219 protein-coding genes, 3 tRNA genes, 3 rRNA genes, 1 other RNA gene and 2 pseudogenes (1 of these 228 running past the window's edge) are annotated in these 228,585 nt (G+C 70.3%); 80 read left to right on the forward strand and 148 right to left on the reverse strand.

Annotated features, from left to right (window positions below; all coding sequences use genetic code 11):
- Both V1227_RS22755 and V1227_RS22760 read left to right on the forward strand, forming a co-directional pair.
- Positions 1-116: the final stretch of a sensor histidine kinase gene (locus V1227_RS22755; protein ID WP_442916349.1), read on the forward strand. It extends 1,123 nt beyond the left edge of the window; 116 of the gene's 1,239 nt are visible here — the last part of the coding sequence; the start codon falls outside the window, past its left edge; its stop codon occupies positions 114-116.
- A complete protein-coding gene (locus V1227_RS22760; protein WP_236221560.1) occupies positions 104-745 on the forward strand; it encodes a response regulator transcription factor in 642 nt (213 codons plus the stop codon). The genes V1227_RS22755 and V1227_RS22760 overlap by 13 nt, the downstream gene beginning before the upstream one ends.
- Here V1227_RS22760 and V1227_RS22765 read toward each other — a convergent pair.
- From V1227_RS22765 to V1227_RS22790, 6 genes are all read right to left on the reverse strand, one after another.
- On the reverse strand, positions 730-1,557 hold the full coding sequence (locus V1227_RS22765; RefSeq protein ID WP_329787596.1) for an amidohydrolase family protein: 828 nt from the start codon (positions 1,555-1,557) through the stop codon (positions 730-732). The two genes, V1227_RS22760 and V1227_RS22765, sit on opposite strands and share 16 nt — an antisense overlap.
- Positions 1,557-2,033: an SsrA-binding protein SmpB gene (gene smpB, locus V1227_RS22770; RefSeq protein WP_236221559.1), complete on the reverse strand. Its 477-nt coding sequence runs from the start codon at positions 2,031-2,033 to the stop codon at positions 1,557-1,559. The genes V1227_RS22765 and smpB overlap by 1 nt, the downstream gene beginning before the upstream one ends.
- 30 nt (positions 2,034-2,063) lie before the next feature.
- On the reverse strand, positions 2,064-2,966 hold the full coding sequence (gene ftsX, locus V1227_RS22775) for a permease-like cell division protein FtsX (protein ID WP_236221558.1): 903 nt from the start codon (positions 2,964-2,966) through the stop codon (positions 2,064-2,066).
- Between the two features lie 40 nt (positions 2,967-3,006).
- Positions 3,007-3,696, reverse strand: a complete 690-nt coding sequence (ftsE, locus tag V1227_RS22780) for a cell division ATP-binding protein FtsE (RefSeq protein WP_030470385.1) — start codon at positions 3,694-3,696, stop codon at positions 3,007-3,009.
- Positions 3,697-3,873: 177 nt separating this feature from the next.
- Positions 3,874-4,977, reverse strand: a complete 1,104-nt coding sequence (prfB, locus tag V1227_RS22785) for a peptide chain release factor 2 (RefSeq protein WP_329787597.1) — start codon at positions 4,975-4,977, stop codon at positions 3,874-3,876.
- Between the two features lie 60 nt (positions 4,978-5,037).
- The gene (locus V1227_RS22790) at positions 5,038-5,538 is read right to left on the reverse strand and encodes a PadR family transcriptional regulator (RefSeq protein WP_089921819.1); all 501 of its coding nucleotides are present in this window, start codon (positions 5,536-5,538) and stop codon (positions 5,038-5,040) included.
- A gap of 387 nt (positions 5,539-5,925) precedes the next feature.
- Here V1227_RS22790 and V1227_RS22795 point away from each other — a divergent pair, with 387 nt between their 5' ends.
- Complete coding sequence (locus V1227_RS22795; RefSeq protein WP_329787598.1) at positions 5,926-6,135, forward strand: hypothetical protein; 210 nt, start codon at positions 5,926-5,928, stop codon at positions 6,133-6,135.
- A gap of 117 nt (positions 6,136-6,252) precedes the next feature.
- Here the strand turns inward: V1227_RS22795 and V1227_RS22800 are convergent.
- The 3 genes from V1227_RS22800 to V1227_RS22810 form a co-directional block, all read right to left on the reverse strand.
- Positions 6,253-6,326 (reverse strand) — tRNA-Met (locus tag V1227_RS22800).
- Positions 6,327-6,570: 244 nt separating this feature from the next.
- Positions 6,571-6,644: transfer RNA gene (locus V1227_RS22805), tRNA-Met, on the reverse strand.
- Between the two features lie 51 nt (positions 6,645-6,695).
- Positions 6,696-9,701, reverse strand: a complete 3,006-nt coding sequence (locus V1227_RS22810) for a UPF0182 family protein (protein WP_329787599.1) — start codon at positions 9,699-9,701, stop codon at positions 6,696-6,698.
- Between the two features lie 94 nt (positions 9,702-9,795).
- Here V1227_RS22810 and V1227_RS22815 point away from each other — a divergent pair, with 94 nt between their 5' ends.
- Positions 9,796-10,335, forward strand: a complete 540-nt coding sequence (locus tag V1227_RS22815) for a PPA1309 family protein (protein WP_329787600.1) — start codon at positions 9,796-9,798, stop codon at positions 10,333-10,335.
- A 691-nt stretch (positions 10,336-11,026) separates the two neighbouring features.
- On the opposite strand, the gene V1227_RS22820 is transcribed toward V1227_RS22815, so the two are convergent.
- Positions 11,027-12,106: a YlbL family protein gene (locus tag V1227_RS22820; protein WP_329787601.1), complete on the reverse strand. Its 1,080-nt coding sequence runs from the start codon at positions 12,104-12,106 to the stop codon at positions 11,027-11,029.
- A gap of 44 nt (positions 12,107-12,150) precedes the next feature.
- Here V1227_RS22820 and V1227_RS22825 point away from each other — a divergent pair, with 44 nt between their 5' ends.
- Complete coding sequence (locus V1227_RS22825) at positions 12,151-13,491, forward strand: zinc-dependent metalloprotease (RefSeq protein ID WP_090098606.1); 1,341 nt, start codon at positions 12,151-12,153, stop codon at positions 13,489-13,491.
- 71 nt (positions 13,492-13,562) lie between these two features.
- Here the strand turns inward: V1227_RS22825 and V1227_RS22830 are convergent, their stop codons facing one another.
- Positions 13,563-14,090 carry a M48 metallopeptidase family protein gene (locus tag V1227_RS22830; protein ID WP_329787602.1) on the reverse strand — a complete coding sequence of 176 codons (528 nt, stop codon included), beginning with the start codon at positions 14,088-14,090 and terminating at the stop codon, positions 13,563-13,565.
- A gap of 195 nt (positions 14,091-14,285) precedes the next feature.
- Between V1227_RS22830 and V1227_RS22835 the strand changes: the two genes are divergently transcribed.
- The 4 genes from V1227_RS22835 (at position 14,286) to V1227_RS22850 (ending at position 17,222) form a co-directional block, all read left to right on the forward strand.
- Positions 14,286-14,441 (forward strand): DUF5679 domain-containing protein, encoded by a 156-nt coding sequence (locus V1227_RS22835; RefSeq protein WP_166056119.1) that lies wholly within the window; start codon positions 14,286-14,288, stop codon positions 14,439-14,441.
- An 81-nt stretch (positions 14,442-14,522) separates the two neighbouring features.
- Entirely contained in the window at positions 14,523-15,287 is a 765-nt protein-coding gene (locus V1227_RS22840; RefSeq protein ID WP_329787603.1) for a hypothetical protein, read from the forward strand.
- Positions 15,284-16,594: an ABC1 kinase family protein gene (locus V1227_RS22845; RefSeq protein WP_329787604.1), complete on the forward strand. Its 1,311-nt coding sequence runs from the start codon at positions 15,284-15,286 to the stop codon at positions 16,592-16,594. The genes V1227_RS22840 and V1227_RS22845 overlap by 4 nt, the downstream gene beginning before the upstream one ends.
- An 85-nt stretch (positions 16,595-16,679) precedes the next feature.
- Complete coding sequence (locus tag V1227_RS22850) at positions 16,680-17,222, forward strand: hypothetical protein (RefSeq protein ID WP_329787605.1); 543 nt, start codon at positions 16,680-16,682, stop codon at positions 17,220-17,222.
- Positions 17,223-17,587: 365 nt separating this feature from the next.
- On the opposite strand, the gene V1227_RS22855 is transcribed toward V1227_RS22850, so the two are convergent.
- The 5 genes from V1227_RS22855 to V1227_RS22875 form a co-directional block, all read right to left on the reverse strand.
- Positions 17,588-17,731: a hypothetical protein gene (locus tag V1227_RS22855; protein WP_236221546.1), complete on the reverse strand. Its 144-nt coding sequence runs from the start codon at positions 17,729-17,731 to the stop codon at positions 17,588-17,590.
- A 35-nt stretch (positions 17,732-17,766) separates the two neighbouring features.
- Complete coding sequence (locus V1227_RS22860; protein ID WP_329787606.1) at positions 17,767-18,639, reverse strand: class I SAM-dependent methyltransferase; 873 nt, start codon at positions 18,637-18,639, stop codon at positions 17,767-17,769.
- Positions 18,640-18,925: 286 nt separating this feature from the next.
- Complete coding sequence (locus V1227_RS22865; RefSeq protein ID WP_329787607.1) at positions 18,926-19,246, reverse strand: WhiB family transcriptional regulator; 321 nt, start codon at positions 19,244-19,246, stop codon at positions 18,926-18,928.
- A 98-nt stretch (positions 19,247-19,344) separates the two neighbouring features.
- Positions 19,345-19,620: a hypothetical protein gene (locus V1227_RS22870; protein ID WP_329787608.1), complete on the reverse strand. Its 276-nt coding sequence runs from the start codon at positions 19,618-19,620 to the stop codon at positions 19,345-19,347.
- Positions 19,621-19,772: 152 nt separating this feature from the next.
- Positions 19,773-21,842, reverse strand: coding sequence for an ATP-dependent DNA helicase UvrD2 (locus V1227_RS22875; protein WP_329787609.1), 2,070 nt, complete (start codon positions 21,840-21,842; stop codon positions 19,773-19,775).
- 81 nt (positions 21,843-21,923) lie between these two features.
- Here V1227_RS22875 and V1227_RS22880 point away from each other — a divergent pair, with 81 nt between their 5' ends.
- Positions 21,924-22,652 (forward strand): DUF4191 domain-containing protein, encoded by a 729-nt coding sequence (locus V1227_RS22880; protein ID WP_329787610.1) that lies wholly within the window; start codon positions 21,924-21,926, stop codon positions 22,650-22,652.
- 100 nt (positions 22,653-22,752) lie between these two features.
- Here V1227_RS22880 and V1227_RS22885 read toward each other — a convergent pair whose 3' ends face one another.
- On the reverse strand, positions 22,753-23,226 hold the full coding sequence (locus V1227_RS22885; RefSeq protein WP_090098628.1) for an RDD family protein: 474 nt from the start codon (positions 23,224-23,226) through the stop codon (positions 22,753-22,755).
- A 169-nt stretch (positions 23,227-23,395) separates the two neighbouring features.
- Between V1227_RS22885 and glnA (V1227_RS22890) the strand changes: the two genes are divergently transcribed.
- Positions 23,396-24,820 carry a type I glutamate--ammonia ligase gene (glnA, locus tag V1227_RS22890; protein ID WP_090098630.1) on the forward strand — a complete coding sequence of 475 codons (1,425 nt, stop codon included), beginning with the start codon at positions 23,396-23,398 and terminating at the stop codon, positions 24,818-24,820.
- 61 nt (positions 24,821-24,881) lie between these two features.
- Here the strand turns inward: glnA (V1227_RS22890) and V1227_RS22895 are convergent, their stop codons facing one another.
- From V1227_RS22895 to V1227_RS22910, 4 genes are all read right to left on the reverse strand, one after another.
- Positions 24,882-25,142 carry a hypothetical protein gene (locus V1227_RS22895; RefSeq protein WP_236221540.1) on the reverse strand — a complete coding sequence of 87 codons (261 nt, stop codon included), beginning with the start codon at positions 25,140-25,142 and terminating at the stop codon, positions 24,882-24,884.
- 81 nt (positions 25,143-25,223) lie between these two features.
- Positions 25,224-25,721: an NADAR family protein gene (locus V1227_RS22900; RefSeq protein ID WP_329787611.1), complete on the reverse strand. Its 498-nt coding sequence runs from the start codon at positions 25,719-25,721 to the stop codon at positions 25,224-25,226.
- 18 nt (positions 25,722-25,739) lie between these two features.
- Positions 25,740-25,901 carry a hypothetical protein gene (locus V1227_RS22905; RefSeq protein ID WP_329787612.1) on the reverse strand — a complete coding sequence of 54 codons (162 nt, stop codon included), beginning with the start codon at positions 25,899-25,901 and terminating at the stop codon, positions 25,740-25,742.
- Positions 25,902-25,934: 33 nt separating this feature from the next.
- Entirely contained in the window at positions 25,935-26,510 is a 576-nt protein-coding gene (locus V1227_RS22910) for a hypothetical protein (RefSeq protein ID WP_329787613.1), read from the reverse strand.
- Positions 26,511-26,612: 102 nt separating this feature from the next.
- On the opposite strand from V1227_RS22910, the gene V1227_RS22915 reads away from it, so the two are divergent.
- On the forward strand, positions 26,613-26,846 hold the full coding sequence (locus V1227_RS22915; protein ID WP_236221536.1) for a hypothetical protein: 234 nt from the start codon (positions 26,613-26,615) through the stop codon (positions 26,844-26,846).
- A gap of 63 nt (positions 26,847-26,909) precedes the next feature.
- Here the strand turns inward: V1227_RS22915 and V1227_RS22920 are convergent, their stop codons facing one another.
- The 6 genes from V1227_RS22920 to V1227_RS22945 form a co-directional block, all read right to left on the reverse strand.
- Complete coding sequence (locus tag V1227_RS22920) at positions 26,910-27,842, reverse strand: NADP-dependent oxidoreductase (protein ID WP_329787614.1); 933 nt, start codon at positions 27,840-27,842, stop codon at positions 26,910-26,912.
- Positions 27,839-30,739 (reverse strand): bifunctional [glutamine synthetase] adenylyltransferase/[glutamine synthetase]-adenylyl-L-tyrosine phosphorylase, encoded by a 2,901-nt coding sequence (locus V1227_RS22925; RefSeq protein WP_329787615.1) that lies wholly within the window; start codon positions 30,737-30,739, stop codon positions 27,839-27,841. Before V1227_RS22925 ends, V1227_RS22920 begins: the two co-directional genes overlap by 4 nt.
- 29 nt (positions 30,740-30,768) lie before the next feature.
- Positions 30,769-30,954, reverse strand: a complete 186-nt coding sequence (locus tag V1227_RS22930; protein WP_329787616.1) for a hypothetical protein — start codon at positions 30,952-30,954, stop codon at positions 30,769-30,771.
- Positions 30,951-32,084 (reverse strand): inorganic phosphate transporter, encoded by a 1,134-nt coding sequence (locus V1227_RS22935; RefSeq protein WP_236221532.1) that lies wholly within the window; start codon positions 32,082-32,084, stop codon positions 30,951-30,953. Before V1227_RS22935 ends, V1227_RS22930 begins: the two co-directional genes overlap by 4 nt.
- 86 nt (positions 32,085-32,170) lie before the next feature.
- Complete coding sequence (locus V1227_RS22940; protein ID WP_329787617.1) at positions 32,171-32,926, reverse strand: type 1 glutamine amidotransferase; 756 nt, start codon at positions 32,924-32,926, stop codon at positions 32,171-32,173.
- A gap of 25 nt (positions 32,927-32,951) precedes the next feature.
- Complete coding sequence (locus V1227_RS22945) at positions 32,952-33,383, reverse strand: rhodanese-like domain-containing protein (RefSeq protein ID WP_329787618.1); 432 nt, start codon at positions 33,381-33,383, stop codon at positions 32,952-32,954.
- Positions 33,384-33,463: 80 nt separating this feature from the next.
- Between V1227_RS22945 and V1227_RS22950 the strand changes: the two genes are divergently transcribed.
- Positions 33,464-33,913, forward strand: a complete 450-nt coding sequence (locus V1227_RS22950) for an Lrp/AsnC family transcriptional regulator (protein ID WP_090098650.1) — start codon at positions 33,464-33,466, stop codon at positions 33,911-33,913.
- A gap of 16 nt (positions 33,914-33,929) precedes the next feature.
- Here V1227_RS22950 and V1227_RS22955 read toward each other — a convergent pair whose 3' ends face one another.
- The 6 genes from V1227_RS22955 to glnA (V1227_RS22980) form a co-directional block, all read right to left on the reverse strand.
- Entirely contained in the window at positions 33,930-34,772 is an 843-nt protein-coding gene (locus tag V1227_RS22955; RefSeq protein WP_329787619.1) for a GNAT family N-acetyltransferase, read from the reverse strand.
- A gap of 107 nt (positions 34,773-34,879) precedes the next feature.
- A 5S ribosomal RNA gene (gene rrf, locus V1227_RS22960) occupies positions 34,880-34,996 on the reverse strand.
- A 77-nt stretch (positions 34,997-35,073) separates the two neighbouring features.
- A 23S ribosomal RNA gene (locus V1227_RS22965) occupies positions 35,074-38,158 on the reverse strand.
- Between the two features lie 341 nt (positions 38,159-38,499).
- A 16S ribosomal RNA gene (locus tag V1227_RS22970) occupies positions 38,500-40,016 on the reverse strand.
- The 16S, 23S and 5S rRNA genes sit together here, the layout of an rRNA operon.
- A gap of 472 nt (positions 40,017-40,488) precedes the next feature.
- Positions 40,489-44,019 carry an FkbM family methyltransferase gene (locus V1227_RS22975; RefSeq protein ID WP_329787620.1) on the reverse strand — a complete coding sequence of 1,177 codons (3,531 nt, stop codon included), beginning with the start codon at positions 44,017-44,019 and terminating at the stop codon, positions 40,489-40,491.
- A gap of 18 nt (positions 44,020-44,037) precedes the next feature.
- Positions 44,038-45,381, reverse strand: coding sequence for a type I glutamate--ammonia ligase (glnA, locus tag V1227_RS22980; protein ID WP_236220236.1), 1,344 nt, complete (start codon positions 45,379-45,381; stop codon positions 44,038-44,040).
- Positions 45,382-45,422: 41 nt separating this feature from the next.
- On the opposite strand from glnA (V1227_RS22980), the gene V1227_RS22985 reads away from it, so the two are divergent.
- Positions 45,423-46,058, forward strand: coding sequence for an LppX_LprAFG lipoprotein (locus tag V1227_RS22985; RefSeq protein ID WP_329787621.1), 636 nt, complete (start codon positions 45,423-45,425; stop codon positions 46,056-46,058).
- Between the two features lie 14 nt (positions 46,059-46,072).
- Positions 46,073-47,587, forward strand: coding sequence for an MFS transporter (locus V1227_RS22990; protein ID WP_329787622.1), 1,515 nt, complete (start codon positions 46,073-46,075; stop codon positions 47,585-47,587).
- Here V1227_RS22990 and V1227_RS22995 read toward each other — a convergent pair.
- Together V1227_RS22995 and V1227_RS23000 are read right to left on the reverse strand one after the other, a co-directional pair.
- Positions 47,542-49,065, reverse strand: coding sequence for an alpha/beta hydrolase (locus V1227_RS22995; RefSeq protein WP_329787623.1), 1,524 nt, complete (start codon positions 49,063-49,065; stop codon positions 47,542-47,544). The genes V1227_RS22990 and V1227_RS22995 overlap by 46 nt on opposite strands.
- A complete protein-coding gene (locus V1227_RS23000; protein ID WP_329787624.1) occupies positions 49,065-50,627 on the reverse strand; it encodes an alpha/beta hydrolase in 1,563 nt (520 codons plus the stop codon). Before V1227_RS23000 ends, V1227_RS22995 begins: the two co-directional genes overlap by 1 nt.
- Before the next feature lie 29 nt (positions 50,628-50,656).
- Between V1227_RS23000 and V1227_RS23005 the strand changes: the two genes are divergently transcribed.
- The 3 genes from V1227_RS23005 (at position 50,657) to V1227_RS23015 (ending at position 54,311) form a co-directional block, all read left to right on the forward strand.
- The gene (locus tag V1227_RS23005) at positions 50,657-52,369 is read left to right on the forward strand and encodes an NAD+ synthase (protein ID WP_329787625.1); all 1,713 of its coding nucleotides are present in this window, start codon (positions 50,657-50,659) and stop codon (positions 52,367-52,369) included.
- Between the two features lie 100 nt (positions 52,370-52,469).
- On the forward strand, positions 52,470-53,660 hold the full coding sequence (locus V1227_RS23010; protein WP_329787626.1) for a sensor histidine kinase: 1,191 nt from the start codon (positions 52,470-52,472) through the stop codon (positions 53,658-53,660).
- Between the two features lie 3 nt (positions 53,661-53,663).
- Positions 53,664-54,311 carry a response regulator gene (locus tag V1227_RS23015; RefSeq protein WP_236220229.1) on the forward strand — a complete coding sequence of 216 codons (648 nt, stop codon included), beginning with the start codon at positions 53,664-53,666 and terminating at the stop codon, positions 54,309-54,311.
- Positions 54,312-54,317: 6 nt separating this feature from the next.
- Here the strand turns inward: V1227_RS23015 and V1227_RS23020 are convergent, their stop codons facing one another.
- From V1227_RS23020 to lysX, 3 genes are read right to left on the reverse strand one after another with little or no spacing between them, the layout of a single operon-like run.
- On the reverse strand, positions 54,318-54,854 hold the full coding sequence (locus V1227_RS23020) for a hypothetical protein (protein ID WP_329787627.1): 537 nt from the start codon (positions 54,852-54,854) through the stop codon (positions 54,318-54,320).
- The gene (locus V1227_RS23025) at positions 54,851-55,930 is read right to left on the reverse strand and encodes a helix-turn-helix domain-containing protein (protein WP_329787628.1); all 1,080 of its coding nucleotides are present in this window, start codon (positions 55,928-55,930) and stop codon (positions 54,851-54,853) included. Before V1227_RS23025 ends, V1227_RS23020 begins: the two co-directional genes overlap by 4 nt.
- Before the next feature lie 56 nt (positions 55,931-55,986).
- Positions 55,987-59,289 carry a bifunctional lysylphosphatidylglycerol synthetase/lysine--tRNA ligase LysX gene (lysX, locus tag V1227_RS23030; RefSeq protein WP_329787629.1) on the reverse strand — a complete coding sequence of 1,101 codons (3,303 nt, stop codon included), beginning with the start codon at positions 59,287-59,289 and terminating at the stop codon, positions 55,987-55,989.
- On the opposite strand from lysX, the gene V1227_RS23035 reads away from it, so the two are divergent.
- Entirely contained in the window at positions 59,260-60,090 is an 831-nt protein-coding gene (locus V1227_RS23035) for an alpha/beta fold hydrolase (protein WP_329787630.1), read from the forward strand. The genes lysX and V1227_RS23035 overlap by 30 nt on opposite strands.
- On the opposite strand, the gene V1227_RS23040 is transcribed toward V1227_RS23035, so the two are convergent.
- Positions 60,068-60,427, reverse strand: a complete 360-nt coding sequence (locus V1227_RS23040) for a VOC family protein (RefSeq protein ID WP_329787631.1) — start codon at positions 60,425-60,427, stop codon at positions 60,068-60,070. The two genes, V1227_RS23035 and V1227_RS23040, sit on opposite strands and share 23 nt — an antisense overlap.
- Before the next feature lie 125 nt (positions 60,428-60,552).
- Here V1227_RS23040 and panB point away from each other — a divergent pair, with 125 nt between their 5' ends.
- Positions 60,553-61,407: a 3-methyl-2-oxobutanoate hydroxymethyltransferase gene (gene panB, locus V1227_RS23045; protein ID WP_329787632.1), complete on the forward strand. Its 855-nt coding sequence runs from the start codon at positions 60,553-60,555 to the stop codon at positions 61,405-61,407.
- Positions 61,408-61,417: 10 nt separating this feature from the next.
- Here the strand turns inward: panB and V1227_RS23050 are convergent, their stop codons facing one another.
- Positions 61,418-62,275 (reverse strand): glutathione S-transferase family protein, encoded by an 858-nt coding sequence (locus V1227_RS23050; RefSeq protein WP_329787633.1) that lies wholly within the window; start codon positions 62,273-62,275, stop codon positions 61,418-61,420.
- 18 nt (positions 62,276-62,293) lie between these two features.
- On the opposite strand from V1227_RS23050, the gene pip reads away from it, so the two are divergent.
- A complete protein-coding gene (pip, locus tag V1227_RS23055; RefSeq protein WP_329787634.1) occupies positions 62,294-63,235 on the forward strand; it encodes a prolyl aminopeptidase in 942 nt (313 codons plus the stop codon).
- Here pip and V1227_RS23060 read toward each other — a convergent pair.
- The 12 genes from V1227_RS23060 to V1227_RS23115 form a co-directional block, all read right to left on the reverse strand.
- Positions 63,232-63,657 carry an RICIN domain-containing protein gene (locus V1227_RS23060; protein ID WP_329787635.1) on the reverse strand — a complete coding sequence of 142 codons (426 nt, stop codon included), beginning with the start codon at positions 63,655-63,657 and terminating at the stop codon, positions 63,232-63,234. The two genes, pip and V1227_RS23060, sit on opposite strands and share 4 nt — an antisense overlap.
- A 50-nt stretch (positions 63,658-63,707) precedes the next feature.
- Positions 63,708-64,469, reverse strand: a complete 762-nt coding sequence (locus V1227_RS23065; RefSeq protein WP_329787636.1) for a helical backbone metal receptor — start codon at positions 64,467-64,469, stop codon at positions 63,708-63,710.
- Complete coding sequence (npdG, locus tag V1227_RS23070) at positions 64,469-65,134, reverse strand: NADPH-dependent F420 reductase (protein WP_329787637.1); 666 nt, start codon at positions 65,132-65,134, stop codon at positions 64,469-64,471. The genes V1227_RS23065 and npdG overlap by 1 nt, the downstream gene beginning before the upstream one ends.
- A 101-nt stretch (positions 65,135-65,235) precedes the next feature.
- Complete coding sequence (locus V1227_RS23075) at positions 65,236-66,642, reverse strand: RNB domain-containing ribonuclease (RefSeq protein WP_329787638.1); 1,407 nt, start codon at positions 66,640-66,642, stop codon at positions 65,236-65,238.
- Positions 66,643-66,660: 18 nt separating this feature from the next.
- Positions 66,661-66,855: a hypothetical protein gene (locus V1227_RS23080; RefSeq protein ID WP_236220216.1), complete on the reverse strand. Its 195-nt coding sequence runs from the start codon at positions 66,853-66,855 to the stop codon at positions 66,661-66,663.
- On the reverse strand, positions 66,852-67,220 hold the full coding sequence (locus V1227_RS23085) for a hypothetical protein (RefSeq protein WP_329787639.1): 369 nt from the start codon (positions 67,218-67,220) through the stop codon (positions 66,852-66,854). The genes V1227_RS23080 and V1227_RS23085 overlap by 4 nt, the downstream gene beginning before the upstream one ends.
- Before the next feature lie 122 nt (positions 67,221-67,342).
- On the reverse strand, positions 67,343-68,344 hold the full coding sequence (locus V1227_RS23090; protein ID WP_329787640.1) for a C40 family peptidase: 1,002 nt from the start codon (positions 68,342-68,344) through the stop codon (positions 67,343-67,345).
- A gap of 2 nt (positions 68,345-68,346) precedes the next feature.
- Positions 68,347-68,943 carry a hypothetical protein gene (locus tag V1227_RS23095; RefSeq protein WP_329787641.1) on the reverse strand — a complete coding sequence of 199 codons (597 nt, stop codon included), beginning with the start codon at positions 68,941-68,943 and terminating at the stop codon, positions 68,347-68,349.
- 12 nt (positions 68,944-68,955) lie between these two features.
- Positions 68,956-70,824: a hypothetical protein gene (locus tag V1227_RS23100; RefSeq protein WP_329787642.1), complete on the reverse strand. Its 1,869-nt coding sequence runs from the start codon at positions 70,822-70,824 to the stop codon at positions 68,956-68,958.
- Positions 70,821-73,682 (reverse strand): ATP-binding protein, encoded by a 2,862-nt coding sequence (locus V1227_RS23105; protein WP_442916351.1) that lies wholly within the window; start codon positions 73,680-73,682, stop codon positions 70,821-70,823. Before V1227_RS23105 ends, V1227_RS23100 begins: the two co-directional genes overlap by 4 nt.
- The gene (locus tag V1227_RS23110; RefSeq protein WP_329787643.1) at positions 73,657-74,133 is read right to left on the reverse strand and encodes a hypothetical protein; all 477 of its coding nucleotides are present in this window, start codon (positions 74,131-74,133) and stop codon (positions 73,657-73,659) included. Before V1227_RS23110 ends, V1227_RS23105 begins: the two co-directional genes overlap by 26 nt.
- A 3-nt stretch (positions 74,134-74,136) precedes the next feature.
- Positions 74,137-74,415 (reverse strand): hypothetical protein, encoded by a 279-nt coding sequence (locus V1227_RS23115; RefSeq protein ID WP_176960163.1) that lies wholly within the window; start codon positions 74,413-74,415, stop codon positions 74,137-74,139.
- A gap of 415 nt (positions 74,416-74,830) precedes the next feature.
- Here V1227_RS23115 and V1227_RS23120 point away from each other — a divergent pair, with 415 nt between their 5' ends.
- Positions 74,831-75,094 carry a hypothetical protein gene (locus V1227_RS23120; RefSeq protein ID WP_236220210.1) on the forward strand — a complete coding sequence of 88 codons (264 nt, stop codon included), beginning with the start codon at positions 74,831-74,833 and terminating at the stop codon, positions 75,092-75,094.
- A 46-nt stretch (positions 75,095-75,140) separates the two neighbouring features.
- On the opposite strand, the gene V1227_RS23125 is transcribed toward V1227_RS23120, so the two are convergent.
- The 3 genes from V1227_RS23125 to rnpB form a co-directional block, all read right to left on the reverse strand.
- A complete protein-coding gene (locus V1227_RS23125; protein WP_329787644.1) occupies positions 75,141-76,727 on the reverse strand; it encodes a DUF6345 domain-containing protein in 1,587 nt (528 codons plus the stop codon).
- 155 nt (positions 76,728-76,882) lie between these two features.
- A complete protein-coding gene (locus tag V1227_RS23130) occupies positions 76,883-78,007 on the reverse strand; it encodes a threonine synthase (protein ID WP_329787645.1) in 1,125 nt (374 codons plus the stop codon).
- Between the two features lie 17 nt (positions 78,008-78,024).
- Positions 78,025-78,405, reverse strand: an RNA gene (gene rnpB, locus V1227_RS23135) — RNase P RNA component class A.
- 172 nt (positions 78,406-78,577) lie between these two features.
- On the opposite strand from rnpB, the gene V1227_RS23140 reads away from it, so the two are divergent.
- Positions 78,578-79,099 (forward strand): NAD(P)H-dependent oxidoreductase, encoded by a 522-nt coding sequence (locus tag V1227_RS23140; RefSeq protein WP_329787646.1) that lies wholly within the window; start codon positions 78,578-78,580, stop codon positions 79,097-79,099.
- On the opposite strand, the gene V1227_RS23145 is transcribed toward V1227_RS23140, so the two are convergent.
- Entirely contained in the window at positions 79,092-80,165 is a 1,074-nt protein-coding gene (locus V1227_RS23145; RefSeq protein WP_442916352.1) for a bifunctional RNase H/acid phosphatase, read from the reverse strand. The two genes, V1227_RS23140 and V1227_RS23145, sit on opposite strands and share 8 nt — an antisense overlap.
- Before the next feature lie 60 nt (positions 80,166-80,225).
- On the opposite strand from V1227_RS23145, the gene V1227_RS23150 reads away from it, so the two are divergent.
- Both V1227_RS23150 and V1227_RS23155 read left to right on the forward strand, forming a co-directional pair.
- Positions 80,226-80,308, forward strand: a tRNA-Leu gene (locus tag V1227_RS23150).
- Positions 80,309-80,402: 94 nt separating this feature from the next.
- Entirely contained in the window at positions 80,403-81,599 is a 1,197-nt protein-coding gene (locus tag V1227_RS23155; RefSeq protein ID WP_329787647.1) for a hypothetical protein, read from the forward strand.
- 71 nt (positions 81,600-81,670) lie between these two features.
- On the opposite strand, the gene V1227_RS23160 is transcribed toward V1227_RS23155, so the two are convergent.
- Genes V1227_RS23160 through V1227_RS23175 form a run of 4 tightly spaced genes read right to left on the reverse strand, consistent with a single transcriptional unit; the run spans position 81,671 to position 84,464 of the window.
- Positions 81,671-82,408 (reverse strand): zinc ribbon domain-containing protein, encoded by a 738-nt coding sequence (locus V1227_RS23160; protein WP_329787648.1) that lies wholly within the window; start codon positions 82,406-82,408, stop codon positions 81,671-81,673.
- Entirely contained in the window at positions 82,405-83,229 is an 825-nt protein-coding gene (locus V1227_RS23165) for a Nif3-like dinuclear metal center hexameric protein (protein ID WP_329787649.1), read from the reverse strand. Before V1227_RS23165 ends, V1227_RS23160 begins: the two co-directional genes overlap by 4 nt.
- Positions 83,226-84,221 carry an Rv2231c family pyridoxal phosphate-dependent protein CobC gene (gene cobC, locus V1227_RS23170; protein ID WP_329787650.1) on the reverse strand — a complete coding sequence of 332 codons (996 nt, stop codon included), beginning with the start codon at positions 84,219-84,221 and terminating at the stop codon, positions 83,226-83,228. Before cobC ends, V1227_RS23165 begins: the two co-directional genes overlap by 4 nt.
- A 36-nt stretch (positions 84,222-84,257) precedes the next feature.
- Positions 84,258-84,464 carry a hypothetical protein gene (locus V1227_RS23175; protein WP_090104856.1) on the reverse strand — a complete coding sequence of 69 codons (207 nt, stop codon included), beginning with the start codon at positions 84,462-84,464 and terminating at the stop codon, positions 84,258-84,260.
- Positions 84,465-84,614: 150 nt separating this feature from the next.
- Between V1227_RS23175 and V1227_RS23180 the strand changes: the two genes are divergently transcribed.
- From V1227_RS23180 to V1227_RS23195, 4 genes are all read left to right on the forward strand, one after another.
- The gene (locus V1227_RS23180) at positions 84,615-85,067 is read left to right on the forward strand and encodes a low molecular weight protein-tyrosine-phosphatase (RefSeq protein ID WP_329787651.1); all 453 of its coding nucleotides are present in this window, start codon (positions 84,615-84,617) and stop codon (positions 85,065-85,067) included.
- A complete protein-coding gene (locus V1227_RS23185) occupies positions 85,046-85,774 on the forward strand; it encodes a fructosamine kinase family protein (protein ID WP_329787652.1) in 729 nt (242 codons plus the stop codon). Before V1227_RS23180 ends, V1227_RS23185 begins: the two co-directional genes overlap by 22 nt.
- A 167-nt stretch (positions 85,775-85,941) precedes the next feature.
- Positions 85,942-86,199, forward strand: coding sequence for a helix-turn-helix domain-containing protein (locus V1227_RS23190; protein ID WP_329787654.1), 258 nt, complete (start codon positions 85,942-85,944; stop codon positions 86,197-86,199).
- Positions 86,200-87,561 carry an SURF1 family cytochrome oxidase biogenesis protein gene (locus tag V1227_RS23195; protein ID WP_329787655.1) on the forward strand — a complete coding sequence of 454 codons (1,362 nt, stop codon included), beginning with the start codon at positions 86,200-86,202 and terminating at the stop codon, positions 87,559-87,561.
- Here V1227_RS23195 and V1227_RS23200 read toward each other — a convergent pair.
- On the reverse strand, positions 87,469-88,401 hold the full coding sequence (locus V1227_RS23200) for a cobalamin biosynthesis protein (RefSeq protein WP_329787656.1): 933 nt from the start codon (positions 88,399-88,401) through the stop codon (positions 87,469-87,471). The two genes, V1227_RS23195 and V1227_RS23200, sit on opposite strands and share 93 nt — an antisense overlap.
- Positions 88,402-88,473: 72 nt before the next feature.
- On the opposite strand from V1227_RS23200, the gene V1227_RS23205 reads away from it, so the two are divergent.
- From V1227_RS23205 to V1227_RS23220, 4 genes are all read left to right on the forward strand, one after another.
- Entirely contained in the window at positions 88,474-89,946 is a 1,473-nt protein-coding gene (locus tag V1227_RS23205) for a DUF2397 domain-containing protein (protein WP_329787657.1), read from the forward strand.
- A complete protein-coding gene (locus V1227_RS23210) occupies positions 89,943-91,136 on the forward strand; it encodes a TIGR02678 family protein (RefSeq protein WP_329787658.1) in 1,194 nt (397 codons plus the stop codon). The genes V1227_RS23205 and V1227_RS23210 overlap by 4 nt, the downstream gene beginning before the upstream one ends.
- Complete coding sequence (locus V1227_RS23215) at positions 91,133-95,185, forward strand: TIGR02680 family protein (protein WP_329787659.1); 4,053 nt, start codon at positions 91,133-91,135, stop codon at positions 95,183-95,185. The genes V1227_RS23210 and V1227_RS23215 overlap by 4 nt, the downstream gene beginning before the upstream one ends.
- Before the next feature lie 78 nt (positions 95,186-95,263).
- Positions 95,264-96,283 (forward strand): DUF2399 domain-containing protein, encoded by a 1,020-nt coding sequence (locus V1227_RS23220; RefSeq protein WP_329787660.1) that lies wholly within the window; start codon positions 95,264-95,266, stop codon positions 96,281-96,283.
- Here the strand turns inward: V1227_RS23220 and nudC are convergent.
- The 4 genes from nudC to V1227_RS23240 are packed head-to-tail and all read right to left on the reverse strand — an operon-like array spanning position 96,272 to position 101,576.
- Complete coding sequence (gene nudC / locus V1227_RS23225; protein ID WP_329787661.1) at positions 96,272-97,228, reverse strand: NAD(+) diphosphatase; 957 nt, start codon at positions 97,226-97,228, stop codon at positions 96,272-96,274. The genes V1227_RS23220 and nudC overlap by 12 nt on opposite strands.
- Positions 97,225-98,646 carry a M16 family metallopeptidase gene (locus V1227_RS23230; protein ID WP_329787662.1) on the reverse strand — a complete coding sequence of 474 codons (1,422 nt, stop codon included), beginning with the start codon at positions 98,644-98,646 and terminating at the stop codon, positions 97,225-97,227. The genes nudC and V1227_RS23230 overlap by 4 nt, the downstream gene beginning before the upstream one ends.
- Complete coding sequence (locus tag V1227_RS23235) at positions 98,643-99,926, reverse strand: M16 family metallopeptidase (protein ID WP_329787663.1); 1,284 nt, start codon at positions 99,924-99,926, stop codon at positions 98,643-98,645. Before V1227_RS23235 ends, V1227_RS23230 begins: the two co-directional genes overlap by 4 nt.
- A gap of 9 nt (positions 99,927-99,935) precedes the next feature.
- Entirely contained in the window at positions 99,936-101,576 is a 1,641-nt protein-coding gene (locus V1227_RS23240) for a DUF2207 domain-containing protein (protein ID WP_329787664.1), read from the reverse strand.
- Between the two features lie 165 nt (positions 101,577-101,741).
- On the opposite strand from V1227_RS23240, the gene V1227_RS23245 reads away from it, so the two are divergent.
- From V1227_RS23245 to V1227_RS23255, 3 genes are all read left to right on the forward strand, one after another.
- Positions 101,742-102,935, forward strand: a complete 1,194-nt coding sequence (locus V1227_RS23245; protein ID WP_329787665.1) for a neutral zinc metallopeptidase — start codon at positions 101,742-101,744, stop codon at positions 102,933-102,935.
- A gap of 128 nt (positions 102,936-103,063) precedes the next feature.
- The gene (locus V1227_RS23250; protein ID WP_329787666.1) at positions 103,064-104,287 is read left to right on the forward strand and encodes a neutral zinc metallopeptidase; all 1,224 of its coding nucleotides are present in this window, start codon (positions 103,064-103,066) and stop codon (positions 104,285-104,287) included.
- Between the two features lie 12 nt (positions 104,288-104,299).
- Positions 104,300-105,193, forward strand: a complete 894-nt coding sequence (locus tag V1227_RS23255) for a neutral zinc metallopeptidase (RefSeq protein ID WP_329787667.1) — start codon at positions 104,300-104,302, stop codon at positions 105,191-105,193.
- On the opposite strand, the gene V1227_RS23260 is transcribed toward V1227_RS23255, so the two are convergent.
- From V1227_RS23260 to V1227_RS23270, 3 genes are read right to left on the reverse strand one after another with little or no spacing between them, the layout of a single operon-like run.
- The gene (locus V1227_RS23260) at positions 105,190-105,570 is read right to left on the reverse strand and encodes a hypothetical protein (protein WP_329787668.1); all 381 of its coding nucleotides are present in this window, start codon (positions 105,568-105,570) and stop codon (positions 105,190-105,192) included. The two genes, V1227_RS23255 and V1227_RS23260, sit on opposite strands and share 4 nt — an antisense overlap.
- Positions 105,554-106,816 carry a sensor histidine kinase gene (locus V1227_RS23265; RefSeq protein WP_329787669.1) on the reverse strand — a complete coding sequence of 421 codons (1,263 nt, stop codon included), beginning with the start codon at positions 106,814-106,816 and terminating at the stop codon, positions 105,554-105,556. The genes V1227_RS23260 and V1227_RS23265 overlap by 17 nt, the downstream gene beginning before the upstream one ends.
- Positions 106,813-107,481: a response regulator transcription factor gene (locus tag V1227_RS23270; protein ID WP_329787670.1), complete on the reverse strand. Its 669-nt coding sequence runs from the start codon at positions 107,479-107,481 to the stop codon at positions 106,813-106,815. The genes V1227_RS23265 and V1227_RS23270 overlap by 4 nt, the downstream gene beginning before the upstream one ends.
- An 80-nt stretch (positions 107,482-107,561) precedes the next feature.
- Here V1227_RS23270 and V1227_RS23275 point away from each other — a divergent pair, with 80 nt between their 5' ends.
- Entirely contained in the window at positions 107,562-108,131 is a 570-nt protein-coding gene (locus tag V1227_RS23275) for a hypothetical protein (protein ID WP_329787671.1), read from the forward strand.
- A 45-nt stretch (positions 108,132-108,176) separates the two neighbouring features.
- Positions 108,177-108,638, forward strand: a complete 462-nt coding sequence (locus V1227_RS23280; RefSeq protein WP_329787672.1) for a hypothetical protein — start codon at positions 108,177-108,179, stop codon at positions 108,636-108,638.
- Positions 108,639-108,826: 188 nt separating this feature from the next.
- Here V1227_RS23280 and V1227_RS23285 read toward each other — a convergent pair whose 3' ends face one another.
- On the reverse strand, positions 108,827-109,720 hold the full coding sequence (locus V1227_RS23285; protein ID WP_329787673.1) for an IS982 family transposase: 894 nt from the start codon (positions 109,718-109,720) through the stop codon (positions 108,827-108,829).
- A 178-nt stretch (positions 109,721-109,898) separates the two neighbouring features.
- A complete protein-coding gene (locus V1227_RS23290) occupies positions 109,899-110,336 on the reverse strand; it encodes a hypothetical protein (RefSeq protein WP_329787674.1) in 438 nt (145 codons plus the stop codon).
- A gap of 431 nt (positions 110,337-110,767) precedes the next feature.
- Between V1227_RS23290 and V1227_RS23295 the strand changes: the two are divergent.
- A pseudogene (locus tag V1227_RS23295) lies at positions 110,768-111,088 on the forward strand (tyrosine-type recombinase/integrase); the annotation flags it as partial.
- Between the two features lie 71 nt (positions 111,089-111,159).
- Here the strand turns inward: V1227_RS23295 and V1227_RS23300 are convergent.
- Positions 111,160-112,203: a potassium channel family protein gene (locus tag V1227_RS23300; RefSeq protein ID WP_090099617.1), complete on the reverse strand. Its 1,044-nt coding sequence runs from the start codon at positions 112,201-112,203 to the stop codon at positions 111,160-111,162.
- Positions 112,200-113,624, reverse strand: coding sequence for a M20/M25/M40 family metallo-hydrolase (locus V1227_RS23305; RefSeq protein ID WP_329787675.1), 1,425 nt, complete (start codon positions 113,622-113,624; stop codon positions 112,200-112,202). Before V1227_RS23305 ends, V1227_RS23300 begins: the two co-directional genes overlap by 4 nt.
- 62 nt (positions 113,625-113,686) lie before the next feature.
- Here V1227_RS23305 and V1227_RS23310 point away from each other — a divergent pair, with 62 nt between their 5' ends.
- A complete protein-coding gene (locus tag V1227_RS23310) occupies positions 113,687-114,067 on the forward strand; it encodes a DoxX family protein (RefSeq protein WP_329787676.1) in 381 nt (126 codons plus the stop codon).
- 75 nt (positions 114,068-114,142) lie between these two features.
- Positions 114,143-114,682 carry a hypothetical protein gene (locus V1227_RS23315; protein ID WP_329787677.1) on the forward strand — a complete coding sequence of 180 codons (540 nt, stop codon included), beginning with the start codon at positions 114,143-114,145 and terminating at the stop codon, positions 114,680-114,682.
- Between the two features lie 362 nt (positions 114,683-115,044).
- Here V1227_RS23315 and V1227_RS23320 read toward each other — a convergent pair whose 3' ends face one another.
- The 4 genes from V1227_RS23320 to V1227_RS23335 form a co-directional block, all read right to left on the reverse strand.
- On the reverse strand, positions 115,045-118,410 hold the full coding sequence (locus V1227_RS23320) for an ATP-dependent helicase (protein WP_329787678.1): 3,366 nt from the start codon (positions 118,408-118,410) through the stop codon (positions 115,045-115,047).
- Between the two features lie 30 nt (positions 118,411-118,440).
- Positions 118,441-121,578 carry an ATP-dependent helicase gene (locus V1227_RS23325; protein ID WP_329787679.1) on the reverse strand — a complete coding sequence of 1,046 codons (3,138 nt, stop codon included), beginning with the start codon at positions 121,576-121,578 and terminating at the stop codon, positions 118,441-118,443.
- Positions 121,579-121,717: 139 nt separating this feature from the next.
- A complete protein-coding gene (locus V1227_RS23330; protein ID WP_329787680.1) occupies positions 121,718-123,838 on the reverse strand; it encodes a putative bifunctional diguanylate cyclase/phosphodiesterase in 2,121 nt (706 codons plus the stop codon).
- A 105-nt stretch (positions 123,839-123,943) separates the two neighbouring features.
- Positions 123,944-124,759, reverse strand: coding sequence for an SAM-dependent methyltransferase (locus tag V1227_RS23335; protein WP_329787681.1), 816 nt, complete (start codon positions 124,757-124,759; stop codon positions 123,944-123,946).
- A 163-nt stretch (positions 124,760-124,922) separates the two neighbouring features.
- Here V1227_RS23335 and V1227_RS23340 point away from each other — a divergent pair, with 163 nt between their 5' ends.
- Both V1227_RS23340 and V1227_RS23345 read left to right on the forward strand, forming a co-directional pair.
- Entirely contained in the window at positions 124,923-126,236 is a 1,314-nt protein-coding gene (locus V1227_RS23340; RefSeq protein WP_329787682.1) for a cytochrome P450, read from the forward strand.
- Between the two features lie 18 nt (positions 126,237-126,254).
- A complete protein-coding gene (locus tag V1227_RS23345) occupies positions 126,255-127,253 on the forward strand; it encodes an alpha/beta hydrolase (RefSeq protein WP_329787683.1) in 999 nt (332 codons plus the stop codon).
- Here V1227_RS23345 and V1227_RS23350 read toward each other — a convergent pair.
- Positions 127,250-129,259 carry a putative bifunctional diguanylate cyclase/phosphodiesterase gene (locus tag V1227_RS23350; RefSeq protein WP_329787684.1) on the reverse strand — a complete coding sequence of 670 codons (2,010 nt, stop codon included), beginning with the start codon at positions 129,257-129,259 and terminating at the stop codon, positions 127,250-127,252. The genes V1227_RS23345 and V1227_RS23350 overlap by 4 nt on opposite strands.
- A 644-nt stretch (positions 129,260-129,903) precedes the next feature.
- On the opposite strand from V1227_RS23350, the gene V1227_RS23355 reads away from it, so the two are divergent.
- Positions 129,904-130,227 carry an MGMT family protein gene (locus V1227_RS23355; protein ID WP_236220168.1) on the forward strand — a complete coding sequence of 108 codons (324 nt, stop codon included), beginning with the start codon at positions 129,904-129,906 and terminating at the stop codon, positions 130,225-130,227.
- Between the two features lie 168 nt (positions 130,228-130,395).
- Here V1227_RS23355 and V1227_RS23360 read toward each other — a convergent pair whose 3' ends face one another.
- The 11 genes from V1227_RS23360 to V1227_RS23410 all read right to left on the reverse strand — a co-directional run bounded on the left by V1227_RS23360 (position 130,396) and on the right by V1227_RS23410 (position 144,064).
- Positions 130,396-131,040, reverse strand: coding sequence for a sirohydrochlorin chelatase (locus tag V1227_RS23360; RefSeq protein ID WP_329787685.1), 645 nt, complete (start codon positions 131,038-131,040; stop codon positions 130,396-130,398).
- Positions 131,037-132,125, reverse strand: a complete 1,089-nt coding sequence (locus tag V1227_RS23365; RefSeq protein WP_329787686.1) for a uroporphyrinogen-III synthase — start codon at positions 132,123-132,125, stop codon at positions 131,037-131,039. Before V1227_RS23365 ends, V1227_RS23360 begins: the two co-directional genes overlap by 4 nt.
- A complete protein-coding gene (gene nirD, locus V1227_RS23370) occupies positions 132,122-132,436 on the reverse strand; it encodes a nitrite reductase small subunit NirD (RefSeq protein WP_329787687.1) in 315 nt (104 codons plus the stop codon). Before nirD ends, V1227_RS23365 begins: the two co-directional genes overlap by 4 nt.
- Complete coding sequence (gene nirB / locus V1227_RS23375) at positions 132,433-134,889, reverse strand: nitrite reductase large subunit NirB (RefSeq protein WP_329787688.1); 2,457 nt, start codon at positions 134,887-134,889, stop codon at positions 132,433-132,435. Before nirB ends, nirD begins: the two co-directional genes overlap by 4 nt.
- Positions 134,890-135,000: 111 nt before the next feature.
- Complete coding sequence (locus V1227_RS23380; protein ID WP_329787689.1) at positions 135,001-136,302, reverse strand: nitrate/nitrite transporter; 1,302 nt, start codon at positions 136,300-136,302, stop codon at positions 135,001-135,003.
- 101 nt (positions 136,303-136,403) lie between these two features.
- Entirely contained in the window at positions 136,404-137,870 is a 1,467-nt protein-coding gene (locus V1227_RS23385) for an FAD-dependent oxidoreductase (RefSeq protein ID WP_329787690.1), read from the reverse strand.
- A complete protein-coding gene (locus V1227_RS23390) occupies positions 137,867-139,786 on the reverse strand; it encodes a molybdopterin oxidoreductase family protein (RefSeq protein ID WP_329787691.1) in 1,920 nt (639 codons plus the stop codon). Before V1227_RS23390 ends, V1227_RS23385 begins: the two co-directional genes overlap by 4 nt.
- Before the next feature lie 106 nt (positions 139,787-139,892).
- Positions 139,893-140,690, reverse strand: a complete 798-nt coding sequence (locus tag V1227_RS23395; protein WP_329787692.1) for a TIGR02569 family protein — start codon at positions 140,688-140,690, stop codon at positions 139,893-139,895.
- A 132-nt stretch (positions 140,691-140,822) separates the two neighbouring features.
- Positions 140,823-141,995, reverse strand: coding sequence for an adenylyltransferase/sulfurtransferase MoeZ (moeZ, locus tag V1227_RS23400; RefSeq protein WP_090099641.1), 1,173 nt, complete (start codon positions 141,993-141,995; stop codon positions 140,823-140,825).
- Between the two features lie 79 nt (positions 141,996-142,074).
- Positions 142,075-143,067 (reverse strand): DUF3152 domain-containing protein, encoded by a 993-nt coding sequence (locus tag V1227_RS23405; protein ID WP_329787693.1) that lies wholly within the window; start codon positions 143,065-143,067, stop codon positions 142,075-142,077.
- A 40-nt stretch (positions 143,068-143,107) separates the two neighbouring features.
- The gene (locus tag V1227_RS23410; protein ID WP_442916545.1) at positions 143,108-144,064 is read right to left on the reverse strand and encodes an alpha/beta fold hydrolase; all 957 of its coding nucleotides are present in this window, start codon (positions 144,062-144,064) and stop codon (positions 143,108-143,110) included.
- Positions 144,065-144,188: 124 nt separating this feature from the next.
- On the opposite strand from V1227_RS23410, the gene V1227_RS23415 reads away from it, so the two are divergent.
- Positions 144,189-144,818: a TetR/AcrR family transcriptional regulator gene (locus V1227_RS23415; RefSeq protein WP_090099643.1), complete on the forward strand. Its 630-nt coding sequence runs from the start codon at positions 144,189-144,191 to the stop codon at positions 144,816-144,818.
- A gap of 57 nt (positions 144,819-144,875) precedes the next feature.
- On the opposite strand, the gene V1227_RS23420 is transcribed toward V1227_RS23415, so the two are convergent.
- Together V1227_RS23420 and V1227_RS23425 are read right to left on the reverse strand one after the other, a co-directional pair.
- Positions 144,876-145,658 carry an alpha/beta fold hydrolase gene (locus V1227_RS23420; protein WP_329787695.1) on the reverse strand — a complete coding sequence of 261 codons (783 nt, stop codon included), beginning with the start codon at positions 145,656-145,658 and terminating at the stop codon, positions 144,876-144,878.
- Positions 145,631-146,518 (reverse strand): AurF N-oxygenase family protein, encoded by an 888-nt coding sequence (locus tag V1227_RS23425; protein ID WP_329787696.1) that lies wholly within the window; start codon positions 146,516-146,518, stop codon positions 145,631-145,633. The genes V1227_RS23420 and V1227_RS23425 overlap by 28 nt, the downstream gene beginning before the upstream one ends.
- A gap of 61 nt (positions 146,519-146,579) precedes the next feature.
- On the opposite strand from V1227_RS23425, the gene V1227_RS23430 reads away from it, so the two are divergent.
- Positions 146,580-147,263 carry a TetR/AcrR family transcriptional regulator gene (locus V1227_RS23430; protein WP_090099646.1) on the forward strand — a complete coding sequence of 228 codons (684 nt, stop codon included), beginning with the start codon at positions 146,580-146,582 and terminating at the stop codon, positions 147,261-147,263.
- Positions 147,263-147,577: a DUF4873 domain-containing protein gene (locus V1227_RS23435; RefSeq protein WP_329787697.1), complete on the forward strand. Its 315-nt coding sequence runs from the start codon at positions 147,263-147,265 to the stop codon at positions 147,575-147,577. Before V1227_RS23430 ends, V1227_RS23435 begins: the two co-directional genes overlap by 1 nt.
- 66 nt (positions 147,578-147,643) lie before the next feature.
- Here the strand turns inward: V1227_RS23435 and V1227_RS23440 are convergent, their stop codons facing one another.
- Both V1227_RS23440 and V1227_RS23445 read right to left on the reverse strand, forming a co-directional pair.
- Complete coding sequence (locus V1227_RS23440; protein WP_329794090.1) at positions 147,644-147,868, reverse strand: DUF3107 domain-containing protein; 225 nt, start codon at positions 147,866-147,868, stop codon at positions 147,644-147,646.
- 43 nt (positions 147,869-147,911) lie between these two features.
- Positions 147,912-148,553, reverse strand: coding sequence for a ferritin-like fold-containing protein (locus V1227_RS23445; RefSeq protein ID WP_329787698.1), 642 nt, complete (start codon positions 148,551-148,553; stop codon positions 147,912-147,914).
- Between the two features lie 319 nt (positions 148,554-148,872).
- On the opposite strand from V1227_RS23445, the gene V1227_RS23450 reads away from it, so the two are divergent.
- The 4 genes from V1227_RS23450 to V1227_RS23465 are packed head-to-tail and all read left to right on the forward strand — an operon-like array spanning position 148,873 to position 152,901.
- Entirely contained in the window at positions 148,873-150,501 is a 1,629-nt protein-coding gene (locus tag V1227_RS23450) for a DEAD/DEAH box helicase (RefSeq protein ID WP_329787699.1), read from the forward strand.
- 5 nt (positions 150,502-150,506) lie between these two features.
- Complete coding sequence (locus tag V1227_RS23455; RefSeq protein WP_329787700.1) at positions 150,507-151,850, forward strand: Rv3212 family protein; 1,344 nt, start codon at positions 150,507-150,509, stop codon at positions 151,848-151,850.
- Between the two features lie 8 nt (positions 151,851-151,858).
- On the forward strand, positions 151,859-152,737 hold the full coding sequence (locus V1227_RS23460) for an alpha/beta fold hydrolase (protein ID WP_329787701.1): 879 nt from the start codon (positions 151,859-151,861) through the stop codon (positions 152,735-152,737).
- A gap of 35 nt (positions 152,738-152,772) precedes the next feature.
- Positions 152,773-152,901 (forward strand): hypothetical protein, encoded by a 129-nt coding sequence (locus V1227_RS23465; protein WP_329787702.1) that lies wholly within the window; start codon positions 152,773-152,775, stop codon positions 152,899-152,901.
- Here the strand turns inward: V1227_RS23465 and V1227_RS23470 are convergent.
- Positions 152,898-153,200 (reverse strand): hypothetical protein, encoded by a 303-nt coding sequence (locus V1227_RS23470; protein ID WP_090099661.1) that lies wholly within the window; start codon positions 153,198-153,200, stop codon positions 152,898-152,900. The genes V1227_RS23465 and V1227_RS23470 overlap by 4 nt on opposite strands.
- Positions 153,201-153,370: 170 nt before the next feature.
- A complete protein-coding gene (locus tag V1227_RS23475; protein ID WP_329787703.1) occupies positions 153,371-154,210 on the reverse strand; it encodes a RecB family exonuclease in 840 nt (279 codons plus the stop codon).
- 42 nt (positions 154,211-154,252) lie between these two features.
- Between V1227_RS23475 and V1227_RS23480 the strand changes: the two genes are divergently transcribed.
- Positions 154,253-154,555: an ArsC/Spx/MgsR family protein gene (locus tag V1227_RS23480; protein ID WP_329787704.1), complete on the forward strand. Its 303-nt coding sequence runs from the start codon at positions 154,253-154,255 to the stop codon at positions 154,553-154,555.
- On the opposite strand, the gene V1227_RS23485 is transcribed toward V1227_RS23480, so the two are convergent.
- The 4 genes from V1227_RS23485 to V1227_RS23500 all read right to left on the reverse strand — a co-directional run bounded on the left by V1227_RS23485 (position 154,552) and on the right by V1227_RS23500 (position 156,856).
- A complete protein-coding gene (locus V1227_RS23485) occupies positions 154,552-155,166 on the reverse strand; it encodes a MarC family protein (RefSeq protein ID WP_281199641.1) in 615 nt (204 codons plus the stop codon). The two genes, V1227_RS23480 and V1227_RS23485, sit on opposite strands and share 4 nt — an antisense overlap.
- Before the next feature lie 11 nt (positions 155,167-155,177).
- Positions 155,178-156,035: a PHP domain-containing protein gene (locus V1227_RS23490; RefSeq protein WP_442916353.1), complete on the reverse strand. Its 858-nt coding sequence runs from the start codon at positions 156,033-156,035 to the stop codon at positions 155,178-155,180.
- Positions 156,036-156,071: 36 nt separating this feature from the next.
- Positions 156,072-156,632: a PH domain-containing protein gene (locus V1227_RS23495; protein WP_329787705.1), complete on the reverse strand. Its 561-nt coding sequence runs from the start codon at positions 156,630-156,632 to the stop codon at positions 156,072-156,074.
- A 65-nt stretch (positions 156,633-156,697) separates the two neighbouring features.
- Positions 156,698-156,856 carry a hypothetical protein gene (locus V1227_RS23500; protein WP_170067890.1) on the reverse strand — a complete coding sequence of 53 codons (159 nt, stop codon included), beginning with the start codon at positions 156,854-156,856 and terminating at the stop codon, positions 156,698-156,700.
- A gap of 140 nt (positions 156,857-156,996) precedes the next feature.
- Here V1227_RS23500 and V1227_RS23505 point away from each other — a divergent pair, with 140 nt between their 5' ends.
- Complete coding sequence (locus V1227_RS23505; protein ID WP_329794092.1) at positions 156,997-157,410, forward strand: NUDIX hydrolase; 414 nt, start codon at positions 156,997-156,999, stop codon at positions 157,408-157,410.
- Positions 157,411-157,438: 28 nt separating this feature from the next.
- Here the strand turns inward: V1227_RS23505 and V1227_RS23510 are convergent, their stop codons facing one another.
- Both V1227_RS23510 and V1227_RS23515 read right to left on the reverse strand, forming a co-directional pair.
- Entirely contained in the window at positions 157,439-158,434 is a 996-nt protein-coding gene (locus V1227_RS23510) for a DUF2332 domain-containing protein (protein WP_329787706.1), read from the reverse strand.
- A 1-nt stretch (position 158,435) separates the two neighbouring features.
- Positions 158,436-158,939 (reverse strand): MaoC family dehydratase, encoded by a 504-nt coding sequence (locus V1227_RS23515; RefSeq protein WP_090099673.1) that lies wholly within the window; start codon positions 158,937-158,939, stop codon positions 158,436-158,438.
- Positions 158,940-159,227: 288 nt separating this feature from the next.
- Between V1227_RS23515 and corA the strand changes: the two genes are divergently transcribed.
- Both corA and V1227_RS23525 read left to right on the forward strand, forming a co-directional pair.
- Positions 159,228-160,307: a magnesium/cobalt transporter CorA gene (corA, locus tag V1227_RS23520; protein ID WP_329787707.1), complete on the forward strand. Its 1,080-nt coding sequence runs from the start codon at positions 159,228-159,230 to the stop codon at positions 160,305-160,307.
- 139 nt (positions 160,308-160,446) lie between these two features.
- Positions 160,447-160,824, forward strand: a complete 378-nt coding sequence (locus tag V1227_RS23525) for a hypothetical protein (protein ID WP_329787708.1) — start codon at positions 160,447-160,449, stop codon at positions 160,822-160,824.
- Here the strand turns inward: V1227_RS23525 and V1227_RS23530 are convergent.
- Positions 160,808-161,896, reverse strand: coding sequence for a DUF2332 domain-containing protein (locus tag V1227_RS23530; protein ID WP_329787709.1), 1,089 nt, complete (start codon positions 161,894-161,896; stop codon positions 160,808-160,810). The genes V1227_RS23525 and V1227_RS23530 overlap by 17 nt on opposite strands.
- Positions 161,897-161,951: 55 nt before the next feature.
- On the opposite strand from V1227_RS23530, the gene V1227_RS23535 reads away from it, so the two are divergent.
- Together V1227_RS23535 and V1227_RS23540 are read left to right on the forward strand one after the other, a co-directional pair.
- Positions 161,952-162,623 (forward strand): metallophosphoesterase family protein, encoded by a 672-nt coding sequence (locus V1227_RS23535; RefSeq protein WP_236220279.1) that lies wholly within the window; start codon positions 161,952-161,954, stop codon positions 162,621-162,623.
- Positions 162,613-163,478: pseudogene (locus V1227_RS23540) on the forward strand (chromosome partitioning protein ParB). The gene V1227_RS23535 and the pseudogene V1227_RS23540 overlap by 11 nt, the downstream one beginning before the upstream one ends.
- Here the strand turns inward: V1227_RS23540 and V1227_RS23545 are convergent.
- Together V1227_RS23545 and V1227_RS23550 are read right to left on the reverse strand one after the other, a co-directional pair.
- Positions 163,426-164,538 (reverse strand): hypothetical protein, encoded by a 1,113-nt coding sequence (locus V1227_RS23545; RefSeq protein ID WP_329787710.1) that lies wholly within the window; start codon positions 164,536-164,538, stop codon positions 163,426-163,428. The pseudogene V1227_RS23540 and the gene V1227_RS23545 sit on opposite strands and share 53 nt — an antisense overlap.
- A 76-nt stretch (positions 164,539-164,614) precedes the next feature.
- Entirely contained in the window at positions 164,615-165,664 is a 1,050-nt protein-coding gene (locus tag V1227_RS23550) for an SMI1/KNR4 family protein (RefSeq protein ID WP_329787711.1), read from the reverse strand.
- A gap of 6 nt (positions 165,665-165,670) precedes the next feature.
- Between V1227_RS23550 and V1227_RS23555 the strand changes: the two genes are divergently transcribed.
- On the forward strand, positions 165,671-165,802 hold the full coding sequence (locus tag V1227_RS23555; protein ID WP_329787712.1) for a hypothetical protein: 132 nt from the start codon (positions 165,671-165,673) through the stop codon (positions 165,800-165,802).
- Positions 165,803-165,950: 148 nt separating this feature from the next.
- Here V1227_RS23555 and V1227_RS23560 read toward each other — a convergent pair whose 3' ends face one another.
- The 11 genes from V1227_RS23560 to V1227_RS23610 all read right to left on the reverse strand — a co-directional run bounded on the left by V1227_RS23560 (position 165,951) and on the right by V1227_RS23610 (position 175,926).
- Positions 165,951-166,838, reverse strand: coding sequence for an SDR family NAD(P)-dependent oxidoreductase (locus V1227_RS23560; RefSeq protein WP_090099683.1), 888 nt, complete (start codon positions 166,836-166,838; stop codon positions 165,951-165,953).
- 271 nt (positions 166,839-167,109) lie between these two features.
- A complete protein-coding gene (locus V1227_RS23565) occupies positions 167,110-168,294 on the reverse strand; it encodes an ABC transporter ATP-binding protein (RefSeq protein WP_329787713.1) in 1,185 nt (394 codons plus the stop codon).
- A gap of 8 nt (positions 168,295-168,302) precedes the next feature.
- Complete coding sequence (locus V1227_RS23570; protein WP_329787714.1) at positions 168,303-169,148, reverse strand: carbohydrate ABC transporter permease; 846 nt, start codon at positions 169,146-169,148, stop codon at positions 168,303-168,305.
- A complete protein-coding gene (locus V1227_RS23575; protein ID WP_329794093.1) occupies positions 169,148-170,029 on the reverse strand; it encodes a carbohydrate ABC transporter permease in 882 nt (293 codons plus the stop codon). Before V1227_RS23575 ends, V1227_RS23570 begins: the two co-directional genes overlap by 1 nt.
- A 71-nt stretch (positions 170,030-170,100) precedes the next feature.
- Complete coding sequence (locus tag V1227_RS23580; protein ID WP_329787715.1) at positions 170,101-171,354, reverse strand: ABC transporter substrate-binding protein; 1,254 nt, start codon at positions 171,352-171,354, stop codon at positions 170,101-170,103.
- Between the two features lie 169 nt (positions 171,355-171,523).
- Positions 171,524-172,048, reverse strand: coding sequence for a general stress protein (locus V1227_RS23585; protein WP_374236728.1), 525 nt, complete (start codon positions 172,046-172,048; stop codon positions 171,524-171,526).
- 219 nt (positions 172,049-172,267) lie between these two features.
- Entirely contained in the window at positions 172,268-172,558 is a 291-nt protein-coding gene (locus V1227_RS23590; protein ID WP_329787716.1) for a barstar family protein, read from the reverse strand.
- Positions 172,555-173,154 carry a hypothetical protein gene (locus V1227_RS23595; RefSeq protein ID WP_329787718.1) on the reverse strand — a complete coding sequence of 200 codons (600 nt, stop codon included), beginning with the start codon at positions 173,152-173,154 and terminating at the stop codon, positions 172,555-172,557. Before V1227_RS23595 ends, V1227_RS23590 begins: the two co-directional genes overlap by 4 nt.
- Positions 173,155-173,208: 54 nt before the next feature.
- Positions 173,209-173,805, reverse strand: coding sequence for a hypothetical protein (locus tag V1227_RS23600; RefSeq protein ID WP_329787719.1), 597 nt, complete (start codon positions 173,803-173,805; stop codon positions 173,209-173,211).
- A gap of 12 nt (positions 173,806-173,817) precedes the next feature.
- On the reverse strand, positions 173,818-174,639 hold the full coding sequence (locus V1227_RS23605) for a hypothetical protein (protein ID WP_329787720.1): 822 nt from the start codon (positions 174,637-174,639) through the stop codon (positions 173,818-173,820).
- A gap of 90 nt (positions 174,640-174,729) precedes the next feature.
- Positions 174,730-175,926, reverse strand: coding sequence for an acyl-CoA dehydrogenase family protein (locus tag V1227_RS23610; protein ID WP_329787721.1), 1,197 nt, complete (start codon positions 175,924-175,926; stop codon positions 174,730-174,732).
- Between the two features lie 201 nt (positions 175,927-176,127).
- Here V1227_RS23610 and V1227_RS23615 point away from each other — a divergent pair, with 201 nt between their 5' ends.
- Positions 176,128-176,508 (forward strand): DUF4190 domain-containing protein, encoded by a 381-nt coding sequence (locus V1227_RS23615; protein WP_329787722.1) that lies wholly within the window; start codon positions 176,128-176,130, stop codon positions 176,506-176,508.
- 8 nt (positions 176,509-176,516) lie between these two features.
- Here V1227_RS23615 and V1227_RS23620 read toward each other — a convergent pair whose 3' ends face one another.
- Positions 176,517-176,693, reverse strand: a complete 177-nt coding sequence (locus tag V1227_RS23620; protein ID WP_177220969.1) for a hypothetical protein — start codon at positions 176,691-176,693, stop codon at positions 176,517-176,519.
- Positions 176,694-176,849: 156 nt separating this feature from the next.
- Complete coding sequence (locus V1227_RS23625; RefSeq protein ID WP_329787723.1) at positions 176,850-177,809, reverse strand: HpcH/HpaI aldolase/citrate lyase family protein; 960 nt, start codon at positions 177,807-177,809, stop codon at positions 176,850-176,852.
- Between the two features lie 109 nt (positions 177,810-177,918).
- Between V1227_RS23625 and V1227_RS23630 the strand changes: the two genes are divergently transcribed.
- From V1227_RS23630 to V1227_RS23645, 4 genes are read left to right on the forward strand one after another with little or no spacing between them, the layout of a single operon-like run.
- Positions 177,919-178,254 (forward strand): hypothetical protein, encoded by a 336-nt coding sequence (locus V1227_RS23630; protein ID WP_329787724.1) that lies wholly within the window; start codon positions 177,919-177,921, stop codon positions 178,252-178,254.
- A complete protein-coding gene (locus tag V1227_RS23635) occupies positions 178,251-179,087 on the forward strand; it encodes an aminoglycoside phosphotransferase family protein (protein ID WP_329787725.1) in 837 nt (278 codons plus the stop codon). The genes V1227_RS23630 and V1227_RS23635 overlap by 4 nt, the downstream gene beginning before the upstream one ends.
- A gap of 15 nt (positions 179,088-179,102) precedes the next feature.
- Positions 179,103-180,356, forward strand: a complete 1,254-nt coding sequence (locus tag V1227_RS23640; RefSeq protein WP_329787726.1) for a magnesium transporter MgtE N-terminal domain-containing protein — start codon at positions 179,103-179,105, stop codon at positions 180,354-180,356.
- Positions 180,349-180,834, forward strand: a complete 486-nt coding sequence (locus V1227_RS23645) for a DUF1003 domain-containing protein (RefSeq protein ID WP_329787727.1) — start codon at positions 180,349-180,351, stop codon at positions 180,832-180,834. The genes V1227_RS23640 and V1227_RS23645 overlap by 8 nt, the downstream gene beginning before the upstream one ends.
- A gap of 24 nt (positions 180,835-180,858) precedes the next feature.
- On the opposite strand, the gene V1227_RS23650 is transcribed toward V1227_RS23645, so the two are convergent.
- Positions 180,859-181,257 carry an NUDIX hydrolase gene (locus V1227_RS23650; RefSeq protein WP_329787728.1) on the reverse strand — a complete coding sequence of 133 codons (399 nt, stop codon included), beginning with the start codon at positions 181,255-181,257 and terminating at the stop codon, positions 180,859-180,861.
- The gene (locus V1227_RS23655) at positions 181,254-181,721 is read right to left on the reverse strand and encodes a MarR family winged helix-turn-helix transcriptional regulator (protein ID WP_329787729.1); all 468 of its coding nucleotides are present in this window, start codon (positions 181,719-181,721) and stop codon (positions 181,254-181,256) included. Before V1227_RS23655 ends, V1227_RS23650 begins: the two co-directional genes overlap by 4 nt.
- A gap of 103 nt (positions 181,722-181,824) precedes the next feature.
- On the opposite strand from V1227_RS23655, the gene V1227_RS23660 reads away from it, so the two are divergent.
- Positions 181,825-182,970 (forward strand): Mrp/NBP35 family ATP-binding protein, encoded by a 1,146-nt coding sequence (locus tag V1227_RS23660; protein WP_329787730.1) that lies wholly within the window; start codon positions 181,825-181,827, stop codon positions 182,968-182,970.
- A gap of 65 nt (positions 182,971-183,035) precedes the next feature.
- On the opposite strand, the gene tatB is transcribed toward V1227_RS23660, so the two are convergent.
- The 4 genes from tatB to sigE all read right to left on the reverse strand — a co-directional run bounded on the left by tatB (position 183,036) and on the right by sigE (position 186,126).
- Positions 183,036-183,413: a Sec-independent protein translocase protein TatB gene (gene tatB / locus V1227_RS23665; RefSeq protein ID WP_236220303.1), complete on the reverse strand. Its 378-nt coding sequence runs from the start codon at positions 183,411-183,413 to the stop codon at positions 183,036-183,038.
- A gap of 17 nt (positions 183,414-183,430) precedes the next feature.
- Positions 183,431-184,951: a S1C family serine protease gene (locus V1227_RS23670; RefSeq protein WP_329787731.1), complete on the reverse strand. Its 1,521-nt coding sequence runs from the start codon at positions 184,949-184,951 to the stop codon at positions 183,431-183,433.
- Between the two features lie 66 nt (positions 184,952-185,017).
- Complete coding sequence (locus tag V1227_RS23675) at positions 185,018-185,548, reverse strand: anti-sigma factor family protein (RefSeq protein ID WP_329787732.1); 531 nt, start codon at positions 185,546-185,548, stop codon at positions 185,018-185,020.
- Positions 185,545-186,126 (reverse strand): RNA polymerase sigma factor SigE, encoded by a 582-nt coding sequence (gene sigE / locus V1227_RS23680; RefSeq protein ID WP_236220306.1) that lies wholly within the window; start codon positions 186,124-186,126, stop codon positions 185,545-185,547. Before sigE ends, V1227_RS23675 begins: the two co-directional genes overlap by 4 nt.
- A gap of 219 nt (positions 186,127-186,345) precedes the next feature.
- On the opposite strand from sigE, the gene V1227_RS23685 reads away from it, so the two are divergent.
- A complete protein-coding gene (locus tag V1227_RS23685) occupies positions 186,346-186,978 on the forward strand; it encodes an O-methyltransferase (protein ID WP_329787733.1) in 633 nt (210 codons plus the stop codon).
- A gap of 138 nt (positions 186,979-187,116) precedes the next feature.
- On the opposite strand, the gene glgC is transcribed toward V1227_RS23685, so the two are convergent.
- Positions 187,117-188,331, reverse strand: coding sequence for a glucose-1-phosphate adenylyltransferase (gene glgC, locus V1227_RS23690; RefSeq protein WP_236220308.1), 1,215 nt, complete (start codon positions 188,329-188,331; stop codon positions 187,117-187,119).
- Positions 188,332-188,418: 87 nt separating this feature from the next.
- Here glgC and glgA point away from each other — a divergent pair, with 87 nt between their 5' ends.
- Entirely contained in the window at positions 188,419-189,570 is a 1,152-nt protein-coding gene (glgA, locus tag V1227_RS23695) for a glycogen synthase (protein ID WP_329787734.1), read from the forward strand.
- A 1,329-nt stretch (positions 189,571-190,899) separates the two neighbouring features.
- Here the strand turns inward: glgA and V1227_RS23700 are convergent.
- Positions 190,900-192,144, reverse strand: a complete 1,245-nt coding sequence (locus V1227_RS23700) for an MFS transporter (RefSeq protein ID WP_329787735.1) — start codon at positions 192,142-192,144, stop codon at positions 190,900-190,902.
- 52 nt (positions 192,145-192,196) lie between these two features.
- Here V1227_RS23700 and V1227_RS23705 point away from each other — a divergent pair, with 52 nt between their 5' ends.
- Positions 192,197-193,090, forward strand: a complete 894-nt coding sequence (locus V1227_RS23705; RefSeq protein ID WP_329787736.1) for a LysR family transcriptional regulator — start codon at positions 192,197-192,199, stop codon at positions 193,088-193,090.
- Here V1227_RS23705 and V1227_RS23710 read toward each other — a convergent pair.
- The 3 genes from V1227_RS23710 to V1227_RS23720 form a co-directional block, all read right to left on the reverse strand.
- Positions 193,072-194,670, reverse strand: coding sequence for a hypothetical protein (locus V1227_RS23710; protein WP_329787737.1), 1,599 nt, complete (start codon positions 194,668-194,670; stop codon positions 193,072-193,074). The genes V1227_RS23705 and V1227_RS23710 overlap by 19 nt on opposite strands.
- An 80-nt stretch (positions 194,671-194,750) precedes the next feature.
- Positions 194,751-196,202, reverse strand: a complete 1,452-nt coding sequence (locus V1227_RS23715; RefSeq protein WP_329787738.1) for a leucyl aminopeptidase family protein — start codon at positions 196,200-196,202, stop codon at positions 194,751-194,753.
- 117 nt (positions 196,203-196,319) lie between these two features.
- Positions 196,320-196,487 (reverse strand): DUF3117 domain-containing protein, encoded by a 168-nt coding sequence (locus V1227_RS23720; protein WP_090099723.1) that lies wholly within the window; start codon positions 196,485-196,487, stop codon positions 196,320-196,322.
- Between the two features lie 209 nt (positions 196,488-196,696).
- Between V1227_RS23720 and V1227_RS23725 the strand changes: the two genes are divergently transcribed.
- Complete coding sequence (locus tag V1227_RS23725) at positions 196,697-197,494, forward strand: PaaX family transcriptional regulator (protein WP_329787739.1); 798 nt, start codon at positions 196,697-196,699, stop codon at positions 197,492-197,494.
- Between the two features lie 10 nt (positions 197,495-197,504).
- The gene (locus tag V1227_RS23730; RefSeq protein WP_329787740.1) at positions 197,505-198,290 is read left to right on the forward strand and encodes an enoyl-CoA hydratase-related protein; all 786 of its coding nucleotides are present in this window, start codon (positions 197,505-197,507) and stop codon (positions 198,288-198,290) included.
- Here V1227_RS23730 and V1227_RS23735 read toward each other — a convergent pair.
- The 4 genes from V1227_RS23735 to V1227_RS23750 are packed head-to-tail and all read right to left on the reverse strand — an operon-like array spanning position 198,277 to position 200,159.
- Entirely contained in the window at positions 198,277-198,858 is a 582-nt protein-coding gene (locus V1227_RS23735; protein WP_329787741.1) for a DNA-3-methyladenine glycosylase I, read from the reverse strand. The two genes, V1227_RS23730 and V1227_RS23735, sit on opposite strands and share 14 nt — an antisense overlap.
- Positions 198,842-199,150: a DivIVA domain-containing protein gene (locus V1227_RS23740; protein ID WP_236220316.1), complete on the reverse strand. Its 309-nt coding sequence runs from the start codon at positions 199,148-199,150 to the stop codon at positions 198,842-198,844. Before V1227_RS23740 ends, V1227_RS23735 begins: the two co-directional genes overlap by 17 nt.
- A complete protein-coding gene (locus tag V1227_RS23745; protein ID WP_329787742.1) occupies positions 199,147-199,839 on the reverse strand; it encodes a permease prefix domain 1-containing protein in 693 nt (230 codons plus the stop codon). Before V1227_RS23745 ends, V1227_RS23740 begins: the two co-directional genes overlap by 4 nt.
- A complete protein-coding gene (locus V1227_RS23750; protein WP_329787743.1) occupies positions 199,824-200,159 on the reverse strand; it encodes a PadR family transcriptional regulator in 336 nt (111 codons plus the stop codon). The genes V1227_RS23745 and V1227_RS23750 overlap by 16 nt, the downstream gene beginning before the upstream one ends.
- A 130-nt stretch (positions 200,160-200,289) precedes the next feature.
- Between V1227_RS23750 and V1227_RS23755 the strand changes: the two genes are divergently transcribed.
- The 4 genes from V1227_RS23755 to V1227_RS23770 are packed head-to-tail and all read left to right on the forward strand — an operon-like array spanning position 200,290 to position 204,690.
- The gene (locus tag V1227_RS23755) at positions 200,290-201,450 is read left to right on the forward strand and encodes a cytochrome ubiquinol oxidase subunit I (protein WP_329787744.1); all 1,161 of its coding nucleotides are present in this window, start codon (positions 200,290-200,292) and stop codon (positions 201,448-201,450) included.
- On the forward strand, positions 201,450-202,073 hold the full coding sequence (locus V1227_RS23760) for a cytochrome d ubiquinol oxidase subunit II (protein WP_329787745.1): 624 nt from the start codon (positions 201,450-201,452) through the stop codon (positions 202,071-202,073). Before V1227_RS23755 ends, V1227_RS23760 begins: the two co-directional genes overlap by 1 nt.
- On the forward strand, positions 202,043-203,392 hold the full coding sequence (locus V1227_RS23765) for an ABC transporter ATP-binding protein/permease (protein ID WP_329787746.1): 1,350 nt from the start codon (positions 202,043-202,045) through the stop codon (positions 203,390-203,392). Before V1227_RS23760 ends, V1227_RS23765 begins: the two co-directional genes overlap by 31 nt.
- Positions 203,389-204,690 (forward strand): ATP-binding cassette domain-containing protein, encoded by a 1,302-nt coding sequence (locus V1227_RS23770; RefSeq protein ID WP_329787747.1) that lies wholly within the window; start codon positions 203,389-203,391, stop codon positions 204,688-204,690. Before V1227_RS23765 ends, V1227_RS23770 begins: the two co-directional genes overlap by 4 nt.
- On the opposite strand, the gene V1227_RS23775 is transcribed toward V1227_RS23770, so the two are convergent.
- Positions 204,622-205,533 carry a glucosyl-3-phosphoglycerate synthase gene (locus tag V1227_RS23775; RefSeq protein WP_329787748.1) on the reverse strand — a complete coding sequence of 304 codons (912 nt, stop codon included), beginning with the start codon at positions 205,531-205,533 and terminating at the stop codon, positions 204,622-204,624. The two genes, V1227_RS23770 and V1227_RS23775, sit on opposite strands and share 69 nt — an antisense overlap.
- On the reverse strand, positions 205,533-205,871 hold the full coding sequence (locus V1227_RS23780) for a hypothetical protein (protein WP_329787749.1): 339 nt from the start codon (positions 205,869-205,871) through the stop codon (positions 205,533-205,535). Before V1227_RS23780 ends, V1227_RS23775 begins: the two co-directional genes overlap by 1 nt.
- A 117-nt stretch (positions 205,872-205,988) precedes the next feature.
- Here V1227_RS23780 and V1227_RS23785 point away from each other — a divergent pair, with 117 nt between their 5' ends.
- Together V1227_RS23785 and V1227_RS23790 are read left to right on the forward strand one after the other, a co-directional pair.
- Entirely contained in the window at positions 205,989-207,491 is a 1,503-nt protein-coding gene (locus tag V1227_RS23785) for a CocE/NonD family hydrolase (RefSeq protein ID WP_329787750.1), read from the forward strand.
- A 10-nt stretch (positions 207,492-207,501) separates the two neighbouring features.
- Entirely contained in the window at positions 207,502-208,554 is a 1,053-nt protein-coding gene (locus V1227_RS23790; protein WP_329787751.1) for a winged helix DNA-binding domain-containing protein, read from the forward strand.
- Here V1227_RS23790 and V1227_RS23795 read toward each other — a convergent pair.
- The 3 genes from V1227_RS23795 to dapE all read right to left on the reverse strand — a co-directional run bounded on the left by V1227_RS23795 (position 208,489) and on the right by dapE (position 211,147).
- Positions 208,489-209,058 carry a TIGR00730 family Rossman fold protein gene (locus V1227_RS23795; protein ID WP_236220326.1) on the reverse strand — a complete coding sequence of 190 codons (570 nt, stop codon included), beginning with the start codon at positions 209,056-209,058 and terminating at the stop codon, positions 208,489-208,491. The two genes, V1227_RS23790 and V1227_RS23795, sit on opposite strands and share 66 nt — an antisense overlap.
- Positions 209,059-209,285: 227 nt before the next feature.
- Positions 209,286-210,062, reverse strand: coding sequence for a TIGR00730 family Rossman fold protein (locus V1227_RS23800; RefSeq protein ID WP_329787752.1), 777 nt, complete (start codon positions 210,060-210,062; stop codon positions 209,286-209,288).
- A gap of 17 nt (positions 210,063-210,079) precedes the next feature.
- Positions 210,080-211,147 carry a succinyl-diaminopimelate desuccinylase gene (gene dapE, locus V1227_RS23805; RefSeq protein WP_329787753.1) on the reverse strand — a complete coding sequence of 356 codons (1,068 nt, stop codon included), beginning with the start codon at positions 211,145-211,147 and terminating at the stop codon, positions 210,080-210,082.
- A gap of 60 nt (positions 211,148-211,207) precedes the next feature.
- Between dapE and V1227_RS23810 the strand changes: the two genes are divergently transcribed.
- The 3 genes from V1227_RS23810 to V1227_RS23820 all read left to right on the forward strand — a co-directional run bounded on the left by V1227_RS23810 (position 211,208) and on the right by V1227_RS23820 (position 213,646).
- The gene (locus tag V1227_RS23810; protein WP_329787754.1) at positions 211,208-211,621 is read left to right on the forward strand and encodes a hypothetical protein; all 414 of its coding nucleotides are present in this window, start codon (positions 211,208-211,210) and stop codon (positions 211,619-211,621) included.
- A gap of 74 nt (positions 211,622-211,695) precedes the next feature.
- Positions 211,696-212,652 (forward strand): 2,3,4,5-tetrahydropyridine-2,6-dicarboxylate N-succinyltransferase, encoded by a 957-nt coding sequence (gene dapD, locus V1227_RS23815; RefSeq protein ID WP_236220330.1) that lies wholly within the window; start codon positions 211,696-211,698, stop codon positions 212,650-212,652.
- 88 nt (positions 212,653-212,740) lie between these two features.
- Complete coding sequence (locus V1227_RS23820) at positions 212,741-213,646, forward strand: hypothetical protein (protein ID WP_143022778.1); 906 nt, start codon at positions 212,741-212,743, stop codon at positions 213,644-213,646.
- A gap of 3 nt (positions 213,647-213,649) precedes the next feature.
- Here V1227_RS23820 and dapC read toward each other — a convergent pair whose 3' ends face one another.
- Positions 213,650-214,750, reverse strand: coding sequence for a succinyldiaminopimelate transaminase (dapC, locus tag V1227_RS23825; protein ID WP_329787755.1), 1,101 nt, complete (start codon positions 214,748-214,750; stop codon positions 213,650-213,652).
- Positions 214,747-215,076, reverse strand: coding sequence for a ferredoxin (fdxA, locus tag V1227_RS23830; RefSeq protein WP_218130387.1), 330 nt, complete (start codon positions 215,074-215,076; stop codon positions 214,747-214,749). Before fdxA ends, dapC begins: the two co-directional genes overlap by 4 nt.
- Before the next feature lie 184 nt (positions 215,077-215,260).
- On the opposite strand from fdxA, the gene V1227_RS23835 reads away from it, so the two are divergent.
- Complete coding sequence (locus tag V1227_RS23835; RefSeq protein ID WP_442916354.1) at positions 215,261-215,932, forward strand: GNAT family N-acetyltransferase; 672 nt, start codon at positions 215,261-215,263, stop codon at positions 215,930-215,932.
- On the opposite strand, the gene V1227_RS23840 is transcribed toward V1227_RS23835, so the two are convergent.
- The 9 genes from V1227_RS23840 to typA all read right to left on the reverse strand — a co-directional run bounded on the left by V1227_RS23840 (position 215,908) and on the right by typA (position 227,560).
- The gene (locus V1227_RS23840; protein ID WP_329787757.1) at positions 215,908-216,333 is read right to left on the reverse strand and encodes a hypothetical protein; all 426 of its coding nucleotides are present in this window, start codon (positions 216,331-216,333) and stop codon (positions 215,908-215,910) included. The genes V1227_RS23835 and V1227_RS23840 overlap by 25 nt on opposite strands.
- Positions 216,323-217,159 carry an N-acetyl-1-D-myo-inositol-2-amino-2-deoxy-alpha-D-glucopyranoside deacetylase gene (gene mshB / locus V1227_RS23845; RefSeq protein WP_329787758.1) on the reverse strand — a complete coding sequence of 279 codons (837 nt, stop codon included), beginning with the start codon at positions 217,157-217,159 and terminating at the stop codon, positions 216,323-216,325. The genes V1227_RS23840 and mshB overlap by 11 nt, the downstream gene beginning before the upstream one ends.
- A gap of 145 nt (positions 217,160-217,304) precedes the next feature.
- On the reverse strand, positions 217,305-218,297 hold the full coding sequence (locus tag V1227_RS23850) for an ABC transporter ATP-binding protein (protein ID WP_329787759.1): 993 nt from the start codon (positions 218,295-218,297) through the stop codon (positions 217,305-217,307).
- Positions 218,294-219,457, reverse strand: a complete 1,164-nt coding sequence (locus tag V1227_RS23855; protein ID WP_329787760.1) for an ABC transporter ATP-binding protein — start codon at positions 219,455-219,457, stop codon at positions 218,294-218,296. Before V1227_RS23855 ends, V1227_RS23850 begins: the two co-directional genes overlap by 4 nt.
- Entirely contained in the window at positions 219,457-220,389 is a 933-nt protein-coding gene (locus V1227_RS23860) for an ABC transporter permease (RefSeq protein ID WP_240010735.1), read from the reverse strand. The genes V1227_RS23855 and V1227_RS23860 overlap by 1 nt, the downstream gene beginning before the upstream one ends.
- Positions 220,382-221,380, reverse strand: a complete 999-nt coding sequence (locus V1227_RS23865) for an ABC transporter permease (RefSeq protein ID WP_236220336.1) — start codon at positions 221,378-221,380, stop codon at positions 220,382-220,384. Before V1227_RS23865 ends, V1227_RS23860 begins: the two co-directional genes overlap by 8 nt.
- 92 nt (positions 221,381-221,472) lie before the next feature.
- Positions 221,473-223,251 carry an ABC transporter family substrate-binding protein gene (locus V1227_RS23870; protein ID WP_329787761.1) on the reverse strand — a complete coding sequence of 593 codons (1,779 nt, stop codon included), beginning with the start codon at positions 223,249-223,251 and terminating at the stop codon, positions 221,473-221,475.
- 301 nt (positions 223,252-223,552) lie between these two features.
- Positions 223,553-225,214 (reverse strand): ABC transporter family substrate-binding protein, encoded by a 1,662-nt coding sequence (locus tag V1227_RS23875; RefSeq protein ID WP_329787762.1) that lies wholly within the window; start codon positions 225,212-225,214, stop codon positions 223,553-223,555.
- A 450-nt stretch (positions 225,215-225,664) separates the two neighbouring features.
- Entirely contained in the window at positions 225,665-227,560 is a 1,896-nt protein-coding gene (typA, locus tag V1227_RS23880; protein ID WP_329787763.1) for a translational GTPase TypA, read from the reverse strand.
- Positions 227,561-227,725: 165 nt separating this feature from the next.
- Between typA and V1227_RS23885 the strand changes: the two genes are divergently transcribed.
- On the forward strand, positions 227,726-227,881 hold the full coding sequence (locus tag V1227_RS23885) for a hypothetical protein (protein WP_176959914.1): 156 nt from the start codon (positions 227,726-227,728) through the stop codon (positions 227,879-227,881).
- Positions 227,882-228,219: 338 nt separating this feature from the next.
- Here the strand turns inward: V1227_RS23885 and V1227_RS23890 are convergent, their stop codons facing one another.
- A complete protein-coding gene (locus V1227_RS23890; RefSeq protein WP_236220340.1) occupies positions 228,220-228,522 on the reverse strand; it encodes a YciI family protein in 303 nt (100 codons plus the stop codon).
- Positions 228,523-228,585 lie beyond the last annotated feature (63 nt).

Below are 228,585 nucleotides of genomic sequence, written 5' to 3' on the forward strand. Positions count from 1 at the left end.
GCGGCGGGCTCGCCGGGCTCGCGGACCGGGCCGCCACGATCGACGGTGTGGTTGTCGTCGTCAGCCCCGTGGGTGGGCCGACCGTGATTCGAGCGGAGTTGCCGTGCGTGTGGTGATCGCCGAGGACTCGGTGCTGCTGAGGGAGGGCGTGCAGAGGCTGCTCGCCGACGAGGGCATCGAGACGGTCGCGGCGGTGGAGAACGGCGACGACCTGCTCGACGCCGTGACCGAGCACCGGCCCGACCTGTGCGTGGTGGACGTGCGGATGCCTCCGTCGTTCACCGACGAGGGCCTGCGGGCGTCCATCGAGGCTCGTCGCCGCTTCCCCGGCTTGCCGGTGCTCGTGCTGTCGCAGTACGTCGAGGAGCGCTACGCCGTGGAGCTGCTCGCGGGCGGTGCCAGCGGCGTCGGCTACCTGCTCAAGGAGCGGGTCGCGGACGTGAAGGAGTTCGTCGACGCGGTGCGCCGGGTCGCGGACGGCGGCACGAGCATCGACCACGAGGTGATCACGCAGCTCATGGTGCGCAGCAAGAAGAGCCCTGTCGACTCGTTGACGCCCCGCGAACGCGAGGTGCTCGGGCTGATGGCGCAGGGCTTGTCCAACACGGCGATCGCCGGCTCGCTCGTCGTGTCCGACGGCGCCGTCGAGAAGCACGTCGGCAACATCTTCGCCAAGCTCGGCCTGGAGCCGTCGAACTCCGAGCACCGCCGCGTGCGCGCCGTTCTGGCCTACCTCGACAGCTGAAGCAGACGGGCGCCGTTGTCGTGCAGGACCGACTGCTCGGCGGCGGCGTCCAGGCCCCACGACCTGATGGCGTCGATCTGCACCTCGTAGGGGTACGGGATGTTCGGGAAGTCGCTGCCCAGCACCACCCTGTCGGCCAGGCCGGCGATCCGCGAACGCCAGTCGGCCGGCAACGGCGTCATCTGCTCCGTGAACGGAACGCCGACCATCGTCGTGTCGACGTGCACGTTCCGATAGCGCTCCACTAGGTCCAACGCACCTGAGTAGTCCGGCATCCCGGCGTGCGCGAGGACGGCCGTCAGCCGCGGGTGCTTCTTCAGCACCTCTTCGAAAACGCCGAGCCCGGTGAACTCCCCCGGCACGGGCCCGTCACCACAGTGCACGACCACCGGGACGCCCGCCTCGGCGAGCTGGCCCCAGACCCCGTCGAGCAGCGCGTCACGCGGGTCGTAGCCACCGACCTGGACGTGCGACTTGAAGCACCGCGCACCGGTCTCCAGCGCCTTGCGCACGTACGCCCCGGCGCCCGGCTCCGCGTAGAACGTGCCCGTCGGCACGGCCTCGGGGACCCGTGCCGCGAAGTCGGCGGCCCAGTCGTTCAGCCACCTCGCCATGTCCGGCCGGTGCGGGTAGACCAGGGGTGCGAACGCGGAAACGCCCAGCTCCCGCAGTGCGGTGAGCCGGGCGTTCTCGTCAGTGCGGTACCGGATGGTCCAGTCGACACCGGCTTCGCGCACGCGGTCGAAGTACGCCCAGACCTTGTCCAGGACGTTCTGCGGCATGAAGTGGACGTGGACGTCCACCAATGCCATCAGTAGCGACCCTTCAAGGCCCGTCCGTGCGCCCTGGCGATCTCGCGGTTCGCGTCGCGCTTCGCGAGGTCCTGGCGCTTGTCGTAGGCCTTCTTGCCCTTCGCGAGGGCGATCTCGACCTTGACGTAGCCGTCCTTGAAGTACATCTGCAGCGGGATCAGCGACAGACCGGACTCCTTGGTCTTGCCGATCAGCCGCTCGATCTCGCTCTTGTGCAGCAGCAGCTTGCGCTTGCGCCGGACGTCGTGGTTCGTCCAGGTCCCCGCGACGTACTCCGGGATGTGCAGCGCGTGCAGCCAGATCTCGCCGTCGTCGACCTGGGCGAAGGCGTCCACCAGGGACGCCCGTCCCATGCGCAGGCTCTTCACCTCGGTGCCGACGAGCTGAATGCCCGCCTCGTAGGTGTCCAGAATGGACCAGTCGTGCCGAGCCTTGCGGTTCGACGCGATGACCTTCTGCCCGCGTTCCTTGACCATGGCGACAACTTTACGTGGTCGGCAAAGCGCTTAAAGGCGCACGTAGAGGCGGAGTGTCACGTAGCCGGTGGTCGCCGAGATGACTATCGCGACGAGGAACAGCCACGGCGACACGATCAGGATGTCCAGGTACCCGATCGGCGGGATGATCCCCGACTCGGTGAGGTTCCTGGTGATCCGGTCGAGGAAGAACGCCTTGAACAGCACCAGGCCGGCGACCGCGGTGACCGAGCCGATGATGCCCGCGACGACCGCCTCGATGAGGAACGGCAGCTGCGTGTACCACCGGGTCGCGCCGACCAGGCGCATGATGCCGACCTCGACGCGGCGGGTGAACGCCGACACCTGGATGGTGTTCGAGATCAGCAGCAGCGCGGCGAACGCCTGGACGAGCGCGAGGATCAGGGCGACGTCGCGCAGGCCGTTGAGGCCCTCGAAGAACCGCTCGAGGAACTTGCCCTGGTCGTCGACGCCCTTCACACCGGGCTTGCCCTCGAAGGCCTGCTTGATGACGTCGGTGCGCTCCGGGTCCTCGAGCTTGACGCGGAACGTCGCCGGGATGGCCTCCGGCCGTGCGAGCTTGAGCAGTTCGGGCTGGGCCTCGAAGATGCGCTTGAAGCGCTCGAAGCCCTCGTCGCGGTTCTGGAACACCACGGTCTCGACGCCGGAGGTCTGCTCCAGCTGCGAGCGCAGACCCGCGCACGGCTGCTGCGTGCAGTCCTTGTCGTTCGCGCTGACGTCGTTGGTCAGCAGCACGGAGACCTCGAGCTTGCCCGCGTAGTTGGCCTGCATCTTGTCGACCATGCGGACGACGAGCAGGCCACCGCCGAGCAGCCCGAGCGAGATGGCGGTCGTGAGGATCATCGCGATCGTCATCGTGACGTTCCGGCGAAGTCCGGTGACGACCTCGCTGAACACGAAGCTGGTACGCATCGGGGGCGGGGTTCCTTGGGGGTCGGGGATCTAGGAGCGCTTAGCGGCCGACGCCGTAAACGCCGCGCGCGTCATCACGGACGACCTTGCCGTACGACAGCTCCACGACGCGGCGGCGCATCGAGTCGACGATGCCGTGGTCGTGGGTGGCCATGATGACGGTCGTGCCGGTGCGGTTGATCCGCTCCAGCAGCAGCATGATGTCCTGGCTCGTGTCGGGGTCCAGGTTTCCGGTCGGCTCGTCGGCGATCAGCACCAGCGGCCGGTTCACGAACGCGCGGGCGATCGCGACGCGCTGCTGCTCACCACCGGACAGCTCGGTCGGGAACCGGTCCTCCTTGCCGTCGAGGCCCACCAGCTGCAGCACCTCCGGCACCACCTTGACGATGGTGTTGCGGGGCTTGCCGATGACCTCCAGCGCGAAGGCGACGTTCTCGGCGACCGTCTTCGTCGGCAGCAGGCGGAAGTCCTGGAACACGCAGCCGATGGACTGGCGCAGGCGGGGGACCCTGCGCCGCGACATCTTGGCGACGTCGAAGTTGGAGACGTAGACGCGTCCCCTGGTCGGCACCTCTTCGCGCAGCAGCAGGCGCAGGAACGTCGACTTGCCCGACCCCGAGGGGCCGATGAGGAAGACGAACTCGCCCTTTTCCATCTCGACGGACACGTCGTCGAGCGCGGGACGCGTGGAGGTCTTGTAGACCTTGGAAACGTGTTCGAGACGAATCACGAGGCGCGAGTCTACTCATGGCCGGGGTAAAGCCCCCGTTCCGGTTAACTTCGCGTACCGAAAGGGCGGTTCTAAGGTCGACGCGGCGTGTCCGACCAGGCACGACCCGTCCACGAAAAGAGCACGTTCCGCCCTCGTCCGGGCTGAACGTGCTCTTCGACTCAGATCAGGTGCGCGCTACGCCTGCTGGGACTGCTTGCGCCACCGGATGCCTGCCTCGAGGAAGTCGTCGATCTCGCCGTCGAGCACCGCGGACGGGTTGCCGACCTCGTGCTCGGTCCGCAGGTCCTTGACCATCTGGTACGGGTGCAGCACGTAGGAGCGCATCTGGTTGCCCCAGCTCGAACCGGAGTCCTTGAGCGCGTCCATCTTCGCCTGCTCCTCCTGCCTGCGCCGCTCGAGCAGCTTCGCCTGCAGGACGTTCATGGCCGTGGCCTTGTTCTGCAGCTGCGAGCGCTCGTTCTGGCAGGAGACCACGATGCCGGTCGGGATGTGCGTGAGGCGCACCGCCGAGTCGGTCGTGTTGACGCCCTGGCCGCCGGGGCCGGAGGACCGGTAGACGTCGACGCGCAGGTCCTTCTCGTCGATCTCGACGTGGTCGGTCTGCTCGACGACGGGCACGACCTCGACGCCGGCGAACGACGTCTGGCGGCGGCCCTGGTTGTCGAACGGCGAGATGCGCACCAGGCGGTGCGTGCCCTGCTCGACGCTCAGCGTGCCGTAGGCGTACGGCGCGCTGACGCGGAACGTGGCGGACTTGATGCCCGCCTCTTCGGCGTAGGAGGTGTCGAACACGTCGACGCCGTAGTTGTGGCGCTCGGCCCAGCGCGAGTACATGCGCAGCAGCATCTCGGCGAAGTCCGCGGCGTCGACGCCACCGGCCTCGGCGCGGATGGTGATGAGCGCGTTGCGCTCGTCGTACTCGCCGGACAGCAGCGTGCGCACTTCGAGGCTCGCGATCTCGTCGCGCAGCTTGGCGCGCTCGGTGTCCGCGTCGGCCTGCGCCTCGGCGTCCTCGGCCTCCTCCGCGAGCTCGTAGAGCAGCGGCAGGTCCTCGAGGCGCGAACGCAGTCCGGTGACGCGACGCAGCTCGCCCTGCTTGTGCGAGAGCTGGCTGGTGACCTTCTGCGCCTTCTCCTGGTCGTCCCAGAGGTCCGGGCGGGTCGCCTGGGCTTCGAGGTCCGCGACAGCGGCGCGCAACGCATCGAGGTCCAGCACCGCCTCGATGCTCGAAAGCGTCGCGGAGAGGTCCTTGATGTCTGCTTCGACGTCCGGGTTCACGCAAAAAGATTACGCCAGCACCGGCCGTCGTACGCGACCGGTGCTTCGCTGGCGCCCCCTTTACGCGGTGGGGATGGCGTCGAGCAGCTTGAGGACGGCCTTCGCGTGGGCGAGACCGAACTCGGCCACCGCCTTGGCGTAGGGGTCCTCCGCCGTCTTGGCCGCGCTCTTCGCGCTCTCCTGCTCCTGGCCGTACGTCGTGCGCGCGGTCGTGATCAGGGACTCGCGCTGCTTCGCGGTCAGCGAGCCGGCGTGCACGAGGCGCAGGATGAGCGGGCTGCGCAGGTGGTCCGGGCCGGGCTCGGACAGCAGCCAGTTCTTGAAGGCCTTCTTGCCCGCCGCCGTCAGCACGTACTGCTGGCTCGACCGCGGTCCCTGCTTGCCGAGGCGCAGCAGGCCCTGGTCAGCCAACGCGGGCAGCTCGCGGTACACCTGGCTGCGGGTCACGCTGAAGAACGCGCCGAAGCGGTCTCCTGCCTCCGCCACCAACTGGCCACCGGTCTTGGGTCCGTCGTGCAGCAGCCCGAGCAGGGCGGCTGCGGTCGCATTGAGGTCTGACACGTCAACAACGTTCCCACGTCCGGGGGAAGCTGTCCACAATGGTCAGCCGTTCTGTCCACAGTGGCTGATCACCGGGCTAGTCTGATGGGCCATGCGGAGCAACGAAAAGTCTCGCTGAGTAAGCGGCAGTTTTCGAGCCTCACGCGTTTGGCCGCTTGACCGTCCGTGTCCATCCCGGATGGAAAAAGCCTTTCGCAGAACCGAAACGCATCCCGGCTCACTCGATCGGCGGTACGACTCTCACCGGCCGGAGCCACCCGAATGGACGGTCGTGGCACCTCGTCGCACGACCTGGTGATGTCCGCGCGCACCTCTTTCCCACGTCTGCGAAGGCGGGAAAATGATCACTGCCAGACAGGCGGAGCGGACGACGGAGGTCGGGGACCGGTGAAGAACCTGAGCTTGAAGTGGCTGGACCACAAGAAGGTGGCGGCGCACACCAGGGCGTGGATGACGGGCGGCATCCCGGCGCAGGCCGGCAAGGACGAGTGCATGGTGTGCGGCAAGCAGATCCGCAAGCACCGCACGGTCAACGGCGAGGGCCGCATCTGCTCCAGCATGCTGTGCGCGCAGTACTGGGCGGAGAACATGACCTGAAAGACCCCGCGGGAGCACCCGCGGCCGGGGGCCTCGCCCCCGGAGTGGGATCGGGACTCGATCCTCAACGCGACAAAGCAGAAGGCCGGAGTCTGATGACTCCGGCCTTCTGATCAGTAGCGGGGACAGGATTTGAACCTGCGACCTCTGGGTTATGAGCCCAGCGAGCTACCGAGCTGCTCCACCCCGCGCCGCTTCTTGCTTGTCTTGCTGTTGTGAGTAGAACTCTACACCCCTCGAAAACCGCTTTTCCACCACCCCCCACTAACGCTGTTTCCGCTGGTCAGCCGCGTACCGGCGGCCACAGCGCCAACCTGACGACCCACGGGGGTCCGAGGGCTCGCCCCCGGGGTGGGGTTTGGGGGCTCCGCCCCCAGTGTGAAATGCGAAAAAGCCCTGTTCGCGATTTCCGCGAACAGGGCTCTCCCGGCTTAGTAGCGGGGACAGGATTTGAACCTGCGACCTCTGGGTTATGAGCCCAGCGAGCTACCGAGCTGCTCCACCCCGCGTCGGTAATTGGAACTCTACGCGGGGTGGAGCGGATAAAGCAAATCGTCAGGTCAGCCCGACGGTGTGGGGCTCGGCACAACCGAGGACTGGCCCGTCGCCGGCGCCGCGGGAGCACCGGTGTTGTACTGCTTGAACCTCTTCGTCGCGTCGTCCAGCTTGGCGTAGGCCTGGCCGAGCTCGGTGAAGTTGCTGTTCTGCTGGGCCCTCTTGATGTCGGCCAGCGCCGCGTCGATGTCGTTGACCGCCCTCTGCAGCTCGGGGCTGAGCGCCCCGTTCGACGGCGGTGTGGCCGACGGCGGCGTGGAGGTCTGGCCGTTGCCGTTGTTGTTGTCGCTCGGCGGCGGCACGACGGCACCGGCACCGCTGAGCACCTGGTCCAGCGCCTCGTTCAACGTCGACGCGTAGCCGACCCGGTCGCCGTACCAGACGAGCACCTTGGACAGCTGCGGGTACGACGTGTTGTTCGACGCGCGCTCGATGTAGACGGGTTCGACGTAGAGCAGCGCTCCACCCACGGGCAGCGTGAGCAGGTTGCCGTAGACGACGGTCGTCTTCTGCTGCGTCAGCAGGTTGAGCTCGCGGCTGACGTTGTCCGAGGTGAGGAACTGCGTCTGGATCTGCTGCGGGCCCTTCGCGTCCTGGCTGAGCTGCAGGACGCTGATCTTCCCGTAGTTGTCCGGGTCGGATCCGACCGAGACGTGGGCCGCCATGAACTCGCGGTTCTCGCGCACCAGGGGGCTGGTCAGCTGGAAGCGGACCTTGCTCGGGTCGTTCGGGTCGCCGGCGAGGACGTAGAACGGCGGCTGGGCGTCACGGCGCTTGCTCGCCGCGTCGCGCTGGGCGTCGGCCGTCGTCACGTTGTCGATCGTCGGGTCCTGCGGCGGCGCCCAGTAGGCGACACCGGAGTAGAAGTCCGACGGCGACGAGACGTGGTACTTCGACAGGATCTGCCGCTGCACCTTGAACAGGTCCTCGGGGTAGCGGAAGTGCTGGCGCAGCTCGTTCGAGATCTCGCTGCCCGGCTTCACCGTGCCCGGGAAGACGCCCATCCACGCCTTGAGGACCGGGTCCTTGTCGTCGATCTGGTACAGGCTCACGGTGCCGTCGTAGGCGTCCACAGTGGCCTTGACCGAGTTGCGGATGTAGTTGACGGGCTTGTTGACCTGCGAGATGACGACGCCGTCCGCGGTGAGCGAGTCGTTCGTCGCGTCACCGAGCTGCGTGCGCTGCGCGTACGGGTAGTTCTCGAGCGTGGTGTAGCCGTCGACGATCCACGTGATGCGGCCGTTCACGACGGCCGGGTACGGGTCGCTGTCCACCGTGAGCCACGGGGCGACGGCCTGCACGCGGTCGCGCGGGGTGCGCTTGAACAGGATCTTCGACTCATCGGCGATCGACTGGTTGAACAGGATGTTCCGTTCGCCGTAGTACGCCGCGAACGCCAGCTTGTTGAACAGGCTGCCGATGGGGACGCCGCCGTTGCCGGTGTAGGTGTAGGACTTCGCGTCGGTGTCGTACTCCGCCGCCGAGCCGGCCGGGCGGCCGCCCACGATGGAGTAGTCGTTCACGCCGAACAGCTCGCCGTAGTACGTGCGGGGCTGGTCGACCTTGATGCCCTTCGGGTCGTTGCCGATCTCACCGTTGGACTTGACCTCACCGGTCTTGAAGTCCGGGTAGCCGCCGTTGGACTCGTCGGCGACCGCGTTCACCTTGTTCGCCTCGGCGTAGACGAAGCCGTTGCCGTGGGTGTAGATGAGGTGCTGGTTGATCCAGTCGCGCTGGCCCTGCGGCAGGCTGTCGAGCTTGAGCTCGCGCACCGCGACGATGTAGTCGCGGAGCTTGCCGTCCACTGTGTACCGGTCGACGTCGAGCTTGTTCGGGAACCCGTAGAACGGCCGCAGCTGCTGGAACTGCGTGAAGGTCCGCGAGAGCACCGCCGGGTCGAGCAGGCGGATGTTGCCGAGCGTGCCCGCGTCGTTGGTCTTGACCTGGTCGTTCGTGACGTTCTGCTTGCCGTCGTACGGCTTCGTCTCGACCTTGTCGTCGGTCAGCCCGAACGACTGCCGCGTCGCCGCGATGTTGCGGGTGATCGACTCGGCTTCCTTCTGGATGGCGTTCGGCTTGACCGAGAACTGCTCCAGCACCGCGGGCCACGCGGCACCGACGAGCACGCTCGACAGCACCAGCAGGACGGTCGCGATGGCGGGCAGCTGCACGTTGCGCATGAACGCGCCCGCGAAGAACGCCACGGCGCAGAACACCGCGATGCACAGCAGGATCAGCTTGGCGGGCAGCACCGCGTTGAGGTCGGTGTAGCTCGCGCCGACGAACTTCTCGTTCTCGTGCAGCAGCAGCGAGTACCGGTCGAAGAAGTACGCGACGGCCTTCAGCAGCACGAACGCGCCGGCGATGAGCGCCAGGTGCAGGCGTGCCGGCCCGGAGAGCTGACCGCCGCGACCGGCCAGCCGGATGCCGCCGAACAGGTAGTGGGCGATCACCGCGCCGATGAACGACACGGCCGTCGTGATGAACAGCCACGACAGCAGCCACTCGTAGAACGGCAGCTGGAACGCGTAGAAGCCGATGTCGAGCTTGAACTGCGGGTCCGTCACCCCGAACGGCTGGGAGTTCAGGAACAGCTGGATCTGCTGCCAGTCGGCCTGCGCCGACGCACCCGCGATCAGCCCCACGAACACGGGGATGCCGATCGAGAACAGCCGCATCCGCCGCATCACGACGGTGCGGTAGCGCGCCACCGGGTCGTCCGGCCCGGACACCGGCACGAACACCGGGCGCGACCGGTACGCGAGGTAGAGGTTCAGCCCGACGATGCCGCCGACCACGACGCCGACGGCCACGAACAGCCCCAGGCGGGTGAGCAGCACGGTGCTGTAGACGTCGCGGAATTTCACCTCACCGAACCACAGCCAGTTCACGTAGGTGTCCAGCAGCCGCGATCCCGTGATGAGACCGAACAGGAGCACAACACCCACGATGAGCAGTATTCGGCTGCGTCGGGACAGTTTCGGCAGTCCGACCGGAGGCCGTGTGGCCACGAGGCACGCTCCTGGATCGCGGTAAATCGATACGTACGTTTAGTCCAACTCTACGGACGACGCCCTGGGTTCCCGTGAAGTCCGCAGTCTTACGATGACACGCGTGTCAGCGAGTGAAACGCCAGCGGTCATCCTCCCGACGGTCGCCCGCGAGGTCGAGGAGTTCGTAGCGGCAGGCGGCTGGGAGCAGCCACCGCAACTCTTCGCCCTCGTGGCCACCTCAGACCTGCTCGAGCAGCAGCCCGAGCTGCGCGACCAGCTCGACCCGCAGTCGAGCCCGCTGACCCCGATCGCCCAGGACTCCCTGGAAGGCGACCTGGGCGACGCGCTCGCGGGCATCGAGTGGCCCCCGACCGTCACCGGCTGCGCCCTGGCCCAGGAGATCGTGGTGCTGCCCCCGGAGGCGGAGACGGAGCTGAGCCACGGCGACCTGGACGACGAGGCCGCCCGCAGGTTCGCCGCGGAGCACCCGTCGCGCCGCGAGGCACGCCTGGTGGCGGCCGTGCTGCGCGACGGTTCGGTCTCCTGCGTGCTGAGGCTGCGCGGCACGGTCGAGGTGCCGGAGGAGGTCGTCGAGCACCCCGAGCTGGCGCCCAACCTCACCGACGCGCTGCTCGCCACGCTGCGGCCCTAGTCGTCACACCCCCAGGCTGGCACAACCCCGGCGCATGACCGCGCCGGGGTTGTCAACTCGTTGTGCACTGTTCGCGACGAGCGGACAGGCCGCGCACCTGCGCGGACGCCCGGGGCACCATCCCGATCTTGTCGGACCCCCTGAGTACGTTGAGATGCAGGGGTTCCCAGCTCGGGGGTACCCCTGCGAAAGCGCGCCGCGTCGCGCAACGGCGCTTCGCGCACGGCCGGTTGAGCGTCGTCTCACCGCGGGCTGCTCGCCGTATACGGCCGGTCTCGCGTCATCGCACCGTGGGCGGTTCGCTGCACGGCCGGTCTCGCGTCATCGCACCGCGGCCGCTCGCCGTACGGCGGGTCGAGCGCCATCGCACCGCGGGCCGTTCACCGCACGGCCGGTCTCGCGTCATCGCACCGCGGGCCGGTCGCCGCACACGTCCGGTCGAGCACCATCACACCGCAAGCCGTTCGTCGCACGGCCGGTCGAGCGCCATCTCGCCGTGAGCCGGTTCGCCCCCGCCGACCCGCCCCTGGCTCCACCTCGTCACCCCGATCGGTGACGGCGCGGCCGCGTTCCACCTGTCGAGCCCACCCAGCCCGCACCGGGCGAGCCGACAAGGCGGCCCGACCGAGGCACGCCCCCGGGCCGCGGTGCGAGCGGTACCCGCGCAGTACGCCGACCGGAGCCGAGCGGGTCAGCAGCTCGGCGTGTCCTTGCCGGAGCTGAGCGCCTCCAGCGACGACACGGCGTCCCTCAGGTTTTCGACCTTGATCAGCTTGAGGTCCGCGGGCGCCTGCTGCTTCGCGTCCTGGCAGTTCGCCGAGGGCACGAGGAACGCCGTCGCACCCGCTTCCTTGGCGGCCACCATCTTGAACGCGATGCCGCCGATGGGCTTGACGGTGCCGTCGGCCGCGATCTCACCGGTGCCCGCGATGGACTTGCCGCCGTTGAGCTCGCCCGGCGTCAGCTTGTCGACGATCGCCAGGGCGAAGATCAGGCCGGCGGAGGGGCCGCCGACGTCGGACAGGCTGATCTTGATCTTGAACGGCACGTCGGCGCGGTCGACCGGCGAGATGCCGATGAAACCGGCGGGGCGGCCGTCGTCGCGGGTGCCGAGGGTGAGCTGGGTCGACTGGGAGTTGCCGTCCTTCTCGAACGCCACCTCGATGCGGTCGCCCGGCTTGGTGTTCTCCAGCGAGGCGCTCACGTCGGCGGAGCTCTGCACCTGCTTGCCGTTCACCGAGATGATGCGGGCGCCGAGCGGGATGACGTTGTCGGCGGGGCTGCCCTTGGTGACCTGGTTCGCGACCACCTTGCCCGGATAGCCGAGGTAGTCGAGCGCGGCGACCTCGGCGGAGGTCTGCGACTCGCTGAACGCGCGCTCGTTGTTCTCCTGGACCTGCTGCTCGGACTCGCCGGGCTTGAAGAACTCCTCGCGCGGCGCGAGGGCGTAGCGGCCGGACAGCCACAGGCCCAGAGCGCCGAACAACGACACGTCGTCGGTGAGCGAGACCGTCGTCATGCGCAGCGTTCCGTTGGTGGGGAACGTGTTCTGGCCGTCGACCGCGACCACGTCGGTGTCCTTGACCTTGCCGAGCACGTCGTAGGTCGGGCCGGGGCCCAGCGCGACGTACGGGACCCTGGCGAAACCGCCGAGCAGTCCGAGTGCCGCCACCACGAGGAAGCTGACGATCAGCGTCCACGTCCGGCGGGTCAGTCCGCGCTCCCTCGGCGGGGGCGCGGGCGGGGGTGCGGTCGTGACGGTTTCACTCACGGCTGAACAGCGTACGACCATGTCGATCCGCGTACGGTAGAGGCATGAGTGACGTGCCGTTCGGGTTCAGCCCGCACAACCCCGACGACAAGGGCGGGAAGCCGGGAGACAACCCGTTCGACTTCAGTCAGCTGGGCAACATGCTGAGCCAGCTGGGCGCCATGCTGAGCAGCGCCGGGACGTCGAGCGGGCCGGTCAACTACGACCTAGCCAAGCAGATCGCGTTCCAGCAGCTGTCGTCCACCGCGACGACGATCGGCTTCGCCGCCGACCAGTCGAGCGCGGTCACCGACGCCGTGCACCTCGCCGAGATGTGGCTCGACCCCGTGACGTCGCTGCCCGCCGGCACGCGCACGACGCAGGCGTGGACCGCCCGCGACTGGATCGAGCGCACGATCCCGACCTGGCAGCGCCTGTGCGACCCGGTCGCGCAGCGCATGTCCGGCGCCTGGGTCGAGGCCATGCCCGCCGAGGCGAAGCAGGCGGCCGGCCCCCTGCTGTCGATGCTCGGGCAGATGGGCGGCATGGCGTTCGGCTCGCAGCTGGGCAACGCGCTGGCGCAGCTCGGCTCCGAGGTCCTCACCTCGACCGACGTCGGCCTGCCGCTCGGTCCCGAGGGCACGGCTGCGCTGCTGCCCGCGAACATCGAGAAGTTCACCGAGGGCCTGGAGCGGCCCGCGTCCGAGGTCATGGTGTTCCTCGCCGCCCGCGAGGCCGCGCACCAGCGCCTGTTCACGCACGTGCCGTGGCTGCGGCAGCGCCTGCTCGACACCGTCGAGGAGTTCGCCAAGGGCATCAAGGTCGACACCTCCGCCCTGGAGCAGCTCGCGGGCCAGATCGACCCGTCGAACCCCGCCTCCATCGAGGAGGCCATGGGCTCGGGCCTGCTCGAACCGCAGACCACCCCGGAGCAGAAGGCGGCGCTGAACCGCCTCGAGACGCTCCTCGCGCTGGTCGAGGGCTGGGTGGACGTCGTGGTCGACGCGGCCGTCGCCGACCGCCTGCCCGGAGCACCGGCCCTGCGCGAGACGCTGCGCCGCCGCCGCGCCTCCGGTGGGCCCGCCGAGCAGACGTTCGCCACGCTCGTCGGTCTGGAGCTGCGGCCTCGCAAGCTGCGGGCGGCCTCGGCCCTGTGGAAGCTCATCGGCGACCAGCACGGCGTCGAGGTGCGCGACAGCGTGTGGGAGCACGCCGAGCTCGTCCCGACCGCCGAGGACCTCGACGACCCGCTGGAGTTCGCCGAGCGCCTCACGAACACCCGCAACGCCCTCGAGGACCCGATCGCCGAGCTCGAGCGCACGATGCGCGAGAGCGGCGAGAAGCCCGCCGAGGGTGGCAAGCCCGAGAGCGAGCCCGAAGACGGCGGTAAGCCCGACGCGGGCTGACACCTCCTTCCAGCGAACATGCGAAGCGCCCGGCGAGCACACCCTCGCCGGGCGCTTCGCGTAGCAGCTCGTCAGTCCTCGGAGATGCCCCAGCCTGCGGCGGCTGAGAGACCCTCGAGGAAACCCATGGCGCGCTCGGTCTTCGGGTAGCGGTGCACCCACTCCCAGAAGTCCTTGCCGTGCCCTGGAACCAGCAGGTGCGCCAGCTCGTGCACCAGCACGTAATCCAGCACCCACGGCGGCACGTCGCGCAGCCTCTCGGACACGCGGATCGTGCCCTCGGTAGGCGTGCACGACGCCCAGCGCGTGCGCATGGGCGGCACCCAGCGCACGCTCACCGGCTCGGCGAGCGAGTCCAGGTAGCGCTCGGACAGCTCGGCGCACCGGGCCATGAGCGCCTCGTCCGACGTCCGCGCAGGGGACTTCCTGCGCGTCTCGCTGCGCTGGAGGCGGCTCAACATCTCCGCCACCCAGTGCTTCTCTTCCCCCTTGGTCATCCGTGCCGGCAGAAGGACGACGACGGTGTCGCCCTCCCGGTACGCGCTGACCATGCGGCGGCGTCGGGAGCTCCGCCGCACCTCCACCCGCGGTTCGGCCATGCAGTCACCGTAAACGGCGTCACCGACAATTTTCCGCCCCCAACCGGCGGCAGGCGCGCACCCGGCGGGTGAAGTTCCGCCGAACGGCGGCTGGACACGCGCGGGTTCGACATGCGCGGAATCGCACGCCTGCGGAGGTACCGTCGCGCCAAGGTCCCCGAGTGTGTCCGCACTCACAACTGCAAGGGAGGGGCTGTGGCCGAGACCTACAACGGCTACTGCGTCAAGTGCCGCGAGAAGCGCGACTTCGACGGCAAGGTCGAGGAGACCAACGGTCGCCGCATGGCCAAGGGCACCTGCCCTGTGTGCGGAACGAAGATGACGCGGATCCTCGGCAAGGCCAAGGTCTGACGTTTCCGCTGGCAGGGGGCGCCGCCCCCTGCCAGTCTCTCCTCTGTGGACCCGAGACCCCGAGTACGTGCAGGACTGGCCGTGGTGCGCAGGGCGCCCGGCGTGGTCCAGGTCGGCACCGACCCCAAGCACGCCGTGGTGATCGACTCGCTGCCCGAGGCGCTGGTCGACGAGCTGATCACGCTCGACGGCCGCCACACCGTCGCTGAACTGGGTGAAAGGCTACGAGCGCGGGGCGAGGACCCCGCCCAGTTGAGTGAAGTTCTCGACTCGCTCGACAAGGCCGGTCTGCTCGACACCGGCGCCACCGCCAAGGGCGCGACGGCCGCCGTCATCGGAGCCGGACACCTCGCACTTTCCATCACTTCGCTCCTGGCGGAATCGGGCGTCCGCCTGGCCCACCACGCCGATCTGACGGTCCTGGCGGCCACGCTCGTGCCGGATCCCACGGTCGTGAGCGCGCTCATGGCGTCCCGCACCCCGCACTTGGCGGTGCGCGTCCGCGAGGGTGTCGGCATCGTCGGGCCGCTGGTCCTGCCCGGTCGCACGTCCTGCCTGAACTGCGCGGACCTGCACCGCACCGACCACGACCCCGCCTGGCCGGTGATCGCGGCGCAGCTCGTCGGCAAACCGGCGTCGTCCGACGTGCTGTTCGCGACGGGGACGGCGGCGCTGGCCGTGGCGCAGGTCCTGGAGTCGCTGACCTACGTCCGCGGCCGCGACCTGCCCCCGCCCGCAGTGCTCAACGCCACTGTCGAACTCGACCTGGTGGCGGGACTTGCTGAGAGAAGAAGCTGGTATCCGCACCCTGACTGTCAGTGCTCCGCACATAACATGGCTGAGTGACCGAGATTCCGCGCAAGGCCGTGCAACGCACCGCCAAGCTGGCGAGCCTCCCGCTCGGGGTGGCGGGCCGGGTGGTGGGCGGCTGGGGGAAGCGACTGACCGGACGCGCGGCCGACGAGGTCAACGCCGAGGTGACGGCCAAGACGGCGGAGCAGGTCTTCGCGGTGCTCGGCCAGCTCAAGGGCGGCGCCATGAAGTTCGGCCAGGCGCTCAGCGTGTTCGAGGCGGCGGTCCCGGACGAGCTCGCGGCCCCGTACCGCGAGGCGCTGACGAAGCTGCAGACCGCGGCACCGCCGATGCCGGCCCGCACCACCCACCGCGTGCTCGCCGAGCAGCTGGGCACGTCGTGGGCGAAGCGCTTCCAGTCGTTCGACGACGAGCCCGCCGCGTCGGCGTCCATCGGCCAAGTGCACCGCGCCGTGTGGCACGACGGCCGCGACGTGGCGGTGAAGGTCCAGTACCCCGGCGCCGACGAGGCCCTGCGCGCCGACCTGAAGCAACTGCTGCGGTTCTCGCGGCTGCTGCAGGCGATCATGCCCGGCACCGACGTGCGCCCCCTGCTGGAGGAGCTGCGCGACAGGTACCTGGAGGAGCTCGACTACCGCGACGAGGCCGCGAACCAGAGGACGTTCGCCAAGGCCTTCGAAGACGACCCGCACGTCGTGGTGCCCCGCGTCGTCGCCTCGGCCCCCAAGGTCATGGTGACCGAGTGGACCTCGGGCGTCGGCCTGTCGAAGATCATCCGTGAAGGGTCTGCGGAGGACCGCGACCTGGCAGGACAGCTCCTCGCCGAGTTCCACTTCTCCGCCCCGTCGCGCTCGGGCCTGCTGCACGCCGACCCGCACCCCGGCAACTTCATGCTGGGCGAGGACGGCCGCCTGCGCGTGATCGACTTCGGCGCCGTGGCCCGCCTCCCCGACGGCCTGCCGAAGACGCTGGGCCTGATGACCCGCCTGGCCCTGGACGGCCGCCCCGACGACCTGGTCGAGCTGCTGCGGAACGAGAACTTCATCCGCGAGGGCATGGAACTGCACGGCGAGGACGTGCTCGGCTACCTGGCCCCGTTCGTGGAGCCGCTGCGCACCGAGTCGTTCCACTTCACGCGCCGCTGGCTGCAGTCGCAGGCCGAACGGGTGGGTGATCTGCGCAGCCCGGATTCGCAGACCGGCCGCTCGTTGAACCTGCCGCCCCAGTACCTGCTGATCCACCGGGTGACAATGGGAGCGACGGGCATTCTCTGCCAGCTCGACGCCCATGTGACCGCACGGGAAATCGTCGCTCGCTGGCAGCCGGGATTCGACGACTAACTCGTCCGAGTGAACCTCCGCGAAGTTGTCCACAGGTTGGCGGCCAGCCCCCTTCGAGGGCGTCCCGGTGGGCCACGATGAGTGCATGTCACCCATCGCCACCATCGCTGACCTGCTCGGATCCGGACTCTCCCCGCGGGAGATCCGGCGTCACTGCGCACCCGCCGGGCCGTGGCAGCAGTTGCTGCCCGGCGTGGTTCTGACCAAGCCTTCGCCCGCCACCCGGCTCGACCGGCTCCGGGCCGTGCTTTCTTTCGCCGGGCCTTCATCGGCGATCACGGGTGCGGACGCATTGACTCGCCGAGGTGCCGTGCTCCCCATTCCCCGGCACATTCACGTGCTCGCGGGAGAGAACTCGCGGAAGGCTCATCCGGGGATTCTGCTCGAACGCACGACCCGGCCACCGGGTGTGGTGGAGCGCGATGGGCTCCGGTTGGCCGAGGCCGCTCGGGCCGCCGTGGACATGGCTCGGCGGGAGACGAACCCGCGGGCCGTCGTGCAGATCCTCGATGCGGTGCTGATGGCTCGGTTGTGCTCGCCGAGTGAGCTCCGGGAGGAGTTGCGGGTGAGCAGCCGACGGGGGACGGCGCTGGTCAGGCAGGCCTTACGCCACCTCTACCCGACGTGATCCGGTGGTTGTGGTGGGGGCGCTGACGGCTGAAGTGACCTTAAACAGCGTCTGCATCGCCGGGAGGGCTTGCTGAGCGCCACCCGGATCGCTCAGTTGCTGGGGCGGCGCGGACGGGCTCCCGGCTCAGCTTCCGGTCTGCCGCCTGAGGCGGCGCCGTCAGCGCGACGGGTCAACGGCACCCCAGGACCCGCGAACGCAACCCGGTACGACGCTCAAAGCGTCGCCACCACCCGCAGCGCCGTTGTCCTCACCGACCCGTCGAACGCACCCGGCGCTCGTGCACCCGATAACGGCCCACAACAACGGCAACCGCACGACCCACGACTGCGCACAGCGCCAAGCCGGCCATCAGCACCAAGCCGTCAGCGCCAGTACTCGTCCGGCAGCTTCCCCTCGATGTCCCGCACGTGGGTCTTCGAGCAGACGTGGCACAACCAGCGGACCGCCCCACCGGTCCGCTCCGACGACCAGGCCAGGAACTCCAGGTCGGAAACGGAGGAACGCATCCGCCCACATCTGTGGCACACCGCGGCCGGGGCCGTCACCGGCGGCGTCCCACGTGGACGGTGTCGGTCTCCAGCAGGAACACGTCCTCGCGGGCGCCCACGTACTCCGAGTCGGCGGGGTTGAGCAGGCGGCGCAGCGCGTCGCGGTCGGCCGGGTGCAGCGACGGGCCGGTGATGTCGGCGAGCCAGGTCAGGCGGTCGACGGCCCAGTCGCGGACGAGTTGTTTCGCCGGAGCCGGGTGGTCGACGACGAAGCTGAAGGCGCTGATCTCGCCGAGGCCCGCGTCGGCCAGGGCCACGTTCCAGCCGACCGGCAGGCGGACGGTGCCCGTCATGTTCTCGCGCATCGACACGAACCACGACGCGCGGGCCGCGGCCATGCGGTCCTGCAGGCCGGGTTCGCCGACGCCCAAGTCCCACGGGAGGAAGCGGGTCTCGAGGCCGCCTTCCGCCAGGGCCAGCCAGCCGCCGGGGGCCAGAGCGGAGACCAGGCGTTTCAAGCCGCGCAGCTGATCAGGGAGGTGGTGCACGACCCGGGAACCCCAGATGAGCTCGACCGGGCCGGCGAACGACAGCGGGTCCTCGGTGGCGAGGTCGGCGAGCACCGGCTTCACCGACACGGCGCCGTCGGCTTCCGCACGGGCCGCGGCACAGGCCGCGTCGAGGAGTTCGGGGGTGGCGTCGACCAGGACCAGGACGCCGCCGCCGTGCTCGCGCAGCGCCGCTGCCAGCGGCACGCTCATGGAGCCGGCTCCGCAGCCGACGTCCATCACGACCGGGGAGTCGGGCAGCGGTGCGACCAGTCTGCGCGCGACCGAGGACAGCGCCTCCGACTGCAGCGAGCCGTAGCGCCTCATCGCGTGGAGGCGGGCGGACCAGTCGATTCCGTCGTGGGTGTGGTGCGGCACAAGGGGAACGGTACGGAGGAACGGCCGAGGCCGCCATCCACCTTCTCGTGGACGACGGCCTCAGCTCGAGACTGTCAGAGGTCGAAGCGAGCCGCCCTGCGTCCCGCCCATCGCGACAACCTGCGCCAACGTTGCGCTGACGCGAGGCGGTTCGCAAGGCGTTGCTCTTCCGCGAACCTCTGGGCTTCTTGTATTCGTATTCGCACGAGTTCTTCATTCAGAGACATGGGTGTGAGGCCCTCGTTCAGGTAGGCGGGCATTGCGCTGTGGTTGAGCTGCACGGTGTTCACGCTGCCGCCTCCGTCTTGCCGGCGGTGACGACGGACGCGTCCTTGCGCGGACGGCCACGCGGCCGCTTCCGCGCGATGACGACACCGCGCTCGAAGATCTCTCCACCCCAGACGCCCCACGGCTCGTGACGGGCGACCGCGCCGGCGAGGCACTCGGCCAGCACCGGGCAGGTCCCGCAGAAGGCCTTCGCCTTCTCGAGGTCGGCTGGCGCGTCAGCGAACCAGAGGTCGGGGTTGTGCGTGCGGCAGGGGATGTCGAGCCCCTCCGCGAGGTCCGGAAGTGTCTCGCCCGTGAGCGGGACAGTCGCGGTCAACATCAGGGTTTTCTCCTTGTGTGGGGTACTGCAAAAACACGAAGGCCGCGGACTCTGTGCGAGTCCGCGGCCTTCGTGAGCCTGGTGGTCCTTCGACCCTCTTATGGGGTCGGCAGGAGCCTTCTCACTTGATGCGCGGACAGCGCATTCGTGTAGTTGTGGACGGCATCGATCACCGGCAGCGCGACGATCGGCTGCTCGCTGCGCAGTTCGCCGCCGCCCAGGGCGGTGGCGCGCAGGGCGGTGGCCCGCTCGCGGGTCGGCAATGCCACTGGCTTCAGGGCAGACTGCTGCCACATGGCCTGGGCGTTCGCAGACGCGCAGAAGCCCTCGGACACGGGGAGGCCGAGCGCGCGCGAAGTCATGAAGAGCTTCACAACGGCCACCTCCTCCAAAGAGAGCTCTGCTGCAGAGAGCTAGAGCGTGTAGTAGTAGTTCTTCTTCCCCAGACGGGTCCTCCGGACCCGGCATGAGCAGGTTATGACCCCGTACCTGAGGCTCGCAACCTATTTAAGAAAACTTGTCCCGATCAGGTGGCGGAGTACCCGACACCGGCCCGGACCAGCCCCAACACGTCGTCGCCGAACTTGTCGAGCTTCGACGCGCCGATGCCGGAGATCGCCACCAGCCCGGCTGTGTCCGTGGGTCGCTGCTCCGCGATCGCCATCAGCGTGGCGTCCGTGAAGACGACGTACGCGGGCACCTTGAGCTCCCGCGCCCGTCCCGCACGCCAGCGGCGCAACGACTCGAGCAGCTCCTCGTCCACATCGGACGGGCAGGACCTGCACCGGCCGAGCTTGACGGCCTGCGCCTCGACCAGGGTCGACGCGCACACCCGGCAGGTCGATTTCTCCTTCTTCATCAGAGGAGGGCGCTGGGCGCCGCCGGATACCCGCGCGGCCGGGTGGTTTTCGGGGACGAGGCTGTAGAGGAAGCGCGAGCGGCGGCGGTACTTGCGTCCACCGGCCGCGCGAGCGAGCGCCCACGACAGCCAGATGTGCTCACGCGCGCGCGTGACGCCTACGTACAGAAGGCGGCGTTCTTCTTCGATTTTCGCCTCGTCGCCGTCGGCGTACTGGATCGGCATCGTGCCCTCGACCAGTCCGACGAGGAACACGGCGTCCCACTCGAGGCCCTTCGACGCGTGCAGCGACGCGAGCGTCACGCCTTCGACCGTCGGCGGGTGCTGCGCCTCGGCGCGCATGTCCAGCTCGACGCAGAACCGCGGCAGGTCGGCCTCAGGAGAGGAAACGGCGAACTCCTCGGCGAGCTCGACGAGCGCGAGCAGCGACTCCCAGCGTTCGCGCGCGGAACCACCCGTCGGCGGTTCGTCGGTCAGGCCGACGCGGCTCAGCACGGACCGGACGACCTCGGGCAGGCTGCCGGAGACCTCGCCCGCCGAGCGGAGCGCGATCATCGCCTGGCGCACCTCGGCGCGCTCGAAGAAGCGCTCGCCGCCGCGCACCAGGTACGGGATGCCGAGCGAGGCGAGTGCCTGCTCGTACACCTCGGACTGCGCGTTGACGCGGTAGAGGATCGCGATCTCGGAGGCCGCGACGCCCTCGTCGAGCAACGTCTTGACGCGGGCCGCGACGGCGTCGGCCTCGGCCGGCTCGTCGTCGAACTCGTGGAACCGCGGCTTGGGCCCGTCCGGCCGCTGCCCGACCAGCTGCAGCCGCGAGCCCGCGGGGCGTCCGCGCGCCCACTTGATGACGTCGTTGGCCAGCTCGACGACCTGGGGCGTCGACCGGTAGTCGCGCTCCAGCCGCACGACGACCGCCTCGGGGAACCGCCGCCCGAAGTTGAGCAGCGGCTGCGGCGAGGCGCCCGCGAACGAGTAGATGGTCTGGTTCGCGTCGCCGACCACGGTCAGGTCGTCGCGGTTGCCGAGCCAGGAGTCGAGCACGCGCTGCTGCAGCGGCGTCACGTCCTGGTACTCGTCGACGACGAAGCAGCGGTAGCGGTCGCGGAACTCCTGCGCGACCTCGGCGTTGTCCTCCAGCGCGCCCGCCGTGTAGAGCAGCAGGTCGTCGAAGTCGAGCAGCTGCGCCTCGTTCTTGAGCTGCTCGTAGGTCGCGTAGAGCTTCATGATCTGCTCGGCGGGCGCCGGGATGTCCCTGGCGGCGCGCTCGGCGGCGACCGGGTAGTCCTCGGGCGTCAGCAGCGACGCCTTCGCCCACTCGATCTCGCTGGTCAGGTCGCGCAGCGCGTCCGGCTCGGTCGGCAGACCGAGCCGGGTCGCGGCACGGGCGACGACGCGGATCTTCTGCTCGACGAGCTCCCAGCGCGGGCCGCCGATGACCCGCGGCCAGAAGTAGCGCAGCTGGCGCGACGCGGCGGCGTGGAACGTCACGGCCTGTGCGCCGTGCACGTCGAGGGAACGCAGGCGGGTGCGCATCTCCCCCGCCGCGCGCTTGGTGAACGTGACGGCGAGGACCTGCGACGGGGCGACGTGACCGCGTTGGCACAGGTAGGCGATGCGGTGCGTGATGGTGCGCGTCTTGCCCGTGCCGGCGCCCGCGAGCACGCAGACCGGGCCGCGGGGCGCCTCGACCGCTGCGCGCTGTTCCGGATCGAGACCCTCGAGCAACGCGTCCATGCCGGCAGTCTCGCAGATGGCCGGGCCGTGTTCTTGCGGGAGCCCGCTGTGTTCGTTCAACCCGGCCAGTATCCTGTAGGTATGGCTGGTAAGCAGGACAAGGCGGCTGCCAAGGAAGCGGCGAAAGTTCGTCGCGCGGCATCACGCGAGCGGCGCAAGCAGATCTTCGAGGCGTTCAAGATGCAGCGCCGCGAGGACAAGGCGCTCGTTCCGCTGATGCTGGGCGCCCTGCTCGGCGTCACCGCGATCGCCGTGGTCCTCGGCCTCGTCTTCAACGCGGTCTGGATGTTCGTGCCGCTGGGCGTCGCGATCGGCGCGCTGCTGGCCGTGATCATCTTCGGCCGCCGCGTCCAGAGCAACGTCTTCCGCAAGGCGGACGGCCAGCCGGGCGCGGGCGCGTGGGCGCTCGAGAACCTGCGCGGCCGCTGGCGCGTGACGCCCGCCGTCGCGGGCACCACCCAGCTCGACGCCGTGCACCGCGTGCTGGGCCGGCCGGGCGTCGTCCTGGTCGCCGAGGGCGCCCCGCAGCGCGTCAAGCCGCTCCTCGCGCAGGAGAAGAAGCGCATCGCGCGCGTCGTCGGCGAGACCCCGATCTACGACTTCATCATCGGCTCCGAAGAGGGCCAGGTCCCGCTGAAGAAGCTGCAGTCGACGCTGATGAAGCTGCCGCGCAACATCACGGCCGCCCAGGTCGACACGCTGGAGACCCGTCTCGCCGCGCTGGCCAGCCGCGGCGCCGCCCTGCCGAAGGGCCCGATGCCCGCGGGCGCCAAGATGCGCAACGTCCAGCGCACCCTGCGCCGCCGCTGACCTCGAAGTTCTCACCGGAACGGCGCCCGTCCCCCGACCAGCGGGGACGGGCGCCGTTCCGCGTCAGGCCCCGACGACCCGCTTCCGGTTCCGGCGCGGGTCAGCGCACCTTGATGACGACGGTGCCGGCGGCCTTGTCGTGCAGGCAGCGCCCGTCCGAGTCCCAGACCAGCGCAGGGATCAGCGGGAAGATGAGCACGGTCCGCAGCAGCGCGCGGGGCAGGTGCACGAACGTCTTGCCGTCGATGCGCGCCACCCGCAGGCCGAGCAGCGCGTGCCCCGGCGTGAAGCCGAAGAACGCGACCGCGACCACGGTGATGACGAACCAGGCCAGCAGGCTCCAGTTCTTCGGCAGGTCGGGCTGCGTGAACACGGCCGCGACACCCGCGGAGAGGAGGAAGTCGACCAGGATGGCGAACGTGCGCCGCCCGATCGAGGCGATCGAGCCCGGCCCCTTCTCCGGGAAGCCGTGACGCTCGCCACGCCAGCGCTGCTGCGTGCCGTCGTTCGAGTCGTCACCCGGGGACAGCACCGAGTTGGGTCCTGACAGCCACGAACCGGTCCACCTGCTCACTCCACCAGAGTAAGCCCGTGAACGTGGGGTGAGGACCGGCAGGTCGTCTTGCCGCTTCGGACCGCCCCGTTAACACTGGCGAAACATCCGAGTGACGGACGGGCAACACCGCCGACATACGGTCGCTCGTGATGACAAGCCGTTGTCCATAGTCAAGGAGTCGACGAGGGTGTTCAAGAATTCCGACGAGGTGCTGAAGTTCATCACCGACGAGGGCGTCAAGTTCGTCGACGTGCGGTTCAGCGACCTGCCGGGCGTGATGCAGCACTTCACGCTGCCGGCTAAGGCGTTCGACGCAGACGCCATCGAAGAGGGTCTCGCCTTCGACGGCTCCTCCGTGCGCGGCTTCCAGTCCATCCACGAGTCGGACATGCTGCTGCTGCCCGACCTCTACACCGCGCGCCTCGACCCGTTCCGGATCGAGAAGACGCTCATCGTGAACTTCTTCGTGCACGACCCGTTCACGCGTGAGGCGTACAGCCGCGACCCGCGCAACATCGCGCGCAAGGCCGAGCAGTACATCACCGACTCCGGCATCGCCGACACCGCGTACTTCGGTGCCGAGGCCGAGTTCTACATCTTCGACTCGATCCAGTTCGACACGACCGGGAACTCCTCGTTCCACAAGATCGACGCGGTCTCCGGCTGGTGGAACACCGGCCGTGAGGAAGAGGGCGGCAACCTCGGCTACAAGGTCAAGTACAAGGGCGGCTACTTCCCGGTCACCCCGAACGACCACTACGCCGACCTGCGCGACCAGATGGTCCTCAACATGGAGGCCCAGGGCTTCACCGTCGAGCGCGCCCACCACGAGGTCGGCACCGGCGGCCAGGCCGAGATCAACTACAAGTTCAACACGCTGCTGCACGCCGCGGACGACCTGATGCTGTTCAAGTACATCATCAAGAACACCGCCTGGCAGGCCGGCAAGACCGTCACCTTCATGCCGAAGCCGCTGTTCGGCGACAACGGCTCGGGCATGCACACGCACCAGTCGCTGTGGAAGGACGGCGCGCCGCTGTTCCACGACGAGAGCGGCTACGCGGGCCTGTCCGACACCGCCCGCCACTACATCGGCGGCATCCTGCACCACGCGCCGTCGCTGCTGGCGTTCACCAACCCGACGGTGAACTCCTACCACCGCCTGGTCCCGGGCTACGAGGCCCCGGTCTCGCTGGTCTACTCCCAGCGCAACCGCTCGGCGTGCGTCCGCATCCCGATCACGGGCAACAACCCGAAGGCCAAGCGCATCGAGTTCCGCTGCCCCGACTCCTCGGGCAACCCGTACCTCGCCTTCTCGGCGATGGTCATGGCGGGCCTCGACGGTGTGAAGAACAAGATCGAGCCGCCGGCCCCGATCGACAAGGACCTCTACGAGCTCCCGCCCGAGGAGGCCCGCGACGTCAAGCAGGTCCCCGCGACGCTGGACGCCGTGCTCGACAACCTCGAGGCCGACCACGAGTTCCTGCTCGAGGGCGGCGTGTTCACGCCGGACGTGATCGACACCTGGATCTCGTACAAGCGCGAGCAGGAGATCGACCCGCTGCGCCTGCGCCCGAACCCCTACGAGTTCGCCCTCTACTACGACGTGTGATCGGCAGCTCTTCGCGAAGGCCCGGTGGGATCTCCCGCCGGGCCTTCCGGCTTCCACGGGCTCACGCACCGGCCAGCGTCACGGTGCACGACACGCCTCGAACACCCTCGCTGACCCGCACGTTCGAGACGACCACGTCGGCCTCGCCGCCGGTCACCAGCTTGATCCGGGCCTCGCCCGCGGTGAGCTCCTCCGCGGCCGTGCCGGCGCCGGCGAGCCGCCAGAGGCCGTCGGTCTCGGTCTCGATCAGGTCGACGCGGTCCAGCTCGGCCGCGTTGCCGTCGGCGTAGACGAGCCGTGCCGGTCCCGAGTAGCTGAACACCGTTCCTCCCCTGCTTCGCCAACGCCTTCAGACACGCGTGGCGGGCGCGGGAGGTTCAGGTGCCGCAGTGGACGGTGTTCGTCATCCCGCCAGGCTGGAGCGGACCTCCATCAGGGCTTCGCCGAGGAGGTTGAGGCCCTGCCACGTGGCGGGGTCCTGGGCTCGCGGGTCGTCCGCCGCGAGGCCGATGCCCCAGACGCGGTCCAGCGGGCTCGCCTCGACCAGCACGCGGGAGCCGGTGGCGAGCAGGTAGGAGCGCAGGGCGGGGTCCTGGCCGAACTTGGCGAGGTTGCCCTCGACGACGATCTCCAGGCGCGCGGAGACCCAGGTGTCGTCGTCGAAGCCGGACACCACGCGGCCCAAGGCCTTCGCCTCGGCGGGGGTGCGCGCGGCGAGGACCTCGGAGGCCGCGGTGGTGTCGCCGAACAGCAACGCCTTGCGCCACATCATGTAGTGCTCGGCGGACGCGAACTCCCGGCCGTCGGCGACGAACGTGCACGGCCACCACTGAGACAGGCAGCCCTTGCCGACGCTGCCGTCACGTTCGGGCTGGTGGCCCCAGAAGAACAGGTACTTCACAAAGGACAGGCTAGCGAGCTAGCCGAGTGATTCCTCCGGCCTTTCGTCCGGCTCGGGCATCTCCGGCTCTCGCCACGCCTCGGCGCGCGTCGGGCCGTTGGCCCGCAGCTCGTTCTCGACCTCCTTCTTCAGGTGGTCGTCCATCGCGAAGCCGTGGGTGTCACTTCCGCGTTGAGTCATGCACCAGACGTACCCGCGCGAAACCGCGCGGAATCACTTCGGCAGCGGGATACCGCTGATCGTGATCGCGGCGCCGGTCGGGGCGAACTGGCCGGAGATCGACGAGAACGTCAGCGTGAGCGACTTCACACCGGTGCCGAGCTTCTCGTCGAGGACGACGATGCCGGACTCGGTGGTGCCCTGCGTGACGAGACCGTCCCACTTGCTGCTCGACGCCGCGTAGGTGCGGTTCAGGTCGTCGAGGACGGCGATCCCCACGACGGGGAGGGTCATCCTGGCCTGGGAGGCGTTCGTGGCCGTCACGAAGAGCTTCACGCGGCCGTTCGCCTCTTCCACGCGGTTGACCTCTATGGTCAGCATTCCGCGCTGTTGCTTGAAGGAGCCGGTTTGGACCTTCACGTCCGCGGACGGCTCGGTCGTTTCCAGTGCGCCGTCAGGGGTTTCGACGACGTTCGACGTGGTCGTCGTGGCGGTGACGTTGGGCTGGGCGGCGGAGTTGTTGCCGCTCAGCGCATACTCGATCACACCGAGTAGGGCGAGCACTCCGGCAGCCACGCCCGCGATGGCGATCACGGTCTTACCTCGGCGCGTGACCTTGCGATGCTGCATGACTTCCTCTGCTCGACCCCCGTGACGAACCCACAGCTCCCCCGATGAGCGCGCCCAGTCTCATCTCGATCGGGTGAAACGTCAATGCGCTAGTGTCCGCGCGTGTCCCAAGATGTCGCCGAATTCACGGCTCCGCAGCTGCTCACCACCCACATCGTCGACTCGGCGGCCGAGGCCCTCGAAGCGGTCCAGGCCGCTGACGTGCTCGACCTCGGTGTCCGCGTCCACAACCGGCTCGTTCCCGACTCCGACGACGCCGAGACGCTGGTCGAGGAGTGGGTGGTCGAGGTCTACACCAGCGCTCCGGCGGTGGACCCCGATTCCGACGAGGACTGAGCAACCAGGAAGTGGGGCACTTCGACGAGAAGTGCCCCGAACCTGAAGAAATACCTGAAGATTTCAGACGGTCAGCACGATCTTTCCGCGCACGTGGCCACCTTCGAGCAGCTTGTGCGCCTTGACCGCTTCCTCCAGGGGAAAGGTCTGCTGCACCTCGACGTGCAGCTTCCCGGCGGCGACGAGGTCGACGAGCCACTGCGTCTGCTCCGCGTTCGGCCTCGCCCACGTGTTGACGACACCGTTCTCCAGCGCCCGCGGCCCATCCACAATGGACGTCATCCGCTCCCTGTCGCGCACCAGCCGCAACGACTGGTCGAACGCGAGCCCTCCCACGTTGTCGACGACCACGTCGACCAGGCCGTCGCCACCGACGGCCTCCGCCACCGCGTCGACCAGCGCATCGCCGTAGGCGACCGGTTCGGCGCCCAGGGACCGGACGAACTCGTGGTTGCGCGAGGACGCCGTGCCGAGCACGCGGGAGGCGCCGAGCTCCCGCGCGATCTGCACCTGCAGATGACCGACACCGCCGGCCGCGGCATGCACCAGCACGACGTCACCGGGACCGGCGCCGGTGACCTTCAACGCCTGCAGCGCCGTCAGGCCGGCCAGCGGCAGCGCGGCGGCGGTCACGAAGTCCACGGTGGACGGTTTGCGCGCGACCATGCGGTCCGGCAGCGAGACCAGCTCGGCGTAGGTGCCGAACTGCACGTGGTCCTTGCGCGCGTACGCGAGCACCTCGTCGCCGGGCTTCCAGCCCAGCACGCCGATGCCGACCGCCCGCACGACGCCCGAGACGTCCCATCCCGGGATCAACGGCGTGTGGTGCGGCATCAGGCCCCGCAGGTGGCCCGCCCTGATCTTGTAGTCCACCGGGTTCACCCCGGCCGCACGCACCTCCACCAGCACCTGGTCGGGCCCGAGCAGCGGGTCGGGCAGCTCCTGCAACGACATGACCTCGGCGTCGCCGAACTCGGTCAGCGCGATGGCTCTCACGGTTCCTCACCGTAGAAGACACGCTCCGCCACCGCACGTGCACGACGGGTGGTCCGCCGGTACTCGTCGAGGAACTCCCCCGGATCGCCGTCGGGCGGGTGCCCCATCACCGACGCCACCGCGACGAGGTCGCGCCCGGACGTCGGCAGCTGGTCGGAAGCCTTGCCCCGCACCAGCGTCACGGCGTTGCGCGCCTGGGTCGCGAGGTTCCACGCGGCCGTGAGCGCCGCGGCGTCCTCCGCGGCCAGCAACCCCGCCTCGACCGCGGCCGCCATCGCGGCCATTGTGGACGGTGTGCGCAAACCGGGAACGGCACCGGAATGTTGCAGTTGCAACAACTGCACGGTCCACTCGACGTCCGCCAGCCCACCGCGGCCGAGCTTGGTGTGCGTGCTCGGGTCGGCTCCGCGCGGCAGGCGTTCGGCGTCGACCCGCGCCTTGATCCGCCGGATCTCCCGCACCGACGCCGCGTCGAGCCCGCCGGCCGGGTACCGCAGCGGAGCGATCAGCTCCTCGAACTCGGCGCCGAGTGCGGCGTCGCCCGCGATGAACCGCGCCCGCAGCAGGGCCTGCTTCTCCCAGATCTCCGCCCACTGCCGGTAGTACGCGCGGTACGAGTCGAGCGTGCGCACCAGCGGCCCCTGCCGGCCCTCCGGCCTCAGGTCCGCGTCCACCTGCAGCGGCGGGTCCAGCGACGGCGCTCCGAGCAACCGCCGGATCTTCTCGACGACCCCGCTCGACCACTTCGCCGCCTCGGCGTCGGAGAAGCCCTCGAGCGGCCGGCACACGAACATCACGTCCGCGTCCGAGCCGTACCCGAGCTCGTGGCCGCCGAGCCTGCCCATGCCGATCACGGCCAGCGCCGCGGTGGGTTCGCCGGACGCCCGCACCGCCGCGTCCAGCGCGCTTTGCAGCACCGCGCTCCACACCTCGGACAGCGACACGCACACCGTCTCCAGCGGCATGAACCCCAGCAGGTCCGCGGCGGCGATGCGCAGCAACTCGTGGCGCCGCAACGACCTCGCCGCCGCGATCGCCCGTGCCGCGTCGCCGTACCGCGACACGGCGCTGCGCAACGGGTTGCCGATCAGGTGCGGGTCACCGCCGACAAGCGCCTCGGTGTCGGCGAGCAGCCGCAGCACCTCGGGCGCCCGCACCAGCAGGTCCGGCACGAGGCGGGAGGTGCCGAGCAGCACCGCGAGGCGTTCGACGACCGCGCCCTCGTCCCGCAGCAGCCGCAGGTACCAGGGCGTCTCCGCGAGCGCCTCGGACACCTTCCGGTACGCGAGCAGGCCGCCGTCCGCGTCGGGCGTGCCGGCGAAGAGGTCGAGCAGCACCGGCAGCAGGGCGCCCTGGATTCGCGCACGCCGCGACATGCCGTGCGTCAGCGCCTGGATGTGCCGCAACGCGCCGTCCGGCGACGTGTAGCCCAACGCGGCCAGCCGGGCCACGGCCTCCTTGGTGGTGAGCCGCAGCGCCTCCGTCGGCACACCCGCCACGGACTGCAGCAGCGGCCGGTAGAACAGCTTCTCGTGCAGGCGGCGGACCTGGTTGGCGTGCTTGCGGAACTCCGCGAGCAGCACCTGCCCCTCCGACCTGCGCCCGTCGGCCGCGAGCCCCACGGACCGCGCCAGCCAGCGCAACGCCGTGACGTCGTCGTCCGCCGGGAAGAGGTGCGTGCGCAGCAACCGCTGCAGCTGCAGCCGGTGCTCCAGCGTGCGCAGGAACCGGTAGGAACGCCCGAAGTCGGCCGCGTCCTCACGCCCGACGTAGCCACCCTGGCCGAGCGCGGCCAGCGCGGCCGTCGTCGCCTGGATCCGCAGGTCCTCGTCGGACCGGCCGTGCACGAGCTGCAGCAGCTGCACCGCGAACTCGACGTCGCGCAGGCCACCGCGGCCGAGCTTGAGCTCGCGGTCGGCGAGCGGTGTCGGCACGTGGTCCTCGACGCGGCGCCGCATGGCCTGCACGTCCTCGACGAAGTTCTCGCGCTCGGCCGCCGTCCACACGTACGGCCGCACGACGTCGAGGTACGCCTGCCCCAGCTCGGCGTCACCGGCGACCGGCCGCGCCTTGAGCAGCGCCTGGAACTCCCAGGTCCGTGCCCACTTCTCGTAGTACGACGCGTGCCCGTCCAGGGTGCGGACCAGCGCGCCGGCCTTGCCCTCCGGCCGCAGCGCCGCGTCGACCTCGAAGCACGACTGGCCGGCGATCTGCATCATCGTGCTGGCCAGCCGGGTGGCCACGCCCAGGTCGCCCTCGGCGACGAACACCACGTCGACGTCGCTCACGTAGTTGAGCTCGTTCGCGCCGCACTTGCCCATCGCGATCACCGCGAGCCGGCAGCGGTCGGCGCCGTTGACGCGTTCCTCCGCGAGCTTCAGCGACGCCCTGAGCGCCGACACGGCCAGATCGGACAGCTGCGCGGCGACCGTGTCGTACGGGACGAACGGCAGGTCGGGTTCGACGACGTGCGCCAGGTCGTTGGCGGCAACGACCAGCAGCTTCGCCCGGTACTCGGTGCGCAGGACGTCGCCGTCCGCGAGCTCCAGCGCGACGTCGACGTCGTCGGTCAGCGACCGCCACCGATCGGGGTTCGCCACGAGGAAGTCGGACAGCGCGGTCGAGGAGCCGAGCACGGCGAGCAGCCGCCCGCGCACGACGACGTCCTCGTGCAGCGCCGCCGACAGGGCGTCCCAGTCGGCGACGGGGTGCAGGCGTTCCAGCCCCCGCAGCGCGAGGTCCGGATCGGGGCAGCGGGACAGCGCGGACAGCACCGGCTCGGCGCCGTCGGCGGGCCGGCGGTCAGCCCACAGGCCGAGACCGCGCAGCACCTCTTCGCTGCGCGGCTCGGTGAGGCCGAAACGTGCTGGAGACGCGTGGCGGACTGGTTCGCTCATCAGGAGCCAACCCTAATGCCCTCACGGCGTCAGAAGACGATCAGTGAGAGTCCGTAGAGCACGACGGCGACGCAACCCGCGAAGCTCGCGTACGCGGGGACCTTCCTGTCACCGGACAACGCGCGGATGCCGAGCACGAACAACGTCACGACGACGGTCGTGGCGAGCAGCGTGGCGCCGAAGACCTGCAGCAGCGCGACCCAGTTGACGGTCATGCCGCCACCTTGTGCAGCTCGGCCTGGGCGGCGACCTCGTCGACGATGTGCTCGGGCTTGACCGGCTCGCGCCGCGACAGCAGCCAGATGCCGATCGACACGGCCGAACCGATGACGGCGACACCGATGACGCCGGTGGTGCCGCTGGAGGCCCACTTGCCGGCCAGCGCGCCGACGATGCCGGCGGCGGGGAGCGTGAGCAGCCACCCGGCGGCCATCTTGCCCATCGTGCCCCACCTGACGCCGTGCCGGTCGCGGCCGAGGCCGGAGCCCATGATGCCGCCGGACGCGACGTGCGTGGTGGACAGTGCGAAGCCGAGGTGCGAGGACGCGAGGATCGCCGTGGCGGTCGAGGTCTGCGCCGCGAAGCCCTGGGCGGGCTCGATGGTCGTGAGACCGCGGCCCATCGTGTGCGTGATGCGCCAGCCGCCGAGGTAGGTGCCGAGCGCGATCGCGAGACCGGCGCTGACGATCACCCAGGTGGGCGGGCCGGAGCCGGGCGCGAGCGAGCCGGACGTGATCAGCGCGAGCGTGATGATGCCCATCGTCTTCTGCGCGTCGTTCGTGCCGTGCGCGAGGGAGACGAGCGAGGCGGACGCGACCTGGCCGACCTTGAAGCCGGTGTGCGAGACGCGCGGGTCGGCTGCCTTCTTGAGCCGGTAGACGACGATCGTGGCGATGGCCGCGACCAGACCGGCGACGAGCGGCGCGACGATCGCGGGCACCAGGACCTTGTCGACGACCTTCGCGAAGTGGATGGCGTCCACACCGGACGCGACCCAGGCGGCGCCGATCAGGCCGCCGAACAACGCGTGCGAGGAGCTGGACGGCAGGCCGACGTACCACGTGACGAGGTTCCACATGATCGCGCCGACCAGCCCGCCGAAGATGACGGCGGGCGTGATCTGGGCGTCGTCGACGATCCCGCCGGAGATGGTCTTGGCCACCTCGACGGACAGGAACGCGCCCACGAGGTTGAGCACCGCCGACAACGCGACCGCCGTGCGGGGCTTGAGCGCACCCGTGGCGATGGAGGTGGCCATGGCGTTGGCCGTGTCGTGGAACCCGTTCGTGAAGTCGAAGATGAGAGCAGTGATGACGACGATGATCACCACAAGAGCGGGATCCACAGTGATCCTCCGGCTGGATCGAACAAGCTGTCCAGGAGATTACGGTACCGCCAACGGAGGATGTCTTAAAACCTACGAAAGTAACGTCACACCAACGGAAGTCGTGTGCCCAAACGTCCCGCGGGCGACAGTTCTCCTCGTACCAGCTTCGCAAATCTCGCGACGAACGGCTGCCACACCTCTTCGAAGTCGCGGTGCGCTTCCTCCAGGAACTGCTGGTCGAAGTGGTGCGCCCGGGCGCAGGCCGCCGAATCCGGGTCCTTCGCGGCCCAGTTCAAGACGATTTCCGGCGTCGTCTCGATGTGGAACTGCAGGCCGTAAGCGCTCTCGCCGACCCGGAACGCCTGGTTCGGGTATTTCGGGGACGCCGCGAGGTGTTCCGCACCGGGCGGCAGCAGGTGCACCTCGTCGTTGTGGAACTGCAGCACGTCGGGCGTGAACGGCAGGTCGGCGAACAGCGGGTCGCCGGCCGCGGCGTCCCGCTTGGCCACGAGCAGCACGCCGACCTCCGGCCCCTGCGGTCCCTTGCGCACCTGACCACCCGTGGCGGCCGCGAGCAGCTGCGCACCGAGGCAGATCGCGAGCGTGGGCAGCCTCTTCGACACCGCGCCGGACAGCAGCCTGCGGGCGTCCGCGAGCCACGGGTGCTCGAGGTCGTCGAGCGCGCCCATCTCACCGCCGAGGCAGATGACGCCCTGGTAGCCGTCGAGGTCCGCCGGCGCGGGCTGCTCCTTCAGCGGCACGAGGTCGAGCTCGACGCCCTCGGCCTCGAGCCACCCACCGAGCTTGGCCAGCGGGTCGGACTCCGAGGGCTGCAGGACGAGCAGGCGTGGTGCGTTCACGCACCCGAGCCTAGGTGGGCGCAGGTCAGCAGTGACACGCGACCTTCGAAACACCCGAACCGGTGACCTCGTCCGACTCGATCGGGTAGCCCGCCTCCCGCCACGCCGTGATGCCACCGGAGAGCCGCTTCACGCGGTACCCCCTCTCCGAGAGCGCGAGGGCGCCCTTGGTGGCGGCGTTGCACTGGAAGCTCTCGCAGTAGCAGATGTAGACGAGGTCCGGGTCGAGGTCGAGCTCGTCGGGCAGGTCCCGGTAGGGCAGGTTGATCGCGCCGGGGATGCGTGCCTGCGCGAACGCCTCCGGAGCGCGCGTCTCCACCAGGACGTAGCCGGCGGTGGTGCCGTTGCGGAGGTCGCGGTGGACGTCGTCGGGGTCGGCCTCGAACGCGAGCTCGGCGGCGAAGTGGGCGGCGGCGGTGCGCGGGTCGGCGGCGGGGAAGCGCAGTGCGTTCGTCATTCCTCAGATCCTGCTGGCCGCGGTCCTGTTCGGACATGCGGAAGTCCAGGCGTTCGAACCGATCTCCCTATGATTTCCAGGTGGAACTGGACGGAGTGGACTGGAAGATCCTGTCGTTGTTGCAGCAGGACGGACGGATGTCGTTCACCGCGCTCGGGCGTGAGGTGTCGTTGTCCGCGCCGGCGGTGACCGAACGGGTGCGCCGCCTGGAGTCGCTCGGCGTCATCACCGGCTTCACCGCGGTCGTGTCGCCGTCCCGTCTGGGCCTGCCGATCGAGTCGATCGTGCGGGTGCGGGTCCGGTCGCTGGACACGCCGCGGTTCCGCTCGCAGGTGCTGGTGCTGCCGCAGGTCCTCGACGCCGACCACGTGACCGGCGACGACTGCTGGCTGCTGCGGGTCGTCTGCCGGTCGATGGTGGAGCTGGAGGAGCTCGTCGAGGTGATGCAGCGGTACGGCGACACCACCACCTCGCTCGTGTTCTCCTCCCACGTCCGCAACCGGCCGCTCTCGCCCGAGCTGTTCGGCTGAACCCACCACCCGGTGACTAGTCAGTCGTCCCGTTGTCGTGCTTCCACCAGAACTCCGCCCAGTCGTCGAGTGGCTCGTACCCGATGCGCCGGTAGATCGAGTTCGAGACCGGGTTGGTCAGGTCCGCGAACAGCAGCACGTCGGTCGCGCCCTGGTCGAGGGCCCAGCGGCTGGCCAGGGCGCTGGCAGCGGCGCCGAAGCCGTGCCTGCGGTGTTCGGGCGGCGTGTAGACCGGACCGATCCTGCTCATGCCGACCTGCGGGAGGCTGGCCGCGGCCCAGGCGACCGGGGTCCCGCCGACCTCCCAGAGGGCGTGGCCGTTGCCGAGGCGCAGCGAGCTGCGCATGGCTTCGGTGGCCGAACCGCTCGGGTTGCGCGGTACGGCCTCGGCGAGGAACGACTCGCGCCAGGCGCCCAGGAGCTCGACGTCGTCCTCGGTGGCCAGGCGGCCGGCGCCTTCGACGGTGGGCGGGGCGAGGGTGCCCAGGCGGTAGAGCCTCGTGGCCAGGGACTCGGTGTACGGCCTGCCGGTCGCTGTGGCGAACGCCTCGGACCTGTCCCGCGGACCGGTCACCCCCGGAGCGTCCGGGTCGATCCTCGCGGCGACCTGGACGGCCAGTTCCACTGCGGCCAGCGGCAGGTCGGCCGTCTGGAACGGCCAGGGCGGGGTGCGGACCAGGGAGCCGACGACCTCGTCGCCTTCGTGGAAGGTGACGAGGGTCGGGAAGTCCTCGGTCGGCAGGCTGCGGATCCGGTGCAGTGACGTCAAAGCCACGGTGTTGCGCACCGGATCGGCTGCGAGCCGATCGTGGGTGGCGGCGTCGAACGAGTCCAGGGTGGCGTGCACGACCGCGTCCATGGGTCCATCAGATCAGGGCGGGCAAGCGAAATCAGCATCCGGACGCGCAAAAGACCCCTGAGGGGAGCACCGGAGTGCTCGACCCTCAGGGGTCTTCTGGAAAAAATGTTCGGCGGCGACCTACTCTCCCACACCGTAACCAGTGCAGTACCATCGGCGCAGAAGGGCTTAACTACCGGGTTCGGAATGGGACCGGGTGTTTCCCCAACGCTATAACCACCGAAACTCTGTGGAGTTGTACCTGCGGCGATCGGTTGCCGCTCGGTTCTTCCAGAACCGCACAGTGGATGCGTAGCGTCTTCGTAACAAGTCCTCGGCCTATTAGTACCAGTCAGCTCCAACCGTTACCGGTCTTCCACCTCTGGCCTATCAACCCAGTGGTCTAGCTGGGGGCCTTAACCCACGAAGGGTGGGATACCTCATCTTGGAACGAGCTTCCCGCTTAGATGCCTTCAGCGGTTATCCCTTCCGAACGTAGCCAACCAGCAATGCTCTTGGCAGAACAACTGGCACACCAGCGGTCCGTCCGTCCCGGTCCTCTCGTACTAGGGACAGCCTTCCTCAAGTATCCTACGCGCGCGGCGGATAGGGACCGAACTGTCTCACGACGTTCTAAACCCAGCTCGCGTACCGCTTTAATGGGCGAACAGCCCAACCCTTGGGACCTACTCCAGCCCCAGGATGCGACGAGCCGACATCGAGGTGCCAAACCATCCCGTCGATATGGACTCTTGGGGAAGATCAGCCTGTTATCCCCGGGGTACCTTTTATCCGTTGAGCGACCACGCTTCCACAAGCCATGGCCGGATCACTAGTTCCGACTTTCGTCCCTGCTCGACCCGTCAGTCTCACAGTCAAGCTCCCTTGTGCACTTGCACTCGACACCTGATTGCCAACCAGGCTGAGGGAACCTTTGAGCGCCTCCGTTACTCTTTGGGAGGCAACCGCCCCAGTTAAACTACCCACCAGGCACTGTCCCTGATCCGGATCACGGACCGAGGTTAGACATCCAATACGACCAGAGTGGTATTTCAACGATGACTCCACACTGACTGGCGTCAGCGCTTCACAGTCTCCCACCTATCCTACACAAGCCGAATCGAACACCAATACCAAGCTATAGTAAAGGTCCCGGGGTCTTTCCGTCCTGCCGCGCGTAACGAGCATCTTTACTCGTAATGCAATTTCGCCGGGCCTGCGGTTGAGACAGTCGAGAAGTCGTTACGCCATTCGTGCAGGTCGGAACTTACCCGACAAGGAATTTCGCTACCTTAGGATGGTTATAGTTACCACCGCCGTTTACTGGCGCTTAAGTTCTCAGCTTCGCCACAAAGTGACTAACCGGTCCCCTTAACGTTCCAGCACCGGGCAGGCGTCAGTCCATATACATCGTCTTGCGACTTCGCATGGACCTGTGTTTTTAGTAAACAGTCGCTTCTCGCTGGTCTCTGCGGCCGTCTCGCCCTAGCCCGCAAGAGGCTTCAAGCGCTACGGCCCCCCTTCTCCCGAAGTTACGGGGGCATTTTGCCGAGTTCCTTAACCACAGTTCGCCCGATCGCCTCGGTATTCTCTACCTGACCACCTGTGTCGGTTTGGGGTACGGGCCGCGTGAAAGCTCGCTAGAGGCTTTTCTCGGCAGCATGGGATCACTCTACTTCGCCTCAATCGGCTACGCATCACGTCTCAGGATATGTGAAGCACGGATTTGCCTATGCTTCTCCCTACACGCTTGCACCAGTACTACCACTCACTGGCGGAGCTACCCTCCTGCGTCACCCCATCGCTTGACTACTACAAGTTCAGGTCCCGCGCTCCACAACCCGGCTAGTCCCGAAGGACATCGCCGAGCGCTTTGGGCGGTTAGTATCACAAGGTTCATCATGGGCGCGTTCACACGGGTACGGGAATATCAACCCGTTGTCCATCGACTACGCCTGTCGGCCTCGCCTTAGGTCCCGACTTACCCTGGGCGGATTAGCCTGGCCCAGGAACCCTTGGTCATCCGGCGGACGAGTTTCTCACTCGTCTTTCGCTACTCATGCCTGCATTCTCACTCGCATAGCGTCCACGGCTGGATTACTCCGCCGCTTCAACCGCTACACGACGCTCCCCTACCCATCCCAGCACAAGGCTGAAATGACACAGCTTCGGCGGTGTGCTTAAGCCCCGCTACATTGTCGGCGCAGGACCACTTGACCAGTGAGCTATTACGCACTCTTTAAAGGGTGGCTGCTTCTAAGCCAACCTCCTGGCTGTCTGTGCGACCCCACATCCTTTCCCACTTAGCACACACTTAGGGGCCTTAGCTGGCGTTCTGGGCTGTTTCCCTCTCGACTACGAAGCTTATCCCCCGCAGTCTCACTGCCGCACTCTCACACCACGGTATTCGGAGTTTGGTTGATTTCGGTAAGCTTGTGGGCCCCCTAGACCATCCAGTGCTCTACCCCCGCGGTGAAACATGCGACGCTGCACCTAAATGCATTTCGGGGAGAACCAGCTATCACGGTGTTTGATTGGCCTTTCACCCCTAACCACAGCTCATCCCCCAGGTTTTCAACCCTGGTGGGTTCGGGCCTCCACGCGGTCTTACCCGCGCTTCACCCTGGCCATGGCTAGATCACACCGCTTCGGGTCTAGACCACGCGACTAAACGCCCTATTCAGACTCGCTTTCGCTACGGCTACCCCACACGGGTTAACCTCGCCACGTAGCACTAACTCGCAGGCTCATTCTTCAAAAGGCACGCCGTCACCCCTAAAGGCTCCGACGGATTGTAGGCACACGGTTTCAGGTACTATTTCACTCCCCTCCCGGGGTACTTTTCATCTTTCCCTCACGGTACTAGTCCGCTATCGGTCACCAGGGAGTATTTAGGCTTAGCGGGTGGTCCCGCCAGATTCACAGCGAATTTCACGAGTACGCTGCTACTTGGGAACACTCTAAGCAGACATCGGGTTTTCGAGTACGGGAGTTTCACCCTCTACGCTCACGCTTTCCAGACGCATTCCTCTAACCACAATGTTTTCTGACTGCTTGCCAGTCCGGCAGAACTGACCAAGAGGTCCCACGACCCCGTACACGCAACCCCTGCCGGGTATCACACGAGTACGGTTTAGCCTCATCCGCTTTCGCTCGCCACTACTCACGGAATCACGGTTGTTTTCTCTTCCTGCGGGTACTGAGATGTTTCACTTCCCCGCGTTCCCTCCACATACCCTATGTGTTCAGGTATGGGTGACCCCACATGACTGGGGCCGGGTTTCCCCATTCGGAAATTCTAGGATCTCAGCTCGGTTGACAGCTCCCCTAGACTTTTCGCAGTCTCCTACGTCCTTCATCGGCTCCTGGTGCCAAGACATCCACCGTATGCCCTTACTAACTTGCTACAAAGATGCTCGCATCCACTGTGCAGTTCTCAAAGAACGAACGGACATCATCTCTTCTGTGCAGCTCGCCTACCTGACCGAGGCCGGCGGTTCGATCGCTGAGATGATCCGATCTGCTGAAAGACACTCGCGTGTTCTCTCAGGACCCAACAGCGTACCGATCTGTTCACCCAGCCCCCTGATGACCTTTCCACGCAGGCGAACCTGCAGTACTCACTCATCCGGCAACCGGACGTCTAGCCAGCCAGCATCCACTAATGAGCCCACCCAGCATCGAGGCTGGCGTGGTTCTGACCGATGCTCGGAACGTTTGCCCAAGATCATCGGTAGATGCTCCTTAGAAAGGAGGTGATCCAGCCGCACCTTCCGGTACGGCTACCTTGTTACGACTTCGTCCCAATCGCCAGTCCCACCTTCGACCGCTCTCTCCCTTGCGGGTTGAGCCACGGGCTTCGGGTGTTACCGACTTTCGTGACGTGACGGGCGGTGTGTACAAGGCCCGGGAACGTATTCACCGCAGCGTTGCTGATCTGCGATTACTAGCGACTCCGACTTCACGGGGTCGAGTTGCAGACCCCGATCCGAACTGAGACCGGCTTTATGGGATTCGCTCCACCTCACGGCTTAGCAGCCCTTTGTACCGGCCATTGTAGCATGTGTGAAGCCCTGGACATAAGGGGCATGATGACTTGACGTCATCCCCACCTTCCTCCGAGTTGACCCCGGCAGTCTCCCATGAGTCCCCACCATTACGTGCTGGCAACATGGAACGAGGGTTGCGCTCGTTGCGGGACTTAACCCAACATCTCACGACACGAGCTGACGACAGCCATGCACCACCTGTGAACCAGCCACAAGGGAGCCCTCATCTCTGAGGATTTCTAGTCCATGTCAAGCCCAGGTAAGGTTCTTCGCGTTGCATCGAATTAATCCACATGCTCCGCCGCTTGTGCGGGCCCCCGTCAATTCCTTTGAGTTTTAGCCTTGCGGCCGTACTCCCCAGGCGGGGTGCTTAATGCGTTAGCTGCGGCACGGAGGACGTGGAAGTCCCCCACACCTAGCACCCACCGTTTACGGCGTGGACTACCAGGGTATCTAATCCTGTTCGCTCCCCACGCTTTCGCTCCTCAGCGTCAGTATCGGCCCAGAGACCCGCCTTCGCCACCGGTGTTCCTCCTGATATCTGCGCATTTCACCGCTACACCAGGAATTCCAGTCTCCCCTGCCGAACTCAAGTCTGCCCGTATCGACCGCAGGCTCGGGGTTAAGCCCCAAGTTTTCACGGCCGACGCGACAAACCGCCTACGAGCTCTTTACGCCCAATAATTCCGGACAACGCTCGCACCCTACGTATTACCGCGGCTGCTGGCACGTAGTTAGCCGGTGCTTCTTCTGCAGGTACCGTCACTTGCGCTTCGTCCCTGCTGAAAGAGGTTTACAACCCGAAGGCCGTCATCCCTCACGCGGCGTCGCTGCATCAGGCTTTCGCCCATTGTGCAATATTCCCCACTGCTGCCTCCCGTAGGAGTCTGGGCCGTGTCTCAGTCCCAGTGTGGCCGGTCACCCTCTCAGGCCGGCTACCCGTCGTCGCCTTGGTAGGCCATTACCCCACCAACAAGCTGATAGGCCGCGGGTCCATCCCATACCGCCGGAACTTTCCACCCAAGATCATGCGATCCCAGGTCGTATCCGGTATTAGACCTCGTTTCCAAGGCTTATCCCAGAGTACAGGGCAGGTTACCCACGTGTTACTCACCCGTTCGCCGCTCGTGTACCCCGAAGGGCCTTACCGCTCGACTTGCATGTGTTAAGCACGCCGCCAGCGTTCGTCCTGAGCCAGGATCAAACTCTCCAATAAGGATTGTGTTTGATCGCTCCAGACGGAATATGTCTGGCAATCTGGTATTACTCTCAAAGGAATATCTCTGACGAGAGATATTCATATTACTGGCTGTGTTATCGGCACGCTGTTGAGTTCTCAAAGAACACGCGCTCACCGGATCCTCACTCCGTTTCCGGAGTTTCTCTCTCGGGGCTTGTGTTTGAAGCTTAGCCAGTTCGTTTTCGCTTTGTCAAATCGGCCGTTTCGGCTTCTTCGCTGCGGCGCAAACTCGCTTCGCATTCAATTTTGCTTGGTTCAGAAGTTATCTGAGTGGCTTTCCCGGTGTCAAATCGGGGTCATTTCAGATCCCGGACAGCACGTTAGGCCGTTCATTTACTTCTGGGGGTTTGACGCCGTGAGACTCTACCCGGCCCGCTTCGCGGTGTCAACCGCTCGTTCCGGGTCTCGCTTGCGACCTGGAGAAAGTTACTCACGGGCAGGACCAAAGTCAAATCGCCTGGTCAGCGGGCTGCTTGATCGGCACGGACGGCGTCGGAGCAGCCGGCTTGGCCCCGACCGGACGCGGACGCAGCCACAGGGTGACGGACCGAAGTCCCTCCATCGCCTTCACGATCTGGTCCGGCGCGGCGGCCTGGCGGGTCGCCACCGGCACCAGGTCGTAGCCCCAGACGCCGAACTCCTTGAGCACCGTCACCGGATCGTCACCGAAGTCCGCCGTCGCGGTCGCGGAGAACTCGAGGAACACGTGCGGCCTGTCGCGGCGCAACAGCCGGACCAGTCCCGCGAGAGCGCGATGCCCACGTCCAGGCGTGTCGACCCGGACGACGGAAAGCTTCATGCCCTGCACCAACGCGATCTCGTCGAGCTCCTTGTCCAGGCGCACGGCCCGGACGCGGGCGACGTCGTCCCCGGCGTCGGCGGCCAGCGGCGACACCGACACACCGCCGGTCAGCGTCGGCGAGGCCGCGAGCTCGCCCGCGCTCTCCCACGCCGCGCCCTCGACCACGGTCAGCCGGGACGCCACGGCGGCGGGCAGGTTCGCCGAGACGTTGTGCCTCAGCAGAGCGGCGGCGGACGCGTCCGGCTCCACGGCGACAACGGCGCCCATCAACCCGAGCCGCGACAACACGCGGATCGAGTGGTAGCCGACGTACGCGCCGACGTCGAGGAAGATGCCGTCCGGCTCCAGCACGGAGTCGAGCAGTTCCGCGAGGTCCGGCTCCCACACGCCGTTGGACGACAACAGCGGGAGCATGAACGCGTCGTCGGAGGGCAGCCGCATCATGCCCGCGTCGCACAACACCAGTGACGAACGCACTCCAGGCGCGTCGCCGGCGGCCTCGTGCTGACGGACCACCACGCGGCGCAACGCGTCCGCGGTCTGCTGCGCGTGGTTGGCCGCGCGGATCGCCACGTCGAGCCGCGAGTCGCGCTCGCGGAACACCTCGACGACCTTGGACTCCAGGCTGTCGATCCGGTCCAGCGTGCGGTCGAGCGCCACGGTCAGCTTGTCGATCCGTTCGGCGAGCACCTCGTCCGACTTGGCGCGCTTGGCCGCCTCGGCGACGACCGCGTCCTCGACGTCGCGCTGCCGGCGGCCCTGACCGGCCATGTCCGCGCGCACGCGCACGACCCCGTCGTCGACGCCGACCAGCTGGTCCGCGAAGTGGGCCTGCCGGGCGGCGACCTGCTCGATCTCCGCGCGCAGGAGCTCCAGCTCACCGGCACCGACCCCGGACTTCAGCGCGTCCTGCCGGTTGACCAGCTCGGACACCGTGCGCTCGACCCCGTCGATCAGGGTGTGCAGCACCTGGCGCATGTGGTTGTCGTAGTGGTCCAACGCGCGCAACACGACCTTGCGCAGCGCGGGTGCCATCGGCGTCCGATGGGGTCCGTCGACGGTCGGCTGGCGCAGCAACGCGTGCTTGGCCGACTGGAGGGCGAGCATCGGGTCGACCTCGTCCTTCGGCTTCGGCCGACGCGCCCGCCATCCGCGGTAGGCGTGCTCGACTCGTTCGCGAAGAACCTCGGCGACGCGCGCAACAGAACGCACGGACAACACGTGCTCACGTCCGGCCGCACCCAGCGCTGCGGCCGTGGGCAGGTCGTCGGCCAACGAGCGCAACAGCCGCGAGGCCGCCTGCACATCGGGTTCGGAGCCCTGGTGGCACGGCACGAGAACGGCCGTTTTGCCGAACAGCTCGGCGACGGCACCGTGGTCCGACGCCACGACGGGCACTCCCCGCACCGCGAGCTCGGCGAGGCGCAACGCGATCCGGTCGTCCGCCCCGCCGCGGTGCAACGACACCACGGCGTCGGCGCTCAGCAGCACGTCCTGGTCTTCGACCAGCGAGATCCGCTGGTCGGAGGCCGTGGCGAGGCGCAACCGCTCGGCCGCCTCGGGGTGCTCGAACGCACCGGACACGGCGATGCGCAGCTCGACGTCCGTGCGGTCCGGGAAAGCGCTGAGGAACGCCGACACGGCGCCGAGCACGTTGCCGGACCGGTCGAGGGAGTGGTCCGCGATCGCCGCGAACACCACCACATCACCGGAAGAGTGCTCACGGACGCCGAGGTCCTGCACCGGCACGGGCACCACACGCCCGATGGGGCCGCCGATGCGTTCGGCGGCGGCACGCGACACCTCGGACGACAGCCACAGCTCGTTCACGCCCGCGCGGTCGTCGGCGGCAGTGGCGTCCAACGCCACCTCGACGACGAACCGCCCGTCGGGCACCTCGTCGGCGGAAGAGGTGCGCACGACCACGGGATACCCCGCGGAGGTCGACACCGGCAGCCCGGACGCCCGCGCGGCGGCGAGCACCAGCTCGGCCAGCGGCCCCGACCCGACGACGGACACCCCGAGCTGGTCGAGCAGGGCGGGCCCCTCCGACCGGGGCTGCGGCACGGCGGGCGCCGGCAACCGGCCGGAGGCCACGCCGACTCCGGCGCACCACTCGCGCCAGGCTTCCGCGTCCGCGCCGAAGGGCGCCGGGAACTGCTGCTGGAGCGACGTGTCGGCGCGCCAGACCGCGTCGGCCCACCGCGTGCCGCCGTTCTCCGTCCGCTCGCACGCCCAGAGGAGGAACCCCCCACCACCGTCCTCGCCGAACGCGGGCGGTGGCGTCGGCACGGACGCCCGGTAGTCGGCGCGCAGCTCCGAGGGGATCGAGGTGCCGTCGATCAGCGAGTCGAACCGGTACGGCACGGGCACCGGGGACCAGCCGCTGCGGACCAGCTCGGCGCGGTAGGCCTGGCAGAGCTCGGCGACCTCGGGGTGCTCGGACAGGAGCACGCGCGGGCGTTCGGCGAAGTCGGCGGAGAGCAGCCACGGGCGACGGGGGTCGAACCCGCGGAAGTGCACGGTCAGCAGGTCCTGGCCGACGACGGCGAGCGTCCCGGACTCGGTGCGGTGCAGCGGCCGGTCGGCGACGTTCCACACCGACAAGCCGACCCGTGCGTCACGCACGACGTGATGCGGCACGATCGCCGGCATGTCCAGCGATCCCAGGTAGGGCTCGGAGCCTTCACCGACGGCGATGAAACCGGGGTCGAACGCGCCCAGGTCGTGCAGCTCGGCGGGTCCTGGCTGCAGGCCGTCCTGCGGCAGGGGCCGCAGGGTGCGCGGCAGCAGCACGACCGGTGCGGTGCGCAACGCCTCCATCACGAGCTTCGTCAGCGACCCGAACACCTGGACCCACGGGTCGAGGTACAGCACGGGCATGCCCTGCGACAGCAACGCCTCCAGCAGCCTCGGCACCATCGCGGCCTTCAGCCCGGCGGCGTCCAGCGAGGTGGCGAGCACCCGCAGCTCGACCTCGGCGACACCGATGTCGAGCGGCGTGATCAGCCCGGGGCCGGAGTGCTCCGGCTGCGCGTCGACGACCAGCGCGACGAACCGGCCCTCGGGGTGCTCCGCGAGGAACGAGCTGGACAGGACCTTGACCGCGGGCAGCTCGGCCGCCGTGGCGACCGTGCAGGCGCAGATCGCCGGCTGGAACTCGGGTACCTCAGTCACGGAGAGCACGAATCTGCCTCACAGCATGGGAAGAAGAGTGCGCAACTCGTACGGGGTGACGCTACGACGGTACGCGTCCCACTCCGTTCGCTTGTTGCGCAGGAAGAAGTCGTAGACGTGCTCGCCCAGCGCCTCGGGGAGCAGCTCCGAGTTCTCCATCTCGGCGAGCGCCTCGCCGAGGTTCTGCGGCAGGTTCGCGTACCCCGCCGCGCGCCGTTCGCGGTCCGTCAGCGACCACACGTCGTCCTCGGCGGGCGGCGGCAGCTCGTAGCCCTTCTCGATGCCGCGCAGGCCGGCGGCCAGCACCACCGAGTACGCCAGGTACGGGTTGCACGCGGAGTCCAGCGAACGGACCTCGACGCGCCGCGACGACGACTTGCCCGGTGAGTACATCGGCACACGGACCAGCGCGGAGCGGTTCGCGTGACCCCAGCACACGGCCGTGGGGGCTTCACCGCCGACGATCAGCCTCTTGTACGAGTTGACCCACTGGTTCGTGACGCCGGAGATCTCGCGCGCGTGCTTGAGGATGCCCGCGACGAACTGCTTGCCGATGTCGGAGAGCTGGTACGGGTCCTCCTCGTCGTAGAAGGCGTTGCGGTCGCCCTCGAACAGCGAGAAGTGCGTGTGCATGCCCGAGCCCGGCTGGTCCGAGAACGGCTTGGGCATGAACGAGGCGCGCACGCCCTGCGTGATCGCGACCTCCTTCACCACGTAGCGGAACGTCATGACGTTGTCCGCCATGGTCAGCGCGTCGGCGTAGCGCAGGTCGATCTCCTGCTGGCCGGGCGCGCCCTCGTGGTGGCTGAACTCGACGGAGATGCCCATGGCCTCCAGCGCCTCGATGGCGTGGCGGCGGAAGTGCGTGGCCGTCTCGTGCGAGGTCTGGTCGAAGAACCCGCCGTTGTCCGCGGGCTCGGGCTCGCTGCCGTCGCCGGGCAGGCCCTTGAGCAGGAAGAACTCGATCTCCGGGTGGACGTAGCAGGTGAACCCGGCCTCGCTGGCCTTCGACAGCGTGCGGCGCAGCACGTGGCGCGGGTCGGCCCACGACGGGGAGCCGTCCGGCATGGTGATGTCGCAGAACATGCGCGCGGAGTAGTTCGTGCCCTCCGGCGTCTGCCACGGCAGCACCTGGAACGTGGCGGGGTCCGGCTTCGCGACCATGTCCGACTCGTAGACGCGGGCGAAGCCCTCGATCGCCGAGCCGTCGAACCCGATGCCCTCGCTGAAGGCGCCCTCGAGCTCGGCCGGCGCGACCGCCACGGACTTCAGGAAGCCCAGGACGTCGGTGAACCAGAGCCGGACGAACCGGATGTCGCGTTCCTCTAGCGTGCGGAGCACGAACTCCTGCTGGCGGTCCATAGGGCGCAGCTTAAGGGTTACCGACTCTCTACGATCAACGCATGTCCGCCCGTTGGTTGTCGGTTTGCGCACTCGCCCTGCTCACGAGCTGCACGTCAGGGGGAGATCTCCCCGATGGTGCGACCTTGCTCTCGAAGTCCGCCGAGTCCATGAGCTCGGTGAAGAGCGTCCACTTCACGATCAAGGTCGACGGCGAGCTGCCGGACGTGCCGGTGAAGGAGGCCGACGGCGACCTCACCTCCGCCGGGGAGTCCAAGGGCACCGCGAAGGTGACGTTCGGCGGGCAGCTGTTGGCCGTCGAGTACGTGCTGACCGGCGGAAACCTGCACTTCAAGGGCCCGACCGGCGGGTACAGCAAGCTGCCGGCGGCGTTCGCGGGGCAGGTGTACGACCCGTCCGCGATCCTGGATCCCGGCAAGGGCGTGGCGAAGGTGCTCTCCTCGGCGAAGGACGCTAAGACCAAGTCGTCCGGTGACGTGTCGGTGGTCGAGGCGACCGTGCCGAAGGACGTCGCGGCCGGGCTGGTGCCGGGCATCTCCGCGGACGTGAAGTCGACCTTCTCGGTCGACAAGGACAACAAGCTCAAGAACGCGCTGTTCGAGCTGCCGGGTGGCCAGAAGGTCGACATCGGGCTGACGGACTTCGACAAGCCCGTCACCGTGACGGCACCCGCTTAGAGGGTGCGCGGGAGATGAGACGGGTCGCTCTCGCCGCGTCCGGCGCGGCCGTGCTGCTGGGTGCGCTCGACGCGTACGTCGTCGTCGGTGTCCTCACGGACATGGTGCGCGACCTCGGCATCGCGGTGAACGAGCTGCAGCAGGCCACGCCGATCGTCACCGGGTACCTGCTCGGGTACGTGGCGGGCATGCCGCTGCTGGGGCAGCTGTCGGACCGGCTGGGGCGGCGGTTCGTGCTGCAGGTGTCGCTGCTCGGGTTCCTGGTGGGCTCGGTCGTCACGGCGCTGGCCGCCGACGTGCCGCTGCTCGTCGCCGGGCGCGTGGTGCAGGGGCTCGCGGGTGGCGCGCTGCTGCCGGTGACGATGGCGCTGGTGGCGGACCTGTGGGAGGAGCACCGGCGGTCGACCGCTCTCGGGACCGTCGGCGCCGCTCAGGAGCTGGGGTCCGTCCTCGGCACCCTCTACGGCATCGCGGTGGCGTCGTTGTTCAACGCGTTGCCGTTGTTCGAGGCGTGGGAGCCGCAGAGCTGGCGCTGGGTGTTCTGGGTGAACGTCCCGTTGGCGGTCATCGCGATGGTGATCGTGCAACGGACCGTGCCGAACACACGGCGTGAGGTTCGCATCGACGTCGTGGGCGGGGTGTTGCTCGCTCTCGCGTTGTCGTTGCTGGTCGTGGCGCTCTACAACCCGACGCCGGCCGAGTCGATGCTGCCGTCGTGGGGCTGGCCCGCGTTGGCAGCGGCCTTCGTGGTGCTCGGTGCCTTCTTCTTGTGGGAACGCCGTGCTGCTGTGCGGCTCATCGATCCCGAGGGCGTGCAGTGGCGGCCGTTCTGGGCCGTGCTCGGTGTCTCTCTCGCGGCCGGGGCGGCGTTGATGGTGACACTCGTCGACGTGGAGTTGTTCGCGCAGACGGTGTTGCGGCGCGACTCCGCGGCCGCGGCGACCCTGCTCACCCGGTTCCTGGTCGCGTTGCCGATCGGCGCCGTGCTGGGCGGGTTCCTCGCGTCCCGGCTGGGCGACCGCTGGGTGTCGTTCGGCGGCCTGGCCATCGCATCGGTGTCGTACGTGTTCATCGCGCAGTGGCCCGCCGATGTCAACGGGTTCGTGCTCACGCGTGACCTGGCCATCGCCGGCTTCGGGCTGGGCCTGGTCATCGCGCCGTTGTCCGGTGCCGTGCTCCGGGTCGTGCCGCCCGTCAGGCACGGTGTCGCGTCGGCGTTCGTCGTCGTCGCGCGCATGACGGGCATGCTCGTCGGAGTGGCGGCGTTGTCCGCGTGGGGACTCCACCGGTTCCGCGAGCTCACGGCAGACCTGAACACACCGCTGCCGTTCGGCGTCGAACCCGCCGAGTTCCAGCGGCGGATGGCCGAATACCAGCGCGGGCTCACCGAGGCGCTGCTCACCGAGTACCACGAGATCTTCCTGATCACGGCGGTGATCTGCGCGGTCGGCGCGCTGGGGTCGGTCCTGCTGCCGGGGAGGCGTCAGCAGACCGCGTCTGTTTCCGGCAGCCTCAGGTCCACCAGGTAGTTCGTGCCCACGCCGTCCACGCAGCCGACACCCGCGAGGAACGCCGTGTGCTGGTTGCCGTTGTACGTCAGCAGCCGCGCGCCGAGGGCCTGGGCGAGGTCCACACCGGACTGGTAGGGCGTCGCCGGGTCACCGGTCGTCGAGATCACCAGCACCTGCGGCAGCCCTGCCACGTTCGGCGGATGCGGTTCCGACGTGTGCGGGGCCGGCCAGAACGCGCACGGGCCGAGCGCGGTCTCGTCGGTCGGGACGGTGTCGTTGCCCAGGAGCTCCAGCAGCTTCCGGCGGTTGGTCTCCAGGGTGGCGCGGTCCTTGATCGGCGGTTCGTCGACGCAGCGGATGGCCACGAACGCGTCCTGGATGCGGCTGTAGGTGCCGTCCTGGGCGCGGCCGAGGTACTGGTCGGCGAGCTGGAGCAGGGTGGTGCCCCTGTTCTGCCGCAGTTCCTGCAGGCCCTTGAGCGCCGTCTCCCACAGCCGGTCGGTGTACATCGCCTGGATGATCGCGGTGTTGGCGTCCGAGTGGGACAGCTTGCGGTCGCCGACCTGCAGCGGGGCCTTCTTGAGCGGCTCGATCAGCTGCCGGAACCTGGACTCCGCCGTGGTGGTGTCCCTCCCGATGGGACAGTCGCGCTGGGCGCACCAGCCCGCGAACCGCTGGAAGGACTCCTCGAAGCCCTGCGCCTGACGTGCCGACGCGGCCACCTTGTCGCCGTTGACCTCCACCGCGCCGTCGAGCACCATCGCGCGCACGTTGCGGGGGAACATCTCGGCGTACAGCGTGCCGATGCGCGTGCCGTAGGAGTAGCCGAGGTAGCTGAGCTTCTTCTCCCCCAGCGCGGCGCGCAGCACGTCGACGTCCCTCACGACGTCACGGGTGCCGACGTTGCGCAGGAGGTCGAGGCCGCTGCGCTCGGCGCACCGGTCGACGAAGAACTTGTTCTCCTGCTCGGTCTGGTTCGCGCTCTCGCCCTTGGGCCGCAGCCGTTGCGCGTCGCGTTCGGCGTCGGTCAGGCACTGCACGCGGGGCTGGCTCGCCCCGACGCCGCGCGGGTCGAAGCCCACCACGTCGAACCGCTTGCCGACCGGGTTGCCCGGCTGCATGTTCGCCACGTGCGCCATGCCCGACCCGCCGGGGCCGCCGGGGTTCAGCACGAGAGAACCGACCCTGCGGTCCTTCTCGGTCGCGGGACGGCGCAGCAGCCCGACCGTGATCGTCCCGGCGTCCGGTTTCGCGTAGTCGAGCGGGACCTGCAACCGCGAGCACTGGATGCCCTCGCGCTCGAACAGCCCCTTGCTCTTCGCATCGGTCGCGTAGGGCTGGCACGCGCCCCACGACAACACCTGCGAGTAGAAGCGCTCGATGCCCTTGCGACCGGCGACGGGCGAGCCGTCGATGCGCGCGTAGGACGTGGACGTGCCGAGTACGACGATCAAGGCGAACAGGGCCGCGGTGACTCGGGATCGCCTCTTCGTCATTAGGCGCACCGGGTTCCGTCGGCGGGCAACGTCTGGTCGACCAGGTACTTCACGCCGGCCGCGTCCACGCACGGGTCGCCCTGCAGGAAGACCGTGTGCTGCACGCCCTCGAACGTGAGCAGCCGCGAGTTGAGCGCCTTGGCCAGGTTCACGCCCGCCTCGTACGGCGTCGCCGGGTCACCGGTCGTCGAGATGACCAGCAGCGGCGGGATGCCGTCGGCCTTCGGCGGTGCGGGGGTGGCCGACACCGGGGCCGGCCAGAACGCGCACGCGTCGAGCGCCGCGCCGGGCGGGTTGCCGTCGTCGAGGAACGGCGCCGCCGCCTTGTACTGCTTCTGCGTCTCGAGCAGGGCGTTCTTGTCCGTGAGCCGCGGGTCGTCGACGCAGTGCACGGCGTTGAAGGCGTCCGTGATGGTCGAGTACTCGCCCTGCTCGTCGCGGTCGTAGTACGCGTCGGCCAGGCGCAGCAGCGTGGTGCCCTTGCCGTTCTTGAGCTCGTCGAGGCCGTTGACCAGCAGTGGCCAGAGCTGCTCCGAGTACATCGCCTGGATCGCGGCGGTGATCGCGTCGTTGTAGGACAGCTTGCGGCTGCCGACGTCGACCGGCTTCTGGATCAACGGGGTCGTGAGCTGCCGGAAGCTCGCGTTGGCGTCGTCGCCGAGGGGGCACTCCCCCTTCTGCCGGCACCACTTCACGAACTCGTCGAAGGCCTTCTGGAAGCCGGCGGCCTGGGCGACCAGTGACGCGAGCTGGTCCTGGGTCGGGTCGACGGCACCGTCGAGGATGAGCGCGCGCACGTTCTGGGGGAAGGTTTCGGCGTACTCGGTGCCTATGCGCGTGCCGTACGAGTACCCGACGTAGCTCAGCTTCGCGTCGCCGAGCGCAGAGCGGAGGACATCCATGTCCTTAACTACGTCCCGCGTGCCCAAGTTGGCGAGCATTGCCGCCCCGAATTTCGTCCCGGCGGCACACTTCTCGGCATACGTCCTGTTCTCTTGCTCCGTTTGGGCGATTCCGGCCGGGCTGGTGTCGATGTCGAGGTCCAGGCGCTCGGCGTCGCGCTCCGGTCCGGTGAGGCACCGGACCGCCGGTTCACTCGCCCCGACGCCCCGCGGGTCGAACCCGACGAGGTCGAACCTGGCCGCGAGGTCGGTCTTGCGGTAGGCGGAGACCATGCCGGCGGCCGACGCCATGCCGGACGCGCCGGGGCCGCCGGGGTTGGTCAGCAGCGAGCCGATCTTCTGGCCGGTGGCCTTGTACCTGAGCACGCCAATCGTGATCGTGTCGCCGGTTGGCTTCGAGTAGTCGAGGGGAACCCTCAGACGGGTGCATTCGACATCGCGCTTCTTGCCGTATGCGTCCCTGCTGGACCCGGTCGTGGCGTACGGCTCGCAGTTCTCCCAGCCGAGCTTCTGGCCGTAGAACTCCTCCAGACCGGCGGGAACGGCACCGGCCGGGCCTGGCTTCTCGAAGGTCACGCCGGGCTTGGACGTCCCCTCGACGATCGTCGTGCAGGACGCGAGCAGCGGAATGACGAGCAACACGCTCAAGAGACGGACCACGACCCGATGGTATGGGAGATGATGAGGGCATGCCGCAGCTTCGGATCGCGCTCGCCCAGGTCAACGCCACTGTTGGCGATCTTGAGGGCAACGCTTCGCTGGTCGTGGAGTGGACGCGCAAGGCCCGTGAGGGCGGCGCCCACCTCGTGGTGTTCCCCGAGATGGTGCTGACCGGCTACCCGGTCGAGGACCTCGCGATCCGCACGTCGTTCGCACGGGCGTCGTCCGAGGCCCTGGAGGCGCTGGCCGGCTCGCTCGACGCCGCGGGCCTCGGCGAGGTCGCCGCCGTCGTCGGATACCTGGACCGCGACTCGGAGGGCCCGCGCAACGCCGCCGCCGTGCTGCACGGCGGGAGCGTCGTGGCGCGGCAGTTCAAGCACCACCTGCCCAACTACGGCGTCTTCGACGAGCGGCGGTACTTCAAGGCCGGCTCGTCGCTCGACGTCGTGCGGGTCAACGGCGTCGAGGTCGGCCTGGTCATCTGCGAGGACCTCTGGCAGGACGGCGGCCCGATCACGGCGCTCGGCGAGGCCGGCGTGGACGTGGTGGTCTCGCCCAACGCCTCGCCCTACGAGCGCAAGAAGGACGACCAGCGGCTGCCCCTGGTCGCGCGCCGTGCGGCCGAGGCCCGCGCGCCCCTCGCCTACTGCAACCTCGTCGGCGGCCAGGACGAGCTGGTGTTCGACGGCGACTCGCTCGTCGTGTCGGCCGAGGGCCAGCTGATCGGGCGGGCGCCGCAGTTCGTCGAGCACCTGATGTTCGCCGACTTCGACGTGCCCGGCGGCCTCGAGTACGCCGAGGGCCCGGTCGGGGGCTTCGAGGTGCGCCGCGTCGCCCTCTCGGACGCCGGTCCCGCCTACGAGCCGCTGCCCGCGCCGCGCGTGTTCGAGCCGCTGTCCGACGAGGCAGAGGTGTGGCACGCCCTCGTGACGGGTCTGCGCGACTACGTGCACAAGAACGGCTTCCGGTCCGTTGTGCTCGGTCTGTCCGGTGGCATCGACTCGGCCGTTGTCGCTGCTCTGGCCGTGGACGCTCTCGGTGCCGACGCGGTCTACGGCGTCTCGATGCCGTCGTCCTACTCCTCGGAGCACTCGCGGTCGGACGCCTCGGACATGGCCGCCCGCACCGGCCTGCACTTCACCACCGAGCCGATCGGCGAGATGGTGTCGGTGTACGTGGACCAGCTGAAGCTGACCGGCCTGGCCGAGGAGAACATCCAGGCCCGGTGCCGCGGCATGCTGCTGATGGCGTTGTCCAACCAGCACGGGCACCTCGTCCTCGCGACCGGCAACAAGTCCGAGCTCGCGGTCGGCTACTCGACCATCTACGGCGACGCCGTCGGTGGCTACGCGCCGATCAAGGACGTGCTGAAGACCCTGGTCTGGGACCTCGCCCGGTGGCGCAACGCCGAGGCGGAGAAGCGCGGCGAGACCCCGCCGATCCCGGAGAACTCGATCTCCAAGCCGCCGTCGGCCGAGCTGCGCCCCGGCCAGGTCGACACCGACTCGCTGCCGGACTACGAGCTGCTCGACGACCTGCTGGACGACTACGTCGAGGGTGACAAGGGCTACGACGACCTGCTGGCCGCCGGGTTCGCGCCGGAGCTCGTGGACCGGGTGCTGCGGATGGTGGACAGGGCCGAGTACAAGCGGCGCCAGTACCCGCCGGGCACGAAGATCTCGAACAAGGCTTTCGGGCGGGACCGGCGGCTGCCGATCACGAGCGGGTGGCGCGAGGGCTGAGCCTCCGGCTCAGGGCGCGGTTCGGGCCGAGGCGCCGGGTGGTGCGAGGAGTGGAGCCTGCTCCACCGCGCCGGAGCTGCCCGAACCGTTAGGTTCCCCCATGAAACGGATCTGGGCCGCGGTGCTCTACCTGGCCACGGGGCTGCTCACGGCCATCGTGTCGTGGCTCGCCCTGGGTGTCTTCCTGCTGTCGGTCGTGGTCCTCCCGTTGCTGCCCGTCACGGCGCCGTACATGCGCCGGATCGTCGAACTCGACCGGTGGCGGCTCGCCCGCTACAACGGGGAGCGGCTGCCGTCGCCTCCGCCGCTCGACGGACCGTGGCTGCACCGGGCCCAGCGGGCGCTGGCCGATCCGGACAGCCGGCGCGACGGGCTCTGGCTGATCACGCACGCGGTGTTCGGCACGGCGTTCGGGGCGGTCGCCATCGGGATCACCGGCTCGCTGGCCCAGCAGCCGTTCGTGCTGCTGACCTGGTGGATGATCCCGGGCGGGAACGAGAACTCGTTCGGCCTCCGCGTCGACTCGTGGCCCGAGGCGCTGCTCAGCGTGCCGATCGCGATCGTGCTGGCGCTGATCGTCACCCAGCTGCCGCAGCTGGCGGACCTCGACGCGCGGTGGGCGCGCAAGATGCTGTCGCCGCCGAAGGCCTCGCTGGAGAAGAGGCTGGCCGAGGTCGTCGCCACGCGGGCCGCCGCGTTGCAGGCGCACGGGGCGGAGTTGAGGCGGATCGAGCGCAACCTGCACGACGGGACGCAGAACAAGCTGGTCGGCGTCGTGATGATGCTCGGCATCGCGGAACGCACGCTCGAGCAGAACCCCGACAACGCGTTGCAGGCGTTGCTGCGGGCGCAGGACGCGGCCGGGGACGCGCTGGAGGAGCTGCGCAACGTCGTGCGCAGCATCCACCCGCCCGTGCTGGAGGACCTGGGGCTCGACGGGGCGATCCAGGCCCTCGCCGCCCGGTGCCCGGTGCCGTGCGTGCTCACGGCCGAACACCTCGGACGGCTGCCGGCGGCGGTGGAGGCCGCCGCGTACTTCGCGGTGGCCGAGGCGCTCACGAACGTGGCCAAGCACAGCGGTGCCCGGCACGCGTGGGTCAGCCTCGGCGTGAACGACGACAAGCTGGTCGTCGTGGTCCACGACGACGGCAAGGGCGGTGCGGACGAGAAGCAGGGCACCGGCCTGGAGGGCATCCGGGGACGGGTCGCGGCGCTGGACGGCACCGCGGAAGTGAGCAGTCCCGAGGGTGGCCCTACCGTTCTCACCGTCGTGCTACCTGTGGGGAAGTGACCTATGCGCATCGTGATCGCCGAAGACGACGCTCTGCTCCGTGAAGGGCTGACGTTGTTGTTGCGCAACGAAGGCATCGAAGTCGCCGCGGCGACGGACAACCCGGACGACTTCCTCGACGCCGTGGCCGAGCACGAGCCGGACATCGCCGTGGTCGACGTGCGGATGCCGCCGACGTTCACCGACGAGGGCCTGCGGGCCGCCGTGGAGGCACGCCGCAGGCATCCGAAGCTGGCCGTGCTGGTCCTCAGCGCGTGGGTCGAGCAGAGCTACGCGCACGAACTGCTCGCCGGCACCAACGGCGGCGTCGGCTACCTGCTCAAGGAACGCGTCGGCAAGGTCGCGGACTTCCTCGAGTCGCTGCACCGCGTCGCGAACGGCGGCACGGCGCTCGATCCCGAGGTCGTGTCGCAGCTGCTGGTGCGGCGCAAGGCCGACGACGCGCTCAGCGTGCTCTCACCGCGTGAGCGCGAGGTCCTCGGGCTGATGGCGGAAGGTCTGTCGAACACCGCCATCGGCGAGAAGCTCGTCCTCAGCGCGGGAGCCGTGCACAAGCACATCGGCAACGTCTTCCTGAAGCTCGGCCTCAACAGCGAGGACGGCTCGGGCGACCGCCGGGTGCAGGCCGTGCTCGCGTACCTCGAACGCTGAGGAACTTCACAGCAAGCCGTGCTGGGTCGCGAACGAGGTGAACTGCGCTCCGGTGCAGGGCAACCGCATGCCGCTGTCGCGCAGCATGTCGATCAGGTTTCCCGCACCGGACTCCGCGATCTTGCCTTCGCGGCACAACTGAGCCAGCAACCAGACAGTGCCGTGCACGTCCAGGCCGTTGGCACGGGCGACCTTGGTCGCCTTCTGGTCGTCGGTGAGCGCGATGCCGCCGAGCAGCTCGCTGACCGCGAACACACTCGCTTCTCCGTGGTCGCGCTCAGTGGTGCCGATCAGCCTCGACCACTTCGCGAAGAGCTGGATCTCGTTCAGATCATCCAACGCCGCGACGTGCAGCCAGGGCAGATCGAGTGCGTTGCGGAGCAGCGGACGGTCCTGGACGCCGTTGGCCATCTCGCCCTTGACGATCGCCGTGGTCCAGCATTCCTTGCCGCTCAGGAACTCACCGAGGACGTCCAGCCGTTCGATCAGCGCGAAGTGCGACAAACACATCGTGTCCAGGACCAGCGGTCCGATCCGGGTCATGGAGCAACTTCGTCCTCTGGCACCACCGGCAGATCGCTCTCCACGAGCTGGCCGTGCATGAGCTCGACCGCGCGTGATGGTGTCACCTTGTTGCGCATCAGTGCGTCCATCACCGCCGTCGCGTAGCGACGGGGCACCCTGGTCGATTCCAGATCGGGTTGAGGGGCCCACCCGATCGCGTTCGAGAGCTCCGCCTTCGTGGGCCTCTGCTGACGCCACGCCTGAGCCTCGGCAGGGCCGATCACGCCGACGTGCACGGCCTGGTGCGTCGCCAACGACCACGACGTGCGGTAGCGAGCAGCGAGCTCGACCAAGCTCCCGCGTCCGTCCACCCCTGCCACCACTTCCGACGGGAGCAAGAGCTCGGCCGCGAACGCGTCGATGACCGACTCCCGGTCGCGTCTGGACGCGTTGACGCCGATGTCGTTGGAGTACTCGTCGCCGAGCACCATGTGTCCGAGTTCGTGTGCCGCCGTCGCCCGGCGCCGGCCCGGGTCTGCCGAACGGCTGACCACCGCCACCGCCAGCTCGTCGTCGACGACCATCGACGCACCGTCACCCGGGAGGTCAGCGACCAGCACGAACTGCCCCGCCTGCTCGCAGACGTCCATGAGAGTGGGAATCGGGTCGAGCCCCAGCTGGAAGTGCGTCCTGAAACGCGAAGAAACGAGCCTTGCCTCGTCTTCGTCGGCCGCACCCCCGGACCGGTAGATCTTCGACGTGGAGAGCGAGCCGAAGCCGAGCAGCTGCTGAACGTCCCGTGCCCAGGCTTCCAGCCGCGCTTCCAGGCGGTAGGCCTGTCGCCCCGCATCCGTGGCGGTGTCTTCGCTCAGATCCGCACGCCTGGACAACACGGCTGGGGCGCGATGGAGGAAGTAGTCCAGCGGGACGTCGAGTGCGCCGGCGAGCCTGGTGAGTTCCAGGGCGTCCACCTTGCGCGTGCCGGCTTCGATCTTCGCCACCATGGTCCGGTCGAGCGACAACGCCGCAGCGAGCTCGGCTTGGGAGAGCCCGGCGCCGATTCGGGCGTCGCGCACCCGCTCACCCACCTCGCTCCACTCCCGCGCTTCCGCCATGGTGCGATTTTCGCACAGTTCGGCAGCCGCGGCACGCCTGATCACCGGATCAGGCGTCACTGGGGCCGGACGAACGGGAAGAGCACGGTCTGCCGGATCGACGTGCCGGTCAGCATCATCAGCAACCGGTCGACACCCATGCCGAGCCCGCCGGTCGGCGGCATGCCGTGCTCCAGCGCCCGCAGGAAGTCCTCGTCCAGCTCCATCGCCTCGACGTCACCGGACGCGGCCTTGAGCGACTGCGCCTCCAGCCGGCGCCGCTGCTCCAGCGGGTCGGTCAGCTCCGAGTACGCCGTGCCGATCTCCGCCCCGAACGCCACGAGGTCCCAGCGCTCGGCCAGGCGCGGGTCGGCGCGGTGCTGCCGGGTCAGCGGGGACACCGAGGTCGGGAAGTCGACGTAGAAGGTCGGGCCGACGGTGGTGGCCTCGACGAACGAGTCGTACGCCTCCTGCACGAGCTGCCCGTGGTCCCAGTCCTCGTTGACCTCCACGCCGCGGGACGACAGCAGTGAGCGCAGCTCCGGGACGGACGTGTCCGGCGTGACGGAGGCGTCCAGAGCCGTGGACACCGCCGTGTAGACCGGGATCACCGGCCACTCCCCGGAGAGGTCGAACGCGCCCTCCGGGCGATGGGCGACCTCTTCGCCGAACGCCTCCCTCGCCGCGTGCTGGATCAGCTCGCGCACCAGGTCCAGCATGACCCGGTAGTCCGCATAGGACTGGTAGGCCTCCAGCATCGTGAACTCGGGGTTGTGCGTGGCGTCCGCGCCCTCGTTGCGGAAGTTGCGGTTCAGCTCGAACACGCGGTCCACGCCCGCGACGCAGAGCCGTTTCAGGTACAGCTCCGGCGCGATCCGCAGGTACATCCGCATGTCGTAGGCGTTGATGTGCGTGACGAACGGCCGGGCGTTCGCACCGCCGTGCACCGCCTGCAGCATCGGCGTCTCGACCTCGAGGTACGAGTGCGAGTGCAGGAACTCCCGCACGGCGCGGATCACGTCGCTGCGCAGCTTCAGCAGGTGGGCGGAGTCGGGGTTCACCACCAGGTCGAGGTAGCGCTGGCGGACGCGCGCCTCCGGGTCGGTGAAGCCCTTGCGCTTGTCCGGCAACGGGTGCAGGCACTTCGCGGTCATCGTCCACGACGACGCCAGCACGGAGATCTCGCCGTGGTCGGACTTGACCACCTTCCCGGTGACGCCGACGTGGTCGCCAAGGTCGACGTCGGACTTCCACGACGCCAGCGCGTCGCCCAGCGAGTCGACCGACAGCATCAGCTGGATCTCGCCGCTGAAGTCCCGCAACCGCGCGAAGCAGAGCTTGCCCATCTCCCGCAGCGCCATCACGCGGCCGGTGACCGAGACCTCCTCGCCGAAGCGCTCCCGTGCTCCCGCGAGGAGGTCCGAGCGTTCGAAGCCCACCGGGTACGGGTCCACGCCCGCCGCCACCAGCCGGCCGACCTTCGCGATCCGCACCCGGACCTGCTCGGGGCGGCGGACGGCCTTCGGCTCGACCCGGATCGCGTCGATCTCGGCGACCTTGGCCGCGAACTCGTCGCTGACGTCCGTCTTCTGCAACGCCCTCCTGCGCAACGACCGCAGCGACGGCACGAAGCCCTCGGCCACGCCGGCGGCGATGCTGACCCGCGGCAACGACCGCGACCGGGCGTAGCAGAGGAACCGCGGCTCCCACTCCGGCAGGTACTTGGCGTTCGACCGGTACAGCGACTCCAGCTGGAAGAACCGCGACGCGAGCGACAGCACCCGCCGCCACGCCCGCAGCACCGGGCCGGCGCCGATCTTCTCGCCCTCCTCGAACACCGCGCGGAACATGGCGAAGTTCAGCGAGATCCGGTGCACGCCGAGGTGCCCGGCGGCCGCCGCGAGCTGGGCGACCATGTACTCGTTCAGGCCGTTCTCCGCCGCCCGGTCGCGCCGCATCAGGTCGAGCGAGACCCCCCGGCGGCCCCACGGCACGAACGACAGCAGCCCGCGCAGCGCGCCCGAGGCGTCGTAGGCCTCGACCATCACGCACCGGCCGTCGCTCGGATCTCCCAGCCGCCCCAGCGCCATGGAGAAGCCGCGTTCGGTCTCGGCGCCGCGCCACGCCTCCGCGAGGTCCAGGATGGACGCCATCTCGTCCGGCGCGATCTCGCTGTGGCGCCGCACGCGCGTGGTGTACCCGGCCCGTTCGACGCGGGAGACCGCCTGGCGCAGCCCGCGCCGTTCCGGACCGGCGAGGTTGAACTCGCGGACGTCGAGGACCGCCTCGTCCCCGATCTCCAGCGCCTTCAGCCCGGCGTGGGAGTAGACCCGCGCCCCTCGCTCGGAAGCTCCCAGCACGCCGGGCATCCAGCCGTACGTGCGCGCCTCGGACAGCCACGCCAGCACGGCCTCGGGCCACGCCTCCTCGTCGCCGACCGGGTCGGCCGAGGCCAGCGTGACGCCGCCGATCACCCGGTACGTCAGCGCCGCCCGGCCGGACGCCGCGAACACGACGCTCTTGTCGCGCCTGGTCGCGAAGTAGCCCAGCGAGTCGGGCTCGCCGTCGGCCGCGAGCAGCCGGCGCACGTCGAGCTCCTGGTCCGGCGTGATCATGCTCTGGGTGCGGACACCCCGGAAGAACACGTACAGCGCGCCGATCGCGACCAGCGTGCCGCCGAGGCCCAGCACCACGCTCAGCCACTGCGGGCCCTCGGGGATGTCGAGCCGGCCCAGGCGGACGACCTCACCCGTCGCCTGGTTCGCCGCCCACGCGAGCTTGTCGGTCTGCGCGAGGAGCCTGCCGGGGAAGACCTCGGTGAGGGCCCAGCCCAGCAGCACCAGCGCGACCATGCCCAGCACGAACGCCGCCAGCGCCTGCCGCCACGCGCCGCGGGCCAGCCGGGCGGGGAACGCCTCGCGCACCACGAACAGCAGCGCGACGAACAGCAGCGACGTCGTCATCCCGGCACCGAGGAAGACCCAGTGCGGTTCCTCACCCGCCTCCAGGACTTCTTCAGGCGCCAGGGCCAGGATGACCATGATGAACCCGACCAGCAGCAGGCCCGTCACCTGGAACAGCAGCAGCGCCCACAGCGCCGCTCGCTTGCGCCTGCGCAGGGCGGCGCCGAGGACGAAGAACACCAGGGCGATGAAGAGGTTGCCGTCGATGGGCAGGCCGAAGAGGTACCCGATGCCGTCAGCGACGTCGGTGAACCGGCTTTCTTCCGGGAGGACGACCCTGAGCAGCGACAGCGCTCCGGCGAGGTACACGATCGTCGCGATCGCGCCCGCGGTCTTCCACTTCCACGCCGGTGCCACATCCACTCCCGAGGTCCGCCAGTGTCGGTCATGATCCCCTCTTCGGCGGGCCGGGTGCATGTCACCGCGTCCGGGCGTGTTGACCGGCCCGTCGTGGTCCTGAGCTCCGGCCTGGGCGGGGCCTGGTTCGACTGGGACCGGACCGTGCGGCTGCTGCAACCGCTCGCCAGGGTGGTCGTGTTCGACCGGCCGGGCCTCGGGCTGAGCGGTCCCGCGCGGCGCGGGCCGTCGCTGGCGCGCGAGGTCGCCGTGCTCGACGCGGTGCTGCGCGGGGTGCCGAAGGCGGTCCTGGTCGGGCATTCGATGGCGTCGATGCACGTCGAGGCCTACGCCCGGCTGCGGCCGCACCGGGTCGACGGGGTCGTGCTGCTCGACCCGGACGCCGAGACGCCGGGCGCGGGAGCCCCGTTCGACGTGTCGGCGGTGCTGGCGCAGGGTGTGCGGGCGATCGGCAGCCGCTGGCTCGGCGCCCGGCTGACCCGGCGGTACGGTCACTCGTTCCGCAACCTGCTGACCGCGGCGTCCACGCTCGGGATGACCGACCCGGCGCCCGCCGACCTGGTCGAACTGGTCTACCGGCGGCCCGGCGTCGGCCGGGCGGTGCTGTGGGAGCTCGCGTCGTACCCCGGCCAGGTGGCGACGCTCGAACGGCTGCGGACGCGCCGGCCGTTCCCGCGCGTGCCGTTCCTGGTGCTCACGGCCGGGCGGAAGGTCTGGCCGGAGCACCGGTCGTTGGCCGCCCTCGTGCCGTGGGGGCGCAACGTGCCGGTGCCCGGCAGTCGGCACATGATTCAGATGGACCGGCCGGACGCCGTGGTCATGGCCGTGCGGGAGGTGCTCAGGGGTCTGCCCGGCCGCTGAGCAGGCAGAACTCGTTGCCCTCCGGGTCGGCGAGGGTGTACCAGCTCACGTCGCCCTGACCGATGTCGACGTGCGTGGCGCCGAGCGCGAGGAGGCGCTCCAGTTCCGCGGCCTGGTCGCGGTCCGTGGCCTTCACGTCGATGTGCAGGCGGAGCTTCTGCAGCTTGCGGTCGGGGTTGCGCAGGAACAGCAGGGTCGTGCGCCTGTCCGGCGGTCCGATCTCCACGGATTCTTCGTCGCGGTCGAGCACCTCGTAGCCCAGAACTCCTCCCCAGAAGGTGGCGAGACGTTCGGGATCGGTGCAGTCCAGTACGAGTTCGGTGATTCGCGCTGCCACGTGTGTGACGGTAGCCGCACTTGCCTCCCGTTTCCGGTCGGCGGTGTCACCCTGGAGCCCGGCAACCGTGCACCAAGCGCCCGGGGACCCGCTGACGTGGGCCTCGAGGAAAGGACCGGTCGACGATGACCACTGCCGAAGTTCCCGCGCCCTACGGCTCCGGAGCGGGCCAGAAGCCCCCTGCCAAGCGCGTTCGCGTCCACCACCTGCGGGAGATGAAGGAACGCGGCGAGGCGTGGCCCATGCTCACCTCGTACGACACGTTCACCGCCTCGATCTTCGACGAGGCCGGCATCCCCGTCCTGCTGGTCGGCGACTCCGCGTCGAACACCGTCTACGGGCACGACTCCTCGCTGCCGGTCACGGTGGACGAGCTCGTGCCGCTGGTCCGCGCGGTGACCCGCTCGGTCAAGCGCTCCCTCGTCGTCGCCGACCTGCCGTTCGGCTCCTACCAGGTGTCGGTCGAGCAGGCCGTGGCGACGGCGGTCCGGTTCATGAAGGAAGGCCAGGCGCACGCGGTCAAGCTGGAGGGCGGCTCGTACTTCGCGCCGCACATCCGCGCGATCACCGCCGCGGGCATCCCGGTCATGGCGCACATCGGCTTCACCCCGCAGTCCGAGCACCAGCTCGGCGGCTACCGCGTGCAGGGCCGTCACGACAACCACGACGTCGTGGTGCGGGACGCGCTGGCCGTGCAGGAGGCGGGCGCGTTCGCGGTCGTGCTGGAGATGGTGACCGCCGAGGTCGCGAAGCAGATCACGCACGACCTGGTCATCCCGACCGTGGGCATCGGCGCCGGTCCTGACACCGACGCCCAGGTGCTGGTGTGGCAGGACATGATGGGCCTGAACCGCGGCAAGGCACCGCGGTTCGTCAAGCGCTACGCGGACGTCGGGAACATCATGCTGGGCGCGGCGGCCGAGTTCGCCGCCGAGGTGCGCGGGCACCAGTTCCCCGGTCCCGAGCACACCTTCCACTGAGTCGTGTCCTTCAGCGGGTCCAGACCTCCGGGTCTGGGCCCGCCGGCACGATCCCGGTCGGATTGATCCGGTGGTGCGTCACGTAGTAGTGGCGCTTGATGTGGTCCCAGTTCACGGTGTCGCCGAACTGCGCGTACAGGCGCTTCGCGTACCGCCAGAGGTTCGGCATCTCCGTGAGCTTGTTGCGGTTGCACTTGAAGTGGCCGTGGTAGACGGCGTCGAACCGGACGAGCGTGGTCCAGAGCCGGACGTCGGCCTCGGTGAGCTGCTCCCCCACCAGGTAGGTGCGGGTCGCGAGGTGCTCCTCGATCCGGTCGAGCTCGGCGAACAGGTTCGCGTACGCCTCCTCGTAGGCCTCCTGCGACGTGGCGAAACCCGCCTTGTAGACGCCGTTGTTGACGTTGTGGAAGATCGGCTCGATCCAGGCGTCGACCTCGTCCCGGAGGTGCCGCGGGTAGAGGGTGCTCTCCGGGCGCCACTTCAGGCTGAAGTCCAGGGTGATCTGCGGGTAGTCGTTGGTGACGACCTGCCCGGTGGTCGTGTCGACCAGCGCCGGGACCGTGACGCGGCCCTCGTAGTGCTCGTCGGCGTTGTCGTAGGCCTGCTTGAGGTGGTCGATGCCGAGGACCGGGTCGGTCTCGGGGAAGCGCCAGCCGCGTTCGTCGCGGATCGGGTCGACGACCGCCAGCGAGATCGCCTCCTCGAGGCCGAGGAACTTGCGCACGACGACCGCGCGGTGCGCCCACGGGCACGCGAGGCTCACGACGAGCCGGTAGCGGCCCGGTTCGGGCTCCGGGCGTGCGGTGAAGCGGTTCGGCTGCCGGACGAACGCGCCGGTGGCCGACGTCTCCTTCGTGAACTGCGCCATGTGCTCGACGATAAGCCCATGTACCCGGAGATCGAGCCCCACACGTCCGGCCACCTGGACACCGGCGACGGCAACCTCGTGTACTGGGAGGAGTGCGGCAACCCGTCCGGCAAACCCGTCGTCTTCCTGCACGGCGGTCCCGGTGGCGGGTGCTCCCCGGCGCACCGGCGTCTCTTCGACCCGTCGGCCTACCGGATCGTCCTGTTCGACCAGCGCGGCTGCGGCCGTTCGACACCGCACGCCTCCACGACGGACGACCTGTCGCTGAACACGACCTGGCACCTCGTGGCCGACATGGAACTGCTGCGCGAGTCGCTCGGCATCTCGCGGTGGCAGGTCTTCGGCGGCTCCTGGGGCTCGACGCTGGCGCTCGCCTACGCCGAGAAGCACCCGTCCCGCGTCTCGGAACTGGTGCTGCGCGGGATCTTCACGCTGCGGTCGTCCGAAGTGGACTGGTACTACCGCGGTGGTGCGGCGCACCTGTTCCCCGACCTGTGGGAGAAGTTCACGGCGCCGCTGGCCGGGCTGGCGGGTGATCCCGTCGAGCTGTACGCGCAGCTGCTGTCCTCGCCCGACCCCGAGGTGCACGGGCCGGCGGCTGTTGCGTGGAGCACGTGGGAGGGCGCGACGGTGACGCTGCTGCCGCGGCCGGAGCTGGTGGCGGCGTTCGCCGAGCCGTCGTACGCGCTGGCGTTCGCGCGGATCGAGAACCACTACTTCGTGAACGGTGGCTGGTTCGAGGAGGGGCAGCTGATCTGGGACGCCAAGCGACTGGACGGCATCCCGGGCGTGATCGTGCAGGGCCGGTACGACGTCGCGACGCCCGCGGTGTCGGCGTGGGACCTGCACAGGGCCTGGCCCGGTTCGGAACTGGTGCTGGTGCCGGACGCCGGGCACGCCTACGACGAGCCCGGCATCCTGTCCGCGCTGCTGGAGGCGACGGACCGGTTCCGCGACTAGCGGAGCCCGACCCACTTCGCGCTGGACGTCGTGCACGCCGCGACGGTCACCGTGGCGGTGAGGCACTTGCCCGTGCCGGCGTTGCGGAGCTGGAACGCGGCCCCGGACGGCACGCGGCGCCAGCGCTGGGAGGCGCTGCCGCCGCACGTCTGCCCCAGGACGTCACCGGTGCCGGTGACGCCGAGACACCTGTCGCTGGCGATGTTGTGCGGCCAGTCGACGCCGCCGCTGATCGGGACGATCCAGCGCTGGTCGTCCGAGACCTCGTCGCAGGTCCTCAGCACCACGTTGGTGCCGGTGTCGGCGAGGCAGCGGGTGGTGCCGGCGAGCTGGTAGACGACCACCGGCTCGGCGTGGGCAGGAACGGCGGTGAGCGCGGTCGCGGCGGCGGCTGTCGCGATGATCGCGGCTGGTTTCCCCATGGGCGAGGATCCTGGCAGCGCGGGCGTTCCTCCGAATCCACCCGGGGTTGTCAACCCTGGCCGTAGGCGAGCGCCCGTTCCAGGCTGCGGCGCGCCTCGACGAGCGACGGGCCGTACCACGTCAGGTGCCTGCCGTTGACCAGCACGTACGGCAGGCCGGGGAAGCTCTCGGGGCCGTCTTCGTGCGTGAACTCGTACGGTTCGTCGGGCAGGACCACGACGTCCGGGCGCTTCGAGTTCAGCTCTTCGAGGCTCGGCCTGGGGTAGCGCTCGTCGTGGGTGGCGTAGACGTTCTCGAACCCCAGGCGTCGCAGCACATCGGTGGCGAAGGTGTCCCGGCCCGCGACGATCCACGGACGCCGCCAGACCGGGACCAGCGCGGTGAGCGCGGCCGGTTTCGCGTCGCGCCAGAGGTCTTCCGCCCTGGTGAGCCAGTCCGGTTCGAGGTCCCAGCCGAGGCCGAAGAGCCGCCGCAGCGACCCCAGGGCCATCGGGACGGTCTTCGGCGCCTCGGTCACCCAGACGTTGATCCCGTTGGCGCGCAACCGGTCCACGTCCTCCGGGCGGTTCTCCTCGGAGTTCGCGATCACGAGGTCCGGGGCGAGCGCGAGCACCGCGTCGACGTCCGGGTACTTCGACCCGCCGATCCTCGCGACGTCCAAACCGGACGGATGCGTGCAGTAGTCCGTTGCTCCCACCAGGGAGTCCGGAACGGTCACCGCGACGGCCTCGGTGATCGACGGCACCAGGCTGACCGCTCTGCGCGGCCGGTCCAGTGCGACCGGCTCACCGAGGTCGTCGACGGGGAGCATCAGACTCCCGTGATCTTCAGACCGGCGTGGGTCTTGTAGCGGCGGTTGACCGCGATGAGGTTCGCGGTGAACGCCTCGACCTGGTGGGCGTTGCGCAGCCGGCCGCCGTACACGCCGCGGAAACCGGGCACGAGCTCGGCCAGCGCGCGCACCGTGTCGGTGGCCTCGCGGTCGTCGCCCAGCACCAGGACGTCCATGTCCACTTCGGACACCGACAGGTCGGCGAGCAGGACGGCGGACACGTGGTGGAACGCGGCAGTGACCCGGGACTCCGGCAGCAGCAGCTCGGCCTGCTGCGCGGCGCTGCCCTCGGTGACGGGTAGGGCGAACGGGCCCTGCTTGTCGAAGCCGAGCGGGTTCACGCAGTCGATGACGATCTTGCCGGCGAGCTGGTCGCGCAGGGCGGCGAGGAGGTCGCCGTGGCCGTCCCACGGAACCGCCACGAGGACGATGTCCGAATCCGCGGCGCAGTCCGAGTTGTCCGCACCCCTGACGTCGCCGCCCGCCGCCTCGACGATCTCCTTTGCCGCGAGTTCGGCGCGGTCGGCGCTGCGGGAGCCGATGATCACCTTGACGCCTGCCTTGGCCCAGCGGATGGCGAGGCCCTTGCCTTGGGCTCCGGTGCCACCGAGGACGCCGACTGTGAGGTCACGAATGTCTGTCACCCCTGCATCTTCACACGGGCGGGTGGGGGTGGCTGTGCAAAGTGACCTTTGTCGGGCAGTGGTCTGGTCGGGTCGCGCGGCCCCGCCGGCTTCCTGTGTGGTCAGGCGCGTTCGAACCTGACCTTGCGCTCCGCCGGGTCCGCCTCGGTCAGCTTCACGCGGATGCGTTCGCCTTCCGGGATGTTCCTCCCCGAGCACTTGGCGAGCACCGGTGGTTCCGCCACGAAGATCTCGGCGTCGTTCTCGTTGGAGCGCAGGACGGCGGCGTCGAACTCCTGGCCCACGCGCCCGGCCAGCACCTGGGCTTCCACTTGGTCCAGGGCGGCGCGGTCCACCTTCGCGGCCAGGGAGTCGGAGGCGCCCATCAGCGGCGGGAGTTGCGGGAGGGCCTCCGCGAGCCAGGCCGGGAGGTCCTGTCCCGCGGTGACGGCCAGGCAGACCTCGGTGGCGAAGCGGTCCACGAGGCGGCGCAGAGGTGCGGTGACGTGGGTGTACGGGGCGGCCACGCCGGCGTGGGTGGTCAGTTCGGGGAGCTCGCCGTGGAAGGCCGAGTAGCCCGCGCCTCGCAGCAGGCGGGTGGCGTCGGTGAAGAGGGCCAGGGCTTCCGGGGTGCTCGCGTCGAGGCCTGCCAGGAACGCTCCCGGGGACAGGTCGCCGGGCCACGGGACCTGGAGGGCCGCCGCGGATTTGCGCAGGGACTTCACCGCCTCCGGGTCCGGGTCCGGCAGGGTGCGGAGGATGCCGACCCCGGCCTCGATCATGATCTCGGCGGCGGCCATGCCCGTCATCAGGGAGATCTCGGCGTTCCAGGAGTCGACCTCGGTCCGGGGGCGGGTGACGAGGCGCCAGCCGGAACCGTTCGACTCGATCTCCTGTTCCGGGAGCTGGAGTTCGATGGCGCCGCGTTCCCGCGCGTAGGCGCGGCGCAGGGGGCCGAACTCCGCCAGGGCCGCCACCGAGGGGTGCGGGGTGCCCGCGTCGAACGACTCCTGGACCGCGGCGTAGTCGAACTGGGCCGTGGAGCGGACCAGGGCCCGGCGCACGTCGACGGATGTGGGCTTGCCTTCGGCGTCGCACTCGAAGGTCCACAGGACCGCGGGACGGGTCACGCCGGGCAGGAGCGAGGCCGCACCTTCGGAGAGGACCGTCGGGTGCAGGGGGACGTTGCCGTCCGGGAGGTAGAGGGTCTGGCCGCGGCGGCGGACCTCGGTGTCGAGGGGGCCGCCCGGCGTCACGAAGGTGCCGAGGTCGGCGATCGCGTAGTGGACGGTGAAGCCGCCGGGGCCCTTCGTCACGCAGAGGGCCTGGTCCAGGTCCTTCGCGCCGGGTGGGTCGATCGTCAGCAGGGGGATCGAGGTGAGGTCGGGGCGGTCTCCCGGGTCGCGGGAGACCGCCGCCTCCGCCTCGGCGAGAACGGCTGCCGGGAACGAGGACGGCAGACCGAACTCGGTGCGGATGCCGTCGAAGGAAACGTCAGCACGGCCAGTGCGGATCACCAGTGAAGCCACCCGCACAGCCTAAGCCGATCAGTCCTCGTCGTCGCCGCGCCACTTCTTGTCGGACTCGTCGGCCGCCCTGGTCCGTTCCCTCGCGATCTCCAGGGCTCGGGCCGCGGTGGCCTCGTCCGGGTAGGGGCCCATGCGGTCGGGGCCCTTGCAGCCCTTGCCGTGCTCCACCGCCTGGTGGGTCAGGCAGAAGTACCAACCGCTGCTGTCACTCATACGCGTTCGCCTCCCAAAGGCGCCGGGAATCCCCGCGGCGGCGTGGACTGGTTGGCGTTGGCGTACTCCGCCGGGATCGGGTCCAAACACGAGACCAGCACCGTGCGGTCCTCGGCGTTCTCGATCTTGCGTCCGGACCGGTCGCGGTAGACGAGCGAACCGTCGGAGTCGATCTCCATGATCGCGCCGACCTCGGCCAGCTGGTCCTCGTCGAGGTCGCCCAGCTTCTCGTAGCGGGACGGCACCACGCGGTAGATCGGCCAGTTGAGGTGGCCGTACGTGCGGTGGAAGTCCGCCAGCAGGTGCGTCAGGTGCTGCTGCCACGGCAGCGGCATGGCCTCGGCCAAGGCACGTGGGATGACCACGTAGTCCGCCGAGACCCCGGAGCACCGGCCGCCATGTAGTCACGCACCGGAGTGCTCGACGCGGGCGGTCCGGAAGGCCTCGGGATGGGGTCGTGGTTGAACATGCAGCGCCTCCCCGCGATCTACACGCCCGGCCGGACGGCCAGCGGCATCAACTCGTGGTAGTTCCAGTTGATCTTGCTGATCTTCACGACATCACCCGTTTGAGGTGCGTGGATGTACTCGTCACCGCCGAGGTACATGCCCACGTGGTGCACCGTGCGCGGGTTCGACGTGTCGGTGGCCCAGAAGATCAGGTCGCCTGCCTGGGCGTCGCGCACCGGGAGGTGGGCGCCGCCCTTCTCGTACTGGTCGTTCGCCACGCGGGGGATCTGCACCCCGGCCGCGCGGAACGCCTTCACCAGGATGCCGGAGCAGTCCCACGCGTCCGGACCGTTGCCGCCCCACAGGTACGGCTCGCCCAGCTGTTCCTTGGTGAACTGGATCGCGATGCCCGCCGCGTTCGACGCCAGCAGGAACTGGCCCGCGCCCGAACCGCAGCCGGCCGGGTCGCTGACGGCACCGAGCTCGCCCAGCAGGAAGGCGGCCATGGCCTCCCAGTTGTGGTAGCGGTCGGGGAACGCCGAGCGCTCGACGGCCTGCGCCGAGTCGCCGGGCCGCTTGTTCTCCCAGTCCGGCACCTTCAGCAGCACGTCGTAGAACTTGTTGATCGAGTACGTCGGGTCGGTCACCTGGGCCGGCGTCCCCCAGCCCATCGACGGGCGCATCTGGAAGATGCCCAGCGAGTCGCGGTCGCCGTAGTTGAGCGGCCGCAGGCCCGACTCGGTCATGCCCGCCTGGATCGCGATCTGCCACGCGAGCGGCGGCAGCTTGCGCTCCTGGCCGATGGAGATGATGCGCGCGACGATGTTGCGCTGCTCCTCGTTGAGCCGCGACGCGTCGTGGCGGCCCTTGTCGCCGCCGCCCGCGTCCCACGGGCCGATGGCGGCGTTGCAGCTCATCCGCGCGAAGTTCGCCCCCGCCGCCGGGTTCGTGGAGTTGCTGACGACCTGCGTCACGCCCGACGTCGTCACCGCGATCACCACGACGGCTGCGAGGGCTCCGATCAGCACCAGCACGCGCATCGTCAGTCCGCCTTCGTGTAGCTGTTCACACGCCACTCGTTGGCCGGCGTCTTGACCAGCGTGATGACGACCTTGCCCGAGTCCGTGCCCACCTCGAAGTCGGCCGACGAGGTGAAGGACTTCTTCGCCTTGACCTTCTGGGTGATCTTGGTGGGCACGTTCTTCGGGTCGATGGTCGCCATCTGTGCCAGGAACTCCTCCGTGGTGTACGGGCGGAGCTGCGCGAGCCACTTGTTCACGTCGTCGTCCGGCGGCGGCTTGATCCAGTTCTCCGCCCACAGCTCGGCGATCAGCTGCGCGTCGGCCTGCGGCGGCGCGGCGGACGCCGAGATCGACGGCGGCGCCACCTTGGTCGGCAGCGACGTGGCGCTGGACGGCAGCTGGCCCACCTGGGTGCCCTGCGCCGACGTCGAGGGCTGACCGGCCGCCGACGGGTCAGCCGGCTCGCGGTCCAGCACCCTCGGGATGATCAGGCCGAGCGCGACGACCACCACCACGAAGATGATGATCGACGCGGCCAGGTGCCGCGGGGAACGCAGCGGCCATCCCCACAGCCTGCGGTAGACCGCGGCACGGCCGCGGTTGGTCCGGATCGGCACTTACGCCCCCTCTCAGCTGTTGTCCCGGACTTCGAAGCCACGCGAAGGTCGGTAGATCACGTGCACCGGACGTCCTGCCACCACTTCTGTCTCGGCCCTGCGGGGTTCCTGCACGGGAGCGGAGTAGCCGCCGGTCCGCGACGGCACGAGCACCGCGTCGTCGACCCGGTCCCACTGCCTGTCGGTGACCGGCGGGCTGTCGACCACGCGCGAGCGGGCGACGGGCAGTGCCGCCGGGCCCGAGCCCGCGGGCAGCGCTCCCGCCCGCACGCCGTTGCCGTCCGGCCCGCTGATGATCTGGCCGGACTGGGAGTCGCGGTCGAGCCGCTGCGCCGTCGCCATGACCGGGTTCGAGGCCTCCGGGCGGACGCGGCCGCGACCGCGCTGCGGCACCTCTTCGCCGCCCGCGTCGCTGTCGCGCACGGACTCCCAGAACTCGTCCTGCGGCGTCGGTCCGGCCTGCTTCTTGCGGCCCATCATCTTCGACCACACGCCCCCGCTCATCGGCAGGACGTTGCTCGCCGAGCCGACGGACATCTCGACCATCTGCCACATGCGCCGCAACGGTTTGCCGATCACGAAGCACACGAGCGTGAGCATCAGGCCGAGCAACGTGCGCGTCAGCAGCGACAGCCCCGTCGCGTTGAAGATCGCCTGCAGCAGCAGCGCGTGGACACCCGCGAGGACCGCGAGCACCAGCACGTTGAAGATCGTCACGGCGGCGGCTCGGGCGACCTTGCGCAGCAGGTCGTGGTGCAGCAGCGCGACCAGGCCGATGAGCGGACCGGCGAGCGTCAGGATGCGCAGCAGCAGCTGGGCCAGCAGCACCGCGGCCTTCGCGAACAGCTGGAACAGCGAGAACGCGATGGACTGCAGCAGCGCGAGGAAACCCGCGCCGGTGCGGCTGCCGTCGGTGCCGTCGAAGTAGCCCTTGGCGGTGCCGAGCTGGGCCTCCAGCGCCTTCCACTCGGCCTTCTTGGCGTCGAGCGCGGCCTGGTCGCCGTCCTTGCCCTCGGCGATCTCGGCCGTCGTCCACGCCTGCGTCTTGAGGATGCGCGGGCCGTACTCGGCGGCCTGCGGCGCCTCCGGCGTGCCGAACGCGCCGCGCAGCCAGCTCTGGTAGACGACGGCGTCGTGCAACTTCGTCGGCAGCACGTGGAGCGTGCCCTGTTCTTCGGGCGCCTCGATGAACCCGGCTTGGATCTCCGACGTCTTGGACACCAGCGTGTTGTCGAGGAGGTTGTAGAACTGCGGCAAGGCCAATGTGGACGTCGCCAGCCACATGGCCGCCAGCGCCCAGAGCCCGCGTTTGGAGATCGTGGCGAAGTCGCCGGTCCAGATCTGCCGGAACATCAGGATCGCGAGGATCAACGCCACCAGCCCGAACCAGCGCAGGTAGACGTTGTCGTAGACCTTCTGCACACCGTTCTTCACGGCGTCGTCCAGCGGGACCAGCAGACCGCGGCCCATCACGGTGTAGTGCAACGCGTTCGTGGCACCGACGATGTTCTTGCCGATGCTGAAGAGCTCGTTGCCCGCCCACGTGTCGAGCGTGGCGTTGGCGTTCGGCACGATCGAGCAGTTGGCCTGGTGGTAGTGCCACACCATGCCCGCGTAGCCGTAGTCGAGGTACGCCGAGCCCGGCAGGCCGTTGCCGACCGGCGGGTCGAGCGCGCCGACCATGCCCGCGCCGGGCCGCTCCGGGTTGGGTGCGTCGTTGCAGGACTGGGCGTGCGCCATCGGGGCACCGATGACCACCTGCAGCGCCAGGATCACGGACACCGCCATGACCGAGCGGGACTTCGCTGACGTGCGCAGCGCGAACCGCCGCCTCGCCCAGAGCAAGGCGGCGATCGCGAGCACGATCGTCAGCGCGGTCATGCGCCGCCGTCCCGGCGGCGGTTGGTGCCGTCACCGTGGCCCACCAGCTGGGCCTCTTCCTCCGTCAGTCCGAGTTCCATGTCCGCCGCCAGTTCGTCGTCGATCTCGTCGGGCACGTAGGCGGGCGGCTGCGGAGCCGCTTCGTGGTCGTCCGCCGGCACGAGTTCGCCCTTGCCGTTGTCGCGCTTGGCATCGGGCGTCGTGTCGAGGGCGTTGCGCAGGTGTTCCAGGTGCGGGCCGCTGAAGTCGATGCGGATCCGCTCCACGCCACCGGCGCCGTCGCCGAAGATGAACTGCCTCGGCGCGCGGTCGCGTTCGGTCGCGGTGCGCTCGCCACCGGGGCGGCGGCCGAGTGAGGCGACGACCTGCTCGTAGCCGGCGCCGACCGGAACCTTGAGCAGCCGCAGCGCGTCCGCCTGCGCCTGGTCGTCGTCGAGACGGCCGACGAAGACCGAGTCGAGCAGCGCGACGAAGCCCTGGATCTTGAGGAAGTCGGCGGGGATCTGGCTGGACAGCAGCACGCGGACGTTCCACTTGCGCGAGTCACGCGCGAAGCGGTTCATCAGCACGCGACCGGTCGGGACCTCCGAGAGGAAGAACGCCTCGTCGATCCAGACTCCCTTGCGCTGGTCCTTGGGCTTTTCGTAGATCGAGCGCTGGGTGAGCCAGGCGGCGAGGTTCAGCATCTCGACGCCGAGCGACTCCGCGTCCGTCCAGTGCTCGCGGCCGACGCCGTCCTTGGGCAGGTTGAGGCCTGCCATCGTGAGGACGGTGAGGCGGTCGTCGCGCACCTCGTTGTACGGGTCGTGGTTCTCCTCGGGGATGAGCAGCGACATGCGCTCGCGCATCTCGTCGAGGAAGTCCGCGACCACGACGGCGTGCTCGTGGTGCTCGGACGCGTCCCGGCGCAGCGCCTCGAAGACGAGCCCGGGGTGGGCGTCGAAGCGGCCACCGACCGTGCGGACGGCGCGCAGCAGCACGATGCGCGTCTGCGGCAGGCGCGCGACCTCGAACGGCAGCAGGCCGGTGAGCACGTCCAGCACGAGACGGCGGCGGGTGGCGGCCGCGAGGGCCTTCTCCCGGCGCCAGGCCCGTTCCGGGTCGTCCTCGTCGAGGAAGTGCTCGATCATCGGCTCGGCGACCACCCGGTACGGGTTGAGGATGCCGGGCTGGGCGTTGAGCAGGTTGATCGGCCGCGCGTACGGCCGCAGCTCCGGCAGGTCGCACAGCGCCGAGAGCGGGCCGGACGGGTCGAGCAACGTCCAGTGGGCGCCCGCGCGCAGCGTCTTGTAGACCATGCCGCCGCCGAGGAACGACTTGCCGGCACCGAGACCCGCGACCATGGCCGTGAGGCCCGAGGCGTCGCGGAGCTCCTGCGCCATCCACGGGTCCCACGCGACCGGGCGGCGGGTGGCCGTGACGGTCTCGCCGAGCAGGATGCCGCGGCGGTCACCGACCTCGGCCGTCGCCGTGGGAACGGCGCTGGCCGCCCACAACACGCTGCCGCGGCGCAGGTACGCGCCGTTGGACAGCGGTTCGCCGGGGATGAACTCGCGGGCGATCGCGTACTGGGCCTCGGGGTGCTCGATCGCGATCTTCGGCTTGTAGAGCTCCAGCAACGACTGGGCGAGGCGCAGGGCCTCGCGCTCGGTCGGGCCGCTGACCGCGAGCCGCCACCAGCTGCGCACCCGGGTGCCCAGCGCGGTGAAGCCCGACGTCATCTCGTCGTCGATCTCCAGCACGCGGCCGGCCTGGCGGGCGAGCGACTGCGGCGGTTCGAGCTCGTGCTCGTCGGTGTAGTGGCGGACCTGCGAGCGGACCTTGCTCATCTGCCGCGACAGCTCGCCCGAGACCTCCTCGGGCCTGCGCACGTAGATGCGGGCCGACCACTCGACGGACGCCGGCAGCCGGTCCGCGCGCTGCACCCACGGGTCGTCGACCTCGGGGATCTGCAGGCCGTGCATGAGCCCGACCGTGAGCACGGCGACGTGGCGCTTGATGCCCGCGTTCGAGCCGGTGCGGCCGCGCACGGTGACCGTCGGCGAGTAGGGCTCCTGGTGGAAGTCCGCGGCGTCGGTGAAGCTGGCCAGGTCCTCCGGCTCCCACGCGGCGCCCGGCACGGCGGGCAGGTTGCGCGGCGCGGGCAGGCCCAGCGAGCACGACCGGTGCATCAGCCAGGACATCTCCTCGGCCGTCGCGGGACGGCCTTCGAGACCCGCGGACCCGATGACCTGGTCGAGGTGCTCGACCTCGGAGTCGAGCGCCACCAGCTCGGCGTCGACGGCGTCCGGGAAGACCTTGCGCAGCACGGGAGCGGCACGTTCGACCGCGCGGTCCATCATGTTGCGGGTCTGCACCTGGACGCCCAGGTAGACCTCTTTCTCGGCCATCGAGCGGCCCATCAGCTGCTGCTGCTCGCCGACCATGTAGTCGTCGAACGACAGCGTGCCGGGGGTGTCCGGGAGGCGCTTGACGGCGTTGTGCACGTGCGCCTCGGCCCACATGCGGATCGGGTACGGCCGCGTGGTGACCCGCAGGTGCATCCAGCGGCCCTGCAGCTCGGCGTACTGGCCCGCGATGGCGGCGATCAGGTCCTGGCGCTGCGAGTCGCTGCGGAACGACCAGCGCTGCGGCGCGAGCCGGTACCAGGCGTAGACCTCCTGGCCGGTGCGCAGCAGGTGACCGTCGATGCTGCGGGCGCTGATCGACGGCGTGTAGCTCGGCACGGCCTGCTCGCCGGGCAGGCGGCGGCCGCGTTTGGAATAGGCGGCCCTGTCGCGCTCACGGGGGTCGGCCGCGGCGTGCTGGGCGATGTGCTGGGCGGAGCGACGGTCACGGTCTCGCCGGCGTCCGAACACCGCGAACCTCCTTCTTACGGCTGTCTGACGTCCGGCGGGGCTGGGCCTGCTGTCTCGCCCGTTGTTGTTGTTTCTTGCTCAACTTGGGACGAGGCCGCTGCGGGCTGACCCGGATCCGGGCGGCGCTGGCCGCTCCGCCGGTGCTGGCCGTGCGTTCTCGAGGTGCGGTGAGCTCGCGGACCCACATCGACATGACGGCCGTGAGCGGCCGTTCATGGCTGATCCGCTGGGTGATGAACCTGGTGAGGATGATCGTCGCGACGAGGGCCCACGCGGTCGAGAAGAACCCGAACCCGATGCCCATCTGGCGCTCGATCGTGAGTACGAGGAGGAAAACGACGATCCCGACGCCCCACGCGACGTATCGCGCGCGCCAGGGGAAAGTCGCTTTGGGCGGGCCAAGCCAGACGGCGTCGACCCGGTAGACCTCGTCGTCGGTGCGGACCCGCACTTGTCAGCCTCCGACGAACAAACCGGCGAGCCACTGGCCGATGTTCGCGCCAGCGTCGGTCGTGACGGCGAGGCCGATGATGGCCAGAGCGACGATCACGCCGCCGAGGCGGCGCATGACGCCCGCGTTGTCGCCCTTGCCGCCGCCCAGCCACAGGAGCAGGAGCGCGACTGTCAGCAGGAGCAGCGGGACGATGTTGTCCAGGATCCAGTTCCGGACATTGCCTGTGCCCGGCACCGTCGGCTGCTGCTGAGCGAGTGTCACCAGGTCCATGGCGGTCATTTCTTACTCCAGAGTGCGCGGGGGCTGGCGCTACGAGTAGAACACGAGTTCGTCACGACGTGTGGGGCTGTTGCTGCGGGCTGTTGATCAACTGGCCGTTCCCCCTGGGGAGAATTACGTCTAATCTGGCCGACACATCATCACTGAGGAGACGTCAGTGGGGAACACCCGGCCCAAGATTCTCTCCGTCGCCGACAAGGTTCACCCGACTGCGGACGCGCTGGTCACCCACAGTGCGTGCGTCCTGAACCCGCGCACGTGCACACTCATGTGAATACCCTGAACGGCCGGTTCGCGACCCCGCCGCGGGTGCGGCCCGGAGCGACGACTCCGAGGAGATTCGCCCATGCTCGAACCTGACCTCGTGCCGGACGGAAGTGTGGACGGAATCACAGCCTCCCCTAGTGCTCCAGGCGTGGACGAGCCTACCGGGCAGACCCCGCAATCCCGGCGCCGGGTCCAGCGGACGATCAACTTCGACCGCTCCGTGCTCGAGCGGGCCCGTGCGGCGGCCACCTACCTCGCGTCGTACGAACCCCAGGCGGGGGTGCGGTCGCTCGCCGACATCGTCAACCCGGCCGTGCTGGCGTACGTGACGGAGCTGGAGGAGCTCTACAACGGCGGGGAGCCGTTCCGGCCGGTGCTGCGGATGCCGTCGGGGCGGCCGGCGAACCGGTGAAGCCCGGCGACCGGGAGGTCACCGGGCCGCACGACCGGGCGGACGGTCACGAGGTGCCGGAGATCCTCCAGAACCAGCCGGTCGAGGCGTAGTCGGGCCCGACCGCGCCCTTGCCCCAGAAGTAGTCGTCGTAGTTGCCGAGCCCACCGGTCGCCGGCAGGTACACGCCCATGGTCGCCCAGCGCACGGACGCGGGCTGCGTGTCGATGCTGGCCTGCGCCCACGCGTCGCGGACCTTCATCGGCTTGTTCCACCACAGGAACGGCGAGCGCCACATGTAGTGGCCGAACTTGCCGCCGTGGTTGGCGGAGTTGTAGCTGACCGTGGTGAAGCTGTTGATCTGGTGCAGGCCGCGGAACGCCTGGCCCCAGCGCTGCGCCCAGTTCTGGCCGCCGGTCGAGTCCTCGAGGACGAGGCAGGTGAAGAGGCTCATCCACTCGACGTCGCCGTTGCCCCAGCGCGCCTCGGTGTTCGAGAGCTTGGTGTCGTTGTGGTTCGAGCAGCCGGTGAAGTAGAAGCCGGTGCCGCTGCCGTGGCCCTGCCAGTACGTCAGGTCGACGTCGTCGGCCCAGCGCGTGTCCTGGCCGCCCGCGAAGGCCGGGTCCTTGAAGTCGCTCTCCCACGCGTTGTGGTCGAGCCAGCTGAACGCCTGCGGGATGCCGTGGTTGCCCGCCTCGGTGTTGAACGTGCCGATGTTCGCGACGGTGTTCGGCAGGCCGGAGCAGGTGCCGGTGCCCTCGCTGCCGACCTGGGTGCCGCCGGCCTGGACCTCGGACCGCGCTTCGGGGCGCGGGGACTGCGGCGGCTGCGGCACGGGCAGTTCGGCGCCGACCGCTGCGGGCAGGGTGATGGCCTGCGGGGCGCCGCCGTCGGAGTCGCGGCCGGTGCAGCGGAAGGACGGCTCGATCCTGTCGACCCCCTGCTCCAGCGGCGGTGCGACGTAGACGTAGGAGACGTCGGGCTTCACCTCGGCGCCCAGGTACTCGGCGCACAGCTTGGCTCCGTGCGCGAGGTCGTTCACCTTGACGGTGCCGGCCTCGTCGTAGGTGCGGGTGGCGTGGCTGACCGCCGTCACGCCCTGCGCGTCGAACGAGACGCGGATGTTCGCGCCCTCGCCCTCCAGCGGCAGGCCGCCGAGCTGGAACGTGTACGACACGCTCGTGTCGAGGTTGGCCGTGAGTGCGTTGCGGCCGTTGGGGTCCGCGAGCTCGAACGTCGTGTGCTGCGCGGTCGGCGTCGCGTTGGCGGGCAGGACACCGGCGGCGCGGAGCCCTTCCTGGGCGCGCTTGGTGGCCTCTTCGGTGGAGATGGTCCTGATGCGCTTCAACGCTTCGGTGTCGAGCGCGGTCTGCGTGGTGGCGTTGCCGTCCTCGTCGGGCTTGCCCTGTCCTTTGTCGACGGTCGGCAGGTACTGGTAGCGGCGTTCGTCGGCGAACGCCACCGCGCCCGCCTCAGACCTCTGGACGTCCTCGAGGCCGAAGGCCCGTTGCAGCCTCTGGGCCTGTTCCTGGTCGAGACCGGAGCTCGTCACCCCGTACACGGGCAGCTCCGTGGCATCGGCGTGCGCGACACCGGCCGCCCCGGCGGCGACGAGGCTGGACAGGGCCAGCACCACCGTCAGCTTGCGTTGCATGTCTTTTCCCTCCCTGGGTGACGGCCGGCTGCAGGGGCCGGCCGTCTGACAGGAGGATCGGGTGTTCCCGCCCGTGATACAGGGAGTGGCACGGCGCCCCGGACGCACCACCCGAACGGCCGAAGTTCTGTAACACCCTTGGCGCGGCAACGAACCTAGAGGCGGACAGCTGGGTACTTGATGCCCGCTCCGGTGTTCAGCACGACCACCTCGTCCCGCGCTCCGAGCCAGCCGGACCGCCGGAGGTCCCGGACGGCGCTGATCGTCGCGGCGCCCTCGGGGCACAGGAAGACGCCCTCGCGTCGCGCGCACTCGGCCCGGTCGGCCTCGATCTGCTCGTCGGTCACGGCGATCGCGGTGCCACCGGTTTCCGCGATGGCACGCAGGATGATGAAGTCGCCCAGCGGCTTCGGCACGTTGATGCCGAACGCGCTGGTGTAGGCGTCGTCCCAGAACGCCGACTCGGCCCGTCCCCCGTCGAACGCCCGGACGATCGGCGCACAGCCGGTGGACTGGACGGCGACCAGGCGCGGCAGCTCCCCGTCGATCCAGCCGAGCTCGCGCATCTCCAGGAGCGCCTTGTGGATCCCGATCAGCCCGACACCGCCGCCGGTCGGGTAGACGATCACGTCCGGCACGCGCCAGCCGAGTTGCTCGACGATCTCGTACCCCATCGTCTTCTTGCCCTCGATGCGGTACGGCTCCCGCAGCGTCGACGCGTCGAAGAGGTCGACGTCCGCGATCGCCTTGCCGGCGTCGGCGATGGTGCCCGGCACGATCCGCAGCTCGGCGCCGCTCGCCTCGACCTCCTCGCGGGTGATCAGCGGGGCGTCCTCGGGCATCGCGATGACGCTGCGCAGACCCGCGCGGGCCGCGTACAGGGCCCAGGCGGCGCCCGCGTTGCCGTTGGTCGGCATCTTGATGCCCTCGATGCCGAGCTCCCTGGCCCGCGCCACGCCGACGGCCGCGCCCCGTGCCTTGAACGAGCCCGTGGGGACGAGCGACTCGTCCTTCATGAGGATCTTCGCGTCCAGCTCCCGGCTCAGCGCGGGCAGCGGCACGAGCGGCGTCATGCCCTCGCCGAGGCTGAACGCGGGGTCGGGGTCGCGGACCGGGAGGACGTCGCGGTAGCGCCAGAGGCTGTTGTCGTCGTTCGGCCGCCGCACGCGGGTGAGGTCGTAGCGGGCCAGCAACGGCGAGGCGCACTCGTGGCAGAGGTTCTGGACGGCGTCCGCGTCGTGTTCGCGGCCGCAACGGGCGCATTCCAGGTGCGAAAGCATGACGTCATGCATACAGGCGGATGAGCCGGCATGTAAGCCGGATCCTGTTCGTGGGACCGAGGTCCCAGTCGGCGGCCATCCATCTGGGCCTGCCGTCGCCGGCAGGCTCTAGCGGCCTACCCGCGAGCATCGGGCGGGCAGCCCTCGAACGCTCGCGCAGGCACTCGCGTGCCCTCTTGGCCTTGCTCCGGGTGGGGTTTACCTAGCCGCCCCAGTCACCTGGGGCGCTGGTGGTCTCTTACACCACCGTTTCACCCTTACCCCGGCTGACGCCGAGGCGGTCTGTTCTCTGTGGCACTGTCCCGAGGGTCACCCCTGGTTGCCGTTAACAACCACCCTGCCCTGTGGAGTCCGGACTTTCCTCGACGCTCGCGCGCCGCGGCCGCCCTGCCGACTCATCCGCAGCCCGAGGATATCCCAGCGGCTGGAACCGGTTGTCCACCGGTGCGGACGTTGGTTGACTTCGCCCATGACACGACGTCGCCACGTCGACCACGGCCACGTGGCAGCAAGCCTGTGTTGCCTCCGCTGAGTGCGTTCTCACCGTCCGCGACCTCGGGGAGCCCTGTCATGTCCGATCTGCTGATCATCTCCGGCGCACCGTCCCACTCCGCGCCCACCGGCGTCGTCGTGGCGCACGTGACCGGCGTGCTGCGGGCCGCCGGGCACCGCGTCACCCTGCTCGACGTGCGCTCGCTGCCCACGTTGTCGCTGCTCACCGAGGACCTGCGGGACCCGGAGATCGCCTCCGCGGTCAGCAGCGTGCCGGCGGCGGACGGCGTGGTGGTCGCCTCCCCCGTCTACCGCGCCGCCTACAGCGGTCTGGTCAAGGCGTTGCTCGACCTGCTGCCGAAGAAGGCCCTGCGCGGCCGGGCCGTGCTGCCGCTGGCGACCGGCGGCAGCCAGGGCTTCCTCGTGGCGATGGACTACGCCCTGCACCCGTTGCTCGCCGCGAAGGGCGCCGACCAGGTCGTGCGCGGCGAGTTCGTGCTGGACCGGAACGTGCGCACCCCCGCGGCCTCGGCGGCCCTGGACGCGGCGGCCGACCGCTTCACCACGGCCCTGACACCGCGCCTGCGCCGCGTCAGCTGAGGTGCGAGGTGTCGTTGACCAGCTTCACCGAGGCGTGCCCGTCGGGGTAGAACTCGGCGATCGACACCCCCGTCAGGTCGAGGTGCATCCGGAACAGGAACTGCGGCCCGACGTCCAGCGCCTGGCGGAGCAGCGTCTTGATCGGCGTGACGTGGCTGACGACCACAATCGTCTTGCCCCCGTACTTCGCAATGATGTCCGCCCGGGCCTTCCTGACCCGCGCGTGCACCTCGTCGAAGCTCTCCCCGTTCGGCGGCTTCACGCTCGTGTCGCCCAGCCACCTCCGGTGCACCTCGGGGTCCTGCTCGCTCGCCTCGGCGAACGTCAGCCCCTCCCACGTGCCGAAGTCGGTCTCGATCAGCCCCTGGTGGGTGACGACCTCGAGGTCCACCGCGTCCGCGACCTTCCGCGCGGTCTGCTGAGCCCGCTGCAGCGGCGACGAGATGACCGCCGCGATGCCGTCCAGTGTGGACAGCCTCTTCGCGGCCCTCTCCGCCTGCTCCAGCCCGAGCTCCGTGAGCGGGTGGTCACCCCGTCCGCTGTAGCGGCGGTCGACCGACAGCTTCGTCTGCCCGTGCCGCAGCAGGATCAGCCGTGTGGGCTCCCCCACAGCGCCGCTCCAGTGCGGCTGCCGGGCGCCCTCGGCCTTCTCGGCCTTCTCCGTCTTCTCGTCGTCCATGGCCTCGTTCGCGAGCCGGTCGGCCTGCTTGTTGCGCTCGCGGGGGATCCACTCGTACGTGATCGCCTCGAACGCTTGGGCGAGTGCCTGAGCTTCCTTCGCGAGAGGCTGCATCGAGGGGTGCTTGATCTTCCAGCGCCCGGACATCTGCTCGACGACGAGCTTCGAGTCCATCCGCACCGCGACCGTCTCGGCGCCGAGCTCCCCGGCAGCCCTGAGACCGGCGATCAGCCCCTGGTACTCGGCCACGTTGTTGGTGGCGACCCCGATGAACCCCTTGCGCTCGGCCAGCGTCTCGCCGCTTCGAACGTCCCTGACCACGGCCCCGTAACCAGCAGGTCCGGGGTTGCCCCGTGACCCGCCGTCGGCCTCGACGATGACCTTCACGGGGCCGATCGTAACCCCGCGTTCAGACCCCTCCCGGCACCCTGTATCCTGTTCACATCAGTCTGGGTGGCGGAATGGCAGACGCGCTAGCTTGAGGTGCTAGTCCCCGCAAGGGGGTGGGGGTTCAAGTCCCCCCTCGGACACAGATGAAGGGCTCGTCCTGCGGGACGGGCCCTTTTGCTTTGCCGCTGCACCAAGCCCGGGTAACCCCGCCTCGCCGGACGCCGATGATCCGGCATGCGCGCAACAGACGACGCCGGCGTCGTGCTCAACGCCGAGTTCGAGATCGAGCCGGACGGCGACCACCTGGCGTTGGTCATGAGGAGCGCGGGCGGCAAGGTCAACGGCAGTCCGCACGGCCGCAACCACCAGTACAACCTCGTCCTGGAACTCCTGCTCCGCCGCCTTCGCGAGCGCGGCGGAGCACTGGAGAGCGGCGTCGTGGACTCCGCTCAGGTCAAGCACCTGCCCGAGGCGGAACGCACCATCGTCGGCTCACGGGTCGTCCTGGCCGCGACGCCCGACATCGGGGCGTTGCGCAAGGAGCTGGGCCGCGCGCAGGGCAAGATCGGCAAAAGCGGCGACGCCACCGAGCAGATCCGGCTCAGGCTGCGGGTGCCCGGCTACGCCGCCGACGACGCCGACCGCCTGGCCACGGATCTCGCGAAACCCGCCGACCGCGGCAAGGCACCGGACGCGCTGGTCCTGCTGCGCTCCCTCATCGGCGATCCCATCGAGACGGTGACCGGCAACGTGAACACCATCATCGAGGCCGAGCAGAAGCGGGTTCTGGTCACCACCGACCGGTCGCCGCAGGGGCAATGGGTCGACGTCCGCGACGTCGAGGCCGGTTTGGAGAAGCTGTACGCGCAGGGGTCCGTGCTCGTGAACGTTGGCGAGCTCGGTCACCGCTCCGCGTTCGTAGGCGCCGTGCTGGCGACCATCCCCGGAACGGTCGTCACCCTCCGACCCGCCGTCGTGACGTTGCACGACCCGGAGTTCCCGGTGCGCATCCGGAAGTTCGCCGTGCTCGACGGGACCGCACAGGTCACGACCCGCAAGGAGCAGAGGGAACTGCGCAGGCTGCTGCTCGGCGGCCGGACCTCCGCACCCTGCGACCTGTGCGGACACCACTACCCGGAGGAGTTCCTCGTCGCGGCGCACATCAAGAAGCGTTCGTTGTGCACCGACGACGAGCGCAACGACCTGACCAACGTGGCGATGCTGGCCTGCAAGTTCGGTTGCGACAGCCTGTTCGAGACCGGTCACGTCACCGTGGACGACACCGGTCGCGTTCTCGCCCGGTTCGAGGACGGATTCGGCGGCCGGCTGCGCGATCACCTGGGCGAGCTGCACGGCCGTCGTTGCGGGGCACATCGCACCGGTTCCCGGCAGTACTTCACGTGGCACCGCGACAACGTCTACCGCGGTTAGCGACGAGGGCCTTGTCGTGCAGGAAACAAAAGGGCCGCCCGGCTGGGCTGCCCTTCGCGCGAAGCCCGGCTCTACAGGCCCGACTCCGAGGTGCGGACCAGGATCGCTCCGCACTCCTCGCAGCGCACGACCTCGTCGGCCGCCGCCTCCTTGACCTTCGAGACGGCGCTGCGGTCCAGCTCGATGCGGCACGCGCCGCAGCGGCGGGACTGGATGAGGGCCGCGCCGATGCCGCGCTGCTCGCGCTGGCGGTCGTAGGCCTTCAGCAGGTCGTCCGGGAAGCCCTTGGCCATCACCGAGCGGTCCGCGGTGCGGCGGGTCTCGGTGGCCTCCAGGTCGGCCAGGGCGGCGTCGCGGCGGCCCTGCGCGTCTTGGAGCTTCTCGCCCGCCTTGGCGAGTTCCACCCTGGCGAAGGAGACGTCGGCCTCCACCGCCTCACGGCGTTCCATGAGCTCCAGGAGGTCGTCCTCGAGGATGCCCTGGCGGCGCTGGAGGGTGGCGAGCTCGTGTTCGAGGTCGGTGAGCTGCTTGGCGCCGACGGAACCGGACTGCATCAGCTTGCGGTCGCGCTCGCCGCGGGCGCGGACCTGGTCGATCTCGGTCTCCTGGCGCTTCACGTCGCGGTCGAGGTCGCCCAGGGTCGTCTCGACGGCCACCAGTGCGTCCTGCTTGGCGCGGACGAGCTGCTCGGCCTCGGCGATCTCCGCGATCTCCGGCAGCGTGCGGCGACGGTGGGTCACACGCGCCAGTTCGGCGTCGACCTGGGCCAGGTCGAGCAGCCTGCGCTGCACTGCGGGATCGGCTTTCACGCATGTCCTCCTGCTGCTGTGCTCGACGCGCCGACGGTCCACGGGTCGGTCCGGCGGGTGGAGACGAGTACGTCGACCCTACCGCCGACGGCCGCGCGCAGGATCTCGGCCGCCTGCTCGCACCACGGCCACTCACTGGCCCAGTGCGCCACGTCGACCAGCGCGGGGCCGCCGGACTCGACGTGCTCCAGGGCGGGGTGGTGCCGGAGGTCGGCCGTCACGTACGCGTCGACGCCCGCTCGCTTGACCGCCTCCAGGAAGCTGTCGCCCGCTCCGCCGCACACGGCGACGCGCTTGACCAGCCTGTTCGGGTCGCCCGCGGCGCGCACGCCCTGCACGGTGGCGGGCAGGGCACCGGCCACGCGCCGGGTGAAGGCGCTCAGCGGTTCGGCCTCGGGCAGCTCTCCGATGCGGCCGAGGCCGGTGCCCTCGGGTTCGGCCGGTTCGAGCGGGCCGGTGACGGTGAGGCCGATGGCCCCCGCCAGCGCGTCCGACACACCCGGCAGCGCGCTGTCGGCGTTGGTGTGCGCGCAGTACAGCGCGGCGCCGCTGCGGATCAACCTGTGCACCAACGCGCCCTTGGGGTCGTCGGCGGGAACACCGTTGACGCCCCGCAGGAGCAACGGGTGGTGCGCGACCACGAGCTGCGCGCCGACCTCGACCGCCTCGTCCACAACGGACGAGGCGGGGTCGACGCAGACCAGCACCCTGGTGACGTCCTCGGCCGGGTCACCGCAGACCAGGCCCACCGCGTCCCACTTCTCCGCGGTCTTCGGCGGATACGCGGACTCCAGGACCGCGATCACGTCGGCGAGCTTCACGCCAGTTCCTCCATCACTACCCGCAGCGCGTCCACGAACACCGCGAACTCCTCCGGTGGCCGGATCGCCACGCGCAGGTACGTGTCGTCGAGGCCGGGGAACGTGTCGCAGCGGCGGACCGCGATCCCCTTGTCCCGCAACGCCACGCGCGCGCCCCGAGGCGCCTTGACCAGCAGGAAAGGCGCCTTCGGCGGCACCACGACCAGGTCTTGGAGCTGCTCCAAGGCGTACGCGGCGTGCTGTTCGGCCTCCTCCGCGAACCGCGCGGACTCCTCGAGCGCGTAGGGCTCGCAGCACGCGGTGATCGCTTCCAGCGTCAGGCTGCCGACGGGCCAGTGCGGACGGCCGTGGGCCAGGCGGCGCAGGGTCTCGGGGTCGCCGAGGAGGTACCCGGCGCGCAGGCCGGCGAGACCCCAGGTCTTGGTGAGGCTGCGCAGCACCAGCACGTCGGGGTCGTGCGCGAGCGACTCGGGTTCACCGGGAACGGCGTCCATGAACGCCTCGTCGACGACCAGCCGGCCGGGCAGCGCCTTGAGCGCGGCGGCCTCGTGCAGCACGGACGTCGGGTTCGTGGGGTTGCCGATGACGGTGAGGTCGGCGTCCGCCACGACGTCGCGCAGGCGGAAGTCGCCGTCGAGCAGCACGTGCTCGACCGGGATCCCGGCGTCGCGGAACACCACCTCGGGCTCGGTGAAGCCGGGGTGGACGATCGCGGCACGGCGGGGCGCGAGCTTCGGCAGCAGCGCGAAGCCCTCGGCGGCACCGTTGAGCAGCAGGACCTCGTCAGGCGAGCGCCCGTGGCGGCGTGCGACGGCCTCACGGGCGCGCTCTTCTGCCTTGTGCGAGGGGTAACGCCCGAGCTCGCCGAGCGCCGCGGCCAGCCGTTCGCGCAGCCAGGCGGGCGGGTGCGGCACCCGCACGTTGACGGCGAAGTCGGCGAGGCCGGGTGCGGCGTCGACGTCACCGTGGTGGCGCAGGTCTGGGCTGGTCATCGCGCGGATTCTAGGCGACCGGCCCAGAGCGCCACGTCACTGCATGTAGCGGCGGAGCTCGGTGAGGTGGCTGATCAGCTCGTCCAGCTGGAACGTGTCGAGCTGCGCGGACTCACCGGGCGGGGTGCGGAAGCAGACGCGACCCTTCTCGTTGAGGTACACCTCGAACGCACGACGGCGCCCGAGGGCGTCGGTGCACCCGATGATCTCCCGTTGCGGGGGCACGTCGGTACCTGTCTGCATGGGCGGCCTCCATGTCGTTTGTCCGTACATCTTGCGACAACGGTTGAGCGTTACCGTGCGGCGGTGCTCAGCCTCCGGCGGACAACGTGATCTCCCGAGCCTACTTGTGCGTGGCGCCCGGCACCGGAGGAACGGCCTAGGCTGCGCGGCATGCACGTCTCCTTCGTCTGCACCGGCAACATCTGCCGGTCCCCCATGGCGGCGCTCGTCTTCCGCGAGTGGCTGTCGCGGGAAGGGCTGTCGTCCCGGGTCCGGGTGTCGAGCGCCGGCACCGGCGGCTGGCACGTCGGCGACCCCGCCGACCCGCGGACGTTGAAGGCGTTGGCGGCCAACGGGTATCCCGTCGACCACGTGGCCGCGCAGGTCGGGCCGGAGCACCTCGACGCGGACCTGCTGGTGGCGCTGGACGCGGGTCACGCGCGGGCGCTGCGCCGGATGGTCGGCCCGGACCGCGTGCGGCTGCTCCGCTCGTTCGACCCGGACGCCGACGGCGCGGACGTGCCGGACCCCTACTACGGCGACGAGGCCGGCTTCGACGAGGTGCTCGTCATGACCGAGGCGGCGATGCCGGGGCTGGTCGCGTGGGTTCGCGAGCGGCTCTGAGGACGAAGCGCCAGTCACCCCGGGCGACCGCGGCCGAGGCGGCCGGCCTGCGCTGGCTGCGGGTCGACGGCGGCCCGCCGGTCCCGTTCGTCCACAGCGCGTCCGGGGGCGAGCTGGTGATCGACGAGATCCCCCACGGCGAGCCGGATCTCCAGGCGGCCGTGACCTTCGGGCGCCGCCTCGCCACCCTGCACCTCGCCGGCGCGGACGCGTTCGGCTCACCACCGCCCGGCGGTCCGCGCGAGGCCACGATCGGCCTGGCGACCCTGGTCAACGAGCCCGCGCCGGAGTGGCCGGAGTGGTTCGCGTCACAGCGGATCGAGCCGTACGCGCGGGAAGCGGGCATCGACGTGGGCGAGGTGTGCGCGAACATCCGGGAGCTGGCCGGTCCGCCGGAACCGCCCGCACGGCTGCACGGCGACCTGTGGAGCGGCAACGTGCTGTGGGGCGCCGACGGGCAGGTGTGGCTCATCGACCCGGCGGCGCACGGCGGACACCGGGAGAGCGACCTCGCGATGCTCCAGCTGTTCGGCTGCCCGTTCCTCGACCACGTGCTCGGTGCGTACCGGGAGGTCGCGCCGCTGGCCGACGGGTGGGAGGAGCGGGTGCCGTTGCACCAGCTGTTCCCCCTGCTCGTGCACGCCGTGCTGTTCGGCGGTGGGTACCGGGCGCAGGCCGTGGCGGCGGCTCGGACGGCCTTGCGGTGACGCCGTCGTCACCGCCCACGCCGCTGTGAGCAGGGTCAAGGCGTACCTGCACAGCCATCACGACGACGAGGGCGACGTCCGCGTCAGGGTCGAGGAGGACGACGACGTCCTGGTCCTGCCACGCGCCGCGGTCGAAGGTCGAACTCTTCGCCCAGATCCTCGCTTACATGGCCGCCGGCCACGGTGTGTCCGTCGTACCCGCCGACGCCGAACTGACCACGCAACAGGCCGCGGACATGTTGAACGTGTCACGTCCGTACCTGATCGGTCTGCTCAAGGCGGGCGAGATCGAGTACCGCATGGTGGGCAAGCACCGCCGCATCAAGGCTGCGTCCCTGGTGGAGTACATGCGCTCGGACGACCAGCGGCGGCGGCGGGCCGCCGACGAGTTGTCAGCGCTCACGCAAGAGATGGGCATGGCCTGAGTGAGCACTCTGCGAGACCTGCTGATCCGGATCGCGGCAGCAGGTCTCGTCCAGGCGAAGTGGACTGAACAGATCCTGGACGAGGTGTTCCGCAACATCCGGAAGAACCGGCCGGACCTGTCCGAAGCGCAGCTGGGACAGGCCCGTTCGCTGATGCTGATCGCCGTCCGGGACTGTCTCGTGACCGGGTACGAGCCGCTGGTCCCGGCACTCGACCTGCCTGATCCGGACGACCGGCACGTGCTCGCGGCGGCGGTCCGGGCTCGCGCCCGGGTGATCGTGACGAACAACGTCAGGGACTTCCCACCGGAAGCCCTTCAGCAGTGGGACATCGACCTCAAAGACGCGGACGACTTCGTCTGTGACCAGATCGGGCTCGACGCCAAGGTCGTGTGGAGCTGCGCCCAGCAGATCGCGAACTCGTGGCGGACCCCTCCCGGGACGATCGAGGACGTCCTCGTCTCCCTCGAACGCTGTGGCCTGGTCCAGTCGGTGGCCGAACTCCGGGCGCTCCGAACAGTCATCTACCGTGAAGACGTGCGGTTCAAGTTCCTCCTCAAGCCGGGCTGGCTGGCGCTGACCCTGGCCGTCTGGGTGTTCGCGGGCGCCTGCGTCTACCTCCTGTCGCCGTGGCAGTTCGGCCGCAACGACGAGCGTCAGGCGCAGAACTCCGCCATCACCAAGTCGCTGGGGAGCGACCCGGCGCCGTACGGCGGGCGGCACGACGAGTGGCAGAAGGTCGAGATCAAGGGCCGCTACCTGCCGGAGCTCGAGGCGCTCGCGCGGCTGCGCACGGTCCAGGGCGAGGCGGCGTTCGAGGTCATCACGCCGTTCGAGACCACCACGGGCCGCAAGGTGCTGATCGACCGCGGGTACGTGCGGCCGGTCAACGGCATCAAGCCGCCGGACTTCGCGGCACCGCCGACCGGCGAGGTCACGCTCGTCGGGCTCGCGCGGCCCAACGAGTCGAACGACCAGCCCGCCTTCGAGCAGGACGGCCGCAGGCAGATCTACTCGATCAACAACGACGCGGTCGGCCAGGGCATCGAGCCCGGCTACTTCCAGCTGCTCGAGGGCCAGCCGGGCGTGATCGCCTCGCTGCCGCTGCCCCGGATCGAGTCCGGGCCGTTCTTCTCCTACGCGCTGCAGTGGATCGCGTTCGGCGTGATGGCGGTCGGTGGCTGGCTGTACTTCACGATCCGCGAGGCGAAGCCGGGCGGGGTGCTGCACGAGAGCGGCGCGAAGAAGCGCAAGAAGTCGATCGCCGAGCTACTTGCGGAAGAGGGCGATGAAGGCGCTGACGACGCCCGCCCCGAACCCGACGACGCGGGACAGCTCCACGGCACGCGTCACGTGCCCTGAGTCCGGGTTGCGGCCGTGGCCGAGCACCGGGCGTTCCTCGACGCCGTGCGCGTAGGCGGTGCGGCCGCCGAGCCTGATCTCCAGGGCTCCGGCGAACGCCGCCTCGACCTGGCCCGCGTTGGGCGACGGGTGCGCTGACGCGTCACGGCGCCAAGTCTCCAGCGCCTGCGAGGCCGAGCCGCCGACGACCGGGGCGCCGCCGACGGTGAGCAGCGCGGCCAGCCGGGAGGGCACGAGGTTCAGCAGGTCGTCCAGGCGCGCCGAGGCCCAGCCGAAGCGCAGGTAGCGGGGCGAGCGGTGGCCGACCATCGCGTCGAGCGTGTTGGCCGCCCGGTACCCCAGCAGCCCGGGCACGCCGGAGACGGCACCCCAGAACAGCGGTGCCACGACGGCGTCCGAGGTGTTCTCCGCCACCGACTCGACGGTCGCGCGCGCGAGGCCCGTGGTGTCGAGCCGGGCCGCGTCGCGGCCGCACAGGTTCGGCAGCCGGTCGCGGGCCGCCTCGATGTCGCCGCCCGCGAGCTCACGGCCCATGGACGTGCCCTCGGTGGCCAGCGAGTTGCCACCGAGCACCACCCAGGTCGCCGCCCCGGTCGCCAGGGCCTGCGTCAGCCAGTGGCGGCGCGCGGCGCGTTCCACGGCCACTCCCAGGGCCACGGTGCCGCCCACGAGAACGGCGGAGTACACGGCACCGGCGGCCTGCGAGTCGGCGTACAGGCGCTTCTCCAGCGCCGCCGCGGTCGAACCGAATGCCGCTACCGGGTGAAATCGGCGTGGATCGCCGAACACCGCGTCCGCGGCCACGCCCAGCAACAACCCCAACGCGCGACCCGCGCCCACGGCATCCTCCCCAGCTCGTCGAAGGCACGGTAGCGCCGGGCCGGGACAGCGCGCGCATTAGGGTGGCCGGTCGTGGAGCACAAGCGGTTGAAGCTGTACGCCTACCTGGACGCGCGCGATCACCAGCGCACGTACCTGGCGATCATGCGGCTGTTCACCTCCACGCTGCTGGCCGACCTGTCGGCGGGCGAGGTCGCCGGGGCGCTGGCCGGGCAGGAGCGCGAGGGCCGCGTCGAGCAGGGCGAGTCGCGCATCGAGAACGTCATCAACCGCCTCAAGCAGCTGGTCGAGTGGGGCAACCTCGTCCAGGGCCGGCGCGAGGTCGTCGCGGCCAGCATCGCCGAGTTCCAGCACGGCAGCGTCCGCTACCAGGTCTCGAAGCTCGCCGTCCGCGTCCAGCGCGACGTCGACGAGCTGCTGCGGGTGCCGGAGGGCGCCCGCGAGGTCTCCCGCGAGCTGCTGCCCGCCATCGAACGCGGCCTCAACGAGCTGGGCGGGTCGCTGTCGGTCGCCCTCCTCAACGAGGGCGACAAGACGAAGGAGCTGCTCGCCGAACGCGTCACCACGCTGTTCCTGCAGCACGCCGAGCTCGCGGCGACCGTCCGCGACTTCTACGCCTACCTCGGCCAGGTCGTCACGAGGAACCACCTGGCGCCCGAGGAGATCGCGGGCTTCCGCAACCTGCTGGTCGAGTACATCCAGCGGGTCGTCGAGGACGTGCTGAAGTTCACGCCGCCGATCGCCGCGGCCCTCGCCGGTCTCGCGAAGGCCCGCGCGGAGCTGCTCAGGCTGCTCGGCACCGACCTCGGCCACCACGTCGAACGCGCCCGCGGCCGCACGCCGGAGGACTGGCAGGAGCTGACGGACTGGTTCGTCGACCGCCCCGGCCGCCCGAGCCAGGTCACGGCGCTGCGCGAGGCGACGGCCCGCGCGATCGGCAGCCTGCTGGCGAGCGTGAAGCGCGCGACGTCCGGGGGCGGCCTGCTGCCCGGCCGGCGTGCCGAACTGCTCAAGCTCGCGGCCTGGTTCGACAACTCCACCCGCGAGCAGGCGCACGAGATCTACGCCTCCGCGTTCGGGCTCTACAGCTCGCGTCACCTCTCCCCCGCGCCGGAGCACGACTCCGACAACGAACGCACGCCGTGGCGCGACGGCCCGGTCTGCGACGTCACCGTGTCGGTCCGCAGCAGGGGTGACCGCGGCGGGCGCGGCAGGCCGTCCCGGATCCTCGACGACCCGATGACCGAGCAGTCGCTGCTCGCGGAGGCCCGCGAGGCGGACGAGGTCCGCGCCCGGCACGTCGCCGAACTGACCCGGGCGGCGGGTGACCTGGAGAACACCACGCTCACGCACGGCGCGCTGGAGGTGTTCTGCGAGCTGCTGACGCTCGCGATGGCCCAGCGCGACTCCCCGCGGGACGCCGGATCGGCCAGCGACCCCGTGCGCGGCCTCGCGCTGGAGATCGCCCACGGCACCACGACCCGGATCAGGTCCGCCGCCGGGACGCTCACCCTGCACGACGCGACGGTGGCGCTGAAGCGATGAACCACCTGGACAACCTCTCCGAGATCGACGCCGCGAACGTGGTGCGGTGCGCGCGAACGTTGCTGCGCAGGCCTTTGCTGCGCTCCGACGGCCCCGACGGCGAGCTGCTGGGCCTCGTCTACCGGCACCGGGCGACGTTGCAGGACCTCTTCGCGGGCCTGCTCGGCTACCGGCTCGTCGTGGAACGCCGGTTCGCGCGCCTCTACAAGTCGGGTCCCGGCGAGGACGACACGCGCGGCGTGCTCGGCATGTCCCCGCGCGGCTACGCCTACCTGGCGCTGACGCTCGCCGTGCTGACCGGCACCGGCCGCCAGACGCTGCTGTCCCGGCTCGTCGCCGACATCCGTTCCGCCGCGGTGGAAGCAGGTATCGGCGCACCGGACGACGTCACCGAACGGCGTGCGCTCACCTCGGCCCTGCGCCACCTCGTCTCCCTCGGCGTGCTCCACGAGACCGAGGGTTCGGTCGCGCAGGACCTGCTGCCGCAGGAAGCCCTGATCACGATCGACACCGACCTGCTGGGCCAGCTCGTGACGGGCCCCGTCGGCGAGGCGCACAGCCCCGCCCACCTCGTCGAACTGGCGGCGCGTCCCGGTCCGCGCGGCGTCGAGCACGCGGTGCGGCGCAAGCTCGTCGAGACGCCGCTGGTGCTGTACGCGGACCTGCCGGACGACCAGGCGGAGTGGCTGCGGCGCAACCAGCGCAAGGAGACGGCGCTGCTGGAGCAGGCGTTCGGCCTGCACACCGAGTGCCGGGTCGAGGGCGTGCTGGCCGCCGACCCGGAGGAGTTCCTGACCGACCTGTCGTTCCCCGGCGTCTCGACGGTCGCGCGCATCACGCTGCTCGCGCTGCCCGAGCTCCTCGACGGCGAGGAGGAGGTCGCGCCCGCACGGCACGTCGTCACCACCGACCGCATCCGCGAGGTGTGCGCCGGTCTGGTCGAGGACTACCCCGCCGCGTGGTCGAAGCAGTTCACCGACGACCTCGACCGCCTGGTCGCCGAGGTGACGGAGCTGTTGCGCCGCATGGGGCTCGCCGTGAGGACCGACGAGGGCGCGTGGTCGATCAGCGCGGCCGCGCACCGCTGGCTGCCGTCACCCGACGGCGACCCGGAACGAGAACAACCCGAACCCGTTGTGGTGCGCGAAGTGCCGAGCTGGTCCCTGTTCGACGAGGAGAACGTTTCATGAGCAGGTGGCGGCTGCACCGCGGCGGCGTGGTCAACATCTGGCAGTACACCGAGCAGACGTTCGACTTCTCCGGTGGCCGCGCGATCTTCCAGGGCACCAACGGGTCCGGCAAGTCCCGCACGCTCGAGCTGCTGCTCCCGCTGTGCCTCGACGGCGACCTGCGCCAGCTCGGCTCGAAGGGCTTCGACACCGTCAGCCTGCGGCGCCTCATGCTGGACGACTACGACGGCGGCCCGAACCGCATCGGCTACGCGTGGGTCGAGCTGATCCGCGAGGCCGCCGACCACAGCGGCAACGAGTACCTGACGTGCGGCCTGGGCGTGAAGGCGTCGAAGACCTCGCAGGCGATCACGGACTCGTGGCGCTTCGTCACGCCCCTGCGCGTGGGCGCGGAGCTGCAGCTCGCGGGCCCGGAACGCGTCCCGCACGGCCCGGCCCAGCTGCGCGACCTCATCGGCGCCGACTGCATGTTCGAGGAGCCCGCGTTCCGCGCGAAGGTCGCCGAGACGGTCTACGGCGTGCCCGCGGCCCGCTACGGCGACCTGCTGCACCTCCAGCGGACGCTGCGCAACCCGGACGTCGGCCTGAAGGTGCTGGAGGGCCAGCTGGAGCAGATCCTCTCCGACGCGCTGCCGCCGCTGGACCAGGCGATGGTCGAGCAGCTGGCGACGTCGTTCGACGACCTGGAGTCGATCCGCGAGAACATCGTGCGACTGTCCTCCGCGGACAGTGCGCTCGGCACGTTCCTCAAGACCTACCGGGACTACGCGTTCGGCGGTCTGCGCTCGGCCTCCGAACGGCTGGAGGCCGCCGAGAAGTCCGTGGCGAAGCTCCAGCGCGAGCAGGCGAAGCTGACGCGGGAGCTCGACGTCACGCGGGTGGAGCGCGCGGCGGCCGAGCAGGCCCTCGCCGACATGGAGACCGGCGAGCAGCAGGCCGAGGAGACCATCGCGGCGCTGAAGGAGCTGCCGGCGTTCCGCGACCTGCAGGACCTCAAGACGCGCGAGAACCTGGTGGCGGAGAAGCGTTCCTCCGCCGTCGCCGCTCTCGAGACGGCGCACCGCCAGCGCGCCCAGGAGGACGCGGCCGTCGACACCGTGCTGCGGCTGCTGCGGCGGCTGGCGGAGGACCTCCAGGCCGCGGACGCGCTGAGCGACCCGCTGCGCGAGAACCTGCGCCTGGCCGGCATGGACGCCGGCCTGGCGCCGGAGGTGCCGCAGGTCCCGGCGGCCGAGGCCACGACGACGACGGACTCCGTGCGCGCCAAGCCGGATCCCGAGGCCGGGCCGCTGCCGATCGAACGCCGCGTGCCGCCCGCCGCCGCCACCGAGGACGTGCTGGCCGCACTGGACTCGGTGGTCGACCAGGCCGCCGGCATCGCCTCCCTGGCACGTCAGCGGGGTGCGCTCGCCCTGGCGCTGCACGAGCAGGCGCTGGCCCTGGACGCGCAGCAGCGCGAGGTGGAGTCGTTGCGGCAGAAGGCCCGCGACGCCCAGCTCGGCGCGACCGAGTCGACGTCGCTGCGCAACCAGGAGGCGCAGGAGCTCGCCGAGGTCGTGCGGGCCTGGCTGGAGCAGGTCGAGGTGTGGGCGTCGAGCGGCCCGCTGCTCGACGAACGTCCCGCCGAGGCGCTGCGGCTGCCCGGGACCGCCGATCCGGCCGCCGCGAAGGAGCTGGGCGCGGCCGCACGCGAGTGGGCGGGACCGCTGGTGCGGAAGGCCCGCGACGCCGCGCACGCCTTCACGCAGCAACGCGCCGAGCTGCGCGCCCGCCTGGACGCGCTGGACGAGGAACTGGTCGGGCTGCGTTCGGGCAACGAGCGCGTGCCCGTGCCGGGGCAGTACGTCTCCGCGAACCGCGACGCCTCCCAGGGCGCGCCGTTCTACCGCCTGGTCGACTTCGCGCCGTCGCTGACCGACGCCGACCGCGCCGGGCTGGAGGCCGCGCTGCAGGCGAGCGGCCTGCTCGACGCCTGGGTGACGCTGGCCGACACCGAGCTGAACGACGTGCTGGCCGTGGCGAGCTCACCGGTCGGCGGCCGCACCCTCGCGGACGTGCTCGTGCCCGCGGTCGAGGGCTCACCGGTGCCGGAGGGGTTCGTCGCGGACCTGCTGCGCGCGGTGTCGCTGGACGACCGGGACACGTTGAGCCTCACCACGGACGGCGTGTGGCGCTCGGGCGTGCTGACCGGCCGCTGGACCAAGCCGGAGGCCGAGTTCATCGGCGCGGGCGCGCGACAGGCGGCCCGTGACCGGCGCATCGCCGCGCTCGAGGAGGAACTCGCCGATCTCCGTGCCCGGCTCGGCACCGCCGAGGACGAGCTGGCCCGCGCCCACGAGCACGTCGCCACCTGGGAGGCGCACCTGGCGGCGTTCCCCGGCGACGGCGAGCTGATCGCGAAGCACAGCCGTCTCCAGGCCGCCGAGGAGTCGGCCGCGCGGTCGCGGCAGCGCACGTTCGAGCTGCGGGAGGCGCTGGAGGACGCCGGTTCCCGGCTGGAGGCGGCGCGGTCCGAGCTGACCCGCCAGGCCGGTGACGCCGGGCTGCCCGCGGACACCGAGGCGCTGCGGCAGGCCCGCGCGGCCGCGGGTGAGGCCCAGCGGACCGCCGACCTGCTCGGCGACGCGGTGAGGAGGCGCTGCCGGGGAACCATTTCCGACCTCACCGACGCCTCGCACCGCTACCACGAGGCCGTCGCCGACCGGCAGACCGCGGAGGCCGACGCCGACAGCCGCTGCGTCGACCACGCGGCCCAGGCCGGCACCCTCGCCGAGCTGACCGACGCGGTCGGCGGTGAGGCCAGGGAGATCAGCGAGCAGCTCACGTCGCTGGAGAAGTCGCGCAGGAGGATGCGCGAGGACCTCAAGGGCGTGCGCGAGAGCATCACGACCGCGCGCGAGCAGGCGGCGAAGCTGGAAGCGTTGCTGGAGACCAACACCACGCAGGTCGCCGAAGCCGCCGAGGCGAAGCGGCGGGCGAGCGCCGACTTCACGGCGGCCGTGCGCGCGCCGGGACTGGTCGCGGCCGCGTTCCCGGACCGGGAGGGCGCCGACGACGAGGCGTCGGTGCGGGCGTTGATCGCGGAGACCCCGGACCGCCGCGGCGGCACCGAGGCGACCGTGATCGCGAAGCTGCAGGCGTTGCAGACCTCGCTGGCGGGAAGCCACGACATCGCCGCCGAGCAGCACGCGGGCCTGCTGACCGTGACGGTGACCGGCGAGGAGGGCGCGAAGCCCGTCGCCGTCGCCGCCCGCCAGGTCACGACGAAGCTGGCGGAGCAGCGCGGATTCCTCGACGAGCGCTACCAGGGCATCTTCGCCGACTACCTGATCCGCGACCTGGCCGAGTGGCTGCGCGGCCAGATCACCGTCGCCGAGGACCTGACCAAGCGCATGAACGAGGTCCTCGGCCAGGCCCGCTCCAGCCAGGGCGTGCACGTCAAGCTGGCGTGGAAGTCGTCCGGCGCCCTCGACGACTCGACGCGGCAAGCGCTTGCGCTCGTGCGGCTGCCGTTCGGCGAACGCACGACCGAGCAGGACGCCACGCTGCGCCGCGTCTTCACCGAGCGGATCGAGAACGAGCGCGACGCGCACTCCGGCGGCTACGCCGAGATCCTGTCGCGCGCCCTCGACTACCGCACGTGGCACCAGTTCACCGTGACCGTCGCCGACGCGGGCCCGGACGGCAACCCGCGCGAACGGCGGCTGCGGCAGCTCTCGTCCGGCGAGACCCGCCTGATCTCGTACGTGACGCTGTTCGCGGCCGCCGCGAGCTTCTACGACGCCGTGAGCGACGAGTTCGACCCGCTGCGGCTGGTGCTGCTCGACGAGGCCTTCGAACGCCTCGACGACCCGACCATCGCGCGCATGCTGGGCCTGCTGGTCGACCTCGACATGGACTGGGTGATCACCTGGCCGAGCGGGTGGGGCGTGTCCGACAAGATCCCGCGCATGCACATCTACGACGTGCTGCGGCCCAAGAACGGCCGTGGTGTCGCGTGCACGCAGACCACGTGGGACGGCGCGGCCCTGGACCGGGTCGACCCCTAGGAGGGCACCCGGCCCGTCGCGCGGCGCGATCCCCGGGCGGCGTCGACCGCCTCCCCGCGGGAGGCCTAAGTTGGGGTGGTGACCGAGTACGACCGCCCCGAACTCGAGGCCTTCTGGCGCCTCGCCCGCGAGACGCTGGAGGGTGGCGGCCGCTCGGCGTTCAGCTTCCGCGTCGAGGACGCGAAGACCGCCGCCGTCCTCGGTGAGCTGCTGCGCAAGCCGATCAGCCACCCGGCACGCCGGCAGATCTCGCTGGCACGCCTGGACGAACACCTCCGCGCCCACGGCAGCACGTTGCCCGAGGTGCTGGAGTCGGTGCACGGCAAGCCGATCGGCCTGTCGACCACCCGGGAGGCCTCGACGGCCGATGCCGTGCTGAGGTTCGCCCTGCGCGAGCACGGGCTGCTCGGCGAGCCGTGGGCCGCGGAGTGGATCGAGCACGTGCGCCGGTACGGCAAGATCCCACAGCCCGCGCTGCCGATGATCGCGAACCAGGCCGCCGCGGTCCTCGCCCGGCTGCGTCCGGAGCCGCGGCGGTGGACGACGCGTTTCGCGATGGCGGGCAACGACCTCGACGACGGCAGGCCGCTCGCCCGGATCGTCCACAGGGCACTGTCGCTGGCGGGGCTCGACTGGGAGCGGGCCGGGGTGCTCCGCGACGCCTACGGCGACCCGGTCCTGACCTCGCAGGGCTACCTGACGCTGAACGACACGCTCGAGGCGGACGAGGTCACCGTCGTCCGCAACCCCCGCCTGCTCGAGTCCGGTCTGCCCGGCCCGCTGGTGGTGCTCCCGCACGGCCTGACGCCGCAGGCGAAGCACCACCTGGACGGCAAGACCGTGCTGTGCCACAACGACTTCACGCCGGACGGCATCCGGGTCGTGAACGAGGTCCTCGCCTGGACCGGTGGAACGGCGTGGCGGATGTCCTCAGCCGACTACCGCGAGGCCGTCGCCACGCTGATCGCACGCGGCGTGGAGCTGCCGACGCTGAACAGCCGCCCGGTGGAGGCGAGCTGGGACCCCGGCCTCGCCGGGACCATGGCCACCACCGGGCTGGTGGTCACCGAGGAGCACGTGCTGCCGTCACTGCTCTGACGTGGCGCCAGACCAGCTCTGCAGCATCCGGAACGCGATCGACGCACCACCGGCGAGGCCGAGGCCCGGGACGCTGCCCGGTTCCTCGATGGCCTGCCGCACGTCCGCCCGCGAGACCCACTTGGCCTCGGCGATCTCGCCCTCCGCGAGCCGCAACGGCTCGGCGGGGTCGGCCACCGCCTCGAACCCGATCATCAGCGACCGGGGGAACGGCCACGGCTGCGAGCCGAGGTAGCGGATGCCGTGGACGGCGACCCCGACCTCCTCGGCGATCTCGCGCGCCACGCAGGCCTCCAGCGACTCGCCCGCCTCGACGAAGCCCGCGAGGACGGAGAACCGCCCCTCCGGCCACTCCGGGCCGCGGGCCACCAGGACCTGGTCGGCACCGTCGTGGACCAGGCAGATCACCGCGGCGTCGGTGCGCGGGTACTCCTCGCGGCCGCATCCCGAGCACACCGACGTCCAGCCGGACTTCTCCAGCACGGTCCGCGCGCCGCACTTGGCGCAGTACTTGCCGAGGCGGTGCCACTGGAACAGCGCGGCGGCGGTCGTGAAGAGGCCGGCCCACAGGTCGTCCAGGGTCGCGCCCGCCTGCCGCAGGTCGAGCCACTGCGGCTCGTCCGTGAGTTCCGGCGAGCCCCAGGCGCGGCCGGCCGGTGCCACCTCGCCCTCCTCGGCGGGCATCAGGACGGCGAAGTACGCCACGCCGTCCTGCTCACCCAGCAGGACGGCGTTCACGGGAGGCTGGTCGCCGAACTCGACGGCCGGGCGGTCGACCACCCGCGTGCCGCGGTCGGCGACCAGGGTGCGGCCGCGCGTGTCGACGACCAGCATGCGCGCCTTGGGCCAGAGCGCGGCGAGCTTCTCGTCGTCGCCGCGCAACGGCTCGCACCTGTCGACCGCGGACCGCGACAGCGCGGGCAGGTCGGCCAGTTCGAAGCTCACCGGGACGAGACCTCGCCCAGGTCGACTCCGCCCAGGGCCGCGAGCTTCGGCTTGAGCTGCTCGGCGTCGCCGACGAGCACACCGGTGAAGTTCGCCGGCGCGAAGAACTCCAGCGCGGCCGCGGCCACCTCCTCGGCGGTGACGGCGGCGAGGCGCTGCGGGTGCGCCACGAGCCAGTCGATGCCGAGGCCCAGCGCGACGAGGTTCACGAGGAACGACGCCAGGCCGGACTGCGAGGACGTGCTGGTGAGCAGCGTTCCGACGGCGTAGCTGCGCGCGGTGTCCACTTCGGACTGCGACGGCGGCACGAGACCGAGCCGCGCGAGCTCGTAGCGGGTCTCGAGCAGTGCCGCGGCCGTCACGTCGGACGCCGTGTCCGCGTCGATCAGCAGCGTCGCGCCGTGGACGGTGAACTCCGGGTGCGACCGGGCGCTGTAGGTGTAGCCCTTGTCCTCGCGGATGTTCTCGACGAGCCGCGAGGAGAAGAACCCGCCGTAGACGAGGTTCGCGAGCTGCAGCGCCGGGTAGCGCGGGTCGGTGCGCGGGATCGCCTGCGCGGCGAGGCGGATCTGTGACTGCACGGCACCGGCGCGGTGCACGAGCTTCACGTCGCCGCCGGACACCGCGGGCAGCGGCGGCAGCTGGACGGCCTCGCCGTCGCCCTGCCACGCGGCCAGCGCCTCGCCGATGCGGGTCACGGCCTCGGACGGCTCGACGTCGCCGACGACCACGAGGACGGAACCGCGCGGCAGCAACGCCTTGCCGTGCAGCGCCACCACGTCCTCACGGCTGACGTTCGCGACCTCGTCGGCCTCGGGCATCTCCTTGGCGTACGGGTGGTCGCCGTACAGCAGCGTCTGCAGCGCCTCGCGGGCGATGACGTTCGGCTGCGACCGGGCGAGGGCGATGCGCTCGACGAGGCGGGCCCGTTCGCGCTCCACCTCCTCCGCCGGGTAGGACGCCGAGGTCAGCACGTCGCGCAGCACGTCCAGGACGGTGTCGAGGCCGGTGGCCAGCGCGTTGCCGGTGATGCTCAGCCGCTCCGGGTCGACGACGGCGTCGAGCTCACCGCCGACGAGGGCCAGCTCGGTGTCGATCCGCACGCGGGACCGGGACCGCGTGCCGGTCAGGACGGTGTTCGCGAGGATCTCGGCGATCGCGGAGTGCTGCGACCCGGCGCTGGAGCCGGACGGGTCCGCGAACGGGACGCGCAGCCGCAGCTCGACCATCGGCACGGTGGCGCGGCGGACCGCGATCACGCGCAGGCCGTTCGGCAGCGTCGTGTCCACAGTGGACAGATCGGCCGCCGCCTTCTGGCTGCCCAGCTCGGGCAGCGGGCGCGGGCCCGCCCCGGTGCGTCCGATCTCCTCGGCGGACCGGTGGGTCTTGCTCCCCGAAGAGGAAGTCGAGGCGGTCACTGGGATCCTCCGGTGGGCTTGACGAAGAGAAGGGCGCGGGAGTCGGGACGCAGCGCCTTGGCCGCGGCCGACACCTCGTCCACGGTCACGGAGGCGATCCGCTCGGGCAGTTCGTAGATGAGCTCGGCGCGGCCGAACAGCAGCTCCGCCGAGCCGAGGCCCAGGGTGCGGTTCGTGAGCCGGTCGTGCTCCTTGTGCATGGTCGACGCCCAGCGGGCGGTGACCTTCGCGAGTTCCTCGGCCGACGGCGGCTCCTGCGCGAGCTTCTGCAGCTCCTCGTCGATGGCCGCGATGACCTGGGAGGCCTCGACCTCCGGCGTGTGGATCGCGGTGATGCTGAACGTGTCGGGGTCGCGGGCCTCGAGCGGGCCGAACAGGCCGCAGCCGGCGTTCAGGTCGATCACGATGCCCTCGCGGTGCACGAGGCGCTGCTGCAGGCGCGAGCTGTCGCCGTCGGTCAGCACGCCCGCCAGCACCAGGTACGCGAGGTAGCCGTCGATGTCCGTCGTCGGGTCCGGCACGCGGTAGCCGATCGCGATCGCGGGCAGCGGGGCCAGCGCGTCGCCGTGCTCGTGGCGCACCTCGCCCTGCGGGGCCGGCTCGGCGAACGAGGGCCGCTCGGGCTTCGGCCGCGCGGGCACGTCGCCGAAGTGCTTCTCCACCAACGCCTTCGTGGCCTCGACGTCGAGGTCGCCCGCCACCGTCAGCACCGCGTTCGCCGGGCTGTAGTAGGTGTCGAAGAACTCCGCGCAGTCGTCGATCGTGGCGCTCTCCAGGTCGACGAAGTCGCCGTAGCCGTTGTGCGCGTTGGCGAACGTCTTGAACAACACCGGCGGCAGGAGGATCCAGGGGAACCCGCCGTACGGGCGGTTCAGCACGTTGAGCCGGATCTCCTCCTTCACCACGTCGATCTGGTTGCGGAGGTTCTCCTCGGTGAGCTTCGGCGCCCGCATGCGGTCCGCCTCGAGGAACAGCGCCCGCTCCAGGGCCGCGCTCGGCAGCACCTGGTAGTAGTCGGTGTAGTCCGGGTGCGTGGACCCGTTGAACGTGCCGCCCGACGACTGCACGTGCCGGAAGTGGGCCAGCTTCTCCAGGCTCTCGCTGCCCTGGAACATGAGGTGCTCGAAGAGGTGCGCGAACCCGGTGCGCCCCTCCGGCTCGGAACGGAAGCCGACGTCGTAGTGCACGCTGACGCCGACGACCGGTGCGCCGGCGTCGGGGGCGAGCACCACCCGCAGGCCGTTGGGCAACGTGAACCTGTGCAGTTCGGGTGAGGCCATGCGGCAAGCCTACGGGTTCGGCGCCCGGAGCGATCGCAGGTGGCCCGCCTGGGCGAGCACGCCGTCGAGCGCCCCGAGGAACGCCGGGAAGCTGCGCCGGAAGTCCGAAGCGTTGCCGTACCAGTACAGATCTTGCCGGCCGAACGCCTCCAGCCAGCGCTCGGTCTCGCCGAGCACCACCGCGTAGGGCAGCGACCGGGAGAACACCAGCTCGCGGTCGGCCTCGGGAACGTCCTGCGGTGTCACCCCGTGGAGGTACCCGCGCAGCCCGCGGACGTGCTCCAGCAGCTCGCTGCCGCGCTTGGTGCGGGCGGGCATCGACCGGGCGCCGATCGCGAGGGCGACGCCGCCGACCGCGACCGCGAGGCCGAACAGCGCGTTGCCGACCGTGAGCGCCAGCACGACGGTGGCCACCAGGCCCAGCACCGCGAGGCCGATGCCGACCCACCAGAACAGGCTGCGCTCGGCGTCGGGGCGGCGCACGAACCAGCGCTTCTCGACGACGTCGGCGTACAGCTCGTCGCGCACGCGGGCGAGGTCGACCTGACGGCCGCGCAGCTCCGACACCGTGACGGCGTCGGCGCCCTGCGGCAGGAGGGCTTCGTAGACGGCCCTCTCGTACCCGGACAGCGAGGCGTCGGCCGGGTTGCGGCGCACGATCTGCCAGTCGTGGCCGAAGCCGTCCTCTTGGCGCACCTCCGCGATCCACAGGTAGTTGCGGACCGCGAGGTCGATGACCGTGGCGGTCACGTCGACGACGTCCACGTGCTCGTCGACGACGGTGCCGACCTGGCCGGGCAGCACGCCGTCGGGAGAGGCGAACGCGACCCGGCCGCCGGCGTCGCGGACCAGCACGGAGACCGCGCCGACCTCGCTCGCGAGCGCCGCCGCGTCCCGGCCGCGCAGGTACCAGAGCAGGGCGACGCCGCCGAGCAGCAGCACCAGCAGCCCGCCGAGCGCGGCACCGCTGATCGGCGTCAGCGCGAACGCGGCCGCGAGCCCGGACTGCTCGACCACGACGGCGTTGGGCGGCACGACGCCCGCGGACAGTCCGATCGCGACGTCGACGCGTTCGCCGGCGCCGAGCTTGATCTCCTGAGCGCGCACGCCCTTGCCGTCCGCGAGGTCCGCGCTCGTGCAGGGCTGCGACGAGCCGACGGGGCCGGCGAGGCAGTTGACCGACGTCGGGGAGTCCGGTGCGGAGAACGAGACGGAGACCTTGTCGAGCTCGGTGTCCCAGCCGCCCGCGACCTGCCACCGGACCTCCAGCGCGTCGCCGACGGGGGCGACGGCGCCGACGACCGTGTAGGTCAGCGTGCTCTGGCCGCCCTCGAACGTGGTGGAGAACTCGTCGTCGCCGACGGTGGTGCCGCCCCTGCCCTCGACCTTGGCGTCGGTGACCTCGTAGCGGCGCTCCAGGTCGTTGCCGACCGCGAGTCGCAAGGGGACGGTCCGCTTGACGGTCGTGCCGTCCGGGACCTGGACGGTCTCGGTGACGGAGAGCCGGGAGTCGCGCTCCAGCTTCATCCGCACCTCGGTGCTGACCGTGCCGGGAAGCGGCTGCGCGAGCGCGCCGGCGGTCGTGCCCGTGGACGTGGCGGACGTCAGCGCGACGGCGACGAAGATCGCCGCACCCCAGTTCTTCAACACGGCTGCGGACAATAGCGGAGTCCTCATATGCTCCGGCGGACTTTCGAACAGACGCCAACTGGGGGATTTTCGGCGATGACGCAACCACCGCCGCCGGGCCACCGGCCGCCACCACGCCCGGTGGGGCCGCCTCCCGTGCCCGCTCCGCCGCCGTACGGGCCGCCGATGCGTCCCCGTCCGGTCCAGGGCCCGCCGCCCGGCACGCGTCCGCCGATGGGACCGCCTCCTCCTTACGGCGCTCCTCCCGCGTACGCACCGCCGCCCGGCCGTGCGCCGCTGCCACCACCGCGCCCGATGATGCCGCCGCCGCGTCCCGTGATGCCGCCGCCGCAGCCGGCGTGGGGTCAGCCGCACCCCGGCGGGTTCGGACGGCCGCCGTACCCGGTGATGCCTCCACCGCGCCGGAGTGGCAGCGGCCCGGTCCTGGCTCTCGTGCTCGGCGGTGTCGTGGTCCTCGGCCTCGGCGCCATCGGGGTCTTCGCGGCGACGATGAACAACAAGGTGCGGGACGCGGGCTACTCGAACTACACGACGTACAGCCCGGCTTACTCCTCCCCGGCCACGACGACCAAGACCACCACGACGACGCCGAGCAGGAGCACGACGTCCCCGAAGACGTCGACGCAGCCGACGCCGGTGGGGCCGAAGGCCGTCTACAAGCTCGCCGACCACCCGATCTTCGCCACCAACGTCGGCGCGAACGACTTCGACTCGTGCCCGTTGCCGAAGATGGAGTACAACCCGGCGGGCGAGCAGCGGTTCCTCGCGGCCGCACTGCCGTGCATCGAGAAGGCGTGGCAGCCGGCGTTGAAGGCGGCGAACCTGCCGTACCAGCCGGTGGAGCTGCAGGTGTTCACCGGCACCACGCAGACGCCGTGCGGTTCGCGGCAGGCCAACTCGACGGCGATGTTCTGCCGCGGCGTCATCTACTGGCCCGGCAACTTCTACGCCAGCGAGGGCGGCACGACGATCCGGCACCCCGGCGTCTACCTCGGCCAGCTCGGTCACGAGTACGGCCACCACGTCCAGTGGCTCACCGGCATGCTCCGCGCCGCCGACCAGGCCCAGTACGACGTCGGCGGGTTCGACACCCCGAAGGGCCTGGAACTCAACCGCAGGCTCGAGCTGCAGGCGACCTGCCTCGGCGGCATGACGCTCGCGCCGTTCTCGCACAAGGGCGTCGTCCCGATGGACGTCGTGAACACCGGTTTGAGTGACGCGGGCAAACGCGGTGACTACAACCGCAGGCCCGACCACGGCAGCGCGCCCAACAACGAGCGCTGGGTCATGCACGGCCACCGGCAGAACAACATCAAGGCGTGCAACACCTGGGCGGCGAGCCCCGGCGACGTCTCGTGAACCGATCCCCCGGCCCGCGCGTCTCAAGGTCGTGGACAGGACGCGTTAGCCCGGTCGGGGGACACGTGATCTCGGTCCGCCTATGCTCGTACCCGACCCAGGACGACCAATGGGGGGGACCTCAGGCGATGACGCAACCACCGCCGCCGGGCTCATGGCCGCCGCCGCGCCCGGTCGGCCCGCCGCCGATGCCCGCACCGCTCGGGCAGCGTCCGCCCCAGGGCTCCCCGCCCCCGTACGGCATGCCGCCGCAGGGCCCGCCGCCCGCGCAGTACCCCCAGTACGGGCCTCCTCCGCCGCCCGGCCAGGTCATGCCGCCGCCGCAGCCGTCGTGGGGCACGCCTCCCGGTGGTTACGCGCCGTACCCGATGGGCCCGCCGCCGCCCCGCAAGCACAACGGCCCGGTGATCGCCCTGATCCTGGGCGGTGTGGTGGTCCTCGGTCTCGCCGCGGTCGGCGTGTTCGCGGCGACGCTGAGCAGCAAGGTCAAGGACACGGGTTACTCGAACTACACGACCCACAGCCCGACGTTCGGGGCGCCGACGACCACGGACGCCCCCACGACCACGACGGCCCCCTCGCGCGCGACGCCGTCGCGCACCCCGTCCACGCCGGCGACCCCCGCGGGTCCGAAGGCCGTGTACGCGCTCGCGGACCACCCGTTCCTCAAGGCGAACTTCGGCGCGAACACGATCCCGGGCTGCGCGCTGCCGGCGATGGACTACTCCCCCGCGGGCCAGGACCGGTTCCTGCGCGCGGCGCTGCCGTGCATCGAGAACATGTGGAAACCCGCGCTGCAGGCGGCGAACCTGCCGTACCAGCCGGTCGAGCTGCACATCGTCACCGAGACCGCCCAGTACCCGTGCGGCACGGTCCGCCCGGACCAGACCGCGCGCTACTGCCAGGGCGGCATCTACTGGACGGCGAACGCCTACGCCGCCGAGCGCAACCCGAACAACCCGAACCACCCCGGCAAGTACCTGGGCCAGCTCGCCCACGAGTACGGCCACCACCTCCAGTGGCTCACCGGGATGCTCAAGGCGTCGGACCGCGCGCAGTACGACGCGGGCGGGTGGGATACTCCGAAGGGCCTGGACCTGAACCGCCGGATGGAGCTGCAGGCGACGTGCTTCGGAGGCATGACGCTCGCTCCCCTGTCGCACGGAGCGATCCCGATCGACGTGATCAGGGTCGGCCTGACCGACGCGGGCAACCGCGGTGACTACGACATCTACCCGACGAAGGACCACGGCACACCGCAGAACAACGCGAACTGGGTCGACCGGGGCTACCGGTCGAACAAGGCGTCCGAGTGCAACACCTGGGCCGCCGACCCGGCTTCGGTCTCCTAGGAAGGGGAGAGCGTGACCCCACCGGCCGACAACAACCCGGTCCTGCTCGCGGGAGTGTTCGTGCTGGTGGTCGCGTTCGTCCTCGGAATCGGTCAACTGAGCCGTCCCGCGGTGGTGGCGGGGCACGCCCTGGCGGGCTCACGTCCGGCGCCCGCCGCCTCGACCGAGCCGACGACCCCGATCCGCCCGAGGGCCGTCTACCGGCTGGCGGACCACCCGTTCCTCGTCAAGCCGGTCTCGGTGCCCCCGGTGACCTGCACGTTGCCGCCGTTCGGCACGTCGGACCAGCAGCTGGCCGCCTACTACGCGGCCGGCGTGGAGTGCCTCGACACGGCCTGGGGCCCGCTGCTGTCGTCGGTGAACCTGCCGTTCGACAAGCCGGTGCTGGACGCGTCGCCGGAGCTGAAGGACGGCCCGTGCGGCGCCGCCCCGGAGTCCGGGCACGCGGTGGCGTACTACTGCGGCCGCAACCGCACGATCTACATGCCGACGTCCCGGCTGCGCGACAACGGCGGCGGTGAGGCCCCGGCCACGCACCTGGCCACGCTGTCGCACGAGTACGGCCACCACGTGCAGGCCCTCACCGGCATGCTGCGCGCGGCGGACCTGAAGATCATCGACGCGGGCGAGAAGACCCCGGCGGGTCTCGAGATGTCGCGGCGGGTCGAGCTGCAGGCGAACTGCTTCGCGGGCATGTTCCTGGCGTCCGCGGCGGGCCGGGGGTCGCTGACGGCGAACCTCGCGCGGCAGGCGCAGGAGGACTTCCGGTTCGCGATCGAGGAGAAGCCCGAGAACAACGCCCACGGCTCGGCGGAGAACCAGGCGAACTGGGCGTCGGCGGGCTTCCGGGCGAACTCGACCGACGCCTGCAACACGTTCTCGGCGCCCGCGGCGCAGGTCGCCTAGCGCAGGTGCGTCCGCTCGTCGACGTGACGGGTGGGCGTGCCCAGGAACAGCTTGGTGTCGCCGATGGGGCCATGGGCCAGGTTCAGCGTTGTCTGCTCGTAGTTCCAGCCGCCGTCGCGGGGCCGCGCCCAGCGGTGGTTGATCTGCCACCGGACCCACTCACCGGGCGAGAGCCGCACCGGCGACGGCCGCACCCTCCGGTGGGGCGTGGCCATCATGGTGTCGTGCAGCTGCACGGCCAGCACGCCGTCTTCTTCGCGCAGCATGACGTGGACGCGGTCGACCTCCCGGCTCTCCGGCGACCACACGGGCACGAAGTCCTCCCACTCCCGCAGCCGGACCTCGTGCACGGCGGGCCCGCTACGCGACAGGATCAACCGGGGGGAGCACCACGCGGAAGACCGCTCCCCGTTCGGACGGCTCGCACGTCAGGTCGCCGCCGTGCGCCCGGACCACGCCGCGCGCGATGGCGAGCCCGAGTCCGGACCCGCCCGAACGCCGGTCGCGGGCGTCGTCGAGCCGGACCAGCCGGTCGAAGATCCGCTCCCGTTCGGACTCCGGCACCCCGGGCCCGTTGTCGGACACGGTGAACCCGGTCAGGTCGACGCGGATGCGCACCGTCCCCTGTGGACCGGTCGCCTGCCGCGCGTTGTCCACGAGGTTCGCGAGCACCTGCGCGAGCCGTTGGCCGTCGCCCACCACGGCGACCGGGACGCCCTCGGCGGTGATGTCGAAGTCCGGGGCCACGAACCGGGTGCGCGCGACCTCGGCCTCGGCCAGCGCCAACAGGTCCACCGGCTCGCGCTGCATCTCGTAGCCCGCGTCGAGCTGGGCGAGGGCGAGCAGGTCGTCCACCAGCCGTCCGGCCCGCCGGGCCTCGCGCACCAGCAGGAAGGACATCTGGTCGCGGTCGGGCGAGTCGACGGGGGCCTGCACCAGGGCCTCGGCGACCGCCTGCACCCCGGTGATCGGGGTCCTCAGCTCGTGCGCGGCGTCGGCGACGAACCGCCGGGTCCGCTGCTCGGAGCCCTCCAGCGAGTCGAGCATCCCGTCGAAGGCGGCCGCGGTGCGGCCCAGTTCCGTGTCGGTCCGGGACGGGTTGAGCCGCCCTCCCCGGTGCCCGGCGGCGATGGCCTGGGCCAACGACGTCATGGCGTCCAACGGCGCCAACGCGCGCCGCACCACCACCACGATCAGCAGCCCGGTGATCACGATCGCCCCGAGGCCCAGGACCAGCAGCAGCTTGCGCAACCGGTGCTGCGCCTGCGAAATCGCCTCGGTGTCGGCGTAGAGGGTGACCTTGTTGCCGCCGACGTTGCGGGTCTTGCGCTCGAACTGCCCCTCGTCGGGCGCGGCGCCGACCACGCCCCCGTTGGGCAGCTCGATGGTGACGTGGATGTTCCGCTTCGACAGCTGGCGCGCGACCTCTCGCGGTGCCACGCCGTTGCGCAACGACACCACCGCACGCGTCTCGGCGTCGCGCAGCACCCCGTCGACGTCGCGGGAGGACTGGCGGGCGAACGTGCGGTCGACCGCGATGACCAGTGCCACGAGCACCAAGAACAGCACCAGCAGCACGGACACCGCGACCCGTCGGCGCAACGAGACCGTGCGGAGGTTCATTCGTCGGCCCGCAGCACGTACCCGAGGCCGCGCACGGTGTGCACGAGCCGTGAGCCGTGTTCTTCGATCTTGCGGCGCACGGCGCTGACGTGGACCTCGACGAGGTTGGGGTCGTAGTCCTCGTAGCCCCACACGGCCGTGAGGATCTGCGTCTTGGAGACCACGCGGCCGCGCTGGGCGGCCAGGTACACGAGCAGCCGCAGTTCGGTGGCGGTCAGCTCGATCGCCTCGTCGGCGCGCAGGACGACACCGGCGTCGGCGTCCACGACCAGGTCTCCGACCTGCACCGTCGAGGGCGTGCGGCCGAGGCGGCGCAGCACGGCGGACACCCGCGCGACCAGTTCGGCGAGCACGAACGGCTTGCCCACGTAGTCGTCGGCTCCGCCGGAGAGGCCGCGCAGCCGGTCCGGCACACCGTCGCGCGCGGTCAGCATGACCACGCCGGCCCCGGACGAGCGGCGGATCACCTCAAGCAGCTGGAAGCCGTCGCGGCCGGGCAGCATCACGTCGAGCACGACCAGGTCGGGGCGGAACCGGCCGAGGTCGGCCTCGAGCTGGCGCCCGTCGAGGCGGTGCTGCACCTCGTACCCGGTTTCGCGCAGCGCGGACGACACCGCGGCGCCGATCGCCTCGGCGTCCTCGATCACCAACACCCTGGCGGACACCACACCATTCTGCTGATCACCGGCGGTTCGGGCGACCCACCTTCAGCTCGCGCTCAGCATGGGCGCGCACCCTGAGGTGCATGTCGAAGAAATCAGCGTGGGCCGGCGCCGTCGTCGCGGCCGTCGGCCTCACCGTGGGCGGCATCGCGGTCGCGACGGCGGCCGAAGGTCCCGGCGGTCCCGCGGCGGTGTTCGCGGAACGCCACCCCGGCGGTCCCGGCAAGCCCGGCCACGCGGACAGGGCGAAGCTCAAGGACGGCACCCTCGTGGTCGGACGGGTCAGGTCGGTCGAGTCCGGCAAGCTCACCGTCACCAAGGACGACGGCGGCGAGGTGTCGCTGACCACCGACGGCTCCACGAAGCTGCGCGGCGGCGACCTGGCCGGGCTCAAGGCCGACCAGCGCGTCACCGTGCGCGTCAAGGACGGCAAGGCGCTGGACGTGGCGCTCGCGAAGGCCCAGGAGCGGGGCACGGTCAAGGACGTCAACGGCGACAACGCCACGTTGATCCAGGTGGACGGCCTGCAGACGCCGCTCGACCTGTCCGCGGTGAGCGAGAAGCCGAAGAACGGCGACCTCGTGGCCGTCACCGGGACGGTGACCGACGGCAAGACCATCGAGGTCGACCGGCTGCGGCAGCTGCCCAAGTAGAAACCTGGGCTCCACGCGGGCCGCCCCGTCTGCGAACATCGCACTGTGGCGGTTCCGCGAAGCCCGGACAGATGGGTGTTCATCCTGCTGGTCGTCGGACTGGTCGGGATCGGGGTCGCGGTCGCGCTTCTCGTGCCGCTCAAGGTGCTGGGCGCGACCGAGCCCCTGAGACCCGTGGCCGCGACCGTCGTCGAGACGGGGTCGTGCGGTCAGGGCATGGACACCGTCGAGTGGGACGCGAACGGCGAGAAGAAGCAGGCGAAGCTCGACGGCTGCGGCCACACGAAGGGCGAGAAGGTCGAGATCGTGCTGACGGGCGGCGACATGGTCTCGTCCGCCGCCTCCGTCCCGTCCGGCCCGCCGATCACGAGCCGCCTCACCGCGCTGCTGCTGTGCCTCGCAGCGCTGGCGGGCGGCTTCTACGCGTTCCTCTTCCGCTACGCGCCGCTGCGCGCACCGGCCGTGCTGCCGGTTCCTACTCCTCGCCGGGCGGGGTCACGTTCTTGACGTAGATTGGCGCGCTCACCGTTCCGCCGGGTGCAAGGTAGTGCGTTTGCCCAGGTCAGTGCTATTCGCGCAACCACAGCAACGGCCCGAATGGTGCCGTACTGAGACCCTTACCGCCAGGGCTGAAGCCGGGAGGGGCGGCTTAGGTCTAGGCCCATCAGCCCCTAGACGAGTAATGCGTAAGTCGGTTAGTGGTCGTAGGCGGTCAGGGACCGGGTGACGGGTTGGCCGGTGGCGCGGTTGTGCCAGATTGCGGCTGTGAGGGCCAGAAGTCGTTGGGCGATACGGACTCCGACGCCCTCGATGGTGCGGCCGCCGTGCTGTTCGAGGTCGAGCTGTCCTTTGAGCGTGTCGTTGACTGATTCGATGAGTTGGCGGATGGACTTGAGCAGTGGCTCACCGGGGTGCGGGGTCCGGTTGCGGTAGGACGGCCGGATCAGCCGGACTCCGCGTGCGGCGAGGTAGTGGTCGAGTTCGCGGGAGACGTAGCCCTTGTCGGCGATGATCAGCAGTCCGGGGCGGTCGGCGAGCAGGTGGGGTTCGTGGTCGCAGATCGCCATGAGCACCTGTCGCTCGTCGATTTTCGGGTCGGCCAGTGCCCAGGTGATCGGCAGCCCGGCCGGGGTGCAGACCAGGTGCAGGCGCAGGCCCCAGAACCAGCGGGAGTGTGAGCGGCAGTAGCCGTATTTGGCCCAGCCGGCCAGCTCCGAGCGCTTGACCGTGGGCAGGGAGCGGCCGCATTCGACCGGGGTGGAGTCGACGATCCAGGTGTCGTCGGTCCACAGGTCGGTGTCGGTCGCCAGCCAGCGCATGACCTGCTTGACCAGGGGTAATGCGGCGCGCAGGCGGCGGTTGCAGCCGGACTGGCCGGGCAGGTACCGAAACGCGCCGGGCATGCGGGCGGGCAGGAACCGCAACCACCTGGCCTCGGAGGTGAACCCCAGCAGCGCTTGGGCCACGGCCAGGGTGACCAGTTCGGCGTCGGTGAGTTTCGGTGGCCTTCCGAAGCGGGTCCTGCCCGCGAGCCGGTCGTCGATCTTGACGTAGAATGCGGTGAGAAGGGTGTTCAGATCGGTCGTCACAAACTGATCTTGGACACCCTTCGTCCGTCTCCGACTACCGCCTCGACTTACGCATTACTCGTCTAGCCGGGCCGCCCGCGATGACCACCGACACCGCCGAGCATCAGCCCACTCGCAGGCTCCGCGCCGATCCGCTCGCGGCGCGATGGAATGGAGCTGCGAGCGGATCGGCGCGAGATCAGGTGGTGCTAACGGCGGTGCTGTTGCATCCCCTGCCGGGCACGCACACCTGCAGCGTGCCGGACAAGCCCTCGGGCAGGTCCAGGTTTTTCTGCCCGCACGGAGACCCCGCGCCGCTGTCGGAAGTCGAGTAGGTCCGCCCCTGCACGGTCAGGGTGGCGTTGACGTCGAGACCGTCCTCCCGGGTGTCACAGGCTCGCAGGATCTCCCCGTAGCTGTCGAAGTCCGCCCGCCCCAGAGAGCCGTAGGTGACCTGGTAAAGCGCCTGCACCCCAACCGGGGAAGCGGTGGCCGTCGTGGCCGTTACGAGCCCGGCCACCACCGCCATCACGGTCGTGGCGGCAATTTTGCCCAAATGCGGCATGTTCGTGATCTCCACTCTTTGGTCGGCGGACGCTTTCGTGCCCGCCACTTCATCAAGCCGCTTCCACCCCATCGTGTGAACCCCCCAGCGCTAGAACAACCCGATCGAGTGTTGTTTGACTCCAACCCGTTTGGCGGATTCCTACTCCGTGTCGTCAACCCCCACTTGTCATCCAACGAGGTCCGAATAACGGAATACGGAGCGCTGAGTTGCTGGACGAGAGCCTGGTTAATGCGGATGGACTATCCGGAAGTTCGGTCAGATGCCGCGCCACCTGCCCAAGGTCGCGAACCTCGATTGGAGGCCAGTGGCGGCGATGGCGGGGCAGGGAGGCACCTAGAGAGTTCTCCCTGTCCCCCATCGCACAGCCCGCACCGGCTGACGTGGCGGGCGAGCTGGCCGCCCAGGCCGTCGCGCAGGTCGCCCGCGCCCGGCAGTGGCTGCCTCCCCGGACAGAACACTAAAGCCGGGAGGGGATTGGTACGGCTCGGACCGGTCACCGCGCGGAGCGCCAAACTGCCGGAAGCGAATGGCACGAGGGTGGCTGGATGTTCGCTCAGCCCAACGGATTGCCGATCGACCCGAGCAACGACCGGAAGGACTGGAAAGCGTTCTTGGCTGAAGCCGGAGTGAGGGACGCCCGACTGCACGACGCGCGGCACACCGCCGCGACCGTGCTACTCATACTCGGCGTGCCAGAGCGCGCGGTGATGGAGTTCATGGGCTGGTCGAACATCGCGATGGCAGCGCGCTACATGCATGTGACCGCGCCAGTCCGGCGAGATGTCGCCAGGCGCATCAACGGGTTCATCTGGGACGAGTGAGACCCAAACTGAGACCCTGGGGGGGCCACCTGACACCGGGTGGCCCCTTTCGTGCTGGTAGGAGGCCTGCGCTACTCCTCACCAGGGGGCGTTACTTTCTTGACGTAGAGCAGCCGGTCGCCGGGCTCGATCGCGTCGGCCTCCGGTGCGTCCACCCGGTAGAGCGTCTTGCCCCGCACCACTCCGAGCACTATGTCGGGCAGGTGCCGCGGCGACCCGCCGATCTCGCCGGGCTCCACGTCCCGTTCGGAGATCGCGAGACCCGCGTCGGGCGTGAGCAGGTCCTCCACCATCGCCACCACCGACGGCGTCGCCGTGGCCATGCCGAGCAGGCGGCCCGCCGTCTCCGACGACACCACCACGGAGTCCGCGCCGGACTGCTTGAGCAGGTGCTCGTTCTCCCGTTCCCGCACCGACGCCACGATCTGCGCCTTGGGGGCGAGCTCGCGGGCGGTCAACGTGACCAGCACCGCCGTGTCGTCCCGGTTCGGGGCGACGACGATCGCTCGCGCCCGTGCCGCACCTGCGACCCGCAGCACGTCGTTGCGCGTACCGGAGCCGTGCACCGTGACGAGCCCGATGGCGGACGCCGCGTCGAGCGACTCCTGCACGGTGTCGACGACGACGATCGAGCCGGGCTCGACACCGTCCCCGAGCAGCGCCGCGACCGCGGAGCGCCCCTTGGTGCCATAACCCACGACCACCACGTGGTCCCGCACGACCCGCCTCCACTTCTGAATCCGCAACGCCTGACGGGAGCGTTCGGTGAGAACTTCGAGTGTCGTGCCGACCAGCACGATCAGGAACAGGACCCGCAACGGCGTGATGACCAGGACGTTGATCAGCCTGGCCGACGACGACGCGGGCGTGATGTCGCCGTAGCCGGTCGTCGAGAGTGACACCGTCGCGTAGTAGAACGCGTCGAGCAGTGACACCCCGTCCTCGTTGACGTCGCGGTAGCCGTCCCGGTCCAGGTAGACGATCAACACCGCGAGCAGCAGCGCCGCCATGGCGCCGATGACGCGTTTCAGGATGGCGCGGACCGGGCTCTGCACCTGGTCCGGCATCCTGATCACGCCGACGAGCGAGTGCGCCGCTTCGTCAGTCAGGCTCATCGAGTCAACCTCTTCGCGATGTCCGCTTGGGCGAGGATCCGCCACAGGTGAGCTGCCGCCTCCGCACCCTTGAGGAGCAACGGCACCACTACGCGCTCGTTCGGAGCGTGGACGCGATCATCCGGCAAGGTCGCGCCGAGGTACACCAGGGGCACCCCCGCCAACGCCTGCAGCAGTGCCGCGGGCCCCGAGCCGCCCGCCCGCGCGAACCGGACGGGCTCGTCGAAAGCGAGCGACATGGCCTCGACGACCGCCTCGTTGGCGGGGTCGTCCGGGCGGATCGCGTACGGCGGCACGCCCTCGCCGCGCAGGACGACCTCGGACCGGATGCCCCGTGGCGTGTGCTCGCGGACGAACTCCCGCAGCTGGGCCGCGACCTTGTCGGGGTGCTGGTCGGGCACCAGCCGGAAGCTGATCTTCGCCGTGGCGGAGGCCGGGATGATCGTCTTGAAGCCGGGGCCGGTGTAGCCGCCGCTGATGCCGTTGACCTCGGCGGTGGGCCGCACCCAGATCCGCTCGAGCGTCGTGTAGCCCGGTTCGCCCTGCGTCGCCTGCGCCCCGCCGCCGTTGTTCGCGAGCCACCTCTCCTCGTCGAACGGCAGCGAGGCGTAGTCCTCCCGTTCCTGCGCGGTCGGTTCGCGGACGTCGTCGTAGAAGCCTTCGAGCCGGATCCGGTGGTCGTCGTCGTGCAGCGCGGCGACGAGTTTCGCGAGTGCCGTGGCGGGGTTGGGAATGGCGCCGCCGGCCCGTCCGGAATGCACGTCGTCGGTGCCGCCGAAGAACGTGACCTCCGCGCCGAGAACACCTCTTTGACCGGTGTTCACCGTCGGCGCGTCGCGTTCGTGCAATGCGGTGTCGGTGAACACCACGAGATCACAGGAGAGCTGGTCCTCGTGGTCTTCGAGGAGCTTTCGCAGGTGCGGGGAACCCGATTCCTCCTCGCCCTCGACGAAGAGCTTCAGCGTGACCGCCGGCGCACTCCGCCCGGTCGCCGCCAGGTGCGCCTTCAGCCCGAGCAAGTGCATCGCGACCTGCCCCTTGTCGTCGCTGGCGCCGCGGCCCAGGAGCTCGTCGCCGCTGATCACGGGCTCGAACGGCGGGTGGTCCCAGCGCTCGACGGGATCGACGGGCTGCACGTCGTGGTGCCCGTAGACGAGCACGGTCGGCGCCTGCGGGTCCTCGGCCGGCCAGCACGCGAACACGGCGGGAAGCGCCGGCCCGTGGTCCCAGACCTCGACCTCCGGCCACCCGTCCTCGCGCAGCCGGTCCCGCAGCCACTCGGCGGATTCGTGCACGTCGGCGTGGTGCCGAGGATCGACGCCGATGCTCGGGATGCGGACCCACTCGCACAGCCGGGCCACGAAGGAATCGGTCAGCGCGGCCACAGCGGCGCGTTCGGGATGACGAGAATCACCTGCCACGCCCGTGGAGAATAGGCCAGCCCCACTTCGCCTACGCGGCGTAGGCATGACAGGGTGACCGCATGGAACACAATCGTTCCCGATCGCGGTCGGCGCTGGCGCTCGCCGCACTGCTCGGCCTGGCGGGGGCGACCCACTTCACCAGGCCGAAGCACTACGACGCGATCATCCCGCGCTCCCTGCCCGGCACCCCGAGGCAGTGGACCTACGCCTCCGGCGCGGCCGAGCTGGCCGTCGCGGCTGCGGTCGCCGTCCCCCGCACCCGCCGCCTCGGCGGGTTCGCCGCTTTCGCACTCTTCATCGCGGTGTTCCCGGCGAACGTGAAAATGGCTCTGGATTTCCGCGCCAAGTCGCCTCGAGCCCGCGCAATCGCCTACGGCCGCCTACCACTGCAGATCCCACTCGTCGCCTGGGCGTGGAAAGTCGCGAAAGCCGCACCTTGACCACCCTGGGCAATCCTTGACGAAGTGCCCCGCAAACGCTGTCATTTTCCGCGCGAGCAACCCTAGGATGCGCCTGTGCACACGCTCCTTCAGCGCACCGCGACCGCGCTCGGCTGGGACGGAGTCGTCGTACCCGACGTCGCCGTCCTGGGCCAGCAGGTGTCCGCGGTGGTGCGCTTGCTGCCGGAAGTGCACGAGTGGAGAACCCAGAACGGCTGGCCCCCGAGAGCCGACCCGTCCTGGTTCCGCTCCTGGTTCGAACCGGCCGCACACGACCGCCTCCCGGTGGCCGCCGTGGAACTGGTCGGCGTCCTGGTGAGCGAGTCCACGACAGACCGCGCCCTCCAGTCGTGCGGCACCCTCCTGACCCTGGCCCCGTGCGCCGTGCTGCTCCCGCGCACCGACGAGTCCCTGGCCTGGTCGTACATCGAGCTCGACTACTACGGCATCGGCGTCGTGGTGGCCGACGACCTGTCGGCGGACCTGATGGTGCCGCCGGAGGACAGGTCGCCGGAGTTCGGGCCTTCGCTGTTCGGGCGGTGGCTGCTCGAGGTGTTGTACGAGCGGGTGCTCAAGGCTTCGCACGCGCCCGCGGGGAGCAGCTCGCAGGGGTGAGGCGGCCTGCCGGGTGAGGCGGCGTGCCGGGGGGCCCGCTGGGCGAGGCGGACTGCTCAGGTGACGTGCCTACTCAGATGACGTGCCTGTTCCGAGAGCCCGCAGAGCGGCAGCCTGCCGCTGCCCCCGCGCGCTTCCTTGTCACGCAACGAGTGAAACGCGCTTTGGGTTCCCGGCTGTCCACAGGTTACCCGGCCGGGCATCACCGCAGGTCAGAGAGCCGCTTCCTGTGGACAACTCGCGATCATGCCCTCGCCCCGCCTCATGACGTGATCTTCCGGCCCACCGCCATCCCCTGACACCGCCATCCCCTGGCACGGCCCTCGCGCGAAGCTCGCCACGACCGCGCTGCGGTTCGCCCGTCACGACCCCACCGAGCGGATCAGGTCCTTCAGCCCCTGCTCGTCCAGCAGGTCCGCCGGCCGCACCGTCACGTCGTGCCGCACGTAGTGGAAAGCCGCCCGCACGCGCTCCAAAGGCTCGCCGACCAGAGCCGCCCAAGCCAGCCGATACGCGGCGAGCTGCACCGACAGTGCGGGGAGGGCCTCGTCGTCCGGCACCGCGCCCGTCTTCCAGTCGACGACGGTCCAGCCGTCCGGGTCGCGGTAGACGGCGTCCATGCGGCCTCGCACCGAGATGCCGTCGAACTCCGCCTCGAACGGCACCTCCACGTCGTGCGGGGTGCGGTCTGCCCAGGTGCTGGCGAGGAACGTCTCCTTCAGGCGTTCCAGGTCCGCGTCCGGGGCGGCGTCGGCGTCGCCTGCTCCCGGTAGTTCGTCGAGGTCGAGCAGGCGGGTGGCGCCGAAGCGGTTTTCCAGCCACGTGTGGAAGGCGGTGCCTCGGCGGGCCAGCGGGTTCGGTGGGAACGGCAGCGGGCGGCGCAGGCGGCGGGCCAGTTGGTCCGGGTCCTTGGCCAGTTCCACCAGCTGTGAGACGGAGAGGTGGTCCGGGAGGGCCACCTGTTCCCTGCGGTTCTGGGAGGCGGCGCGTTCGGCCAGCAGCACGTCGACGTCGCGGGCCCAGCCTTCCGGGTCCTCGTCCTCGGGCATCTCGGGGTCGTCGGGGACCACGTCGTCGGGGAGCGGTTCGGGCTCCGGCGGGAAGTCGTCGTCCGGCGGCTCGTCGGTGGGGGGCGGGTAGTCCTCGTCGGTCACGTCGGCGGAGGTCTCGGGGGACTCGAACACCAGCGGCAACGGCTCCGGCGGGGCGTTGCGCAGGGCGTCGAGGGCCGCGAGGACCATCGAGGCGCCTTCGACGACGGCGTCGCGGCGCTTGCCCAGGGGGTCGGCGGGCCAGATGGACGACTTCACGTCCTCGGCGAGCGGGTTCGGGGTGTCGGGTTCGGGCTCGGGGGCCCACACCGAGATGTCGCCGGGCGGGTCGTCGCGTTGCAGGACCTCGTGCATCTCCCGCAGGAAGACCGAAGGGCCCTTCGGCTTGTCGCCGGCCTCGGCCCACCAGTGGCCGGACATGAGCAGGCTGTGCTCGGCTCTGGTCACGCCGACGTAGAACAGGCGGCGTTCCTCGACGAGGCGGCGTTCCTCGAACTCCTCGGCGTGGATGGTCAGCGCCTCGTCGACCTCTTTGCGGTTGAAGCCGGCGGACAGCTTCAGCACCGGCAGGTCGGCCGAGTCGCCGCGCAGGGGGGCGGGGAGCTCGGTCACGGACTTGAGCCAGCACGAGGACTTCTTGCGGCCGGGGAACACGTCGCGGACCAGGTGCGGCAGCGCGACGATCCTCCACTCCAGACCCTTCGCGGAGTGGACGGTGAGGATCTGCACGCGGTCCTCGGAGACCTCGACCTCGCCCGGTTCCAGGCCGTCCTCGGCGTGTTCGGCGGTGTAGAGGTAGTCGAGCAGCGACGGGAGCGTCGCGGACGGCGAGGCGGCGGCGAAGTCCATGACGACGTCGGAGAAGGCGTCGAGGTGGGCGCGGCCGACCATGCCGGGGCGTGACATCGACTCGATGTCGAGCAGCAGGGTGCGTTCGACGTCGGCGACCAGTTCGGGCAGCGGCTGGTCGAGCCTGCGCCGCAGCGCCGCGAGCTCGCCGCCGAGCCGCCGGATGCGCCGGTAGCCGTCGGGTGAGTAGGAATCGGGGTCGCCGGGGTCGTCCAACGCATCGGCGAGGCCTGCCTGTTCGGCGTGTTCGCCGGGCAGGGCGTCCGCCAGCACCAGCAGTGGATCGTCTACAACGGACTGTCGTGGTGCGACACCGGCCAGCTCTCGCGCGCGTGACCACAACGCGGCCAGGTCGACGGCGGCGAGGCGCCAGCGGGAGCCGGTGAGCAGGCGGGCCGCGGCGGTGCCGGCCAGCGGGTCGACCAGCACCCGCAGCGCCGACACCAGGTCGCGCACCTCGGGTTCGTCGAGCAGGCCACCGAGGCCGACGACCTCGACCGGCAGGCCTCGTTCGCGCAGCGCCGCCGCGATGGCCGCCATGTCCGAACGGCGCCGCACGAGCACGGCGGCCGTGGGCGGCACGCCTTCGGCGTCGAGGTGCGCTTCCCATTGCGCCGCGACGTTGTCCGCCATCCAGTCGAGCTCGGCGCGGATGTCGGTGTGCAGGGCCAGGCGCACGTCACCGGGCCCGGCACCCGGCCGGGCGCGCAGCTCCTCGACGTCCAGGCCTGCTTCCCGCAGTGGCAGCGACACGGCGTTGGCGAGCTCGAGGACCTCGGGCGGGTTGCGGAAGCTGGTCAGCAGGCCGTACTTGCGGGTCGGCGGGAAGTCGTCGGCGAAGCGCGGCAGGTTCGCGGCCGACGCCCCGCGCCAGCCGTAGATCGCCTGCGCCGGGTCGCCCACGGACGTGACCGGCATCGGCGTGCCGAGCCCGAACAGCGACCGCAGCAGCACGCGCTGCGCGTGCCCGGTGTCCTGGTACTCGTCGAGCAGCACCGCGCCGTACCGCTCGCGCTCCCCCGAGGACACCTCCTCGAAGGCGGCCAGCTGGGCGGCGAGCGACATCTGGTCCGCGAAGTCCAGCGCGGCCTCTTTGCGCTTGCGCTGCTGGTACGCCTCCAGCAACGGCAGCAGGGCGATCCGCAACCGTTGCGCCGCAACGATTTCCTTCAGCTTTTCCGGCAACGCGTCGCGCTGGCGGGGTGCGCGCGGCGCGTTCTCGATCAACGCGCACAGCTCCGAGGCGTGCGCCTGCAACGCCTCGGGCGTCACGAGGTGCTCGCCCAGCTCGCCGGCCAGCGACAGCAGGTACCCGGTGATCGTCGCCGGCACCTTGTCGGTGTCGAGGTCGCGCGCCCACGTCGACACCACGCGGTGCGCGAGCTGCCACGACGCCGTCTCGGTCAGCAGCCGCACGCCGGGCTCCACCGGCAGCCGCAGGCCGTGCTCGGTCACGAGCCGGCCCGCGTACGCGTGGTAGGTGAGCACGACGGGCTCGCCGGTCAGCACGGCCATCTTGCGCTCGCCGCTGGGGTCGAGCTCGTCGAGCAGCGACGACCCGGCCAGCCGGCGCAGACGGGCGCGCACGCGGTCGGCGAGCTGGCGGGCGGCCTTGCGCGTGAACGTGAGGCCGAGCACGCGGTCGGGCAGCACGAGACCGTTCGCGACCAGCCACACCACGCGGGCGGCCATCGTCTCGGTCTTGCCCGCGCCCGCACCCGCCACGACCAGCGCGGGCTGCGCGGGTGCGGCGATGACCTCGGCCTGCTCGGGGGTCGGTTTGTTCAGCCCGAGCGCCTCAGCGATCTCGAACGGGCTGACGGTCACCGTGACATCTTCCTACGCACGCCGGAACGCCTATTCACTCACCTGTCGCCCGGACGGGTGGACGGGGCACGTGGTGCGTGCCGGGCACCTGTCGCAGTCCGCGTTCTCCCGCGCCGTGTACTCGGGTCCGAGCACCGACTCCGCCGCTCCCTGCACGACTTCCAGCCACGCCCGGACGCCCTGTTCGTCCAGGGGCGCCTGCGTGCGCTCGACGGCTCCTGTCTTCTTGTCCTCCTTCGCCACGTACAGCAACCGGGCGCCACCCGGCTCTGTTCCCAGTCCGATGTGGGTGAAGCCGCCCAGCGACGACGCCAGCTGGTAGACGGCGAGCTGCGGGTGCTCCTGCGAGGCCTCGCGGGACACCGGGCTCTTGCCGGTCTTGAGGTCGATCACGACGGGGCGGCCGTCCTCGTCGTGCTCCAGGCGGTCGACGCGTCCGCGGACCTGCAACCACGGGCCCCCGTCGCGCTTGGGGACCTCGACGACCATCTCCTCCTCGACCGCGACCTGCGTGAGCTGGCTGCGGCTCATCGTGAGCCACGCGAGGAACGTGTCGAGCATCTTCTCCACGCGCATCCGTTCGCGGCGGGAGAACCAGGGGGCGCCCGCGTCGACGGCGGCCCACGCCTCGTCCAGCTTCGCCCGCAGCTGCGCGGAGTCGGCACCCGAGGCGGCGGCCTGCGCGAGTGCGTGGACCAGCGTGCCCGTGACCGAGGCCAGCTCGGCCGGGTCCTGGCCGCCGTGGCGCTCGACGACCCACCGCAGCGGGCACTTCGTGATCACCTCGATGGTCGACGGCGTCACGCTGACCTTCTGGTCCTCCGTCCACAGTGGAGCGTCCGCGGACACCTCCGCCAAGCCGTACCAGGATTCCGGGTGCGCACCGGGCACGCCGGCCTCCGCCAGCCGGGCCAGCTGCACGGCGGCGCGCTCACGCCTGGCCGGGTCCTCGGAGTCCGAGCACACGACCCGGCGCAGCTCGCCGACGAGCTCGCCGAGCACCAGACCGCGCTGCGGCCGGTGCAGCTTGCGCTCGTCCGCGGACGACGACTCGATCTCGTCGAGGAACCGCGACGGCTGCTCGTCCTCACCCCGAACGGCGCTGATCAGCAGCTTCGACCGCGCCCGCGAGGCCGCGACCAGCAGCAGGCGGCGTTCCTCCGCGAGGATCGGCGCCACCGCGGACACCGACGGCTCCAGCCCGGCCAGCACGTCCACCATGCGTTCGACGCCGAGGACCGTGCCGCGCAGCCGCAGGTCGGGCCAGCTGCCCTCCTGGACGCCGGGCACCGCGACGACCTCCCACTCGCGCCCGGCCGCGGAGTGCGCCGTCAGCACCGACACCGCCTCGCCGGTCGGAGCCGAGGCGGCCAGGGTGTCGCCGACGATCCGCTGCGACTCCAGGTAGTCCGCGAACCCGGCCACACCGGACCCCGGCAGCCGGTCGACGTACTTCGCGGCCGCCTCGAACAGCGCCACGATCGCGTCGAGGTCCCTGTCCGCCTGCATGCCCGGCATGCCGCGCCGCGCCGACTGCGCCACCCAGCGGTCCTGCAGCCCGGTGGCCGTCCACAGGTCCCACAGCACGGCCTCGACGGACTTCCCGGACTCGACTGCCTTGCGCGCCAGCGACAGCAGGTGCGCGATCCTCCGCGCCGGCAGGGACTCCGCGTCCTCCAGCGCCGCCAGCCGGTCCCCGTCCTCGACGACCTCCACCAGCAGGTCGCCGCTCGGCCGGTCGCCTCCCGCCGCCATCTCCAGGCGCCGGAGCCCTCGCCGCAACCGCCGCAGCGCCAGCGGGTCCGCGCCACCGTACGAGGACGACAGCAGCATCGCCGCCGTGTCCTCGTCCAGCGAGCCGGGCGAGGCGGCGGCACGGATCAGGGCGAGCAGCGGGCGCACGGAAGGCTGCTGCGCCAGCGGCAGCTCGTCCGACGCCACCGCCACCGGGATCCCGGCGGCGAGCAGGGCCCGTTGCAGGACCGGCAGGGACAACGTCGCCGAGCGCACCACGACGGCCATCCGCGACCACGGCACCTCGTCGGCCAGGTGGGAGCGCCGGAGCTGGTCCGCCACCCACGTCGCCTCCTGCGCGGACGAGGCGAGCAGCCGCACCTGCACGGACCCCTCGCCGTCGACCGGGTCGACGGTGCGAGCCGGGGAGGCACCCGGCAGGCGGGCGGCCAGCCGCGCGACCGCGTCCCGGATCTCCGGCATCATCCGGTGCGACTGCCGCAGCACGACCGTCTCCCCCGCGACGTCCCGCAGGATCTCCGGGTCGGCGCCGCGGAACGTGAAGATCGCCTGGTCCGGGTCGCCCGCCAGGACGAACCGCGTGGCCCCCGCGCCGAGCGTGCGGATCAGCGAGTACTGCATCGGGTCGAGGTGCTGTGCGTCGTCGACCAGCAGGTACCGCACACGGCGCCGTTCGCCGAACAGCAGCTCCTCGTCGTTCACGAACGCCGCGTACGCCGACGACACCAGCTCGGCCGCGTCGTAGGCGGGTGCGTACGCCGTCGCCGAGTCCATGCCGGACAGCAGGTTCACGGCCTCGTACTGCGCGCCGAACCGCCCGGCGGCCACCCACTCGTCGCGCCCGTGCTGCTCACCGAGCTCGATCAGGTCCTCCGGCCCGAGGCCTCGTTCCGCCGCCCTCAGCAGCAGGTCCCGCAGCTCGTGCGCGAAGCCCGGCAGTTCCAGGGCGGGCCGCAGCCGCTCCGGCCACTTGAGAGCGCCCGACTCCACGTCACCGGCCAGCAGCTCGCGCACCATCGCGTCCTGGTCCGGACCGGACAGCAGCCGGGGCGGGGGCTCGCCGAGCAGCACTGCCTGGTTGCGCAGCACCGCGAACGCGTAGGAGTGGACGGTCCGCACCAACGGCTCGCGGATCGCGGACAGGCGGCCCGTCAGCAGCTGGGTGATCTGCGCGCGCAACGCCGCCGACGCGCGCCTGTTCGCCGTGAGCACCAGCACGTTCTCGGGATCGGCGCCGTGCTCCAGCACCACGTGCGCGGCCAGCTCGGCGAGCAGCGTCGTCTTGCCCGTGCCGGGGCCGCCGAGCACGCGCAGGAAGCCCTCGTGCGCGAAGACCCGCTGCGCAGCGGCGTCCCACCGGGGACGCGGGCGCGTCTCCGGCTTCCGGCGGACCAGCTGGGGTGCAAGTGCCACGGACCGATTTCACCACGCTGCACCGACAAGATCAGAGACGCCCGCCGAACGGAGCACGCCGGGGTGGTGCCGCCGGTCCTCGGTGAAGGGCCGTTGTCCAGCACGCTCCCACGGCGGTGTGAGACCGCTCACCGAGGGGTCAGCCCTGTTCGAGGTCCTGCAGGAAGTCGCCCGGCGTGCGGGCCGCGCCGAAGTGGTCGCCGGTCGCGAAGTCCGCCCCGGCGTCCCGCCACCACGAAGCCTGCTCGGCGCTCGAGACCCCGTCGACCGCGACCGAGACACCCTGCTCCCGCAGCAACGGCAGCAGCGCCGCCACGTACGGCGACCGGCTCTCGACGAGCCGGCGGGCCACCCGGACCGCCTGCACCGGCAGGTCGTGCGAGAGCAGGCCGAAGTCGAGCGGTCCCAGCCCGAAGTCGTCGATCGCGGTCAGCACGCCCATGCGCGCCAGCACCGCGAGGTTGTCGGCCGCGTCGGCCATCGGCAGCACGTCGCCGGGCATGCTGATCATCAGCCGGTCGGCGGGCGTCCCGGTCTCGTCGAGCACCTTCACCACCCGCGAGACGAGGTCGGCGTCGGCGGCCTGGTGGGCGGTGAGCCGCACGGCGAGGGCGCGGTCGAACTGCCGGCGCTGCCGCCACCACGCCGACTGGCCGGCGGCCACCCGCAGCACCCACTCGCCGAGCGGCAGGATCAGCCCGGTCTGCTCGGCCAGCGCGGCGCAGCGCTCGTGGTCCAGCACCGGCGAGTCCGGCCTGTCCCAGTGCAGGGCGGCCTCGACACCGGTGACCGCGCCGTCGGCGAGAGCGACGACCCGCCGGTACCGCACGGTGATCTCGCCGTCCTCCCACGCGGCCGGCATGGCCACGGCCAGCGCGTCGTCGCGGCGCTCCTCCGCGTCCTGACCGGCGTGGAACAGCTCCCACTGCCCGCGCCTGCCCCTCTTGGCGCGGCGCAGCGCCCGTTCCGCGGAGCGCAGCACGTCGAGCGGTTCGGCGTCGCTGTCCGGCTTCCGCACGACGCCGGCGCTCATCGACACGGCGAGCCCGTGGCCGTCCAGGAACGTCGGCTCGAGCAGCAGGTCGTCGTTGATCTTCTTCATGATCGCGTCGATGTCCGGCGTGGCCGGCGTGTTCTCGAGCAGGACGCCGAACTCGTCGTCGCCGAACCGGGCGATCATGACCCTGTCGCCGGGCAGCAGCGCCTTCAGCCGCTGCGCCACGTGCTGCAGCAGCTGTTCGACGACCCGGCCGCCGAAGGTGTCGCGCAGCATGCCGAACGCGTCGAGGTCGAGGTGGAAGACCGTGATGCCGTGCGCGGGATCGCCCCTGCGCAGCGCGATCTCCAGCTGCGTGGTGAAGAACTGCTTGTTCGGCAGGCCTGTCAGCGGGTCGTGCAGCGCCTGGCGCTGCAGCTCGCCCTGCAGCAGCGCGAGCTCGGTGCCGTCCTCGACCACCACGACGAACTGGATCGGCTCCGAGTCGGCACCGCGCAGCAGCGACGCCGTCAGCGTCACCCGCGCGGTCTCGCCGTCCTCGCGCAGCAACCGTTGCGACTGCCGGACGCGCTCGGCGGCACCGGACGCGAGGTCGGTCATCGCCTGCCGCAGCACCTCGGTGAAGCCGTCCTCGACCAGGTCGAGCAGCGGCATGCCGGTCAGCTCGTCGGAGGTGCGGCCGAGGATGTCGCCGACAGCCGCGTTGACGCTGAGCAGCCGCCCGTCGAGGCCGACCATCAGCACGCCGTTCGTGGAGGCCGTGACGACCTCGTTGAAGCGGGCCTCGCTCTCCTTGAGGTTCCAGTTCGCGTCGCGCACGGCCTTGAGCAGCGACCTCTGCATGCTCTCCTGCTGCGCGAGCACGGACTCGGTGTTCGCCCCGGTGAAGCCGGCGCCGATCGCGCCCATCGCGTGCGCGATCCGGTCCGCGTACCGCTCGACCGGCTGGAACTCCGGCAGCGCGGGCAGGCCCCTGCCGAGCACCTCGGCGGTGCAGCGCAGGCCGAGCCGGCCGAGGTGGCCGAGACCCGCGAGCCCGGCGCCGATGCGCTCGGCCGCGATCGGGTTGAACTTCTCCTCGTGCAGCAGTGCGCACAACGCGTCGAGCTCGTCACCCAGCCGGGCGTCGAGATCATCACGGCCGAGCGGAATCGCGACCGCTCCGAGCAGCCGGTAGGACCATTTCCGGGCAAGCGTCTGCCTCGCCCTTGCAGCGTCCTCGGGCGACGGCGTGACATCGGGTATTCGACTCGGCTTGGGCATTCGGGGGCTGCCTCGTCACGGCTCGGAATGTCCGGCAGTTTACCCACGCACAGTCGGCCCGACCTCAACCGGCAGCGTGAATCAACATCACTCTATCGATATTCGCTATGGCTTTCGACCGACCCCCGCGAACGCGATCCTGTTCACCGCCGGGTCGTCGGAGATGTCGCCGGGTCCGGTAGGACGCCATTCGGCGAACTTGACGAGTCCCGGTTCGACCAGTTCGAAATCGCCGAAGAACGCCTCGACCTCGTGGCGGTCGCGGTAGGCGACATCGCCACCGCCCGACTTGCTCATCCTGTCCGTGACGGCCCTGGCCTCGTCGTTGACGTGGTCACCCGCCATGTGCGAGATCGCGAGGTAGCTCCCGCTCGGCAACGCATCGCGGTAGCGCTTGAGCAGGCTCTGCGGATCGGCCTCGTCGGGCACCCAGTGCACCATGAAGAGCAGCAGCAGGCCGATCGGCTGGTCGAAGTCCAGCAGCCGCTTCACCTCGGGACTGGTGAGGATGCTGTCGGGGTCGCGCATGTCGGCCTGCAGCACGCTGACCTGGTCGTTGCCCGCGACGATGAGCTCGCCGTGCGCGACGGCCACGGGGTCGCGGTCCACGTAGACGACCCGGCTGCCGGGCGCCTGCTCCTGGGCGACCTCGTGCACGTTGGCCACGGTCGGGATGCCGGACCCGATGTCGAGGAACTGCCGCACGCCCTGGTCGGTCATGAACCGCACCGCCCGGCGCAGGAAAGCCCGGTTGAGCCTGGCGGCGCTGCGCGAGTTCGGCATCATCTCCTCGGCCTTGTCGCCCATCAGGCGGTCGACCGCGAAGTTGTGCGCGCCACCGAGGAGGTAGTCGTAGACCCGCGCCGCGCTGGGCACGGAGACATCGACGTTCTGCGGAATCCAGCTCTGGTCTTGGGTCACGTCGGTCCACCTCTTCGGGTTGCGGACGCACAAGCTTAGTCATGCACGAAGCGCACACGGTTAGGCCGCTCGTGTGAACGCACGCCACCCGATCGGCCACTGTTCTGGCCGACTGAATGACTCCTATGGTAGGGCGCCTCTTTCACCGTCGCGAGGAGCGATGATGCCTGTCCCGGTGGCACCCGGTAGGCTGCCATTTTTCGGACACACGTTGCCAATGCTCAGGAAAAGATTCGCTTTCACCGGTAATTTGCGCGGTCGTGGTGATCTCGTGGAAGTCCATTTGGGACCGTTGCGGACTTTGTTCGTCGCCAGTCCGCGGTTGACGCACCAGGTGCTGGTCACCGACGCGCCGAAGTTCCACAAGGGCCGGATGTACGACAAGTTCCGGCCGTTCGTCGGCAACGGGCTCGCCCTGTCCAACGGGGCCTTCCACCTGCGCCAGCGGCGGATGGTGCAGCCGGCGTTCCACCGGGACCGGATCGCGGGCTACGCCGCCACGATGGTCCGCGCGACGGAGGACCTGCTGGGGACGTGGCGGCCGGGCCAGGTGCGGCGGCTCGAAGCGGACATGCAGGGCCTCGCCGTGACGATCGTCGGTGAGGCGCTCTTCTCCACCGAGATCGGCCGCAAGGCGATCGACGAGGCCCGCCGGTCGGTCTTCGTCATCATCAAGAACGGCATCCTGCGCGCGCTGTCCCCCGGCTTCGTCGAGAAGCTGCCCATCCCGGCCAACCGCGAGTTCGACGGTGCCATCTCCCGGATGCGCGCGATCGTGCACGAGGTCGTCGAGAGCCGCCGCGACGACGACACCGACCACGGTGACCTGCTCTCGACCCTGCTGGCCGCGCGGGACTCCGAGACCGGCCGCCCGATGACCGACGAGCAGGTCTTCGACGAGGTCGTCACGCTGCTCACCGCGGGGATCGAGACCACCGCGCTCGCGCTGGCCTGGGTCTTCCACGAGATCGCCGCCAACCCCGAGGTCGAACGGCGGGTGCTGGCGGAGGTCGACGAGGTGCTGGGCGGGCGTCCGGTCACGATCGACGACGTGCCGGAGCTGACGTACGTCGGCCAGGTGGCGAACGAGGTCCTGCGGAAGTACCCGCTCTGGCTCGTCATGCGCCGCACGGCCGAGGAGGTCGAGCTCGGCGGCGCCCGCCTGGCACCGGGCACCGAGGTGATCCTCAGCCCGCACACGCTGCACCACGACCCCCTGCACTTCCCGGACCCCGAGCGCTTCGACCCGGACCGCTGGACGCCCGAACGCGCGAAGCAGCTGCCCAAGGGCGCGTTCGTCCCGTTCGGCGGCGGCATCCACCAGTGCATCGGCAACCACTTCGCCCTGACCGAGATCGCCGTCGTGGTGGCGACGATCTGCTCGCGCTACCGGCTGGTCCCCGAACGGCCCGTGCGCACCAGGTTCACCAATGCGGCCTACCCCAGCGACCTGATGATGCAGGTCGTCCCCCGCTAGTTGGAGGTTTGTTCCCCCATGCGTTTCCGTCGGCTCTGTGCCGCCGCGCTGCTCGCCGCGCTCCTACCGGTCCCCGCACCGGCGAGCGCCGCCCAGACCACCTGCGAGGACGTGTACACGCCCGTTCAGTTCGGCCTCGTCCAGCAGGTGATGTACGGAAGGTTGTGCGTCCCCCGGGGGGCGAAGACGGTCCAGGTGCTCGTCCCCGGTGGCACCTACACGAGCGGTTACTGGGACATCCCGGTGGACAACGGGCCGCGGTCCGTCGTGCGTGCCATGAACAACGCGGGCGTCGCCACCATGGCGGTGGACCGCATCGGCTCCGGCAAGAGCTCGAAGCCGCTCAGCATCCTGGTCGACGTCCCCAACCAGGCGCAGGCGGTGCACCAGATCATCCAGAAGCTGCGCCCGCGGTTCTCGAAGGTGTTAGTGGGCGGGCACTCCATCGGTTCGGCCATCGCGATGGCCGAGGCCGCCCGGTACCGCGACGTCGACGGCGTCCTCGTCACCGGCATGACCCACCAGTGGGACTACATCCGCGCCGTGCCGGCGCTGACGAACCTCATCCCGGCCGTGCTCGACGCGAAGCTGGCCCTGCGCGGTCTCGACGTCGGCTACCTGACGACGGCGCCGGGAACGCGTTACGCCATGTTCCACGCGCCGGGGCCGAACAACTCCGCGGTGGTCAGCCTCGACGAGTCCACGAAGGACGTCGTGTCCGCGAGCGAGTTCGTGACGACCGCGTTGATGTCGAACATCGTGCTCCCCGCCAGCAGCACCATCGACGTGCCGGTGATGACGGTGCAGACCTCGGCCGACTACTTCTGCGGCACCCCGCCGCTGGGCGCCGACTGCTCGTCGCCCGCGGCGCTGGTCAGGTCGGAGAAGCCGTTCTACGGCAAGGCACCGCGGTTGGACGCGTTCGTGGTCAACGGGTACGGCCACGTCTTCAACTTCGACACGCAGAACGCCAACCGCTACCACGCGGCCGTCATCTCGTGGCAGCGCAGCCTCTAGAGCCGCCGCAGGAACTCCCCCGCGTCGTGCGGGGACCCGAAGTGGGCGCCGATCGCGAGGTCGGCGCCCGCTTGCTCCCACCACTTCGCCTGCTCGGCGGTCTCGACTCCGTCGACGCACACGGTGACGCCCAGGTCGTGCACGGCCTGCACCAGCAGGGCGGACCGGGGGTCCTGCCGCCGCACCAGGTCCGTCGGCACCAGCACGGATGCCACGGGCAGCCGGGACAGCCAGGCGAGGTCCCGCGGCCCGAGGCCGAAGTCGTCGAGCGCGATCCGCACACCCCTGTCCGCGAGCGTGCCGAGGTTGTCCGCGGCGTCGGCCACGCCCAGCACGCCGACCGGCATGCTCAGGGTCAGCCCGCCGGCCGGCATCCCGGTCTCCTCCAGCACATTCGCGACGCGGGACACCAGGTCCGCGTCGGTCGACTGGTGGTGCGTGAGCCGCACGCCGAACTGCTGGTCGAGCTCACCGCGCTGGCGCCACCACTGCGCCTGGCCCGCTGAGATCCTGATCAGCCACTCGCCCATCGGCAGGATGAGCCCGCTCGCGTCCGCGAGCGCCGCGCACCGGTCCGAGAGGTCCCAGTGCAGCAACGCCTCCACGCCGGCGAGCGCGCCCGTGGCCAGTTCGCGGACCGGCTGGTAGACGACGCCGATGTCGCCCTGCTCCCACGCGCCCGGCATGACGACGGCCAGCGCGGCGTCACGGCGCCCGGCGGAGTCCTCGTCGGTGTGGAAGACCTCCCACTGCCCGCGGCGGTCCCGTTTCGCCTGCCGCAGCGCCAGGTCCGCCATGCGCAGCAGCTCGACCGGGTCGACGTCGGGCGAGGGCTGGTGCACCACGCCCGCGCTCACCGACACCGCCAGGCCGTGATCGTCCACATAGGTCGGTTCGCCGAGGTCGGCGTTGATCGCGCTCATGATCGTCGCGATGTCCGGCGTGGTCGCGGTGTTCTCGAGGAGGATGCCGAACTCGTCGCCGTCGAACCGGGCGACCATCGCCTTCTCGCGGAACAGCAACGCCTGCAGCCTGCGCGCGACGTGCTGCAGCAGGTGCTCGCCGACCTTCGCGCCGAGGGTGTTGCACACCAACCCGAACGCGTCGAGGTCGAGCTGGAGGACCGTGACGCCGAACTCGGGATCGGCCCGGCGCAGCGCCGTTTCGAGGTGGGTGGTGAAGAACTGCCGGTTGGGCAGCCCGGTCAGCACGTCGTGCAGCGACTGCCTGCGCAGCTCTCCCTGCAGCAGGGCGAGTTCCGTGTCGTCGTCCGCCATCACCAGGACGTGGCTCGGTTTGCCCTGCTCGTCCCTGATCAGCGACGCCGTCAGCGTCACCCTGGCCAGCTCGCCGTCGCCGCGCACCAGCTGCACCGGTTCGCGCTCGAACTCGCCGCGCTCGGCGAGAACCCGTTCCATCATCTCGCGGAACACGACGATCGAGCTGGGCGCGATGAGCTCCATGAGCCTCGTGCCCGGCTCCGGCGAGCGCCCGATGATCTCGGCGATCGACTCGTTGCCCCACGCCAGCCTGCCGTCGAGACCGACGATCAGGACGCCGTTGGTGGACGAGGACGCGATGCCCTCGAACTTCGCCTCGCTCTGGCGGAGGTCCCGCTGCGCGTCGTGGGCCGCCTTGAGCAACGCCCGCTGCATGCTGTCCTGCTGGTCCAGGATCGAGCGCGTCCGCGCGGCGGTGTACCCGCAGGCGACCGCACCGATGCCGCCGACGACCCGCACCGCGTGCTGCTCGCGCCCGCGGAACTCCTCGAGCCCCAGCAGACCCTTGCCGAGCACGTCGACCGTGCGCTTGAGCCCGGGTTCGGTGACGTAGCCCAGAGCGACGAGCCGTTCGCCGACCTCTTCGAACGGGGCGAGGTCGAACGGCTCGGCGTGCAGCGCCGCGCACAGGTCGTCGAGCAGGGCGCCCAGTTCGGCGTCCAGCTCGTCTCGGCTCAGAGCGACAACGACGACACTGCTGAGCAGGTAGCTCCACTTGCGCGACAAGGCTTCTCGCGCCCGGACGGCGGCGGTGTCCGCGGGTGGAGCGGCATCGGGTCTTCGGCTCGGTTTCGTCATTCCCGTTGCCCTGTATGGGGTGGAGAGTGTCCGGCAGTTTACCCACCGGCAGTCGGCGCCCATTGCGCCAACCGTGTGATCCTCCGACACTACAGCGTGGTTTAAGGCCGTACGACTGACCCCAGAGTACAAGGACACGTCCCTCAACGCTCGTCAGCGCCCTCGCCCCGTGCGGTCAACGCGAGGAAGTTACCGGTGCGCACCGCAACGCGGTAGAGGCATTCGCTCCGCTCTTGGACGTTGGAGCCTCACACGTCGGCCTTCCTGGGCTTTCTCCCGGTATTTCCTTTGTCAGCCAACATGAACAGGTGACATCGCCGGCACGAGCGTCGAGGTGGGGCACCCGGCTGCTGGACCGTGCGAGTGACCTCCGAACCACCCTATCGGGCACTGTCGTCCTCACCCGAACGGCTTCTACGGTGGTCCGTTCCCACGGCTCCCCGCACGTTCCCGGGAGCCGGCCCTCCCGCGAGCCGAACGGACCGAACCGCATGCCCCGACGATGGCTGGTGCTGTTCCTGCGCTGGCTGCGCACCGCTTCCCAGCCGGTACCGCCCGACTAGACTCCGCGCATGGACGAAGAGATCCACGAGCGGGTCCGCGACCGCATCAAGGCCATCCCGCGCGGACGAGTCGCCACCTACGGCGACATCGCAGATCTCGCGAAGGCCCCGTCCCCCCGCCTGGTGGGCCGCATCCTGAACGAGGACGGCCACGACCTCCCGTGGCAACGCGTCCTCAAGGCCGACGGCACCTGCGCCCCGCACCTGCGCGACACGCAGCTCCAGCTCCTCCACGAGGAGGGCGTCCCGAACCTGGGCGGCAAGGTGGACCTGCGGGAGTACCGCTGGGAGGACGCGCGCGCGGAAGCCGACGAGGAGCCGGGGCTCTGGTAGAGAGGCGCTGACGGCCGCCGGGCCGCGGGACGCACCGCGGCCTCCTCTCCCGCGAAGCCGAAGCCGAGCCGTCCGGACCACACGGCTCTGATCAGCGGCGATGACGCAACCACGCGCGACACAGGCCCCAAGGCGACCACCGCCCCAAGACGAGCACCTCGCGAAGGCTCAAGCCGACCGAACCATCCCGGCCCGAGCCTCGGAGTACCGCCGCACCAACGCCTCCACCACCAGTGGATGCGCTCCCACCGGCGAGGAGACCAGGTCCGCCCCGCACCCCTCCAGCACGGAGTGGAACGCCCCGGGCGCCAGCAGCCACGAGGCGACCACCACCCGGCGCCGTCCCCGGACAGCGGCCACCACGTCGGCGATCCGGGGCGAAGCCGTGGCGACGTACCCCACCGCCTCGGCTCCCAGCATCCCGGCCGCGGCGCGGACAGCGGCCAGCGCCCGAGCGTCGGAAGAGCCCGCCGCGGCGAGCACGACTGCGTCGCCGCGGCGGAAACCCGCCTCCCGCAACCGGTCCCGCACGGCGGGCACCGCGGCCAACCCCAGCGGCGGGGTCAGCACGACGTCGCCGCGCGGCCCGATCTGCTCGGGGATGTCGACCCGGACGTGGTACCCGGCGGCCAGGAACACCGGCACGACGACGCAGGGTCCGTCCACGACGGACCGGACGTCCGGCTGCAGCACGTCGGCGTAAGCCACCACAACCGGCACGTCGACGTGCGCACGGACCAGGTCCGCGATCTCCGAGCACACCGCGATCCCGGTAGCGGACCGCGTCCCGTGGAACGCCAGAACGAGCTTCATGCGGGCTCCATGGCCAGCCGGTACCCCCGCTTCACGACCGTGCACACCATCTGCGGCGACCCCAGGGCGGTCCGCAACCGCCCGATCGCCGTCTCGACGGCGTGCTCCTCCCCGCCGGAAGGCAACGCGGCCAACAGGTCCTGACGCGACACCACCCGGCCGCGCGCTGCGACGAGCGTCCGCAGCACGGCCATCGGCGCCGGTGCGACGGGCCGGAGCTCGCCGTCGACGACCACGGCCTGCGCTCGCATCTCCATGTCGCGGGACGCGATCCGCAGCCGGGTGGCGCGGGAAGGCAGCTCCAGGGCCAGCTCCCGCACCATCGACCCGATCCGCGACCGGGCGGGCTGCACGACGGGAATCCCCGCGGCCACCAGCGGACCGGCCGTGATGGCGCCGACACCGACGACGAGCAGGCGGCGCAACGCGGCGACCAGGGCGGCGTGGTCGGGAGCCGTGCGCAGCACCGACGAGGCGGCCGGGGCGCTGGTGAACGTCAGCGCGTCCACCTGCCCGGCGATCACGGCGTCGATCAGCCGGTGCAGGGGGCCGATGTCCGTCGGGGGTTCCCAGCGGTAGACCGGGATCTCGACGACCTCGGCGCCGGCGGCCTCCAGGGTGTTCACGAAGTCGGGCAGCGGTTCGCCGTGCAGCTGGACGGCGACGCGCTTGCCGGAGACGCCCATCCTCAGCAGGTACTGCAGCAGCTCGGCGTTCGACTCGGACGACGGGGACCAGGCCTCGACCAGGCCCGCCGCGCGGACCGCTCCCTTCGCCTTCGGGCCGCGGGGCAGGACGACGGCCGGCGACAGCGCCCGGTGCAGGCGGCTCGCCAGGCCCCAGCCCTCGGCTGCCTCGAACCAGCCCCGGAAGCCGATCGCGGTGGTCGCCACGACGACGTCGACCGGGGAGGACACCAGTTCGGTGGTGGCGGCGTGCAGGGTGGCGTCGTCGGGCAGGGGGACGATGCGCAGGGCCGGGCCGTGCAGGACGGAGGCGCCCTTGCGCTCCAGCAGCGCGATGAGCTCGTCGGCCCGCCGGGCCGCGGTGACGCCGACCGTGAAGCCCGCCAGCGGGCCCGTCACGTCAGCTCCACGACACCGTCACGCACGCGCACCGGGTGCACCGCAACGGACACCGACGGCTCGTCCAGGCACTTGCCGGTGGACAGCTCGAACGCCTGCTTGTAAACCGGCGACACCACGACGGGGACGCCGCCGCGGTCGCCGACGATGCCGCGCGACAGCACCGCGGCGCCGCTGAACGGGTCGACGTTGTCGAGGGCGTGCAGGGTGCCGTCCGCGGTCAGGAACACCGCCACCTGGGAACCGTCCGGCAGCAACGCCGCGACACCCTGCTCGGGACGCAAAGCCTCGAAGTCGCAGACGACGGTCACCTGGCCACCTCCGGGATGCCGAGGGAGACGGGAACGCGCTGGCCACGCTCAGCGCGGAACGAGATCGTGGGGTCGGGGGTGCCGGGCGCGTTCACGAACGACGTGAACCGCGCGAGCTTCTCCGGGTCCTCCAGCACGCCGCGCCACTCGTCGGCGTAGTCGGAGACGTGCGCCGCCATCGCGGCCTCCAGCTCGGCGCAGATGCCGAGCTTGTCCTCGACGACGACCTCGCGCAGGTGGTCGAGCCCGCCGTCGAGCCCTTCCAGCCAGGCCGCGGTGCGCTGCAGGCGGTCGGCGGTGCGGATGTAGAACATCAGGAAGCGGTCGATCACGCGGATCAGCTCCTCGGTGTCCACATCGGACACCAGCAGGTCGGCGTGGCGCGGGGTGAAGCCGCCGTTGCCGGCCACGTAGAGGTTCCAGCCGTTCTCCGTCGCGATGATGCCGAAGTCCTTGCTGCGGGCTTCGGCGCACTCACGCGCACAGCCGGAGACCGCCGACTTGAGCTTGTGCGGCGACCGCAGCCCGCGGTAGCGCAGCTCCAGCTCGATCGCGAGACCGACCGAGTCTTGCACGCCGTAGCGGCACCACGTCGTGCCGACGCAGGACTTCACCGTGCGCAGCGACTTGCCGTACGCGTGCCCCGACTCGAAGCCCGCGTCGACGAGGCGGCGCCAGATCTCCGGGAGCTGGTCGACGGTCGCGCCGAACAGGTCGATGCGCTGGCCACCGGTGATCTTGGTGTAGAGGCCGTAGTCGCGGGCCACCTCGCCGATGACGATCAGCTTCTCCGGCGTGATCTCCCCGCCGGGGATGCGCGGCACGACCGAGTAGGTGCCGTTGCGCTGCAGGTTCGCGAGGAACCTGTCGTTGGTGTCCTGCAGGGACACCTGCTCCGAGCCGAGGATGTGCCCGTTGCCGAGCGACGCCAGGATCGACGCGACCGCGGGCTTGCAGATGTCGCAGCCACGTCCGGTGCCGTGCTTCTGCACCAACGCGGAGAACGTCGTGACGCGGGTCGCCCGGATGATCTCGAACAGCTCGGCGCGCGAGTAGGAGAAGTGCTCGCACAGCGCCTTGGACTGCTCGACACCGCACTCGGTCAGCAGCTTCTTCAGCATCGGCACGCACGAGCCGCAGCCCGTGCCGGCCTTGGTGCACGCCTTCAGCTCGGCCACGTCGCACGCGACACCGGACACGATCGCGTCGGTGATCGTCTGCTTGGTCACCGCGAGGCAGGAGCAGACCTGCGCGTCCGCGGGCATCTCGACGTCGACGGAGCCGCCCGGCTGCAGCAGGCCGGGCGGGACCTCCTTGCCCACCAACGGCCGCAGCGACAGGTACGACGAGGCGTCGCCCACCAGCACGCCGCCGAGCAGCGTGCGGGCGTCGTCCGACACCACGAGCTTGCTGTAGGTGCCGGCGACGGCGTTGTTGACGACGACTTCCAGCGCTCCCTCGGTCTGGGCGTGCGCGTCGCCGAACGACGCCACGTCGACGCCGAGCAGCTTCAGCTTCGTGGACACGTCGGCGCCGGGGAACACCTTGGTGCCGCCGCGGATCCGGTCCGCGACCACCTCGGCCATCGAGTAGCCGGGAGCGACGAGGCCGTAGGTCGCGCCCTCGACCGCGGCGCACTCGCCGATCGCGAACACGTGCGGGTCGGCGGTGCGGCAGGCGGCGTCGACCAGGTAGCCGCCGCGCGGGCCCAGCTCCAGGCCGAGGTCGAGGTCGGTGCGCGGCCGGATGCCGGCGCTGAACACCACCACGTCGAGGTCGAGCTCGAGACCGCTCGCGAGCTTGGCGATCAGCCGCTGGCCGTCGCGTTCGATCGAGGAGGCGGAGGTCCCGGTGTGCACGGTCAGGTCGAGCTTCTCGACCAGGCGCTTGAGCAGCCCGGCTCCGCCCTCGTCGACCTGGATCGGCATGAGCCGCGGAGCCAGTTCGACGACGTGCGGCGAGACCCCCATGCCGCGCAGCGCGTTGGCCGCCTCCAGCCCGAGCAGGCCGCCGCCGAGGACCATGCCGGAACGCCGGCCGGGGCGGGAGGCCGCCTCCACCGTCGCCCGGATGTCGTCCAGGTCGTCGATGGTCCGGTAGACGTGGCAGCCGGGCAGGTCGCGGCCGGGCACGGGCGGCACGAACGGCACCGAGCCCGTGGCCAGCACCAGCACGTCGTAGGAGACCTCGACGCCGGAGGCACCGACCACCACGCGCCGCTCGCGGTCCACCGAGACGGCCTTCTCGCCGAGGCGCAGCTCGCACCCGGTCAACGCCGGCAGCTCCAGGTCCGCCGAGCTCCAGCTGTCTACATAGGACGACAGCGCGACGCGGTCGTACGCGGGACGTGACTCCTCGCCGAACACCACGATCCGCCAGGACGACTCACGAAGGATCTCGACGAGCCGGTGGCCGACCATGCCGTTGCCGATCACGACCAATGTCTGGTTCATCGGGCATACCTCCTTCCGCCCGGTATGCTCACCGGGCGGCGTGTCATCCCAAGGTCCGCGGTATTTCGCGGTTGTTAAAGGAAACTCCCGCCGCAGTTCAGGCGGTGTGCGTCACACGCCTGCGTAGGCGAGCGAGGGCCGTGCCGCGAACACGTTGCGCCGCAGGTAGAACCACCACGTCGTGCCGAGGCAGAGCGCGTAGAAGACGAGGATCGCGGTCAGCGCGGGCGTCAGCGTCTTCGAGCCCTCCAGCGAGAACTTGAAGACGAGGTTCACCAGCACCCCGCCGGCGGCGCCGATCGCACCGGCGATGCCGACCACGGCGGCGGCCTGGCGCTTGGCCGACTTGTCGTCGTCGGACTGGGTGCGGAAGATCGCCGGGATCATCCGGTACGTCGAGCCGTTGCCGACGCCCGCCAGCACGAACAGCGCGATGAACGAACCGAAGAACAGCGCGAAGTTCCGCGAGTCGACGCTGACCATCACGCCGATCGTGCCGATCGCGAGCCCGACGAACGTCCCGAGCGTCACCTTCGCGCCACCGACCCGGTCGGCGAGCCAGCCGCCGAACGGCCGTGCCACCGAACCGATGAGCGCGCCGAGGAAGGCGAGCGCGACCCAGCCCCTGTGGTCGACGAAGCTCAGCTTGATCAGCGACGGGAACGCGAACGAGTACCCGATGAACGACCCGAACGTGCCGATGTACAGGAACGACATCACCCACGTGTGCATGTTCGACATCGCGAGCCTGTACGACTGCCCGTCCGGCTTCGCCTGCGTGAGGCTGTCCATGAAGAACCACGCGAGCGCCGTGGCCAGCACGATGAACGGCATCCAGATCAGCGCCGCGTAGGCGAGGTGGATCCCGGTGCCGATCGTGATCACGAACGGCACGACGAGCTGCGTGACCGCGACACCGAGGTTGCCGCCGGCGGCGTTCATGCCGAGCGCCAGGCCCTTCTTGCCCTCCGGGTAGAAGAACGAGATGTTCGCCATCGACGACGAGAAGTTGCCGCCGCCGAGACCCATCGCGGCCGAGGTGAGCAGGAAGAACCAGTACGGGGTGCCCGGCGTGGACACCGCGTAGGCGAGCATCGTGCACGGGATCAGCAGCAACCCGGCGCTGATCGTCGTCCACAGCCGCCCGCCGAACCTCGGCACGGCGAACGTGTACGGCACCCGCAGCACGGCACCGACCAGGTTCGGCACGATCAGCAGCCAGAACTGCTGGCCGACGCTGAAGTCGAAGCCCACGGAGCCGAGGCTCACCACCACGATGCTCATCAGCACCCACACGCTGAACCCGAGGTTCTCCGCGAAGATGCTCAACGCCAGGTTCTTGCGGGCGATGCGCTTGCCGGTGGACTCCCAGAACTCGGGCTTCTCCGGCTCCCAGTGGTCGATCCAGCTCATGAACGTCCTCCACAAGGGGTTCGGCGACTGACGAAGAACCTAGGAACAGCGGATTACCGAGGCGTTCTGCGCGGTGACGGCGGAGGCAACTCCGCCGCACATCACGCCGGAGCGGGCTGTGAGGCCCCGAGCCAGTCGAGCAGCCCGCACACCGCGTCCTTGCAGCCACCGCAGCCCGTCGTCGCGCGCGTGGCCTCCGCGAGCTGCGGCAACGACTGCGCGCCCGCCCGCCAGGCCGACACGATCTGTCCCTTGGAGACGGTGTTGCAACGGCAGATCACCGCGCTGGACGGCAGGTCGGCGGGTGACGCGGCCTCCGCGGGCAGCGCGCGGCCGAGCAGCAGCGCGAGCCGGTCCGTCGGCGCGGGGATGCCGCGGTCGTAGAGCTGCGTGATCGTGGCGGCCGCGTCCGGCGCGCCCAGCACGATCGCGCCGGCCACGCGGTCGTCGCGCAGCACGAGCTTCGCGTACCGCCCGCGCGAGGGTTCCTGGAAGCACAGGACCTCCGAGTCCGGGCAGTCCACATCGGTGTGCACGTCCCCCAGCGCCGCCAGGTCCACGTCCCGCGCCTTCAGCCGCGTGACGACCGAGGTGCCCCGGTAGCGGGCGGCCGGGTCGGCGCCGGTCAGGCGGTCCGCGAGCACCGCGGCCTGGTCCCACGCGGGCTGCACGAGGCCGGACACCGTGCCGGGGTGCTGCGCGCAGTCGCCGATGGCGTGGATGCGCGGGTCGCTCGTGCGCAGCGCGTCGTCCACGACGATGCCGCGGTCGACCGCCAGCCCGGCTTCGACCGCCAGCGACGTCTCGGCGCGCACACCGGCCGACACCACGACCAGCTCGGCCGGGACGTGGCTGCCGTCGTCGAGGACGAGGCCGTCACCGGGCAGGTACTTGGCGGCCAGGGCGTTCAGCCGGAACTCGATGCCGAGCCGGCCCAGCGTCCGGGCGAGGACGCTGCCGGCGCCGGGGTCGAGCTGGCGTTCCATGAGGTGGCCGACGGGGTGGACGACCGTGACCAGGCACCCGCGCCCGGCCAGGCCGCGGGCGGCCTCGATGCCGAGCAGGCCACCGCCGAGGACGACGACCGGCATGCCCTTGCGGGCCCCGGCCTCGATCCGGGCGCAGTCGTCGAGGGTGCGGAACGCGACGACGCCGGCGGCGAGCCCGCCGTCCTCGGTCAGGCCTTCGGCGGGAGGTACCCGGGGGACGCTGCCGGTGGCGAGCACGAGGGCGTCGTAGGGGACGGCCTCGTGCGCAACGACTTCGGGGGAAGCCGGCTCGGCGTCGGCGGGTGCGACCAGCACCGTTCGCGCGGCGCGGTCGATGCCCACCACCTCGCGGCCCAGCCGCAGGTCGATGCCGTGCGCCTCGGCCCACCCGTCGTCGTGCAGCCGCGTCGACTCCGGCGTCATCGCGCCCGCCACCACCGTCGACAACAGCACCCGGTTGTACGCGGCGTGCGGCTCGGCGCCGACCACCGTGATGGAGATGTCCTGGTCGCGGCGGCGGATCTCGTCCGCCAGCCGCGCACCCGCCATGCCGTAGCCCACGATCACAACTCGCCTCATGCCCGCTCCAATCGCACCGCGCACACCTTGAACTCGGGCATCCGGCTCGTGGGGTCGAGCGCGGGGTTGGTGAGGAGGTTCGCCCGCCCGTCACCGGGGAAGTGGAACGGCAGGAACACCGCGTCGGCGCGCATGCTCGGCACGCACCGCACGGCCGCCGTCACCGTTCCCCGCCGGGACACGACGTGCGCGAGCTCGCCCGCGGCGAGCCCCGCCCGGTGCGCCGTGTCCGGGTGCATCTCCACGTACATCTCGGGAACGGCCTTCAGCAGCTCGCCGATCCGCCGCGTCTGCGCCCCCGACTGGTAGTGCTGCAGGACCCGTCCGGTGGTGGCCTGCAACGGGAACTCGTCGTCCGGCGGCTCGGCCGGGCCCCGGTGGTCGACGGGGACGAAGCGCGCGAGCCCGTCCGGGTGCGCGAACCGGTCGAGGAAGAGCCGGGGCGTGCCGGGGTGGTCCACCGACGGCACCGGCCAGTGCAGCTGCTCGGACTCCAGGCGTTCGTAGGTGATGCCCGAGTAGTCGGACGGGCCGCCGGCGGAGGCCCTGCGCAGTTCCTCGAAGACCTCCCGCGGCTCCACGGGGAACCCGCGGTCCACGCCGAGGCGGGACGCGAGGCCGTGCAGCAGCTCCAGGTCGCTGCGGACACCGGGCGGCGGGTCGAGTGCCTTGCGCCGCCTGATGATCCGGCCCTCGAGGTTGGTCATGGTGCCATCTTCCTCAGCCCACTGCGTGACCGGGAACACAACGTCGGCCATCGCCGCGGTCTCGGACATCACGAAGTCCGCCACCACCAGCAGGTCCAGTGCCTCGAAGCGGTCGACGACCCCGGACGCGCGGGGTGCGGACACCACCGGGTTGCTGCCGAACACGAGCATCGCCTTGATGTCGTCGGCGACGAGCAGCTCGTAGGCGCTGCGGCCGGGTCCGGGGAGCTCGGAGACGCCCCAGACGTCCATGACGTGGCGGCGCGCCACCGGGTCGTCGATCTTGCGGTAGCCGGGCAGCTGGTCCGCCTTCTGGCCGTGCTCGCGGCCGCCCTGGCCGTTGCCCTGCCCGGTCAGGCAGCCGTAGCCGGAGCCGGCGCGTCCGGGGAGCCCCAGCGCGAGGGCCAGGTTGATCCACGCCGAGACGGTGTCGGTGCCGGACGCGTGCTGCTCGCTGCCCCGGCCGGTCAGCACGTACGACCGCCCGGCCAGCATCTGCACGGCCGCGCGCTGGTCGGCGGCGGAGACACCCGTGACGCGTTCGGTGTGCTCGGGCCACCACCGCGCCGCGATCCGCCACGCCTCGTCGAAACCGCTGGTGCGCTCGGAGACGTACTCCTTGTCGATCACGCCCTCGACGACGGCCGTGTGCAGCAGGCCCAGCGCGAGGGCCAGGTCCGTGCCCGGCGCGGGCTGCAGGTGCAGCGTCGCGCGTTCGGCGGTGGGCGTGCGGCGCGGGTCGACGACGATCAGCCGCGGGCCTTCCAGGTGCCGCAGGAACGGCGGCATGGTCTCGGCCGGGTTGGAGCCCGCGAGCAGCACCGTGTCCGCGGAACGCAGGTCCGCCAACGGGAACGGCAGCCCGCGGTCCAGCCCGAACGCCCTGTTGCCCGCCGCCGCGGCCGACGACATGCAGAACCGGCCGTTGTAGTCGATCTGCGAGGTCTTCAACGCCACGCGGGCGAACTTCCCGAGGGCGTAGGCCTTTTCGTTGGTCAGGCCGCCGCCGCCGAACACGGCGACCTCGTCGCGTTCGTACGAGAGGATCTTCGCCGCCACGAAGTCGAGCGCCTCGTCCCACGAGACGGGCCGGCCGTGCAGCAGCGGGGTGGTGAGCCGGCCGGGGTGGCGCAGCAGCTCCCCCGCCGTCCAGCCCTTCTGGCACAGCCCACCGGGACCAGGGGCCACCTGGCCGTCGATGACGCTCATGGAGCACTGCAGCGCGCAGTAAGGACAATGGGTCACACCGTCGACGCTAGAGAAAACCGCGTTACCCCGGTGCTCCGCAATGTTTCGAACCTGGAAACTGCCCCGCTCACAGCATGGCGGTGACGTGGTGAGCAGCTCGTTCCAAGCCCGCGAAGGACTGCGGTGTCGACATCGGGTGCAACGCGTGCACGGCCAGGCGGAACAGCATCGCGCGCACCAGCACCTGCTCCCACTCGGCCTGGTGGCTCCAGCGGTGGAACAGGCCGGAGTCCGCGCCACCCCACGCGACGGCGTCGACCGCGACGACGGCGGCGGCCCACTCGGCGGGGCGCCAGTACGCGGTGAAGTCGATGACGGCGGGCGGGGCGTCGCCGGCGAACAGCACGTTGCCGAAGAGGTCGCCGTGCACGACCTGCGGCTTGAGGTTGAGCGGTTTCTGCGCCTGCTCCAGCAGTTCGAAGAGCCGGCCGCCGAGGTCGGCGTCGAGCGGCACGTCCACCTCGCCCCACGCCCTGCGGTCGGCGACGGCGAACACGTCCGTGCGCGCGTCCAGGAAACGGGGCTTGGGCAGCTCGGCCGTGGCCTGGTGCAGGCGCTGGGAGACGGCGATCACCTCGTCGTGCCGCGGCTCGGCGCGACCGGCGAGGAACTTGGTGGCGGACCAGCCGCCGACGACGTACCGGCCGTCGGTGGACCTGAGCGGCCTGCCGACGCGCAGGTGCGGCACGTCGAGGCCGTCGAGGGTCTTGGCGACCCAGGTCGCCTCGGCGGGCCTCGGCGCGGGTCGGATGGTGGCGTCGCCGCACCGCCACGCAGGGCCACCGTCGATCAGCTCTGGTTCGGCGTCACGTGCCCCGAACGCCGCACGCACGTGCGCTGGGGGCGGTTCGGGGGACCGGGTCACGGACGGGCACGCTACCTGCTTGGACCGTCCGGGTGGTGGATCACGACACGCCGCGGTTCGTGCCGCCACCCGAACAGCTCATCAACCGGTGCGTGCGTTCGGGCGCCGAAGCACCCGAACGCACGCAAGCCCTTAGTACGTGGGCAGGCTCGGGTCGACCTCGCGGGCCCACGCCAGCACGCCGCCACCGACGTGCACGGCGTCGGAGAAACCCGCCTTGTGCAGCGCTGCGAGGGCCTCCGCGGACCGGGCGCCGGACTTGCAGTGCAGCACCAGCGGCTTGTCCTGCGGCAGCTCCGAGAACGCCTCGCCCGAGAGGATCCTGTCCTTCGGGATGAGCACCGAGCCCGGGATCTTCACGATCTCGTACTCGTGCGGCTCGCGGACGTCCACCAGCAGGAAGTCCTCACCGGACTCCTGCTTGTGCTTGAGCTCGAGCGGCGTGATCGTGTTGCCCGCGGCCGCCTGCTGCGCGTCCGTGGACACGACCCCGCAGAACGCCTCGTAGTCGATCAGCTCGGTGATCTTCGGCGACGCCGGGTCCTTGCGGATCTTGATCGTCCGGTAGGTCATCTCCAGCGCGTCGTAGACCATCAGGCGGCCCAGCAGCGGGTCGCCGATGCCCGTGAGCAGCTTGATCGCCTCGGTGACCATGATCGAGCCGATGGACGCGCACAGCACGCCCAGCACGCCGCCCTCGGCGCAGGAGGGGACCATGCCGGGAGGCGGCGGCTCCGGGTAGAGGTCGCGGTAGTTGAGGCCCTGGCCGTTCGGGGCGTCCTCCCAGAAGACGCTGACCTGGCCCTCGAACCGGAAGATCGAGCCCCAGACGTACGGCTTGCCCAGCAGCACCGCGGCGTCGTTCACCAGGTACCGCGTGGCGAAGTTGTCCGTGCCGTCCAGGATCAGGTCGTAGTCGCGGAAGATCTCCAGCGCGTTCTCGGAGTTGAGGTGCGTCTGGTGGAGCACGACCTTGACGAACGGGTTGATCTCGGCGACCGAGTCGCGCGCCGACTCCGCCTTGGGGCGGCCGACGTCGGACTGGCCGTGGATCACCTGCCGCTGCAGGTTCGACTCGTCCACGACGTCGAAGTCCACGACGCCGAGCGTGCCGACCCCGGCCGCGGCCAGGTACAGCAGTGCCGGGCTGCCGAGGCCGCCCGCGCCGACGACGAGCACCTTCGCGTTCTTCAGCCGCTTCTGCCCGTCCACCCCGACGTCCGGGATGATCAGGTGCCGGCTGTAGCGCGCTACTTCTTCCTTGGTCAGCTCCGCGGCTGGCTCAACGAGCGGCGGAAGCGCCATGCTGCTCCTCCTCGACGAATGTCTCCGTGTCCGAGACAACGTCTACCCTGCCTCGACTCTTCCCGGTTGGAAAGCCGTCTCAGCCTGCGGGAAACGGGTTGGTCTTGCAGACCTTGCCGTCGGCGGGCACGACGTCCTGACCCGCGTTGAGCTGCGAGACGAAGTCGTTCGAGACGCCGAACGTCTGCTGCATCATCACGGGTGCCGGCGCGTCGTTGTCCGGGCACGGCGCGTGCCCGCTGCCCAGGGCGTGCCCGACCTCGTGGTTGATCACGTACGTGCGGTAGCCGGCCAGGTCGGAGCCGTAGGCCATGGCTCCGCGCACCCAGCGGGCGACGTTGATGATCACGCGCTTCTGGTCGGGGTTGTAGCAGGAGGTCTCGAACGGGATCTCCCTGCCGCAGAGCGTGTGCGACGTCTTCGTCGTGGCCAGCGACACCACGAAGTCCGGGTTCTGGTTCGCCTCGACCCGCTGCAGCGCGACCTGCTTGGTGCCGATCCAGCTGCGCGGGTCGGACAGGATCCCCTCGACCGTGCGCGCGAACGCGGTCGCGTCGTCGTTGTAGTCGGCGGGCTTCACGCCGTCCTCGATGGCGATCGCGTACTTGCGGAACTTCGGCGCGTTGCCCTCGCCGACGCGCTGGCCCGCACCCCCGATCACCTTGAACGTGCCGACGCCGTCCTCGGAGAACGCCGGTCCCGCGGGCAGTTCCGCGGTCGGGATCTTCAGGTCGGGCTTCTTGCCCGGCACCTCGGTCGGCGGCGCGTCGGGCGTGCTGACGGGCGTCTCGGCGTTCGTGCCGGCGGTGGTGCCGGACGAGGGCGACTGCGGCTGCACCGTGTCGAGCACCACGAGCGCCGTCAGCACGAGGAGCACCGGGATCGCGTAGATGCGCCAGCCGTAGCTGGCGACGAGCTTCTTCACACCGCGGCTCTGGCGGGGCCTGCGCAGGGCCTGCGCGCCCTCCGGCTCCCAGGCGGCCGCGAGTGGTTCCGCACTGGTCCGCCGCTCGCCACGGCGGTAGCGGTCGGCGGGCGGAGCACTACGTCCTCGCTCGGGGGCGCGATTCACGTCGACCAGGGTCCCACATCGCCCGTACGGCCGTTGCCCGTCACCACGAGTGGCGGTCGACCGCCTCCCACATGCCCAGCACCGCCCTCGCGACGGTGGCGGGCCGCTCCATCTGGGCGACGTGGCCGGTCCTGGGCAGCACCAGCAGCCGCCCCTTCGGCAGCAGCCGCGCCGTGCGCGGCCCCTTGCGCACGCTCACGAGCCGGTCGTTCTCGCCCCAGAGCACCAGCGTCGGCGCCTGGACCGACGGCAGCAGCCGCCACAGCGACTTCGCGCCGGGGGTGAGCCAGCTCTGCATCAGGCCGAACGTGCTGCGGTTGAGCGCCTGCCCCGCCCAGTGCTGCCGGGCCCGCTCCTCGTTCTCCTTGATCGACTCCTCGATGCGGTTGTCCGGCACCAGGCTCGGGTCGGCGAAGCACAGCTCGAGCATCTGCCGCGTGCGCTGGTGCGCGGTCAGCTTCGCGAGCTCCCGGCGCACCCGCGGGCCGACGACCGGCAGGACCGCGAGGGCCATCCGCGGGTCGGACATGCGGTCCAGGCGCGGCCGCAGGTCCGGCACGGCCGGGGAGACCAGCGTGAGCGTCCTCACGAGATCGGGCCTGGTCGCGGCGACGACCACCGAGATCGCGCCGCCCATGGAGTTGCCGAACAGGTGCACCGGCTGTGAGAGCGTTTCCAGGTACTTGACGACGGTGCGCGCGTGCGTGGCCAGGCTGAAGTCGTAGCCGGGGATCGGTTCGGAGCGGCCGAACCCGGGCAGGTCGATCGAGTAGCCGCTGACGTGGTCCTTCAGCTGGGCCGCGAGGTCCGTCCAGTTCGTCGCGGATCCACCGAGCCCGTGCACGTAGACCGCGGGCGGCCCGTTCCCCGGCGTCACCCTGACGTGCACCTCGTGGCCGTCCACCTGCTGGAACTCACCGGGCCATGGCGTCTGGGAGGTGTCCAGCGGGGGCAGTTCGACCGTGGACAGCGGAACGGGGATCAGGGTGCTCACCAGACCAGGATGCGGGAAAGAACGCCGAGATGGTTCCCGGAAGGCCGCTACCAGCGAGTAAGGTTGCGCTCACGCCTCGGTCTGGCAATCCCTGTCCGACGGCCGGAACACTCGTGCTGGAGGCACCATGACGGAGACGGCGCAGAGCGCACCCGCAGGCAGGGGCGTTCGACTGCCGCGCACCGCCCGCCGCGCGCAGCTGCTCGCAGCGGCGCAGGACGTGTTCGTCGCGAACGGTTACCACGCCGCGGCGATGGACGAGATCGCCGAACGCGCGGGCGTGTCCAAGCCCGTGCTGTACCAGCACTTCCCCGGCAAGCTCGAGCTCTACATGGCGCTGCTCGAGTCCCATGTGGACGAGCTGGTCGGCCGGGTGCGCACCGCCATCGGCTCGACGACGGACAACAAGCTCCGCGTGCGCGCCGCCGTGGCCGCCTTCTACGACTTCGTGGACGGCGAGGGCCAGGCCTTCCGCATGGTCTTCGAGTCCGACCTGCGCTCGGAGCCGGCCGTGCAGTCCGCGGTCGAACGCGCCACCACGGACTCCGTGGACGCCATCACCGACACCATCACCGCGGACGCTGGCCTGGACGAGGAACGCGCCCGCCTGCTCGCCGTGGGCCTGGTCGGCCTCTCGCAGGTCACCGCCCGGTCGTGGCTGGCGGACAACCGCCGGGTGCCGAAGGAGGAAGCGGTCGCGCTGATCTCCAACCTGGCGTGGCGCGGCATCGGTGGCGGCTTCCCGCTGCAGCACTGACAACGCTGACACGTGAAAGGGCCCGCGGGTGCGGGCCCTTTCACGTGTCCGGCGGTCTCACATCAGCGCGGCGATCCGCCGGGCCACGTCCTCCGAGCGCTCGAGCGGCAGCATGTGCCCCGTCTTCGGGTAGATCACGAACTCCGCGCTCGGCAGCGAGTCGGCCAGCACCCGCGAGTGCCGCAGCGGCGTCAGGACGTCCCAGGCACCGGCCATGACGGCGGTGGGGATGTCCGACAGCACCGAGAGCGCCTCGCGCCGCTGGTGCAGCGTCAGCTCCTCCCGGATCCCGACGAACGCCTCGCACGAGGTGTTCCCGGCCATGGCGGCCGCGGCACGGACGTCGGCCCACCGCGGCCGCCGCCCGAACGTCACCCGGAGCCCGGGCGCGATCACCCGCCCGAACCCGACCTTGGACCTCTTCAGCAGCCACCTCCCGGCCAGCCGCTCCACCGCCCGCAGCGGCGGCAGGTCCCCGCACGAGGTGGCGATCAGCGCCACCCCGGACACGCGGGAGAACAGCTCGGGCCGCTGCTCCGCCAGAGCCATGATCGTCATGCCGCCCAGCGAGTGCCCGGCGAGCACGACCCGCCCGGTGGGCGCGCACTCCTCCAGCACCGCGGCCAGGTCGTCGGCCAGCTCCGAGATCGTCCCGGTCCCGCCGGCCGAACGCCCGTGCCCGCGCACGTCGTAGCGGACCACGCGGCCCGGCAACGCCGCCGCCACGCGGTCCCACGTCGTGAGGTCCATGGTCCAGCCGTGCAGCAGCACCGCGGTCACGTCCGAGGCGGGGTCCCCGGACGTGACGACGTTCAGCCGACCAAGAACGAGCGGCGCCACGAGCGCATCCCCGGCTTCCCGACGAGTCCGGCCTCGTCCAGGAACGACATGATCCGCTCCCCCGACCAGCGGATGGTCTCCTGGAACTTCGGGTTGGCCAGCGCCTGGCGGTGCGCCTCGCGCACGTCCAGCCCGACCGCCGCGTAGACCCGCGGGTTGATGATCGCGCGGGTGATCATCATCGACACGTACCCGATGAGCCACTTCTGGTAGGGCTTCTCGTAGCCCTTGAGCCCGGCCATGCCGCGCTGCAGCTCCTCGCGGGCGAACCGCACGTGGCGGGCCTCCTCCAGCACGTGGATGCGGTTCACCATCCGCACGATCGGCTGGACGGTCTCGTCGTTCATCGCCTCGCGCTGCAGCCGGTCGAGGATCTCCTCGGCGACCAGGATCGAGCCGTACATGGCCGGGCCGTAGCCGATGATCGGCAGCAGCTTGCCCAGGCGGTGCGTGTGCTTCGTCGGGCCGTACGCGGGGCAGCCGACGCGTTCCACCAGGCGCGCGAACATCGTGGAGTGCCGGCACTCGTCCGCGACCTCGGTCAGCGCGTACTGGGCGTGCCTCGTGGTCGGGTCGCTGTTGTAGACGACCTTCACGAGCATCTGCATGAGCAGCAGCTCGAACCACAGGCCCACGGACGCGATGGACGCCAGCTCGTGCTTGGACAGCTCGACGCGCTGCTCCTGGGTGAGCGAGTCGTAAAGAGGCGTGCCGTAGAGCGAAATGCGCTGTTCAGGGATGTAGAAGAGCCCGTCGGCCAGAGGTGCGGACCAGTCGATGTCCACCTCGGGGTCGTAGAACTTCTCGGCGGACGACTTGAGCAGCCTCTCCGCTGTCTTCTCCCGATCGGCGACCCTCATCGGTGCCCCTCCCCGGTAGGTGTTACTTGAGGTAACGGTTACTTCTGGTAGCGTGCGTCACATGGCACGCACTGTCAAGGGGCCGGACGCGCGACGGGAGCGGTGGAAGGGTCATCGCGAGCAGCGCAGGGCGGAGTTCGTGGAGGCCACGATCGCCGCCGTGGCCAGGAAGGGCCCCGACGTCGGCATGGAGGACGTGGCCGCGGAGGCGGGCGTCAGCAAGCCCGTGCTCTACCGGCACTTCACCGACAAGTCCGACCTGTACCTCGCGGTGGGCCAGAAGGCCACCGAGCTGCTGATGGACCGGATGGGCCCGGCACTCGTCGCCGACGGCCCGATCCGCGCCCGCATCGAGGGCATCGTCGACGCCTACCTGTCGGTGATCGAGGAGAACCCGAACCTCTACCGGTTCGTCGTGAAGGGCTCCTTCGTCGACCGCCCGGTCGAGAAGGACGTCGTGGCCGAGGACAAGAACCTCATCGCGACCACCCTCGCCCGCATCCTCGGCGACTACCTGCGCGCCTTCGACATGGACTCCGGCGGCGCCGAACCGTGGGCGCACGCGCTCGTCGGCATGGTGCAGAACGCGGGCGACTGGTGGCTCGACCGCCAGACGATGTCCCGCGAGAACCTCAGCGACTACCTCGCCACGATCATCTGGCACGCGATCGACGGGCTGCTGCGCTCGGCGGGCGTGCAGGCGGACCCGGCCAAGCCCCTCACCCCTCTGCGATTGGTGGACTGATGAGCGAGCACGAGCACGACGAAGAGGGCTACACCGGCGAGGCCACCCTCGTCTTCGGCTCCGACGAGGTCGCGGTCGAGGTCGAGCTGCGCGGCTACTTCCAGCCGATCGACGGCCGCTACCACTGGTACGGCCGCGTGAAGGCCAACGACGACGTCACGAGCCGGGTCGAAGGCGGCGCGCGGACCGCGCTGCTGCGCACGCCCACCGGGCAGGCCGAGGGCACGCTCACCGACCAGGACCCGTGGGGCCGCTACCGCGTCGGCGGCACCTCCACACCGCCGTACAAGATCGAGGAACCGGCCGGCCACTGAGCCGTCCCCCGACATGCGGGAGCCCCGGTCGGCAGCTGCCGACCGGGGCTCCCGCGTTCTGCGAACCTAGGCGCCGAACCCGACCTTGCGCGAGTCCTGCGGCCCGATCTCCACGTACGCGACGCGGCCAGCGGGCACGACGAACCGCGCACCCTTGGCGTCCACCAGCGACAGCACGGCGGACTTGCCGGACACCGCGTCGGCCACCAGGCCCTCGACCTCGGCCGGGCTGAGCTCACTGGTCACGACGAGTTCCCGCCCGCTGTCCGCGACGCCGATCCTGACCTCCACGCTGACCTCCGTGCTCAAGAGAAAAATCTACGGCCGAGCCTACCTAGCCCAAGCCCAGCTGCGTCATGCGCCGCGCGTGCGACTGCTGGAGACGGCGGAACAGCTGGCCGATCCCGGCGAGGTCCCCGGACCCCCTGATGATCAGCTCCGCGAGCCCGTCCCGCTCCGCCACCACGTACTGGGCCTGCGTCAACGCCTCGCCGAGCAGCCGCCTGCCCCACAGCGCGAGCCGGTCGCGGACCCGCGGATCGGTCTCGACGGCGGCCAGGACTTCGCGCTCAGCGAACGCCGAGTGCCCCGTGTCGGCGAGCACGTGGAGCACCAGCTCCTTGGTCGGCGCGTCCAGCCACTCGGCGATCTCGCGGTAGAAGTCGGCCGCGAGACCGTCACCCACGTACGCCTTCACGAGCGACTCGAGCCACGACTTGGGGCTCGTCGACTCGTGGAACGCGTCGAAGCCCTTCACGAACGGCGCCATCGCGTCCTCGACGGCGATGCCCTCGGCGGCCAGGTGCTTCTGCAACAGCGTGAAGTGCCCGATCTCCGCGGCGGCCACCTGGGCGAGCGCCGCGCGTCCCGCCAAGGTCGGCGCCGTGCGCGAGTCCTCCGCCATCCGGTCGAAAGCCGAGAGCTCGCCGTAGGCGAGCGCTCCCAGAAGATCGACAACACCCTCCGCAACACCCATGGGACCGAACTCTAGTGCGGCGAGCCGCATCGGCTGATCGACGCGGTCGGACGGACGAATCGTGGCGCCGCCGCATCCGCCACATGGAGGCGTGAGGGGCGGTGTCACGAGGCGTCCTGCCGGGCGCCGCGAACGGCCGAAGGGGACCGGATTCGCCGCACGAGGTGGTCAATCGGCTCTGGCCAGGTAGAATGGGGGTGGACGCCCGGCGTGACGAGTGTGACGACCACGCTGCGCGGCGCAGAAATGGTGCGCGTACACCTTTCCCGCAGCTGCTCATCTAGCGCGGTCGAGAGGCCCGGCAGGGGCTCGTACGCGCTTGGTACGAGAGAGGCTGATCACCCTGACCGCTGAAGTAGAAGCACATCTGGACCCGGTTCTCCTGGAGCACAGCGAAGCCGGCGTCCCCGAAGAAGACACCTCGCACCCGCTGCTGGCAGACGCCCCGGTCGAGCACACCTCCCCCACGTTCGCCGAGCTCGGAGTGCGCGACGAGATCGTCAAGGCGCTCGGCGAAGCGGGCATCGAACGCACCTTCGCCATCCAGGAGCTGACGCTCCCCATCGCGCTCGCCGGCGACGACGTCATCGGCCAGGCGCGCACCGGCACCGGCAAGACCCTCGGGTTCGGCGTGCCGCTGCTGCACCGCGTCGAGTCGCCCGGTGACGGCACCCCGCAGGCCCTGGTGGTGGTCCCGACCCGTGAGCTGTGCCTCCAGGTCGCGCACGACCTCACCGACGCGGGGAAGCACCTGGACCTGCAGGTCGCCGCGATCTACGGCGGCATCCCGTACGAGCGGCAGATCGCGCAGCTGCGCAAGGGCGTCGACGTCGTGATCGGCACGCCCGGCCGCCTGCTCGACCTGGCCGAACAGCGCCACCTGGTCCTCGGCAAGGTCCGCATGCTCGTGCTGGACGAGGCCGACGAGATGCTCGACCTGGGCTTCCTGCCCGACATCGAGCGCATCCTGACCATGGTCCCCGACCAGCGCCAGACGATGCTGTTCAGCGCGACGATGCCCGGCCCGATCATCACGCTGGCCCGCACGTTCCTGAACCAGCCGACGCACATCCGCGCGGAGGAGAACAACGCTCCGCAGACGCACGAGAACATCTCGCAGTTCGTCTACCGCGCGCACTCGATGGACAAGCCGGAGATGCTGGCCCGCGTGCTGCAGGCGCGCGACCGCGGCCTGACGATGGTCTTCGCGCGCACCAAGCGGACGGCGCAGAAGGTCGCCGACGACCTGACCGAGCGCGGGTTCGCCGCGGCCGCCGTGCACGGCGACCTGGGTCAGGGCGCGCGCGAGAAGGCGCTGCGGGCGTTCCGCGCCGGCAAGGTGGACGTGCTGGTCGCCACGGACGTGGCGGCGCGCGGCATCGACATCGACGACGTGACGCACGTCATCAACTACCAGTGCCCCGAGGACGAGAAGACCTACGTCCACCGCATCGGCCGCACGGGCCGTGCCGGGCGCATGGGCATCGCGGTCACGTTCGTCGACTGGGACGAGACGAACCGCTGGAAGGTGGTCGACGACCTGCTCGGCCTCGGCGCGCCGCTGCCGGTGGAGACGTACTCCACGTCCGAGCACCTCTTCGCCGACCTGGGCATCCCGTCCGGCTCGACCGGCCGGCTGCCGCTGAGCCACCGCACCCGCGCGGGCCTCGACGCCGAGGAGGAGGAGCAGCTCGACACCGGCAAGCGCAAGCGCCGCCGTCGCACCGGCTCCACCCGCGGCGGTGCCGAGCAGGCCGCGGAGGCGAGCGAGGAGACCAGGCCGAAGCGCTCCCGGTCCCGCACGCGCAGCCGCGGCGGCGTGCCGCAGGACGGCGCGCAGGCGGAGTCCGGCGCACCGGAGTCCGCCGACAAGCAGGCCTCCGACAAGCCGCGCAGGCGCCGTCGCAGCCGTTCCTCTGCCGAACAGGCCGCTCCTTCGGCAGACTGATCACCATGTCGTCCCCCGGTTCCGACGTCACCGACATCGAGGACGTCCTCGACGAGCCCGCGCACGAGCCCGACTCCGGTCCCGGGCCCGTCGAGGAACGCCCGCCCGCGCGGTCGTGGCGCACCCGCCGCGACTTCCTCGCGGTCGCGCTGATCGCGGTCGCCGCGCTCGTCGCGTCCGTCCTGACCTGGGCGTTCAGCGATGCTCGCGCCACGACGTCGGTCACCGGGCCGTCGTCGTGGGAGCAGCTGCCCGAGGTGACGTCGTTGCCGCCGTCGCTCGCCGAGGTCTGGCGTGCGCGCAGCGGTGCCTCGCAGTCGCCCGTGGTCGTGCAGACCGCGTCGAAGGAGACCGGCGAGGAGAAGCCGTCCACGGTCGTCACCGGCGACGGCGGCGAGGTCAACGGCCGCGACCCGCTGACCGGCGACGTGCGGTGGACGTACCGGCGCGACCTGCCGCTGTGCGTGGTGAGCACGGCGTGGGGCCGGGCGATGGCCCTGTACTCCAAGGGCACCAACTGCTCCGAGCTCACCTCGCTCGACGGTGTCACCGGCGAGCGGAAGGCGCAGCGCAACGGCGACGCGGAACCGGGCACGGCACTGCTCAACGAGGGCTCGCACCTCATCACCACCGGCTCGAAGTTCCTCGAGGTCTACCGGCGCGACGACCTGGTGCGCTCGCTCGAGTTCGGCGGCCTGCGCGCGATCGTGAACCCGAACAAGCAGCCGCGCGTCGGCTGCGCCTACGGCTCGGTGGTCGTCACGACGGGCAAGTTCGCGGTCGTCGAGCGCTGCCCGGAGGACGCCTCGGACCGCGTCACCGTGCTCAAGCCGAACCCGGACAAGTCCGACGAGCCCAAGGTGTTCGCCAGCGTGCTCACCGGCGGTGCGAACGTGCAGCTCGTGGCCGTGACGGAGAAGCTGTTCGCCGTGGCGGTGCCGAAGCCGGGCCGGTTGCTCGTCTTCGACTCCGAGACCGGCAACCAGGTCACCGAGGTGCCGCTCGACGTGCCCGAGGCCGACTTCGCGGATCCGGCGAACCACGTGACACAGGTGTTCTCCACCAAGACGAACGTCTTCTGGTTCACCGGTTCCCGCACGATCGCGCTCTCGCGGGAGACGCTCACTCCACTGTGGACCGCGCAGGGCACGCTGGGCGCCGGCACGACGCTCGCGGGCCGCCTGCTGGTGCCCGTCGAGAACGGCCTGCGGGTCCACGAGCAGGCCACCGGCGAGGTCGTGGGCACGATCAGGGTGAACCGCGAGGGCCACACCGGCCCCGTGCAGCTGGCCACAGCGGGTCCCGTCGTGCTCGAGCAGCGTGGCGGAACCCTGGTCGCGCTGCGATAGTTCTGCTCGTGCACTCGCAGATCAGCCCCCACCGGGCACAGCGCGCCGACCTCCCGGGCCGTTACGGCACGATCGGGGCGTTGCGCGCGCCCGCGGTGGGCGACGACGCGATGCGCGCGACGGCACTGCTCGTGCCCGGCTACACGGGCTCCAAAGAGGACTTCGCGCCGATGATCGACCTGATCTCGGACGAGGGGTTCGAGGTGGTCGCGATCGACCTGCCGGGCCAGCAGGACTCGCAGGGCCCCGACGACGAGTCGCTCTACCTGCCGGGCCCGCTGGGCTCGGTGGTCGCCGAACTGGCCGGGAAGATCGCCGCGGACGGCCGGAGGGTGCTGCTGCTCGGCCACTCCTACGGCGGCCTGGTGGCGCGGGCGGCGGTGTTCGCGGGAGCTCCGGTCGCGGGTCTCACGCTGATGTCGTCCGGCCCGGCGGAGCTGCCCGCGGGTGAGCGCCGCACGGTGCTGGAGGTCGGCGAGCACGTGCTGGCCGAGCAGGGCGTCGAGGGCACCCAGAAGCTGAACGAGCTGCGCTCCCGGCAGAACCCGGCCTACGCCGCGCTGCCGCAGGAGCTGAAGGACTTCTACCGCACCAGGTTCCTCCGGTCGTCCGCCGCGGCGCTGCTCGGGATGAGCAACGGCCTGCGCGAGGAACCGGACCAGGTCGCCAAGCTCGCCCGCACGCTCCGCTCGTCGGGCACGCCGTGCCTGGTGGTGTGCGGCGACGCGGACGACGCGTGGAGCCCGGCCGTCCAGCGCGACATGGCCGAGCGGCTGGACGCGGACTTCGCCGTGCTGCCCGGCGTGATGCACTCGCCGAACACCGAGGCGCCGCAGGCACTCGTGGACACGCTGCTGCCGACGTGGCGGGCCTGGCTCACGTCGTAGTCAGGCCGTCAGCACGGCGCAGCACGAAGCCGCCGATGGCCGCTTCGTCGTTCATCGCGGCCGGTCTCGCCAACGCGGTGGCCCGCCGCCGGTTCGCCGACCGCATGGTCCCGAGGTGCCGTCGCCGTGCCCAGGCTCCCGGTCCCCACCGCGGCCCCCGCTAGGCCCACCAGAACGTCCACAGCGTCGCACCGCTCACCACGAGCACGCCGAACGACGCCAGCGGCGCCCTCCAGTCCGCGTACCGGTCGGCGACGACCTGCCCGGCGACCACGAACAACGCCGCCACCACGTGGGCGACCACCGACAACGTGCCGGGCCCCGGCAGGTCACGCGAGTTCGCGTAGAACTGGACGCCGATGTTCCCGAGGGCGAGCAGCACCATGCCCACCGCGAGCACACCGCTCACAGCGCGCAGGATTCCGTAGGTCCGCGACGGCCGCTTCGCTGCTTCCACTTCCACTCCCGCCACCCTACGGGTCCGGCGACCGGCGGCCGGTCAGGACCCGACCGGCGTCTCCGGCGACTACGGCAAAAGCCGCACGCCGGTCACCCCTCCGGAGTCGAGGCCTGGGCACCGACCCCTCAGGTGCGTCCGCCGAGCCGTTCCACCGGCGCGCAGCCGATCACCGGCTACGGCGCCAGCAGCGCCCAGGGGTCCAGCGAAGGCGCCGCCGCCTGCCCCTCCGGGCAACTCCGCCGGAAGTCGCACCACTGGCACTGCCGCCCCGTCACCGGCGGGAACAGCACCTCCCGGTCGCCACCGGCCTTCAACGTCTCCGTGGCCAGGTCGATCTCGTCCGCCGCCTCCTCCGCCCGCCGGACGTGCCGCGCCAGCGACTCCTCCGTGTGCTCCCACACCGCCACCGACCCCGACGGCAGGTGGTGCAGCTCGACGCGGCGGCACGGTTTGCGCAGCGTGCGGCGGGCGGCGAGCGCGTACAGGGCCAGGGCCTGCGAGCCGCGGGCGTCGTCCGCCGTCAGGACGTGGCGGCCCGTCTTGTAGTCGACGATCACCAGCTCGCCGTCGCGCTGGTCGATGCGGTCGACCCGGCCCTCGGCCACGATGCGCTCGGTCGGCGAGGACACCCAGCGCTCGACGCCGAGCGGCTCGAAGTCGACGTCCAGGTTCGAGACGTACTCGTGGACCCAGCCGCGGGCGCGCTCGCGGTACTCGGCGGCCTGGTCGGCGTCGCGGAAACCCTCGGACTTCCACTGGCGGTTCACCAGCGCCACGGCCTGGTCCGGCGTGCGGCGCTCCACCGGCAGGTCGAAGAGCGCCTTCAACGCGTTGTGCACCACGGCACCGAGGGTGTTGTGGGCCCACGCGCCACCTCGTGGAGGTGTGGGGCGGTCTAGGTACGTCATCCGGAAGCGACGCGGGCAGTCCGTCCACGTCGCGAGCTTCGCGGGCGTGACGCGCACGAGCCGACGCGGTGCCGCGGTGCCGAAGTCGAAGCCGAGTTGTTCCACCCCAACCAAGTTACTCAGCACCCCTGACAGAAAATGAGCCGCATGGAGATCTGGCACAACCCGCGCTGCTCCAAGAGCCGCGCCGCCAAGCAACGCCTCGACGACGAGGGCGTCGAGCACACCGAACGCCGCTACCTCGACGACGTCCCCACCGCCGCGGAGCTCGACGAGGTCCTCACCAAGCTCGGCAAGCAGCCCTGGGAGATCGCGCGCACCGGGGAAGCCGCCTACCCCGCGGCCCTCGAGCACGACCGCGCGAAGTGGATCGCGCACATGGTCGCCAACCCGATCCTGATCGAACGCCCGATCGTCATCGACGGCGACAAGGCCCACATCGAGCGCTAGACGCCCGAGGTGATGAAGCCCTGCACCGACGACGCGACGAGCTGCACGGCGATCGCGGCCAGCAGCAGACCGGCGATCTTGGCCATCAGCAGGATGCCGCTCTCCTTGAACACCTTGATCAGCAGGCCGGCGGACCGCAGCGTCCCCAGCAGCACTAGGTGCACGGCCACGATCGCTGCGGCCAGCGCGAGGTAGGAGCCCCAGGCGCCGTCGGCCTGCCGCACGAACACGATCGTCGCGGCGATGGCGCCCGGTCCGGCCAGCAACGGCGTGCCCAGCGGCACCAGGGCGATGTTGACGTCCTCGACCTCGGGGTGGTTCGTCGCGCCCTTGCCGGTCAGCAGGTCGAGGGCGATCAGCAGCAACAGCAACCCGCCCGCGCCCTGCAGGGCGGGGATGCCGATGTGCATGTACGCGAGGATCGAGTTGCCCGCGACCGCGAACAGCGTGATCACCAGGAACGACACCAGCACGCCCTGCCGCGCCGCCCTCTTCCGCGCGTCGCGCGACTTGCGGCCCACCAGCCCGAGGAACACGGGAACGGTGCCGGGCGGGTCCATGATCACCAGCAACGTGATCGAGGCCTCGACGAACAGCCGCAGGTTGAACACTCCGACACCGCCTATCCGACGAGGATCTCGCCGCCTGTCGCCCTCGCCGCCAGAGCATCCAGCATCTCCGGCGCCGTCGTCTCGGCGCCGAGCCGCACCGTCTTGTTCGTGCCGTGGTAGTCACTCGACCCGGTGACGATCAACCCGAGCTCGTCGGCCAGCAGCCGCAACGACCGGCGCGTCTCGGGGTCGTGGTCCGGGTGGTCGACCTCGACGCCCGCCAGGCCGGCCTCGGCCAGCGACCGCACCACGGCGGGCGCCACGACGGGGCCGCGGGAGTGGGCGAACGGGTGGGCGAGCACCGTGACGCCGCCCGCCTCGGTGATCATCTCGATCGCGCGCTCGACGGGGGTGTCCGTGCGGCCCACGTAGTACTGGCCGCCGGTCAGGAACGTCGCGAAGGCCTCGTCGACGGACGAGACGACCCCGGCGCGGATCAGCGCCTGGGCGAGGTGCGGGCGACCGGCCGGCGCGTCGAAGGGCAGCCGGGACATGAGGTCGACCGGGTCGATCGGGAAGCCGTCGGCCTGCATCATCTCGGCCATCTTCTGCAGCCGGGTGCGCCGTTCCTCGCGCAGCCGCGACTGCTCCTTCATCAGCATGGCGTGCGTCGGGTCGTAGAGGTACGCCAGCAGATGAACCGTGATGGTGCGGCCGTAGCCGTCAGCCGAGGAGCACGACAGCTCCGCGCCGCGCACGAGCCGCAGGCCGGGAGGCAGCGCGGCCGCGGCCTCGGCCCACCCGGCCGCCGTGTCGTGGTCGGTGATCGCCACCGCGTCGAGCCCGGCTTGCGCCGCAGCCCTCACCAGTTCGGCAGGGCTGTCGGTGCCGTCGGACTCGGACGAATGGGTGTGCAGATCGATGACCACGTCGTCCAGTGTGGACGACGTGGTGCACGACCGGTGTTACGGGACCATCTTCTTCCCGCGCGCGGCGCGCTGGGCCTTGATCATCGAGAAGCGCTCGGCCTGGGCCTTCTTGTCGCCGAAGGTCAGCTCCGAGATGGCGTCGTAGACCTCCTCGGGGTCCGGCAGGTACTCCAGGCGGTTCAGCGCCTGGATCTGACCTGCGGACTCCACGATCAGCGTGCCGTAGCCGAGCATGCGCCCGCCCACGGTGCGCTCGTAGGTGAGGTCGGTGACCTTGCTGATGGGCATCATCGCGACCTTGGTCTCGAAGACGCCCGACGTCAGCATGAAGCGCTTGTCGGTGACGACGATGCGCTCGACCCACCACTCGATGATGAAGTAGGAGAGCCGCAACAGGACGAGCAGCGCTCCGTACCACAGCACGTTCTGCAGCACCGCGGCGTCCGCCGGGAGCAGGTACGAGATCATCATGAAGCCGGCGAGCAGTGCCGCCCCCTCCAGGACGTCCCAGATCAGGTAGGACCAGTGCCTGCGCACCCGGATGACCCGACGCTCGCTCGACAGCAGGTAGTCGTCCGGATCACGTGGTGCGAACATGCGCTACCAGCCCTTTCCTGGTGCCAGCCAGTGCCCTGTCCCTGCCCCGGTTCAGCCGTCGGGGACTAGAACAATTGTCGCACGAAGGTGATCAGGGCCTCAGCCGCAGTTCGGAGCGAGTTGAGGATGTTCTGCACCAGTTGGGCCGCCTGCTGGGGCTCTGCGATAAGGAAGAAGAGCAGCAAGGCGATTCCAGCGAAAGTGAGAATCTTCTTCAAGTTCACGGTGTCCACCCCGTCCGCGTCGCACCCGTTTGGCGCCGTTCGTGACCGTTGTACAGCACCATTCGGCACCTTGGGAGATTTGTACCGCAGCCGGGGTAGCGCACAGCACCTCCATTCCGGTGTGACTACGCTTCGTGATCGTGACGCCCAGCAGCAACCGCGCCATCCGTTGCGTCGGAGCCATCGCGCATGACTCGAACGGGCGACTGCTCCTCGTGCGACGCGTCAATCCGCCTGGTGAGGGCATGTGGTCGGTACCGGGTGGCCGCGTGGAGCCCGGCGAGACGGATGAGGCTGCCGTGACCAGGGAGGTGTTCGAGGAGACCGGTCTCGTGGTCACTGTCGGTCGTCTGGCCGGCTTCGTGGAGCGACCGGCCCCGAACGGGGTTTTCGCGATCTTCGACTACGAATGCCAGGTCACGTCGGGTGTGCTCCGAGCGGGCGACGACGCGTCGGACGTCGCTTGGGTCGACAGTGCGACCTTGGCCACACTTCCGACCACCGACGGCCTCGTGGAAGCGCTCTCCGGCTGGAACTGCCTGCCCAGGGCCTGATCACGGTTCACGCGATCGGGGCGAGCGTTCACCGCCAAACGAGACGCTGCCCGTGGGCCTCGGTCGTCGCCAGGACGGCGCTCGAGACCTCACCATCACCGAAACGGAGCAACCGCAGCTCACCGGCCTCGTGGGCAGCCCACCAGACAGGTCGCCCCAAAGCCGACAAAGCAGGCGCGAGGTCGAGCCCGGACCCGCTCGAGAGGACGACGAGCGGAGCGTCGATCGGCTCCACGGCCTTCGCCAGGTCGGCGACCGGGTCACCGGTGACGAGCCGCGGCGGGTTCTTGCGCAGCACCCCGCACGCGACGCCGAACAGGCGCAGCCGCTCCGGCTGGTCCGCCCACACGCACGCCTCGAGCCACGCGTACGCGTCCTCGTCGGTCAGGTCGGCGGGTGCGACGCCGATGCCCGCCTTCGCGGCCACCTTCACCGCCTTGGGCAGCTTCGGCAGCACCGCGCCCGGCGCGAGCTCCAGCGCGCAGTGCAGGCCCAGCGCGGCCTTGGCGGGCCCGGCGACCACCTGGCCCGCCTCGGCGGTCTGGTAGCGGTACGAGTACTGGTCGAGCCCGAGCAGCAGGCCGGCCGTCGTCGCGACCTCCACGAGCCCGATCGGCCCGCCCGCCTGCTTCGCCGCGGCGGCCACGGCCGGGTAGAGCAGCGCCGCGCGCCGCACCTCGTTGGTCTGGATCACCTGAGAGCTCACGAGCGCTCTCACGCGGTCGCCGCGTTCGAGGAGGAACTCCCGGAACAGCGGCCAGGTGCTCTCGTCCGCGCCGTAGGTCCCGCCGAGCGACGGGTAGTAGTTCGAGAGCTGGTGGAACGGCTCCGCCTGCACGAGCCGGTGCGCCGCCGCCAGCAGGAGCTCGCCCGTGGCGTTGTCCTCGCTGGCGGCGGTCAGCAGTGCGGCGACCTCCGGATCGGCGGCGGCACGCGACGCGAGGTGCTCGTAGAGCGGCGAGATCGCCGCGGCCTCCTCCGCGAACTCACGCAGACGACGCTGTGCCAGATCCAGAGAAGTCACTTCACTCCTTGGGTTCAGGGCGCCCCGGCTGCTCGCCACCGCGGGCCTCGCCGTAGGACTGCTTCGGCACCATGACCTTGCGCCTGAAGATGCACACGACCGTGCCGTCCTGCTTGTAGCCGCGAGTCTCCACGTAGACCACGCCCCTGTCGTCCTTCGACTTGGACGGCGTCTTGTCGAGCACCTCGGTCTCACCGTAGATCGTGTCACCGTGGAACGTCGGCTTCACGTGCCGCAGCGACTCGATCTCCAGGTTGGCGATCGCCTTGCCGGAGACGTCGGGCACGGACATGCCCAGCAGCAACGAGTAGATGTAGTTGCCGACGACGACGTTCTTGCCGAAGTCCGTCGTGTTCTCCGCGTAGTTCACGTCCATGTGGAGCGGGTGGTGGTTCATCGTGAGCAGGCAGAACAGGTGGTCGTCGTACTCCGTCACCGTCTTGCCCGGCCAGTGCTTGTAGACCGCTCCGACCTCGAACTCCTCGTAGTACCGACCGAACTGCACCGCGCCTCCAACTACGTGTGATCGAGATCTGTCCCGGGTGGGGAGACAGTCTTCACACGGAGGGAGTACCCTCGGCAACCGGTGTGTGAGGATTTCCACCACCCGTGCCCTTCGCCCCGAGGAGGTGAGGACCCCCAAATGAGCAAGGACCCCCACCCTGCCAGTACCAAGCGCGTCCTCACCGAGGTGGCCTTCTAGCTCCGTCTAGAACGTTCCAGTTCCACCGGGTCAGGACGCCCGTCGTGCTTTCGCACAACACGTCGGCGTGTGTACCTGGAGGAACTCAGCATGCCCAGCCTGCCCTCGATCCGCGGACGAGGTTCCCAGCGCGGCCCCTCGGGTCAAGTCCCGCACGTCCCCGTCCCGCTGTCGCACTACGTCGTCGACTGCGCGGTGTACGTGGACGGCAAGCGGTTGCCCGGCCGCTGGACGCACACGGACGCGGTCAAAGAGGTGCGCAGGCGCAAGGACGGCTTCGTCTGGATCGGCCTGCACGAGCCCGACGCCGAGCAGATCGAGGGCATCGCCGAGACGTTCGGGCTGCACGAGCTCGCGGTCGAGGACGCGGTGCACGCGCACCAGCGCCCGAAGCTCGAGCGGTACGACAACACGCTCTTCATGGTCTTCAAGACCGTCCGCTACGTGACGAACCCCTCGCCCGACACCGCCAACGAGATCGTCGAGTCCGGCGAGATCATGGTGTTCCTGGGCAAGGACTTCGTCATCACCGTGCGCCACGGCAACCACTCCGGGCTGTCCAAGCTGCGCCACGTGCTGGAGGCCGACCCGGAGCGCCTGGAGATCGGCCCGGCCGCGGTGATGCACGCGATCGCCGACCAGGTGGTCGACAACTACCTCGAGGTCACCGACCACGTCGAGGACGACATCGACCGCATGGAGGAACGGGTCTTCGCGCCGCGCACCGAGGTGAGCGCGGAGCAGATCTACATGTTCAAGCGCGAGGTCGTGGAGCTGCGCCGCGCGGTCATGCCGCTCGCGAACCCGTTGCGCCGCCTGGCGGAGGGCTACACGCCGCTCATCCCGGAGCAGGTGCGGGCGTTCTTCCGCGACGTCGACGACCACCTCACCGAGGTCGCCGAGCGCGTGACGGCGTTCGACGAGCTGCTGACCACGCTGGTCGACGCGACGCTCGCGAAGATCACGCTGCAGCAGAACACCGACATGCGCAAGATCACCTCGTGGGTCGCGATCATCTCCGTGCCCACCATGGTCGTCGGCGTGTACGGCATGAACTTCGACTACATGCCCGAGCTGAAGTGGAAGTTCGGCTACCCGCTGATCATGACGCTCGTCCTCGTCGCCTGCCTCACGCTCTACCGAATACTGCGCCGGAATCGCTGGCTCTAGTCCCGGTTTCGCCCGCTTTCGCCTTGGTAGAAGAGGTTTGTCATGACCAGACTGCTCACCAACATCCGCTTCTGGGTCCTCGCGTTCCTGCTCTGCTGGATCACCACCGTGTTCGTCCTCATCAGCGGGACGCCCTGACGTGCACCGCCGGCTGACCAACCTGCGGTTCTGGATCATGGTGTTCGCCGTGGGCTGGCTGCTGATGGTCTTCGTGTTCATCGCCTTCTGGCCCGAGCCCGGTGAGGAGTCACCGGACGAGCTGGCAGCGGAAGTGACGAACGCCTTGCGGGCGCACGACTTCCACAAGCTGGAGCCGCTGCTCGCGGTCGGCGGCGAGGACGTCGCGAAGTCCACGGTCGAGTACTTCCGTACGGCACGGGTGGAACGCGGCACCTACCGCGACGGCGCCGTCGTCGTCGAGTACTCGCACGCCGGCACCCGCGCCGAGTTCCGGCTGCCCGTCGAGGTGCGGGACGGCCGCTACGTGGTGAACCCGGTCCTCACTCCCAAGGGGTGACGTCCCAGGTGAACGGCGTGCCGTGCCCCTCGCCGTGGCCGAGGTTCAGCGAGATCCCCGCCGGCCACAGCTTGAGCAGCAGCTCGAACCGGTAGTCCCCGTCCGTCCTGCGCGGTTCGAACACCAGCAGCGCCAGCGGCGTCGTGGGCGTCGCCCTCGCGGCCGCGTCGGCCAGCACGGCCCTGCCCATCGCCCGGTCGGCCGGTGAGACGTACTGCCACACCACCGAATGCCACACGACCGTGAGCACGTCCCGTTCGGTGCGCGCGAGCTGTTTCGCGAGCCATTCCGGGCCCGCCGAGCGCTCGACGGGGACCGGGTCGGTGGCGGCGAGGTCGAGCGCGTCGCGCAGCCGGTTCCACCGCTGCGGCTGGTCCGCCCAGACGAACGAGCTCAGGTGCAGCCGTCCGTCCTCAGTGGACACGTCGACCGGGTGGAGGTCGCAGCCCGCCCTGCCGACGACGCGCAGCCGGTGGCCGAGGTCGGCGGGGGGCCTGCCGGTCCACTCCGGGTCGAGGACGAGGAGGCTGTCCGGGTCGCCGAGCACCCGGTCCTCGAGCCGGTAGCCGACGTGGTGCGGGCGCAGGTTCAGCCCGCCGCTCGCGCCGACCTCCAGCAGCCGCACGCAGAACGGCACGTGCCGGCCCGCGGCCTTCGCGGCCTCCTGCGCGGCGACCAGCAGGCCGCCGTAGAGGGGTGCGCTGCGGCCCGGCTCGTTGGTCTGCACGACGGTGGCCCGCACCCGGTACCGGAGCAGGTCGGTGTGCTCGGTGAGGGCGGGCAGCGCGTCCTGCCACAGCGTCGGCAGGTGGGGCCGGCCGCCGACGGACGGGTAGTGCTTCGCAAGGGCGGGCGCACGCCCTTCGAGCACGAGCCGGTGGACGGCGCCCGCGAACCGCAGCCCGGGCACGGCGCCCTCCCGGTCGCGTTCGGAGCCCGCCATGACCCGGGCCGTGACGCCGCCCTGCCGGAGGTCTTCCGCGGCGTCGGTGAGGAGCCGCTGGGTCAGCGGACTGCGGTCGCGGCATCCGTGAGCGGCCGCGGCGAACAGCTCGGCAAGCACCCCGTTCACGCTAGTGGCAGCTCCGCCGCCCGTCATGTGGGGAAAGCTTGATTACGCTGGAAGAATGGTTCGGGTTCTGGCTGTCGCGGACGAGGTGGTCGAACACCTGTGGACCGACCAGGTGCACCAGCACGGCGGCGTGGACCTGGTCCTCGCGGCGGGCGACCTGCCGTTCGACTACCTGGAACACCTGGCCAACGCCCTGGACAGACCGCTCGTGTTCGTCCCCGGCAACCACGACGCCGACCTGTCCGGCTACTCGAACGTGCGCGGCCTGTGGACCAAGGCGGGCCTGCCGGTGCGCTGGCCGGGTCCAGCCGGTGCGGTGAACGCGGACGAACGCGTGGTCGACGTCGCCGGGCTGCGCATCGCCGGTCTCGGTGGTTCGATCCGCTACAACAAGGGCCCGAACCAGTGGACGGAACGGCAGCAGGCCCGCCGCGCCCGCCGGGTGACCCGGCTGGCCGGGTGGCGCAGGCTGCGGGACGGACGTGGCGTGGACGTGCTGCTGACCCACTCACCCCCGCGCGGCTGCGGCGACGAGCCCGACGCCCCGCACCTCGGCTTCGAGTGCTTCCGAGGGCTCGTCTCGCGGCTCCAGCCGTCGTTCATGCTGCACGGCCACATCCACCCGCACGGCGTGCCACGCCCGGACCGCGAACTGGGCGCCACCCGCGTGGTCAACGTCGTTCCGCAGAAGGTCCTGGACGTCCCCGGAGGTCGCGATGAGGCGTGACACAGGTTTCCCCGCGGCCGACGCCGAGAACGACTTCCAGCGGGCCCGCCGGCGCCAGGTGATGTCCCGCCTGGCCGCCTGGCTGCGCAGGGAACCGGACGACGTCAACATCATGCTGCCGTTCCACGAGGTCGTCGACGCCCTCGGCATGGCGTCGGAGAAGCGCCTGGGCCTCCAGTCGATCCGCCTGGACTCGATCGTCGGCAGCGTCGACCGCACCCGCGACTTCGACCGCCGCTTCCGCCCCACCTCGGGCCGCGTCCGGGAACGCTGGAAACGCCTGGCCCTCGCCGCCCGCAGGGGCGAGAGCGTCCCCCGATCGAGGTCTACCGCATCGGCGAACTGCACTTCATCATCGACGGCCACCACCGCGTCTCGGTCGCGCACGCCCTGGGCCTGACGGTGATCGACGCCTACGTGACGCAGGTGATCACCCGCCTGAACTCCTCCGGCATCCGCTACCGGGGCGACCTGATCGTGAAGGACTACCGCCGCCTCTTCCTCGACCGCGTCCCCCTGACCGGCGAGGCCCGCGCCGCCGTCGTCCTCTCCGACCCCTGGGACTACGCCGAGCTGGGCGAACACGTCGAGGCCTGGGGCTTCCGCCTGATGCAGGACACGGGCGAGCTCCTCGACCGCACCGAGATCGCCCGCCGCTGGTACGCCGACGAGTACAAACCGGTGGTGGCGATGCTGCGCCAGGCGGACATGGTGGGCGACCGCACGGAGACCGAGGCGTACATGTGGGTGGCGGCGGAGCGCTACCGCCTGATCCGCACGCACCGCTGGGACGCGGACGTCATCAACGCGGTGCGGGAGGAGAGCCAGTCGCACGGCCGCACGACGCGCGGCTGAGCACTCTCATCCCCCATCGCGATCGGCGCCCCTCCGCCGGCACCGGAACCGGCCACCCCGGCCCGCCCTCACCGGGGCACCACCCTCCCCCGTCCACCTCGGGCAACGGCCGAGCCTGGTCCAGCACCTCATCGGTGTACTTGTCCAGCAACCGCGTCCCGATCTGCTGCGCGTACCCGAAGATCACGGCCCACAGCAGCAAAGCAGCGGCGGAGGGGATCCCGATCAGCCCCGAGGTGACCCCGGCCCCCAGCGCCAGGATCCCCACCACGGCCAGAGCCGCCCCCAGCATGATCTTGATCAGGGCCTGGTACCCGATCATCACGTAGGGCGACAGCGAAGGCCGCCGCCGCAACAGCAACACCACCGCGGCCAGCACAGCCCCGAAGGAACCCAGCACCTGCACCAGCCACACGTCCACACCGGACGCCTTGGCCGCACCCCCGGGGCACACGGTGGGCAGCGCGTTCTCCTTGGGGTCGACGCAGAGCGGGATGATCCCCGGCTTCACGATCCCCACCACCCCGAGCACCGTGTTGATCACGAACAGCACCAGGGACGCCGCGATCAGCTTGTTCCGCAACGCCCTCGAGCCGGCGTGCGCGAAGTCCGAGTTGTCGTACGCGGCCCGCAGGGCGTCCACCACGATCGCCCGCTCGACCGCCGGCGTGAACTCCCCCGGCCGCAACTCCTCCAGCGCGCGCCGCCGCGGATCGTCGTCGTCCAGGTACTGCGCCACCCGCGCCCGCAACCCCGGCAGCCGCCCCAGGAACCCGCGCTCCGCCGAGATCGTCGCCACCTCGGCCTCGTGCAGCGCGCGCCAGGCCCGTTCGATGTACCACCCGGACCACCACGACGGCACCATGCGCCACCACGGCTCGCGGGAGCCGAGCATCTCCTCGACGACGGCGGCCTGCTCCTCGGCCGTGCGGCGCCACACGTCGCCTTCCGGGTCGACCGGGTCGGGCGGGCCGAGCGCGGCCAGATCCGCGCGGACCCGGTCCAACCGGGACTGCACGACGAGTCGCCAGTCGGTCACCCTGGGTTTGCGCTCGGCCATGCCACGATGGTGGCAGCCTCCACCGACAATATCGGCGGCCATCCGTGTGACGTGCTGAAACGTCACCTGGGACGGATCACACCGTCACCTCCGCAGGTGCGAAGCCCGCGTAGCCGAGCGGGTCGTCGCACCTGCCGAACCGGCAGAGCCCCGGGACGACCAGCCGCCCCCTGAGCCACTCCAGCAGGGTGTCGGCGAGCGGCCCGTCCAGCGGCGGTCCCTGGCCCGCGTGACGAGGCGCGAAGATCAACGGCCACCCGTCGGGCTCGCCCCGCGTGAGCCACCCGAGCTGGTCGCCGTCGATCGAGTCGCCGAACGGCAGGAACCCGCCGGGCTCCGGCCACAGCGGCAGCGGGTGGTACTCGGGGAACTCCGCCCGCAGCTGCCGGTTGCCGTCGAGCGCGCCCTCGGACATGTCCAGCAGGCCGTGCGGGTCGAGCGGCGCCCACACCCGCAGCCAGCCGGCGAAGGTGCCCGACCCGTAGGTCTCCATCAGCGCCACGTAGTCCGCCGGCAGCGAAGTGCCCAGCTCGCCGTACAACCACTCCCACGTGCGCTCACCGAGGACGGGGTGCGCCGGTGGCACGACGAGTTCGCGCAGCGTGGCCAGCCCGGTGCCCCCGGCCAGCGCGCGCCCGCGGCCCGGCGACGAGTCGACGGGGGGCGGTGGCGTCCACGGCCGGGCGTCCGGCAGGAACGCGGTGCGCCGAGCCGAGGCGGGCAGCAACCCCAGCCCTGGCAACGCCGTCCGCACCGCCTCCTCCAGCAGACCGGACAGCGACGTGCCGTAGTCGTGCCAGCCCGTGTCGTGGCCGAAGCCCACCACCGGCCACCGCGCGGGATCGGCGTCCACCGAGCTGTCCCAGAACAGGTAGCCGCCGCCACGGGTGGCGCCCCACGGCACCAGGTGCGGCGGCGCGTCGGCGACCGACCGCGTCTGCTTGACCCACTCGCCCCAGTCGAAGCGGCCGGCCTCGACGCACGGCACGTGCAGCCAGACGAACTCGCCGATGTCGAGCGGGCCGTGCGCGGACGCGATCGCCTTGTAGTCGCCCGGCAACGGCAGGCCGAGCCACGACTCGACGGCGTCCCAGTCGACCGGAACGGGCTTCCCGGAGAACTCCACGGCCGCATGATGCCCGACCCCGGGCGGGCGCGTGGCCGCTCACCCGTCCTGGCGGTGGAACCGGGCAACCCACGCGTGCGCCCGTGCGAACGGCTCGTCGCGTACAGCTCGAAGCAGTACGTCGCGAAGATCTGGTGAGCCCACAACGTCGAAGTCCGTGTCGACGTAGTCGGGGAGCAAAGACACGCGCGGACGCTGACACCACGCCGAGCACGACTGTCCACAATTGACCGGAACGATGCGGGAGGCGCCGCCCGGGGCACCGGGCGACGCCTCCCCCGCGGGCTCAGGCGGTCTGCGAAGGCTCCACCAGCGCACGCAGCCGGGGAGGCATCCTCTTCTCCAGCCCGTACGGTTCGAGGTGCGCCTGCAGCACGCCCGTGAACGCCCGCTCCACGGAAGCGGTGTCCCAGTTGTCGCTCTCCAGGATCGGCTGCTTGAAGTACGGCTGGCCGACGATGTGCAGCTGCCGGCCGTTGCACCGGACGACCTGCCCGGTGATGCCCTCGGCGCGGTCCGAGAGCAGGAACAGCACCAGCGGCGCCACCTTGCCGGGCGTGCGGTCGGCCGGGATGGCGCGCAGGGAGCGTTCCGACTTCCACACCATCCGCGTGTGCGCGACGGGGCACACCGCGTTCACGCGGATGCCTTCCGGCTCCAGGTCGAGCGCCCACGAGTAGCTCAGCGAGGCCACCGCGCCCTTGGTCGCCGAATAGGTGGCGAGTTTGCGCTGACCGAACGAGGCACCGGAGGAAATGTTGATGATGGAACCACCGCCGGAAGCGCGCATCGCCCGCATCGCCGCGATTCCGGTGTAGATGACGCCGAGGACGTTCACCTCGACCACGTTCCTGATCGTCTCGGGATCGTCTTCCCAGGGCGCGGTCTCGTAGTTCAGGCCGGCGTTGTTCACCAAACCGTCGACGCGGCCGAATTCGTCGACGCAGAGTTCCACGATCTTGGCCGCCTCGCTGGGGTCGGCGACCGTGTGGGTGGAGGCGACCGCGCGGCCGCCGAACTCGCGGATGTGCTCGGCGACCCGTTCCGCCAGGTCACCGTCGTTGTCGTTGACCACCACCGACGCGCCCGCGAGGGCCGCGTGCATGGCGTAGGCCTCACCCAGTCCTCGGCCCGCTCCCGTGATGACGACCGCTTTTCCGTCCAGGATCCCCATGGCACGCTCTCTTTCACTCGGACGGCGGTTTCCCGGAAGCCCCCTGTGGTCCTTGTAGCCGCCTTCGACAAGCGTGCGGAGGTTCCGAAGGCCCGAAGTCCACGTTTCGACGAGTTGTCGCCGCAGTGCGCCCAATGACCGGCCGAGTTCGGCAGAGCAGATGACCCGGACTGATCGGCCCTCCGGGACGGGAGTCTTTCGCCCTTACCCGATCGAGTGACACGGAAAGGCCGCCTCCCCGCACGGGGAAGGCGGCCCGGGAAACGAGAATTCACCGTTCCGTGTAAGTCAGGTTCCTGCCGCTGGACGGGTCGAAGAGCTGAACCTTGTCCGCGTCGAACCAGATGTCCGCCGAGGCGCCTTCCACCGCGCCGGACGCCGACGACAGGCGCGTCACGAGCGAGATGCCGTCACCCGGCACGTCGTCCGACCCCGCGTCCGCCGCGAGCTCCTGGAGCTCGGCCGAGGCCGCCTGCTCCCCCGTGAGGTTGAAGTAGGCGTACTTGTCCGAGCCCATCGACTCCAGCACGTCCACCTGGTGGGTGAACTTGCCGCCCGCCGACAGCTTCGCCGGCTCGACCAGCGCCGCGTCCTCGAAGTGCTCGGGGCGGATGCCCAGGATCACCTCGCGGGGCGCGTCGGCGGCCTCGACGAGCTGCCTGATCCGGTCCGTGAGCGCCACGTCGCCGATGATCGACCGCAGCGCGCCGTTCTCCAGCGTCGCCGGCACGAAGTTCATCGACGGGGAGCCGATGAAGCCCGCGACGAACAGGTTCGCCGGCTGGTCGTAGAGGAACTGCGGCGCGCCGATCTGCTGCACGACACCACCGCGCATGACGACGACGCGGTCGCCGAGGGTCATCGCCTCGGTCTGGTCGTGCGTCACGTACACCGTGGTGGTGCCGAGCTGCTTCTGCAGGCGCGACACCGAGGTGCGCATCTGCACGCGGAGCTTGGCGTCCAGGTTGGACAGCGGTTCGTCCATCAGGAACGCCTTGGGGCTGCGCACGATCGCGCGACCCATCGCCACGCGCTGCCGCTGGCCACCGGACAGGTTGGACGGCTTGCGGTCGAGGTGCTGCGAGAGGTCGAGGATCTCCGCGGCCTCCTTGACCTTCTTCTCCACCGTGGCGTTGTCGACCTTGGCCAGCCGCAACGGGAAGGCCATGTTCTCCTTCACCGTCATGTGCGGGTACAGCGCGTAGGACTGGAACACCATCGCGATGTCGCGGTCCTTGGGCGCCTTCTCGTTGACGCGCTGCCCGCCGATGCGCAGCTCGCCGTCGGTGATGTCCTCCAGGCCCGCGATCATGTTGAGCGTGGTGGACTTCCCGCAGCCGGACGGTCCGACCAGGATGATGAACTCGCCGTCGGCGATCTCCAGGTTGACCTCCTGCACGGCCAGCGCGCCGTCGGGGTACCTCTTGGTCACCTTGTCCAGAACGATCTCTGCCATTGGTCAACTCACCCCTTGACGGCGCCGGAGGTCAGGCCGGCGACGATCCGGCGCTGGAAGAACAACACGAAGAGGATGATCGGGATGGTGATGACCACGGCGGCCGCCGCGATCGACCCGGCCGGGTCCTCGAACTGCGAGCTGCCGGTGAAGAACGACAGCGCCACCGGCACGGTCCGCGACTGCTCGGTCGAGGTGAGCGAGATCGCGAACAGGAAGTCGTTCCAGCAGAAGATGAACACGAGGATCGCCGTCGTGAACACACCCGGTGCCGCGAGCGGTGCGATGACCCGCCGGAACGCCTGCCCCGGCGTCGCGCCGTCCATCTTCGCCGCCTTCTCGAGCTCCCAGGGGATCTCGCGGAAGAACGCCGACAGCGTGTAGATCGCGAGCGGCAGCGCGAACGTGATGTACGGCAGGATCAGGCCGGGCCACGTGTCGAACAGGCCGAGCGAGCGCTCGATCTCGAACAGCGGGGACACCAGCGAGACCTGCGGGAACATCGCGATCAGCAGCGAGACGCCCACCAGCAGGTTCTTGCCGGGGAAGTCGAGCCGCGCGATGGCGTAGGCGGCCATCGTGCCGAACACCACGGCGATCGCGGTCGCGATGATCGCGATGCCGATGGAGTTGATCAGCGCCCGCGTGAACTCGGACGTCGAGAAGATGTTCTTGTAGTTCTCGAGGCTCCACTCGCGAGGGATGAAGTTGCCGTCCGCCAGCGTCGCCGAGGACTTGAACGACAACGACACGATCCACAGCACCGGCAACAGCGCGTAGATCACCACGACGGCGTTGAGCAGACCCCAGCCGACCTTCTTGCCGGTGGTCTCGGCTCCTCCGATTCCAGCCATCAGCGCTTCCCCCCGTCGTCACTGCCGGGGGCAGCGGTGCCGAAGAGCTTGATGAACACGAACGCGATGATCGCGACCATGATGAAGATCAGCACGGACATGGTCGACCCGATGCCGAGGTTCAAGCCCTTGATGAGGTTGTTGTAGGTCAGCATCGACACCGACGACGTGCCCTGCGAACCCGCGGTGAGCACGAAGAGGTTGTCGAAGATGCGGAACGCGTCGAGCGTGCGGAACAGCAGCGCCACGAGGATCGCCGGCTTCATGATCGGCACGGTGATCTTGATGAACCGCTGCCACCCGCTCGCGCCGTCCATCGCGGCGGCCTTGAGCAGGTCGTCCGGCACCAGCGCCAGGCCCGCCATCAGCAGCAGGGCCATGAACGGCGTGGTCTTCCAGATCTCCGCGAGACCCACGACCATCAGCGCCGGGATCTTCTCGGTCAGCACGGGCTCGCCGCCGAGCGCCTCGGCGAGGTAGCCGGTGCCGGGCGTCCAGGCGAAGCGCCAGGAGAACGCGGCCACGACCGTGACGATGCCGTACGGGATCAGCGTCGTCGTGCGGACGATGCCGCGGCCGACCAGCGCGCGGTGCATGATCAGCGCGAGCGACATGCCCAGCACCAGTTCGATCGCGACGGTCACGACCGTGAGCAGCACCGTCACCCACACCGCGTTCCACCAGTACGGGCTGCTGAGCACGGTGACGTAGTTGTCGAACCAGATCCACTCGGTGCGGTCCGGGAACTTGAGGTCGAACCTCTGCATCGACAGCAGCAGCGAGTAGAGGATCGGCCAGCCCGTCACCGCGACCATGGTGAGCGCGGCGGGCGCGCAGAGCAGCCAGCCGAGCCTGCGCTCGGCCTTCTTGCCCTCGCTCAACGCCTTCTTGCCGGACGCGACCGGTGCCGGTGAGGCACCGGCGGTCGCGGTGGCCTTCGTCGTCGTCTGACTCACGGCAGCACCCCCTTCGAGTCCAGAGCGTCCTGCAGCTCCTTGCGCAGCCTGTCCGCCGTGGTCTGCGGGTCGATGCTCGCGGGCGGCGACAGGATCGTGGAGATGACCGTCGAGACGTTCTGGTACGCGGGCGTGCGCGGCCGCACACTCGCGTTCTTCAGCGTCTCCTTGATGTCGTCGCGCATCGGGTACGCCTCGGCCATCTCGGGCTCGTCGTAGACGGCCTCGATGGTCGGCGGCACACCGTCCTTGAGCGCGGCGAGCTTCTGGTTCTCCGCGCTGCGCAAGCACAACACCGCGTCGAACGACTCGTCCGGCTTCGTGGTGAAGTTGCTGACGGCGTAGTTGATCCCACCGACGGTGACCCTCGACTGGTCACCGCTCACGGCGGGGTACAGGGCCCACTTGAAGTTCTTCGCGAACTCCGGCTTCTTCTGCGCCGCCGCGTAGACGTACGGCCAGTTGAGCTGGAACGCCGCGTTGCCGCCCTCCATGGCGAGGCGTGCGTTGTCCTCGGCCGCGTTGGAGAACGACGGGTCGATCGCCTTCGACGTGGCGAGCTTCTTCAACGCCGCCAACGCTTCCACGGCCTTGTCGTCGACGATGGCCTTGGTGCCGTTCTCGTCGAGGATCGTGCCGCCGTTGGAGTTGACGAGCGTGTTGTACAGCACGACGAGCCCCTCGTACTGCTTGCCCTGCGCGACGATCTGACCGGGCTTCCCCTCCGCCACCAGCGCCTCGGCCATGGAGATCATCTCGTCCCACGTCTTGGGCGGCGTGGGAACCAGGTCCGAGCGGTACCACAGGAGCTGGACGTTGGTGTTGTCCGGAGCCCCGTACAGCTTGCCCTCGTAGGTCGCCGTGTCGAGCGGAGTCTTCAGCGTGCCGGACTCCACCTGCGACTTGACGGAGCCGGTGAACTCCCTGATCCAGCCCGCCTTCGCGAGCTCCGCGGTCCACGTGACGTCCAGCGCGAGGACGTCCATGCTGTCGTCCTCGGCCGCGAGTCTGCGCACCATCTGCTCGCGCTGGCCGTCGGCCTCGCGCGGCAGCTTGTTGTAGACGATGTTGTAACGCCCGCCGGCCTTCGCGTTGCAGCTGTCCACGATGGCCTGGAAGTTCTCCTGCGGGTACTTGTAGACGTTCACGGTGATGCCCTGGTCGCCAGACCCGCACGCCGTGAGGGTTCCCGCCGCGAGCACCGCGGCCCCCACACCGGCCGCGAGTCGATAGCGCCTTGTCGCACCCATCGGCCCTGCCTCCTTCCCGACTGCACGGAGGAGCCAGACCGCAGCGCGCCCGGCACCTCGTCGTGCCACCGTCCGCACCCGGCGGACCGGTCAACCGAACCTAGGCCCGGTGATCAGGAGCCGCAACCAAAGGAAGCAACGATTCAGAACCAATGCCCTTATGTAAGCCTTAAGAACTCGGGTTCACCGGCCGCATCGCGAGCTTCGCGAGCAGGTCACGGCCCTTTTCGGCCGACTTCGGGTGACACAGGACGTCGTACCGGTTCGCAACCAGTTGGGACGCGGACTGGAAGTCCCTCTTGCCCTTCGCCGACCCGTACCCGACCGCCGCGAACACCAGCCCGAAGAACACACCGGTGATCAGGCCCGTGAGCACCGGCCCGACCGTCACCCCGGGCTCCGGGCTGAACAGCGTGAGCAGCAGCCCGACGAACAGACCGAACCACGCACCGCTGGCCGCACCGGTCGCGAGGACGCGGCCCCAGGTGAGCTTGCCGGTGATCCGCTCGACGAGCATCAGGTCGACGCCGACGATCATCACGTCCTGCACCGTGAAGTCCTCGACCGCGAGGAAGTCGACCGCGCGCTGCGCCTCCTCGTACGTGGCGTACGAGCCGATCGGCCACCCCGTCGGCGGGGTGGGCAGGCGGGGCGGGACGCCGGGCCGGTTCGGGTTGGCGAACGGACTCGTCACAGGGACCACCTCTGTCGCGACGCGCTGATCGTTCCATCCTGCCAGTGCCCGGTGCGGCGTGCCGACACGCCTGCGGGTGTTTTGCCGGGATCAGCATCCGGGTGACACCGTGGACCTCGCCGTCGAGCGGGCCGGACGAGCCGGTCCCCGTCGAGCACTCGCCAGGGGCACTGCACGTGCGGCCCGAACTCGGCGATCTCGCGGGTCCGGCCCCGCCCGTCACTCGAACCGGACCACGAACCGGTGCGCGGGAGGGCGGGCGGCGTCCCGCTCCATCACGTCGGTCAACACCCGCGCGATCTTGCTGTAGGCGCTGTCGCCGAGCGGTTCCCTGCTGGCCGCGGAGTCCGTCCACACCAGCTCCACCGGCCGTTCGACGTCGGTGCTGAGCCGGTCCCACAGCGCGGACAGGTCGTTGCCGTAGTACGGCCCGAAGTCGAGCGGACCCGCCAGGGCGTCGTGGAACGCCCGCTCGGTGGTGGCCAGCGTTCCGTCGACGACCAGCCTCATCCGCGGAAAGCCAGTTCGAACCGGTGCGCGAAAGCGCGGTAGGACCGCGCGTAGACGTCCCTGTCGTCCGCCACCCGCTCCCGTTCCTCCGCCAGCACCTCGTCCGCCGCACCGGCGTTCCCGTTCAGCACGTGGATGATCGCGAGCTTGCGCGCCCGCTCGAAGTCGAGCAACGACTCCGGTTTTCCGGTCAACGCCGAGCACAGCGAGTCCCACTTCGCGTGCTTGTCGATGTACGGCTCGCCGAACTCCACGACCGCGTCGACCAACGACGAGGCGACCGGTGCGTGGTCGCCGCCCGGCGGGAAGGTCCAGTGCCAGACCGGCTTCTCGCCCATCAGGCTGCCCAGCGGTGCCGACACGAGCGGGGTGCCCGGGATGCCGACGCCCAGGGCGCGGCAGACCTCGTCGTAGTGGCGGAAGCAGACGCCGACGAGCGGGGTGAGGTCCAGTGCGCCCGCCAGGCCGAAGCCGAGCCAGCCGGCGACGCCGTCACCTCGTTCCTGGCGCCAGAAGTGGCCGCGGCGGACGAAGCCGGTGGGGCGCAGGGCGGTGTCCACGGCTACCAGCACGTCGGTTTCCGGTGAAGGCCTCACGGACGACAGGGTCCCAAACGAAACCGGATCCCGCCGGTCAACCGAGCCGAGCCGTCACCTTCTCCGCCGGAGGCGGGGTGGCGGGGCCTCGCCGGTGAGGCAGGCGTACTCGATCGCGGACAGCCGGCCCGCCTCGACCCGCACCAGGACCTCGCCGATCAGGGTGCCGGCGTCGTGGACGAGGGCTCGGACCGGCAGCACGGGGGCGGGTGGGCCCGCGGTGTCGACGTCGAGGCTCGGTGCGCCCTCGTACCAGGGGCGCAGGACGCGGACGGTCTGGGCGCGCAGGAGGGCGGCGCCGGGGAAGTCCAGGGCCAGGACCCGGTCCAGCACGGCGCGTTCGGAGCCCGCCAGGGGGCGCGGGCCGTCGAACGGCAGCACGCGCGGCAGTTCGACGGCGAGCAGGCGGAGTTCGGCCCACTGCGGGGCCGTGGCCAGGGCGTCGACGTGCCAGACCGGGCCCGGGCCGCTCATCTCGTCCAGCAGCGCGTCGACGCGGCCCACGGGCCCCAGGCCGGTCAGGTGCGGGCGCACGTCGTCGAACCCCAGCGCGAACTCGTCCGCGGACGGCGCGGTGCCGATGGACTCCAGGTACTCGCGTTGCTCCCGCGCGGGCAGTGCGAGCCGGCGCACGGGATCGGTCAGTGCCATGGGTCCCCCGGCTCAGTGCAGCACCGGCCCCAGGAACTCGGCCAGCTTCCGGACGGCTTCTGCGGGCACCTCGTCCAGGTGCTCGGTGAGCTGCAAAAGTATGCGGCCGCCACCCAGGTGCTCGACCGAGAAGCACGGCGCGGTCGCGCAGACCTCTTGCACGCCACCCAAAGCGGCGACCTGACGTGGCCCCAGCAGCGTCGCCCAGTGGGGGCCGCGCGAGAGTTCCGCTGCCGTGAAAAGGGATTCGTCCAGTCCCACGCCGACGGCGACCTCGTGCGCGGTTCGCACGCCCACGCGGTCCAGGGTGATCCAGCCGCCGGACGCGCGCACCAGCGAGGCCCCCGAGCGGAACGCCGAGAGCCAGTTCTGTTGCACGACGTGGGAGATCCAGCCGCCGAACAGCGAGCGGGAGGCGGTGACGACGACCTGGTGCGGGAACGCGGGGTCGTCCTTCAGCAGCACCTCCGCGGTCCAGCCGCCGTCGGCGAGGGGCAGGCCCTGGGAGTCGAGCTGGACCAGCTGCACGCGCAGGAACGACGGCAGGTCCGCCAGGGCCCGCGACCACGCCGGGAGGGTGAAGTCACCCGAAGAGAGCAGCAGGCGGGCGTAACCCGGTGGGCCCCACGGCGTTGTGTCGGAGGGGCGGTAGTCGCGGGCCACCGCCACGAGCTCCTCGACGGAGGCCGGGCACAGGGGTGTCAGCAGGTCGGTGACCAGGGCGCCGAACCACGAGGCCAGCGCGGGGCGGTCGACACCGGAGAACGTGTCCAGCTCCAGGCGGACCACGTGCGGCGGCGACACAGGTCTCGGAAGCGTCAGATCTGTGGTCAAGGTGAGCGAACCCTATGACCGGCTGACGAAAACCGTCAGGGGCCAGTCCCGTGAAAGAACGACCCCCAGCGGGCGAACGACTGTCCGTGTCTAGCCGCGTGACCGGTAGTCGCGGAGCAGGCCGCGGGAGATGATCGTCTTCTGGATCTCCGAGGTGCCCTCGCCGATCAGCAGGAACGGGGCCTCGCGCATCAGGCGCTCGATCTCGTACTCCTTGGAGTAGCCGTAGCCGCCGTGGATGCGGAACGACTCCTGCGTCACCTCGGCGCAGTACTCGGAGGCGATGAGCTTGGCCATGCCGGCCTCGACGTCGTTGCGCTGGCCCGAGTCCTTCAGGCGCGCGGCGTTGACCATCATGAGGTGCGCCGCCTCGACCTTGGTGGCCATCTCGGCGAGCTTGAACGCGATGGCCTGGTGCTCGGCGATGGCCTTGCCGAACGTCCTGCGCTGCTGCGAGTACTCGATCGCGAGCTCGAAGGCGCGGATCGCGATGCCGCACGCGCGGGCGGCCACGTTCACGCGGCCCACCTCGACGCCGTCCATCATGTGCCGGAAGCCCTGGCCGGAGATGCCGCCGAGGATCTGGTCGGCGGCGATCTCGAAGCCGTCGAACACCATCTCGGTGGTGTCGACGCCCTTGTAGCCCATCTTGTCGATCTTGCCGGGGATGCTGAGGCCCGGCAGGACCTCGCCGTAGCCCTCGGGCTTCTCGACCAGGAACGTCGTGAGGTTCTGGTGGGCCTTCTCGGCGCCCTCGTCGGTCTTCACCAGGACGGCGGTCAGGTTCGACGTGCCACCGTTCGTCAGCCACATCTTCTGGCCGTTGATCGTGTAGCCGTCGGCGCCCTTCACGGCTCGCGTGCGGATCGCGGCCACGTCGGAGCCGAGCTCCGGCTCGGACATGGAGAACGAACCGCGCACCTCGCCAGCGGCCATGCGCGGGAGGTACTTCTGCTTCTGCTCGGGCGTGCCGTGCTGCTTGAGCATGTGCGCCACGATGAAGTGGGTGTTGATGACGCCGGAGACGCTCATCCAGCCGCGCGCGATCTGCTCGACGACGAGCGCGTAGGTCAGCAAGGACTCGCCGAGGCCGCCGTACTCCTCGGGGATCGTCAGCCCGAAGAGACCCATCTCCTTCATGCCGTCGACGATGTCGGCGGGGTACGTGTCGCCGTGTTCCAGCGTCTGGGCGTGCGGGATGATTTCCTTGTCCACGAACGTGCGAACGGTCGCGAGGATTTCTTCCTGGACGTCCGTGAGACCCGCGGTCTGGGCGAGGCGCGCCATCGCACTTCCCTTCCAACGCTTTGGTTACCGGCGAGTATGGACCGATTAACGCTCGTTTGCGACCGGGGTGTGCTCTCCGCAACAGCGAGGCGTCGGCTGAACCGAAACAGCATTCCTGACAGGTGTAATGCCGCACCCGCACGCGACGAACGAGGTGGGTGGACCTTAAGATCCCGGCTCACCACTTCTAGGGGGACCCTGATGACGTACGACCCGTACAACCCGAAGCAGCCAGGCGATCCGTATGGCCAGCAGCAGCCCTACGGCCAGCCCGGACCATACGGCCAGCAGCAGCCGATGTACGGCTACGGCTACCAGCCACCCGTGCAGAAGCCGCAGACGAACGCGATCCTCGCGCTCGTGCTGTCGTGCGTGGGTTTCGTGTCGTGCGGCCTCACCGCCATCGCGGGCGTCATCTTCGGCCACATCGCGTTGGGACGGATCAAGCGGGGCGAGGAGGAGGGCCACGGCATGGCGCTCGCCGGCGTGATCGTCGGCTACGTGGTGATCGTCGGCTGGCTGGCGTACTTCGCGTTCATCATCATCGCGATCATCGCCGCCGCGAACTCGTCGACCTACTGATCCCGGGCTCAGCCCGCGAGGGCGATCTCCAGGGCGCCACCGCAGTGGCGGCAGACGTCGGCGAACACGTGGACGTCGGCAGCGCATCCCGGGCAGCTGCGGAAGCTGCGCTCGAGCAGGTCGTCCTCGCGGCGCTTGAAGAGCCGCAGGCGCCTGCCCGCCTTGCCGTTACTCGAACGTGACATGCCCCAGAGCATGCCCCCGCACCGGGGCGAGATCGCAAACTCCGGTGACTGATTGTGCGTCACTTCACCCGTTTCGAACGCAACCCGTGACGGCCGAACACGTGCTGTGACATCCGGGGTGAAGTAACGCACAATCCGCAACAGCTGTGAACCGGCTCAGTCCTCCGGCGGGGTCCACACGTTCGACCGCGACATGCCCGCCGCGCGGCCCTTGCCGGAGATCACCAGCGCCATCTTGCGCGAGGCCTCGTCGATCATCTCGTCGCCGAGCATCACCGCGCCGCGCTTGCCGCCCGCCTCGGACGTGAAGTACTCGTACGCGTCGAGGATGTTCTCGGCGTGGTCGTAGTCGTCCTGCTTCGGGCTGAAGACCTCGTTGGCCGCCTCGATCTGGCCGGGGTGCAGCACCCACTTGCCGTCGAAGCCCAGCGCCGCGGAACGGCCGGCGACCCGCCGGTAGCCCTCGACGTCGCGGATCTGCAGGTAGGGGCCGTCGATGGCCTGCTTGTCGTGGGCGCGCGCGGCCATCAGGATCCGCATGAGGATGTAGTGGTAGGCGTCGCCGACGTCGTAGCCGGGCGGCTGCTCGCCGACGACCAGCGACTTCATGTTGATCGACGCCATGAAGTCGGCCGGGCCGAAGATGATCGTCTCGACGCGCGGGGACGCGGTGGCGATCGCGTTGACGTTGTTCAGGCCGAGGGCGTTCTCGATCTGCGCCTCGATGCCGATCCTGCCGACCTCGTAGCCCATCGTCTTCTCGATCTGCGTGATCAGGAAGTCGAGCGCGACGACCTGCTCGGGCGTCTGCACCTTCGGCAGCATGATGCAGTCGAGGTTCGCGCCGGCGCCCTCGACGACCTCGGTGACGTCGCGGTACGTCCACTCCGTCGTCCAGTCGTTCACGCGCACGACGCGGGTCTTGTCGCCCCAGTCGCCCTCGTTGAGCGAGGCGACGATGGTCTTGCGGGCGTCGGGCTTGGCCAGCGGCGCGCAGGCGTCCTCCAGGTCCAGGAACACCTGGTCCGCCGGCAGCGTGCGGGCCTTGTCGATCATCTTCTGGCTCGAACCGGGGACCGCCAGACACGAGCGACGGGGACGCTGCTGGTCGACCACTGGAGTACCTCCTCGTACCGGCCGGTAACTGTGGCGCCACAGTGGCACGCATCGTCTCCGGGCGCATATTCGCTGAGTCCCGTTTCACAGACCCTGGCAGTCTGAACCGGTGGAGATCACCCGAGTACTCGACGCGGCGCTGCGGAAGGCGGCCGCGGTCTGGATCACCTCGCCCGGCCGCGAACCCCGTCTCGTGCACGCGCACTGGCGTGACGACGCGCTGTGGGTCATGAGCGGCGGCACCGAACCGGAGGCGCCGCTGACCGACGGCGCGGAGGTCACCGTCACCGTCCGCTCCCCCACCACGCACTCGCACCTGGTCGACGCGAAGGCCACCGCGCGGCTGACCGAGCCCGGCGAGGAGACGGCGCAGGCGCTCAAGACCGCGCGGCTCAACGCGAAACCGGAGTGGGAAGCGGTGTACCGGCTGGAGTTCAGCGCGTGATCACCGTGCCGGAGGGCTTCGGCCTGGAGCTCGGCGAGGGTGCGGCCGAGTGGGTCGCGACGCTGCCGAAGCTCGCCACCAAGGCGTGCGCACGCTGGCGGCTCACCCCGGACGGCCCGCTGATGAACGGGTTCTGCGCCGTCGTGCTCCCGGTCCGCCGCGCCGACGGGCACCCGGCCGTGCTGAAGCTGAGCTGGGTCGACGACGAGACGCGCCACGAACCGCTCGCGCTGCGCCTCTACGACGGCAACGGCGCGGTCCAGCTCCTCGACCACGACGAGGAACTCGGCGCGTTGCTGCTGGAACGCCTCGACCGGCACTCGCTCGACGACGAACCGGTCGACCTCGCGATCGGCGTGATCGGCGGCCTGCTGCGCCGCCACCGCGGCATCGAGGCGCCGGCCGAGCTCCGCCGGTTCCGCGACACCCTCCCGCACGACCACCCCGCCGTTCCCCGCGAGCTGCTCGACGCCGCCCGCGAAGCCGGCACCAGGCCGATGGGCACGACCCTGGTCAACGAGGACCTGCACTACCAGAACGTGCTGCGCGGCGACCGCGAACCGTGGCTGGTGATCGACCCGAAGCCGCTGTCCGGCGACCCCGAGTACTGCATGATCCCGTTGCTGTGGAACAGGTTCGACGAGCTGGACGGACCCAAGGGGCTGACCGGCCGGTTCCTCGCGATCTGCGACGCCGGGGAGCTGGACGTGGCGAAGGCGCGGGACTGGACGCTGCAGCGGGCCGTCGCCAACTGGATCTGGTGCCTGGAGGAGGACGTGCGGGACGTGGCGGAGATCTGCGCCGACATCGCGCGGTGGGCGGCGCGCACGTGATCTAGCCTGGTGGTCGTGGTTGCCGTGAACCGGGTTTTCATCGCTCAGCTGGCCGGACTCCCCGTGTTCGGCCCCGACGGCGAACCCGTCGGCAAGGCCCGGGACGTCGTCATCAGCCTCCGGATCGACCGGCAACCGCCGCGCGTGCTCGGCATGGTCGTCGAGCTGGTGACGCGTCGGCGGATCTTCGTGCCGATGCTGCGGCTCACCTCGATCGAGCCGAACGCCGTGACGCTCGCAACCGGGTCGGTGAACCTGCGGCCGTTCCACCAGCGCGTCAACGAGGTGCTGGTGATCGGCGAGCTGCTCGACGCCAAGATCCAGCTCGACGACGGCGGCACGGCGGTGGTCGTCGACGCCGCGATGGAGCTCACCCGCACCCGCGACTGGCGCGTGGTCCGCGTCGCCGGACGGGAGCGCACCGGCCGGTTCAGCCTCAAGGGCCCGGTCCAGGTGTGGAACTGGGAGGACGTCGGCGGCCTGAGCGTCAACGAGATCGCGGGCCAGCCGCAGGGTGCGCACCAGCTCGTCGCGGTCTTCGAGGGCATGCGCGCGGCGGACGTCGCGCACGCACTGCACGAGCTGCCTCCCAAGCGCCGCCACGAGGTGGCGGACGCGCTGGACGACGAACGGCTCGCGGACGTCATCGAGGAGCTGTCCGAAGAGGACCAGAAGGACGTCCTGTCGCACCTGGACGAGGAACGCGCCGCGGACGTCCTGGAGGCGATGAACCCGGACGACGCGGCAGACCTGCTGAGCGAGCTCTCCGAGGGCACCAAGGACCGGCTCCTGGAACTGATGGAACCCGAGGAGTCCGAACCGGTCCGGCGTCTGCTGGAGTACTCCTACGACACCGCCGGCGGCCTCATGACGCCGGAGCCGATCATCCTCACGCCGGACGCGACGATCGCGGAAGCATTGGCACGGGTGCGAAACCCCGACCTCACGCCCGCGCTGGCGTCGATGGTCTTCGTGTGCCGCGCCCCCTCCGCGACGCCGACGGGCCGCTACCTCGGCTGCGTGCACATCCAGCGGCTGCTGCGCGAACCGCCGTTCGACCTCGTCGCCGGAGTGCTCGACACGGACATGGCGCGCCTGCCCCCGAACGCCTCGCTGAGCGACGTGACGCGCTACTTCGCGACCTACAACCTGGTGTGCGCCCCGGTGCTCGACGAGGACGAGCACCTGCTCGGCGCCGTCACCGTGGACGACGTGCTGGACCACCTGCTGCCGGACAACTGGCGCGAGACGGGACTGAGCCATGCCTGAAGTACTGCCCCGGCGCAGGCTCGACCAGCCGCGCGAACCGAGGAGCTTCCGGTTCTCGGTCGACCCGGACGCGTTCGGTCAGCTCTCCGAACGGCTCGCGCGCTTCCTGGGCACCGGCAAGTTCCTGTTCTGGCAGACGTTGCTCGTCGTCGTCTGGATCACGGTGAACCTCGTGGCGGTGTCACTGCGGTGGGACCCGTACCCGTTCATCCTGCTGAACCTGGCCTTCTCGACACAGGCGGCCTACGCCGCGCCGCTGATCCTGCTGGCGCAGAACCGGCAGGACGACCGGGACCGGGTGTCGCTGGAGGAGGACCGCAAGCGGGCGGCGCAGACCAAGGCGGACACCGAGTACCTGGCGCGCGAACTGGCCGCGGTGCGGCTGGCCCTCGGCGAGGTGGCGACGCGCGACTTCATCCGCGGGGAGCTCGAAAAGCTGGTGAAGGAGCAGAACAACCTCAAGAAGGTCCGGCCTTGACGCCGCCGGACGTGACGGGCCCGCTCACGGCCTGACGCGGCCGCTCGCCACCAGGTCGTCCAGCACGTCGTGGATCGCGGGAGCCGTTTCGGCGTGCGCGCGGTACTCGTCGCGCGTCACCCAGGTCAGCTCGGCGATCTCGCCGGTGGGCCGCGGCGTGCCGAGCAGCTGTGCCGTGAAGCAGGTCATGTCGACGACCGCGCCTTCGCCCTCGCCGTACGCGGGTGCGACGTAGCGCTTCAGCTCGGCCGGATCGCGCGCCTCGACGCCCAGTTCCTCCGAGACCTCCCGGCGGAGCGCCTCGACCGGTGTCTCGTCGGGCTCGATCTTGCCGCCGGGGAGGTAGAAGGCCTTCTTGTTGCGTGAGCGCACAACGAGGAGGCGGCCAGCCTCGACGTGCACGAGTCCCACCACCGTGATCACGGGAACACGTCGTCCGCTGCCAGGCGGTCGCACGTGCGGCCGAAGGCCTCGAGCTCGCCGGGGCCGAAGCTGTCCCCGAAGTGCTCGGCGACGCCGGCCAGGTGGGTGGTGGAAGCGCTGCGCAGACGTTCGGCGCCCAGCGGTGTGAGCACGGCCACGATGCCGCGTCCGTCACCGTCTGCGCGTTCGCGACCGACGAGGCCCGCGCGTTCCAGGCGGTCCACGAGGCGGGTCACGCCAGAGCGGGACAGCAGGACGGCGTCGGCCAGCTCGGTCATGCGCAGGCGCGTGGAAGGCGACTCGGCCAGTTGGACCAGCACGTCGTACGCCGCGAGCGATAGGCGCTGCTCAGCAATCAGTTCGGCCTCGAGGACCCTCGTGATCCGTGCATGCGCGCGGAGGAACGATCGCCACACCCCTAGCTCGACACGGGTGGGCAACCGGGAACTACCCGATTCCGGCACGGGCGTCGATGTTACGGACAGCGGCCACTCCACTACGACCTGGCCCTGCGCTGGAAAGTGACCGGCCGGTAGGACGGGCCTGAACCGGACGTAGCATGGATCGGTGACCACCACGCAGCCCCTCCCCACCGTCGAGGACGTCCGCAAGGCGCTCGCCGGTGTGCAGGACCCCGAGATCCGCCGCCCGATCACCGAGATCGGCATGGTCAAGGACGTCGAGGTCGGCGCGGACGGTGCCGTTGTGGTCGGCGTCTTCCTGACGGTCGCCGGGTGCCCGATGCGCGACAAGATCACGGCCGACGTCACCACCGCGGTCTCCGCCCTCGACGGCGTGTCGTCGGTCCGGGTGGACCTCGACGTGATGAGCGACGCCCAGCGCACCGAGCTGCGCAAGACGCTGCGCGGCGGCACCGAGGAGCCGGTCATCCCGTTCGCCCAGCCGGGATCGCTGACGCGCGTGTACTGCGTCGCGTCCGGCAAGGGCGGCGTCGGCAAGTCCTCGGTGACCGTGAACCTCGCGGTGGCGATGGCGGCCCGCGGGCTGTCGGTCGGCATCGTCGACGCCGACATCTACGGCCACTCGATCCCGCGCATGCTCGGTGCGGACGGCCGCCCCACCCAGGTCGAGAAGATGATCATGCCGCCGCAGTCGCACGGCGTGAAGGTCATCTCGATCGGCATGTTCACGCCGGGCAACACCCCGGTCGTGTGGCGCGGGCCGATGCTGCACCGGGCGCTGCAGCAGTTCCTCGCGGACGTGTTCTGGGGCGACCTCGACGTGCTGCTGCTCGACCTGCCGCCCGGCACCGGCGACGTCGCGATCTCCGTGGCGCAGCTCGTGCCGAACGCCGAGATCCTGGTCGTGACGACGCCGCAGCAGGCCGCCGCCGAGGTGGCCGAGCGGGCCGGGTCGATCGCGCTGCAGACCCGTCAGCGGGTCGCGGGCGTCATCGAGAACATGTCGTGGCTCGAGATGCCCGACGGCTCGCGCATGGAGGTCTTCGGCTCCGGTGGCGGCCAGGCCGTCGCGGAGTCGCTGTCGAAGGCGATCGGGTCCGAGGTGCCGCTGCTCGGCCAGGTGCCGCTCGACCCGCGCCTGCGGGAGAACGGCGACACCGGCACGCCGATCGTGAAGGCCGTGCCGGACTCGGCCGCCGCGCGGGTGCTGTCCGAGGTGGCGACGAAGCTGAGCGTGCGGTCGCGCGGCCTGGCGGGCCGGCTGCTGAACGTCTCCCCCGCCGGCCGCTAGAGCCAGTCGCGGACACGGAGAAGGGGCCCTGCCGAGCGAGTCGGCGGGGCCCCTTCTTCACGAGCTCAGGTGGCGTCCGGGTCGTACGGCGGCCGCTCGCCCGGTGCGAGCGGGCGCTGCTCGGCCGCGGGCGGGGTCGGGGGCGTCGGGTAGCCGTTCGACTTGGTCGTCGGCTCCGGGTCCTCGAACAGGTGCTTGGCCACCGCGCGCTTCGGGTCGAAGTTGCGCAGCTCGCGCAGGTCCTCGAGGGGCTTGCGGAGCTGTTCGAACTCCGGGCCCATCTCCTGCTTGAGCTGTTCGCGGGCGCCGGTCGCGTACTCGCGGACCTGGCGGACCGTCTTGCCGAGCCACGCCGCGGCGGACGGCAGGCGTTCGGGCCCCAGGATGAAGAGACCCGCGACCACGATGATGAGGATCTCCACCCATCCGATGCTGTCGAACACGGGCCCCAGCCTACTTGTCAGTCGCTCTTCAGCGTCACGTCGAGTTTGAGCTCACGGCCCTGCCTGGCGAGCACGACCTGCACGGTTTCGCCGATCTCGTGCTCCCTGACCGCCACGACCAGTTCGGCGGCGTTGCGGACCATGCGGTCGCCCACCTTGGTGATCACGTCGCCCTCCTGGATGCCGGCGGCGGCCGCGGCACCTCCCGCGGGGACGTTCTGGACCTGGGCGCCCTCGGAGGTCTCGGCGGACACGCTCTTCACGTTGACGTTCATGTCCGCGTGCTTCACCGAGCCGTTGCGGATCAGCTCCTGGCTGATCTTGCGGGCCTGGTTGCCGGAGATCGCGAAGCCGAGGCCGACGGAGCCGCCCGTCTCGGTGCGGATCGACGAGTTGATGCCGACCAGGGCGCCGCGCGAGTCGACGAGCGCACCACCCGAGTTGCCGGGGTTGATCGCGGCGTCGGTCTGGATGGCGTCGTAGGTGACCTGCGGGCCGCCGTTCTCGCCCGCCGCCGTCACGGGGCGGTGCAGCGCGGAGACGATGCCCTCGGTGACGGTGTTGGAGAGCTGCAGCGGCGAGCCGATGGCGATCACGCTGTCGCCCACCTGGAGCTCGTCGGAGTTGCCGAACTGCAGCACGGTCGGGTTGGTGACCTCGACCTTGATGACGGCGAGGTCGGTCTTCGGGTCGCGGCCGACGACGCGGGCCTGGGCCCTGGTGCCGTCGGTGAAGATGGCGCTGAGCTTGGCCGACGTGTCCTGGGCCGCCGGGGCCACCACGTGGTCGTTGGTCAGGACGTAGCCGCCGCCGTCGATGACGACGCCGGAGCCGACGCCCGCGACGTTGGCCCCCTTGAACTCGATGGAGACCACGCTCGGCGTCACGCGCTTCGCGATGTCGGAGATCGAGCCGGCCGGGCGCTCCTTGCCCTCGGCGACCTCGGCGAGGGTCACGGTGGAGTCGGTCAGCGGGTTGCCCGCGCGGCCGATCAGCCAGCCGACGAGACCGCCGACCGCGCCGAGCACCAGCGCGACCGTCAGCAGCAGCGCGAGGGCCGTCGGCTTCACGCGGCGGCCGAAGAGCAGTTCCGGAACGCTCAGCTGCGGGCCGGGCCCTGGCTTGCGCTCGGGTTCGCCGGGAGGTTCCTCGCCGACGGCGGGCGGGCCGATCACGGCGCCGGACGCCGGGTCGCGCCACGGGTCGCCCGCGGGCTTGTCGCCCCAGAAGACGGGGTTGATGTCCTGGTCGGGGCTGGAGGTGGGCTGCGGCGGGCGTTGCAGCAGTTCCGAGGAGCCCTGGCGGCCGAACGCCGTCATGAGGGACTCCGGGGGCGGCGGCGCCGTCTGGAGCTGGGGCGCGGGCACGTCCCGCGAGGCGAACGCCCCGGCGACGCCGGCAGGACGGCCGAAGGCGGTCGCGTGCGCGGGGTCCACCGGCGGCTGCGCCAAGGGGCGGGGCCGGAGCCTGCGGTGCGCTCCGTCGTCCACTCCGGAAACGGGTGTGGACGTCTGGCCGTTGGGCGACTGCTGGCTCATCTCTCCCCGAATTTTTCCGCTAGGAGTGCTGAACCACAGCGTGCCTCACGAACAGTGAAATGACTGTCAGGGGGTGGTGGCGAAGACGGCGCCGGCCTTCTGCGGCGCGGCGGGCGCGGGCGGGGCCTCGCTCTCCGGCGTGGTGAACGCGAGCGCGCCGAGCAGCATGCCGCTCACGACGACGCCGGCCCCCTGGCGGGCGCGGCGGCCGCTGAACCAGCCGGTGCTGCCCAGGGGTCTGGACGACCCCAGCACCGGTCCGGCACCGAACGCGGGCTTGTCCGTGCGCTGGACGGCGACGAACTGGCCGTCCTCGGTGATCGCGAGCCCGTCCGGGGCGGACGGCAGCTCGACCTCCTGGGGAATGGCACCGAGCCTGTCCAGCAGCGACGCCGGCGCGGTGGGCGTCGAGGCGGTGCGCACCGCGGCGCGCGCCTGCTGCTGGGTGTAGGCCTCGAAGGCGCAGAAGCCGCACCGCTGGATGTGCGCCGAGGCTCGTTCGTGGGCGGTCGGGGAAAGCTCCCCGTCCACGAACGCGACCACGGCGTCCAGCGCCAGGTGCTGCTCAGGCAGTCCCCAACCACGGAGGTCGGTCATGCAGTGTCCTCCAGCAACGATTCCCGACGACGGCGTTCGAGAGCGACCTTCAGGGCCTGGCGGCCCCGGTGGATCCTGCTCCTCACGGTACCCATCTTGACCCCGAGCGTGGCACCGATCTCCTCGTAGGAGAGCCCTTCCACGTCGCAGAGCACGACCGCGGCGCGGAACTCCGGCGGGAGCTCGTCCAGCGCGGCCTGCAGGTCGGGGTCGAGGTGGTTCTCGTCGTAGATCTCCTCGGGGGACAGGTCGTCACCCTCGAGGCGGTCGTTGTCCTCGGGCAGCGCCTCCATGCGGACACGGCTGCGACGGCGGGCCATGTCGAGGAAGAGGTTGGTGGTGATGCGGTGCAGCCACCCCTCGAAGGTGCCCGGCTTGTACGACGCGAGCGAGCGGAAGACGCGGATGAACGTCTCCTGCGTCAGGTCCTCGGCGTCGTGCTGGTTGCCGGTCAGGCGGTACGCGAGCCGGTAGACCCTGTCCGCGTGCTCGCGGACGATGGAGTCCCACGAAGGCGGCGTCCAGTCGGCCGTCTCGATGGGCGCGACGGCCTCCGGCGAACTCGACTGCGTGCGCATCAGGTGTTTCGGCACCTCCATGTGGGCCGCCCGGCGACCCTCGTGCGGCTCAACGGACGGCGGGTCCGGCTTGTTCCCGACCAGAGCCTGGCTTCTTGCCTCTGTACCTTCTCCTGCCCGCTTTAAACGATCGTGAGAGATGGCTGAGAGCACCCTGAGAATCTCGGTTCGGGCCGTGTTCACCCGTTTTGGGCACAGAGGGCACTAGCCTGCTTACCCGTGACCTCGGAATCGGCCCTGCGGGAGTACGTCGAGCAGTACCTCCCCGAGGACGACGTGCACCTGGCGGCGCGCGCACGCGGCCAGGAACTGGGCTGCGTGCCCATCGGCGCGGGCGGAGGCGCCGCCCTGCGGTTCCTCGCGACCGCACTCCAGGCCCGCGCGGTGGTCGAGATCGGCACCGGCGCGGGCACCAGCGGCCTCTACCTCCTGGCGGGGATGCCCAGGTCGGGCATCCTGACCTCGATCGACGTGGACCCCGACCACCAGCGCGCCGCCCGGGAGGCCTACGCGGCCGCCGGCATCTCGCCCTCGCGCACCCGCCTGATCATGGGCAAGGCGCTGGAGGTCCTGCCGAGGCTCACCGACGCCGCGTACGACCTCGTCTTCGTGGACGCCTACAAGCCGGAGTACCCGCAGTACCTCGAACACGGGGTCCGCATGCTGCGGCCGGGCGGCGTCATCGCGTTCGACAACGTCCTGTGGCACGGCTCGGTGGTCGACCCCTCGAAGCGCGACGAGTCGACCCAGGCGATGCGGGACATCGCGCGGCTGGTCAGGGAGGACGACCGGCTCGTGCCCGTCATCCTGCCGCTGGGAGACGGTCTGCTGGTCGCCGCGCGCCGTCCCTGAGAACCGGACGGTGTCCTGCGTGGAGAGCCGGAGGCACCTGCTCTTCCACGACGGCGACCCTCGTGGGCCGCACCGTCGACGGCCGCCGGTTCGAGGGTCGGGACGACGTCAGGCCGACCGGCTGCTGACGCCGCCGGCTCAGTAGGCCCGGACGCCCTTGCCGAGGACCGTGACGCCACCGGCGCTGACCGTGTAGCGCTCCCGGTCCATCGGCGCGTCCACACCGATCAGCGCACCGTCGGGCACCACGACGTTCTTGTCCAAAATGGCCCGCCGCACGACGGCGCCCTTGCCGATCCGGACGCCGGGCAGCAGCACAGACCCCTGCACCACGGACCCGACCTCGACCGTCACGTCCGAGGAGATCACCGACCCGTGGATCTTCCCGGAGATGATCGACCCGGGACCCACCATCGAGTCCTCGGCGGACCCGCCGGCGATGAACTTGGCCGGGGGCAGCGGCGGCGTGGCCGTCCGGATGGGCCACAGCTGGTTGTAGAGGTTGAAGATCGGGTGGACCGAGACGAGGTCCATGTGGGCGTCGTAGTAGGCGTCGATCGTCCCGACGTCGCGCCAGTACCCGCGGTCCCGGTCCGTGGCGCCGGGAACCTCGTTGTCCTGGAAGTCGTAGACGTGCGCCTTCCCGCGGTCCACCAGCATGGGGATGATGTCGCCGCCCATGTCGTGGTCCGAGTCCGGGTTCAACGCGTCCCCGCGCAGCGCGTCCAGCAGCGCCTCGGTCGTGAAGACGTAGTTGCCCATCGACGCGAAGGTGACCTCCGGGTCGTCCGGCACGTGCGGCGGCTCGGACGGCTTCTCCAGGAAGCGCGTGATCTTGCCGGAGGCGTCGGAGTCGATGCAGCCGAAGGCCTTGGCCTCGTTGCGCGGCACGCGGATGCCGGCGACGGTCACGGCCGCGCCCGACTCGACGTGCTGCGAGATCATCTGGCCCGGGTCCATCCGGTACACGTGGTCGGCGCCGAAGATGACCACGTGGTCCGGCTTCTCGTCGTGGACGAGGTTGAGCGACTGGAAGATCGCGTCGGCGGACCCCGTGTACCAGCGCGGGCCCAGGCGTTGCTGGGCCGGGACCGGCGTCACGTACTGACCGAGCACATTGGACAGGCGCCACGTCGTCGAGATGTGGCGGTCCAGCGAGTGCGACTTGTACTGCGTCAGCACGCAGAGCTTGGCGAGCCCGGCGTTGACGAGGTTCGACAGCACGAAGTCGACCAGCCGGTAGTTGCCCCCGAAGGGCACAGCCGGTTTGGCGCGGTCGGCCGTCAGTGGCCACAGGCGCTTGCCCTCACCGCCGGCTAGCACAATTCCGAGAACGTGCGGCTGACCCTTCACAGCATGTGACCCTATCCGTGCGATCGTTCTCGAACCAGTCGCAAAGCGGTTCATCCCAACACCTGTGCCGTGATCTACGGTGAGTGCGTGCGAGTTGCGCTGCTGACACGGGAGTACCCGCCGGAGGTCTACGGCGGAGCGGGCGTGCACGTGGGATTCCTCGTGCCGCACCTCCGCGAGCTCGTGGACGTCGACGTGCACTGCTTCGGTGCGCCGAGATCGGACGCCACGGCCCACAACCCGCCGCACAGCCTGGAGCAGGCGAACGCGGCTCTCACGACCCTCGCCGTCGACCTGGAAATGGCCGCGCACATCTCCACGGCGAACCTCGTCCACTCGCACACGTGGTACGCCAACATGGGCGGTCACCTGGGCAAACTCCTCCACGGCATCCCCCACGTGGTCACGGCGCACTCGCTCGAGCCGCGCCGGCCGTGGAAGGCAGAGCAGCTCGGCGGCGGGTACCGGATCTCGTCGTGGGCGGAGCGCACGGCGTACGAACACGCCGACGCGGTCATCGCCGTGAGCGAGGGGATGCGGGCCGACGTGCTCGACGCGTACCCCGCTCTGGACCCCGCCAAGGTGCACGTGGTCCGCAACGGGATCGACAGCAACGCGTACCACCCCGTTGCCGAAACGGACGCCTTGACGTCACGCGGAATCGACCCGGAGAAGCCGATCGTGGCCTTCGTGGGAAGGATCACCCGCCAAAAAGGTTTGAGCCACCTCGTGGCCGCCGCGCACCACGTGGACCCCGAGGCGCAGATCGTCCTGTGCGCCGGAGCGCCCGACACCCCGGAGATCGCCGAGGAGATCCGGACGGCGGTGAGCGAGCTCGCCGAGACGCGGACGGGTGTCTTCTGGATCCAGAAGATGCTGCAGCCCGCCGAGGTCCGGCAGATCCTCAGCCGCGCGACGGTGTTCGTGTGCCCGTCGGTCTACGAACCGCTGGGCATCGTGAACCTGGAAGCGATGGCGTGCGGCACCGCGGTCGTCGCGAGCGACGTCGGCGGCATCCCCGAGGTCGTGGTCCACGGCGAGACGGGCCTTCTCGTGCACTACGACGAGCGGAATGTGTCGACATATCGACTCGAATTGGCCCAGTCCATCAACGAACTGATCGCAGACCCGGAGCGCGCGAAGCGGTTCGGAGCAGCCGGGCGCACCCGCGCCGAGCAGGACTTCTCGTGGGCGACGATGGCCGCCCAAACGGTCGAGGTCTACCGCAGTGTGATCTGAGCCACACTCTTCCGGGGCAACCCTGACGGGTGAGGACCGCCTTTAACCAGTAGTGACGTTGTGGCTTCAACTGGTGAGGGGCGCGAGGACTGTGCGTGCTGGGGTGCTGGGTCTGACGGTCCTCCTCGCGGTGACTGGATGCGCCACAGCCCCGGCCACACAGCCCACGGCCGTCCAGCTCACCGTCGACGGCCGCAAGCTCGCCGACGCCTCCGAACTGCAGTCCCTCGCCGAGTCCCAGCTGGCCTACACGCTGGAGTACGGCTACGTGGCACGGGCCGGCGCCGCCGCCGTCAGCTGCTGGTTCGCCAAGACGGGCGTCGAGTCCGAGGTCGACAAGCGGCTGTGGTGCGGGCCGGTCCAGGTCCCCGGCACCGGCGCCGGCACCGACTGGGTGCCCGTGCCGCTGAAGGAAGTCACCAAGACGGATGACGAGGTCCGTTACGAGGTGCAGTCGCCGCAGGTGCCGGAGAAGGGCAACCGCAGCACGCCGGACGGGATGCTCGTGCGCACCGACGGCAAGGAGTTCGACCCGAAGAAGCAGCAGGACCTGATCGCCGGCCGCGACTTCCTGGCCGTGCTGCCCGACGACGGCAAGCGCACCAACGTCGACCTCGGGCTCGGCGACGCCGACGTCAAGCTGCGCGACGACCTGCTCAGCACCGCCGTCACCGGCTGGGCGAACCCGGACATCTGGTTCACCGCCGAGGGCACGCTGCGCGCGGAGACCGGCTCGCGGCTGCGGGTCGTGCGGATGAAGGTCGAGAAGCTCAACGAGACGGACAGCGGTTTCCAGCGCACCAACTGGCAGGGCTTCGCCCCGCAGCCGTCCGAGCTCGCGCTGGAGGTGCCGGGCAAGCGCCAGGTCCTGCCGCCCGAGCGGCTGCCCGCGAACGGCTCGGTCTTCGTCGTCTACACCGTGCCGGACCCGCAGGAGGGCACCGAGTCGCTGACGCTCGGCACGCTCGGCGCCAAGTCGCTGGAGCAGCGCGCCGAGGTCCCGTCCGGCAAGCGCACCGACACCCCGCCGCCGGTGCTCAAGCGCGCCGCCGGCCCCGCCCAGTTCGCCGAGCGGACGCAGAAGGTCCGCTTCGGCGACCGCGAGCTCGGCATGAAGGTCACCGGCGTGAAGCTCGGCCGCCAGCGCCCGGTCAAGCTCGGCGAGGGCCAGTACGACGTCGTCACGATCTCCGCCGCGGACAAGGCGTTGCTGGAGGTGCGGTTCGAGGCGGTCGGCACCCTGCCCGACACCGCGGGCGGCCTGTGGACCAAGGACCTGATCACCGTCACGCTGCCGGACGGCTCGACGGCCCCGCAGGTCGGCGCCCGCTACGACGGCGGCCCGCTGCCGTTCGCGGTCGTGGTCGAGGTCCCCGCGGACGTCCGTTCGGCCTCGATCGGCATGGTCGAGGGCACCCTGGAGCTGCCGCGCCTCGGCAGGACGGCGATCGCCCCGGCCGACTCGCGCGTCACCCTCGCGCTGGAGTTCTGAGCGAGCATGGCGGTCAACGCGAGCCAGCCGAGGACCACCAGCACCAGTCCCGTCCAGCCCCACTCCTCGTAGGCCGTGCTGCCGGACGTGCCGCCGATGCTGCTGCCCACGTAGAACCCGGCGAGGTACAGCCCCGCCGCGTGGCCGCGGGCGTGCTCCGGGGCGCGGGCGCTGACCCAGCCGCTCGCCGTGGTGTGCGAGGCGAAGAACCCGGCGGTGACGACCGCCAGGCCGAGCGGCACCCACACGAGGCTCGCCAGCGCGCCGGCGGCGACCACGCCGATGCACAGCAGCAGCACCCGGCCGCGGCCGAACCGGTCGGCCAGCCTGCCCGCGAACGCCGCGGCGGTGCTGCCGAAGCCGTAGAAGAGGAAGACCAGCGTCTCGAGCCACGCCGGGCCGGTGAGCTGGAAGCCGGCGACGTTGTAGAACGAGATGAACGTGCCGACGAGCAGCATGGCGACGACGTACAACGACAGCAGCACCGGGTCCTTCAAGGCCGCCTTCATGCCGCTGGGCGCCCGCTTGGGCCCGTGCTGGGCCGCGGGCAGCAGGAACACCACGACCAGCGCCGCGACCAGCCCGAACACCCCTGCGAGCAGCACGGAGCCGCGCCACCCGAGCCAGTCGGACGTCATGCCCGCGACGAGCCGTCCCGCCATCCCCCCGAGGCTGTTCCCGGCGATCATCGCGCCGGTCGCGGCCCCGAGCCGTCGCGTGTCCAGCTCGTCGGCGAGGTAGGCCATGGACGCCGCGGGCACACCGGCGGCCGCGACGCCCTGCAGCACGCGCAGGACCAGGAAGACCTCGTAGTTCGGCGCCAGCGGCAGCACGAGCCCGAGCAGGGCCGCGACCAGCACGCTGACGACGATCACCGGCCGCCGCCCGGCGCGTTCGGACAGCATCGCGATCGGCAGGACCGCCACGGCCAGCGCGAGGGTCGCCGCGGACAGCGCGAGCGAGGCCGCGCCCGGCCCCAGCCCGTACTCGGCGGCTATCTGCGGCATGACCGGCTGCGGGGTGTAGAGCAACGCGAAGCACGCGAACCCCGAGGCGGCGACGGACGCGGTCAACCTGTTCACCCGTCCGACGCTAAGCCATACGTCCAATACGGAAATGGGTCAGAATCGATCCGTGGACGAATCGGACCTGGCCCCGAAGCTGGCGGTGCTGAAAGCCCTCGCCGCGGATGAGCACGTGACGCGGGTCGCAGAACGCCTCGGGCTCCCCCAGCTGACGGTCAGCAGGTGGGTCGCGGAGCTCGGCGACCGGCTCGGCGCGCCGCTGCTCGTGAGGTCCGGCCGCCGGGTCCGCCTCACCCGCGCGGGCCGGTTGCTCGCCGACGCCGCCACCCGGTCGCTGGCCGTGCTCGAACCGGGCCTGCGCGAGGTCGAGGAGGAGCTCGACCCGGAGAAGGGCCGCGTCGTGCTGGGCTTCCTGCACATGCTCGGCCGCGCGATCGTGCCGGAGTTGGTCCGCGGCTACCGGGCCGAGCACCCGCACGTGCGGTTCGGCCTGGTCCAGAACGCACGGCAGCCCGTGGTCGACAAGCTCGTGAGCGGCGAGATCGACCTCGCGCTGGTCGCCCCGCCGCCCGCCGGTCCCGAGTTCGAGTCGGTGGTCGTGTTCGAGCAGCCGCTGATCGTCGTCGTGCCGGCGGGGCACCGGCTCGCGCCCCGCGGGTCGGTGCGCGTCGAGGACCTGGCCGACGAGGACCTGATCACCCTGGAGCACGGCTACGGCCTGCGCCGGATCACCGACGACATGTGCGCGGCGGCGGGCTTCGCGCCGCGCTACGTCTTCGAGTGCCAGGAGATCGAGACCGTGCGCGGGCTGGTGGCGGCGGGTCTCGGCGTGGCACTGCTCACCCACGCCGAGTTCGCGCCGCCTCCCGGGCTGCGGGAGCTGTCACTGACCCCGCGCACCGGCCGGACGTTCGCCCTGACGTGGCTGCGGGACAACCCGCTGACGCCCGCCGTCCGCGCGTTCCGCGACCACGCCCTGAGGACTCACGGCGTCCATGCCTGAGTCCCCGACCAGGTGCGCAGGTACGACTCGGCGCCGCTCAGCATGTCGCGGACGAGCTGGTCGCCGCCGAGCTGGCGGACCCTCTCGACCCAGTCCGGCAGCAGGCCGATGTGCGCGCCGCCGTCGACGTTGATGTCCCAGACGCGCTCGCCGGTGCGCTGCCGGTCGACCAGCGGACCCTCGGGGAAGGTGCGGAACGGGTAGGTCACGCCGGTCTGCGGTGCCGGGTGCGAGCCCACGCCGTTGTAGTCGGAGCCGAACCCGATGCCCACGTCGTACTTGCGGCGCAACGGCTCCGCGGCGGCGGCCTGCGCGACGTACCCGGCGGGGTCGTTCTCGTAGCCCGCGACGAACCCACCGAGCTCGTAGACCTTCTCGGTCCACTGGGCGTCCATCCAGCTGTGGCTCGACACGATGCCCGGGAACCCCGCCTGCGCGGCGAGGTCGAGCGTGCGCCCGGCGGCCTTCACGCTCATGTGGTCGATCTCGATCATCATGTGCCTGCGCATCATGGCCTGCACCGCGTACTCGCCGAGCGACGTGAGCCCGCGCACGTTGCACCGCTTGGCCGGGTCGTAGGCGGGAGCCACGACCCCCGCGGGGATCAGCGCGTTCGGGCCGGCGGTGCCGATCGGGTTGTCCTGCTGCGGGCCCTTGCACCGCTCGGTCTGCCACCACTGGCCGGTGCGCAGGAACTGGCCCGCGTTGATCACGCCGCCCTGCGTGCCCGAGTCGAACCGGACGCCGCACAGCGCGTTGTCGAACTTGTGGCACAGGAACGCGCTGCGCACGCCGAGCGCGTGGACCTCGTCCAGCCCGCGGTCGATGTCGGCCCGGCTGCACAGCGGGACGTCGAGGAACGTCCGGCAGCCGAACAGCTCCGAGGTCTCGATGCCGAGCACCACGGCGAGCTTGCCCTGGGTGATCACCTCGCGGGCCTGCTCGGACGACGTGACGATGCGGAACCAGCCCTTGCCGGGCCCGCCGAACTGCTCGTCGATGAACGCCTGCAGCTCGTGGGTGCGCTGGGCCTGCAGCCGCACCGACGCCATCTCGTCGCAGCCGCGGTCCTTGAACGGGTGGATGACGCACAACGTGGCGTTGCTGGTCAGGTCGGTGACGAGCACGCGCTGCCCGCCGCGCCAGGCCCGTTCGAGCCAGGCGTAGTAGTTCTGCTGGTGCGAGACCGTCGTGTCGGAGGGCCAGTCCCTGAAGGTCGGCCAGCCCACCGGGTCGTGGCCGTCGAGGTCGCCCGTGACGATCGCCTCGAAGATCGCGCCGAGGCCCGCCGGGTGGTGCTCGGGGCAATCCTCGAGCGCGTCCGCGACGCCCCGCTCGGAGAACGGCTTGCCGCAGATCAAGCGGCCGCCGAACCCCTCGTTGGTCATCAGGTGGTTGTGCGCGTCGACGAACCCGCGCACCCGGCCCTGGCCGTCCGTTCCCCGGAACGGCTCGCCGGTCACGTTGATCTGCGAGTCCGGTGCCGGCCGGGCCACCGGTTCCCACCAGGGCGAGCTCGCCGCGGCGGGGGACGACGACGCTATGACCAGCGAGACGGCGAGAGCCAGGCGGAGTAACACGAGCGCTCCTCTACGGCGTTGTGAAGGAGCTCACATCATGCCGTGGAACGCGACCGTCTCGTATCGGCGGATCGGAGGGACTAACGCGAATATTTTTCAGCCAGCTCGACCAGGGTCCGCGCGCCGAACCCGGTGGCTCCGGCGACGACCTCGTCGTACACCTTCTCCGACCGCGCCGGGCCCGCGATGTCGAGGTGCGCCCACGGCACGTCGCCCGCGAACTTCTGCAGGAACAGCGCCGCCGTGATGCCACCGGGGCCGGGAGGGCACTGCCGGTAGTCCGCGATCTCGCTGTCGACGGCGCTGACGTGCTCCTCGAGCAACGGCATCCGCCACCACCTCTCGCCGACACTCGCCCCCGCGGCGATGACATCGGCCGCGAGACCGTCGGAGGAGCTGAACACGCCGCCCGTGCGCAGGCCGAGCGAGACCTTCATCGCGCCGGTCAGCGTCGCGACGTCGACGAGCAGGTCCGGCTTCAGGTTCCGCACCGCGTATGCCATCGCGTCGGCCAGGACCATGCGGCCCTCGGCGTCGGTGTTCGTCACCTCGGTGGTCGCGCCGCCGTAGTGGCGCACGACGTCGCCCGGCCGGTACGCCGAGCCGCTCACGTGGTTCTCCGCGCACGGCACGAGGCCGGTCACCCTGATCGGCAGCCGCCTGCGGGCCACGGCCAGCAGGGCGGAGATCACCGCGCCGCCCCCCGCCATGTCGGTGCGCATCAGGTGCATGCCGTCGGCGGGCTTCACCGAGATGCCGCCCGTGTCGAACGTGATGCCCTTGCCGACGAAGACCAGGTGCGGGCCGGTGGTGCCGTAGGTCAGCTCCAGCAGCCGCGGCGGGCGGGACGAGCCGCCACCGACCGCGAGCACGCCGCCGAAGCCCTGCTGCCGCAGCCACTTCTCGTCGCGCACGGTGGCGGTGAGGCCGTCGACCCTGTCGGCGAGCTTGGCCGCGGTCGTCGCGAGCCAGCGCGGGTCCTTGACGTTGGACGGCGCGTTGGCGAGGTCGCGGGTCAGCGCGGTGGCCGTGGCGAGCGCGTGGGCCTTCAGGGCGGCGGAGGTCAGCACCTCTTCGAAGCCCGTGTCGGCCGTGACCAGCCGCAACGAGCCGACCCGCCGGGGGGCCTCCTCGCCGGTGACCTTGAAGCGGTAGCCGCCGAGCGCCGCGCCCAGCACGAACGCGCGCACCTTCTCGGCGTCGAAGTCCGGGGTCAGCAGGACGTCGGCGGTCCTGGGAGCGTCCTCACCGCTCAGCGCCCGCGCGAGGGACGCGCCGGCCGTGCGGTAGTCGGCGAGCGTGCCGGTGCCCACGCCGAGGGTCCACCTGTCGTCGTGGCGCACCGCCTCACCGGCCTTGCCGGTCAGGTCGGAGACGTCGATGCCGTCGCCACCCGGCCCCAGCGCCGGTCCCGTGCCCGTGAGCACGACCGACGGGACGTTGCGGCGCGAGGTGGTGGCCACCTCGACGTCCACGAGCTTGGTGGGCACTGACGGGACCGTCGACGCCACGGTTGGACCTCCCTGATGCATTGACGAGCGTTCATTCTCGCCCAGGCCTCCGATGCGGCTCACCTGGGGCGAGAACGAAGCGATGCCCCGGTCTCCACTGTGGAAACCGGGGCTCGAACTGCTTCCTCGCCGGGTGCCTCAGCCGACGGCGGCCTTCAGCGCGTCGCCCAAGGCGCTGGCCTCGTCCGCCGACATCTCGACGACAAGGCGCCCACCACCCTCGAGCGGCACGCGCATGACGATGCCGCGTCCCTCCTTGGTGACCTCGAGGGGACCGTCGCCGGTCCGGGGCTTCATGGCCGCCATCGCGTGCTCCCTCCGTCAACATCTTCCCCGTCCGGCCAGGCCGGATCTGCTCCATTCTCCCCTATCGCGACTCAGGGACGAAACCGAACCGATCTTTTGGCGAGTCCCGGTCACATTTGTCGATCTTGACTTGTCGCTGTTCACCGCGCGTTTTCACGACAAGGCAACACTTTCGGCACGGCTGGGCGCGGCGTGACAGACTCAGCAGGGTGCGAGCCCGTTCCGCGCTCTTCGACGTCTACGGTGGCCACCTGCGCGAACGCGGTGGCGCCGCCACCATCGCCGCGCTCGTCCGGTTGCTCGAACCCCTCGGCTTCGCCGCGCCGGCCGTCCGCACGGCCGTCTCCCGCACCGTCCGGCAGGGCTGGCTGCAGCCCGCGCGGCTCCCTGACGGGCCCGGATACGCGATGACACCTCGCGGGGAACGACGGCTCGACGAGGCCGCCGCCCGCATCTACCGCACCCGGCCGTCCACCTGGGACGGTCGCTGGCACGTCGTCGTGCTGGAGGAGCTGCCCGGCCGCGACTCGCGCGACCACCTGGCGTCGGAACTGCAGCTGCTCGGCTACGGCGCCCTCGGACCTGTGACGTGGATCGCGCCCCGGCCCTCCCCGGAGCTCGCCGACGTGCTGGCGGCCGAGGAGGTCGCCGCACGAACTTTTCACGGTTCACACGACGGTGAGGACGCCGAGCTGGCCTCGAAGGCCTGGGACCTGGCCGAGCTGGGCCGCGACTACGCCGCGTTCGTCGCCCACTGGGGCGCTCAGGTGTCCGTTGTGGACGAAACGGACGACGCGGCGGCGTTCGCGGCCTCACAGCAGCTGTTGCACGCGTGGCGCAAGTTCCTGTTCCGCGATCCCGGTCTTCCTGCTGAACTGTTGCCACCGGACTGGCCGGGCCACGCGGCAGCGTCGTTCTTCGACGAACAGACGCTGCGGCTGGCGCCGGGCACGAGCCGCTTCGTCGACGAGTGCCTGCGGCCGGTGCGCAACGTTTCCACAGCTTGATGGAGGTCCAGTGTCCGAGCTCCTCGTCGAAGACGCCGATGGTGTGCGCACGCTCACGTTCAACCGCCCGGAGTCGTTCAACGCCTTCACCGTCTCGCTGAAGGAGGCGTTCCTCGCCGAGCTGAAGGCCGCGGCGGCCGACGCGTCGGTGCGCGCGGTGGTGATCACGGGTGCGGGCAGGGCGTTCTGCGCGGGTCAGGACCTCAAGGAGCACATCGGGTTGCTGCAGGCCGGTGACCCCGCGCCGCTGCACACCGTCGAGAAGCACTACAACCCGATCGTGCGCGAGCTGATCGCGATGCCGAAGCCGGTGATCGCCGCGGTCAACGGCAGCGCTGCGGGTGCGGGCGCGTCCTTCGCCTACGCCGCCGACCTGCGCATCGCGGGTGCGTCGGCGAAGTTCCTGATGGCCTTCGCGAACGTGGGCCTCACCGCCGACTCGGGCGCCTCCTACACGCTGCCGAGGCTGATCGGCCACGGCCGCGCGATGGAGATGATGCTGCTCGCGCAGCCCGTCGGCGCCGAGGAGGCGCTGCGGATCGGCATGGTCAACCAGGTCGTGCCGGACGACGAGCTGCTGCCCACCGCGCAGGCGCTGGCCGCCCGGCTGGCGGCGGGTCCGACGACGGCCTACGCGAAGATCAAGGAAGCGCTGGCCGCGGCGGCGGACGGGACGCTCGAGGACGCGCTGGAGGCGGAGCGCCGCACCCAGGCCGACTGCGGCGCCACCGAGGACCACCGCGAGGCGGTGGACGCGTTCGTGAACAAGCGCGCCCCGAAGTTCACCGGGCGCTAGCGCGGAAGCAGGTCGCTACGTGGTCGTCCACCATCCCGGTGGCCTGCATCAGCGCGTAGCACGTGGTGGGGCCGAGGAACTTGAAGCCGCGCTTCTTCAGCTCCTTGGCCATCGCCTTCGACTCGTCCGTGATCGCCGGCACGTCCGCGGTCGTCGCGGGACGCACGTGGCCGGCGGGGGCGAACGACCACAGCAGCGCGTCGAGGTCCACGTCCTGCTCGACGATCACGCGGGCGTTGTGGATCGCGGCGTCGATCTTCAGCCGGTTCCGGACGATGCCCGCGTCGGCCATCAGCCGTTCCACGTCGGCGGGCCCGAACGCGGCCACCGGTTCCGGGTCGAAGCCGGCGAACGCCGCGCGGAACGCCGGCCGCTTGCGCAGGATCGTGATCCACGACAGCCCGGACTGGAACGCCTCCAGCGACATGCGTTCGTAGAGCTCCGGGGTGCCGTGCAGCTCCACGCCCCACTCGGTGTCGTGGTAGGCGGCGTAGTCCGGGGTCGAGTCGCCCCACGGGCAGCGGACGAGCACCTGCTCCCCGGCGGCCTGCTCAAGCCGGGTGGTCACTGCTCTCCCTGTCCTCGAGCTCCGCGACGCGCGCCCGCAGCGTCTCGACCTCGGTCGCGAGCCGCTGCAGGACCCAGTCGACCTCGCTCATCTTGTAGCCGCGGAAGACCTGCTGGAACTTCAGCTCGCGGACGTCCTGCGCGGTGATGTCGTCGGCGGGCAGCCGCGTGGGCGACGCACCGGGCGGCAGCGGCGCGAGCTCCTCGCCGCGCCCGAACACCAACGCCGCGAGCAGGAACACCACTGCCGCGACGGCCACCAGCACGATCAGGTAGATCAGGGCGTTGGTCACGCGACGATCGTGGCACAGCTCAGGCAGCGGCGAGCGAGCAGACCGAGCCGGACGATCACGGTCCACGTGACGAGGCTCGCGACGCTCATCGGCAACGACTGCACCAGCCGCGCGACGTCGAGGTGCGCGGTGGCCACGATGATCGAGAGGTTGCCGAGCAGCACCGCGCCGACGGCCGTGAGCGCGACGCCGGCGCCGATCCTGGCGAGCAGCTTCGCGTCGTACCTGCGCGCCAGGAACCGGCCGAGGACCAGCGTCACCAGCGCCACGCCGGACGCGATGCCACTGGTCAGGTCGTTGGCCTTCGCGATGAACAGGTACCAGGCGGGCGGCATCGAGCCGAAGTCCTGCCACGGCCCGACGAGCAGCAACCGGCCGTACTCCCACGCCATGTGCATCAACGGCAGCACGATCGCGAGCCAGATGAGCGTGCGCGTGCCGTAGGCGACGGCGAGCTCGGCCTGGTACTCGTTCGCGATCTCGCGCACGGGGCCGAACTCCTCGACCGCGCGCCGCCGGGCCTCGTCTTCGGCGAGGCCTCGGCCGAGGTGGGCCTCCGAGGCGTCGGTGAGGCTGTCGCGGGTTTCGGTGAGCAGGTCGCGGACCTGCTTCCGCGAGCCCCGCAACCGCGCCCCGAGCTCGGCGACGTACCGCTCGATCGGATCGCCCTGGCTCACCGCTGCGCCCACTTCCCACCTCCCAGCACCCCGTCGATGACCGTCGTGAACTCGCGCCACGCGCTGCGCTCGGCGTTCAGGGCGCGCTGCCCCGCCTGCGTGAGCCGGTAGGTGCGGCGCTTGCGCCCGCCGACCGTGCTCCAGTCGCTGACGACGTGGCCCGCCCGCTCCAGCCTGCGCAACGCCGGGTAGACCGTGCCCGTCGGGAGGTCGAGCGCGCCCCCGCTGCCCTGCTGCAACGCCTCGATGATCGCGTAGCCGTGCAGTTGCCTGCCGTCGAGCGTGGCCAGCAGCAACGCGTCGAGGTGGCCGCGTAGCGCGTCGGGCTTCATGGGGCGACTCTACTGACCCCGGCCCTGGGAGTGGTCCCTGAAATCCTCGGTCAGGGTCTGCCCTGAGATCCCCCTGAGATGCGGTTTCCGGCCTTAATAAGTAGCCGCGCTACACATACGGTCGGCACCCATGAACGCAGTAGACCTCGCCCGGCTCCAGTTCGCGCTGACGACGTCGTTCCACTTCCTGTTCGTGTTGCTCACGCTGGGTCTGGTCACGCTGCTCGTGGTCATGCAGACGAGGTTCACGATCACCGGTGCGCCCGTGCACGAGCGGATGACGCGGTTCTGGGGCCGGATCTACGTGATCAACTACGCGCTCGGGATCGTCACCGGGATCGTGATGGAGTTCCAGTTCGGCCTGAACTGGTCGGGCCTCGCGACCTACGCCGGCGACGTGTTCGGGGTGCCGCTCGCGCTGGAGACGCTGATCGCGTTCTTCCTGGAGTCGACGTTCCTCGGGCTGTGGATCTTCGGCTGGGGCAAGCTCCACCGCTGGGTGCACCTGGCGCTGCTCTACCTGACGGCGCTGACGGCGTTCGCCTCGGCGTTCTGGATCATGGCGGCGAACGGGTTCCTCCAGCACCCCGTCGGCTACCGGGTCGACGGGAACGTGCTGCGGCTGGACGACTTCGGCGCCCTGCTGACCAACCCCGCGTTCACCTCCGCCCTGGTGCACGTCGTCTTCGCGGCGATCACCGCCGGCGGCGTGTTCCTGACCGGCGTCTCGGCGTACCACTTCATCAAGCGGACGCCCGAGGCCGACTTCTTCCGGCGCTCGCTGCGGATGGGCGTGGTCACCACGGCCCTGGCCACGCCGGTGCTGATCGGTGCCGGCTTCGCCCAGTTCCCGGTGATCGAGCGCTACCAGCCCGGCAAGGGCGACGCGGCGCAGTGGATCGGGGCGCCGCTCGGGTTCATGATCCTGATCGGGATGGGGCTGGCGCTGATCAGCTGGCTCACGCTGCCGCTGCTGATCAGGGACGCGGTGATCAGGATGCGCTTTCCCCTGTACCTCATGGTGATCGGCATCCCGTTCCCGTTCGCGGCGGCCGTCTTCGGGTGGATGTTCCGGGAGATCGGCCGTCAACCCTGGTTGATCTACGGCCTGTTGCGCACCGAGGACGCGGTGTCGCATGTGGACGCTTCGCAGATCCTGTTGTCTCTCATCGTGTTCACGTCCCTGTTCGCACTGCTGGCCGGTGTGGACTGGGCGTTGATCGCACGTGCGGTCCGCCGTGGTCCGGACGTGGCGCCGGCTCCCGTCTCGCCGCTGGTGGTGACGCTCTGATGGAAGCTCTCTGGTTGACGGTGCTCGGCGTCCTCACGGCCGGGTACTTCGCGCTGGCCGGTTTCGACTACGGCACAGGCCTTCTCCTGCCGTTCCGCCGGCGCGAGGCCGCCCTGCGCCGGATGAACCCGTTCCTCCTGGGCAACGAGGTGTGGCTGGTCGCGGCGGTCGGGGTGCTGTTCGCGGCCTTCCCCCGCCTGGAGGGAGAGCTGCTCTCCGGCGCGCACAGCACCTTCACGCTGGTCCTGGCCGGACTGGTGCTGTTCATGGCAGCCGTGCAGCTGCGGTTGTGGTGGTGGCTGGTGTTCACCGGTGCGCTCATGGTGTCCGTGGGCTGGGGGTTGTTCCTGGCCCACCTGCTGGAGGCGCCCTGGCCCGTCGCGCTCGTGGTGCCGGTGCTGTTCGCTCTGCACGGCTGGGTGTTCCAGGCCCGGCTGTGGAAGGTGTTCCCGGTGACCGCGTCGCTGTGCGCGGCACCGATCCCGCTCGCGTTCGGCTCGGTCGACGTCACCGGGCTCATGGCGCACCCCGACACGCTCGGCCTGCTCGCGTGGGTCGCGATCCCGGTCATCCCGCTGGTGGTGGTGTTGCAGTGGTCGATCGTCGCCCTCTCCTCGCGCTGATCCCGATCCCGTTCCTGGTGCTCGCGCAGGCAGAGCTCCTGGCGTCCGTGCTGAGCGGTGGCACCGGTTTTCTCCTGCTGTGCCTCGTGATCGGCCTGCGGGTGCTGGTGTGGTGGGGGCACCGCGAGTGGGCGCACCGGGCCGCCGAACGCACTCGCGCCCGCCTGCGGGAGGCGTTCCTGCGCTCGCCGGGGACCAGGGCCGGCGAGGTCGCCACGCTGGTGACGCGCGGCGTGCACGACGTGACGCCGTACGTCGTCGGGTACCTGCCGATGCGCGTCCTGGCCGTCGCCGTGCCGCTCGCCGTGGTGGTCCGGCTGGCGTTCGCCGACCTCACGGCGGCGCTGACGATCCTCGCGACGCTGCCGTTGATCCCGGTCTTCGGCGCGCTGGTCGGCGCCCACACCCGTGAGCGGACCGCTCGCCAGTGGGAGGCGCTGGCCACCCTCGGCGGCCACTTCCTCGACGTGGTCAGGGGAATCGGCACGCTGCGGGCGTTCGGGCGGGCCGGGGCGCAGTCCGAGGTGGTCCGCGAGCTCGCCGCACGGCACCGGGCGGAGACCATGTCGGCGCTGCGGGTCGCCTTCCTGTCGGCGTTCGTGCTGGAGCTCGTGGCCACGATGTCGGTGGCGCTCGTCGCGGTGCCGGTGGGGCTCAGGCTGCTCGGCGGCGGAGTGCCGCTGCACACCGCGTTGCTCGTGCTCCTCCTCGCCCCGGAGGCGTTCCTGCCGTTGCGCGCGGCCGGTGCCCAGTACCACGCGAGCGCCCAGGGCCGGGAGGTGCTCGCGAAGGTGTCGGCACCCGTCGAGTCCCGCGGCCAGGCGCCGCCGGACCTCGGGAGCTCGGAGATCGTGTTCGACGACGTGAGCGTCCGCAGTCTGAGGAACTTCTCGCTGCGCATCCGGCCCGGCGAGCGGATCGCGCTGGTAGGACCGAGCGGTGCGGGCAAGAGCACGGTTCTCGGGCTGCTGCTGGGTTTCGTGCGCCCCGACAGCGGCCGCGTGCTCGTCGGCGGCGTCGACCTGCGGGAGATCGACCAGCGGAGGTGGCTGGAGGCGCTGTCGTGGGTACCGCAACGCCCCACGCTCGTCCCGGCGGCGCTCTCGTCCGGTGAGCAGCAGCGGGTCGCCCTGACCAAAGCCCTGGACCGCGGGGAGGCCGGGTTGTTCCTGCTCGACGAACCGACCGCGCACCTCGACGCGGCCACGGAGTCCCTCGTGCTCGAAGCGGCACGCGGCTTCACCCGAGGACGGACGGCCGTGATCGTCGCGCACCGGCCGGCGCTGCTGCGGGAGGTCGACAGGGTGGTGCGGGTGTGAAGATCGCGATCCTCGTCGGCGTCCTCGCCGAACTGGCCGGCGTCGGCCTCACCGCCACGGCGACGTGGCTCGTGATGCGCGCCGCCGAGCACCCGCCGATGGCCGCGCTGACCGTGGCGGTCGTCGCCGTCCGCACGCTCGCGCTCGCCAAGGGCGCGCTGCGCTACCTCGAACGCCTGACCAGCCACGGGGCGGTGCTCGGCGAGGCCGTGGAGCTGCGCGGCAAGGTCTACGACGACCTCGTGCACCGCGGGCACATCCCGTCCGGCACGGCGCTGACCCGCATCGTCACCAACGTCGACCAGCACCTCGACACGAAGCTCCGCACCACCCTGCCGTGGATCACCGCGGCCGTGGTGAGCGCCGTGGTCGCCGTCGCCTCGGGCTTCTCGCTGCCGCTGGTCGCCGGGCTGGCGGTCAACCTCGCACTCCTCCCGTGGCTCGCCGTCCGCAGACCGCGGGACCTCACCCCGTTGCGCGCCAGGCTGACCGAACAGACCACGGAACTGGTGCACAGCAGGGAAGAACTCATCGCCTACGGCCTTTTCGACGACAAGCTCCGCGCGGCCACCGAGACCGCAAAGGCGTTGTCCCGCGGCGAACGCACGCGCGACCTGACGCCGTTGGCGGTCGCCGTCCAGTTCGCCGCCGCGCTGCTGATGCTCCACCAGCACGAGCCCGCCTGGCTGGTCATGGCCGCCGTCGCGACGTTCGAGATCACCGTCCCGCTGGCGGCGATGTCCAGGCCGGTCCCGGAACCGGCGGACGAACCCGAGCCGGTCCACGTGCCCGAAACCCCGGTCCCCACCGGCAGGACGGCGATCGTCGGCCCGAGCGGTTCCGGGAAGACCACGCTGCTCAACGCCCTCGCGCGCCGGCTCGAACCGAGCAAGGGCGCGCTGGCCGACGCGCACGTCTTCCACACCACGGTCCGCACGAACGTCCTGCTCGCCAAACCCGGTGCCACGCAGGAGGAGCTCGACAGGGCCGCGGCGATCACCGAGCTCGACCTCGACTGGGACCGGGTCGTCGGCGAGCGCGGTGAGGAGATCTCCGGCGGCCAGCGCCAGCGGCTCGTGCTGACGAGGTCGGTGCTGGCGCACCCCGAGGTCCTGCTCCTCGACGAACCCACCGAGGGACTGGACCCGCAGCAGGCCGACCGCGTGCTGGGCGGGGTGCTGGACCACTGCCGCGGCACGGCCCTGGTCGTGACGCACCGGGAGGAGCAGCTAGCCCTTTTCGACCACGTGCACCATCGGCGGCCGGTCGGCCACGAGCACGTCGGCGGAGTCGGGTAGCCACTCGCCGCCGACCTGCACGAACTGCGTGAGCGGCCCGGAGCCGGCTTCGACCCCGCACCGGGCCAGCGCCGTTCCCATGATCTGCGCCGACATCGCGCCGAGCTGCAGCAGCGACCGGTTGCGGTGCTTGCGCACGCCGAGGTTCACCTGGGCCAGCGCGGAGAGCCCGTGCAGCCGGTGGACGTCGAGCAGGAGCCCGATCTCCACGCCGTACCCGGCCGCGAACGGGACGGACTCGAGGAAGGACCTGGTGGCCGCGTACTCACCGCCGAGCGGTTGCACCACACCGGAGAGCTCGGGCCTCAGCGCGTTCAGCAACGGCCGCGCGACCAGTTCGGTGACCCGCCCGCCGCCGCTGCTCTCCAGCCGCAGGGGGCGCCGGTAGAACCCCTTCACGAGGTGCACGCCGGAGTCGAGCAGCAGCGGCCCGAGCAACGCCGTGACGAACGCCGTCTCCGGGTCCACCAGGTCGGAGTCGAGGAAGACGACCAGGTCCCCGGACGTCGCCGCCAGCGACCGCCACAGGACCTCGCCCTTGCCCGGCAACGGCGGGAGCCACGGCACGACGTCCTCGCGCAGCACGACCCGCGCCCCGGCGGCGGCGGCCACCTCCACGGTCCGGTCGGTCGAACCGGAGTCCACCACGACGAGCTCGTCGACGAGGGTGCCGAGCAACGGCCGGACCACGGCGACGACGTCGCCGACGGTCTCCTCCTCGTTCAGCGCGGGCAGCACCACGGACACGGTCCGGCCGCGCTTGAGCGCCACGAGCTCGTCGGCCGACCAGGACGGCTGCTGCCAGGTGTGCGAGGCGAACCACGCTTCGGCGGAGGGCAGCATCAGGCGAGCGCCCGCATCGCCCGCGCCGGCGGCTTGGTCCCCGCCACGCTCGCCACCATCTCCACGACCTTCCTCGCCTGCCGCACGTCGGTCGCGGCGATGGCGCGTGCTCCGGACATCGCGGCCACTGTGGCAGCCGCCAGCGTCCAGTCCTCGTCCCCCTCCGGGATCGTCACCACGTCCAACGCCCGCCCGAGCGGTGGCAGTTCCAGCTCACCGTCGAACTCGACGACGTCGGCGCCGTCCGCGACGGCCTGGGCGAGGGCGTCCGCGCTGGTCAGGTGCGCTACGACCAGCACGCGGTCCTCGGGCAGCTCGGTGACGCGGAATCGGTTCACACCACTTAGCGTAAACAGTGAGCTGACTCACACGAGCTTGCTACCCATGAGTAGCAACCTGCTTGACTCCCGAGCAACAACCCTGTGTGATCTACGTCATGGTCAAGGAGGACCAGCGTGCGACGATCACTTGTTCTGATCTCGGTACTCCTCACCACCCTGCTCGGTGCTCCCGCCGCGCTCGCGGTCGTCCCCGGACACCAGATCACCTACAAGTCCATCCCCGGCGTCGGCGGCACCGCCCTGAAAGCCCTCGTCGTCGAGCCCACCGGCCGGGGCGGCGGACCGTTCCCGCTGCTCGTCATGCCGTCCAGCTGGGCGGTTCCCGACATCGAGTACGTCGGCGCGGCGGCGAAGCTCGCCAAGGAGTCCGGCTACGTCGTCGTGAGCTACACCAGCCGCGGCTTCTGGGACTCCGGCGGTCGGATCGACGTCGCCGGCCCCGAGACCGTCGGTGACGTCAGCGCGGTCATCGACTGGGCGGTCGCGAACGCCAAGGCCGACGCCTCCCAGGTCGGCGCGGCCGGGATCTCCTACGGCGCGGGGCAGTCCCTGCTGGCCGCGGCGAACGACAAGCGCATCAAGGCCGCCGCCGCGCTCAGCACGTGGACCGACCTGGCCCGCTCGCTCTACCCGAACAGCACCGTGAACAAGCAGGCCGTCGAGGTCCTGCTGGCGGCGGGCAAGGCCACCGGACGGCCGGGCCCGGTCCTCGCCGAGGCCGAGGACGCCTACCGCGACGGCCGGTTCCACGAGGTCGTGCCGATCTCCGCGGACCGTTCCGCCGCCACCGCCTCGAAGATCGACCGGATCAACGCCAACGGCACCGCGGTCCTGCTCGGCAACGCCTGGAACGACGGCATGTTCGCGCCGGGCCAGATCGCGGACTTCTACGGCAGGCTGACCGGCCCGAAGCGGCTCATGCTGTCGCCGGGCGACCACGCCACCGCCGAGCTGTTCGGCGCGGCCGGGTTGCCCAACGAGATCTGGGAGTCGGTCGGCCGCTGGTTCGACCGCTACGTCAAGGGCACGGCCAACGGCATCGACGCCGAGCAGCCCGTCCGCCTCAAGCCCGGCAACGGCGGCGCGTGGCGGACGTTCGACAGCTGGCCGAACGCCAACGCCGACACGGTGCAGCTCGACGGCAGGACGATCCACGCCGGCTGGGGCACCGTGGCCGACAGCGGCACGATCCTGCTCTCCGGTGCGCTGCAAGGGTTCCTGAACATCCCGACCGGGGTGTCGCTGCCGTTCGTCGACCGCACCGTCGCCGGCGTGTGGAGCGGACCGCAGTACCGGAACGGCGCGACGCTCGCCGGAACGCCGAAGCTCAAGCTGACCGTGACGCCGAGCGCGGAGACGACGACGTTGTTCGCGTACCTGTACGAGGTCGGTCCGCTCGGCCTCGGCGCGCTGATCACGCACAAGCCGGTGAAGGTGACCGGCGCGGGCCTCACCCGGACGCTCGACGTGGAGCTGGAGCCGACGGTGTGGAACGTCGGCGCGGGCAACCGGATCGCACTGGTGATCGACACGGTCGACCCGCGTTACCTGACGGAGTCGACGCGTGGCTCAACCGTCACCTTCGGACCGTCGAGCCTCACGGTGCCGAAGGCGTAAGAATGTCGGGGTGGACCTCACCCGGCAACAGGTGCTCTTCCACCGGATCCACCAGCACGAGCTGGACCGGCGGACCTCCGGCGCGGCCGAGCTGGCGGTGTTCTCCCTGGGAGTCCAGGACAACACCTCCGGCTCGGCCCTGCTGAGCCTCGCCGCCCGGCTGGACAAGCCCTCGGTCGAGGACTTCACGCTGACCTGGTCCGTGCGGGGCGCGCCCCACCTGCACCGGGCAGGCGAGCTGAAAGCGTTCGCCCGGGCCCTCTGGCCGTGGAGCGACGCCGACGCCCGCGCCCGCGCGGCCCGCCCGAAGGTCGACGACCTGCTGGACGCGCTGCGGCACATCGCCACCGCGATGCGGTCGATCGTCACCAAGCCGATGACCAAGGGCGACGTGAGCGCGGCCCTGACCCCGTTGGCCCCCAGGCAGACGATCGAGGCCTGCCGGGGCTGCGGCACCGAGCACGTCAGCGACCCGATCTTCCGCCTGGGCGCGCTCCCCGCGGGCCTGAGGATCCTCCCCGAAGAGAAGACCGTGACGTTCGAGCGCATCCACGGCTGGCCGGGCGTGCCCCGCAGGACCGCGGGCTTCGACGAGCTGATCCACCGCTACCTCACCCTGCACGGCCCGGCCGGACCGTCCGAAGTGGCCGGTTACTTCGGCACGACCACCCGCGAGGTGAAGAAGCGCTGGCCGGGGGAAGGCCTCGTCGAGGTGACCGTGGAGGGCCACCCGGCGTGGCTGCCGGAGGGCCTGGAGATCGCCGACGCCGACCCACCACCCGTCCGCCTGCTGCCCCCGACCGACCCGTACCTGCAGGCACGCGACCGGGACCTGCTGCTCCCGGACAAGGCGGCGCAGAAGGACGTCTTCCGCGTCCTCGGCCGCCGGGGCGCGATCCTCGTGGACGGCGAGATAGCGGGCTCCTGGCAGGGCAGGGTCGTCTCCGGCAAGCGCTTCGAGGTGACCGCCACCCCGTACCGCCCGCTGCCGGACCTCCTACCGGAGACCGAACTCCTCGCCCGCGCCAAGGGTCTGGACGACGCAAGCGTCAAGGGCAACTGACACGTCGTCCGTGACGACCAGCGACTTCAGCGCGGCGTGCGAGACGAACCCCTTGTCCCGCAACCCGGTCAGCCACTCGACGAGCCCCTTGTAGTGGTTGTCGACGTCGAGCAGCACCACGGGCTTGTCGTGCATGCCGAGCACCCCGGCCGTCCACACCTCGAAGAACTCCTCGGCGGTCCCGATGCCACCCGGCAACGTCAGGAACGCGTCCGCCTTGTCGTCCATCATCTTCTTGCGCTCGCGCATCGTCTCGACGACGTGCAGCTCCGTCGACTCGCGGTCGGCGATCTCCCGGGTCGCGAGCCCCCGGGGAATCACGCCGTAGGTGTGCGCGCCACCGGCACGCGCCTCCCGCGCCACGGCACCCATCATCGACGTCTGCCCACCACCCCACACGAGGTGCCAGCCCCGCGCGGCGATCTGCCGCCCGACCTCGGCGGCGAGGTCGACGTAGCTCTGGGGAACGGTGGCGAGGCTTCCGCAATACACAGCGACGTACATCGGTCCGAGGTACCACTTTCACTACTCGAAGGAATGCGACCGGCGCCCCACTGTCGCACGACGTCCGGCCGCCGCGGGATCGGCGCCGACGCAGGCGATCGAGGCTTTGGCTCAAAAGGCGGGATGCTTCCCCCACCGGCCTTTTCCGGCCGTCCCGGCATCCCGCCACAAGTTCGAGGTCAAGCCCCGGTCGCCACCCTGACGCTTCGTCCCGACCCGTGCCGGAATCAGTGCGCGTCAGCCCAAGCCCGATGCGCTTCCTTGACCACCCGGACCGCGTCCTCGATGTCGTCGGTCAGGTGCAGCAGGGCGAGGTCCTTCTCCCCCACCTTGCCCCCTTCCAGCACCGAGCTCTTGATCCAGTCGTAGAGCCCCTGCCAGTAGTGCGTTCCGAACAGCACCACCGGGAACTTGGTGACCTTCTTCGTCTGCACCAGCGTCAGAGCCTCGAACAGCTCGTCGAGCGTCCCGAACCCACCGGGCAAGCAGATGAAGGCCTGCGAGTACTTGATGAACATCGTCTTGCGGACGAAGAAGTACCGGAAGTTCACGCCGAGGTCGACCCAGGGGTTCAGCCCCTGCTCGAACGGCAGCTCGATCCCGAGGCCGACCGAGAACCCGCCGGCCTCCGAACACCCGCGGTTGACGGCCTCCATCACACCGGGCCCGCCACCGGTGATGGTGGCGAAGCCGGCCTGGGCCAGCGCCGCACCGAGGTCGCGCCCGATCTGGTACTCCGGGTGGTCGCGCCCGGTCCGGGCCGACCCGAACACCGTCACCGCGCTCGGCACCTCGGCGAGCGCGCCGAAGCCCTCGACGAACTCGGCCTGGATCCTCAGCACGCGCCACGGGTCGGTGTGCACCCAGTCCGTCGGGCCGCGCGAGTCCAGCAGGCGCTGGTCGGTCGTGGTGAGCTCGTCCCTGCGTTCACGGCGCAGCACGACCGGGCCGCGCTGCTTCTCCCTCGGGTGCTCGTCCACGGCACCGTTCTTCTCTTCCGTCATCACCGAGATGCTAGTGATCAGTCCAGCAGAAATCGCTTAAGCACGTCGAAACACCCGGTGATCTGATGGACCGGCACGTTCTCCTCCCGCGTGTGCGCGAGCGTCGGGTCGCCCGGTCCGAAGTTGACCGCGGGCATGCCGAGCGCCGCGAACCGCGCCACGTCCGTCCAGCCGAGCTTGGCCACCGGGGTGCCCCCTGCGGCCGTGACGAGCTCCTGCGCCGCCGGGGCGCCGAGGCCCGGCAGGGCGCCGGCGGCGAAGTCGGTGACGGTGACGTCGAAGCCCTCGAAGACCTCGCGGAGGTGCTGTTCCGCCTGCTCGACCGTGCGGTCGGGGGCGAAGCGGTGGTTGACCGTGAGCACCGCGGCATCCGGCACGACGTTGCCCGCGACGCCGCCGCTGATCTTCACGGCCTGCAGGCCCTCGTGGTACTGGCAGCCGTCGATCTCGGGCCGGCGCGGCACGTACCGCTCGAGCCTGCGCAGCGCCTCGCCCATGCCGTGGATGGCGTTGCGGCCCATCCACGCCCTGGCGGTGTGGGCGCGCTTCCCCGACGTCCTGACCTCGATGCGCATCGTGCCCTGGCAGCCCGCCTCGACCGTGCCGTTCGACGGTTCGCACACGATCGCCAGGTCGCCCAGCAGCCATTGCGTCAGGTCGCGCTCGATGCGCGTCAGGCCGTTGCGCTCGGCCTCGATCTCCTCGCAGTCGTAGAAGACGAACGTGAGGTCGTGGCGCGCATCAGCGCTGAGGGCCGCGATCGCGAGCATGACCGCGTCGCCGCCCTTCATGTCGACGGTGCCGCAGCCGTGCAGCACGTCGCCCTCGCGGCGGCTCGGGAAGTTGTCGTTGATCGGCACGGTGTCCAGGTGCCCGGCGAGGACGACGCGGCGCTCCCTGCCCGCGTTCGTGCGGGCCAGTACCGCGTTCCCCGATCGAGTGATCTCCAGGTGGGGCGCGTGGAGTGCCAGCGACCGCTCCACGAGGTCCGCGATCTCCGCCTCCTCCCCGGACACGCTGCGCACATCCACGAGCGCGGTCGTCAGGTCGATCGGGTCGGCGAGGAGGTCAAGGGTGTCGGACACGGCGTTCACCCTACTCAGCCCGCTTGGGCGCTGGGCCGTTCAGCCGATACCGTGCGGAGCGTGGTCGAACGCACACTCCTGGTCATCGCGCTGCTGCTCACGGCCACCGGGTGCGGCGAACCCCCGGCGACGTGCGCCCGGCAGTGCGGCGAGATCCACGACCTGTTCACGGCACCGTGCGGCTCCCAGCACAGCAGCACGCCCGCCGAGTGCGCCGCGTGGGTCGGCTCCGTCAGCTCGATGACTCGCAGGCTGGACAGCTCGTTGCGGGGCAAGCGCGTGCAGCCGGCCGTGGCCGAGGTCCTGCCGCGCCTGATGACGACGGTGGGCGAGTTCGAGGCGCACCGCTGCGGCGAGGTGCGCGTCGACAACGTCTCGAGCACCGACACGCGCCAGTCGAAGTGCAACGAGGCCTTGATCGCCACCCGCGGCGACCTGGGCTCGCTCTACTTCAGCGCCGGGGTTCCCGACTGACCGGTGCCGCCTCCGGCTCGTCCGGCACCTCGCCGCGGCCGGCGGGAGTGGTCGGCGGACTAAGCTCGGTACCCGTGAGCACCGCATACGGCATCGGCTTGGCCACTGTGACCCCGGACGGCACCGTCCTCGACACCTGGTACCCGTCCCCCGCCCTCGGCGAGGCGCCGGAGCTCGACACCGTCCGCGTGTCGTCCGCCGAGATCGCGGAGGCCCTCGGCGAGTCCGCCGCCAAGCTCCTCGGCGAGGACCCCGAGCGCGGCGTCGAGGTCGTCGGCGTCCGGGTCGCGATCGACCTGGAGGCCGCCCCGCGCGACACCTACGACGTCTGGCTGCGCCTGCACCTGCTCAGCCACCGCCTGGTGAAGCCGCACGGCGCGAACCTCGACGGCCTCTTCGGCCTGCTCACCAACGTCGTGTGGACGAACCACGGCCCGTGCGCGGTCGAGGGCTTCGAGCAGACCCGCACCCGCCTGCGCGTCCGCGGCCCGGTGACGGTCTACAGCGTCGACAAGTTCCCGCGCATGGTCGACTACGTCGTCCCGTCCGGCGTGCGGATCGGCGACGCGGACCGGGTCCGCCTCGGCGCGCACCTCGCGTCCGGCACCACGGTCATGCACGAGGGCTTCGTCAACTTCAACGCGGGCACGCTCGGCGGCTCGATGGTCGAGGGCCGCATCTCCGGCGGTGTCGTGGTCGGCGACGGCTCGGACGTCGGCGGCGGCGCGTCGATCATGGGCACGCTGTCGGGCGGCGGCAAGCAGGTCATCAGCCTCGGCGAGCGCTGCCTGCTCGGCGCCAACGCCGGTCTGGGCATCTCGCTCGGCGACGACTGCGTGGTCGAGGCGGGCCTCTACATCACCGCCGGCACGAAGGTCACGCTCCCGGACGGCGAGGTCGTCAAGGCCCTGTCCCTGAGCGGGCAGTCGAACCTGCTGTTCATCCGGGACTCCGTCACCGGCACCGTGCTGGTGAAGCCGCGCAAGGGCACCGGCGTCGAGCTCAACGCGGCGCTGCACGCGAACGACTGAGCTTCAGGGGAAACTCGGTGTCTGGGGCCCGGTCTGCGCAGGCAGACTGGGCCGCAGCCGCTTCCAGGGCCGTCCCAGGGAGGTGCACGTGCTGAAACAGCGACTCGAGTTGAACGCTCGCGCCGCCATCGAGCGTGCCCTGCAGGGGGCGCAGTCCGAGGACTCCTTCGTGGAGTTCAAGACGCAGTGGCCGGTCGACCACGGCAAGGCCGCACGGCAGATCGCCGCGCTGTGCAACGCCGCCCGCGGGTCCGAGGCCATGTGGATCGTCGGCGTCGACGAGAAGGGCCGCTACGTCAAGGGAGCGCCCGCCGAGGAGCTGTCGAGCTGGTGGCCCAGGGTGGAGAGCCACTTCGACGGCGTCGCACCGGGCCTCACCACGGTCGCGTTCGACTGGGCCAGGAACCGCACGGTCGTCGTCCTCAGCCTGCAGACCGACAACGCGCCGTACGTCTTCGTCACGAAGAAGGAGCCGTACAGCAGGGAGATCCCGTGGCGCTCGGGCGAGCGCACGCGGTCGGCGCGGCGTGGTGAGGTGCTGGAACTGCTGGTGCCCAAGCTGGACATGCCCGGCTGGGAGTTCGTCAGCGCCCGTGCCACGCTCAGCCAGCACTCGCCGACGCTGCGGTTCGAGGGCGACCTCTACCTGGAGACGAACCAGCCGTTGTCGCTGCCGCACCACAGATGCCACTCGTACGCGACGTACGGGCTCGACAGCGAGACGGTCGACCTGGCGTTCAGCTTCCGCACGAACACACGGGACGTGCGCGCTGTCGAGAGAGTCGTGCGCGTCGCCGAGCCGGCCGTGCTCCACGTCAGCGCGGACGCCGACGTGGAACTGGACGCGTTCCAGGACCTGTGGGACCTGCACTGGCACCTCGTGCTCGGCTTGGGCCTGAGCGGCGAGGAGATCAGCACCAGCGTCCGCCTCACGACGGACGCGGTGCCGCCGAACCAGTTCACCCGCAGGGTCTGGTCCGCTCTCAAGCCCTGAGGTTCAGGTGCCGAGGCGTTCCACGGCCGCCGCGACCCGTTCGTCGGTGGCCGTGAGGGCGATCCGCACGTGCTGGGCGCCCTCCGGACCGTAGAACGTGCCGGGAGCGGCCAGGATGCCGCGGTCGGCCAGCCAGGAGATGGTCTCCCAGGCGTCCTCACCGCGCGACGACCACAGGTAGAGCCCCGCCTCGGAGTGCGACACGGTGAACCCCGCCGCCTCCAGCGCGGGCTTGAGCACCTCGCGCCGGGCGCGGTAGCGCGCACGCTGCTCGGCGACGTGCTCGTCGTCCTCCAGCGCCGCCCGCATGGCCTCCTGGACCGGCCGCGGCACGATCATGCCCGCGTGCTTGCGCAGTTCCAGCAGGCCCGCCACCAGTTCCGGGTCACCGGTGATGAACCCGGCCCGGTAGCCCGCCAGCGACGACGACTTCGACAGCGAGTGCACGGCGAGCACGCCGTCGAAGGAGTCCACGACGGACGGGTGCAGCACCGACACCGGCTGCGCGTCGTCCCACGGCAGCGCCAGGTAGCACTCGTCCGAGGCCACCACGGCGCCGACGGCACGAGCGGCGGCGACGGCGTCCCGCAGCTGCCCCGCCGACAGCACCCGGCCGGTCGGGTTCGACGGCGAGTTCAGCCACACCAGCTTCGTGCCGGCGGGCGGTTGCTCCCCGTCGGCCAGGCGGACGACCTCCGCTCCGGCCAGCAGCGCGCCCACCTCGTAGGTCGGGTACGCCACGGACGGCACGGCGACGACGTCACCGGGGCCTACGCCGAGCAGGGTGGGCAGCCACGCCACGAGTTCCTTGGAGCCGATCGTGGGCAGCACCGCGGCCTCGGACAGTCCCGTGACCCCGTACCGGCGCCCCACCGCGGCGACGAAGGCCGCGCGCAGCTCGGGGGTGCCGTGGGTGGTCGGGTAGCCGGGGACGTCGGCGACCGACGACAGAGCCGCCTGGACCACCGCGGGAACCGGGTCGACGGGTGTGCCGACCGACAGGTCGACCACGCCACCGGGGTGCTTGCGCGCCTTGGCGGCGTGGCCTGCCAGCGAGTCCCACGGGAAGTCCGGCAGTGCCGGGCCCCTGCGATGGAGGATCAATGCCCCTCGGCAGCCTGCGGTGCGAGGGCCTTGACGAACTCCGGGTCGGCGCTGACCTTGCCGACCTTGGAGGCGCCACCGGGCGATCCGAGCTCGTTGAAGAAGTCGACGTTCGCCTTGGTGTAGTCCTTCCACTCGTCGGGGACGTCGTCCTCGTAGTAGATGGCTTCCACCGGGCACACCGGCTCGCACGCACCGCAGTCCACACACTCGTCGGGGTGGATGTAGAGCATCCGGTCGCCTTCGTAGATGCAGTCGACCGGGCACTCTTCGATGCACGCCTTGTCGAGCAGATCCACGCACGGCTGGGCGATCACATAAGTCACTGCGCTCTCCAACTTCATCTGGTCACACCGCGCAAGCCGGAGAGTACGCGGCACGTTCGAGTATCACCCGGTCAGGCTTGCCTTAGCTGCACGGTGTTCCACGTCACAACACCTGGTGGGACAGGATGGGCGGGTGCACACGGTCGATCATCTGGAACTGCTCTGCGCGCGAGCATGGCCCGCTGTGGCAGAAGTCCCGCTAGGAGATTGGTTGATGCGCGCGGCGAACGGGTTCACCGGACGCGCCAACAGCACTCTGACCTGCGGTGATCCCGGCATTCCCATTCCTGACGCGTTGGGGGTCGCCCAGGGGTTCGCACGGGAGCACGGCATCAAACCCACGGCTCACGTCGTCCGGGGTTCCGCGCACGAGCCCGCTGTCGAACGAGCCGGCTGGCGCGTCGACCTCGATCATCCGGGCGGCGCGGAGTCGCTGGTCATGACCGGTGCTCTCGAAAAGTTCGCCGACGGCGCGGCCGAGAGCCGTGATCTTCCCGGATGGTGGGAACTGACGGCCGGATCCGAGGTCTCCGCCGCCCAGCGGCACGTGCTCGGCACCGGCGACGCCGTCTGCTTCGCGAGCACCACCGAGAACGGCACCGTGGTCGCCGCCGTGCGGGGTGCGGTCGTCGACGACCTGCTCCACGTCGCACGGCTCGCCGTCCGGCCGTCACACCGCCGCCGGGGCCTCGCGCGGCGCCTGATGGGTGAGCTGGCGGGCTGGGGACTCGAGCGCGGCGCCACGACGTGCGTGCTCCAGGTCGCCGAGCACAACGAGCCGGCGATCAGGCTGTACGAGGAGCTCGGCTGCACCGAGCACCACCGCTACCGCTACTGGATCCCGGCGGTCTCGTAGAGGCCGGGCCTGTTGGCCGCGTTGCGCGCCATCACGGCGCCCACGGCCACCGCGCCCGGCATGGCGCCGCCCGCGATCAGCAGCAGCGTGCGCCAGTCGCCGAGCAGGAACTGGCCCTGGCCGCCGGGCTCGAGGAACCCGAGCCCGAAGATCGTGAAGAACCACACGAGAAGAGGCGCGGCGGCGGCCGCGACGCGCGTGGACAGGCCCGACGCCCACTGCACGAGCAGCGGGGTGGTGACGACGGCCACCACGATCGTGACCGGGAACGGCAGGTCGCCCAGCCGGGGCAGGACCAGGCCGTCGAGCCTGAGCGGGAGGAAGAACGTCTCCAGCACGGCGAGCACTGCTGCCTCGACGCACAGGAGCAGCAGGAACACGACTCGCCAGCTACCGGTCACCCAGTCCTCCGAACAGATCCGCCTCCGCGCCCGCGGCCGATCCCTTGGCGAGCACGTAGTACTCGGCCCCGACCAGCGGCTGCGCGATGTTGTTCGACAGCGCGTACCCGTCGTCCCACACGCTGACCTGCGTCGAGTGTGCACGCAAAGCGCGGCGCTTGGCCGTCAGGTGCTCGGACACGTCCACAACCGTTGTGATCTCTTCATCCGGCGTGACCGGCAGCTCGCCGGGCTCGGGCAGCCGGAACGCCTCGGGGACGTTCTCCAGGGCGGCCACACCGGCGTTCGTGGCGTCGCGGGACGTGACGGCGTAGAAGACCCGTTCGACCTCGGAGACCTGGGCACACGCGGCGACCGTGATCTCGTGCGCCCGGATGTGGTCCGGGTGGCCGTAGCCACCGAACGCGTCGTAGCTCACGACGACCTGGGGCTTGACCTCGCGCAGGATCTCGACCAGCTGCGCGGTCTGCTCCTCCAGCTCCCCCTGGATGAACGCGCGCGCCTTCGCGTTGGACGGCACGTCGACCATGCCGGAGTCGCGCCAGCGCCCGATGCCGCCGAGGAACCGGTGGTCCGTCACGCCGAGCGCGGCGCAGGCCGACCTCAGCTCACCCACGCGGTAGCCGCCCAGCTGGTCGGCGGCGTCGGCGGCCAGCTGCGCCAGCGCGGGCGGGATGATCTCGCCCTCTTCCCCCAGCGTGCAGGTGACCACTGTGACGTGCGCGCCGGCCGAGGCGTAGCGCGCGATGGTGCCGCCGGTCCAGAGACTCTCGTCATCGGGGTGGGCGTGCACGAAGAGCAACCGTGGTGGGGCAGTCAGCGTCACCGGAAAAGAGTAAAGCGGTGTTCATGGCCCCTGCTCCGCAGGGGCGGCGAGATAGCCGGGAAGTCGATCCCGCGCCAGATCGCGGAAAGCCTCGGCCGGCCCGGTGTGCGGGCTGGCCGAGGCTCTCGTTGGTCAGCGGAAACCGTTATACGACCGCACGTTCCTCCGCGAAGTGGCAGGCGGACAACGTTCCGTCCGGCCCACCACGCCTTTCCAGCTTCGGTTCCTCGGTGGCGCAGAGGTCCTGCGCCTTCCAGCACCGCGTGCGGAAGCGGCACCCCGACGGCGGGTTGACGGGCGACGGCACGTCACCGGTCAGCACGATCCGCTGGCGCTGCCGCTCCGCCTTGGGGTCGGGCATCGGCACGGCCGAGAGCAAGGCCTGCGTGTACGGGTGCATCGGCTTGGTGTAGATGGCCTCGCGGTCGCCCATCTCGATGATCTTGCCGAGGTACATCACCGCGACGCGGTCCGAGATGTGCCGCACCACCGAGAGGTCGTGCGCGACGAACAGGTACGCGAGCCCGAGCCGTTCCTGCAGCTCCTCCAGCAGGTTCACGACACCGGCCTGCACCGAGACGTCCAATGCGGACACCGGCTCGTCCAGCACCAGGAACCGCGGGTTCAGCGCGAGCGCGCGGGCGATGCCGATGCGCTGGCGCTGACCGCCGGAGAACTCGTGCGGGTAGCGGGCGCGGTGCTCGGGGTTGAGGCCCACGAGCTCCATCAGCTCGTTGACCCGCCGCTGCACGCCGCCTTCGACGCCGTGGATCTGCAGCGGCTCCGCGATGATGTCGTTGACCTGCCACTTGGGGTTCAGCGACGCGTACGGGTCCTGGAAGACGATCTGGATGTCCTTGCGCAACGGCCGCAGCTGCTTGTTGCTCATCGACGTGAGCTCGCGCCCGTCGAACTTCACCGAGCCCGAGGTCGGCTTGTGCAGCTGCAGGATCGCGCGCCCGGTCGTGGACTTGCCGCAGCCGGACTCGCCGACGAGGCCGAGCGTCTCACCGGGGTGCAGCGTGAACGACACACCTGACACGGCCTGCACCGTGCCGGTGTTGCGCGGGATGATCCCCTTGCCGCGCACCGGGAACTCCTTGACGAGGTCGGTGACCTCCAGCAACGGCGCGGTCACTTCGCCTCCTCATCGGTCACCAAAGACCCGTGCACGGCGGTCACCTCGAGGGACTCGTCGGGGTTGGCGGCGGCGAACGCCGCCGGGTTCTCCACCGTGCCGATCTCGTCGTGCAGGAACAGCCTCTGCGGCTGCTCGATCGTCGCCAGGTGCTCCCAGCGGTGGCACCGCGTCCGGTGGTTCGGCGCGCCGGCCTCCTCGAGCTCCGGCTCCCACTCGTGGCACACGTCGGCGACGAGGGGGCAGCGCGGGGAGAACGAGCAGCCGGTCGGCAGGTTCACGAGCGAGGGCGGCGCGCCCTTGATCGGGGTGAGCCGCTTGCCCAGCGTGGACGGGTTCGGCACGGAGCCGAGAAGTCCCACGGTGTAGGGCATCCGCGGCCGTTCGAAGACGTCGTCGACCGGGCCGGACTCGACCACGGTGCCGCCGTACATCACCTGCACGCGGTTGACCATGCCCGCGACCACGCCGAGGTCGTGCGTGATCATGATGATCGCCGCGTCGGTCTCGGACTGGATGCGCAGCATGGTGTCGAGGATCTGCGCCTGCACCGTCACGTCGAGCGCGGTGGTCGGCTCGTCGGCGATGATCACGCTCGGGTCGTTGATGATCGCCATCGCGATGACGACGCGCTGGCGCATGCCGCCGGAGAACTCGTGCGGGTACTGCGCCGCGCGCTTGTCCGGCTGCGGGATGCCGACCAGCTCGAGCGCCTCGACCGCCTTGGCCCACGCCGCCTTCTTGGAGACGTCGTGGTGCGCGCGGTAGGTCTCGGCGAGCTGCCACCCCACGGTGTAGACCGGGTTCAGCGACGTCATCGGGTCCTGGAAGATCATCGAGATGTGCTTGCTGCGGAACGGCTGCATCTGCTTGTAGGTGCGGCCGTTCAGCTCCTCACCGCGGTAGCGGATGGAACCCTCGATGAGGGCGTTCTTGGGCAGCAGGCCCATGATCGCCATGGAGGACACGGACTTGCCGGAGCCCGACTCGCCCACGATGCCGAGCACGTCGCCGGAGTTGAGGTCGAACGAGACGTTGCGCACGGCGCGGACGTCGCCGTCGTCGGTCGGGAACGTCACCGAGAGGTCCCTGACCGAGAGCAGCGGTGCGGTGGCGCCGGAGGGCAGGAAGTCCTCCGAGAGTGCGGGAACAGTGGACATCAGGCACGCACCTTCGTCTGCCTCGGGTCGAACGCGTCGCGCAGGCCGTCACCGATGAAGTTGACGGCGAGGGAGAGCGACACGAGCACGATGAACGGACCCCAGAACAGCCACGGCCGGTTCAGGAACTGCCCGTAGTTCTCCAGCACGATCACGCCGAGCGACGTGTCCGGCGGCTGGACGCCCAGGCCCAGGAACGACAGCGCTGCCTCGGTGAGGACCGCGGCGGCGATCGCCAGCGTGGCGTTCACCGTGATGCTGCCGATCATGTTCGGCACGAGGTGCTTGAAGATGATGCGCGGGGTGCTGGCGCCGCAGGCCCGTGCGGCCTCGACGAACTCCCGCTGCGCCAGGGAAAGCGTCTCACCGCGCGTGATGCGGGCGATCTGCATCCAGGCGAAGGCGGCGAGCACCAGCGCGACGACGTACCAGCTGCCGGAGAAGCCCTTCACGACGATCGCGGCGACCGCGATCTGCGGGATGATCAGCAGCAGGTCGACCAGGCGCATCAGCGCCGTGTCGACGAAGCCGCGCAGGTACCCGGCCAGGGCACCGAAGGTCACACCGATCGCGGTCGCCAGCGCGGCCACGATCAACGCGATCTGCAGCGAGTACCCGGTGCCGCGCATGAGCAGCGCGAGCATGTCCTTGCCGACCTGGGTGGTGCCGAGCGGGTGGGCGCCGCTCATCGGCTGGTAGGACTTGCTGGTCACGTCCTCGTAGTCGTAGGTCCAGATGAACGGACCGACGAACGCGAACAGCACGAGGAAGACGAAGACGCCGAGGCTCACCATGGCGAGCCGGTGGCGGAGGAAGCGCCGCAGGACGAGCTGGCCCTGGGTGCGGGTCTTGGTGGCGTCGAACTCGTGGGAGTCGGCCTCGGGAGCGCTGTTCACCACGCCGCCCTCGGACGCCAAGTTGATGTTAGCCAAGGCGAATCCTGGGGTCGAGGATGCCGTACACGACGTCGGCGATCAGGTTGAACAGCACGATCAGGGTCGCCGTGACGGCGAGCCAGCCCATCAGCATCGGCGGGTCGAACTGCCGCACGGAGTTCACGAGCAGCGTGCCCATGCCGGCCCAGCCGAACACGGTCTCGGTGATGATCGCGCCGGACAGCACGGCACCGAAGTTCAGCGAGAACAGGGTGGCGACGGGGATCAGCGCGTTGCGGAAGGCGTGGCGGAAGATCACCCGGCTCTGCGAGATGCCCTTCGCCCGCGCGGTGCGCACGAAGTCGGAGTGCAGGATCTCCAGCATGGAGGCCCGTTCGAACCGGCTGTAGGCGGCGAAGCTGATCAGCATCAGCGCGACGGTCGGCAGCAGGAACGTGCCGGTGTACTTGAAGATCACCTCGCCGAAGCTGCCGCTGAAGCCGCCCGGCCGGGGACCCGCGGTGGTGAGCCAGCGGTCCAGCCCCATCGACTCCAGGACGTTGTTGAACTGGATGCCGTAGTTCTTCACGATGACCGCGACGCAGAAGATCGGCATCGAGAACATGAGGAACGCGGTGCTGGTGGCGAGGTAGTCGAAGATCGAGTACTGGCGCACGGCGGCGAGCACGCCGACCGCGACGCCCAGGGTGAGGGCGAGGAGTTCGGCACCGATGACGAGCCTGCCGGTGGTCCACAGCGCGTCCGTGACGGCGGGGTAGACAGCCGTCTTGGCCTGGCCGAGAGCGATGCTCTGGCCCCAGTCACCGGACACGAAGTCGGTGAGCCAGTTCCAGTAGCGGACGACGACGGGCTGGTCCAGGCCGAGTGCCGCCTCGGCGGCCTTGAGGTCGGCTTCGGTGACACCGGGCCGGAACCGCATCTCCGCCAAGGGGTTTCCGGCGGTGGCGACGAGGACGTAACAGGCGAAGCTGCCGATCAGCAGGATGGGTACCGAGATCAGCAGGCGCCGGATGATGTAGCGGATCACGACGAGCTCCCTAGGGGGCAACCCGCTCGGGCGGGGCCGGACTCGTGGTCCGGCCCCGCCCGGTCAGGCGTTGCGCACTTCAGCTATGGCGATTACTTGGTCTGCCACTCGTTGGCGTTCCACAGCGCGCCGAAGTAGCTCTGGAAGTACACCCGGTCGAGCCCCTTGAAGGCCCACATGTTCGGCATCTGGAACAGCGGCAGCGAACCGTACGCGCCGGCCAGCGCCGCGTCGGCCTCCGCCCAGTACTTGAGCGAGTCGGAGATCGACGTCTGCGAGACCGCCTGCTTCATGGCCTCGTCGGCCTTCGGCACGCTGAGGTTCTGCCAGTTCTGGCCACCGCCGGTCTCGTAGATCGACTTCTTGCCGCCCTTGAACGGCGAGCTGGACCACGCGAACAGGGCGACGTCGTAGTCACCGGCGGAGACGCGCTCGTCGAGGAAGTTCGGGTCGGTGTCGTCCTTGACCTCGATGCCGGCTTCCTTGCACTGGCCCTGGATCAGCTCGACGGTCTGCTTGCGGCGCGGGATGTCGGTGTGGCTGATCCGGAAGGAGGCGCGCACGCCGTCCTTCGCGAACACGCCGTCGGCACCCTGCGTCCAGCCCGCCTCGGTGAGGATCTTCTTGGCCTCGGCCGGGTCGCCCTTGGCCTTGTCGCCGTAGACGTCCTTGTAGCCCTCGTCGGTCGGGAAGAAGACCAGGCTGCCCATCGGCTTCGCGTCGGCCTGGACCTCGCTGATCAGCTTGTCGATGATGTCCTGGCGCTTGATGCACATGAAGAAGGCCTTGCGGATCTCCTCCTTCGACAGCACCGGGTGCTTCATCTGGATGTCGAGGTGCTCGAACGACAGGCCGGGGCCCGAGCCGAACGTGACACCCTGGGCGTTGAGGCCCTTGAGCTTGGTGGCCGCGTTCGCGTCCGGCTGCGCGAAGGAGTTGACGGCGAGCTCACCGTTCTCCAGCGCCTGCGCCTGCGCGACGGGGTCCGGGATCGCCTTCAGGACGATCTTGGCGGGACCACCGGGCTTGCCGATCCACTTCGGGTTGCGCTCCAGCGTCACCGACTGGTTCGGCTCGAAGCCGGTCAGCATGTAGGAACCCGCGCCGGGCATGAGGTCCTTGGTGAAGCCGTTCCACTTCTCGTTCCAGAAGTCCGCGGCCTTCTGCAGGTCGGCGGCCGGGCTGTCCTTGGTGAGCTTGGTGACGTCGGCGATGCCGGCGTTCTTCTCGAGGACGTGCGCCGGGAGGACGTCGGTGTTGAACATGTCCTCGTAGTCCGGGTACGGGGAGGAGAACGTGCCGACGAACGTCTGGTCGTCCTTGCACTCGCCGGTCGACAGGTCGTACCCGGTGGTGCTGGCCGGCTTGAAGAACTTGCCGCCGTCGGCCTTCTTGGACGAGTTGCTCTGCGCGAACCACGCCATGTAGAAGTCGTCGCAGTCCCAGGCCTCGCCGTCGGACCAGGTGACGCCCTTCTTCAGCTTCCAGGTCACGACCTGCGGAGACTTCGAGGTGACCTCGATCGACTCCATCACGTCCTTGTTCAGGATGACCTTGTTGTTGCCGTTCAGGATGTGCGCGCCAGGCTGCACCAACGTCAGCGCGAACGTGTTGTAGGACTGGTTGGCGTCCTCCGTCGCGTTGTTGTACGAGGTGAACGGCTTGTCGGTCGACACGACGACCTGGTCGCTCTGCTTCGTATCCGGCGCGGTGTAGCCGTCCGCGGACTCACCGCGGGCGGTCGCCATCTCCGCGACGGTGGCGTCCTTGCCGTCGGCGTCGTTGGTCCCTCCACCGCCGCCACAGGCACTCAGCACGAGAGACGCGCTGGCCACCAGCGCGATCGCCGGCAGTGCTTTGGTTCTCCTCATCGACACGTGCCCTCCTAGCACTGGGCGGCTGCGGCCTGGTCGGCCTGCACGCCCATAACCGAGATGTGCCATACGCGCCCCGAACCGGCACATCGTGGGCAGCACGGTAGAAACCCGTTGAGGCGGCGGTCACTACCTGGGAGGGTGATCGTGACCCAATGGAAACAGGTTGTAGCAGGCCGCAATGGCCCGATTACCGGGCGGAAGCGTTCGTTGACCGGGCACGCGGAATTCTGTCAACGACGGCGGCCGAACGTAGCAACGCGAGATGGGCTTGCGCAACGGATTTCCGGGGCGCCCGCTACCTGTCGAGACGCCGCCATTCGGGTGCACCGCTGAGCACGCCCGCCAAGGGTGCCCCGGCGTCGACTCCCGAAACCGTGGGGAGCACACCGAGCAGATCGACGACCTGGAAAAGAGGCACCGACACGGCCTGGGCGGCGATCACCGGCTCGACCCTCGCGAGCACGTCCGACAGCAGCACCTTGCCGTTGAGGGCGGCCTCGAGGTCGGCCTGGATCGCCGGGTCGCAGAAGCCCGCGGGGTTGCGCGGGTTCGGCGTCGCCCCGTCCGGAGCGTCACCGGCGCACCCGTACGAGCTCGCCAGCGCCGCCGCCGAGTCACCGGCGTCGACCCTCGGCACGACAGCGATGTCGACGTTCGACTCGACCAGCTGCTTGCTGTAGAGGTCCTCGGCGGTCGGCGTGAGGACCTCGGAGTCGATCCCGCGCTCCTGCAGCTGCGCCTTGATCCGGTTCGCGATGGAGACGTACGGCTCGGCCTTCTCCGGCGCGACGATCCGGAGCTTGAGCGCCTTGCCCGCCTTCTGCCACCCGCCACCGGTCTTCGAGTACCCGGCCGCGGTCAGCAGCTGCTCGCTCGCGGCGGCGTCGAGGGTGTTGGCGGTGATGGTCTTCCTGTACCCGGTGCGGCTCGGCGGCACCACGTAGGAGTCGGCCCGGAACTGGGCGCTGGGCCCGCTCTGCGTCCCGAAGGCGATGAGCGCCTCCCGGTCGAGCGCCGCCACGACCGCCTTGCGCACGTTCACGTCCCCGAGCTGCTCGCTCACGGGCCGCAGCAACACCTGCACGACCTCGTTGCGCGGCACCGGCTTCGTCGTGAGGTCCTTGATGCCCTGCAGCAGGTTCACGTCGGCGGCGTCGGCCCGCAGCAACGCGGCCTGGTTGTCGCCTTTGGACAGCGACTCGGCCATGGCGCTGTGCGTGGCCCGGCGGATCACGACCCGGTCGAGCGTCGTCGGCACCTCCCAGTACCGGTCGCTGCGCTCGAGCACGACCTCCCCGCGCGGCTCGTCGAGGCTGCGCACCTGGAACGGCCCCGCCGTGGCCGGGAACCCGGTCGCGAGCACGTTCGACCACGTGCCGGGCGCGTCCTTGAGCAGGTGCGCCGGCAGCAGGTTCGAGAACAGGCTCCGCCACCCCGGGAACGGCTTGCCGAAGGCGACCTCGACGACCTTGCCGCCCTCACGCGCGCTGATGTTGTTGATGAGCCGGTAACCCGCCGGATCCACAACTCCGGGTTCGGCGCGCATACGCTGCCACAGGTAGTAGAAGTCCTCGGCGGCGATGGGCGCGCTGTCGGACCAGCTGGCGTCCTTGCGGATCGTGTAGGTGACGGTGAACGGCTCGGCCTTGGTGACCTTCGCGCTGACCATGAGGTTCCGGTCGAGCTGCGGCGCACCGTCGTTGCCCGGCCGGAAAGGGCTCGGGAGCAGCAGGGAGCTGAGCGCCGTGGTGATGGGACTCTGCGCGGCCAGCGAGTGCGGGTTGTAACCGCCCGCCACGTCGTCCACGCCGACCACGATCTCCGTGACCTTCGGCCCCGTCGTGGTGATCACAGGTGCTTCGGTCTTCGGGACCAGGGGCGGAGGCGGCGCGTTCGTGCACGCCGCCGCGGTGCCGCACAGGACGGCCGCGACCAGCACTCCCCCGAGACGCCTCATGGTCCTCACACTGCCAGAAGGATGGTGGTGGCGTTCGGGCAACCCGGCTTTTGTCACCCTCGCCACTTGGTGGGACGTGGGGGGTGGTTGGGGGGTTGCTCGCACGGTGGGTAGTACGGCTCACCCTGGTGGGTGGTTCGGTTGTGCGTGGGCTGGGTTGCGGTGGCTGGTGCCTGTTCCAGCGGGGTGGTCGCCTTGCGGCGTTGTCACCTTTTTGTGGTGGTCGCCTTGGGCCCTGTATCGCGCGTGGTTGAGTCATCGCCGCTTCGCGACGATTGCGATCGGGGCCGTCGTGGTTGCGCCATCACCGCTGCTCAGGCGGTGTTGACTCGGACGGCTCGGCGACCGCCACCCTCCGAACCGCCCAACCGACCCCGGACACGACGAAGGGCGGCCGGGCTCGTGGCCCGGCCGCCCTTCGCGGCATTGCGTCAGTTCAACAGCAGGCGGTCAGCCGCGCTGCTTCAGGCGCGAGCGCTCGCGGCCTCGCAGGTTCGCGTCCAGGGTGACCTTGCGGACGCGGACGACCTCCGGGGCCACCTCCACGCACTCGTCGGAGGCGCAGAACTCCAGCGCCTCCTCCAGCGAGAGCTTGCGGGGGCGGGCCAGGGTCTCCATCACGTCCGCGGTGGAGGAGCGCATGTTCGTGAGCTTCTTCTCGCGGCAGACGTTGACGTCGAGGTCCTCGGCGCGCGGGTTCTCGCCCACGACCATGCCCTCGTAGGCGTCGGCGCCCGGCTCGACGAAGAAGGTGCCGCGGTCGGCCAGCTGGATCATCGCGTAGGCGGTGATGGAGCCGGCGCGGTCGGCCACCAGGGAGCCGTTGTGGCGGGTGCGGATCTCGCCCGCCCACGGGCCGTAGCCCTCGGAGACGGCGTTCGCGATGCCGGTGCCGCGGGTCTCGGTGAGGAACTCCGTGCGGAAGCCGATGAGGCCACGCGACGGGACCACGTAGTCGAGCTTGATGCGGCCGGTGCCGTGGCCCGACATGTTCTCCATGCGGCCCTTGCGGTTCGCGAGGAGCTGGGTGACGGCGCCGAGGTGCTCCTCGGGGCAGTCGACGGACAGGCGCTCGAACGGCTCGTGGATCTTGCCGTCGACGGTGCGGGTGACGACCTGGGGCTTGCCGACGGTCAGCTCGAAGCCCTCGCGGCGCATCTGCTCGACCAGGATGGCCAGCGCCAGCTCACCGCGGCCCTGCACCTCCCAGGTGTCCGGGCGCTCGGTCGGGAGGACGCGCACGGACACGTTGCCGATGAGCTCCGAGTCGAGGCGCGCCTTGAGCATGCGGGCGGTGAGCTTGGTGCCGCCGTTGCGGCCGGCCAGCGGCGAGGTGTTCACACCGACGGTCATCGAGATCGCGGGCTCGTCGACCGTGATGCGGGGCAGCGCGACCGGGTTCTCGGCGTCGGCGAGCGTGTCGCCGATGGTGATGTCCGGGATGCCGGCGATGGCGACCAGGTCACCGGCGCGGGCGAGCTCGGCCGGCTGGCGGTCGAGCGCCTCGGTGATCAGCAGCTCGGTGATGCGGACCTTGACGGGCTCGCCGTCCTCGCGGCACCACGCCACGGTCTCGCCCTTGCGCAGCGTGCCCCGGTGGATGCGGCACAGCGCGATGCGGCCGAGGAACGTCGAGGCGTCGAGGTTCGTGACCAGCGCCTGGAGCGGGCCGTCGATGTCGACGCGGGGGGCGGGGATGTGCTCGAGCAGCACCTGGAACAGGGTGTCGAGGTTCTCCTCGTCCGGCAGGCCGCCGTCCTCGGGCTGGGTGAGCGACGCGCGACCGGCGCGCGCGGAGGCGTAGACGACCGGCAGGTCCAGCACGGACTCGTCGGCGCCGACCTCGGTCGCGAGGTCGAGCAGCAGGTCGTGGGCCTCCTCGACGACCTCGGAGATCCGGGCGTCGGGGCGGTCGACCTTGTTGACCAGCAGGATCACCGGCAGGCCGGCGGCCAGGGTCTTGCGGAGCACGAAGCGCGTCTGGGGCAGCGGGCCCTCGGACGCGTCGACGAGCAGGACGACGCCGTCGACCATGGACAGCGCGCGCTCGACCTCGCCGCCGAAGTCGGCGTGGCCGGGGGTGTCGACGACGTTGATGATCACGTCGCCGTCCGGCGTGTGCCTGCGCACAGCCGTGTTCTTGGCGAGGATCGTGATGCCCTTCTCGCGCTCGAGCTCGCCCGAGTCCATGACCCGGTCGACGAGCTCGGCACGCGCGGAGAAGGCGCCGGACTGGCGCAGCATGGCGTCGACCAGGGTGGTCTTGCCGTGGTCGACGTGCGCGACGATCGCGACATTTCGCAGGTCAGTGCGCGTCTGAAGGACAGACGCGGTGGCCGTGGGCACGCAGAACTCCTAGAGCTTCGAAGGCGTTGGAGGGGCTCGCGCCGGACACTTCGATGCGCAGGGCCGCTTTTGATACTACCGGCTGCGTCGCCATTACCACACAAGAGTGCCAGTGAAGTGAGCCTCACCTACTCTAGCGATACGCGGCGGAGTGGAGTTCAACCAGTGGGTAAAAAGCTCAAGAAGAAGTGCTGCCGGTCGAAGCCCCGGTGCAAGCGCTGCCCGGTTCCCTTCCTGCTCGAGGAACGCGACAAGGCCAGGAAGAAGGCGGCGAAGAAGGCCGAGAAGGCCGCCAAGAAGGCGCTGAAGAAAGCCGCTTGAGACCCGAGGTACGTCGGCAGGGCGCCAGGCCACCTCCAGCGCCACTCGACCGGGAGCGCGAGGGCCGATCGGCCCGCACGACGTGCTCAAGCTCACGCCACCGGCGACCCCGGCGAGGCGGTCCGGGGCGTCATCGCCGCACTCGGCACCCCGCACACCCACCTGGTCACGGCCGAGCGTGCGTCCTGGGCCCACGGGGCTGCGTGGCCGACCTGCGCGGCAACGGCGAGCTGGGCAGGTTCGCCGGACCGGGCGCACGGCAACGACCCGATCACCCCGCACGTGGTCGTCGAGGACGCGCTCACGGCGGCGATCGAGTGGCTTCCCCCGAAGCGGCGCTAGCCCTGCAGCACGGCTTCGTTCAGCTTCGAGAGCTCGGGCGCCGTCCTGGTCGCCTCGAACTCGCAGATCTCGTAGTTCACGAGCTTCTGCTCGGCCCACGGGTCCGTGGCGAGCAGGGCCTCGAGCTTGCCCCGGGGCATGGGGCGCGTGATGATCACGCCGCCCGTCCTCGGCACCTGACGCCCCGAAGCGAGGAAGAGGCCCCGCTCGTACTGCTTCTCGACCCACTCGCGGTGGTCGGGGAGGGCGTAGTCGATCTGTTCCAGTGGCGCGGCGTACTTCAGCAGCACGATGAACATGCGTTGACGGTAGACCTATACTCGGGATCGTGCGCATCCTCAACGCCTTCTGGCGGGCCGCTT

The organism is Lentzea sp. DG1S-22 (assembly GCF_036321065.1).
Lineage (GTDB): Bacteria > Actinomycetota > Actinomycetes > Mycobacteriales > Pseudonocardiaceae > Lentzea > Lentzea jiangxiensis.

Excerpts from the sequence above, each read along its gene's own strand:
- V1227_RS22765 (WP_329787596.1), bottom strand. The coding sequence starts at position 1,557 with ATGGCATTGGTGGACGTCCACGTCCACTTCATGCCGCAGAACGTCCTG.
- smpB (WP_236221559.1), bottom strand. The coding sequence starts at position 2,033 with ATGGTCAAGGAACGCGGGCAGAAGGTCATCGCGTCGAACCGCAAGGCT.
- ftsX (WP_236221558.1), bottom strand. The coding sequence starts at position 2,966 with ATGCGTACCAGCTTCGTGTTCAGCGAGGTCGTCACCGGACTTCGCCGG.
- V1227_RS22815 (WP_329787600.1), top strand. The coding sequence starts at position 9,796 with ATGACACGCGTGTCAGCGAGTGAAACGCCAGCGGTCATCCTCCCGACG.
- V1227_RS22825 (WP_090098606.1), top strand. The coding sequence starts at position 12,151 with ATGAGTGACGTGCCGTTCGGGTTCAGCCCGCACAACCCCGACGACAAG.
- V1227_RS22830 (WP_329787602.1), bottom strand. The coding sequence starts at position 14,090 with ATGGCCGAACCGCGGGTGGAGGTGCGGCGGAGCTCCCGACGCCGCCGC.
- V1227_RS22850 (WP_329787605.1), top strand. The coding sequence starts at position 16,680 with ATGTCACCCATCGCCACCATCGCTGACCTGCTCGGATCCGGACTCTCC.
- V1227_RS22855 (WP_236221546.1), bottom strand. The coding sequence starts at position 17,731 with ATGCGTTCCTCCGTTTCCGACCTGGAGTTCCTGGCCTGGTCGTCGGAG.
- V1227_RS22865 (WP_329787607.1), bottom strand. The coding sequence starts at position 19,246 with ATGTTGACCGCGACTGTCCCGCTCACGGGCGAGACACTTCCGGACCTC.
- V1227_RS22875 (WP_329787609.1), bottom strand. The coding sequence starts at position 21,842 with ATGGACGCGTTGCTCGAGGGTCTCGATCCGGAACAGCGCGCAGCGGTC.
- V1227_RS22880 (WP_329787610.1), top strand. The coding sequence starts at position 21,924 with ATGGCTGGTAAGCAGGACAAGGCGGCTGCCAAGGAAGCGGCGAAAGTT.
- V1227_RS22905 (WP_329787612.1), bottom strand. The coding sequence starts at position 25,901 with ATGACTCAACGCGGAAGTGACACCCACGGCTTCGCGATGGACGACCAC.
- V1227_RS22910 (WP_329787613.1), bottom strand. The coding sequence starts at position 26,510 with ATGCAGCATCGCAAGGTCACGCGCCGAGGTAAGACCGTGATCGCCATC.
- V1227_RS22925 (WP_329787615.1), bottom strand. The coding sequence starts at position 30,739 with ATGAGCGAACCAGTCCGCCACGCGTCTCCAGCACGTTTCGGCCTCACC.
- V1227_RS22930 (WP_329787616.1), bottom strand. The coding sequence starts at position 30,954 with ATGACCGTCAACTGGGTCGCGCTGCTGCAGGTCTTCGGCGCCACGCTG.
- V1227_RS22945 (WP_329787618.1), bottom strand. The coding sequence starts at position 33,383 with ATGACGAACGCACTGCGCTTCCCCGCCGCCGACCCGCGCACCGCCGCC.
- V1227_RS22955 (WP_329787619.1), bottom strand. The coding sequence starts at position 34,772 with ATGGACGCGGTCGTGCACGCCACCCTGGACTCGTTCGACGCCGCCACC.
- glnA (WP_236220236.1), bottom strand. The coding sequence starts at position 45,381 with ATGGACCGCCAGCAGGAGTTCGTGCTCCGCACGCTAGAGGAACGCGAC.
- V1227_RS22985 (WP_329787621.1), top strand. The coding sequence starts at position 45,423 with ATGTCCGCCCGTTGGTTGTCGGTTTGCGCACTCGCCCTGCTCACGAGC.
- V1227_RS22990 (WP_329787622.1), top strand. The coding sequence starts at position 46,073 with ATGAGACGGGTCGCTCTCGCCGCGTCCGGCGCGGCCGTGCTGCTGGGT.
- V1227_RS22995 (WP_329787623.1), bottom strand. The coding sequence starts at position 49,065 with ATGACGAAGAGGCGATCCCGAGTCACCGCGGCCCTGTTCGCCTTGATC.
- V1227_RS23005 (WP_329787625.1), top strand. The coding sequence starts at position 50,657 with ATGCCGCAGCTTCGGATCGCGCTCGCCCAGGTCAACGCCACTGTTGGC.
- V1227_RS23010 (WP_329787626.1), top strand. The coding sequence starts at position 52,470 with ATGAAACGGATCTGGGCCGCGGTGCTCTACCTGGCCACGGGGCTGCTC.
- V1227_RS23015 (WP_236220229.1), top strand. The coding sequence starts at position 53,664 with ATGCGCATCGTGATCGCCGAAGACGACGCTCTGCTCCGTGAAGGGCTG.
- V1227_RS23020 (WP_329787627.1), bottom strand. The coding sequence starts at position 54,854 with ATGACCCGGATCGGACCGCTGGTCCTGGACACGATGTGTTTGTCGCAC.
- V1227_RS23025 (WP_329787628.1), bottom strand. The coding sequence starts at position 55,930 with ATGGCGGAAGCGCGGGAGTGGAGCGAGGTGGGTGAGCGGGTGCGCGAC.
- V1227_RS23035 (WP_329787630.1), top strand. The coding sequence starts at position 59,260 with ATGATCCCCTCTTCGGCGGGCCGGGTGCATGTCACCGCGTCCGGGCGT.
- lysX (WP_329787629.1), bottom strand. The coding sequence starts at position 59,289 with ATGCACCCGGCCCGCCGAAGAGGGGATCATGACCGACACTGGCGGACC.
- panB (WP_329787632.1), top strand. The coding sequence starts at position 60,553 with ATGACCACTGCCGAAGTTCCCGCGCCCTACGGCTCCGGAGCGGGCCAG.
- V1227_RS23050 (WP_329787633.1), bottom strand. The coding sequence starts at position 62,275 with ATGGCGCAGTTCACGAAGGAGACGTCGGCCACCGGCGCGTTCGTCCGG.
- pip (WP_329787634.1), top strand. The coding sequence starts at position 62,294 with ATGTACCCGGAGATCGAGCCCCACACGTCCGGCCACCTGGACACCGGC.
- V1227_RS23060 (WP_329787635.1), bottom strand. The coding sequence starts at position 63,657 with ATGGGGAAACCAGCCGCGATCATCGCGACAGCCGCCGCCGCGACCGCG.
- V1227_RS23065 (WP_329787636.1), bottom strand. The coding sequence starts at position 64,469 with ATGCTCCCCGTCGACGACCTCGGTGAGCCGGTCGCACTGGACCGGCCG.
- V1227_RS23080 (WP_236220216.1), bottom strand. The coding sequence starts at position 66,855 with ATGAGTGACAGCAGCGGTTGGTACTTCTGCCTGACCCACCAGGCGGTG.
- V1227_RS23090 (WP_329787640.1), bottom strand. The coding sequence starts at position 68,344 with ATGCGCGTGCTGGTGCTGATCGGAGCCCTCGCAGCCGTCGTGGTGATC.
- V1227_RS23100 (WP_329787642.1), bottom strand. The coding sequence starts at position 70,824 with ATGACCGCGCTGACGATCGTGCTCGCGATCGCCGCCTTGCTCTGGGCG.
- V1227_RS23115 (WP_176960163.1), bottom strand. The coding sequence starts at position 74,415 with ATGACCGCCATGGACCTGGTGACACTCGCTCAGCAGCAGCCGACGGTG.
- V1227_RS23125 (WP_329787644.1), bottom strand. The coding sequence starts at position 76,727 with ATGCAACGCAAGCTGACGGTGGTGCTGGCCCTGTCCAGCCTCGTCGCC.
- V1227_RS23130 (WP_329787645.1), bottom strand. The coding sequence starts at position 78,007 with ATGCTTTCGCACCTGGAATGCGCCCGTTGCGGCCGCGAACACGACGCG.
- V1227_RS23140 (WP_329787646.1), top strand. The coding sequence starts at position 78,578 with ATGTCCGATCTGCTGATCATCTCCGGCGCACCGTCCCACTCCGCGCCC.
- V1227_RS23155 (WP_329787647.1), top strand. The coding sequence starts at position 80,403 with ATGCGCGCAACAGACGACGCCGGCGTCGTGCTCAACGCCGAGTTCGAG.
- cobC (WP_329787650.1), bottom strand. The coding sequence starts at position 84,221 with ATGACCAGCCCAGACCTGCGCCACCACGGTGACGTCGACGCCGCACCC.
- V1227_RS23175 (WP_090104856.1), bottom strand. The coding sequence starts at position 84,464 with ATGCAGACAGGTACCGACGTGCCCCCGCAACGGGAGATCATCGGGTGC.
- V1227_RS23180 (WP_329787651.1), top strand. The coding sequence starts at position 84,615 with ATGCACGTCTCCTTCGTCTGCACCGGCAACATCTGCCGGTCCCCCATG.
- V1227_RS23190 (WP_329787654.1), top strand. The coding sequence starts at position 85,942 with ATGGCCGCCGGCCACGGTGTGTCCGTCGTACCCGCCGACGCCGAACTG.
- V1227_RS23210 (WP_329787658.1), top strand. The coding sequence starts at position 89,943 with ATGAACCACCTGGACAACCTCTCCGAGATCGACGCCGCGAACGTGGTG.
- V1227_RS23215 (WP_329787659.1), top strand. The coding sequence starts at position 91,133 with ATGAGCAGGTGGCGGCTGCACCGCGGCGGCGTGGTCAACATCTGGCAG.
- V1227_RS23235 (WP_329787663.1), bottom strand. The coding sequence starts at position 99,926 with ATGGCCTCACCCGAACTGCACAGGTTCACGTTGCCCAACGGCCTGCGG.
- V1227_RS23245 (WP_329787665.1), top strand. The coding sequence starts at position 101,742 with ATGCGTCCCCGTCCGGTCCAGGGCCCGCCGCCCGGCACGCGTCCGCCG.
- V1227_RS23250 (WP_329787666.1), top strand. The coding sequence starts at position 103,064 with ATGACGCAACCACCGCCGCCGGGCTCATGGCCGCCGCCGCGCCCGGTC.
- V1227_RS23265 (WP_329787669.1), bottom strand. The coding sequence starts at position 106,816 with ATGAACCTCCGCACGGTCTCGTTGCGCCGACGGGTCGCGGTGTCCGTG.
- V1227_RS23275 (WP_329787671.1), top strand. The coding sequence starts at position 107,562 with ATGTCGAAGAAATCAGCGTGGGCCGGCGCCGTCGTCGCGGCCGTCGGC.
- V1227_RS23290 (WP_329787674.1), bottom strand. The coding sequence starts at position 110,336 with ATGGGGTGGAAGCGGCTTGATGAAGTGGCGGGCACGAAAGCGTCCGCC.
- V1227_RS23300 (WP_090099617.1), bottom strand. The coding sequence starts at position 112,203 with ATGAGCCTGACTGACGAAGCGGCGCACTCGCTCGTCGGCGTGATCAGG.
- V1227_RS23310 (WP_329787676.1), top strand. The coding sequence starts at position 113,687 with ATGGAACACAATCGTTCCCGATCGCGGTCGGCGCTGGCGCTCGCCGCA.
- V1227_RS23330 (WP_329787680.1), bottom strand. The coding sequence starts at position 123,838 with ATGCCCAAGCCGAGTCGAATACCCGATGTCACGCCGTCGCCCGAGGAC.
- V1227_RS23340 (WP_329787682.1), top strand. The coding sequence starts at position 124,923 with ATGCCTGTCCCGGTGGCACCCGGTAGGCTGCCATTTTTCGGACACACG.
- V1227_RS23345 (WP_329787683.1), top strand. The coding sequence starts at position 126,255 with ATGCGTTTCCGTCGGCTCTGTGCCGCCGCGCTGCTCGCCGCGCTCCTA.
- V1227_RS23355 (WP_236220168.1), top strand. The coding sequence starts at position 129,904 with ATGGACGAAGAGATCCACGAGCGGGTCCGCGACCGCATCAAGGCCATC.
- V1227_RS23360 (WP_329787685.1), bottom strand. The coding sequence starts at position 131,040 with ATGAAGCTCGTTCTGGCGTTCCACGGGACGCGGTCCGCTACCGGGATC.
- nirB (WP_329787688.1), bottom strand. The coding sequence starts at position 134,889 with ATGAACCAGACATTGGTCGTGATCGGCAACGGCATGGTCGGCCACCGG.
- V1227_RS23380 (WP_329787689.1), bottom strand. The coding sequence starts at position 136,302 with ATGAGCTGGATCGACCACTGGGAGCCGGAGAAGCCCGAGTTCTGGGAG.
- V1227_RS23385 (WP_329787690.1), bottom strand. The coding sequence starts at position 137,870 with ATGAGGCGAGTTGTGATCGTGGGCTACGGCATGGCGGGTGCGCGGCTG.
- V1227_RS23390 (WP_329787691.1), bottom strand. The coding sequence starts at position 139,786 with ATGAGCGTCATCGACGGCCAGGTGGCCCCTGGTCCCGGTGGGCTGTGC.
- moeZ (WP_090099641.1), bottom strand. The coding sequence starts at position 141,995 with ATGGCGCTTCCGCCGCTCGTTGAGCCAGCCGCGGAGCTGACCAAGGAA.
- V1227_RS23415 (WP_090099643.1), top strand. The coding sequence starts at position 144,189 with ATGACGGAGACGGCGCAGAGCGCACCCGCAGGCAGGGGCGTTCGACTG.
- V1227_RS23425 (WP_329787696.1), bottom strand. The coding sequence starts at position 146,518 with ATGAGGGTCGCCGATCGGGAGAAGACAGCGGAGAGGCTGCTCAAGTCG.
- V1227_RS23430 (WP_090099646.1), top strand. The coding sequence starts at position 146,580 with ATGGCACGCACTGTCAAGGGGCCGGACGCGCGACGGGAGCGGTGGAAG.
- V1227_RS23435 (WP_329787697.1), top strand. The coding sequence starts at position 147,263 with ATGAGCGAGCACGAGCACGACGAAGAGGGCTACACCGGCGAGGCCACC.
- V1227_RS23445 (WP_329787698.1), bottom strand. The coding sequence starts at position 148,553 with ATGGGTGTTGCGGAGGGTGTTGTCGATCTTCTGGGAGCGCTCGCCTAC.
- V1227_RS23455 (WP_329787700.1), top strand. The coding sequence starts at position 150,507 with ATGTCGTCCCCCGGTTCCGACGTCACCGACATCGAGGACGTCCTCGAC.
- V1227_RS23465 (WP_329787702.1), top strand. The coding sequence starts at position 152,773 with ATGGCCGCTTCGTCGTTCATCGCGGCCGGTCTCGCCAACGCGGTGGCC.
- V1227_RS23480 (WP_329787704.1), top strand. The coding sequence starts at position 154,253 with ATGGAGATCTGGCACAACCCGCGCTGCTCCAAGAGCCGCGCCGCCAAG.
- V1227_RS23495 (WP_329787705.1), bottom strand. The coding sequence starts at position 156,632 with ATGTTCGCACCACGTGATCCGGACGACTACCTGCTGTCGAGCGAGCGT.
- corA (WP_329787707.1), top strand. The coding sequence starts at position 159,228 with ATGCCCAGCCTGCCCTCGATCCGCGGACGAGGTTCCCAGCGCGGCCCC.
- V1227_RS23535 (WP_236220279.1), top strand. The coding sequence starts at position 161,952 with ATGGTTCGGGTTCTGGCTGTCGCGGACGAGGTGGTCGAACACCTGTGG.
- V1227_RS23545 (WP_329787710.1), bottom strand. The coding sequence starts at position 164,538 with ATGGCCGAGCGCAAACCCAGGGTGACCGACTGGCGACTCGTCGTGCAG.
- V1227_RS23555 (WP_329787712.1), top strand. The coding sequence starts at position 165,671 with ATGATGCCCGACCCCGGGCGGGCGCGTGGCCGCTCACCCGTCCTGGCG.
- V1227_RS23560 (WP_090099683.1), bottom strand. The coding sequence starts at position 166,838 with ATGGGGATCCTGGACGGAAAAGCGGTCGTCATCACGGGAGCGGGCCGA.
- V1227_RS23565 (WP_329787713.1), bottom strand. The coding sequence starts at position 168,294 with ATGGCAGAGATCGTTCTGGACAAGGTGACCAAGAGGTACCCCGACGGC.
- V1227_RS23570 (WP_329787714.1), bottom strand. The coding sequence starts at position 169,148 with ATGGCTGGAATCGGAGGAGCCGAGACCACCGGCAAGAAGGTCGGCTGG.
- V1227_RS23580 (WP_329787715.1), bottom strand. The coding sequence starts at position 171,354 with ATGGGTGCGACAAGGCGCTATCGACTCGCGGCCGGTGTGGGGGCCGCG.
- V1227_RS23590 (WP_329787716.1), bottom strand. The coding sequence starts at position 172,558 with ATGAGGCTGGTCGTCGACGGAACGCTGGCCACCACCGAGCGGGCGTTC.
- V1227_RS23600 (WP_329787719.1), bottom strand. The coding sequence starts at position 173,805 with ATGGCACTGACCGATCCCGTGCGCCGGCTCGCACTGCCCGCGCGGGAG.
- V1227_RS23610 (WP_329787721.1), bottom strand. The coding sequence starts at position 175,926 with ATGGCGCGCCTCGCCCAGACCGCGGGTCTCACGGACGTCCAGGAAGAA.
- V1227_RS23615 (WP_329787722.1), top strand. The coding sequence starts at position 176,128 with ATGACGTACGACCCGTACAACCCGAAGCAGCCAGGCGATCCGTATGGC.
- V1227_RS23620 (WP_177220969.1), bottom strand. The coding sequence starts at position 176,693 with ATGTCACGTTCGAGTAACGGCAAGGCGGGCAGGCGCCTGCGGCTCTTC.
- V1227_RS23645 (WP_329787727.1), top strand. The coding sequence starts at position 180,349 with ATGCCTGAAGTACTGCCCCGGCGCAGGCTCGACCAGCCGCGCGAACCG.
- V1227_RS23670 (WP_329787731.1), bottom strand. The coding sequence starts at position 184,951 with ATGAGCCAGCAGTCGCCCAACGGCCAGACGTCCACACCCGTTTCCGGA.
- V1227_RS23675 (WP_329787732.1), bottom strand. The coding sequence starts at position 185,548 with ATGACCGACCTCCGTGGTTGGGGACTGCCTGAGCAGCACCTGGCGCTG.
- sigE (WP_236220306.1), bottom strand. The coding sequence starts at position 186,126 with ATGCGCACGCAGTCGAGTTCGCCGGAGGCCGTCGCGCCCATCGAGACG.
- V1227_RS23715 (WP_329787738.1), bottom strand. The coding sequence starts at position 196,202 with ATGCATCAGGGAGGTCCAACCGTGGCGTCGACGGTCCCGTCAGTGCCC.
- V1227_RS23720 (WP_090099723.1), bottom strand. The coding sequence starts at position 196,487 with ATGGCGGCCATGAAGCCCCGGACCGGCGACGGTCCCCTCGAGGTCACC.
- V1227_RS23750 (WP_329787743.1), bottom strand. The coding sequence starts at position 200,159 with ATGAAGCCCGACGCGCTACGCGGCCACCTCGACGCGTTGCTGCTGGCC.
- V1227_RS23755 (WP_329787744.1), top strand. The coding sequence starts at position 200,290 with ATGAACGCAGTAGACCTCGCCCGGCTCCAGTTCGCGCTGACGACGTCG.
- V1227_RS23760 (WP_329787745.1), top strand. The coding sequence starts at position 201,450 with ATGGAAGCTCTCTGGTTGACGGTGCTCGGCGTCCTCACGGCCGGGTAC.
- V1227_RS23775 (WP_329787748.1), bottom strand. The coding sequence starts at position 205,533 with ATGCTGCCCTCCGCCGAAGCGTGGTTCGCCTCGCACACCTGGCAGCAG.
- V1227_RS23795 (WP_236220326.1), bottom strand. The coding sequence starts at position 209,058 with ATGTACGTCGCTGTGTATTGCGGAAGCCTCGCCACCGTTCCCCAGAGC.
- V1227_RS23800 (WP_329787752.1), bottom strand. The coding sequence starts at position 210,062 with ATGACGGAAGAGAAGAACGGTGCCGTGGACGAGCACCCGAGGGAGAAG.
- V1227_RS23855 (WP_329787760.1), bottom strand. The coding sequence starts at position 219,457 with ATGTCCACTGTTCCCGCACTCTCGGAGGACTTCCTGCCCTCCGGCGCC.
- V1227_RS23870 (WP_329787761.1), bottom strand. The coding sequence starts at position 223,251 with ATGAGGAGAACCAAAGCACTGCCGGCGATCGCGCTGGTGGCCAGCGCG.
- V1227_RS23875 (WP_329787762.1), bottom strand. The coding sequence starts at position 225,214 with ATGAGGCGTCTCGGGGGAGTGCTGGTCGCGGCCGTCCTGTGCGGCACC.
- V1227_RS23890 (WP_236220340.1), bottom strand. The coding sequence starts at position 228,522 with ATGTTCATCGTGCTGCTGAAGTACGCCGCGCCACTGGAACAGATCGAC.